The sequence below is a fragment of the Maridesulfovibrio sp. genome (assembly GCF_963678865.1).
Classification (GTDB): domain Bacteria; phylum Desulfobacterota; class Desulfovibrionia; order Desulfovibrionales; family Desulfovibrionaceae; genus Maridesulfovibrio.
The window spans coordinates 210,172-440,857 of record NZ_OY787459.1; the positions used below are offsets into that span (position 1 = coordinate 210,172).

Below are 230,686 nucleotides of genomic sequence, written 5' to 3' on the forward strand. Positions count from 1 at the left end.
ACTTTTTTCTGGTGAGACCATCACGAGTGATTCAATGATGTTTCTTCCTGCCGGGACAGAAGTTTTTGGTCCCGTTGAAGTTTCAAATGAGTTCGATCGAACAAAAGTATGGCTTTTTAACGAAGAAGGTGAACTTGTTCACAGTGATGATCTTTATTGGTTAAACACGATAGTGCTGAGTTCCTCATTAAGTGGGGCGAAAGTTGCTATTAAGGATAAGCTAACCAAAAGTGTAGAAGGCACAGGCGATAAGCATAGGCAGAAGAAGATTACAAATGTGCAAGCCAGTTCTAAAGCTGACAACTCTGAAATTGGGTTTCATTCCAATAAAGATTTTAATAACTATCGGCGAGAGATGTTGGATAGGGGAAAAGTCTTATTTGAAAGCCCTTCTAGTGACAGGTGGTTCCCCAAAGGGCCGTTGGGGTCGTGTGATTCCATTCTATATATAAAGTTATTACTGGAGAGGGGGATTGAGCAAGCTTGGGTTGTAGATCCATTCTTCGATAAGAAAGCCTTAGAAGCAATTGTTCTCAGAATTTCCAAAAGAGACTTAACACTTACAATTATTACAAATCTTCATAGTGTCGACCCTGAAAATGGGGAATTGGTTGGCGAAGAGGGGCCTTCCCTTGTGAATGATTTGGAGCAGTTTGCAGTAAAGATAAAACCATTCATCCATTGTCATCTTAAAATTATCAATCTGTTGAAAAGTCAAAATTCACCACGGCAAGCCTTTCACGATAGGTATCTCTGTTTAAAGTCCAATGCAGGTGAGTTCTCTGTCTATTTATTGTCCAATAGTCTGAATAGCTTCATGGGTGAATATCCATTTTGTATGAGCCGTGTCGGTGGTGATGCTGCAAGAGATCTTCAAGAATATACACTCACGTTGGCTGACAAGATAGACCCTGTTTCGAATAAGGAACTGTATTGCAATATGGAGTGGGATAGCCATGCATAGTTTGTCTCATCCAAAAGATTTGCCATGGGTGACTTGGTTGTTGTCTATCTTAGTGGACAGTGCGAACGGATCTAGCGAGGAAATTTATGCTGCCGCAGAGCAGCAAGGAATTATTTCTGTACACAGTTCTGGGTTATGGAAAGTTGATAAAGATTGGTGCGCTGGGATTCCGAATTTAGTTAGTGCTGAAAAGCATCTTGATACTCCTAAAAACGTAGCCTTATTTGTTATGGCTGTAGGAGAATTTTCTGCCTGCTGTAATGGATTCCCTCTTGAAAGTTGCAAAGGAATTTTTAAGGGATCGAAGGGCGCGCGAGAGATAGATAATGTCTTTGATTTAATAGGGAAATTAGCAACAGAGCATTACCCTCAGCAAGAAGTTTGTATAGAATTTCTTGGGCATAGCCAACGTGTAAATAGTTGTTCGTGGGACTATGAGTCATATAGGGATATCGCATGGTATGATGACTATCAGCCTTTTTTTAAAGTTATGAATAGGTGGGGTCTTTCTAGAGGGATATGTCTTCTTGCTAAGTCGGATTTAAAAAGTTTTGGGTGTTGGTTATCTCGACAAAATGATCCGGCAATTATATGTTCGGTTATGTATTCTGTCATGCAGTTTGCATTTTTTATTGACAGGGAGTTGGTCTATAGCCTTTTAAAGACTTCACATCCGTTTTTGCAGCTGCTTGGGGTAGTGTATTCTCATTACTATATTAGAACGCAAGATAATCTTGAATGGAAACTATCTCTAGATGAGGCTTTGGATATTGCCAAGTCTGCTGAAATTAATATTGAAGATGTCGCGTGGACTTCATTTCAGCGTTTGGCTGATATTTATTGTGCCAAGAATAATGTGCGCAAGCAAATTACGGAGTGCATAGTTCGTGGGGTCTCTAAGAAAAGAATATGCGAACTTGAAGAGTATGGTGCTAAGCTTCAGTCATTATTTGATGAGTCTTTGTGTCTTTTGGCCTCTTATTATCCTGACGGTGGGTTGTCGAGTGAAAGAGTTCAATATTTGATCAAAGTTTCGATGGCTGATTATGAGTTGCCATTGCTACTCGCAGAAAAATTATCTTCTGAACAGCGTAAGACTCTTTTGCAAGCAATTATAAAAAAATTTCATGAGGAATGTGGGTTCTTTGATGGTTTTGATGAGAGTAAAAACTATACTCGTCCATATCAGTGGCGTGAGCATTCAAGCGTAGCAGCGAAAGCCTTTGTCTTGCTGCATGAAAGGGAAAATATCGGGAAAAAGTTTGGCTCTCTATTTATGAAGTCGGAGAAGGTGTTTCTGCCGTATTCTCGACAGCCTTATCTATTTGTTCGTGATTATAGCTGCTGGGCCCATGTCTTCGGCAAGCTGGGTATGATGTATCTGTATGCGTTTAAGGTTGTGTTTGAGGCTGGACAACTTGGATGTGCTGAAGGTGTGGATTATCTTCGTGAATATGTTTTCAAACAGTCTTTGAAATTGTTGAAGTTCTATAAGGGAGAATGGTGCTTTCATTCTATTTTTGATTCTTTGAGCCAACGGTCTGCACATGAGCTAAGCAATATTGATAACTCGACGATTCTTGGTATGGTTAATGATTTTGTCCAATATAGAAGAGGGTATCCTATAGCGCGACTTAATTTTCTTTGGGTGAATTTTGATATATTTGAAGGCAATAGAGAATTAGCTTTTGAGTTGTTGAATGAATTTAGCCTGACTGAGAGTATGAAAAGACAACGGGATGTCAATTTTAGCGGATATATAAATGTTGTTGATATGGCATTAGCTTTATTTGCTCAAAATGATGATGAAGTAGCGATGAAACATATTCTGAAGTCGTGGCAATGTTTTTATGACCGCTGGGACGGCGAGAACAAAGAAGACTGGCGCGATGTTCCAGCTAGAGTTGCAAAAGCACTACAGGGTGATCCAGTGGCCCTAGAGTGGATATTTACGGATAACAGGTACAAAGATAGCGTTAGCAGGAAGGTTTGTGAGGAACGCTGAAGGAGTTTTATCACAGGTAGCTTGAAGTATTGATGGTGAAGTTAAGGACCGGGGCGGTGGCTCCGGTCTTTTTTTATTGCTTTAGGGCGAATCCGGCTTGGCTTGAGGTTTGTGAAGGTGTATGTGATTAAGTCATTAAGCTATAGAAGAAGTTGAATCTAAATAGCGGTGTTCAAATGTTGATAAATACAATTGCAAGCATTTGGACAGGTTGAGAACTCAAAGAACATATTAAGATCAAGAGGATATTATGGCACCGTGTACGGGAACTCCCACTTTGGCTATTAAAAAGGTCGTGATCGAAAATTTTAAATCATATAAAGAGCGATTTGAGCTTGAACTTAACGATGGTCTTAATGTCATCGTAGGTGACAATGAAGCTGGGAAATCAACAATTTTAGAAGCTATTAACTTGGCTCTTACCGGACAGCTAAATGGTCGCTATGTGAAAAATGAGTTATCTCAATACCTATTCAATCTTGTTGCGGTAAAGGAATACTGTGATGGTCTTAAAGCAGGGCGCAATCCAGCTCCTCCTTTACTCCTCATTGAGCTATATCTCACTGATTATCAAGATTTTAGAGGGTCGAATAATAGTGAGAAGAGTGATAGTTGTGGAATTTCTTTCTCTATTGAGTTCGACGATAGTTACGCTTCGGCATATGAAAAGCTCTGTGGCTCAGGAGAAATTAAAAGTTTGCCTGTTGAGTATTATAAGGTTGTTTGGAGGTCGTTTGCTCTTAGTAGCGTTATTCCAAGGTTGATTCCGTTGAAGTCCTCTTTCATTAATTCTTCGGAAACTAGGTTTAATAATGGTTCTGATATATACCTTTCTAGAATAATAAAGGATTCGCTTGAGGATGAGCAAAAAGTTGATCTTGCCCAATGTTATAGGAAGATGGTCGAAGTTTTTGCCGATCAGGAAGCAGTAAAATCAATCAATGAAAATATTGCCAAGCAGGCTGAGATATCGTCGAAGCCAGTGCAGCTTTCTGTCGAGATTGCAAATATCAATGCTTGGGAAAAGATTATCACAACTTATCTCGACTCTATTCCATTTCAGCAAATTGGCCGTGGGGAGCAATGCATTGTTAAGACCAATTTAGCTTTGACCCATCGAAGGTCTGAAATTGCTAACTTGGTATTGATTGAGGAGCCTGAAAACCATTTGTCACATAGCAATCTCAATAGACTACTTAAGTATATAGGTGATAAATGCTCAGGGAAACAAATAATCCTTTCTACCCATAGTAGTTTTGTGGCGAATAAGCTTGGCCTCAATGATTTGATCTTACTAAATAAGCAGCAAACTACGGCGTTTAAAGATCTCAGCAATGAAACGTATGAGTTTTTTGCGAAGTTGCCCGGCTATGACACCTTGCGATTGTTATTGTCTGAAAAGGTTATTTTAGTTGAGGGGGATTGCGATGAACTTGTTGTACAAAAAATTTATAGCCAGCAGCATGGCGGGAACCTTCCAATACAAGATGGGGTTGATGTGATTTCGGTTGGTCTTTCATATAAAAGATTTATGGAGCTTGCCGGAAAGATTGATAAAAAGGTCGCTGCCCTAAGGGATAATGATGGAAACATCGAATCTATTCGTGAAAATAATGAAGAGTATCTTGAAGATAAAAATGAAAGGCAAGTTTTGTTCTATGATCTTGTAGTTCATGAATATGAAGGGGCGTTGCCCAAGTATAATTATAACACGCTTGAGCCATGCCTCTTAAGGTCTAATAATATTAGAGTTCTTAACTCTATATTCGGAACTGACTACGAAGACGAAGACGAAGACGGCATATTGAAGTTCATGAAAAACAACAAAACGAAGTGTGCGCTGAAAATATTTGAAACAGAAGTTGATTTCAATGCTCCTGAATATATTCAAAGAGCCTTGGAGTTTATTGATGCCTAAAAGTAAGTGTATAATAGCGGCTGCTGGGTCAGGAAAAACGACTTACCTTGTCAAAAAGGCTTTAGAAGCGGATAGAGATGAAAGGGTGCTTATTACTACATACACACGTGAGAATGAAGCTGAAATACGTAATAAGTTTATAAAAAAGAATAAATCCATACCCGGTAATGTAACCATACAAACTTGGTGGTCATTTTTACTAGAGCATGGTGTCAGGCCATTTCAAAATTTAATCACAGACAAGGCCATAAAAGGATTAAGGCTCACTGCCAATAGGTCTGGGTTTAGATATAAAACTCGAGGTCGTCCTGTGTATTGGGGACAAAAAAATGTCGAACCTTTTTATTTTAATGGTGCTAGGCAGATCTACTCCGATAAGATCTCGATATTTGTAATGGAATCTAACCGGTTGACAAAAGGGGCAGTTGTAGATCGCATTTCTAAGATTTATAGACATATCTTTGTTGATGAAGTTCAGGATTTAGCTGGATATGATTTAGATATATTGCACGCTTTAATGAAGGAAATAAGTGTGGTTTTGGTTGGTGATCCCCGGCAAGTGACATATCATACCCATCACTCCGCTAAACATAAGCAATATAAAGATGGTTTGATTGATCAATTTGTGAACGATAAGTGCGATAAAGTATGTGAAGTTGATGCTGAGACTTTGAGCAATTCATATCGATGTCATGAAGAAATTTGCACCTACTCAAGTTCTTTGTTTCCAGACCTTCCGAAGGTCAGCTCGCTCTCTGATCTGGTCACTTCTCATGATGGTGTTTTTTTTATTCCAACTGATAAGTTAGACGGCTACTTAGCACACTACGAACCTATGCAGTTAAGGTATGATAGGAGGACCCCTGTTAATGCTAACTATCCGGCATGTAACTTTGGGAGATCCAAAGGCTTAACTTTTTCAAGAGTCGTAATTTATCCGACTGACTCCATTAAAAAGCATATCAAAGGTGAGGAGGTGTTGCCGGGCAGCACTTTTTGTAAATTTTATGTCGCTTTGACTAGGGCTAGGCATAGTTCCATGATCGTTTGGGATAATCCACCTGAGGTGGAAGGTATCTCTAAGTACCCATTTTAGGAGTTTTAAAATGTCTTTGCTCTTAAAGAATGCTGTTGTGTCTTAACTTATATGTGGGGGGCAGTATGAAGAAAAATAAGTCTAAAAAGATCAATAGAAATAAAAGATTAAGTGCCAGAGGACTGAAGAGGAAAGAAAAGAAGAATCAAGAAAAGCTTAAAAAATTAAAACGGCTCAAGAGACTTGAATTACCAGCGATTACGAAACGTCTATTTAATCAGGTTGTTGACGATAATAAACTGTCTGACGATTTTAAAAGTCTATTGCTCCCTGCCTATAAGCCTGCCTTAACGATGATGGAGACGTGTTTTCGTGATTATCACGACAAGGATGGAAATTTCATTGAGCAGTTTCAGAGTACAGGGTTTGATGCGAGGGTTTGGGAGCTTTATCTTAATACGTATTTTTCAAAAACTGGCTTTTCAATATCAGATGAACATAATCGGCCTGACTTTGTTATTGAAAAAGAAGGGCAGACATTATGTGTGGAGGCCGTTACAACTAATCCATCTCTTGCAGGAGCATTAAAAGGCATAAATAATTTTGAAACGATTAAAGAACAATACGACTTTGCGTCGATTAAAATGGGAAGTTCTTTATGGAGCAAGCACATAAAAAATTATTGGGATTTACCACATGTCGCAGGGCGTCCACTTGTTTTCGCAATTGAATGTTTTCATGAGGATGGACCTATTTATTCAAGTGATGGTCCTTTGGTTGACTATTTGTATGGGAAAAATTTCTCTTGGTCTTTTAATGAAAACAATGAGCTAGTAGTTAAAGAGCATGAAAACGAACGTCATATAATTGAGGATAAGGATATCCCGTCAGGTTTTTTCAATCTTGCTGGCTCGGAGAATGTTAGTGCTGTCTTGTTTAGCAATAGTGCAACAGCTGCAAAATTTAACAGGAAGGGCAAAGTTAAGTGGCCAAGCTGCGAGGTACGAATGTTGCGAGAAGGGATGTCCTACAACCATGATCCGAATTCAGATACTCCTAATCCATTTAGCTATGAAGTTGGAACTGAGTCTCCAAAGGAAACTTGGGGTGAAGGCTTAATAATGTTCCACAACCCAAATGCTAGGTTTGCAGTAGATAAGTCATTGTTTTCGGATATTCCACATGGTGATTATAGTGATGGGTGCTTTGTTGTCCAGAATATGCCTGATTTGTAGTGGTTCATACTTGATCTGACAGTCTGCCTTTTTGATGGGACCGAAATTGTCAGTTTAGTTTAAACTCAGAACCTTGTCGTTCCAGAGTTCTTTTCCATCCAGCATAGTTGCCAGTGGTGTTCGACCGCAACACATTTTTCCCTGATGAGATCGTTGCGTGTTGTATTCATCAATCCAGATATCAAGATCTGTCTGCAATTCTTCCTGTGAAGTATAGATCTTACGTCTGAATGTGACCCTGTAGAATTCATCCAGAATCGTTTTGTGGAAGCGTTCGCAAATCCCGTTTGTTTGCGGGTGACGTGCTTTAGTCTTTGTGTGCTCGATGCCGCAAATGCCAAGAAACAGTTCGTAATCGTGTTTCTCAACGCATCCGCAATACTCGGTTCCTCTGTCGGTCAGCATGCGTAAAATGCCCATTTCCTGCTCTGCGAAGAAAGGAAGGACCTTGTCGTTGAGCATATCGGCTGCAGTGATCGGCGTTTTGGTTGTGTAGAGCTTTGCGGCTGCCCACTTGGAATAGGTGTCCACAAAAGTCTGCTGATAGATCCGCCCAACGCCTTTGATTGTGCCGACATAGAAGGTGTCCTGACTACCCAGATAGCCAGGATGGGCTGTTTCGATTTCACCGCAGGCCAAATCATCATCCTTTTTCTTCTCAAGGGCCTGAACCTGCGCCTCGGTGAGTACAACTCCTTGCTCTGCTGAAATCTTCTCCAGCGCAGTCAACCGGAGCTTGAAATTATGGAGATTGTGCCGGAGCCAAATGGATCTAACTCCTGAAGGCGAAACAAAAACGCCCAACTTTCTTAGCTCATTACTGGTTCTTGTTTGTCCATGAGCAGGAAAGTCAGTTGCGTAAACAACAACTGCGTCTTCGATTGCCTGATCTACCCGATTCTTCAGGTTCGGTTTACGACGGGACTTATCAAAAAGTGCTTCCACACCGCCTTCTTCCTTGGCTGAATGATACCGGTAAAAGGTGTCCCGAGAAAAGCCCATCAGCTTGCAAGCTCTGGAAACATTACCGAGTTCTTCCGCCAGATTCAGCAGACCTATCTTGTGTTTTATGATGTTTTGATTGAAACTGGACATGTGGTTCTCCTTGGGCACGGTGCCCTGTTTTGATGGTTCCTTAGTATTCCCATCAAAAAGGAGAACCTCTTCTGTTTCAAGAGGAAATGTCAGATCAAGTCGGAACTAATACAGATGATTTCATTTCAGGGCCCCTTCTTTCGCAGGCGCACCATCTTTATCTGCCGGTCTCACAAATTTTCTTTGATGCCGAATTTCCCTGCACCACAGTTGGTTGACAGGAGTGCTGTTTCAGACATTTTAATACCGGAGTCGTGAGCCATAATTGAATTACGTAGTAAAGGACTTTGCTCCACCGTGCGCCATGGCCACAATCAGTATGCGTACACATCTGTCAGAATTTCATTGGCATTGAGTGGACGAAGATTTTGAAAGCCAAAGCCCCGCTAGTTGTCAGATCCCCGGCTGTTGCTTTTTTGCACCTGCGTGCCCTTTTTTCGAATCTTAGTCTTGGGAGTTTTTAAGTGCTAGTTTAGGGTTTGATATTATTGAATTTTTTATGTGTATATTTTGGCTTTGCCCCAAGATCTTGGTTGATTTTACCCACGAATGGCCCAGCGATGGCCCAAGAAAAAAGCAACTTGGGCCATCGGTTGGGGTATATTATTCAGCTGAATATTTTGTTCCCTGCTTGGATTCTCCGTGTTTTGTGATGAACTTGGATTCAAGTAGCTTTTTCAGAGGTTTCTTGAGCTGGTCACTTTTACAGCCAATTTTATATGCAATGGCTGCTCTTTTGAGGTGGACAGGACTTTGTTTCAAGATCTCGATAATCCGGGTCTCCAAGTCAGACAGCTCAGGCATTGTGTCTGTCGTTTCAACTTCAGTTGGGGACTCAGCTTCAGCTGGTACGTATATCCACTGTTTGCCATTGAGCGGGTTCTTTGAATCATACGGCAGGTGTGCATGAAATGATTGACCTTTCAGAGCAGGATACGTTTTACACTTCTCAAAGGTAACTGTCATATTGGCTCCAGGGCCTTGCTGATTTTTTCCATAATCTTTGATCTCGATAATATTCTGGCAAAGAGCTTCTGTTGCCTTGGTTCCGATTGCCTGCCCAGACTTCCCGAGGTGATGAACAAGAATAACACTGACTTCTTTATCACTGAGCTTCCTACAAAAATCGATTAGCTCTTTGAATTTCTTCTGGTGATTGGAAGCCTCCTCTGCCAAAGTAAGCAAGTTGTCAACAACCAAGACAGCCCCCTCGGGCAATTCCTCAAGAAGCCGGTTTTGCCAGTATTCTGAAAAGAGGCTCAGTTGACCTTCCTCGCCATTTTCAGACTGATTATCAACGCCGGAGTATATATGGATTTTGGGTTTTGTATTCTGGGTGACACCATAGGCTGACAAAATCTGCTGACTGCGTTCCTCGATCCTACCCCTTGAATTTTCTGCATCCAGATAACAAACATCACGAGCAGACTGGACTTCAAAGTTGAAAACGTTGAACTCATAACTCATAGCCAGAGCGAGAGTCTGTGTGAACAGACTTTTTCCGCCATCCTGATCCCCAACAATAATCGTAATGTTCTCAGGTGCGAGGAGTGCATCCAGTGTCAGGGTGCTATATTCCTTTTTAGAAATTCTATCTGCCATGAAAGGGGGCGTGAATAAGGATTTTTTTTCAGTACGAATTTTCTCCTGCTTCAGGCCGATCTCGCACATCCACTTCCTGTATTCCCTAGTCTGCCATCTATCTCCCAGTGCCTGAATAATATCCATGAGCGGAGTGTGCAAAACATTCTTTCCATGATCCACCAAATATCTTTCAAACGGACAGACTATTTCAGAACTCTGGTTTTGATCATCCTGCATTGGGAAGCTCTCCGTAAACATAGCAACCTTCGAAACCTTGAAAGAATCACATTCTACCTTCTTGCACTTCTCTTTTACCTTCTCCGCGTTCAAGTAGCTGGCATGGTCGGCTCTAGGCTGATAAATGACCTCGCGATCTTCCAGCGGAGAATAGTCGACATCAGCTAAAGCATCCTTGCCGCCAAACCACGTTGTTGCGAGATACTCAGGAGTGCCCTGTGCGAGGAATTTGTCGTTTAAGGCAAAAGCTAGCGGTAAGTCCTCGGTAAGAATTATTTTTGCGTCGGGGTGTTTTTCCATGAGGTCCTGCCCAGACAAAGGATAAGGCTTTGGGTAGCACCCAAAGTTAAGGTCGGGCCAGGAAGTAAAGTGGTACGAATCTTGACTGCAAGACCAGTAGGTCAAAGGGAGCAGAGCTCTTTTTCCGTGCTGATTTTCAAGTGACGCAACCTTAAAAATGGAAAACTCATGAGGCCCCTTAAAATCGAAAGTATGGATTACCTTCCAGTTTAGTTTTTTAAGTAAAGGTGTAAAGTCATCTATATAAGATGTGGCTTTTGAGTGCGTGATCTGTTTTATTTCCCAACAGTTGTTCATCGGGGATAAGTGTGGATTCTGGGCATCGATTTTGAACTGGGTTGCTATTTCACGAAGCGCAGTCTTTCTAGAGATGTTCCGGAGTCGTGCGTATAGAGAGATCCAGCCATGACGGCGGAATTGGTCGTCGTCACAATTTAAATTCCATTCTATCAGAGAGTATGGACCAAGTGCGGTCGTAGTGAATTTGAATTCAGGTGCTTCCATTGAATGGGTGTTACGATCTAAGTTGGGGAACGTGGACTTTTGTGCATGTATCCCCAACTTTTCGATTGGGGTATTTAGCATGCAGGCAATCTCGCAGTATAATTCAAGTGCGGCTAGCTTGTCTTTTTTGGACGGTGTGCAGATGTCGGTTGTGTTGTGCTGGCCGACAACATGAATATATTTTTCCGTGAATTTTCTGTTGGACATGTGTCCTCCTATTTAAGGGTTGCGGCAAAGGAATGGTAAATATTTTTACCATTCCCCGTCCCTGTCGTTTGCGTTGATAGAGAATTGTTCCGTTGCCTTCTGTTAGTTAGCTGCGTGCAACAGGTTCAATGCGATGTTCCGCCATGAACTTTTCGATGTCGTTTACTCTGTATCGAACGGTGCGCTCGATCTTGTGGTAAGGGATGCCCTTACAAAGGTGGCGGTCGCTTCTGAGCTTGGAGAGCGACAAGGCCGTGATCTTTGCAACCTGTTGTTCAGTAATGTAATGTTCGGTATCCATGCTGTTCCTTGTGGAAGGTCGACCTTCGTGGTTTTATTTGCGCATGGTTTTGTATAGAATTTTGAAGCTCTTCTTGCCTTAGGCCAATTTTTTTAAACGAGCTATTTTGTTGTATGTATCTTATTATATGGGATATTTTTTTAGAGGGAGATAATATGAGACGCAACTATAAAGAGCAGCAAAAATATTTTACCGATCCTCTTTTCAGGATTGAAGGTGTAGGTTTTCCAGGTGATGGAAATGAGTTCGGGCGTGATTTTTGGAGTGCTGTGGAGGTCGGTCAGTTTTGTTCTCAGAATGATTTAAAGTTAGTCAAAAAATTAATAGTCGCGATAGAAAAGATGATGAAGGATGGTAAGCTGGAATTTTTATCAATTCATAGTACCCATAATTCTTCAGAGTGTTATTTATATATGTTTTTGGCTTATAAAAGTTGTATGTATAAAAGAAATGGAGAGCTCTCTTTAAGGCGTGTTCTAGAAGCATATAATAGTAAGTCACGTCATGTCTTTATTGATTTACTTGTCAATAACGGTAGAGGTCTTCACTATCATGGTCAATATAAGAAAAGTAAAAGTAATATTATTAAATTATCAAAAAAAATTAAAGATATTGCAAAGGGTCTGAAAGGATATATGCGCCTTCTGGAAGAAGATAAATCTGCTAACGATATTTTATTTTGGCATGTTGAGTATGTAAAACGTAAATTTAAATTAGATTTAGTACGCGATAAAGTTTTCTTTCATGAATTTAATGATTTTTATAAATTATGTAATGATTTGTTTGATTTTTTAATAAAAAGGAAATCCAGCCTATGTCATGATTGCGGCTGGGGAGCCAAAAGAAAAGGGTGGCCTTTTGTTTTTAAAGGGATTGGGTGTGGAAGCAGACGGTGCGATTTTAATATATACTTATCGCAGCAGGTAGAAGGTCTGTGCATGGGACCTGAGTTTTATGACCCTTCAGTTCCTGCTCCTGCATTGCCCCCGTTTCAGTTTTGTAAGCCAGTAAAAGTTTTCGGGGGATGTTTTTCGACATTGATTTTTGCTATGAATTTAGCTGTTACATATGGTGTCTATCCATATGAATTGTTTCACTTAGCTACTTCCGATCAAATTGTGAATTCTCTTCATTCAGAAGAAGGACTTCCTGAGAGATGCCTATTTTCCAATGTGTACTATGTAAGAGATCCAAAGACTATGTCAGCTGGGAAGGCTGTGTCTACTAGGTATAAGAATGTGAAAGAGGCGTTATATCTGAATGAGTCTGGCGAAAAATCAAACTATCACAATTTAAATGAGTACAGGATTGTAGGGCTATGGATTTGGGATAATTTGTATTTTCCTAATGTCGCAGTGGGAAACGAAAACTGGGATGAAGTAACGAAGGAGCTAGCACAGGCTCATAGAAATAATGAAGATAATTTTATGCGGCTTTTAAAAAAATTGCCACAAGAAGAGTGGTATTTAAAATTAGAAATAAGCAAGATAGATGGGGATCTGCTGGGGGATAACGTTATCTGGGAAGATAAAAAGATAGCAATTGAAAAATATCGTAAGCATTACAAGCTGGCTAGAAAATGCATCGAACAAGGAAAAGTTTTACCCTTGAACTCTGTCAGGTAGCCGTGTATTTCCAGCCCTCAAACTAACGAGGGCTTTTTCATGGATTTGTATCAATTTTCATCCCAACTGTGGGGGATAGTGTGGGGGACGGAAAACCAAAAGAAAAAGGGTTTACCTTCCGAAGAAGATAAACCCTGTAATTTCAGTGGCGGGGCAGGAAGGATTCGAACCCTCGGCCAACGGCTTAGAAGGCCGTTGCTCTATCCAACTGAGCTACTGCCCCGCTCGAGAGATGCTTATTTATACAAAGCGTACCTTACGGTCAAGTAAAAAAACAGGAAAATGTTTTGAAATTTAAAAATTTTGTAGAATTCAGTGCTTATCTGGATGATCTCGGTCTTTTTCATATGGATTTGAGTCTCGGCAGAATGGAGGGATTTGTCCATAACTGGGGTGGAAAATCCTGCTTTCCGGTTATTCATGTGGTGGGGACTAATGGAAAAGGTTCAACCTCATCATATTTGACTTCTATCGCTTGTGAACACGGCTTGAAAGTCGGTACGTTTACATCTCCACATTTTGTTACTCCCCGTGAGAGAATTACCTTTAACGGGGCAATGCTTTCCGAAGAGAAGTGGTGTGAGCTTGCTAATCAGGTGCTGGAAATCGCTCCGCAGGCAGGATTGACTTATTTTGAGTTGCTGACCTGTATGGCGCTGGTTGCCTTTAAAAATAATGGAGTTGACCTGGCAGTGATGGAAGCCGGACTGGGGGGACGTTTTGACGCAACCAATACTGTTGACCCGGACCTGACCGTATTTACTCCTATAGGGCTGGATCATGAAAAAGTGCTCGGGGCAACAATTGATCTTATCGCGGCTGATAAGGCTGATGCCATGCGCGAAAACGGCATCGCGATTACAGCTGTACAGGTCCCGGAAGCATCTACGGTTCTTGCTGCCCGTGCTGCGGCGTTGGGCTGTAAGCTTCACACTATTGATGATCTTGATCCTGTTGCGGACCTCAGGCCGAGTCTTGCCGGGGAACATCAGAGGGAAAATGCACAGCTTGCCGTTGCGGCCTGGAGGCTGTTTTGCAGGAAGTCCGGCGTTGAATTTAATGCTGATAAGGTGCGTAGCGGGGTGGCAAAAGCGTTTATTGCCGGAAGGCTGCAAATAGTTGATTCGGATAGAACTTATATTCTTGACGGGGCACACAATTCCCATGCATTTGATGCTCTTGAGGCCGAGTTGAAACACTCAGACGTTAAACCGGATGTTATTATTTTTTCCTGCATGAAGGATAAAAATCTCGGTCCGGTTAAGGAAACCCTCTTGCGTTTGACAGACGGAGCAGTAATTGCTTGCGGTATTGAGAACAACGAGCGGGCGTATCCCTATAAAGAACTGGCCGAAGTTCTTGGAGAGCGGGTAAAAGCTGCGGCAAATATTGACGAAGCTCTTGCAATGCTTAATTCCGGTGATAGAACTGTTCTAATTTGCGGGTCCTTGTTTTTGCTGGCAGCTTTTTATACAAGATACCCAGAATTTTTAAGAATGCCTCCAGCAGCTTAAACCCTTTATGGAAAAGGGCCTGAAAATTCCCCAAAACTTTTTTGGTTTATATCTGGCTGAAGTTCGAACGAGATGTCTTTCGTATCAGCCCAGAGCGGGATGTTGTTGGCGGCTTCAAATTTTGGAGGCATTTTGTCCAATTTATTTAAATATCTGCCCTCTGTTGACTCTGTATTGACCCGTCTTGAAGATGAAGGTGTCATAGATGGATTGCCGAGGACCCTTTCCCGTGATCTGGTTAACGGTTTTCTCGATGTTTGCCGTGAAGAAATCAAGGGCGGAATCATTACTGAAGAAAAACAACTTTCGGCGGATGTTCTTTTTCCGCGTCTGACCTGCCATGTGCGGGCCGGTGCCAAGCCTCATTTCAGGCGGGTGCTTAATGCGACCGGGGTGGTTGTGCATACCAATCTCGGGAGATCGCTGCTGGCGGAGTCTGCCGTAAGGGCCGTTACCGAGGCTTGCGCCTGTTATTCCAACCTTGAGTTCGACCTTAATACCGGGGAGCGGGGCAGTCGTTACAGCCATGTGGAAAAATTAATCTGTGAGATTACGGGGGCCGAAGCTGCTCTGGTGGTCAACAACAACGCATCGGCAGTGCTGATTACCCTTGAAACTCTTGCCAAAGGACGTGAGGCTATCGTCTCGCGGGGCCAATTGGTCGAGATAGGAGGATCATTTCGTATCCCGGATGTTATGAGCAAAAGTGGGGCTTTTTTGCGTGAAGTGGGAGCGACCAATCGCACACACCTCCATGATTATGAGAATGCCATCAATGAAGAGACTGCGTTACTCATGAAGGTTCACACTTCCAATTTCCGGGTTATTGGTTTTACCAAGGAAGTTTCCGGCGGAGAACTTGCTGAACTGGGCCGCAAGCATGGTCTTCCTGTCTATGAAGATCTCGGCAGCGGTAATTTGACCAATTTTTCAGGGTTGGGACTGATGCGAGAACCCACGGTGCAGGAGGTTGTGTCCGAAGATGTGGACGTGGTTTCATTCTCTGGTGACAAAGTTCTCGGCGGACCGCAGGCTGGAATAATTGTCGGCAAAAAAAAATATATTGATGCAATCAAGAAAAATCCGCTCAACCGGGCGGTGCGTATCGACAAGATGACCCTCGCAGCCCTTGAAGCAACCTTGCGGCTGTATCTTGATCCGGAAACAGCCAAACGTGAAGTGCCGACAGTTCGTATGATTACCGAGCAGCCTGAGAATCTTAAAAAGCAGGCCCAGGCATTAGCCCGTACATTGCGCCGTGGATTGTCTGAAACTGCTAAGATCGGCATTCGTGAGGGTGTTTCCCGTGTCGGCGGTGGAGCTTTTCCAGAGCAGGACTTAAAAACTTTTCTGGTGACCGTGGTGCCGGAAGGTAAAGTAACAGTTGAAGAATTAAAGGAAAAACTTCTTTCAACAGAGCCCCCGCTGGTGGGGCGCATTGAAGAAGACGCATTCTGCCTTGACCCAAGAACGCTTGCCCGCGAAGAATATAAACTTTGCGCTGAAGCACTACATCAAGTTCTAGAAGGATAATGGTATATGAATAAACAACTCGAACATGAACCTAAAAGCTGCTGGGAAATTTTTAAAGACGAAGAACACCAGCAGGCTATGGATGATCTCGCAGCCCGTTACATCGATTTCCTGAGTCGCTGTAAAACAGAACGTGAAACCATTAAATACGTCGAAGACAGGCTTCGTGAAGAAGGATTTGAAGATTATCTCGGCGCGGACCAGTGCTTCCGTTCCTTTAGGGATAAGACAATTTTTATTGCCCGTAAGGGTAAAAATCCCCTTTCAGATGGTTTCCGTCTGGTAGGCGCGCATGCTGATACCCCCCGGCTCGATTTTAAGCAGCACCCCCTGTATGAAGATCTGGGCATGTCTATGGCCAAAACTCATTATTATGGCGGTATCCGTAAATATCAATGGCTGGCACGTCCTCTTTCCCTGCACGGTGTAGTGGTTAAGGCCGACGGTACCAAAGTTGATGTTGTGATTGGCGAGGATGCTGATGATCCGGTCCTTTCCATTCTCGATCTGTTGCCGCATCTTGCTTATAAGCAGGTGGAAAAGAAGGTCAGTGACGCTTTTGAAGCAGAGAAACTGAATATTCTCATGGGGCACTCCATGTCTTTTACCAAAGATGAGGATGATGAAGATGAGTGCGAAGACAAACCTTCGGTAAAACGTAAGCTCTTGGAACTTCTTAACGATAAATACGGCATAGTGGAAGAAGACCTGTTTAGTGCTGAAATGCATATTGTACCAGCAGGACCGGCCCGTTATGTAGGATTGGATAAGTCCGTTGTCGGCGGATATGGTCAGGATGACCGTTCCTGCGTTTTTCTCGCTCTGGAAGCTTTTCTGAATGCCCCTGAACCGGATCACGCCCAGATTGTGCTTTTCTACGATAAGGAAGAGATCGGCTCGGAAGGGTCCACCGGTGCCAAGTCTCTCTTTTTTGAGTACTGCCTTGAAGATTTGATCGAAGCATGGGAACCCAATGCCAAGATGTCTCGGGTAATGATGGCAGGAAAAGCCCTTTCTACTGATGTTCATGCAGCAATCGATCCTGATTATCAGGATGTTCATGAAAAGCTTAACTCTGCATATCTTGGGTACGGCCCTTGTTTCTGCAAATTTACCGGACATCGCGGTAAAGTAGGGGCGAACGATGCTCACCCTGAGTTCGTTGCATGGCTTCGTAATATTCTCAATGAAGCCGGGGCTCCGTGGCAGATGGCCGAGCTGGGTAAAGTTGACCTTGGCGGCGGCGGTACTGTCGCTAAATTCCTTGCCCTTTATGGTATGGATGTAATCGATTTCGGACCTCCGGTGCTCTCAATGCATAGTCCCTTCGAGCTGACCAGTAAGGCTGACTTGTATGCTACTGAACTGGCTTTCAGGACTTTTCTAAAGAACTAATTTGATGCGCTTTGCGCCTTAAGAATTGAAATATTATGCCTCCGGCGGCTGGGGAAGGGAAACTTTTGCATAAGTTTCCCTTCCTCAGACCCCATCCCTTCAAAATCTTTTAATATGCTTCGCATTCAACTTGAAAAAGGCGACTTTCGAATAAACAGTTGGTCAAGCTTAAATAAAAGGTTTTGGGATTCTTAAACTCTTTTGCAAAAGGGTTTAAGGCTCCCGGCAGGGTCGCCGAAGGCATTCCCAAAAGGAGCGTAAATGCCCGTAGTTATGGGAACTGCCGGTCATATTGACCATGGTAAGACCAGCCTGATCAAGGCATTGACTGGAACTGACTGCGACCGTCTGGCCGAGGAAAAGAAGCGTGGCATCACCATTGAACTGGGGTTCGCAAGCCTTGATCTCGGCGGTGATGAACAGCTGAGTATTATTGATGTTCCGGGCCATGAAAAATTTGTGAAAAATATGGTTGCCGGGGCTGCGGGTATTGATTTTGTGCTGCTGGTCATAGCCGCAGATGAGGGAGTAATGCCCCAGACCCGTGAACATCTGGAAATCTGTACCTTGCTTGGTATTGAAAAAGGTTTCGTTGTCCTGACCAAGTCCGATATGGTCGATGAAGAATGGATGGAATTGGTTCAGGAAGATGTGCGGGAATTTTTAGCATCGAGCTTTCTGGCTGAGGCCCCTATCCTTGCTGTTTCCTCACATACCGGACAGGGGTTGGATGAATTGCGCGGCGAGATTGCTAGTTTTATGAAAGATTTCTCTCCGAAACGCAGGACCGACCTTGCTCGTTTGCCCGTGGATCGTGTTTTTACCATGAAAGGACACGGCACGGTTGTAACCGGGACTTTGATTTCCGGGCAGCTGTCTGTAGGGGATGATGTTGTGCTTTATCCCAAGCTGACTGAAACAAAGGTTCGTAGCCTGCAATCGCACGGGGTTTCTGTAGAGAGCGCCCCGGCCGGACGCAGGACAGCCATAAATCTGCACGGCGTTGAAGTCGAAGATATTGAGCGTGGTGAAATTTTGGGGCGACCGGGAACGCTTTTCCCATCCAAGGTTTGGGATGTGGAATTGACCTGTCTTCCGTCGTCACCGAAAAGTTTGAAACACCGAAAGGAAGTTCATTTCCACCACGGCTCTAAAGAAGTTATGGCCAAGGTTTATTTTCTGGACCGCGAAAAACTTGAAAAGGGCGAACGGGCAGTCTGTCAGATCCGTTTTGATAAACCCATGACAGGGGTTTACGGAGACCGTGTGGTGCTGCGTTCTTTTTCCCCGTTGCGTACCATTGCCGGGGGCAGCATCATCAATCCGCTGGGTCGCAAGGTGAAACGCTTTTCTGATGATGTAAAGCGTCTGGAGTCGCTCATTGCTGCCGAGCCTGAAGAATTGGTTTTGACCCAGCTTGATCTGGCTGGAAGAACGGGACTTACTTTTCAGGAACTTTCCATTTTGAGTAATGTGGCCTCAAAACCTTTGGAGAAAATGCTGCAGAGCATGGGCGGGCAGCAGAAAATTTTCTTGTACGACAAGGAAAACCGCAGCTACGTTTCCGGCACTCATTACGAAGATCTTGTGCAGGGATTACTGAATCACCTCGAGGAATTTCATCGGAATGAACCTATGAAGCCGGGGGTTTCTCGCGGGGAGATCGGTTCTACCTATGGAAAAGGGCTGCCGGAAAAGCTGTTCCATTCCATTGTAGAACGTTTGCTCAAGAAAGAGGAACTCGTGGCCGAACAGGAAATTTTGCATCTGCCCGGTCATAAAGTCTCTCTTGCTTCGGACCAGCAGAAGCTGCGTGATACCCTGATGGCTACCTATGAGGAGGGAGGGCTGACCCCTCCCAATTTAAAAGATGTTCTCGATCCTCTTGGACTTGTCTTTAAGGAAGCTACCCCGGTCTATAGGCTCCTGCAGGATGAAGGACTGCTGGTAAGGATCAAGGAAGATATGTATTTCGCCAAGTCTGCAGTTGAAGGTTTGCAGAAGAAACTCGAGGCTTACTTTGCGGAAAATGAAGAACTCGGGCCGCAGGATTTTAAGGCTTTGGTCGGTTTGTCTCGAAAATTTTCCATTCCGCTGTTGGAGTACATGGATAAAGAGAAGATAACCATCAGAGTCGGTGATAAGCGCAGGTTGCGTAGACAGAATTGATTTAAGTTGAAAGCCCGGATTCATGTGAGTCCGGGCTTTTTTGCGTCTTTATCTGGCTGAGACCGGTTTAAGGGGAGTCCATGCAGGATGAACTTTCAACCTGATTTGGGAATTTTAATTTTCCGGGGACAGAAAAGAAAAAAGACCGGAAAATTTCCGGTCTTTTTAAAATATGGGGTGAGTGAAGGGACTTGAACCCTCGGCCACTTGGGCCACAACCAAGTGCTCTACCAACTGAGCTACACCCACCTTAAGAAAGGGGTCAGGGATTCCTGATCCCTAGAGATGTCAAATGGGGTGAGTGAAGGGACTTGAACCCTCGGCCACTTGGGCCACAACCAAGTGCTCTACCAACTGAGCTACACCCACCGCGTGTGAGAGGTGTGTTTAACTAAGCTGGGTGCGATGGTCAAGAAGTTTTTGTAAAAAAGGTGTTTTTTTTTGTATTCGGCAAAGCTCACAAGTAAAAGAGATGATTAACTTGTTTATAAAACGGCATTTTGCTCTTAATAAAAAAATAGGTTAAGCGCAGTCTTCACTAAATAGTCATTTTGTGCCACAAATGTTTTTGTTGTTTTTTGTTCATGAAAGTAATCAGGGGTCGCGGAAAGGCATGTCTTTTCACCGGGTTGCCGGACGTTGATATCTAGTTGTTGACGTTGGTAGCTTATTACCTGATAAGTATAAGGATTTAAGATGGATAAATTAGTTATTGAAGGTGGGGTTCCCCTTAATGGTCCGATCAGAGTCAGTGGCTCAAAGAATGCAGCACTGCCCATCCTGTTGGCTTGTATTTTGCCCGAAGGACCGGTTTGTCTCAGCAATGTTCCCCGTTTGAGAGATATTCATACCACACTTAAGCTGCTTGATATTCTGGGCTGTGAGACTTCCTTTGACGGTAATACCGTATGCAGCGAAGTTAAAGACTTGAAGATTGAGGCCCCGTATGATCTGGTCAAAACCATGCGCGCCTCCGTGCTTTGTCTTGGTCCTTTGCTGGCCTTAAAAGGTGAGGCCAAGGTTGCTCTGCCCGGCGGATGTGCAATCGGTGCTCGTCCCGTTGATCTGCATTTGAGCGCATTTGAACAGATGGGCGCAACATTTGATCTCGATTCCGGTTACATACATGGCAGATGCGATAAACTTAAAGGCGCACACATTCACTTTGATTTCCCTACTGTCGGCGGTACCGAGAACGTGCTCATGGCTGCAGCTCTTGCTGAAGGTGAAACAATTATCGAAAACGCAGCCCGTGAGCCCGAAGTTGTGGATCTTGCCAGATTTCTGATTGCCTGCGGGGCGAAAATTTCCGGGCATGGGACCAGCATAATTACCGTGCAGGGCGTTTCTTCGCTCAAAGGGTGCAATTACAAGGTTATGCCTGATCGCATTGAAGCCGGAACCTACATGGTTGCCGCTGCAATGACCGATGGAGAGCTCTTGATTCAGGATTGCCCGTTTCAGGAGCTGGACTCCGTTGTTTACAAGATGCGCAAAATGGGCGTCTGGTTGGAGGAGGAAGATGGCGGAGTTCGCGTTCGCCGTACCAACGGCCTGATTTCAGGAGTGGATATCACCACCCAGCCCTATCCGGGATTTCCCACAGACATGCAGGCCCAGCTCATGACCCTGATGTGCCTTTCAAACGGTGCCGGGACCATTGAAGAAAAGATTTTTGAAAACCGTTTCATGCATGTACAGGAACTTGTGCGCATGGGGGCGAATATCAAGCTCAAAGGACGCACGGCCATGATTCGTGGCGTTGATAAGCTCACCGGTGCTCCGGTCATGGCTTCGGATCTGCGGGCCAGTGCTTCTCTTGTGGTTGCCGGACTGGCTGCTTTCGGGCGTACTGATGTGCAACGTATCTATCATCTTGATCGTGGATATGAAAAATTGGAAGATAAGCTTTCCGCTGTGGGCGCGAGGGTCTGGCGCGAGAAAGAGTAGCCGTTTCATTTCATGCTTTCTGTTGAGAATTCTATTTCCGGGAACAGGTCCGGTCTTCCGGGCCTGTTTTTCTGGGAGCTTCTTATTCCTGCCTTTGTTTTCGGCATCCTGTCTATCGAATGGGTGCTTCCTTCCCTGACTGCTCTGCTGGTCTATACTTTAATTGTTTTTGTCTTCCGTCCTGAAAAGGGTACTGCTTTTCTGTTGCTGTTATTGTTCGGTTTCGGTCACTGGTATGCTGGATTTATGTTGCCTCCCGGGCCGTCCGGTATGCCTGAGTGGATGGCTGGGCGTGAAAAAGTGCAGCTTAGCGGGACTATTCACAGCCTCAAGGGAGCACCGGGCCAGCGTTTAAAGATATTGCTCGAAAATGTGACCTGCAACAGTACCAAAGGGCAGACCCGGCTTGATGGATTTCTGAATTGGACATGGGATGAACCTGATCAACGGCCTTTTGCGGGCCAGCAGGTTTCGCTTCGTGTACGTGTGAAGCCGATTCATGGATTTCGCAATGACGGATTGTGGGATTATGATTTCTACTGCCGGACTCAGGATATCCGTTACCGGACCTACTCGCGTGGACCGATCAAAAATGGAGGCCTGAAACCTTATGAACCGCAGGTCTTGCAGAAATTGAGGGCTTCACTGCATGAGCATATCCTTAAAAATGCCCCGCCGAATCAGGGAGGAGCTATTTTCCCGGCTTTACTCGCTGGTGACCGCTTTTATCTTTCGCGAGACAGTGTTGAGTTGATCCGCCGGGCCGGAGTTTCTCACATTCTGGCTCTTTCCGGTCTTCATGTTGGATTTATCGTTGCCATGGGATTCGGATTGTCATGGATCGCAGGGGGGATTTATCCCCGCATTTATCTAAGGATCACCCGTATGCGGCTGGGGGTGCTGTTTTCAATTCTCCCTGTCCTGCTTTATCTCTGGCTGGGCCAGTTCAGTCCATCTCTCTTGCGGGCAGTCTGCATGTTCGGCTTCTGGGGATTGCTCATGTTTATCAACCGGGGCAGGATGCTGCTGGACGGTTTGTTTCTTGCCGTGTTGCTGATTCTTGTGTTTTCGCCGCTCAGTGTTTTTGATCTCGGATTTCAGCTTTCGGTTCTGGCGGTGGGGGGGATTATTTTATTTTATCCTCTGTTTTCCCGGTTGTTGCCTGCAGGGATCAGTGTGTCGAGCAAGGCAGTTCGTTTTATTTTGGCCCTTATTTTTATCAGCCTGTGCGCGAATATAGCTTTGCTCCCCGTATTGATCTGGAATTTCGGGGTGCTTACACCGAATCTTTTGTTCAACGTGCTTTTTGTGCCCCTGATAGGTTCGTTTATCCTGCCGGTCTGCGGAGTGGGGGGGCTTCTCGCGTCATATGCAAGCCCTCAACTTTCCAAATATTTATTTTCATCAGGCTCCGTGACCTTTGAGTGGTTGCTTGGCTTGGTGCAGAAATCAGTCAATGCCGGGATGCTGCCGGAATATGCCTTCTACCGTCCGCATTGGGAAGGTCTACTGATTTATTATCTTTTGCTAGGGGCTGTGCTGCTGTTTTCCCACGGATATGTGAAGCGGGGAAAGGTGTTGCTGCTTTCGGCCTTACTTCTTTTTGCTGTTCGCAGTTACGTGTGTATGGGGCCGGAACAGGTGCGCATGGATGTTCTGGATACCGGGCAGTCGCAGTGTGTTGTTGTCACCGGTCCTGAAGGTTCCCGGACCGTAATTGACGGTGGTGGCGGATTCGGCAGTAGCTTTGATATGGGGCGGTCAATCGTTGGCCCGTGGCTGGCATATGGCCATCTGCCGAAGGTGGACAATATTTTTATGACCCACGGAGACCGGGACCATGCCGGAGGCCTTGCTTTTTTGCTGGAGAAATTTTCCGTGGGTAGTTTTTATTCGAATGGTGATCTGCCGAAAGGAATTGTCGGGGAGCGTTTTAGGGCAGCCTTCAAAGAGAACGGAATTGAGCCTCAAGTCCTGACGAAAGGAACTGAGGTTATTTTGGAGCCGGGGCTGATTATGGAAGTTCTGCATCCGTATGCTTCTTTTGCCGGATCTACCAATGACCGTTCTCTATATCTTCGTCTGCTCTGGAACGGGCATCCTCTGCTGTCCATTTCCGGAGATTTGGATTGTAAAGGGCTCAGGGCTGTTTTAGAAAGCGGGAATGAGCTTTCATCAAGCGTGCTTGTGCTGCCGCACCATGGTAGTGCCGGATCATTTTCACCGGAATTATATGAGCGGGTTAATCCTGAAATTGCAATTGCCGCTTGCGGATTTTTGAATCGGTTTAAATTTGTTTCAAAAAAAGTTGAGCAGGAACTGAAAAAAAGACACATATGTATGTATACGACTTCTGCAAACGGAATGTTGGCAGTCAAATGGAATAGAGATGGCCGGATACTGACTGTTCGTTGAATTTAAATATTTTTGCTAATTACTGATATGTAAACTTGATTTTCATGTGCAAAAGTGCCAATGTCTAGCCATTGACCGAAGTTTAAGACTAATGCTTAATATGAGTGGAGGTTTGCCTGCATGAGAGTGCTGATTGTTGATGATGATTTTTATTGCCGCAATATGTTGCATGAGATCATGAAACCATATGCACAGTGCGATATTGCCGTTAACGGTGAGGAAGCTGTTTTCGCTTTTAAAAGAGGCCTTGAGTCCGGCAATACGTATGATCTTGTCTGTCTGGATCTGGTTATGCCGGAGATGGACGGACAGCAGGCTTTGCGTGAAATCCGGTCGATTGAAAAAGATTTCAAGATCAATGATGATTCCGGTGTAAAGGTCATTGTTACGACAATGCTTGATGACCGCAAAGAAACCCACGACGCTTTTTTTCTCGGTGGTGCAACCTCTTATCTGGTCAAACCCATTGAAGAGGATAAGCTGGTGAAAGAGCTGAAAAATCTCGGTTTTTCTGTGTAGCTTGTTTGAAATGTTTAAGGACACTGATTTAGTCCTGTTTTATATTTTGCCCTGAAAGACGGGCTGAATCCGCGGCTTTTGCTGCGGATTTTTTTTGCTTAATATTAAAAATTGTATTATTAAAGGTAATTGGAGATAATTAACGGAATTGAAGTTCCGCAGGAAGTGGTCTATTGTACCTCCTTCACATCAAGTTTTATCCGCTTTCATTTGCGGTTTTATATAAGGTTTTTTAAGAATGTCACAGATATTAGGTGTAAAATTTAACGATTTCGGGCAGATATATTATTTCTCGTCCGGGCCTTTCGTTGTCCGCGAAGGTCATTCGGTTATAGTCAAGACCGAGCAGGGCATGGGGCTGGGCAAGGTCTTTGTTGTTCAACAGGATCTGCCAGAGGAAGTAACAGAGGACTCCATAAAGACTATTTACCGTCTTGCAGGCGAGGAAGATCTGGAGTCGGAAGTTGAAAATAGGGATCTTTCCCGCGTTGCACACAGGTTCTGCAAAGACTGCATTGATCGCCAGAAGCTTGAAATGAAGCTTGTGGATGTGGAAGTCTTTTTTGACCGCAGTAAAATGATTTTTTATTTCACTGCTCCGGGAAGAATTGATTTCCGTGAACTGGTCAAGGATCTGGTTAAAGAATACAGAACCCGTATTGAACTGCGCCAGATCGGTGTGCGCCATGAAACCCAGATGCTTGGGGCCATTGGCAACTGCGGGCAGATTTGCTGCTGTCGCAGGTTTATGCGAAAATTCATGCCTGTAACTATCAGGATGGCTAAAGAGCAGAATCTGTTCCTTAACCCGACCAAAATTTCCGGGATTTGCGGAAGGTTGCTTTGCTGTCTTTCCTTTGAGCAGGAAAACTACGAGGACTTCCATCGTAAGAGTCCTAAAACAGGTAAGAAGTACAACACCGTACATGGAGTTGTGCGGGTAACTAGGACAAATTTTTTCCGCAACACTTTGACCGTTTTGCCGGAACAGGGCGATGAGATAGAAATCCCCCTTGATGATTGGCCGGATATTATTAAAGGCCCCGGTCAGGACCGTGATTCTGATTCCCGTGAAGGGGAAAGCCGGGGTGGACGTTCCGGTGGAAATGAACATGGCTGGGGTGATGGTGAAGGTGGAGAATCAAGGCCTCAACGGGCTCGTCCTGAGCGCAGGCGTCCCGAACGTTCCCGTCCAGATAGAGGGCGGCCTGACCGTTCCGGAGCGGAGCATTCCAAGTCAGAATCCTCCAGTTCAGAACGGCCTGGTCCGGAACGCCGCAATGTGCAGCGTGACAATGCAGACGAAGTCGTTAACGTCAGTGAAAGACGTGAAAAAACAAGTTCTGAGCGGCGCAGTGATGATTCAGCGCAGGACCGCCATAAACGTCCGGTCAAAAAGGACCGTCCGCAGAATAAGCCGGAAGGAGAACAAAAATCTTCTGCTCCTGCAACATCTGAGGAAAAAAATGAATCCGCTGCCGACAAGTCGAAGAAGTCGTCGAACCGTCGTCGGCCTTCAAGACGCAGGCGTAAGCGTAAGCCTGCCGGAGCACGGAAGAGTAAATAATGTTTCATAGTTCGGGCCGATTATAAATATTGTCCTGAACAAAGTTGCTTATATTCGGGTTCTTCGCTATATGCGTTCTGCTCGTGAGCGGTAACCTGTCTTGTGGCCGGTTGAAAATGTCAGTATTCTCATCCGGCTGTTAAGATTTTTTACGCTGTATTTTTCTCGGATTTTGTATGCGGCCAATGCTGTTTTTTTATAACCTTATTTAAATCCGATTGTTATCACCTTAACAGGAGTGACTGATTTTGGATTCGTTTTTTATTACAACTCCCATCTATTACGTTAATGCAAAGCCGCATCTCGGCCATGCCTATACTACAATTCTTGCTGATTCCATGAACAGGTTTCACAAGCTGCTGGGAGATGAAACATTCTTTCTCACCGGAACAGACGAACACGGTGACAAGATTGTGCAGGCCGCAGAAAAGGGCGGTCAGACACCCCGTGAATACGTCGATGAGATAAGTGCCCTGTTCAGCGGCCTGTGGCCGGGATTGCAGATTGAAAATGACGATTTCATCAGAACCACTCAGGAACGACACATAAAGTGTGTGCAGGAAGTACTGCAAAAAGTTTACGATAAAGGTGATATCTATTTCGGCGAATATGGCGGTCACTACTGCTTCGGTTGTGAAAGGTTTTATACCGAGAAAGAACTTGTGGACGGCAAATGCCCGCAGCACGAAACAGTTCCCGAATACATTGCTGAGAAGAACTATTTCTTCAAGATGTCTAAATATCAGGATTGGCTTATCGGCCATATCAATGCCAACCCGGATTTCATCCGTCCTGAAAGATACCGCAACGAGGTATTGAGTTTACTAAAATCCGGCGCTCTTGAAGATCTTTGCATTTCACGGCCTAAAAGCCGTCTGGAGTGGGGAATTGAACTTCCTTTCGATAAGGATTTCGTGACCTACGTATGGTTTGATGCTCTTATTAACTACATTACCGCCCTTGAGTATCCCGAAGGTGAAAATTTTGTAAAATTTTGGCCTAAAGCCAACCACCTTGTAGCCAAGGATATTCTCAAACCTCATGCAGTTTTTTGGCCCACCATGCTCAAGGCTGCTGAAATTGAACCTTACCAGCACTTGAATGTACACGGTTACTGGTTGATCAAGGACACCAAGATGTCCAAGTCTTTGGGCAATGTTGTTTCCCCGCTGGAAATGGCCGAGAAATACGGTGTCAACGCATTCCGTTATTTTTTGTTGCGTGAAATGGTATTCGGTAATGATTCCAGCTTTTCCGAAGAAGCTCTTGTCGGTCGTCTAAATGCGGACCTCGCCAATGATCTCGGTAACTTGTTCAGCAGAACCCTCTCCATGACCCATAAGTATTTTGAGGGCAGGGTGCCGGATCAGGGAGATGAGGCTGATGAAGATTGCGAAATCAAGAGCATTGGCCGTAAGGCCATGGCTGAATTCCAGAATAATTTTATGGAAGCAAGGTTTTCCCGTGGGCTTGAAGGACTGTGGGAGCTTGTGCGCGGTCTGAATAAATATATTGATACCACTCAGCCGTGGACTCTTTATAAAGAAGAGAAAATGTCCCGTCTTGGAACCGTGATGTACGTGTTGCTCGAAAATATGCGCAAGATCGCGGTTCATCTCTGGCCCATTATGCCGGAAGCCAGTGAAAAGATGCTTGAGCAGCTGGGGATTAAATTTTCTCCTGAAAAGGTTAACCTGCAGGGCGAAATTGATGTTTGGGGTCTGCTTGATCCCGGTACCGAGGTAGCCAAGAAATCCAATCTGTTTCCGCGTGTTGAACTGCCCAAGGAAGAGCCTGCTCCCAAGAAGAAGGAAGCAAAGAAATCCAAGAAGCAGGCTGAACAGGCCAAGGAAGAAATTCCCGGAGTTATTGAGTTTCCCGATTTTCAGAAAGTGGACATGCGTGTGGGAACAGTGCTTTCCGTAGCCAAACACCCAGACGCAGATAAACTTCTGATTGTCAAAATCGACACCGGCGATGACGAACCGCGTCAGGTTGTTGCGGGTCTGGCGGAATTCTTCAAGCCCGAAGAGCTGGAAGGCCGTCAGGTTGTTGTGGTTGTAAACCTCAAGCCCCGCAAGCTGCGTGGAGAAGTGTCTCAGGGCATGATTTTAGCTGTGCGTAACGGTGAAGAGATGCAGCTGTTGAGTGTTTCCGCTCCTGTGGCGAACGGTTGTAAAGTTTCGTAAAGACTACTCCCAGATAGAAAGATAAAATCCCCCGCATGCTTTTGCAGCGGGGGATTTTTTTAAACTTGTCCGTAATGCGGCGGTGGCACATCATCCTGCGGAGAAGAGTGGGCTACGGCGTCTTTCAGGTCCTTCATCTGCCTGACCACGAGTTCAAGCTTCTTTTCAAGTTCACTGATCTGCTTCTGTTGAGCAATAATGAATTTATTCATCTCTTCGACATTTTGATCCTGAAGCGCGAGGGCGGTTTCAAGACTTTCAATTCTTTCTTCAGTTGATTTTGTGTTACTCATAAGTAGGAAAATGCCAGAAGAGATGGACGAAGGCAAATGAAACAAGCGAAAGAAAAAGTTCAGGCTTTTGTTTTTTTGGGCAGGTCGTAGGGTACGTCAGTTCCGTTGACTACCAGACTGATAACACGCCCTTCGGTGCGTTCCACGAATTCTTTGTAATTTTTGAGGGAGTTCATCGTGGCTATGATATCTTCTGTGTTTGACCAGACCCCATAGGAAGCTTTGTTCTGGTCGTGAATTTTTTTCATTTCCAGAATGGTGAGCGACCACCATGAACGGTCATTGGCAAGGATTTCGAGGGATTGCCACTTTGCGTCTGATCCCATGACTGAATTCTCTTGATTTGTTTGGCGAAAGATTGTGGTACGTGTATATTAAAATGCACTGCATTTATCGCAATCGCAAACCGGAATGGCTAGAATTTTTTTGGCCATTTCACAACCAAGGGCAAACTGGGAACTGCGTACCCGAATATTCATCCGTCCATTGTTGGAGATGACATTGACGATGGTGCCGGGGATAATTCCCATGGAAAGCAGTCTGCTGCGGCAGCACTTTCCACCGTCAAATCCGGTTACCCTGACCGACATTCCGGCTTTATAGCTGGGGAGCGGTCTTGCTTTTGTTGTATCTGCCATTATGTTCATTGCAATTGAAATTTAAAGTCAGTTGTGGTCTTTGTCAATGGCAGGGTGGGATTATCATACAAATAAGAACGACAACTCTATGCTTGCTCATCTGCGAGTAATGTTTTATGTGTTTTCGTCTCACCCACAAGTCCTAACGCCAATATTTCAAACCATTATTGGATGGAGTTCATGCCTAAACGCACTGATATTAAGAAAATTATGCTCATCGGCTCCGGGCCGATTGTCATCGGTCAGGCCTGCGAGTTTGACTATTCCGGAACTCAGGCTCTTAAAGCCCTTAAAGAAGAGGGGTATGAGGTCATACTCGTCAACTCTAACCCCGCAACCATCATGACCGATCCCGTTTTGGCGGATCGCACATACATTGAACCCATCGAGCCCGGCACTATTGCCAAAATTATTGAAAAAGAACGACCGGATGCATTGCTGCCCACCCTTGGTGGTCAGACCGCACTGAATACAGCACTTGCCGTTGCAGAAATGGGTGTGCTGGATAAATTCGGTGTCGAACTGATCGGTGCCTCCGTCGAAGTAATTGAAAAAGCCGAAAGCCGTGAACTTTTCCGTGCAGCCATGGATAAAATCGGCCTTAAGGTTCCTACCAGCCGCATTGCCCGCAACATCGATGATGTTCGCCGCTGTGGTAAGGAAATCAGTTTTCCCATCATTATCCGTCCGGCCTTTACCCTCGGCGGCACCGGAGGCGGTGTTGCGTACAACATGGAAGATCTGGAAGAGATTGCCATGAAGGGTATTTCCGCCAGTCTCCAGAATGAGGTTATGCTCGAAGAGTCCATTCTGGGCTGGAAGGAATATGAACTTGAGGTCATGCGTGACCGCAAGGATAACTGTGTTATTATCTGTTCCATTGAAAATATTGATCCCATGGGCGTACATACCGGTGATTCCATCACTGTAGCACCTGCCCAGACCCTGACTGATGTGGAATACCAGATGCTTAGGGATGCATCTCTCGCTATTATGCGTGAGATTGGTGTTGAAACCGGTGGTTCAAACGTCCAGTTTGCAATCAACCCCGAGAACGGCGAACTGGCCATCATTGAGATGAACCCCCGTGTTTCCCGTTCTTCCGCCCTTGCATCCAAGGCTACCGGATTCCCCATCGCCAAGATCGCGGCAAAGCTTGCGATCGGTTATACTCTCGATGAGATTCCCAACGACATTACCCGTGAAACAATGGCCTCCTTTGAGCCGACCATTGACTACTGTGTAATCAAGATACCCAGATTTACTTTTGAGAAATTCCCAGGTGCTGAAGATTACCTTACCACCGCCATGAAGAGTGTCGGTGAAACAATGGCGATCGGCAGGACCTTCAAAGAGTGTCTGCAGAAAGGTCTGCGTTCTCTTGAAGTAGGTATGCCCGGCTTTGGTAAGGTTTTTGAGCCTTGCAATATGGACCGCGAAAAACTGGTCGGTCTGCTGCGTAAACCAAACTCCAAGCGCATGTTCTATCTGCGTGAAGCTTTTCTGGCAGGTATGAGTCTTGAGGAAATTTTTGATATTACCAAGATTGATCCCTGGTATCTGCACCAGCTCGAGGATCTTGTTAATTTTGAAAAGGAACTCAGGCAGTTCTCGCTTGAAATCGGTCTTTATTCAGGAGATGAGCGGGTTCCGGCCATGCTCAAGAAAGCCAAGGAGTACGGTTATTCCGATCCGCAACTGGCAACCATGTGGAGAGAGACTGAACATAATGTCAGGAATTTCCGCAAGGATCTCGGTTTGATACCGACATACTATCTGGTAGATACCTGCGCTGCGGAATTCGAGGCTTACACACCTTATTTTTATTCCACTTATGAGCCCGGGCAGGAAGCCGAATCCATGCCGGAACGTAAAGTCATGATTCTGGGTGGCGGTCCTAACAGGATCGGTCAGGGAATTGAGTTTGACTACTGCTGCTGTCACTCCGCCTTTGCTCTTGAAGATATGGGTGTGAAATCCATCATGGTCAACTCCAACCCGGAAACTGTCTCTACCGACTATGATACTTCGGATAGACTCTATTTTGAGCCGCTCACTTATGAAGATGTGCTTAATATCATTGAGTTTGAAAAGCCTGAAGGCGTGATTGTGCAGTTCGGTGGTCAGACACCTCTGAACCTCGCTATTCCGCTGCTCAAGGCCGGGGTCAACATTCTGGGAACTTCCCCGGATGCAATTGACCGTGCCGAAGACAGGGAAAGATTTCAGGCTCTGCTCCAAAAGCTTGATCTCAAGCAGCCGCCGAACGGAACTGCAATGTCACTTGAAGATGCCAAGACCATTGCCGCTCGCCTGGATTATCCACTGGTGCTGCGTCCTTCCTACGTTCTCGGCGGACGCGGAATGGACATCGTTTACAGCGATGAGGAGTTTGATTCTTACTTCCGTGAAGCTGCGGTCATCTCTCCTGAACACCCGATCCTCATCGACAAGTTCCTTGAGAATGCGGTTGAAGTTGATGTTGACGCTCTTTCCGATGGCGAACAGACTTATGTTGCCGGTGTTATGGAGCACATTGAGGAAGCCGGGATTCACTCCGGTGACTCCGCCTGTGTGTTGCCTCCGCACACTTTGAGTGATGAAATTGTCAAGGAAATTGAACGTCAGACCGTGGCCCTTGCTGAAGAACTGGAAGTCGTCGGCCTGATGAATATCCAGTTTGCTGTCAAGGATGACGATATATATATTATTGAAGTCAACCCCCGTGCATCCAGAACCGTGCCTTTTGTAAGTAAGGCTACCGGTATTCAGCTTGCCAAGATGGCAACCAAGGTTATGCTCGGTGAAAAACTCAAGGATCTCGATCCTTGGTCCATGCGCAAGGAAGGATTTTATTCTGTGAAAGAAGCGGTCTTTCCCTTTAACAGATTCCCCAATGTGGACGTAATGCTCGGACCAGAAATGCGTTCCACCGGTGAGGTTATGGGCATGGATTACACCCCCGGTCTGGCTTTTATGAAAGCCCAGCTCGGAGCTGGAATCAAGCTTCCTCTTGAGGGGACAGTCTTCATCTCCGTGAAAGACAGGGATAAAGAAGCCATCCTGCCCACAGCCAGGAATTTCGAAAAACTCGGATTCACTATTCTGGCGACAGGCGGCACAGCTGATTTTCTTTTTGAGCAGGGGATTGCAACCAAGAAAATACTGAAGGTTAATGAAGGTCGTCCGCACGTTGTTGACTACATCAAGAACGGCGATATAGACCTTTTGATCAACACGCCTTCCGGTAAGCAGACGGTCTCTGATTCCAAGGAAATCAGGCAGACAGCATTGCTTTACGGGCTGGCATATACAACAACTGTCGCGGGCGCCCATGCCATGAGTCTGGCAATTGAGGAGCAACGCGGCAAAGGACTTGATGTGCAGTGCTTGCAGCGCTACCACAACATGTAGGACGTTAATAAACAGGAAACGGACCGGGCATTACGCACGGTCCTTTTTCCTTTTGTGAAGATTCGGCGGCCGGGGCTGTTCTCTATATCCCAAAATTTGAGCAGGAAGCTCACTTAACGGCTATAGTTAAAAAACTTTTGATACAAGTTTTCCGGATTCTTCAACATTTTTAATCGTAACAATTTATCGCTTCAAGCGGCGAAGCCTTGTAAAAGGTTTTGGCTTTTTTAAACCCTTTAGTCACAAATCTGCAGGATAGCGGGTTAGGGCGTTGACGAAAGAAAATACTCCGCAGGAGTGTGACACAGGAAGTGGCTAATCAAGGGGTTTAAGCCGCCGGAGGCATTCTTCGGGAAATAAAAATGAAAAAAGAATATTGCGGACTGTTCGGGATTTATGGACATCCTGAAGCGGCGAGAATGACCTATTTCGGCCTTTACGCCATGCAGCATCGTGGGCAGGAGTCTGCCGGTATCGTCACTTGGGACGGTGGAACTATCCGTGAACAAAAAGGCATGGGGCTTGTTGCCGATGTTTTTAATGAACGTCATTTGGGCAAAGAACTCAAAGGTGACATTGCCATCGGGCATATCCGCTACTCCACAACTGGAGCTTCCCTGATCAGGAATGCCCAGCCTTTTCTCGTCCGTTTCGGTGAACTGAATCTGGCAATCGCCCATAACGGAAACCTCGTGAACACACTTGAGCTGCGCAAGGAGCTTGAGGCACAGGGGTCAATTTTTCAGACCACTATGGATTCCGAGGTATTTGTCCATCTGATCGCCAAGAATCTCAACGGTAATACCATTGAAGATGCGATTATGAAGGCATGCCGCAAGGTTAAGGGTGCTTTTTCACTGCTGATCATGGCTAATGATAAGATGATCGCCGTGAAAGATCCCAACGGTTTTCGTCCGTTGGCAATCGGCCGTGTCGGGGATAATTATGTTTTTGCTTCCGAAACCTGTGCCTTTGACCTGATTGATGCCGAGGAAATCCGTCCTCTTAATCAGGGTGAGATGGTTGTAGTCGAGGGCGGCAAGATGACCTCCTACACCTATTGTGAAAGCGCACCCAAGCGTCAGTGTATTTTCGAATTGATTTATTTTGCCCGTCCTGATTCCACTGTATTCGGTGAAGTTGTATATGAGCGGCGCAAAAAAATGGGCGCGGTGCTTTCTACCGAACAGCCTGTGGACGTCGATTTCGTCATGCCGTTCCCGGATTCAGGTAACTATGCTGCTGTAGGTTATTCTCATGAATCAGGCCAGCCTCTTGAACTGGCAATGATCCGCAACCACTACGTAGGCCGTACTTTTATTCAGCCTTCTCAGGATATGCGTGACTTCAGCGTAAGAGTTAAGCTTAATCCTGTGAAATCCATGATCAAAGGTAAGAAAATCATGATTGTGGAAGATTCCATTGTGCGCGGGACAACCACCCGCACCAGAATCAAGAAGCTGCGCGAGCTTGGTGCCCGTGAGATCCACATGAGGGTCAGCTGTCCGGCGATTCGTTTTCCCTGTTATTACGGAATTGACTTCTCTTCAAAAGGAGAACTTATTGCCGCTAACAGTACTGAAGAGGAAATCGCACGTTTTCTGGGCCTCGATTCCCTGCACTACCTGTCCATCGACGGCTTGCTCAGTTCTGTGGGAGAAAAGGATTCCTACTGCCTTGCCTGCTTCAACGGCGATTATCCCATCGCTCCCTGTGAGGGGTATGGGAAAATGTGTCTTGAGGATGAGAAATAATTTGGCGGGAGCCATTGAATAATTATGAGCGATCCTTTTGTCTGTGCCAGATGTGCCGCCAAGGGGCCGACATGTTGCGAATTGACCCCCGGGACCGAGGAAGTTTGTTTTCCTGTCTCTGAATATGAACGGGAGCGCATTCTTGAATGCGCTCCCGATTCCGGCGGTTTTGCCCTTCAGCTTAATACGCCTGTCTTTATTGAAAATATGCTCAGGCTTTTTCCGGGACAACGCAGGATGGTGAAAAAACTTTTTCCTCCCGGTGGTACTCATTACCGGTTGGAGGTTTCATCCGGAGGAAAATGTCTGTTTCTCGGTGACGAAGGGTGTATTCTTCCCAAAAAAGCCCGGCCCTTGTATTGCCGGCTTTTTCCTTTTTGGACGGATGCTAACGGACGTATTACATTACTGGAAGTTGAAGGCTGTCTTGCGCAACAGGAAAACCGGACTCCGGGAAAACTTTTCAAGGCTCTCGGAGTAACACAGTCTGAGGTTCGTGAATTACACGGTCAATTACGAATAGCCTGGGGTATTGTTTCCCATGCAGACGACTGAAGAGAATCATAAATGAAAAAAATATATAAAATCCTTCTGATTGTGACGCTGGTGATGGGGATTCTCGGTGTCGGTTCGATGGCTGGACTTTATTACTGGGCGTCCAGTGATCTGCCCGGTTTTAAAAACATTACTGACTATAATCCCCCGCTGGTTACAACTGTATATTCCCGCAACCATAAGGTTCTCGGCTATTTTTATAAGGAAAAACGTTTTCTGGTCCGTATGGACGAGATGACCCCGCTGTTGCCCAAAGCCTTTCTGGCTGCGGAAGATGCCTCCTTTTATCAGCATGACGGTGTTGATTTTACCGCTATTTCCCGTGCATTCGTTGCCAACATGAAGAGCGGTGCCAAAACTCAGGGCGGGAGTACCATTACCCAGCAGATCATCAAGCGTCTGCTGCTTTCTCCCGAAAAGAGTTACAAGCGTAAGATCAAGGAAGCCATTCTCGCATTTCGTCTGGAGCATTATCTTGAGAAAGATGAAATCCTGACCATTTATTTGAACCAGATTTATCTCGGCGCAGGCGCTTACGGCGTCGAAGCCGCCGCCCGTACGTATTTCGGTAAGCATGTCGGTGAGCTCAGTATTGCTGAATGTGCCTTGCTGGCCGGATTGCCGCAGGCTCCCAGCCGTTATGATCCCCTGCGTCATCCGGAAAAAGCTAAAGCCCGTCAGCTCTACGTTCTCGGACAGATGTATGAGCATAACTGGATTTCACGCGATGAGTACAACAAGGCTGTTGAAGAACAGTTGGTCTATAAAAGCATGGAAGATCCTTCATGGAAACATGGCCCGTATTTTCTAGAAGAGGTCCGGCGTTGGCTGATCGATAAATATGGAGAGGAGACTGTCTACAAGGGCGGTTTGAATGTATACACCACCTGTGACATCAAGCATCAGGATGCAGCGGACGAGGCGGTGAGAGAAGGACTTGAGGCTTCTACCATGCGTCGTGGCTGGAGAGGGCCTTTGCTGGAACTCAAACCTGCAGATTATGCCGGATTCCTCGCTTCTGAAGTTCTTCCGGAGTCGGACCTGCGTCCTGGCAAGTGGGTGAAAGTTCTGGTGACCAAAGTTGAAAGCAAAGAGGCTGCTGTTAAGTTTGGGAAATATGCGGCCACTATGCCGGTTACCAGCATGAAGTGGTGCCGTACTCCGGATGTGAAAAAAGCCCCAGAAGATGTCCGTCCCCAGAAGGATGCCACTAAAATCCTCAAAAAGGGTGATGTGGTCTGGGCAAGACTTGATAAAGCTTTTTTCAAGGATGGAAGCGAAGTTAATTTTAATCAGGTTGATCCTGATACCGATACCCTTGGTGATGTAAGTTGGCTGGTATCTTTGATGCAAAAGCCCGTGGTGCAGGGGGCTCTTGTCTCCATGGATCCCAAGACAGGGGATGTGCTGGCCATGGTCGGCGGCTATTCTTTCGGCGGGAGTGACGGTAGTCAGTTTAACCGCGCAACACAGGCCAGGCGTCAGCCCGGTTCAGCTTTCAAGCCCATTGTATATTCCACAGCCATGGATAACGGTTTTACTCCGGCATCCATTCTGATGGATGCACCTTTTGTCTATACAGATATGGAGGCCGGAAAACTCTGGAAACCAGAGAATTTTGAAGGTGTTTTTTACGGTCCGACCCTGCTGCGTACTGCACTGGTCAAGTCCAGAAACCTCGTGACCATCCGTCTTGCCCGTAAGATGAGTATCGACAAGATCATCCAGCGCGCCAAAGACATGGGACTTGAGAGTGAATTCCCGAGAGACCTTTCCGTGGCACTCGGTTCTGCATCCGTAACCCTGCTTAATATGGTTGAGGCCTACTCGACATTTGCACGGGGCGGGTCAAGAGTAAAAGCCCGTCTGGTACTCTCGGTAAACAGTGCATGGGATGAGCTGCTTTACGATTCTAAGCCGGAAGTAGTTGACGCCATCAGTCCTCAGACTGCCTACATCATGTGTAATTTGATGAAGGAGGTTGTGCAGCACGGAACGGGTTGGAGAGCTAAAGTCCTGCGCCGTCCTGTAGCCGGTAAAACCGGAACTACCAACAACGAACAGGATGCATGGTACATGGGTTTTTCCCCTTATCTGGTAACCGGGGTTTTTGTAGGATTTGACCAGTTGACTCCCATGGGTAAGTGGGAAACAGGTTCCCGTGCGGCCAGTCCGCTCTGGGTTTCTTATCGAATGAAAGTGGAGAAGGATTATCCTTATGAGGATTTTCCGCAGCCAGAGGGTGTGGTTATGGCCAAGATCGATGCTGCTTCCGGTCTGCTAGCCGGACCAGGCTCAACTAAGACCTTTTTCCTGCCCTTTAAGGAAGGCACTCAGCCCACAAGGACCGCAACCGGTTCCGGTGAAGAAGGAGAGTCCGGTGGCGGAGGTTCCAGTGAGGATCTGTTCAAACAGACCTTTTAGGCAGTTAAAAAGTGTAAGTTATGTTGACAAAATGAGAATTGGCAGAGTTTTGCTAAATAGCCGATTCTGAGAAATAAAGAAAAGGCTGGAACGGCGTGTGTCTATCACGAGTTCCAGCCTTTTTTATTGCTTGCGGATCTACAGGGTGCAGGAGCTAAACGGATCCGAAAAATTGCGTAAGTATGGTCAGTAAGATTTTTTTGTCCGGATTAACCGGATTATTTTTAAGTCGTTCCAGATTGACGTATTCTACGATTCTGCCGTAGACCGATTCTGGAATTCCCAATTTATTTATGCTGAACTCCAAGCCGCACCGCTTCATTTTTTCATACCAGAGATCACAGCATTCTTCGGCTGTTTTGCAATTCATTAATTCATATAACCTGCTGGGAACAGCTTCTTTATTGATTTTGAAAAACAGGCCTGTGAATATTGCCACGGCATGCCCATGTGGGATGTGGTATTTTGTTGTTAAATAATATGAAAAGGCGTGGGGAGCGGTTGTTTTGCTTATATTGATGGCTTTTCCTGCATAATGAGCCCCCATAGCCATACTTTCTCTGCTTTCTTGATCAGGGTTGAGGACGGCTTTTTCAAGGTAAGGAAGAATCATGGAAATAGCTTTAGAGGCGTACTCCCGGCTTTCCTTGGTCGCCCCTTTGGCCCAATAAGATTCAATAGCCTGACTGAGTGCATCAAATCCAGAACATGCTGTAAGGTATGGCGGCATTGAGGAGCTAAGTTCCGGATCGATTGCCACCCCGTCAGGAAGAAGTTTTTCGTGAGCCAGAGAGTATTTCTGTCCATCCATATAAATGACAGCAAAATGTGTGGCTTCACTGCCCGAACCTGCTGTTGTCGGGGCGCAAAAGAGAGGTAGTGTCCTACTGATTTCTACTTGCCCTCGAATGGCTTGTCTTAAGTCTTCGTCCAAAGATAATGTTTTGGCCATATCAATGACACTCCCGCCGCCAATGGCCAAGATGGCTTCAATACCGGAAGATTTAATTGTATGGTATCCTTTGCCTGTCTCTTCAAATTTTACATTGGGTGAAAAATCGGAAAAAAAGACAAGCTCGCTGCTTTGGAGTTCAGAAATAATTTTGTCTTTTAAGCCGGATTGCTTAAATGATGTTTTGCCGGTTACTACTAATATTTTCCGGTATTTTTGATTTCTTATTTCGGCCAGAAGTTGTTTCAGGCTTCCTGCACCGCTGAATGTTATCATCGGAAATTTTCCATAAACATTTTTTTGTTTTCCAATGGAGTACTGGTCGGCCTGCCAATGTCTTTTGATTTGGAGTTATTGGTCATAACCTCCAGGAAACAAAGATTTTCAGCTTCAGCCAGTTTCTTGTCGAGTGTTTCTTCTGACTCAACCCTCGCTGCTGTAGAGTACCCGCACGCTCTGGCTATCTCACACAGGTCAATTTCTCTGGCAACTGTCGGTTGTCCGCCGGTAGAACCGTGCTCTCCATTGTTGATTACAATGTGGATCAGATTGTTTATACCGCTTGAACCGATTGTTGCCATTGCCCCAAGGTGCATGAGGCAGGCCCCGTCACCATCAAGGCAGATTACTTTTTTGTCTGGGGAATTGGCCGCTATTCCTAAGGCAATGGATGAAGCATGCCCCATGCCGCCTACTGTAAGAAAATCGGTCCCGTGTGAAATTTCGTTTTCTTTTCTGGTATGAAAGAGTTCTCGGGAAGCCATGCCGGTAGTGGCGACAATCACAGTATTTTCAGTTTGGGCTTTAACAATGCATTCAACTGTCTTTTGCCTGCTCAGCGGATAGGCCTTGCCTGTACTGTTCTTCTTTGCCGTGTACTCGGAGAAAGTCCCTTTTTTTATCAGCATGGCATAGGGCGAATCATGGTTTTGGAAGAAAGAAACTGCCTTGAAAAGTTCTGCTTCAATCTCTGAATTTTCGTCGATAACAGAGAAAGGTATCTCGAGATTCTGCAGCATTTCACAGGTTATTCTACCCTGAAATTTGTGCTGCGGTTCATCTTTAACACCGGGTTCGCCTCTCCAGCCGATCACAAGCAGCATGGGGATTGAGTATATTTCTTTCGCAACCAGCGACGTAAGTGGATTAACCGCATTCCCCAACCCTGAATTCTGCATATATACTACCGGGACTCCGGCGGTGGACAGATGGTAACCGATGGCAGCACCGACGGCGGCACCTTCGTTTACGCATATAGTGTGCTTTAATTCCTCATCATCAGTTGCTGCAGTACAGAAATGCTTCAATGTGGAGTCCGGGACTCCGTAAAATGAGCTGAAACCTTTCTCTTTGCATATTTCTAGAAAAAAAAGGGGATCAATCATTTTATTTTGTTCCGGGTATGAGTTCGAGAATTTCTTTGATGCTCATGCAGGTGTCGTTGCACTCGAAAGATCGTTCGTTTTTAAGTATGGTCCGGGCAACATCCATCATGGCAGGGTATGCGGCACGCAACAGGTGGTTGGCATAAATAACAATTTTTACTCCAGCATCAATTAGCTGCTGTTCGTAAACCTGATTGTAGCTGGAAGGGACAGCAATAATGGGAGCTGTATGACCAAGTTCCTGATAGCGCCGGCAGAATTCAATGATATCTTTTTCTGATTTGCTCTTGGTGTGGATCATTACGCCGTCGGCACCGGCCCCCAGATAAGCGGTGGCCCTTTCAATGGCGTCATCTACAGGCTTGTTGAAAATAAGGCTCTCAATTCGGGCAAAAATCATAAAATCCTTACCGACCTGACTTTTCTTCCCGACCTCGATTTTATGGCAGAAATCTTCAATGGATGCTTGATACTGTTCAACTTCTGTTCCGAACAGTGAGTTTTTTTTCAGGCCAACTTTGTCTTCAATAACAATTGCAGAAACTCCAAGCCTCTCAAGCGAACGAACGGTAAATGCCAGATGTTCCGGTTTGCCGCCAGTGTCTCCGTCGTAAATCATGGGTTTTGTGGTGACTTCGAAAATTTCATTTATGGTTTGCAGCCGTGAAGTTGTGTCCACCGCTTCAATGTCGGGTTTGCCCTTCATTGTTGAGTCCGTCAGGCTGCTTTCCCAGATGGCGTCGAATTCTACTACGCGTCCGTCCTTTTTTACATTTGCGTTTTCAACTATCAGGCCGCTGAGTCCGCTGTGTGCTTCAAGGGTGCGGACAATTGTTTTGTTCGCCAGAAGTCTTTTGAGCCTTTGCTGGCGTGTTACAGGTGAAACCCCGATTTCTTTGAGCATGCCGTTTAACTGGGTGGAACTGATCCCTTTCGTGTACTCGGGTTCAATAAGTTCTCCACCCCATTGGGCGATAGTAGCGATAACTCTTTCCCTGGTCTGCTTTTGCGGTCCTGTTTTCCAGTCATCGCCGTGAACAACGTAATCAGGGCGGACTTTTTCAAGATTTTCAACGTAATCAAGAGTATGCTGCGGTATGACTTCGGTAACACCCTTGATGTTATTTATGACCATTTCCCGTTGTTCGTAGGTCATGAACGGGAGTCGTTTGTAACTTGCAATAGCCTTATCTGTCAGTAGTCCGACAACAACTTCCCCATACGATGCTGCAATATTGAGGATGTTCATGTGGCCGGGATGAATAAGGTCTGCACTCATTCCTACGTAAACTTTCATGGTCGGTCCTTGGGATCGTAGTTTAATTAATGAAGAAAAAGATAAAACAGTCGTTTTGCCTGAATAAACCTGACGTTAGTTTCAGACTATACTCCTGCATCGTATAATTAATCAATCCCGGCAGGCCTTTAAAGTTGATTTCAATCCATTTGCAAATAAAAAACGGGAAGATGATTTTTGAAAACCATCTTCCCGATATGAATCCGGGTAAAAACTATAAAAGTTTTTGGGATTATTAAGCCCTTTTGTAAAAGGCTTCGGCAGAGCCGCCGAAAGCGTTCTTACTCAGGGTAAGTAGAGATTCCACCGTGAGCGGCGGACCACTCAACAGGGTTGTTGAGGAATTTTTCTACTTCATCAAGGGACTTGCTGTCGAAGTACTTTTCCTTCTTGGCAACATTGAGGATATCCCACCATGTTGCGAGAGAGAGCATTTCAAGTCCGGCTGCAGCCAGGGTTTCCTTGGTCTTGGGGAAGATGCCGTAGTGGAAGAGTACGAAGGTGTGAGTTACTTCCGCTCCGGCATGGCGCAGGGCCTGTGCGAAGTTGATCTTGCTGCGACCGTCGGTGGTCAGGTCTTCAACCAGCAGGACTTTGGAACCTTCTGAAAAATCACCTTCGATCTGGGCGTCACGGCCAAATCCTTTGGGTTTTTTACGTACGTACTGCATGGGCAGCATGAGGCGGTCGGAAAGCCATGCGGCAAAAGGAATGCCTGCGGTTTCACCGCCGGCAACGCAGTCGATGGATTCAAAACCGCATTCACGCAGGATTATGGATGCGCCGAAATCCATCAAGGTATTACGGACGCGGGGGAAGGAAATAAGTTTGCGGCAGTCAATGTAGACCGGGCTGGCCCAGCCGGAGGTGAACTTGAAGGGTTCATCTGCTCGGAAGTGAACTGCTTCTACTTCAATAAGCATCTTCGCTGTGATTTCAGCGATGGTCTCATTGTCGGGAAAGCTGGTGGGAACCATTTTTTCTCCTTGTGTTATTTGTATCGCGAAAAAAAAGCTGAACCGGAATATAACGGCTCAGCCTTTATCAATCAACCATATCCCAAAATAAGGGAGTGTCGGGCTTGAATATCTTTACGATATCAGCACCGACTTTGATCTGCCAGTCCATTTCGACGGCTTCTTCCTGTTTGGCTAAGGTAATAGTGCTGCCATTGGTGGAAAAACCGTAAAATCTGGCACCATATATTGAAGTAAACCCTTCGAGTTTGTCCAGAGCATTAAGCTCGTCAAATACCTGGGTTACATATCCTATTGAAGTGGGGGCATTGAAAATACCTGCAGCAGCGCCTGCTTTTTCCTTTGCACGGGCCGGATGGGGGGCGGAGTCAGTGCCGAGAAAAAACCTTTCATCACCGGAAACAGCTGCTTTGCGCACGGCCTCGCGGTCTTCAAATGTTTTGGCTACAGGCAGGCAGTACATGTATGGATTCATGCCGCCTTTGAAAAGATCATTGCGGGTCAGCAGCAGGTGGTGCGGGGTTATGGTGGCAACCATATTTTTATCCTGCTCCAGCACGTAATCAACCCCGTCCTTGCTGGTCAGGTGTTCGAATACGATTTTGAGTTCGGGAAATCTTTTGCGAACCGGCTCCAGTACCCGCTCGATGAATACAGCTTCCCGGTCAAAAACATCCACTTCCGGGTCTACAACTTCACCGTGTACGGAAAGGGGCAAGCCGATTTCCTGCATGGCCTCCAGCACGGGGTAAACCTTTTTGATGTCGGTAACTCCGTTATCGGAGTTGGTGGTTGCCCCGGCAGGAAAAAGTTTTACAGCATGAAAAGCCTGAACTGCAAAAGCTGTATGAAGTTCATCCGCGGAAGTGGAATCGGTCAGGTAGCAGGTCATGAGCGGTTCGAAGTGTGATTCTTCCGGTCTCACTGCAATGATACGCTTGCGGTATTCTTCTGCCTGTTCAGCTGTAGTTATCGGAGTCACCAGATTGGGCATGATAATGGCCCGACCGTAAATCTTTGCACTGGAAGGGAGTACTGCCGCAAGCATCTCGCCATCACGCAGGTGAAGGTGCCAGTCATCAGGTCTTATGATGGTTATTTCAGTGTTCATGAGCTGAACTCCGTAATTGTGCGGTGCAGTACAGAAAGGCCCCGGATAAAATCATCCATATCCATTTCTTCTTCCGGGTTGTGGGAGCCGTTGCGGTTGCGTACGAAAATCATGCCTGTAGAAACACCCGCGTTGGCGAAGAGCGAGGCATCGTGTCCTGCTCCACTTGGAATTGCTTCTACAGGTAAGCCTTCCGCAATGCAAGCATTGTTTATACGATCCACAATTTCCTGATCAATAACAGCAGGCGGAGTCTTAACCGGTTTGTCAAATTCAAAATGTACCCTGCGTTCATGGGTGATGGTGGCGCACTCCGAGTGGAGCAGGGCCTCAATGGCCGCAAGGGTATGTTCGTATTGGCTGCGGGCTTCGAAACTGAAAGTCACTTCACCGGGAATGCGCGACATGGCATGATGCTGCGGATCGGTACATAAAATGCCGCAGGTTGCTACAAGATCTCCACCATGCTGAAGGATGGTGGTCCAGTGGTCATCAATACGGGTGATCAGTTCCGCGGTAGCGAAGACCGCGTCTTTGCGCAACCAGCGGGGAACAGCTCCGGAATGTCCGGCCTCACCTATGCATTTGATCCTGCGGTGGCGGATATTGCCCCTGATTCCGGTCACAGCAGCAACCGGGAGGTTACGGGCGATCATTACCGGCCCCTGTTCTATATGCAGTTCGAAAAATGCTTTGATCTTTGAGGTGTCAATGAGCATTTCTCCTTTGGCAATGCGCTCTATATCCGCTCCGCAGGCAGCCATGTGTTCTTTGAGCGGACGGCTGTCATCGCGCTGAAGGAGTTCCTGTTCGGACTCTTCCAGTTTGCCGAGCAGGGCTTTGGAGCCGAGGTAACAGGCTCCGAACCATGCACTTTCTTCTCCCCGCAGGGCAATGACTTTTACCGGAGTCTCAGGAGTCTTTCCGCTTCGCTTGATTTCCGTAAGGCAAAGCAGTCCGGCGATAACACCGGCGGCTCCATCGTAGTTTCCACCCTGAGGTACAGAATCAAGGTGTGATCCGATGAGGATGTATTCTGCGTCAGAGGGAATTTTCTCCAACTCAATGACAAGGTTTGCAGCATTGTCGCGGTGGGTGAGCAATCCTTCTTTTTGAGCGAATTTTTCAATCATCTCAAAGGCTCGTGTTTCCGCTTCGCCGTACGAAGGACGGGATACTCCTTCTACATCGCGTGAGAGTTCTTTCAGATCGTCAAAGAGCTGTACAGCATCGGCGGTAAGATGCTCCAGAGATGCCGGAGTCTGGGGTACCGGGTGCGGACTTGTGCTGCCTGTTCCGCCTATATTACTGGTCATAGCATTCATCATTCTAGACTTCCTTTTTTAGGGAGCAATGAGGCTGGGCAGGAATGTTGCCAGACCGGGGACATAGGTGACCAGAATGAGGACCAGAATATTGATGAACAGGAACGGCCAGACTCCATTGATGATGGACATAACCGGCTTTTCAAGTGTGGAGGAGGCTACGAAAATGTCCAGCCCGAAGGGCGGGGTGATCATGCCGATGCAGATGTTAAGGCAAACTATCTGACCGAAGTGGATTGGATCAACACCCATGGAAAGTGCTACCGGATAAAGAGGCGGCACGAGAATCAACAGAGCCGAGTTAGGATCAATGAACATTCCTGCAAGGAAAAATGCAATATTGACAATCATCAGAAAAGTGATCGGTCCTGCATCAATTGCAGTTAAAAAGTTTGTGATAAGTACAGGAACCTGAGCAAGGGTTACAAAGTAGGAAAGAACGCTGCCCATAGCCAGCAGGATGAAAATGATGGTGGTGGAAATAGCAGCCTGTTCGGTGATTTTGATCAATCTGGAGAATGACAGGTTCTTGTATATGAAAGCTTCGATAATAATCGCGTAAACTACAGATATCGCGGCCGCTTCTGTAGGGGTGAACAGTCCGGAGTAGATACCGCCGAGAATAATGACCGGAAGTCCCAGTGCCCACGCAGCTGATTTGAATACGGTGAAAAAAGGCTCGCTGGCTTTTTTCCCGCGACCGACGCCTTTGCGCAGGGATTCAAAGATTACCAGACCGCCAAAAGCCAGTCCGAGTGTTATTCCGACTCCCAGACCTCCGATGAACAGCCCGGTGATGGATGTCCCGGTCATCCAGCCATAGATGATCAGGGTTATACTGGGCGGGATGAGCAGGGCGGTTTCAGCGCTTGAAACAATCAGGCCGAGGCTGAATTTTTCGCTGAATCCGGTTTTACGCAGTTCCGGATACATAAGCTTGCCCATGGCAGCCACTGTTGCCGGGGCAGAGCCGGAAACGGAACCGAAGGCCATGGAACCGCAAATTGTAGTGTGGCCGATGCCGCCGAGACGGTGACCGGTGAAAAATTTGATCAAGTCGGTGAGGCGTTTGGCAATCTGGCCGGAAGCCATAAGTTCTGCGGCAAAAATGAAAAAGGGGATTGCCAGCAGGGTGGAAAAGTTGATGCCGCCTACAAGCTTCTGGATCAGAACCGGATCCGGAATACGGGGAAACAAGAAAGTTTTGGTGAGGAATGCCGGTATACCAAGTACCAGAAGCATTTCAAAACCACAGACGAGCATTAAAAGGGCGATGAGTATAATTACGGGAGTCATGTCAGCTACCTGTCTTTACTGCTGTTGCACGTATTAAAATCATGAAGATGAATTTAATGAATAAAATTAATGTGAATTTCTAAAATAATTTGGTTTTATTTGAATGACTGCACACTACTTTGTAATAGTGGCGATGGGCCGTGTGTGGCGGTCATTGATGTTTAAAAGTTCGAGCAGGTAGCGAAGCGCCAGCAGTCCGAAACCGATGGTGGGCGCTATGTAGAGCCAGTACATGGGTAGTCCGAGAGTCGGGCTGAGCTGTCCGGTGCGCATTACGAATTTAACAAGGGCGACACCAAGCCAGACCAGATAGCAGCTGAAAACAGTCCCGGTAAGGTTGATCAGAATGCTGACCGCCTTGCGGGGCAATTCGGGCATTTTTTCGAAAAGCGTGGTTACTGCCACTTGACGGCCCCTTTCAAGGGCAAGGCCGAGGGCGATAAAAACGGCCCAGACCATGAGCAGTCTGGTGGCTTCATCAATCCATGCGAAGGTACTGGAGTATTGGGGCATTGTTTCCCTGACAAGAACATTAAAGGTATACAGGCCGACCATGATCAGGTTGATGGAAATGATCAGCACCCTTTCTATTATACGTATCCCTCCAAGCAGGGATCCCAGTAATTTACGCATTTGGAACTCCTGATGTAACTTCCTGAAAATAAAATTATGTTCATTCTCAGGTAAAATTTACACCAAATGATTATCTCGTGAGTGGAATTACTAAAAGGCAGGAGAGGCTGACCTCTCCTGCCTTGAATGAACTTATAACTATTTTACAATACGTGCGTATTCTTCTTCGTAAAGCTTGATAAGCTTTTCGCCTTCAGCACCAGCGCGCTCAAGGTAGGCTTCTTTGGTTTTGGGGTACATGAGTTCACGCATGGCAGCGCGGTCTGCAGGCTGCAGGGGGGAAACATTAACACCTGCTTTCTTGATGACTTCAAGAGCGTCCTGCTGAGCCTGCTCTTTGTGGGCTTCTACTCCGGGCATTACTTCCATGAAAGCATCAACGATGATCTTCTGGTAATTTTCAGGAAGGGATTCCCAGTAAGTGGGGTTGAAGAGAACATAGTCTTCCATGGCGCCGTGTTCGGAAGTAACGAGGTATTTCTGTACTTCGTAGAACTTCATGCGCTGGATGGTATCGAGGGGGTTTTCCTCGCCGTCAACAACGCCGTTCTGCAGGGCGGTGTAAAGTTCGCCGAAAGGCAGGGCGATTGCGGAAGCACCTATAGCTGCAAACTGTTCGATAAGGATTTTTGAGTCCATTACGCGGAAGGACTGTCCTTTGTAGTCTGCAATGGAATTGATAGGCTTGTTGGAGGTAAAGTTCTTACGACCGTTGGGCCATGTTGCGATTGCTTTGAATCCTCTGGAATCAAAGGATTTGAGCAGGGCTTTACCGAATTTTCCCTGACGCAGTTCCTGTGCTTTTGCGCGGTCGACAGGAAGCAGGAAAGGGATGTCCATGATGGAAACAGCAGGGTTGAATCCGCCGAGAAAAGCAGCTGGAGAAATAGTACCTTCGATGGTTCCGAACTGAACACCTTCGTTCATCTGGCGCTGGTTGCCGAGCTGGGAAGAAGGGAAAATTTTAAATTCCACTTCGCCGTTTGTGCGTTCTTTAACGAGTTTGGCGACTTTTTCCAGTCCCTTATGACGGGGCTGGAGAGGTGATTCAAGGTGACCGATGCGAGCTTCATATTTGGCGGCATTGGCGGCAATTACTCCACCCATGACCATGCATAAAGCCAGAACTATTGTAACAATTCGTCCGAAAAATTTCATTGAGGAAGCCTCCTGAAAGTGTGTAAGTGAAACTGCCTGACAGTATCACATGATCAAGTTTTACCGGAACCGTGCAGTCCGGCATTTTTTCCGATCGACAATCGAGTTTGATTGCAAATTTAACAGCCTGCAGGATTAATTCAAAGGAAATTCGTTTCTGCGTGCAGTTATGATTTGGAAATTTAACTTTGGGTCAAAAAATAGATTATTGTCAAGTGAAATCTCATTTTTGACACAATTCAAATAAATGTTCACAAAAATGAGATTTTGAGTCATAATTGATAACAATTATGGAAATTAAAAGTTTTAAGCTCTTACGGAGACCGGCGAATGAGTGAACTCAGTCCTAAAGAAATAGGTCAGCGCCTGAAGGCTTTCAGGCTGGGAAGTAAATACAGCACCGAAGAGATTGCGAGCAAGATCGGGATATCAAGGGCTGCTTTATACAGATATGAAAAAGGTGATCCCCCTAAATTGGAAGCTCTGGAATCCATTGCTGAGTTGTTCGGGGTTTCCCTGCCCTCATTAATGGGGGTTGGGGTGGAGTACATATCTTCTGCCATCAGTTTTTTCGAGCGCATGCGTCAGAATGAGGCTGAATCCGAGCAGTTGTCGGTTATGTTCGGGCTGGTTTCGTATTTGCTGACTACGGATGAATTTGACGAATACCTTGAAATATCCATTAAAGAAGGTTTGCCAGAAGAATTGCAGAATGATCCTGATACGCTGCAGCACATATCTGATGTTTTAGCTGTTTTGAAAGAGCGAAAAAAGGGATACAAACAGCGCAGACCAAGTATGGTCAACCTTGCCTCGGCGACGACTCTTGAGCAATTTCTGCGGAGTGGTTTTGTGGGGACATTCGATTTGCCCGATAGGGTGTTGCAGGAACGGCGTGAGGTTGCCCGGCGCGAGGTTGAAAACGTAATTAAGCTGTTGGAAGAGCAACCCATCGGTGTGCAGATCGGTCTGCTCGTTGATTCTGTTCCGAGCACTCATTTTCAGATTTTCCGCCAATCTGAACGATCCACTCTTTGCCTGAGTCCCTATAAATTGTCGCATTTTCCCAATGTACGGCTTGGCGTGGGCATGCTAACATCTGCCCCCGAAGCACTTGAGTTGCATCAGCAAATGATTACCGAGCTCTGGGGGCCAGCCCTCAAGGGGGGGCGGGCTGCTGATTATCTGCGTAAAATGATGGAAGATTGTAAATAATCCGGGAGAAGTTTATGCCTTACGTGAGAGTAGAAACAAACGTTGAAATTTCGGATGATGATTTTGTGGCAGACCTTTCAAAATTGACTGCCGGCAATGTCGGCAAGCCTGAAGGGTTCGTCATGGTTGCTGTGCATGACGGATTGAAGATGGGGTTCGGCGGCAAGACAGATCCATGTGCTTTGCTCAGCTTTAAGAGTCTTGGCCTGCAGCCGGAGCAGTGTAAGGACCTTTCCGCTACCCTGTGTAAATTTATGGAGGATAAAGCCGGAATTTCAGCAGATCGGATTTATATTGAGTTTGCCGATCATGAAAGGATGATGTTCGGCTGGAATGGCGGTACTTTTGGTTAATTGCAAGGCGTACTGACTTGTTTGCGGGTAAACAGGATCAGAGGTTTAAGTAAATTTTTTGTCTACAGCGGCGAAGCCTTATCAAGAGGTTTTGAAAAAATGGGGTCTGGGGAAGGAAAGCTTTTGCAAAAGTTTTCCTTCCCCAGCCGCCGGAGGCATTACAGTAAGCTTAAATCCCAGTTGAAATTACTGGTACGTTGCGGTTCGGGTACAGCGCGCGGCCAAGGCTCTTCGATATTGAGGAACATGGTATAGCCGGAATTTTCCAGCACCTTGCGTTCAGCGTTGAAATCGAGCGGCCAGCCGGGATAGATCCAGTAGGTCTGTCCGTATTGTCGCGCCCAGCAGATTTCCTTTTTCTGGCTGTAAATCGGGCTCATCAGCTCGGTTTCATCGGCCATTATCCTTGAAAGTCCAAGAGGCCACATGCCGGAAAGGATAACTCCGAGCGGAATCGGGCTGTTCCGGGGCAGGGCAAGGAAGTCCTCACGGGCCAGTTCCGGGCTGACGTATGCGGATGAAAAGCCCATGTCGGCCAGTATCTCGATGGTCAGCGGGTTGGATACGTTGCAGAACGGTCCCGCATGAAAGCGGACTTGGGCATTTTTGGGAAAGAAAGCCTTCTGCCAAGGTGAGTTGAGCACGAAATCACGTCCACCACCGCTAAGGCAGATGTCGATGATCTTCTGGACTTCCTTTTCTTCGTCGGGCCAGACCACCGGGGGCAGATGCCACCATATTTTGGAAACAGCCGGACGCGGAGTGCGCTTGAGGGCGTTCATGGAAAGCCAGACATCTGTACCGAATTTGGTTTTCCCCTTGGGGGGATTGCGCTGCAAAGTGTGGCGGGCGGTTCTTTCCGGAAGCGGGCAGGGCTGTGGCAGATCTATAACCATCTCGCTGGCTGCATTCTCCGCAACACTGATCTTTGAAAGTTTTGCATCAAGCCTTTTAAGCGCCTTGACCAGACCTTCTTCGCGGCGGTCAATGAGGAATACCCGTGTGCCGGATTTGAGGCGTGTTTTGCCTTTGACCGGAATGGATACTTTGCCCCTTTTGGGGATGAATTTGCGTATCTTCATGGTCTGGTGGCCGGGTTGGTCCTGATAACCGATGCGCAGGAAGTCTCCGGCAAGGAGCTCCTGACGGCAATTGAAAAAAGGCTTGCCGTCTTTTTCCTGCTTGGTGATACCGATCAGAAACCCTGAACCGGTTTCGTTGGAAGGATCCAGAGGAGTGAACGGACGTTGCGGCAGGAATACCGAATGTGAAGAAGGTCTGCCCAGTGCAAGTTCCAACAGCTCCACAGCATCTTTTTTGACCTTGGCGTCATTGGGGTTGTCGCGTAGCATTTTGTACGCAGCAACGGTGTAATATACGTAGTGGGGGCCTTTTTTACGGCCTTCGATTTTCCATGAGCTGACTTTGGGGATGGCAAGGGTCGGTTTGGTCAGAATATCGAGGCTGAGATCAAGACAGGAGAATAAGCGTTTGGGTGCTTCCTTACGCTTGGCTCCGGAGTAGAGTCTGCGGCATGGCTGGACACAACGGCCACGCAGGCTGCTTTTGCCGCCGAAGAAGGAGCTCCAGTAGCAGCGCCCGGAAACGGAATAGCAGAGCGCACCGTGGACAAACATTTCTAAAGTCATGGAATCAGGGCAGGCCTCGGCCATCATTCTGATTTCATCAAGATTGAGTTCACGGGGAACAACCACGCGGTCCACGCCCAGTTCTTTCGCTGTTTTCAGGGCCGCAGGGTGGCTGACGTTGGCGAGGGTTGAAAGGTGCAGCTCACCTTCAAAGCCGGCCTGACGTGCTATCTCAACCATGGCGATATCCTGAATGATCAGGGCATCCGGCTTGACTGTACGGGAGATTCGTTCCACAAGGCGTGCTGCAGAGTTTATATCATCAGGTTTGATGAGGGTGTTCATGGGAATATGGGTGCGGACTCCGTTTTCCCTGCCCAGTTCCGCAAGGGCTGCAAGCTCACTGGTAGCGAAATTATAAGCTTCCATGCGAGCGGAAAAATGTTTAAGTCCGGCATAGACGGCATCCGCACCTGCGGCTATGGCTGCAAGGAAAGACGATTTGTCGCCTGCCGGAGCAAGAATTTCTGGTTTATGTTCATTCATAATGTATCACGCTTATGCCGCAAGGTGCGGTCAGCAAAAATCTACAGGATTAAATCATGAGTGCAAACAATTGCAGGGCTGTGAAAGTCATTAGCAACAAGCCCCTCGGATTATCCTCACCCGGTGAGGAAATAGTCGAACTCAAACTCGAATATCCGGACTGGAAGCCGGGTTGGCGGGCCGGACAGTTCGTCATGATCAGGCCCTTTTCATGGCCTCTGGACCTCGTCTGGGGACGTCCTTTTTCCATTTGTAACGCAGATGAGACCAGTCTGACTATCCTTTTTCAGGTTGTCGGTCGCGGGACTGCCCGTCTGCTGGAACTTAAAGAAGGCGATGAAGTGAATATCTGGGGACCGCTGGGTAACTTTTTCAGTAAACCGCAGGATCGACCCGTACTCATGCTCGCCGGAGGGATGGGTTTAGCCCCCTTTTGCGGATATGTCGATACCCATCCGCAGCCTGAAAATTTGAAATTATTCTTCGCTCACCGTCCTCCGCTTGAAAACTATCCTTACAAAGGTATTGCGGACAAGGTTGATGTGGAAGATCTCCGTGAAACCAAACCTGAAGATATCCCCTCCATTATTGCAAGGGTGGAGGAACTGGTAAAGGAATACGCTGAAAATGGAGGCCTTATCGTGGCCTGCGGTCCTCACCCGTTCCTGAAAACAATCTGGGCCGCAGCCAACAGGTTCGGAGCTGATGCAGAGCTTTCCCTTGAAAACCGCATGGCCTGCGGAGTAGGGGCCTGTCTCGGCTGTGTCTGCAAGGATACTGATGATCATCATACTCAGGTCTGTACCACCGGGCCTGTTTTCAAAGCCAATAATCTCAGTCTGGAGGATTAAGACATGGATGTATCAATTGATTTTGCCGGACTGAAGCTTAAGAACCCCATCCTCACCGCTTCCGGGACATTCGGATTCGGCCTCGAATTCAAGCGTTTCGGCGATCTTGAATCTCTGGGGGGAATTGTGGTCAAGGGGCTTTCCCTCAAGCCGAGAGAAGGGAATCCCATGCCCAGAATCGCTGAAACCCCTTGCGGTATGCTCAATGCCATCGGTATCCAGAATCCGGGTGTGGAAGTATTCCTCAAGGATAAGCTGCCTAAGCTGCCGTGGAAGACACTGCCTGTACTGGCAAACCTTTATGCCACTGATGCCGAGGAGTTCGGCGAGCTGGCCGGAGTTCTGGCCGGTGAAGAGGGCGTAGCAGCCCTTGAGGTCAATGTTTCCTGCCCGAACGTAAAAGAGGGTGGTATTGCCTTTGGACAGGACCCTAAGCAGATTACAAGGGTTGCCGAGGCCGTTAAGAAGAATTCCGGCAACAAGCCGGTCATCATCAAGCTTTCGCCCAATGTCACCGACATCACTGTCTGTGCCAGAGCTGCGGAAGACGGCGGGGCGGATGCTCTTTCGCTGATCAACACCCTTTCCGGCATGGCTGTGGATATCGAACGCAGAATCCCGCGTCTTGCCAACGTAATCGGAGGTCTGTCCGGTCCTGCTGTGAAGCCTGTGGCGCTTCGTTGCGTATATCAGGCTGTGAATGCCGTAAAAATTCCGGTCATGGGACTTGGCGGCATCACCACAGCCGAAGATGCGGCAGAATTTCTGCTCGTCGGCGCACGGGCAGTGCAGATCGGAACCGGAAACTTCATCAGCCCGGATACTGCCTTCAAGATTGCGGAAGAGTTGCCGAAAGTTCTGGAGCGCATAAAAGCCGAGTCTCTGGAAAAATTTATCGGAAGCCTGCAGTTGCCTAAATAGGGCCATTTTTGCATTTAATTTAAAATAATTGAAGAAAATTTAAAAAAGTACTTGCCAAGCAGGTCTGATTTAGCTAAACCCTTTTTCACCCAAGCGGAGAGGTGTCCGAGTCCGGCTTAAGGAGCACGCCTGGAAAGCGTGTATAGTTAACGCTATCGGAGGTTCAAATCCTCTCCTCTCCGCCAGCTTGAATTCACAAAGGCTTACGTTGAAAAACGTAAGCCTTTTTCTTATGGTCTATTTTGCGGCTTCCTTAAAATTTGTTTTGCAATAAAATTATCAAATATTAAAGAATGTCTCCCCTGCGAAGAGAATTGCGAAGACTGTTCAATGTCTCTTCCAGTTCTTTTAGTTTGATAAGTTTTTTCTGCTCGTTACCGGTAGTTTTAATGATTTTTTCAATCCCGCCATTTTTAATAATTATCCGCTGGTCGGCACAAAGGGCGAGATAGGGATCATGGGTAGCAATGAGCACTATTTTATTGTTATCGATAAGCAATTCAAGGGCCTTGCCTTTATCTACTCCTGCATTTTCGATTTCGTCGATAAGTATAATCGGCGCCTGACTCAAAAGAGCTGTGTCTGCAATCATGAGAGCACGGCTTTGCCCACCGGAGAGTTGAGTAACCGGAGTATCTTTAAAGAAGGGCTCACCTGCCAGATTGTTTGCCTTTTCAAAAACGGTTTCGACCAGATTCTCAACATTATCAGCCAGTTTGCTCTCGGCATGCATGGTTAGAAATTCCTGAACAGAAAGGTCCATTACATAGTTCATATTTTGTGAAAGCTGAGCGATTAATCGTCCTTCACAGGAAAAACGGGCGTCATAGGAAGGCTCTTCACCATCTACCAGAATTTTTCTCCGGGTTGGAGTATCCCTCTGGGCCAGACATTCTATATCCTCCAACAGCCTGCTTTTACCTGATCCTGTGGGACCTACAATTGCTGTAATCTTTCCCATTTCAAGCAACACTTCATGGGATTCTGATTTTCCCGTTTTATTGCGTCCGGGAAGAATCTTAATGGATTTAATTTTATTGGTCTTACTTTCAGCGAAAGTATTCATTTCTTCTAGATAAAGAAAAAAAATATTCGAAAAATCGGAAGGTGAAAGACCTCTCTCCGAGTAAAAATCTTCAGTCAAGGATTTGCAAAGTGTATCAAAAGAACAATTTTTCCATTTTGAACTGTCAATTGAGTAGGTTGAAAAAAAATCTTCAGCCCAAGGAAACTGCTCCAGAAGTTTTCCAATGGTAAAACTAGAGTATTTGTCCATCATCCATCAAATTCCATGAGCTTTGAAACCCCGATCTGTTTATCTTCCCCAATAGCTTTTTCACCAAGGCAGTATGAACACAAGGCTCCGGGCATGGTAAAACGTAGCGTTGATCCTCTAAGTGAACCGATCTCGTCCGTTTCAGGAAGAGCTTTTTTCAGATAGAAACTTCCCTGTCCGGTAACACCATTAAATTGAATGATTTTAGCCCGCGGGTTTACCTGCCGGACTCTAAAGGCAAATACTTCACGTTCAGCCTGAGAGACAATATCTCCTTTTGTGATGACAACAATATCAGCCAGTTTTAACATGGGACCGATCTTTTTAGGAGTATTAACTCCGCTTAAGTTGTCTATTACACACACCGCAAGAATATTCTTTATGTGTGGAGAGCAGCGGTTACAAAGTCCGGCACTTTCAGTGATCAGATAGTCAAACTGCTCACCCTGAGCCCATTCAAGGGCTGCTTCAATATTGCTGACATAAAAATGATCGGGACAAAGGTTGCCTGAAAGTCCTGTTTTTATCGGAATATCTTTTGTGTGATATAAAATCTGGTCCTGAGCTGAAAGGCAGTCAAATTTGACCACCCCGCATTTTGTTTTTTCTTCCCGTAAAGCTTCTATGGTTTTTATGATGACACTGGTCTTCCCTGATGAGGGTGGACCCGAGACTGTTACAAGCCTCATACATATCCTCCCGTTGCGCGAAAATTCTCCATAAAATTTTTCTCTATGTCCTTTTTCAGCTGCCCTATGTCATTTTGTTTTAAGAAATCCCATCCCAGCCATAAAAGTTCTTCAATATGGGATGTTACGTTCTTTACTTCGGGGTTTACTGCAGGGAAGTAAGCATCCGCACATAACTGACCGAATTCTGTGCTGAGCAGGAAGTCAGTTATTCCTTTAACTTTATCCTGAGAATCTTTTTTAACAAACATCTGTACAGGGCTGACTATGGCTCCCTCGTTTGGAATACGTATAGAAACACGTTCCTTATTTTTGATTTTTTGAGCGAAGAAATAGGGCATAATGTAAAGTGGAGCGACATCAGTCTTCCCGCTGTCGATCATTTTTACCATTTCTGAGGGATGAACCCCGGTTCGCACTGAACGGGCAAGGTTTGTAATCCCTTCCATTCCAAAAAGTGAATAAAAGGGTAGCAGGACTCCGTTGCAGAAAAACTCTGCCTGACCGCGCATTACTACTCCGTTTTGAAATTCAGGAGTCATAATGTCTTTCCATGATTCTACCGCAGGTTTTTCTTCAAGCAGTTCGTCAATTGAGACCAGAACCAGAAGGTTTGCCGAAAGCATGGTAAACTGGCTGTCAGGATCATTAAAAGCGATTTTTTCAAAGTCGGCATTAATTTTATTGGGAAGCAGATCTACAAAGCCTTTTTTCTCGAGGAAATGTTCTCGAAAGGACTTGTGATAGAAGCTGTTAATATCGGAACTGATCACAATATCCGGTAGTTCTTCAAAAGACTCCACCGAGTCTATGTATTTATAGTATGAAAGTTCGTGGTTTACATTACCTTCAAGCAGATATTTTAACGAGTTGCCGTGTTCTTTGTTGTACTCTGTAGTGAAGGCTTCAAAGGCACGTGTAAAGGGCATTTTTAAACCACAGGGCAACAAGGCAAGTAAGGTGAGGTCCTTCTGTCGTTCTGGATTTTCAGTCAACGTGAAATCAGAATTTTTACTATGTTCGAGGATGCTTTCATTAAGCAGTTCAACAAAACTTCCTTTATTGATCCCCATCATTTTTAAAGGAGTTTTCAGCTTGAGCAGAGGTCCCAGTTTTTCGAGAATTTCAGTTTGCTCGAATTTACCCAATCCATATTCTTTGAATAAACCGATCAGATAAGGATGATTTGTCAGGATTTCAAAAATGCTCATATTTTCATTTACTGCAGCAAACTGTTCTCTCATGTCCTCTCCTGATGTTCATGTTCCAAAATATAGCGCTATGGTCTTTTGATGAATTCTGGATAAAATATTAATTTCTACAAAAATGAACCAGATGTTTATACATGCTTGTATTTTAAACTACAAAATTACAGCGTATACTATCCTGACTGCAAAACAGAGTCCAAAATTTTTCATATATAAATTGTAGCAGGTGATGGAATAACTTCGCAAATTGTTATTCTTTAATATTGTAATCTACAAAAATGTAGCAAACCTACAAATTGGTAGTTGTCGGTGCATTCATTTTTGTATGCATTATAACGGCAATAGATACGGTGGATTTTATATACCTGTAATAATTGATTTATAAATATGGCACACTCCATGCTCAAAATACCGCAAATTAGAATGCTTGGGCTGGGTATTCTGAATTTCAATCATAGATACGAAATTGGAGCGAGATCAATTATGGCTACTTTTTTATTATTGCATGACGCATTTCAGGATAGTGGAGTTTGGAAACAAATATATTTGGAGCTTAGGGATAAGGGACATGAAGTTCATACACCGAGTTACATGGATTCCATGGAGGGATATACTTCCGGGACAGGCGAAAGCTTAATCAGTAATGCTGTTGATAAGCTGAAAAGGTACATTTGTGATGTGGGCCTCTCAGATGCAGTACTTGTTTGTGTAGGTTTTTCCGGTATGCTGGGTCCATGCATTGCAGCTGCTTTTCCTTCAGCTATAGGGCATTTAGTGTTTTGGGACGCTGTTGTTCCTGAGATAGGCAAAAGTTATATTGAACTGTGTCCGGCTGACTTTGCGGAGAGTCTTCGTGCCTATAGCGGAGAGGTAATGGTTGCTCCTGTGAAGTTGGGATCTTTGCCACGTCTTGAATCCTTTGACCATCTTCCCCCAAAGCTGTTTCCTGTTCCTTTATCTGTATTTATGGAAAGTTATGAAGGTCCATCAAAGGAGGAGTGGCCAAAGGTTACAATGCTGCATACGTCTTCAAGTGATGCTTTCGATATTGCAATAACGAGTAAACAATCCAAACAATATAATGCAGACTGGATAGAGTTGGATCTCGATGAATATCCCGTAATGGGCAAGGCCCAGGAGGTTGCCGGCGCTATCGCAAGTGTTGTTCCCAATCTGATGGAAACAGCACAGGGTGGGTGTGGCAGAAGGACGATGCCCATGAATTACGCATGCAGTATTGTTCCCTGTATCGTAAACGTCAGGAATTGGCTGAGCTTTCCGTTCACCGTATTGATATACCTGAATGTGTGGCAGGCATGATGAATTAGTTTTTTCCGGGTGATCTGGAAAAGAGCTTAAATCAGAATAGCTAGCAGCGGTGTGTGGGGTAGCAGCCTGTTGTTCTGTGGCGTAATGTTCTGTCTGGACGTATCGATACGGACTTATATTATGTGTGATTTTTAGTAATAAAAAAACGGGAAGCCATATCCTTTGGAGAGGGCTTCCCGCTTTCAATTTTTTAGTGAAAACAGAATTAGGGCAATGCTATAAACTGATTATAAACCAAGGGATGCCAACAGATCGTCAACATCTCCCTGATCGGCTTTTTCAGTGGGCCCCTGCAGTTCGCTCATTTTGTTTTCAGTTTCCTGATCAAGCTGCGCAAGAGATTTTTCAGGAGCCTCTTCGCGGGCTTTGATTTTAAGTCCGGTGGACATGTAAAGGTCGAGAACGATTTTTTCAACGCTTTTGATGGTATCAATGATGATTTTGATACGCTGGCCAGTCAAATCCTGAAAGGATAGTGTTGTCATGATGGTCATGATATCCTGACCCAGAGTGTCGTTGATGTTGGACAGTTCAACTCTTTGTTCTTTTTTTACGCCCCCGGACTCAAAAGCCTTGATGATTTTTGCAAGGGCACTCTGGGTTTCCTGTGTCTTTTCAAGAATATCCATAATGTCCTGTGTGGCTTTTTCTGTGGTGCGCATAATGGCATCGAGCTGGTCGGATGCTTCATTAAAAAGCTGATCCGGGTCTGAATCAACGCAGACAACGGTTTCAGAAGCACTTGCAGGGCCTTTTTTGGCCTTGGCTACTTCCTGATAAATGTCCCGAAGACCGTTTTGCAGGTCAATATTGATGCGACGGTAGAATTCGCCTTCCAGAAGAGTTTGGGACATGCTCTTGGAAATTTCCTTCTGCACTGCATCCGCAATGCTTTCCTTAAGGCTTTTGCTAAGGTCATCGGAAACCTTTTCCATCATCTCCCGCACTATCTGATCATCATGAATCACTGCGTTCTCCTTCGCGTTGATATATTAATTTTGCAGGGGCTATCCCAGCTTCTCAGTCCTTATAAGTTCCCGTTGTTCACTGAAAACAAACTGGATGATGGATTCCAGATCGTGTTCCCGGATTTTTTCAAATGTCATAACCCAGTACCCGGCTTTTTTTGCGGCTTTGACATTTCCTTTGGCTCCGGCCAGACGTAAGGGAATCTGCTGAATTTCCATTACAACTTCCATAATGCCGGGGCGTATGTTGTCTTCAGAACGAAAGGTCATTCCGTTGCCGGAAATCTTCATAATTTCAAGGTTAATGGGGAAATCCTGCTTGAGGTCTTTTTTGCTTTGTATTCCCAGAAGCTGGTCAAGTTTGCGGTCCAGCTCTGTTACATACACTTTTAACCATTCCGGAACTTTTGAATCATCAAGGTCTTCAGCCGGGTGTTTTTTCATACCCGTAAAACCACGGAAAACGGGCTGGCTGTCCAAGGAGCCTGAAAGGCGTCCGTAGCCCTTGATTCTGGTTTTCACACTTGCGTAGTGCGGAGTATTCCGGTCCATGCGGATTCCTTTTTCTTGTGCTGTTTAATCCTGCGGATCGACTTCCATGGCCCGCACGGGACATACTTTGGTGCAGAGACCGCAGGCAGTACATTTGTCCAGATCAAAAAGTACCATGCGGGTTTCTTTATCCAGTGAAAGGGCGCCGGTGGGACACATGGCGAGGCACATGCCGCAATGCATACAGGATTCTTCATCCCTTGCTATTTTCTGGGCTACTGGGATGAGCCGTACGCCGTTTTCTTTAAGGTAATTGATACCCTTATGGTAATCTTCCTCAAGACCGGTAATCTCAAGGGTCATGCTTCCTTCAAGTCTGGGGTTGATGTCAGCTTTCAGGATGTTAAAGCTGAGGTTGTAGAGTTTGCCCAGATTGCATACCACCGGGCGACCGGAAGTATTGGGAGGGAAGGAAAGGTGGATGATTTTGTTAAAATTCTTACTGTCAGTCATTGTCTTTATCCAGTTAAATTATTTTAAGTTTTTTATAATGCTTTTGGCGCGTTTTGCTTCAGCGGAATCCGGGGACTTTTTGATCAGGTCCTCAAGAATATAACGCCCTGATTTGGTTTTACCCAGTTTGATCAGGCAGAGTCCTTGCTTAAGCAGTGCCGGTCTGTATTTATTGCTCTTGGAATATTTGGCTATAACTCCCTGATATTTCAGGGCTGCATTAGCGTAATCCTTGAGCTGGTAGTAACATTCACCTTCCCAGAAAATAGCGTTGGGAAGAAGCTTGTGTTTAGGGAAAGTCTTTGTAAATTCAGCCATATCTCTGATGGCATCTTTATATTTACGTCCCTTGAATTCAGCGAGTCCCTTGTCGTACAGGGCCTGAGCCGGATCAGCAGATTCTGCTTTTTGGGGATCGGGAGCTACAACTGCTGCAATTCCGCCCACAGCTGCTGCGGTTTCAGCTACAGCTTCCTGAGTGGCTTTATTTTTGGTATTCTGAGCCTTTATCAAGCCGAGGTCAATAGCCAGTTGGCTTTCAAGGGCCATGCGCATATGTTCGACTTTTTGGGAAAGTCCTTCCAGAGTTACGGTGCTGTTGCTGTCCCCGGCATCAAGCCTGTTAACAGATTCAGACATGGTGATTATGGTGCCTTGAAGTTTGGCGACCTGCATTTTCAGGGCGTTTACTTCTGCGTACATGTTTGCCTGTTGGGTTTGAACTGGAGAGCTGGACTTCTTTATCTCTTCCCGCAGGGTAACATTATCGGCAGCTGTCTGCTGCTCGACATTGTCGATTTTTTTATTGAGCTGGGATCTGGTCTGGCGCAGTTCCATACGTAGTTTGTCCATATCGGATGTGGTAACGCAGCCGTTAAGACCTGTAGCCAGCGGAAAGGCGATAAGAGCGGCAATGAGAGATTTCTTCATATTATTCTTCATTATATTTTTTCCCCCTTTTTCTGCCAAGTAGAAAGTAAGCCATGCAGCCTAAAAATGGAATAAAGATCGAGAGCTGAATCCAGCCGACCTTTTCCATGTTTGACGGGAATTCCCTGTTGAATGCATCCCATATGGCGAAAAGTGTCAAGACCGCAAAAAGACCGACACTGCCGAGGATGATGAGCCAGGTTTCCATGGGAAGATTGGGAATTGCTCCGAAGAACATTAGGTGCTCCTTTTTTTATATATTGATAACAGGTATATACCAATTGCGAAAAAGACAAGTGTTATGAATTGGGTCATGGACAATGGACCGAGTTCGCCCCGGTAATCAGCCCTGAAAAATTCAATAATAAATCTGAACGCAGAAAACAACACAAGGAATAGACCTGTGATTCGGCCTTCTGTTTGCAGTTTGTTTCCCACGGCTAGTAAAATAAGAAATGTAATCAGTCCGGCAAGGGAGTGATACAGCTGGGTAGGATGCAGGGGCTGGAAAAGCGGCGCAAGGGATGAGGTGTTTTTGAAAGTCACAGCCCATGGCAGATCACTCGGTTTACCGTAACAACAGCCGGCAAAGAAACAGCCCAGCCGGCCCACGGCCTGTCCCAGAGCGATTCCCGGAGCAAAACAGTCCATCCAATCCAGAAGCGGCTGCTGTTTGGAACGCAGGTAGAGCAACCCGGCCAGTGAACCGAAAATTATGGCACCGGAAAAAACCAGTCCCCCCTGCCAGATATAGAATATTTTGAGCAGGTTTCCAGTGAATTCCTGGGGATACAGTCCGATATAAAGAGCCCTTGCTCCGATAATACCGCTGAGAATTGCGATTATTCCGGTGGCTGGAGCCAGTTTGTAATCCAGTTCCCAAAGTCTTGCAGCGCGCATGGTCCAGCCCATAGCCAGCAGGCATCCGGCAGTCAGGTACACACTGTAAGCGTAAATATTTACAGAACCTATGCTGAACAGGATCGGATTCATATTACTTGTTTTTGTAAAAGGATATGATCATGGCAAAAGCGCCCAGACAGATGGCAATATCCGCTATGTTGAATGCCGGCCAATGGTGGGAACCGAAGTAAAAATCCAGAAAATCAGTTACTTCATGGTAGAGAATCCGGTCGATCAGATTGCCGAGAGCACCACCCAGTACAAGTCCCAGTCCCACAATCTGAAATTTATCCCGCTCCTCAGCGGATTTGAGCAGCATCCCGATTGCACCGAGGGCAATAATGGTAACCACGATAAAAAAGTTGCGCTGCCATGTAATATCGGCGCTGTTCAGGAATCCGAAGGCCGCACCTTTGTTGATTACGTGGACCAGATTAAACAATCCGGGAATAACGACTTCCGATGTCCAAAGAACCATCTTTTCCCGAACTGCAATCTTTGTGACCTGATCCAGTATCAGCGTCACTGTCGCAATTATCCCAGCTGAAAAGTACTTATTCATAGGAACCCTTTTGATGCCTCCGGCGTCTGGGGAAGGTGAAACTCTTGCAAGAGTTTCACCTTCCCCAGCCCCCATCCCCTTCAGAACCTTTTAGTATGCTTCGCATGTAGCATGCAGATAAGTCCGTTGAATATGAAGATGGCGAAAGCCCTAATAAAAGTTTTAGGAGAGTCCAGAGAACCCTTTTCCAAAAGGGTTCTTTGGCCCCCGGAGGGACTCTCGGTAGATCCGCCGGGGGCATCTTTCTTTAAAAATGCCCCCGTCCTTCGGGAAGGGCGGGGGCATTTACTTATTCAATTTACAAAGAGCTGGAGATTAACCGACGAGAACTGCTGCGCAGCGCGGGCAGAGTTCGGGATGCTCAGCGTTAGTGCCGAGAGTGTCGTATCTCCAACAGCGGCTGCATTTTTCGCCTTGTGCCTTTTCAACCTTGATGGCCAGACCATCCAGTTCTTCCGGTTTGACTGCATCTTCGGGAGCTTCGGCCAGCGGAGCAATCTCAACACCGGATACGATGAAGAATTCGCGACGCTCGATACCATCGAGAGCTTTTGCAATGTCTTCGTCGGCGAAGAGGGTGATCTTGGTATCGAGAGAGTGACCGATGACCTTTTCGCGGCGCAGAGGTTCAATTGCCTTGGTTACTTCGGTACGGACTTCCATGAGCAGTTCCCATCTTTTGCGCTCAGCATCGTCTATGGAGGGCTTGAGCAGCTCAGGACGGATGGCGAAGACGGTTTCAGCATCCCCTTTCATTTCTTCAGGCAGGTGGGAATAAGCTTCCTCTGCGGTGAAGGAAAGGATCGGTGCCATGTCCTTGAGCAGCATAAGCATGGTCTGCCAGAGCACGGTCTGCGCAGAGCGGCGCTCGAGGCTTTTCTCTCCTGAGACGTACAGTCTGTCCTTGATTATATCGAGGTAGAAGGAAGAGAGCTCCGTGGTGCAGAGATTGTGCAGGGTATGGTAAACCTTGTGGAATTCAAAGTTAGTGTACGCCTTCTGGATTACCTCATGCTGGCGGTTGACCATATCAAGTGCGAAATGGTCGATGGGCAGCATATCAGCCGGTGCAACTGCATCAGTTTCGGGGTTGAAGCCGTCGAGGTTGCCGAGAATGTAGCGGCAGGTGTTACGTACCCGGCGGTAGGTATCAACCATGCGGCTCAGGATTTCGTCGGAGATGCGGACATCTTCCTGATAGTTTACGGCGGAAACCCACATACGCAGGATTTCAGCACCGTGCTGGTCTATGATTTCCTGCGGCGCCATAACGTTGCCGATTGATTTGGACATTTTTCTTCCGTCTTTATCAACTACGTAACCATGGGTAAGTACGGTCTTGTAGGGAGGCACGCCGCGGGTACCTACGGAAGCGAGTAGGGAGCTGTGGAACCAGCCTCTGTGCTGGTCGGAACCTTCGAGGTACAGATCAGCGGGGAAGCGGTGTTCCTTGCGTTTTTCAACAACAGCAGCGTAACTGGTACCGGAATCGAACCATACGTCGAGAATGTCGTCTTCTTTGGCCCAGTGGGTGCCTCCGCATTTGGGGCATTTCAGGCCTTCGGGAACGATTTCTTCCATCGGTTTCTCAAACCAGTAGTCGCAGCCGCGTTCATGCTTTTCAAATTCGTCTACTATAGAGAAAACCCATTCGGGGTCATTATAGACCTCGTCGCAGTCCTCGCAGATCAGTGCGATGATGGGGACACCCCAGTTGCGCTGACGGGAAATACACCAGTCAGGACGGTTTTCAACCATGCTGTAGATGCGGTTTTCACCCCATGCAGGAATCCAGTCAACATCATCTTTAATGGCTTTGAGTGCCTTGGAGCGCAGGTCATTTTCTTCCATTCCGATGAACCACTGAGTGGTTGCGCGGAAGATGACAGGCTCTTTGCAGCGCCAGCAGTGGGGGTAGGAGTGGGTGATCTTCTCCTGCGCCAGCAGGTTGCCAACCTCTTCCAGTTTTTCGATGACTTTAGGGTTGGCTTCCCAAACATTCATACCGGCGAAGAATTCTACTTCCTTAAGGAACACACCGCTGTTGTTCATGGGGGAGTAAATTTCCAAACCATTCTTGAGGCCGGTTTCAAAGTCCTCGCGACCATGGCCGGGAGCGGTGTGAACACAGCCGGTACCGGAGTCGAGAGTTACGTAATCGGCCAGTACAATGGGAGATTCGCGGTCATAGAAGGGGTGCTTGGCTACTGCGCCTTCGAGTTTGGCACCTTCAACGGTAGCCAGAACATTCCAGCTTTCCCAGCCGAAGGATTCGGCACAGACGGGCAGCAGTCTTTCAGCGAGGATGTAAATATCGCCGTTAACTTCGGTAACAGCATATTCAAAATCAGGATGAACAGCCACAGCCCCGTTATCGGGAATGGTCCAGGGAGTGGTGGTCCAGATGCATACGTAGGTGCGGGAAAGGTCCACTTTGGAGGCAACATCTTCTGGAAGTGCTTTCAGAACTTTTTCATCGTTAAGGGGAAAGCGTACATAGATGGAAGGAGAAGTGTGATCTTCGTATTCAACTTCCGCTTCAGCCAGAGCTGTACGGCAGTCGCAGCACCAGTGGATGGGCTTCTTACCGCGGATAACTGAGCCTTTTTCCATGAAACGGCCCAATTCTCGGGCAGTTGCAGCCTCGTATTCCGGTTTCATGGTCAGATAAGGATCTTCCCAGTTACCGAGCACACCCAGACGCTTGAATTCCTTCCGCTGGATATCAACGAATTTTGCTGCGTATTCGCGGCAGAGTTTGCGGATAACAGTGGTGGGAAGCTCTTTTTTCTTTTTCTTAAGTTCCTGCTCTACTTTGTGCTCAATGGGCAGCCCGTGGCAATCCCAGCCGGGAACATATTCGGCCTTCATACCTTGAAGGTTGCGGGATTTTACAATGATGTCCTTAAGGACTTTGTTCATGGCTGTGCCCATGTGAATGTGTCCGTTAGCGTACGGGGGGCCGTCGTGCAGGACGTATTTGTCAGCATCGGCATTGGCTTCGACCATCTTGTCGTAGACGGACATTTCCTCCCAGCGCTTAAGCATTTCGGGCTCACGCTGTTTGAGGTTGGCCTTCATGGGAAATTTTGTCTTGGGCAGACACAGGGTCTTTTTATAATCGCTCATGACTGGAAAAGTCCTCCGGAACTCTCTTGGATATGATATTTGATTAAAGGTTGTTTTTAAGCACTTACCGCTGCCTGATAGATGTTGTTCAAAACAAGAACTAAAGATATCAGCTTGTTATGTTGTAAATGAACAATTTTTGACAGCTTGTGGAAAAGCACACAACCATTCAGGCAAAACTTTGAAAATAAAAAAATGCTCAAAAATGAGCGGCGTCATCTTTAAACAAGGTGTGATGGAAGTCAACCCGGAGTTGCTTCATTCTTTATAATGAAATGAGGCCTTCAATGGTTGAAGCTTTTTGGTACATGGTCACGATTTCATCGGAGCAGGTTGCGTGGATAGTTACGGTCACACTGGTGTATTTGCCTGTCTTGGAATCTTTTTCACTATGCTGAATACCTTCAAGCATGGATTTAAGTTCATCAAGGGATTTACCCGGAACGATGAATTTAAAGGTGTAGTCGCAGGGCCACTCGTGATGTTCATCAAGAGTCGTCTTGAATTTATCCATAGATTGATCCATGTTTATCTCCTTATATTTATTGTAAATATTTTTTAGTTTGTAATGCAAGAGACGGGAGCTTCAATACCTCCTCTTCGGCATTGTTGATATATGAATCGTATATGAAGCTGTCAATGGTGTTAAAATATTTTTTCTCTTATCCCTAAAGGAATTATTACTGATGTCGATATAGCAGACAGTTGTTCCTAACTAATAAGAACGAAAGGGCTTAAAAATGAGTAAAAAAAATATCCATGCAACAAATTTCCGGAAAGTTCTTGATTTGTTCAATGAAGGGCGCAGCTCTGATGCAGAAAATCTGCTTAGAATAATTCAGGAAGACTATCTTGATATGTATGAGGAAAATAAAGAATTGCGATCTCAAATTAAAGAAGTCGCCGAGATTCTTGACCTAGCTGAATGCATGGAATTTGATGGGCAGAAATACTGGATAAATGAGGAAAATGAGAAAACAGGTCCATACTGCCAGATTTGCTATGACCGTGACGGAGTCCTGATCAGGCTTCAGGAACGGTCCAAGCATTGGGAGTGCTATTCCTGCCAGAATCTGTTTGTGAAAATGCCTACCGGCAATGTTATTCATAAAAGCAGGCCCAAGAAGAACTCCAAGCCTCTGCTCAGGCTTTTCAGCTAAGTACCGGTATTCATTTTTTCAGTCCTTGATAAGAACCCTGAAATGGAACTGTTTACAATTGTAGGCAGTTCCATTTCTATTTTCAGGACCAGGTAATTGTCACAAAAAAACGGTGGATGTAATATTTAATTAGAATTATGGGAGTTACTGACTTTATAGGCATGTTGTATTGAAATAACGGAGAATCCGAAATCATGATCCTCAATGAACGACATATACAGCTTCTGAAGCACGTTAAAAGTTATTCTAAAATTCAAAGATATCACGGGTTATTGCCAAAAAGGGAAACTTTTCTTTACGATCCGGAGCTCATCGGCGAACTTCTTGATGCGGGGCTGATTGATGAGGGGTGCATTTGTGTAGCCTGCGGCAACAATCTTGAGGGTTACAGGATTTCCAGAAAAGCCGAGAAAGAGTTTGATAGACTGGGCATGGCTGTGAGGGATCAGGACTGGGAAACATTTTGCGGCATTAATGTTGAGGTTAATGAAATCCTGGATAAGGTTCATATCAGGGCTTTAATAGATATTTTTCATTTCTCACGAATTTCACTTTTTCGTGGTATTGCCCCGAAGCGTCTGCTGCAGGAGGCTTTTACCGAAGATATCCTGAATGTCTTGCTTGATGTGGGGTATATCAATAAAATTTCCCTTAAGGGGCCGACTATATCGTATGAAAGCGGATTTGTTCTGGCCGACCGGGCTTCTCGGATGCTTAAGCAGGCCGGGTATGTGAAATAAGTTTATTTATAATCTATTGTTAAGGCCTCCCGGTGGTCCGGGAGGCCTTTTTTTATTTTTCATAGCCATGAAGTGTTAATATCTTGCTTTACCGGCTCTTAGTGTTGGATTTCAACATATAATTGGTATAGTCTTCACTGTACTCCATTAGTGCTCAAACTGTGAGGAAGTAATATGTCAGGCAAATTTTTGTGCATCCATGGCCATTTTTACCAGCCCCCTCGCGAAGATCCCTGGTTGGATATGATCTTTCCAGAAGGGAGCGCGGCTCCGTTCAGGCATTGGAACGAACGCATCTGTCGGGAAAGTTATGCTCCGCTGGCATGGGCCAGACGAATGGGCAGTGCCGGAATTTTCGATATTATCAATTGTTATGAGTGGATGAGTTTTAATGTTGGCCCAACCCTGTTTCGCTGGATAGAACGGTCCGAGCCGGAGCTCTATGCCAAGATTCTGGAAGGTGATGCGTTAAGTCTTCAACGCTGGGGACACGGAAATGCTATTGCACAGATTTATCATCATGTGATTATGCCGCTTGCTTCGAAGCTGGACCGTGAAGCTGAGGTTGCATGGGCTATTGCTGATTTTGAATCACGTTTCAAACGCAAACCGGAAGGAATGTGGCTTTCCGAAACCGCCTGCAACACCGAAACCCTTGAAACTCTCGCTGATCACGGGATTACTTTTACCCTGCTTGCTCCGCGACAGGCTGAAGCCGTTGCCGAAATTGGTTCCGATGAGTGGCAGGAGGTAGATGAACATTCTTTAAACATAAAAGAACCGTATCTTGTTGAATTACCTTCAGGCAGGAATATTTCCATCTTCTTTTACGATGGAGGGCTGTCGCAGGCCATTGCTTTTGAAGGTCTGCTTAAGAATGGCGACGATTTCTGGAACAGGCTTTCCGGTGCTTCGTCTGAAGGCCTGCTTTCCATAGGCACTGACGGAGAAACTTACGGGCACCATGTTGAGTTCGGTGAAATGGCACTGGCTTATGTGCTTTCTCAAGCACTTGAAGAGAGAGACGGTGTCTCGTTGCTCAATTACGGTGCTTATCTTGCCCAGCATCCGCCAACCCGTAAGGTGAAGATTCGAGAGGATTCATCATGGAGCTGTTATCACGGGATTGAACGCTGGCGTAGTGATTGCGGTTGTTGTACCGGAGGACATCCTGATTGGAACCAGCAATGGCGGAAACCACTGCGTGAAGGTCTGGATGCAATAAAAGTTTTGATGGATGCTCACTATTTTAACTATGGGGATAAAATTTTCAAGGATTCCCGTGCCGCTCTGATTGAGTATGGTTCTGTTTTAAGCGGTATTCTTTCTGAAGATGATTTCTTCAAGCAGCATTTTACGGTCTCGAAGGGCAGTGCTGATGCCGACCTTGGCTGGAAACTTCTTTCCATGCAGAAATGGGCGCTTTCCTCTTTTGCAAGTTGCGGCTGGTTTTTTGATGATCTGGCCCGGCTTGAGCCGGTGAACAATATGGCCTTTGCTTTGAGGGCAATTGAATTATCGAAGGAAACCGGGCTGATCGGCCTTGAGGAAAAGTTTCTTTCTATTGCCGGTGATGCCCGGTCCAATGAGGAGCGTTACGGTTCTGCATCTGACTTGTGGAATAACAAGATCAAGCCTCAGAGTGAGACTCCCGGCAGCCTGATCGGTCAGGCCCTGGGGCGACTCTATGTGGAAGGGGTGCTGCCTCATCCCGGAGAGGAGGGGAGCATCAGCTGGCCGGGAGTTTCTGTGCAGATAAGTACCAATGACAGTTCTTTGGTTATGGCTCGTGGTAATGCTGAAATCAAATGGAATCTTGAGTCGGAAGTTAAGGAATACAGCTGGAAATGGGAGAAAGGGGAACGCGTTCTTACCGGGTCGGTGGAAATATCACTTCCCGGGGGACAGGTTGAGTATTATCCGCTGACTGAAATTTCATGGAAGAAAAAGCAGTCAATTTCCCTTGCCTGGGCACAAAAAATTGCCGATACAAAATGGCGTGCGCAGATCGGTAGTACAGGATGCGGGCCGGTCCTTTTCGATAAATTCGAAGATTACCAGACCCGGCATGTCTGGGAAGCCCGCTGGAAAAGTTTATGGACCGGATTAGTTTGGAGTTATGTATTTTCCGGCGATAATGTCAGTGACGATTTCATTGGTTTTGTCAAAACTTTTGGAGATGGGCATCCAGATTTGGATCATTTTATCGAGCAGTTAAGTAGTCAGCTTTGCATGATGCTGCACAACAATCTTATTCTCTGGGAAAGCATTCGAGACGTAATTGAGCGTGCGCGTAAGATTGATCTGCCCCTTGATCTTTGGAAATTGCAGAATTGCTACTGGGATAAGATGCTGGAGGGTGAAAGCGACCCTGAGTTTGCAAGAATGATCGGTTTTGATTTGTAATGAAAATTAAATGGAAAAAAGAAGGTCCGCCAGCACCAGCTGACGGACCTTCTTGAGTTTTGTTCTAAAGTAAAACTAGAATTCGTATACTGAACCTGAGCCCATAGGTAGAACAGTACAGGAAAGTCTTTGCTTGAGGAATTTGTATCCGTCTTTTCCGGTACAATGTCCGGGGGATACAATCTTTGGATTGAACTCCTCAATTACTTTGGCGGTTTCTTCGTATTCAGCATGGTCTGCGACGTATAAATGCAGGCCCCCGAGGATTGCATGCACTGAATCAATCCCGGTGATGTCGCGCATGTGATAGAGCGAATTTGCCAGACCGCTGTGACAACAGCCAAGTATCACCACCGGACCTGAGTTAGTCATGAGCAGCATGAAAGCGTCATCATGAACATGGTCGACCTGAGTCATTTCCTGGTCCAGAAACAAGTCTTTTGTTGCTTCGAATAAACCGTCCCGGCGGGGGATCTCAGTTATCATGAACAGTCCGTCATCAAGTTCCACGTTGTCGCGGACAATAATAGTTCCCGGATATTCGCAGTTAAATGATGCTTCTTTGGCTGAACCGTTATCTTCTTTTGTATAACGTTTGTTGGCAAAGTCCGGATGTGCATAGACTGGTCCTATGAAATCAGCATCCATGAGTGCATCCATGCCTCCGGTGTGATCCCAATGTCCATGACTGATAGCCAGTCCTTTGGCTTTGCTGACCTCAATATTCATTGCGGAGGCGTTTTTCAGGAAAAGCTCGCTTGCGCTGCAATCCCAAAGCCATAGGTTGTCACCGGGAAGTTCAAGGGCCATGGAGAGGCCCCATTCCTTACCGAGATCTGTCCTCTGGGATTCGTTATCACATAGAACGGATATTCTGCACGGTTCAGTATATTTTCCTGTTATCTCGATGGCCATTTTTGAGGATCATCCTTGAAGAGTTTGTAGTTAATGGAGTCCACAAGGGCCTGCCAACTTGCTTCAATGATGTTGTGGCTGACGCCCATGGTGGTCCACTGGTTTTTGCCGTCAGTGGATTCGATAAGGAGGCGGACGTTGGAGCTGGTCCCGGCTGCCTGACGTACCGCTCCTGACAATACTCTTACCTTAAAGTCCTGTAAACGAACATTTTTCAAGGAAGGATAGAAAGGCTCAAGGGCCTTACGCAAAGCCTTGTCTAATGCGTTTACCGGGCCGTCCCCGGAAGCGGCGGTATGGTTTTCTTCTCCGTGGACTTTAACGATGACAGTAGCTTCGGAAAAAGGTTCCTGATCATTTTTGCGTTTGGCATCGACCACAAAAAAGTTAATGAATTCAAAATAACGTTTGGACCAGCCCATGGCCTTGAAGAAAAGCAACTCAAAAGATGCTTCAGCCGCGGAATACTCAAACCCTATGGATTCACGTTCCTTGATGTCGGCCAGTATGGTCTGTACCGCAGGGTCGTTTTTATCAAGGTCGTAACCGTATTTCTTAGCCTTATAAAGGACATTGCTTTTACCGGAAAGGTCGGAAAGCAGTACTCGGCGGTCATTACCGACCAGCAGCGGATCAATATGTTCGTAGCTGGTTGCATCCTTGAGCACGGCGCTTACATGTACGCCGCCTTTATGGGCAAACGCGGCCTGTCCTACAAAGGGCTGGCGCAGGAAAGGGCGAAGGTTGGCAATTTCAGTGATGTAGGTGGAGGTTTCCTTAAGCTTGAGCAGATTGTCTTTGCCGATAGTATCGTAGCCGAGTTTCAATTCAAGGTTGGGGATGATGGAGCAGAGGTTAGCGTTACCGCATCTCTCTCCATATCCGTTCATGGTCCCTTGAATCTGTATAGCACCATTCTTCACAGCGGTAAGTGAGTTGGCTACAGCAAGCTCACAATCATTGTGGGCATGGATGCCGATGCTGCATCCGGGAATTTTTTCCTGAACAACTTTACAGGCTTCTGCAACTTCTTCCGGCATGGACCCCCCGTTGGTATCGCAAAGCACCAGAACATCCGCTCCAGCTTCGTGTGCAGCCTTGAGGCAGTTGATGGTAAATTCCGGGTTGGCCTTGAAGCCGTCGAAGAAATGCTCAGCATCGAAAAACAGCTCTTCCACATGCGGACGCAGGTAACCGATGCTGTTGCTGATCAGCTCGATATTTCTTTCAAGCTTGACACCAAGCGCACTGGTGGCGTGGAAGTCCCATGTTTTACCGAAAATGGACATGGCCTTGGCTCCTGAGTCAATCAGGGCGTTCAGATTGGGGTCATTCTCGGGAGTCAGGCGGTTCATGTGTGTTGAACCGAAGGCGGATACTTTGCAGTTCTTAAGAGCGTAGTTCTGAATTTCCTGAAAGAATTCCTTGTCAGTGGCATTGGAACCGGGCCAGCCGCCCTCGACGTAATGTACGCCGAGGTCGTCCAGCTTGCGGGTAATACGCACTTTGTCCTGTACGCTTAAGTTTATTTCTTCGGATTGCGTACCGTCACGCAGTGTGGTGTCGTATATTTTTATATGTTTCATTTGTTAGAGCGTGTTTTCTTCGGACCCTGATTTATCGAGTCCGAACGTGTTGTGAAGCGTTCTTATAGCCAGTTCGGTGTATTTTTCTTCGATAAGGCAGGTAATTTTAATTTCGGATGTGCTGATCATCAGGATGTTGATGTTTTCATCCCGCAGGGCCTGAAATGCCTTGGATGCAACACCGGAATGGTTACGCATTCCAACGCCGATGACGGAAACCTTGCAGACATGCTGGTCGTAGAGAACGTCCTGCGCGCCCATGGGGTCCTTTATTTCGTCGATGATTTCAAGGGTCTTTTTCAGGTCGCCTCTGGGAATGGTGAAGGTCATGTCTGTGCGGCCGTCACGGCTGGGGTTCTGGACGATCATATCAACCAGAATGCCTGCTTCAGCAAGAGGAGTGAACAGGGTTGCGGAGACGCCCGGTTCATCTTTAACCTTGGATAGGGTTACGCGGGCCTGGTCCTTGTCATATGCAATCCCGGAAACAAGTACTGATTCCATGTTTTTATCCTCCTGAGTAACGTATGTGCCGATCTCATCGCTGAAAGTAGAGCGGACATGAACTTTAACATTATATTTTTTTGCAAATTCAACTGAACGAATCTGTAGTACTTTCGCACCCATACTGGCCATCTCAAGCATCTCGTCATAGGAAACGTGGTCCAGTTTGCGGGCCAGTGAACAGATGTTGGGGTCTGTTGTGAAAACACCCGGAACATCAGTAAAAATTTCGCAGACATCTGCTTCAATAGCAGCGGCCATAGCTACAGCGGAAGTGTCGGAACCGCCACGGCCAAGGGTGGTAATTCGTCTACCTTCATCACAGCCCTGAAAACCGGCCATAACCAGTATGTCGTATTCCTGCAGCATTTCGTCAATTTTATCGCGGTCGATATCAAGGATACGTGCGCGTGAATAATCAGAGTCCGTTTTAATGGGGACTTGAAAACCCAGCAGGGAGCGGGCTTTGATTCCGCGATCTTTCAGAAGCATGGAAAACAGGGCTACGGAAACCTGTTCTCCGGTTGATACCAGAGAGTCCATTTCTGCCGGGTCAGGTTCTTCGGACCATTCATTGGCCAGATCAATCAACCGGTTTGTTTCACCGGCCATTGCGGAGAGGACTACGATAACTTTGTTGCCTTTTTCATAAGGCACCATGACTTTTTCCAGTACTTGCTTCATGCATTCGAGGTTCCTGACCGAGGTTCCACCGAATTTCTGTACTACGATGTTCATTTGAACATTATCTCCTTACCACATGAGTTCAACGGATCTTATTGGAATGACTTAAGAAATGAGGCAAGCTCTTCATAGAGGGAGGTCGCTGAACCATGTAGGGTCAATTCAATTTTTCTGCCGGATGCGGCAGGGGTCCAAGTGAAGAGCAGTGCGCTTTCAGGCCAGAATTCAATATTCAGATACTGAATCCACTCTACAACTGTCAAAGTTTTTTTATCACTTAGTAGATCAAAGAAATCGTCATCAGGTGTCTGACCTTCGAGTCTATAGAGGTCAAAATGCGCAACCTGAGGTTTTGTGGGGTAAATATTAAGAATATTGAAACTTGGGCTGCTAACTTCTGCGTTTTGCGCACCAGGGAAGGATTCTACCAGTGCGCGAACAAAAGTTGTTTTTCCTGCTCCAAGGTCCCCGTTCAGGAAGATTGGAACCAGTTTTTTGGTTTCCAGAAAAAAAGAAGCCAGAGTGGAGCCGAGTTTTAAAGTCGCCTCCACATCCGGCAGTGTGATGATCAGCTTATCGTTATTCATTTACTTTGCTAAAACCTTTAATACATCTTCTTTACCGACAACACCGACAAGCTTGCCGTCTTCAATTACCGGCAGGGTGTAGAATTTCTTCTCGACCATAAGATCGGCAATTTTTTCAATAGTTGTGTCGGGTTCAATGGTTATGGGGTCTGGTGTCATTGCGTGTTGTACCTTGGTAGCCGCAATCTTGTTCACCTCCCGTTCAAGTTCATCATTGGATGAAAATGAAATGAATCCATCCAGTATGGTAAACAGGGAAGGCATGGATATGGTTTTCTGCTGCGCCACAAGGTCGCTCTGGCAGAGAACCCCGACCAGCTTCCCGTTCCGGTCCACGACCGGGAGTCCGTTCAGGTGTTTTTCCAGCAAAAGCTTGGCAGCGGTAGCCACATCGCTTTCAGGTTCAAGGGTCAGGGCACCGGATGTCATAATATCTTTGGCTGTCAGCATAATTCCTCCTTGAGCACTTGGGGGAGCGCATCCGCTATTTCAGTTGCGATGTTGCCTCGATACGGAAAGTTTTCAGCAAGATACTGTCCTGCCAGTCCATGCCAGTATACTCCGATACAAGCACTTTGCATAGGGGGAATTGCTCTTGCCAGCAAAGCTCCGCACATTCCGGCAAGAATATCTCCTGACCCGGCTGCAGCAAGGTTGGGAGCAGAAAGGGGACAAATTATAATTTGTCCGTCCGGGCAGCCGATGACAGTTCCGGCTCCTTTGAGCACAAGCATGGTTTTGCTCAATTCTGCAAATTTTCGTGCTGTGCCGATGCGGTCGGCTTCAACTTCGGGGATAGTTCTTTCGATCATCCGGGCCATTTCTCCGGGGTGCGGGGTGAGGATCGAATTTTCCGCAACCAGTTTCAGCAACTCCGGGCGTTCAGCAAATGCATACAGGGCATCTGCATCGTAGACCGCCGGGGGATGACCGTTTTTGACTACTGCCTCAACAAGATCAAGTGCACCTTTATCGCGTCCAAGTCCGGGGCCGATGACCAGCGCATCATATTTTTCAAGTTCCGGTAGAAGCTCCGCGATCATCTGATCATTCCATTGATCGCCGCAACCAAGCCCTTTGGTCATCAATTCCGGCTTGCCGCCTTTGACTTCGGAGGCAAGTGCGTCCGGGCAGGCCATGGTTACCAGTCCGCCCCCGGCACGCAGGGCGGAGATACCTGCCAGATGCAGTGCTCCGGTCAGACCTTTAGAGGCTCCCACCAGCAACACATGACCGGAATTTCCTTTATGCATGGCAGGCGAGGGCGAAGGGATGAACTCGAGGACATTGCTCCTGATCAGCTGATGAGTCGCCGGGTGTTTGTATTTTACCGCGCCCGGTATACCGATGTGAGCGACCACTAATGTTCCAGTGTATGCTTCGGACTGGGGCAAGGCAAGTCCGATTTTGGCCTCTTCAAAGGTGACAGTCATGTGGGCCTGAACAGCAACAGGACCGGGTTTCCCGGTAAGTCCGTTTAAACCGGAAGGGATGTCCACCGCAAAAAGAAAGCTGTTCTTTGCTGAATTAATAGCTTCAACTATCGCATGGGCAAAGGGGCGTAATTCTCCGCTGAATCCTGTTCCCAGCAAAGCGTCAATAATAATATCGGCTTCCGGCAGCCGAACTTTGTCTGTGGCCCGGAAAAATTTAATGTTCACGCCCAGCCGAGCGGCAATTTTAAGCATGTAGGCCGCATCACCTTTGTACTTACCCTTGGGGATGGTGTGCAGGATGAGCACTTCCGCTCCCAGATCAGCCAGAATGCGGCCCATGACAAAGCCGTCACCTCCGTTATTGCCTGATCCGGCGATGATCAGGATTTTTTTGCCGGATACATCGCCATAGCCCTTAAGCAGGGCGAAGACAGCTTCGCGTCCGGCATTTTCCATTAGGATTTCGCCTTTGATGCCGACTTCATTGATGGTTATCTTGTCCCAATTGGACATTTCGGACGGGGTAGGAAGCGGTGAGAACATATGGACTCCTTTTGCCTCCGGCGGCCCTGCCGGGGGGCCTTAAACCCTTTGATTCGCCACGTCCTGTGGCTCACCTCTGCGGGGCGTTGCCTTTTTGGCAACGTCCAAATCCGCTTTCCTGCGGATTTGTGAAAAAAGGGTTTAAGAATCCCAAACTTTTTTAATAAGGCTTCGCCGTTTATTTTTCTAAAACAACTACAGCGGCTGCAGTATCGCGGCCATGAGTAATTGAAATATGGATTCCTGCAACACCCATTAGCTTGCTGCGCTCAAGAGCTTTGCCAAGAAAATTCAAATGCGGTGCTCCGGACTCCATACGGGTTATTTCAATCGTATGAAACGTTATCCCTTCAGCAAATCCGGTTCCCAAAGCTTTTACCGCAGCTTCTTTCGCTGCGAACCGGGCGGCAACGTAAGGGACTGGGGTTTTGTCAGGAAGCAGTTCCAGTTCAGCAGGTGTCAGGATTTTTTCCGCAAAGCGTTCACCGTATTTATCCAGCGAACGCTTGATGCGGTCAAGTTCGGTTATATCTATTCCAAGACCGATGATCATGAATTAATCAACAAAATTTCTAATTATTTCATTCATATCACGGACTGCGCGATCAATGCCTACATAGATGGCCCGGGACATAATGGAGTGCCCGATGGAATATTCGCAGATACCGGGAACATCCGCAAAATCAAGAATGTTCACGTAGTTCAGACCGTGTCCGAGGTTGACCTTGAGGCCGAGGTCCTGCGCCATTTTGATGCCGTCTAGAATGCGGGCCAGCTCTTCTTTCTGCTCACTACGGCTTGTGGCATCGGCAAAGTGTCCGGTGTGGATTTCAATGTATTCGGCACCGATGTTTTTTGCGGCAGTGATTTGAGCAGGATCGGCATCGATGAACAGGCTGGATCCGACACCTTTCTCATGTAGCGGAGCGAGGTATTCGATCAGTCTTTTTTCCTGTCCTATGCAGTTCAGACCGCCTTCCGTAGTCAGCTCTTCGCGCTTCTCAGGGACGAGGCATACTGTTGCCGGAACGATATCCAGAGCTATACGCTGCATTTCGTCGGTGGCAGCCATTTCAAAATGGAAGTCGGTCTGAATTGTTTTACTGATCAGGTCAATGTCCCGGTCCTGAACATGACGTCGGTCCTCACGCAGATGCATGATGATTCCCGCAGCACCAGCGAGTTCACACATGGCGGCAGCGGTTATGGGGTCTGGTTCGATTCCCTGACGGGCCTGTCTGATTGTCGCGACATGGTCGACATTGACGCATAAGAGGGGCATGATTATATCCTCCGATAAGTTAATTAATTTTTCATGAACAAGCGGTTTTCGGCTTGATAACAGCACATTATATTTAATGGACTTTGATGGCAACCGTCATGTCTTTGTAACTGGTGTAGAGTTGACATTGAAAGCATTATGGCGTTATCGGCTCTAGGATAAATTAAACGTCTGCGCGGCAGCTTTATTTCTGCCGTCTGATCTATAAGAAATTTAAATGCCATAAATAAAATGAGAGTATAAAGAATGAACATTTGTATTGTAGGTACCGGATATGTGGGGCTGGTCAGTGCGGCCTGTTTTGCTGAAATGGGTAACCACGTCTGGTGCGTGGATGTTAATCCGGATGTTGTTGAAACCCTCAAGCAGGGTAAAGTGCATATTTTTGAACCCGGTCTTGATGTTCTTGTTAAGCGTAACTATGAAGATGAAAGACTTTTCTTCACAACCGATCTTACCGAGGGGCTTGCAAAAGCACAGATGGTTTTCATTTGTGTGGGAACTCCCTGCGGTGCTGACGGCAGTTGCGACCTGAGTTATGTGGAGACTGTTGCCCGTCAGATCGGACAAAATATGACTGAACCGAAGATCGTGGTTGATAAATCCACCGTACCCGTGGGGACTGCAGATAAAGTCCGGGCAACCATTAAAGAAGAGCTTGATAAGCGTGGTCTTGATATTGCGTTCGATGTTGCCTCCAACCCTGAATTCCTTAAGGAAGGGGACGCCGTCAGTGATTTTATGAAGCCTGACCGCGTTGTTGTGGGTACTGAAAATGAAGAAACACGCAAACAGTTTGAAACTCTTTACGCTCCGTATGCACGCAGCCGTGAAAAATTGATTTTCATGGGCACCAGAAGTGCGGAAATGACTAAATATGCTGCAAACTGCATGCTGGCGACCAAAATTTCTTTCATCAATGAAATGGCCGGAATATGCGAAAAGGTCGGTGCCAACGTGCGTGAAGTGCGTCTGGGTATCGGTTCTGATCACCGTATCGGTTATTATTTTATTTATCCCGGTGTAGGATATGGTGGATCATGCTTTCCCAAGGATGTAAAAGCCCTGATCAATACCGCCAAGGAAGTAGGAGCACAGCCTGAACTTATTGAGGCTGTCGATTCAGTTAACAACCGTCAGAAAAAAATGCTTTCTACAAAAATTCTGGACTACTTTGAAGCCCAGGGCGGTGTTAAAGGAAAAACTCTTGCATTATGGGGTCTTGCATTCAAAGCCAATACCGATGATATGCGTGAGTCTTCTGCTTTATCCATTATTTCAGAATTGACAGCCGCCGGTATGAAGATAAGAGCTTTTGATCCGGTTGCCTATGAAAAAGCGGAAGAAATCCTGCGTGATAATGATCTGGTGGAGATTGTTCACAGCCAGTATGCTGTGCTTGAAGATGCTGACGCACTTGCTGTTGTAACTGATTGGAACCAGTTCAGGAATCCCGATTTTGAAAAAGTTAAGGAATCGCTTAAGGCTCCTCTTCTCTTCGACGGTAGAAACCTTTATGATCCCGGCTACCTTGGTAGCAATGGATTCGCTTATTTCAGCGTAGGTCGCCGTCCTGTAGGGACAGGGGAATAGTTCGAAAAGTAATAGTAATATAAAAGGCCCGCCAATGGCGGGCCTTTTATATTTTAAGTGTCCAGAGTCTTCATTGAAGATCTGAGTTGCAGTTCCTGCAGAATCAGTCTTTCATACTCGGGGCTGTATTGAATATCTTCCTGATTGTCCTGCTCCAGAACCTTGGCCAGAAACTGGGTCTCTTCCCAGAAATCTAACAGTTCTTCGTTTGCCAATGATTTAATCTGATCTTCCAGAGAAATATTTTCTGTCGGGGAAAACTGAGCCATGCGAGTTCAAACCCTCCTGAGCTTCGCTTTTTGCTGTCAATTATCATTGATAGTCATTAAAAAGCCGCTAGTCAAATTTTGGGACAAGAAAAATGTCGTAATCCTTTTATAATCTCAGGATTAGCTTGCAAATATTTCAGATGAATAATAATATAAAATTTAGATTAGGACTTTTGAATTTATTCAGAAATTAAAATTTGATCAAATCCCTTGGTCATCCACTGTAAAAAAATAACAGGGGGACAAATATGGAAGAAGGTAAGAAGATTACGCTTGACGCGGAATTGATTCAGTTGGTTACCTTCAGTATAGGTGAAGAGGAATTCGGGGTTGATATTCTTAAGGTCCAGGAAATTATCAGAACCATGGAAATTACCAAGGTCCCCAGGGCACCACAATTCGTAGAAGGTGTAATTAACCTTCGCGGTAAGGTTATCCCCATTATTGACCTTAGAAGCAAGTTCGGTCTTCAGACCCGTGAGCATGACCAGCATACAAGAATTATCGTGATCGAGATTAATGATATGATTGTAGGTTTTGTCGTGGATTCCGTTTCTGAGGTCCTTAGAATTCCTGCATCCACCGTTGAACCGCCGCCGCCTGTTGTTTCCGGCCTTGAGTCCGAATATATAAGCGGAGTCGGTAAGCTTGAAGACAGGTTGCTTATTCTGCTCGACCTGAACAGACTTCTGTCCAGTGACGAACAAGAACAGCTGGCTCAGGTTTAACCGATACTGTGAAGGAGCAGGCTGACCACATCTGATGTCAGTCTGAGTACTTCTTGTTGCCGACCCGGTTGCTTGTAATAATTTTTTTTGAACTGGACAGCGGCAGCATTTATCTGCAAGAAAAAGTCGTTCTCCGCTTAAGCGGAGAACGACTTTAATTTTGACAAATTTCTGGAGATAAATTGTCTTTACCAGCTCAACTTTCTGCTTTCGTTTCCGGAAGTGGGGATAACTTACGTATTTTTAAGAGCGGACATGGTTCACAGGCCTTTACCGCCCACAATCTGCATTCGCGGGGAGAGTCCGTGGTACTTGTGGCTCCGGGGGCACGGGAATATTCCGAACTTAAAGCTCTGTTGACCCTTTTCAGTCGCAATGAACTTGAGAACAAGGGCAAGGTTGTTCCTGCCTGGGAAAGGGATTGGGTTTTTCTGCCGCCGCATCTGAGTAAAAATCCCACAGCCTCCGATTGGGCTGAACGCTGGGCCGCATTGCATGCCCTTACCCGCGGCGGCAGGCAGTCTGTGCTTATGACAGCGGATAACCTTTTGCCTAAATGGCCTTCCCCGGATGTTCTGGAAAACAATTATATTGTTTTAGTCAAAGGCGAAGAGATGGATCCGGAACTGCTCATGGAGCAGGCCGTAACATGGGGGTATACGAGGACGAAGCTGGTTTCCGGGTATGGTGAAATGTCCATGCGCGGAGATATTCTGGATATCTATGCCCCCGGATACGATCTTCCGGTACGTTTGGAGTTTTTCGGGGATATACTTGAGGAAATACGCGTTTTTGATCCCGCCTCACAGCGCTCTAAGTCCGATCTGGATGAAGTTACACTGCTGCCGGTTGCCCCGGCGATGCTAACCGGGAATCATATTGATGACGCTGAAAAATTCTGGTCCCAGCTCAAAAAGACCGGGGAAATTTCATCCGAAGGTTATACCCGTTTACTTGAAAAAGCTGAAAATGCCGACGGTATGATCTGGCCGGGACTATTTTATCCTGAGGCTGTGGATCTGAAATCCTTCTTTCCGCAAAAGTCCGTTTATGTGCTTTCTTCCGCTTCCAACCTGCGTTCTAAATTGCAGGATCAGGAATATGGCTGGAAATCTTTTTTACAGGATAAATCCGCTCACAACGGCTGCAAATGGCCTATACATGTAATTTGCTGGAATGAGGAAAAAGCCCGGTCCACGTGGCGCGATGAACGGCAGATAGTTTTTGAAGACCTCGTTATCGGCCGGGAAAAAGATGGGATTGATCTTTCTGAACGGTCCATTTCAGCGTTTACTGATATCTTTTGGAAGCCGGAACAGATCAAACGCCCGTGGGCGGCACTTGTAGCCGCTCTTAAAGAATGGAAAAGTGAGCGTTTCCAAACTGTCCTCAGCTTTCGCTCTGAGCGTTCCCGTAAAAAATTTCTATCTTTGATTGAGCCGGAACAACTGACCATTTCTACTGAGTATTCGCCTTTAAACAAGGGCATTTATGCTCTTGTCTCACCTCTTAAGCTGGGTATGGAACTGGAATGGAACCATACCGTTATATTAGGTGAGGACGTTATTCAGCCGCAGGCCTCAAAGGGAACCCGCAGCCGGGATAAAGCCTTTGAGGGCATGACCAGCTACGAGGACCTGCTTCTGGATGATCTGCTGGTGCACCGTGATTACGGCCTTTCCCGTTTCGGCGGTCTTCACCATATGAATGTTGGTGACGTGGCGAACGACTACCTGCTTCTTTTCTTTGATTCTGAAGATAAGCTTTATGTTCCCGTAGACCGCTTGAATCTGGTTCAGAAATATAAAGGCCCGGAGGGTTCTTGTCCTATACTGGATAAGCTCGGCGGTGCTCGTTGGGCCAAGACCCGTGAAAAGGCCCGGAAAGCGATTGAAAAGATAGCCGGTGAACTGGTTGAAATGTATGCCTACCGTAAAATTGCCAAAGGGTATGCCTACGGTCCGCTTGATGAGATGTATTGGGAATTTGAATCCACCTTCGGATTTGAGGAAACACCGGATCAGGAAAAGGCCATTCAGGATGTTTTCCGCGATATGGAAAGTCCTGAACCCATGGATCGTCTTGTATGCGGTGACGTTGGTTTCGGTAAAACCGAGGTTGCCCTGCGTGCGGCTTTCAGGGCTGTGTTGGATGGTAAGCAGGTTGTTTTGCTTTGTCCTACAACCGTGCTTGCTGAACAGCATTACCAGACTTTTATGCAACGCATGGAAGGATTTCCGGTCAGCGTGGGCATGCTCAGCCGTTTTGTGACCAAATCGCGGCAGAAAAGAGTGCTGGAACAGCTGGCCTCGGGAGAACTGGATATCCTTATCGGGACTCACAGGGTTCTCTCCAAGGACGTGGAAGCTCCTAATCTCGGTTTGCTTATTCTTGATGAAGAACAGCGTTTCGGTGTGCGCCATAAAGAACGTATCAAAGAAATGCGTAAGAATATTGACGCCTTGACTTTGACAGCAACGCCTATTCCGCGGACCTTGCAGCTCTCCCTGTCCGGCGTACGCAGTCTGAGTACCATTGAAACTCCGCCCGTGGATCGTAAACCGGTTGAAACGGCACTGATTGAGCGGGAGGAAGCTGTTCTCGCGTCCATAGTATCCCGTGAGCTTGAGCGCGGAGGGCAGATTTTCTGGGTTCATAACCGGGTACAGGGACTTGAGCGGGTAGTGGAGTTTGTTCAAAAAATAGCGCCCGAAGCTAAAATCGGCATGGCTCACGGTCAGATGACCGAGAAAAATCTTGAAGAGACCATCCATAAATTCTGGCATAAGGAGTTGGATATTCTGGTTGCCACGGCCATCATTGAGTCCGGGCTGGATTTTCCCAACGCAAATACCCTTATTGTGGATCAGGCTCAGATGTTCGGTCTGGGGCAGCTTTATCAATTGCGCGGCAGGGTGGGACGCAGCACCCGGCAGGCATATGCATATTTTGTGGTTTCATCTTTGGATTCGCTTTCAGAGAAGGCAAAACGCAGGATGCAGATAATTCTACAGCTTGATTACTTGGGTGCCGGGTTCAAGGTTGCCATGGAAGACCTGCGGCTGCGCGGTGCCGGAAATATTCTCGGCGAAGTGCAGTCCGGGCAGATGGCAAAGGTCGGGCTTGACCTGTTTCTTGAAATGCTCGACGAAGAAGTACGCAGGATCAAGGGTGATGATTCAAGAGTCGTCAGTGATCCTGAAATGAATTTTGTATTCAAAGCCCATCTGCCGGAAGAGTTTGTGCCGGATGCACGGGAACGGTTGCGCTATTACCGTGCTCTTTCTTCTGCTGACAGCGAAGCCGGGATTGAAGAACTGGCTGCCGAGATTAAAGACCGTTTCGGTCATTTTCCGGAAGAGGTGGAGAATTTCCTTGCCGTGCTGTATCTCAAGCGGACACTGGCCCGTCTTGGGGTAGTCCGTGCAGACCTGTTCCCCACCCGTGCCATCCTGACTTGGGAAGAAAACAACAACCCGGTTGATCCTGCTAAACTCATAGCATGGATCGGAGAGCAGGGCGAAAAGGCTAAACTCAAGCCTCCGGCAGCTCTGGAAGTTCGACTTGATCAGAGTTTGTCAATAGCTCAAGGTCTTGATACGGTTTGTAAAAAACTTGAACCTTTACTTTAGCTTTGACGTATAAAAACTATACGGAAAATTATATGAAAAAGATATTTCTCGTCGTAATACTTGGGTGTTTACTCTTCTCCGGTTGCCAGAATAAAAGTGAGGAACCGGGGGTCATTGCCCGGGTAAACGGAAAGCCCATATATTTGACCCAGCTCGAATATAAATATGACCTCACCCATGAAGGAAACGGTGGATTTGTTCCTTCGGTGGAACAGGTTCGGGACGAATACGGGCAGATTCTCGGGGATCTTATTGTTCAGGAGCTTGTGGCACAGGAACTGGAGCAACGGGAAATACCTGTTTCTGATAAGGAATTGAAAGATGCTGAGGATGAAGTCCGCTCGGATTATCCTGACGATTCTTTTGAGCAGATACTCATTGAAGAGTATGTCGATCTGAACGCCTGGCGTTCTCAGTTGAAGTACCAGTTGGCTATGGATAAGTTTTATAGAGAAATCCTGCGACCTGAAATTAAAATCGATTATAAAGAGGCCGAACAATATTACCGGACTCATCTTTCGGATTTTTATATGCCTGCAGGGTTTCGTTTTATTATGGTTAAGGGATTGAGTAAGGATTTGGTCACCAAGGGCGTTGAGCTTTATCGTGAAGGCCTTTCTCCTGCGGCTGTATCCGCAAAGCTGCGTAATGTATCTGTTCGGGAGATCTGGATCAGGAGCGGACAGGTTCCGGCCGGCTGGAAACCTTTTGTTGAAAATCTTGAAGTTGGTGAAGCTACATCTGTAATCACCCAGAAAAATGAGTTTTTCAGTCTTATTCTCAATGAAAAGAAAAAGGCGACCCTGCTGACTCCGCTGCAGGCCTATCCAACAGTGGAAAAGGTCCTGCTTGAAAAGATGCTTGAAGATAAGTTTGAGGCCTGGTTGAAAAATAAATTGTCGGTTTCAAATATCAGGATCAGCAAAGAACTGTTGCCTGAAATGGAACAAGCCGGGCAGGGAAGCTCCTTGCCGGAAGCCACAAAAGCTGAATAGTTGCATAGTTCAGTGAAAGAGTTTAGTTAGTCATAGGAATTTGTAGATTTGTCTGTCCTCTGGCAGTTTTTGATTATTTGATGATTAAGCCGGTTATGTCGGCTGGTAATATTTCAGGAGATATTGAATTGAAGCGCATAATTGCCGGTATTCTGGTCTGTATGGCCATTTGCTCCGCATCCATTGCAAGTGCTGAAGAAAAGGTCGTTGATGGTATTGTCGCCGTTGTTAACGGTGAAGTTGTGACCATGTATGAGCTTAATAGAAAAATGGCTCCCATCATGCAGCAGTTTGCTGGAAAAGAGTTGTCCGCTGTTGAAGTTGAACAGCTTAAAAAAGTCCGCCAGCAGATACTTGATCGTTTAATTAATCAGATCATCATCGATCAGGAAAGCAAGAGACTTAAGGTTGAGGTTGCTGATCAGGACGTTGAAAATGAAATTAAGGCAATTAAGGAAAAAAGTAACCTCACCGATGAAGAGTTTGAACGTCAGCTCGAACTCCAGAAGACCAATCTTACTAAATTTAAAGAGAAACTTGGAAAAGATATCCGCAAGCACCGTTTGCTTTCCTATAAGGTCAAAAGCAAAGTAGTTGTCACAGATGATGAAATCAGGGCTGCGTGGAACAGCACCCGTACAGATCAGGGTGAAGTTGCTAAAAGTGTACACTTGAAGCTTATTCTTTTTCCCGCAACCACTTCCGCAGAAGAGGTGCGCGAGCAGATACTTGCCGGAAAAATCAGCTTTGAGGATGCAGCGGATAAATACACTACCGGTCCCGGCATGGGCAGCGGCGGCGATTTAGGTGTTCTGGAATGGAATGATCTGGCTTTGACCTGGCATGACGCTCTTGAAGGTCTCAAGCCCGGCGGTATAAGCAAAATTTTTAATGTTCAGGATTCTAAAGCGTTGCTCAAGCTTGATTCGTATGAAAACGCTCAAGAAACCTCATTTGAAGACAGCAAGCAGGAAATTTATGATCGGCTCTATCGTCAGAAACAAGATGATTTATTTGCTGATTTTATCAAAAAGCTCAGGGAAAAAGCCGTTATTGAGCTTAAATAATTCGGGGAAAACTGTAGCGGAGTTCGGTCGCCTTCCGGGCGGCCTTTGACGACAAAAACTTTACTTCCAGATTGAATCGAGAGGGTAGTATGGATTTGAAAGAGCTAGGTTCCCGGTTAAAAGAGGAAAGAGAGCGGCAGGGATTGACTGTAGAGCAGATCATGGAGATCACTAAAGTCAGTCGCATCAACATTAATGCCATCGAGAACGGTGACCGTGATGACTTTCCCCATGAGGTTTATGCAAAGGGATTTATTAAGAATTATGCAAAATCTTTGGGTTTGAATGCAGATGAAATAGGTGAAGAATTTTCACGTCTTATGGCCTCAGGAATTACTGAAGTCGCAGCAGAGCAAGAGGTATTCAGTAAACCGGAATATGGCTCCGGACCGAAAAAAAGTTCTGCCGGTACGATTTTTTTGGTGCTTATTTTGGTCGGAATTGTCGGGGGGCTGGTGTATTATCTGCATGATAATTCTTTTTTCAATACGGAATCAGGAAAAACTGCAGAGGTTGCGGTTGTTGAAGAAACTGTAGAGAAAACACCTGCTGTTACTGAGCAGGAAGCTCCCGCGTCCGTTGATTCTGGAAACACCGAAGCCGAGTCCAGCCCTGCAAAGCCTGAGGCTGGGGCGGTTGTCGAAGAAGCTGTGGTTGAGAAGGTTGCAGAACCTCTTGCCAGTCAGCCTAAGCAGGAAGCAGCTCCTGTAGCCGCTCCGGTTAAGAATCTTGTTGTCATCACCGCCAAACCCGGCGAAGCATGCTGGATGGAAGCTGTGGTTGACGGTGAAACCAAAGAATATGTGCTTCAGGAGGGTGATACCCTTTCTCTTGCCTATAAGGACGACCTTAAGATCAAGCTCGGCAACGGTGGCGGAGTTGAAATTGTTTCTGACGGTCAGCCTTTAGAGTTTGATGCGCCCAAGGGTAAAGTTAAGAAATTGGAATTTTCTGCTACCCAGTAGGTTTTCCTGTCCAGTTGTGGCGCCAGATGGAACTGACTGAAAAAGTTATAATACTCAAGACCGGAAAATTTAAGGAAAATGATCTTTGGGTGCGTTTTATGTCCGCCACCCGCGGGGTGCAGAACGCATTTGCCTTCGGGGGCAGCAGAAGTCGCCGGAGATTCGGAGGGTGTCTGGAACCTTTTTCTCAGGTGCTCTTCAAAACCGGAACCAATAAGACCGGAACCTATCAGGTTTTACAGGAAGGCAGCCTTGTAAAAGGGTACCCCGGTATCCGTTCCGATCTGCGCAGGATGGGATTGGCCGCCAATTGTTTCAAATTTATTGAATCGGCGGTGCTGGAACGGGATGGCTGCCGTGCTGTTTTCGATTTGCTGACCGAGACACTGGATGTAATCGAAGAAGCGGAACCGGATGATTTCTTCCCGCTTTTTTTCCGGGCCAAGGTCGCTTTTGAGCAAGGATACAATCCAGACTTTACAATTTGCGCTCAATGCGGCAAACCTTTGTTCAGTTCCCGTCCTGTGGTCTTCAATATAGAGAAAGGCCAGATCAGATGTCTGGATTGTTCTGATGGCCGGGACGGGGAGACAGTGAATCCCGGAACAGTTCGGACGCTGGCCTGGATTCAGGATACCGGACCGGCTAACTGGGTTGCTTTGCAGCTTCCGGCGGAGATCCGGCAGGAGTGCTTTTCCGTGATGGACCGTTTCATGGCTTATCATATGGGGCTGGTCTGGGAAGGCAACAGTTACCGGAAGATATAAAATTTCTTCCACCTGATAGAAGTGGAGTGTATGCTCAGGATAAATTGAGTTTTGTTCTGCGTTTTTTGTTTGTAAACCGGACATTTCCATGGCTGCGTAAATCGTAGAAACGGAAATGAATCAATACAAATGTTTGTTTGCTAGATGAGAGGAATTTGATGAATTTTCAAGATGTTATACTCAAACTTCAGGACTTCTGGTCTGATTACGGATGCTGCATTGTTCAGCCTCTTGATATTGAGGTTGGCGCGGGCACATTCAACCCTTCAACTTTTTTCCGCGTAATCGGACCTGAGCCGTGGAATACCGCATATGTTGAGCCTTCCCGCCGTCCTACTGACGGCCGTTACGGTGAAAACCCCAACAGGCTTCAGCATTACTTCCAGTTTCAGGTTATCCTGAAACCTTCTCCTGACGATGTGCAGGACCTTTACCTTAAGAGTCTTGAAGTCCTCGGCATTGACGCTAAAGAGCATGACATCCGCTTTGTCGAGGACGACTGGGAATCCCCCACACTCGGCGCATGGGGTCTCGGCTGGGAGGTATGGCTTAACGGCATGGAAGTAACCCAGTTTACCTATTTTCAGCAGGTTGGCGGTATTGACCTCAAGCCCGTGTCTGTCGAACTCACATACGGCCTTGAGCGTATCTGTATGTACCTGCAGGGCGTTGAGTCTGTTTACGACCTTAAATGGAACGACAAGGTTACCTACGGACAGATTTTCCACCAGAATGAAGTGGAGCAGTCCAAGTACAACTTCGAGCACAGCGACGCCGACATGCTGCTGGATCTCTTCGATAAATTCGAAGCTGAGAGCAAGAAGCTCTGCGAAGCGGGGTTGCCCCGCCCGGCATACGAATATTGCCTGAAGTGTTCCCATACCTTCAACATGCTTGATGCCCGCGGAGCAATCTCCATTACTGAAAGGGCAACTTACATCGGCAGAGTTCGTAATCTCGCTTCAGCAGCAGCCAGACTGTATGCGGAAGAACGCGAGAACCTGAATTACCCCATGCTTGAAAACGATTAAAAAAACGGAAGCTAAGATGGCCGATTTTATACTCGAGATTGGAATTGAAGAGATGCCTGCCCGCTTTGTTCCCCGGCTGGGTATCGATATTAAAGATATTTTCAGCACTCTTCTTGAAGAGAGCATGATTGATAACGCAAGCGTAGAAACTTTTGCCACTCCGCGCCGTTTGACCGTATTTGTAAAGGATATGGCCGCAGTGCAGCGGAAGGTTGAAGAGGAAGTATCCGGTCCTCCGGCCCGTATCGCCTACGATGCTGATGGTAACCCCACCAAGGCTCTGACAGGCTTTGTAAAGTCTCAGGGTATCGCCCTTGAAGATGTTTACACCCTTGAAACCGACAAGGGTGATTACCTCGCTGCCAGGAAAACCGTGGGTGGTGGTGAAACCATCTCCATTCTGCCTGAGCTTTGCGTAACCGCGATCAAGAAGCTTTCCTTTCCCAAAAAAATGAAATGGGGCAACCTTGATTTTGCCTTTGGACGTCCACTGCGCTGGCTGCTTTGTCTGTTCGGTTCCGATGTCGTAGAATTCGAAATGGCGGGCATGCCTTCCGGTCGCCAGACTTATGGTCACCGCGTAATGGGTGCCGGCCCTTGGGATGTTGCCTCCGCAGATGATTATTTTAATGTGATTAAGGACAAAAGCTCCATTATCATTTCACCTGAAGCAAGGGGAGAGCACGTCCGCGTGGAAGGTGACAAACTTGCTGCAGAACTCAGCGGTACCGTGGTCTGGAAAGACTCCCTGCTGGAAGAGGTCAGTAACCTTGTTGAGTTGCCCGTACCCATCATCGGGAACTTTGATGAGTCTTTCCTAGAGCTTCCCAAGGAAGTGTTGCTGACCAGTATGGAAAGCCACCAGAAATGTTTCGGTATCCAGAAAGAAGACGGTGAACTGCTCCCGCACTTCCTGTGTACCCTTAACCTCATTCCCAAAGATGTGGAACTGGTTCGTAAGGGCTGGGAAAAGGTTCTCCGCGCAAGACTTGAAGATGGACGTTTTTTCTGGAAGAACGACCTCAAGACTGATTTTGATACATGGCTTGCCAAGCTGGATCATGTTGTTTTCCTCGGACCTCTCGGTTCCATGGGCGATAAATCGCGCAGAATGGAACGTCTTGCCGCTTTGATCGCTGGTAAGACCGATGCTTCGTTGCAGACGGAAATGGCTCGGGCCGGACGTCTCGCCAAAGCTGATCTTGTTTCCGAGATGGTTAATGAATTTGATAAGCTTCAGGGCATGATGGGCGGCATTTATGCTTCCAAATGCGGTGAAGATGACGCTGTGTGCAAGGCCCTGTATGAACAGTACCTGCCTGCAGGACCGGAAAGCCCTGTGCCTTCCACTCTCGGCGGTGTAATTGTTTCCATGGCTGATAAGGCTGACACTCTGGTCGGCTGTTTCGGCTTGAATAAGATCCCCACTGGCGCAAACGATACCTACGCGCTGCGGCGCGCCGCTCTGGGTATCGTGCGCATGATTATAGAATATGACCTTCGGGTGGACATCCTTGAAATCATGGACATGGCTTTTGAAGGCTACTCCAAAGATATCAAGTGGAAGCTTGAAAAGTCTGAACTCCTCGAAAAACTGGGTGAGTTCATTTCCAACAGACTCCGGGCCTACTTCACTGGTCAGGGCTTTGAAACAAGGGTTGTTGATGCAGCTCTCGGAGCCGGATACCGTGATGTAACTGCTCTTAAGGCACGGGTTGAAGCTCTGGCAGATTTTGCCAAAGCTGATGGATTTGAACAGGCAGTGCTTACTTTCAAGCGTGCAGCAAACATCATCAAGAAGCAGGGCAGTGAGCAGGGTGTGTCGCTCACCGGCGGCTTTGAAGCTGATAAGTTTGAAGAAGCGCAGGAAATTGAGCTGGCTAAAAAGCTTGATGAAACAGCTGCCCGCTTTGAGGAACTCTGGGAAAATGACGAGTTTGCCAAGCTGTTCGCAATCCTCGGCGAACTGCGTCCCTATGTCGACGATTTCTTTGATAATGTAATGGTTATCTGCGAAGACAAGGGCCTCAGGATGAACCGTCTCAATCTGCTTAAAGCTCTGGTAGACAGGCTGAGCAGGCTGGCTGATTTCGGAGCTCTGCAGGTTTAATTCTGCTGCCCCGGCACTTAGAGAGTGTAAAAGCATTATTTTCTAGATTTTTCATTGAAAAAAATGTTATCTAACCTTGACAGTTGAGGCTGATATTGGTTAAAGACACTCTTCGTTTGAACTTAATCCCGGATAACCGGGTTAAAAAATAGAAATTTAATTTTAAGGAGAAATACCTTGGCGAATCATAAATCCGCACTCAAAAGGCACCGTCAGAGCGTAAAGCGCAACCTGCGTAACAGCATGGTACGCACCCGTATCAAAAATGTTGTAAAAGAAGTTCGTGAAGCTCTTGAAGCTAACAATACCGAGCTTGCAGCAACTGCACTGCGCAAAGCTACCTCCGTCCTTGACAAGGCAGCTACCAAAAAGGTTATCCACGCACGCACCGCAGCACGTAGGATTTCCCGCCTCAACGCAGCCGTTAACAAAATGGCTTAGTGTCTTAAAAGATTTTTATTCTTTCAAGATGAATTCAGCCCGTTGCCTTGTGCGACGGGCTTTTTACGTTCTTTACACTTTGAAAAAAAGTTGTTGTTGCTGATTTTATGCTATCAAGTTATAAGCAGCTTTTGATTTCAACAGTACTTTCTATCTATTGCCAGATGCATTGAGCAAGGAGTAACTTTTGAGAGTTATCATAGTAGGAGCCGGAGAGGTTGGTTTTAACGTTGCTAGACGTCTTTCCGGTGAGAACAAGGATGTTGTCGTAATTGACATGAATCCGAAAGCTCTTAGCAAGGTTTCCGATTCTTTGGATGTGCAGACTATTCAGGGTTCCGGTTCCAGTCCTGAAATTTTGGAAGAAGCCGGGGTCAGTGAAGCGGATATTTTTCTGGCGGTAACGGATAAGGATGAAATCAACCTCATCTCCACTTTTTTTGCCAATAGACTCAATCCTGAAATAATCAAGCTGGCTCGAATCCGTAAGGAAGATTACACCAAGTATTCCGATATGTTCACTGAGGGTGATCTGCGTATCGATACTCTCATTAATCCGGATGAAGAGGTGGTGGAGTCCATCCTTCGGGTAATGAGTGTTCCCGGAGCTGTTGAAATCAATGACTTTGTGGGCGGGAAGGTCCGCCTTGTAGGGGTCAAGCTTCCTGATCAATGTCCTTTGGTGGGGGTTCAGCTCATGAACGTGCGCGAAACCCTCGGCGATGATATTGATGTGGTTATCGCCGCCCTTGTGCGTGACGATCAGCTGATTATTCCCGGTGGTTTCGATACCATTGAACAAGGCGATATCATATATTTTACATGCCTCAGGGATCAGCAGGACGAACTGCTCAGCCGTGCCGGAATCCTTTCCGATCCGATAAAGAAAGTCATGATTGTCGGTGGCGGTAATGTCGGTTCTTTGCTTGCTCAGGCACTGGACAGCAAAAAATATCATACCCGCCTCATTGACAGTGATGCTGCCCGCTGTGCTGATCTTTCCGAAACCCTTGACCGGGTAATTGTCCTTAACGGTGACGGCACAGATCAGGATCTGCTTAATGAAGAAAATGTTGGCGATCTTGATATGGTTATAGCCGTGACCGGTGATGAGGAAATGAACATCCTCTCTTGCCTGCTGGCAAAGAACCTCGGTGCGCGTAAAACTATCACCCGCATTAACAAATTTGCTTATATCCCGTTGATTGAGCCCATAGGTATCGATTATCTGGTCTGTCCGCGTCTTTCGGCAATTAACTCCATTCTGCATTTTGTGCGTCAGGGCAAGGTTATTTCAGCTGTATCCATTAAAGGCGAGGAAGCGGAAGCCCTTGAAGCCATCGCGCAGGAGCAGTCTGCAATTGTGGGTAAGCCGATTATGGAACTTAATTTACCCAAAGGGACGCTGATTCTCTGCTTTCAACGCGGTGATGAGGTTATCATTCCCACGGGAACAACTGTAATTGAGCCTAATGACCGTTTGCTGATAATCTCCACCCATAAGAATATTCCCAAGATTGAGAAGGCCCTCACTACCAAGCTGGAGCTTTATTAATGCGCTGGAAAATAGTTCTGCACATTATAGGGGCTTTGACTATTTGCGTAGGGCTGACCATGCTTTTCCCGTTGGGATTCTCCCTGTATTATCAGGATTCCGGGATTATGCCCCTCATTGAGTCATTCTGCCTGACCTGCATCTGCGGGCTGGCAATGTTCTTTCTTTTTAAGGACCGGGATGGCGCCAAAGGACTCAGTCACCGTGAAGGCATGGCAATTGTTGCACTTGGCTGGGTTTTTGCCGGTTTTTTCGGCAGTCTGCCGTTTTATTTCGGGGATGTTTTTAATTGTTACGTAGATTGCTTTTTCGAATCCCTGTCCGGATTTACCACCACCGGGGCTTCGGTGATGATGGATATTGAAAAGAATGCCAAAGGGATTCTTTTCTGGCGCAGCCTGACTCACTGGCTGGGTGGAATGGGGATCATCGTGCTTTCGCTTGCTATTCTGCCTTTCCTCGGAGTAGGGGGGATGCAGCTGTATAAGGCCGAAGTTCCGGGGCCGGTGCCAGATAAACTTAAGCCGCGTATCAAGGATACCGCGCTGGTGCTCTGGAAGGTGTACGTACTTTTTTCCGCTATTGAAGCTGTTCTACTCATGTTCGGCGGTATGGACCTTTTTGATTCTCTCTGTCACACCTTCGGCACTCTTGCCACCGGGGGATTCTCCACTAAAAACTCTTCTGTGGCTTATTTCCAGAGTGCCTACATAGATTATGTAATTACTTTTTTCATGCTGGTTGCGGCGGTCAACTTCAGTCTGCATTACCAGATGATCAAAGGGCGCCCCCTCCTGCTCTGGAAAGATCCGGAATTTAGATTTTTCGGTATCATAACCCTTGCTATCATGGCCATCATTACCGTTTTTGTTTACTCGGCCACCAATTATGATTCCATTGCAGATTCTTTTCGCTATACTTCATTTCAGGTAGCTTCCATTATCAGTACTACCGGGTATGCTACTGCGGATTATGAAATCTGGCCTGCTGTGGCGCAAGGTTTGCTGCTTCTCTGTATGTTTCTCGGCGGCTGTGCCGGTTCCACCAGTGGCGGTATGAAACATTTGCGCATCATGCTGCTTTTGAAACAGGCTTATCAGGAAGTTTTCCGTATTATCCACCCTCGCTCCGTCAACCGGGTTAAACTTGGGAAAACCGTGGTCAAGCCGGAAACCATGAACGATATTCTCGGGTTTTGTGTGCTCTGGCTGTTTCTTTTCGTTCTATGTGGGTTAGTTGTGGCTGCGACTGGTGTGGATGTTGTTTCATCCTTTGCGGCATCCCTTGCCTGTATCGGCAACATCGGCCCGGGGATCGGCAGTGTTGGACCTACTGAGAACTATGCCCATATTCCTGAAATCGGCAAATGGGCTCTTATTTTCAGCATGCTGCTGGGACGTCTTGAAATTTATACCGTGATTGTGCTTTGTGTGCCTGAGTTCTGGAGAAAGTAGGCAGCTCATTGAATTTTATATGAGCGAAATTGAAATCAGATATATCGACCACACTGCTATACCGTATAACAAAAGAGTCTGTTTATATGGTGTTGGTAAAGGCGGAGCGGAATCCTTGAAACTGCTTCGGCAGATTCGTCCCGATTTGGAAGTCGTATTTTTTGCGGATACCTATCAGTCAGGTTCATTTGATGGGTTTGAAATTCTTACTCCGCAGGCCCTTGCCGACCGCAAGGATGAATATGATCTGATTCTGATATGTTCCTGTTATTATCCAGAGATAATTACAAATCTTTATTCACTGGGAATTGAAAGTGCGGTCGGGTTCTCATGGCCCAAGTTTTATGGCTATCAGTTTTTGCCGGATGAGTTGGTCAGTTTAAACGGGGAAATAAATTTTATTCTGAAGAGTTTGCACTCAGACACGGACCGGGCTTTGTTTAAGTTCTTGTGTGAGGCTCGGATAGCTGGCTCTGAGTTGGTGGATCTGGTTTATGTATCAGAAAATAGCGGTAACTTTATTTTCAAGGAACTTAAGCCGGCCAAGATTTTCCCTGAGCATACTACCTCCAGCTATTTTGACTTTGTAGATCTTTCAAAGGTTGAATATGCTGTGCAAGCCGGAGTTTATGACGGTAGCGAGGCTCTGTTTTTGTCCGGTCTGAAAGAGTTGAAGATGCTGTATGGTTTTGAGCCCCTGGGTTATACAGCTATCGCTGAGGCTGCACGATCGAAATTGAGTGATTCGGGGAAGTTTTCTCTAATACCGAAAGGGCTTTGGAATTGTGAAGCTATTGCCGATTTTGCCTATGACGGCAGCGCCAGTTTTGTGAAAGGCGCTGTGGATTTCCAGAGCACAGGAACAGTCCAACTTACTACTTTGACCGAAGAAGCCGGAAGGCTTTCCATTCCCAGACTGGATTTGTTGATTGCCGATATTGAAAATGCGGAAATCCCAATGCTTGAAGGTGCTATGGAAGTCATTGAACGGGATCGACCCCAATTGGCTATCTGTTTTTATCACTCCAAGAAGCAGTTTATAGGAATTCCTTTGATGCTGATGAATCAATTGAAGGATTATGTCTTCAAGATCGGCCATTATTCGGAAGGTCTGGATGAAAGTGTGTTTTACGCCATTCCTGAAGAAAAATTTGTTGAAAAATAGGTAGTAAAAATTAAGGGCAGCCCCTGAGGACTGCCCTTAATTTTTGATGGCTCATATTTAGCTTACCCTGTAATGGCAGCCTATGCTTTTTTTGTTGCGCAAGGCGGCGAGAGTAACAATCAGCGCTGATTGACTGCCGTGAAAGAGGTCAATAAGCGGCCTGCTGATGGGGGTTCGCTTGTAGAATGAATGCAGATTGCCATTCAGGTTTTGAAGATCCCCAATTGCCCGGTTCAAACGTGATGTGGAGCGGGTTATACCCACATAGTTCCACATTATGTTGCGAATGAAAGCCCAGTCTTGAGCGATGAGGGCCGGGTCTTCATTTTCATTTGAGCCCGGGGCTTCCCAATCCGGTACAGCATTGAATAATTTCTTGGCAATTTTTGATCTCTTTGCCAGACGGCTGGCAATATCGTCACCGGATGTATAGCCCCAAAGCATTCCTTCCAGCAGGGAGGTGCTGGCAAGGCGGTTTCCGCCATGAACACCGGTACAGGAGCATTCGCCAATGGCATAAAGGCGGTCCAGAGTGGATTTGCCCTTTTCATCAACCAGCACCCCGCCGCAGAAGTAGTGTGCCGCCGGGACAACCGGGATGGGCTGGTTGTTGATATCGATACCATTATCAAGGCATTTCCCGTAGATGGTCGGGAATCTTGTGGGCAGGTCCTGCTTTACATGGTTCGCGGCATCCAGATAGACGCATTCTTCCTTGGTGCGCAGCATTTCCTCAAGTATCGATCTGGTGACAATATCACGGGGTGCCAGATCGCCACGAGGGTCGTAGCGATGCATGAAAGGCTCACCGTAACAGTTGATAAGTTTTGCACCTTCTCCACGGACAGCTTCGGATATAAGGAAGCGGCGGCTGGCTCTTGTGCGTACCCGTTGGAAAAAGGAAGTGGGGTGGAACTGAACCATTTCCGCATTGATCACCCTTGCCTTGGCGCGGTTGGCCATAGCTATACCTGACCCGATGGAACCGGGGGTGTTGGTGGTATGCAGGTAAATCTGGCCCAGTCCGCCTGTTGCCAGTACGGTGAAATCGGCTAGAAACGTTTCCACCATATTCAGTGATTCATTGTAAACATAGGCTCCGAGACATTTGTTACTCAGGGAATATCTGAATTCATTGTCACGGGCATGGTGATGGTTGGTTAAAAGATCGATAGCGGTCCTGTTGGCACAGACCCGGATGTATGGATGTTTAGCCACATATTGAGTAAGCACATCCATGATCGATTGTCCGGTATGGTCTGCACAATAGAGGATGCGGTTGACAGCATGGCCGCCTTCTTTGGTCAGGCTGAATTCTCCGTCATCTTTTTTATGGAAAGCAACGGGATATTTTTCCAGCAGGAGCTTTTTCAGGATCTCAGGTCCTTGTTTAGCTAATGCCCGCACCGCTTTTTTATTGTTGTAATTCCAACCGGCGGTATAAATATCCTTTTCCAGTAGCTTGGGTGAATCATCCGGTCCGGTATAGACAATGCCGCCCTGGGCCAGCCTTGTGTTACCGGTAAAGAGGTCATCTCCCGGAGTTAAGAGTGTTACTTCAATACCTTTTTCTGCTATCGTCAGAGCTGATATACACCCGGCGATACCTGATCCGATAATTAAAACTTCAGTTTTTATCCGGTTTTCTTGCATGCCTAATATCTCATTTTACGGCAGCCTTTACAGGTTCCGGCTAAAGGTTCAATCTGTAGAATTTATTTGCAGACTTCGAGCATCCTTTCGAGAGCCAGTCTTGCCGGTTCCCTTATGTCGTCTGAAACATCCTCGTAAGGAGCGGTTTCCAGATTCTGGAGAAGCTCAGCAAGATTTTTTTCAGTAATTTTAGCCATATTGCTGCAATAGCTGATGCCTAGCGGTATGATGTTTTTTTCAGGGAACATTTCCTTCAACCTGAGTACAAGGTTTGTTTCCGTACCGACGACTATCGTTGTACCCGCAGGGGCTTCATCAACATATTTAATGAGATATGAAGTCGAACCAGCTCCGTCTGAAGCCCTTACGAGCTCCGGCGGACATTCGGGGTGAATAACTACTTTACAGCCGGGATATTCTGCACGGAATTTTTCTATCTGGGCCAGCTTGAAACGCTGGTGAATGGCACAGAGTCCGGGCCAGATGAGAAGTTCCTTGTCCGTGGTTTCCGCAACGTCAATCTGGTCTCCTTGAGAACGGACGTTGAGGATCATGCTCTTCTCAGGAGGGATACCGAGGGTTTCCGCAGTATTGAGCGCGAGGTTCCTATCCGGAAGGAAGAGGACTGCGTCCCCTTGTTCCTGTGCCCAGCGGAGCATCTTTTCGGCATTGGCGGAAGTGCAGACCGTGCCTCCGTGTTTACCGCAGACTGTTTTTACTGCTGCGGGGGTATTTACGTAAGCAAGCGGAATTATTTTTCGTCCAGTCTCATTGATGAGTCTGGTGAGCACCTTGTCCACCAGCCATGCCGGGGCCATATTGGCCATGACGCACCCCGCGCTGGCATCGGGAATATAGACCTTCTGGTCTTCCCGGCGCACAATTGCAGCGGATTCAGCCATGAAGTGGACACCGCAGAATACAATGTATTCTGCTTCCAGCTTTTCGATCTGGCGGGCCAGTTCCAAAGAATCGCCCTTGAGATCGGTATGTTCTATTATCGCATCAGACTGGTAATGGTGTCCCAGAATCGCCAGTCTTTTTCCGTATTTCTTCTTTTGTTCAGCAATTATCTCTGAATACATCAAAGTATAACCTACATTGGTATGATCTGCATGCTCATGTCGGAGCATTTGGCGGAGTGGGTGATCCTGCCCACTGAGATATAATCCGGGCCCGCTTCTGCAAGAGCGGCAATGGTTTCAAGGGTCACGTTTCCGCTGATCTCGGTTTCAATTTCATCGGGAATAGTGGCGATGGCAGCTTTTGCTTCGTCAAAGGTCATGTTGTCGAGCATGATGCGCTCGACTTTTGTGGCTACTGCTTCATCCACTTCTTCCTGATTACGGCATTCCACCTCAATGGGCGGACATTCATCACCATATTTGGCACGCAGTTTTTCCACGGCGGATGTGATTGATCCGGCGCGGTCAATATGATTGTCCTTAAGCATAAGCATTTCCACCAGGTTGAGGCGGTGGTTTTTCGCTCCGCCGCAAAGGACAGCGTATTTTTCAGGATAACGCAGGCCGGGCAGGGTCTTGCGGGTATCGAGGAGGATAGTCTCGCAATGATCCAGCGCGTCTACGTATTTACGGGTTTCTGTCGCTATTCCGGACATGTGGGAGATGAAATTCAGGATAACCCGTTCCGCCTTGAGGAGCAGGCCGGCAGGTCCCTGAATGGCCGCGATGAGCGTACCCTTGGAGATTTTTTCTCCTTCATCAACATTAAGATGCACCTGACACTTGTTTTCCTGATCTGCAAATTCAAGAATCAAGTTAATGAGGGGCAGTCCGGAGATTACAGTATCTTCTTTAGCAATGATCTGAGCAGTGGCAATATCGTCCTGCTCAAACAGGCCCATAGAGGTCAGATCAGGGCCGTCTTCGCTTAAAGCTATGCGTATAGTGGCCAGAAGAAACATTTTTGCTTCGGCCTGAAAAAAATCATTAAATGTGTTTTTACTCATATGATTCCTGTTAATATTTTGTAACATTCTGTTTGAGGTCATGTAACGAAATTTCGTATCCCGTTTTGTGAGGCAGCACAAGGGCTGAGAAGGATTTCACAAACTAATTTTTCAACTGTTTCAAGGTGATAAATTTTGACCTTTGGGTCTATTTGGTATAGTTGAAGCGCCATGGCGAATCCAAAAGGAATACCCGAACCACTCCGGCGGTGGCAGGAACACGGCAAAGGGCGCGCAGGTGAAGTTGATCAGCGTGTTATTGATGCTATGCACCCTGCGGATGCTGCAGACCATATTGAAGAACTCGGCCTTGAAGAACAGGTCAAGTTTATCAAACAGCTGCCTATCCGTGATGCCGCAGATTCCATTGCCGAGATGGAAGAATACGACCAACGGGAGCTGATTAAAAGGCTTAATGTAGGCATGGCCGCCCGTATCCTTGAGATAATGTCCCCGGATGATGCCACGGACATTCTTGAGGGCCTTGATGATGATCTGCGGGAAACCCTCCTGCGTCAGATCAAAGCCGAGGACAGGGAAGAAATTTCAACCCTGCTGACTTTCGATCCTGATACCGCAGGTGGTGTAATGACCACCGAGGTAGCCATTGTCCGAGATAACATGACCGTGGATCAGGCCATTGCCGCTATCCGTAAGGAAGTTGAAGACAAAAGTATCCCTTATTATGCTTATGTGGTTGGACGCCGTAATCAACTGGTTGGCGTTGTATCCATGCGTGACCTGCTTATCTCTCGTGCCGGTAAAATGCTTACCGACCTGACTCATAACCAGCATTTAATTTCCGTTACCTACAATGTGGATAAAGAGGAAGTTGCCCGGCTCATCGCGCACTACAATTTCCTGGCCATGCCTGTTACCGATTTTGACCATCGTTTCATCGGTGTTGTTACTGTTGATGATGTCATTGACATTATTAATGAAGAAGCCAGCGAAGATATGCAGTCAATGGTTGGTGCGGGTACTGACGAAACCGTTGATTCCCCGTGGGGATATTCGGTGAAAAAACGTTTGCCGTGGCTGATTATCAACGTGGCAAACTCCGCTGTTTCCGCATGGGTGGTCCATCTTTTTGAAGGCAATATCGCTAAAATGGCTATTTTGGCCGTATTGATGCCCATTGTTGCCAACCAGGCAGGTAATACCGGACAGCAGGCCCTTGCGGTCATGATCAGGCAGTTTGCAACTGAAAAATTTGACCGCAAAAAATCATGGGAAGCGGTTCTGCGTGAATTTAAAATCGGCCTTGCCAATGGCATCTGTATTGCCCTGTTGGTGCTCGGCGCTGTTTTTATGCTGACCAGTAATTATACGCTGGCTATGGTTATGTCCGGGGCGCTGTTTATTGATATGGTGTTAGGTGCTGTTGTGGGGGGGGCAATTCCGATTATTCTTAAGGAATTCGGACGTGACCCGGCGCAGGCTTCATCCATTTTCCTGACGACGATAACGGATAGTTTCGGATTCCTTTCGCTTTTGGGACTTGCAGGATTCTTTCTACTGTAGTTGCAAAGAATGCTATATATTTCGACCCATCTGAGTATTTAACACTCGGGTGGGTCTTTTTTTGAGATTTAATTAAAAATTACGACTTTTTTCTATTGAACGGTGAAGGGGTAAAAGGTACCTTTTTAAAAATAAAATTCTGCGGCATGTGTTTTGAACATAAAGCAGGCAATCCGGTAAATTCCCGGTATGATCGGGCTTTCGTCCGGCTGAAATGAGGTTAGAGATGAAAAAAGTCGAAAAACTTATCAATCATATTATATCAAGGGTAAATATAAACCTCAGGCCCATGGGGTTGGATATAGAGCAGGTACTGAGAACCACATTGGAAGACAATGAGATGGCTTCAGACTATGCCTATTATGCGCTTTCCATTGACCATCCCATTTATTTCCGGTTTCGGGAAAGTAATCTTGGCGGATCATATTTTCTTGGAAAATGTGATGTCGACCGTTCAATCATTATCAGAAGTGATATTCGCGGTGATGAACTCAAGGCGGCCGGAACTAAAGTTGAGTTCGGAGGTATTAAGACAGAACTTTACCGAGATGAAATCATTCTGGTTGTAAACAGTTTCTTGTATAAAACACTAGTTCATAATCATTCCCGCAATCCCGAAATTCCGGAATTGTTTCGAATCCAAAATACTGTTTCCATGCATTACGCCAATATTCATGGAACAACTACTGAAGGGGCCTATCTTGGAGCTTTCGCCACGGTGGACCTTTCCGTAATGCATAATTGCATTGTCGGTGACTACAGTTATGTTCAAGCCGGGGACCTTGCCAAGATGTGTCTCGATCCTGGTCGTATCTGGATCAAGGCTGACGGAAAATATGAATTTGCTTACCGTTATCCTCAAGCTATTCTTGAAAAATATATATCCTGGGATCATAATGGTGAACTTGTCGGTTTATTTGCTGATTTTCTTAAAAACCGCAGGAATGATTTTTTGCCTGTGTATGATTCTCTGGCTCCTAAATATCCTGTATGGGTTCCGGCTAACGCTTTTGTGAGCCGTTATGCGGTAGTCAGAGGTGATTGTGATATCGGTGAAAACTGCCTTGTGGCTCAGCGGGCATATATAGAAAATTCAGTGCTTGGAACCGGGTCTAATGCTCAGGAAAACAGTTTTATCGTGGATACTCATTTTGCAGGGCTGGTCGTCGTGGCTCACGGTGGTAAGCTTGTTCATTCTTATATCGATGAAAAAGTGTTTATCGGGTTTAATTCTTTTCTGTATGGAACCAAAGAGAATAAAGTATCTGTGGGGTCTGGCTCAATCATCATGCCGCACACAATTATACATGCTTCAGAGCCCATTGATATCCCGGATGAAACCATAGCTTGGGGATATATTACCAAGCAGAGTGATCTAGCAAGCAACTCCATGTCACTTGCTGAATTTGCTAAATTGAAGGAAATAAGCATAGACAGAATGAGATTCAGCGGAGACGGAGCCGCGTTTGTCCGAGATTTTCAGAACCGTATCGAGCATATACTTGTGGATAACGGTGCCAGATATAACGGTAAGCCGGAAAGCAGGGGGCATGCTCAGAAAACACAGTATGTTTCCTACAATTTGTTCCAGCCTTACCTTAGCGGAGAAAAGAAAGGAATGTTCCCGACAATTATTGTTGAGGATGATTAGGAGACTTCTGGCTTTGGCAGCAGGTCTTAAAAAAAGTTCAGTTAATTAAAAACAGAAAAGCCCGCAATCAGGAATGATTGCGGGCTTTTTTTATTTTCGGCTAACTTCGAACTAAACGAGCTGACCCATGAGGGTTTCTTTGATCTCGTCGATGGTGCCTTCACCATTGAGTTCGATGTATTTGAAGCCAGCTTTAGGAGCCAGATCTTTGTAGAAGTATGCAGCAGCAATAGTACCAGTGTTATCATCGTAGTAGATGTCGTGGCGTTTGTTGATTGCATCTTCGTCCTGGTCATCAGCGCGCTCGGAAAGAGCACCGCCACATACGCGACATTTGTCTCCGTCGGGCTTGATAGCGTCGATGAATTTGTTGTTGGGGTGGTTAGGATCGTTTTCGCAGAGGCGACGGCCCATGATGCGGTTTTTAGCAACTTCGCGGGGAAGCAGGATTTCGATAACGAAGTCGAGCTTTACGCCGTCTTTTTCAAGAGCTTCCCAGAGCTTTTCAGCCTGAACGATGGAGCGGGGGAAACCGTCAAGCAGCCAGCCGTTTTCGCCGGAAGACTGGAGAACGTCGAGAACCATGGGAATGGTGATATCATCGGGAACGAGTTCACCTTTGTCGATGTACTCTTTAGCTTTCATGCCGAGTTCGGTGCCGCCACCGATATGCTTACGGAAGATAGCGCCGGACTCGATGTGATCGAGGTCGTATTTTTTCTTTGCGAGAGCGCCCTGAGTACCTTTACCACTACCGTTGGGTCCAAAAATAAGAATATTCACTGTTGTCCTCCTAAAGAATTAGTAACAAATTTCACAAAGTTCTAAACCTTGCCGTCGTCGCTGTCAATGCCCTAGTTAACTTTGAATAACAGTCCTTTTTTACGGACTTTAACAACCTTATTTCCCGGAAATTGACAGGTGGTTCCTGATTTACGTGCAGAATATGCCTGATCAAGATTCATAATTGAATCGAAAAGGGCGTGTCCCGGTCCAAGGTCGTCTAAAATCTTCTTATAAATACGAAGTCTTAATGCAGGATGGCATTTGTTCAAAATTGAACAAGATAATTCAATTCCGTTATCATTCTGTTCAGCCAGACTTAAAATTTCCGTAACCTGATCTTTCCAAAAATCTTCATCAAGCTCAGCCTGATTTTTTAACCGGAGCAGCCCCGCACCAAGATTGGGATTCTCTTCATTCAGCAGGGGCATAATGTTGTTGCGGATTCTGTTACGGGTGTATGCCTCACTGGTATTACTCTCATCTTCCCGCCACGGGCAGTTGATTGCATGCAGAAAAGTTTCCAGTTCCCTTTTATCAGTAGATAACAACGGGCGTAGCAGTTTGCGCTGCGGATCATACGCATCCATCCCGGCAAGGGCCGGCCAGCCGGTGCCGCGAATCAGCCGCATAACCACATCTTCTGCCAGATCTCCCAGATGATGGGCCAGAAGGAGAAAGTCCGCACCGAATTTATCCAGGCAGCTACTGAAAAAATCATAGCGGATTATACGTCCGGCCTCTTCAAGACCTATTGAATGCTCTTCGGCATAGCCCTTTACGTCGGCCTTGAGAAATTCCACCGGTACATTCAACCGCTCGCACAGTTCCTTTACAAAAGCCCCGTCTCCGGCAGACTCATCTCTCAAGCCATGATCCACATGGGCGCAAAAAACCCTGCCCCCCGATTTTCGGGCGAGCAGGGTAGCAATAATCAGTAGGGCAGTAGAATCAATACCGCCGGATACGCCGACGAGCATGGTGGAGGCTGTAAAATCTTTCCCTGACTTCTGTTTACCAAATTTTTCAATATTCAGACATAACCGGGCTAACCTCGGATTAAGCTCCTGAATTGATTTTGGTAGTGATCCCATTTGGTTAAAAGCACGGCGAAGCCAATTAAAAGTTTTTGAAGAGTCCAGAGAAACTTTTTACAAAAAGCTTCTTTGGCCCTCGGAGAGCCGCCGGAGGCATGCCTTTTACAAATGCACACCGAGATCCATGATGACTTTATCCATGTAGTCGAGCATATGGTTGCGCTGTTCCGCGGTGGCGTAGGCTACGCATTCGCAACGGATTTTGTTCTGCGCACGAACCAGCAGCTCAATTTTCATGCTGTTTTCCATGACTTCAAGGGCCATGAAGTAGGGACCGCATTCACCGAGATGTTCCTTCTGAACATCCTGAAGAAGATCTTCGGGAATGGGCAGATAAAAAATATCGTCGATAGGCCCGGAAAAGCCGATTTCCTTAAGAGCATCGACTATTTTAGTCAGGTCTTCGTTATAAATATCTTCAAGAAGGTAATTTCTCATGAATCAGTCCTTTAGTTCTCAAGATCATTTTTTTTCTTCCGTCCGCAATGAGCGTCCGCAGGAATTGTCTCATTATCAAGGTTGAACATGCGCCGGGCAAGGTCAACAAATTCATCCGCTTTGCCTTCTTCTTCGGTGCGTCGCTTGAGGAAGGCCACAGGCTCATGCAAAAGTTTCTTGCCTATGGACATGGCCATGGTTTCAAGAGCCTTGTGAGTCTTGGCATCCACATCGCCGAGCCGTTTCAGTGTCTTGGCCAGCTCCTGCTGGGCCACACTCTCACTGCGGTTGAAAAGATCCACAATGGTCGGCTGCAGGTCGAGAGAATTAATCCAGTTACCGAAGGAAAGGGTTTCGAATTCGACAATTGAGTTGGCTTTGACAGCTTCATCCTCACGCTGGGATTTGTTCTCTTCAACAACATCTTTGAGGTCGTCGATATCATAAAGATATACGTTGTCCAGACCGTTTACGTCCGGATCAATATCGCGGGGGACGGCGATATCGATGAAGAACATGGGTCTGAATTTTCGTTTCTTGATGACCTTCTTCATTTCTTTGGCAGTGATGACGGCATGGGGCGCGCCTGTAGAGCTGATGATGATGTCAGTCTCCGCCAGATGGTCGTAAAGATTTTCAAAAGCAACCGCTGTTCCGCCCATGCATTGGGCTAGTTCTTCTGCACGGGAGAAGGTGCGGTTGGCAATGGATATCTTTTCCACACCGCAGTTCAGCAAATGGGTCGCCGCCAGTTCTGCCATTTCTCCGGCTCCGATAAGCATGGCCCGTTGGCCCTGCAATTCACCGAAAATCTTTTTCGCCAGTTCAACGGCTGCATAACTGATGGAAACCGCGCTGGAGGCTATGGAAGTCTCCGTGCGAACTCTTTTGGCAACAAAAAAGGCCTTGTGCAGCATGCGGTTGATAATGACCCGTGCTGCACCGGCATCCACTGCTTTGCGGTAGGAATCTTTAAGCTGACCCAGAATCTGGGGCTCGCCCACGATCATGGAATCAAGACTGCAGGCTACCCGGAAAAGGTGCTTCACAGCGCCTAATCCTTCATGACAGTAGCTGTTGGGTTCAAGCTCACTGACAGAACCGCAACATCTTTCGGCCCAATACGCAAGGATATTGGTCCGTGTAATTTCCGGGGAGCAGACAACGAGTATTTCTACTCTGTTGCAGGTGGATAAGGCCATTACTTCACGCACTCCCCGTTCGAGAAGGCCGACTTCGAACTCTTCCACGTTAGTCAGGGCGTAGCGTTCCCGCACATCCACTCCGGCGGAGCGGTGGTTCAGGCCGATCAGGTAAATATTATGGTCCATATCAGACTTTAAAGCTATGGTGAGTGGGAACAAAAAAGTTGATGCCCCACAGGGAAATCATGGTGATTATGAAAACGATGATCACCAGAATTGCCGGTTTCTTACCTCTCCAGCCCACCATGATGCGCTGATGAAATACAAAAGCGAAAAGAAACCAGACTACTAAAGTAACAATTTCTTTCGGGTCCCATGAGAACATTTTGGAAAAAGCAGCCCGGGCCCAGAGGAATCCGGCGGCAAGTCCCAGAGTGTAGAGAGGGAATCCGATGATAATCGACCAATGGTTTACATTGTCGAAGGTATTAAGCGAAGGCATTTCCTTGCCCATTCCGGTCAGGTTTGCCTTGGTTTTTATTTTGTTGTTCAGGTAAAGGAAAGCAACTCCCGCCCCGGCAGCCATGGCCATAAGCGCGATGCTGACGAAAATGGTTCCGATATGCAGGCCGATGAACAGCCCGGCCAGATGTGCGGGTATGGTGACCTTCAGGCTCTGGGATGCAAGTGAGATAATAAAAAGCAGCAGGGCGAACGGTGAAGCGGTGAGCGCGAAGAAAGTACTGCGCAGTTTCCACCACAGCCCGAAGTAGACAAGAATGAAACTCCAGCCCAGCAGACTGAAATAAAAGTAACCGTCGCTTAGAACAGTTCCCTTGTACAGGGTCACAGCAAGAGCCAGATCAATGGTGTGCAGGGCAAAACCGCCAACAGCGGAAAGGTTGCCCAGTTTTCCCAATACCTTGTTGTTCTTGAGACTTCCGATGAAAAAACAAACCGTGCCCGCAAGATAGAGGGCGATAATTATGTACTGGAATAATTCAAATAAGGTCATCAATTAACTCCGGTATACGGGGAACAAGTTCATGGGGCAGGGTTTCGGCCAGAACATCCTTTACCCGGTCCACGTTTCCAACTTCCAGCTCATCCAGAATCGGAGAGGCAACAAGCTGTCTGAACAAAGCGGTGTTGTGGCTTGTTTCCTTGCCGAGGTCAAGGACCAGCGGTCTTATTCTTCCCATTAAAGTTATAAACGCAGCATAGTGAGGGCCGAAAATATCCTGCAAGTCGCGGCGGATTTTTTTAGTGAATGCCGGGGTTGCTCCCCCGGAAGACACTGCCAAGGTTAAATCCCCCTGCCTGATTACCGAGGGAACAATAAAGTTGCTTCCTTCGGGAAAGTCGGCGATATTGCAGAGGATATTTTTTTCAGCACAGAGATCGGCCATGCGCCGGTTGACTTCCGTATTGCTGGTGCAGGCAAAAGCCATGAACACATCGTCCAGATCATTATCCCTGAACGGACGCTGTTCAAAAGTTACCCGTGGATCATGGCTTATTTCAAGCATATCCAGACCGGGGGCAGCTGTATCCAGTACGGAAATTTCAGCGGGACCGCATTCAAGTATCGACTTGAGTTTGCGGACACCTACTTCTCCGGCACCGACCAGCAGGCACTTGCGGTTTTTCACTTTGAGAAAAATAGGGTAGTAGGTCATAGAAGTCCTGCATAACAAAAGTGTATGTGTATTGTAAAATGACAAAGTGCTGATAAAAATATATAATTCAAAAAATCAACCCTTTGCAAGGATACTTTTTTTAAATGAAACGGGCTCTGGTTATACAACTGACAAGATTCGGCGATCTGGTTCAGACCAAACGTCTGGTGCTGACTCTACAGCGGCGCGGCTTCACGGTCCATTTGTGTATAGACCGTTCTCTGGAAGGATTGGCCCGGATTATTTATCCTTATTGTGAAATTCACCCCCTGATTGCGCATGGTAGCGGGATAGAGGGACAGGGTAAAGATTCAGTACTGCCGGTCAACTATAAGGTCTTCAGACAATTGGCGGAGATAGATTTTACTGAAGTGTACAATCTGAATTTTTCGACCATGAATTATGCACTGTCTTCGATGTTTGATCCGGCAAGGGTCAAGGGACATAAACGCATACATGGGCAACCCATGAAAGAAGCATGGTTTGAACTGGCTTTCCGGCTTGCAGCGGAGAGGCGAAATAATATCAATTTGGTGGATTACTGGGCGGCACTCAGTCCGGACATGATCCCGGTAGCGGATGTTAATCCCGCCGCTTCTCCCGGTGGGAGAGGAATCGGGGTTGTTCTTGCAGGACGCGAGAGCAGGCGGTCACTTCCTTACAATGTACTGGCTCCACTGGTCCTGTCTGCTCGTTCCGTTAATAAAAACAAGAATATTTTTCTGCTGGGCAGCAAAGGTGAACGGGAAGCAGGCAAGAAACTGCTTTCTAAATTTCCTGCTGCAGTAGCTGAGAATGCGGTCAATCTCGCAGGTGAAACAGACTGGGCGGGACTTGCCGATGCTGTTGCCGGGTTGGATCTTCTGATTACCCCGGATACCGGTACTATGCATCTGGCTGCTCATATGGGAGTTCCTGTTCTGGGGTGTTTTCTTTCTTCAGCATGGTGTTCTGAAACAGGTCCTTACGGTGAAGGACACACTGTTTTGCAGGCGGATGTTGATTGTTCCCCGTGCATTGAAGCTCAGCCCTGCTATAATGATATGAATTGCCTGAAACCGTTTAGCGACCCTTATGCAGCGCGGTATGTAGTTACCCGCAACCGTGATCATCTTCCAAAAGGTCTTTCAGTATTTGAATCCGGTTGCGATTTTCTGGGAACGCAGTTCGTTCTTGCAGCAGGAAACGACCCCACGGGGGAGCGTAGACAACGTTTACGCAGGTTCATCGGTTGCCATCTGGGACTGCTGGATATTGGTGAAGAAGGGCCTTTTCCTGATCTGGCGGAAAAATTTTACAAAGATAAAGACTGGATAACTCCTTAAAAGGTTTTATTATGAATAAAGATAAGGTGTTGCGTATTCTGGTTGTTTTGCCTCTTTATGGCGGCTCTCTCCCTGTGGGGCGGTTTTGTGTTTCTGCGCTGCAAAAAATGGGGCATCTGGTTGAAACATTTGAAGCTCCTGATTTTTATGGTGCATATACCGCTATCGATGATTTAAAAGTCACTTCTGACCGGCACCAGTATTTACGTAACAGCTACCTTAATATGCTGTCGCAGGCTGTGCTGGCAAAAGTTGAAACCTTTGAGCCGGATATGGTTCTGGCCATGGCGCAGGCACCGTTGACGCATCAGGCGCTTAAAAGAATGCGCAATGATAATGTTAAGACCGCCATGTGGTTTGTTGAAGATTTTCGTCTTTTTACGTACTGGCAATCCTTTGCGCCGTTCTATGATGTTTTTGCTGTAATTCAGAAAGAACCTTTCATAAGTGAATTAAGACAGATCGGGGTAGAAAATTCGCTTTATCTGCCTCTGGCGGCCCATCCTGACTTTCACAAGCCTGAGGAACTTAATTCTGTAGATGCCCGCAAGTACGGCGGGGATGTGTCTTTCATGGGCGCAGGTTATCCCAACAGGCGTTTGGCCTTCCGCAAGCTTATTCATCACGGCTTGAAAATATGGGGTACCGAATGGGACGGTGATCATGTGCTTGAACCTTATGTCCAGCTTGGCGGGCGGCGGGTTTCATCTGAAGAATGCGTAAAAATTTTCAACGGGACCAAGATCAACCTAAATCTTCACTCATCAATCAACGCAGGTGAGCTGGTCGGCGGCGGGGACTTCATCAACCCGCGCACTTTTGAGCTTGCCGCCTGCGGAGCGTTTCAACTGGTGGATAAACGGACGCTGATGTCCGAAGCCTTTGATGATGGCGAACTGGCCCACTTTGAGGATCTTGATGATCTGGATCGAAAAATAGAATATTTTTTGAGCCACCCTGAAGAGCGTGAGGCAGTCACGCAAAGATCCCGGGAAAGGGTGCTTAAAGATCATACATATGAAGTCCGGATGCAGTCACTGATTGATTTTACTGAGCAGCAATTTTCGGATTGGCCGGCAGAGAGGAAAACCGACACCCTTTTTGACAATAATTTCCCAGAAGAATTGAAAAATGATATTGTCAGTTTAGTTTCCAAGTTGGGATTGCCTGCCAATGTTGGATTCGATGACCTGGTAGCCGCTGTCAGGGCGCAGCAGGGACAGCTGAGTCCTTTGGACACAGCTGTTCTTTTTCTTGATGAATGGAAGAAAACATATAAGAGGTGATTCTTCAACTTCCTCTATTCTATGTTGATTTAGTATGGAATATGATCAGGTCTGTCTATAAAATGATTTTATACTTATGAGCTAGTTGTATGAGTGCTTTATTTTCAGGAAAAGGTTTTAGCGGCAATATCAAGATTACTCAAAAAGAGTTTCTGGAACTTAGAGATATTATTTATGAGTTGTCCGGTATTTATTTACAGGACAACAGAAAGTTCTTGATTGAGAACCGTTTTGCTCCCCGTCTTTCTGAACTGGAGTTTAAAAGTTATTCAGATTATTTGGATTATTTAAAAAAGCATCCTAAAGGTAAGACTGAAGAACTGATGATGCTCACTGAATTGATCACCACCAATGAAACCAGCTTTTTTCGGGATAATTCACAGTTGAAGGTGTTCAGAAATTTTACCTTGAAAAAAATTATAGATGAGGGGATTAAATCAGGACGCAGAGAAATAAAAATATGGTCAGCAGGATGCTCTTCGGGCGAGGAACCATACACTCTTTCCATGATTTTGCATGAAGCCCTTAAAGACGATATCCGCAAGTGGCGAATTATGATCACCGCTAACGACATTTCCAGCAACGTTTTAAAGATGGCTGAAAAAGGTATTTACACCCGGTATTCATTAAGAACCACCCCTCCGTACATCATTTCTAAATATTTCGAGGATCGGGGAAATGATGTTTTCAGGATTAAGCCTGAGATCAAGCGTCTTGTAAGGTTCGGAAAAATCAACCTCAACCTTGACCGTGATCTTAAAAGGATTCCCAGATCACATGTTGTCTTTTGTAGAAATGTGATCATTTATTTTGATAAAAAGATGAAAATCAGAGTTTTAAATGGTTTTCATCATAATTTGCTTGATAACGGACACTTGTATGTGGGACACTCCGAAGCATTACACGCCGTAACCGACAAGTTCAAACCCAAGCAGCATGCAGGTACTATTACGTATCATAAAATTTGATTCTGCCGTTCAACATAGCGAGGAAATATATGCAAACAGTGAGCATTGAAAACGTCCAGCCGGGAATGATTTTAGCTGCAGACTTAAAAAAAGGTGGTAGAATGCTCCTGCCTGCAGGATCTGTTCTGACCAACAAGATTATTTCAGTTTTTAAAAATCAGGGTATTGAGTCTGTACAGATTCTTCCTTCCGGAGGAGCTGAGCCGGATGAAGAAAGTATCGATAAAGCTTTTGTTTATACCCGTGATTATTTTATGTTCGTCAACCATGATGATCCGGTAATCATGCACATGTTTGATGTTGCCGTTTACAAAACAGCTCTCCGTATAATGGAAGGCTGGCGCTTGCCCACCAAAGACGAACAGCACGTAGCAGTCCTTGATGGAATGCGGGATCTCTTTTTTCGTGACGAAGGCACTTTTGAAGATATCGTTGATGCTGAACTCAAGGTCGCTTCTTTTCCTGATATCTTTTTTAAAGTAAAAGATGTTGTTGAGGATTCTAAAAGTACTGCCGAACATATTGCCGAAGTTGTGGGGCTGGACGTGGGGCTTTCCACCCAGCTACTGAAACTGGTCAACAGTCCTTTGTACGGGTTTCCTTCTGAAATCAACAATCTGGTCCGCGCTGTGGCCCTGATCGGCGGTAAAGAATTGTGCACCCTTGCTCTCGGTCTTTCCACGATAGGTTATTTCAAGGATATTCCTCCCGAGTTGATTGATATGCGTACTTTCTGGTTGCACTCACTCACCTGCGGGGTTTTTTCAAAAATCATCGCTGAAAAGGTTGATGGCGTAGTCCCTGAGATCATGTTTACTGCCGGACTTCTTCATGATGTTGGTCGTCTGGTCCTGTACAAAAAAATGCCTTACAGTGCGGTGCAGTCTATGCTTTTCGCCCGTGAAAATTTCATTCCTCTGGTGGAGGCTGAAGACATGATTCTTGGGTTCAACCATACCCAGATTGCCCGCTGTATGCTTGAAAAATGGAATTTCCCACCGGCTCTAACAGAAATTATTAGTTGTCTCCATGCGCCCGGTAAATGTGAAATGCAAAAAGAAGCCTGCATACTGCAGGTGGCAGACAACCTTGCCCTGGCCGTCGGGATTGCCGATGGAGGCATGTATGTTCTTCCGGGTGTGGATGAAGAAGTCTGGGAGCTGCTGGATATTGATGTCGAAGATTTGAAAAAAATCGTTGAAAATTATGATTACCAGATTAAAGAATTATTCAGTACTTTTTTCAGTTAATGGTTGTTGTTTATTGAGCAGCATTCAGCATCGTGGCATGGAAGTTCAATTGTAACAGTTGTCCCTTTACCTGATCCGGGGCTTTCAATATCAAGCTTGCCCTGATGTTCAAAGACTATTTTCTTTACTCGAGCCAGGCCCATGCCAACCCCTTTGGCCTTGGTGGAAAAGAAGGGGTCCAGCACATGATTTATGACGTGTGGCTCGATTCCTATTCCGTGATCAATTATTTTGATCAGGATGGTATGCTCTATCCTTTTTACCGTAACTGTCACATCAGTTGTTTTTTCAGGGGTAAAGTTGCTGGCATTGAGTAACAGTTCAACTATTGCGGCTTGGAATAATCTTTTACCCACAGTAATTGTTTCTACTGTGCAATCCAGCTTCATCTCAATTTTTTCTCCGGTGCGTTCCAGTATCAGGTTTGCACTTTCCCGTGCATTGTTGAAAAGCTCTACTGTATTTATTTCGGATGGGTATGGTTTTGGTATGTTGGAATATGCTTTTACCGCCGCAACCAATCCTTCCAACTTCATGGCTTCTTCGGAAATAATTTTCAACTCGAGCTGCAAAGGATCTTCCTGTGGCAGTTTGCGGGAAATAAGATTAGCCATCCCTCCTATAACTGTAGTGGGGTTTAAAACCTGATGCGCTACAGCCTGAGAAAGAGAATCCAGCCCTTCTATCCTTTCCTTTTGCAATTCAGCATTGCGTGACAATGCTTTTTTTTCACGTTGCGCTGCATTATAAATTTCAGTGATATCTTCAAAAAGAAATACAAGTCCTATTATCTTGTCATCTTCTGTAAGATAGGAGGATGTTATGGATAATTTTTTCGGGCATTTCCGGTCTTTAATTGTATAGGGTACAACATGCTTAAGACCGGCTTTCTGCTCGGTTATGACATCAAGGATGACCTGATTGAATTCAGCATTGGATGTGGCGTCAGTTATGAAAAGTTCACCCCAGCCGAAGCCGAGGTGTTTTTCTATTTCTAAATTGAGAATTTCACAGGCAGCAGAGTTCAGGAAAACGATTTTTCCATCAGGGGAAATAACCATTATCCCGACATCGATGCTTTCAATTATGTTTTCAACAATGATAGAATTAAAAGAAGGCATTTTTACATCCTTATGGGAGTTTGAATGAATCATACACTCCCGCAGGATCCTAGGCAACAAAATTGCTTGTGTGCCTTATTACTTACCCCATTTTTTAGGTTCCGGACGTTTTCTGCCCTGACGAGGTCTGCGTCTGCCTTTCAGCCATGCGTTCAAACGCGGCTCTTCTCCCTGATCCTTGGGGTCATAGAACATACGGTCCGCTATTTCCGGTGGCAGGTAATCCTGCTCAACATATGAATTGGGGTAAGAATGAGGGTACAGATAATTTCGGCCGTATCCCCATTCCTTTTGCAGGTTGGTGGTGGCATTGCGCAGGTGAAGGGGGACCGGGAGCATGCCGTTCTGACGGATTTCCTGTTTTATGGTGTGATAGGCCGCATAGGTGCTGTTGCTTTTGGGTGCAAGAGCCAGATAAATCACGGCTTCAGCAAGTGGGATAAATCCTTCCGGCATGCCGATAAATTCAACTGCCTGCTGGCAGGAGACCGCCATGGTCATGGCATAAGGGTCAGCCAGCCCGATATCTTCACCTGCGGAAATAATCAGTCTGCGGGAAATGAATTTCGGGTCTTCTCCGCTCTCAATCAAGCAGCCCAGATAATAAACTGCCGCATCCGGGTCGCTTCCGCGAATGGATTTGATGAGCGCTGAGGCCAGTTCGTAATGCGAATCTCCGTCCCGGTCACCGCGAATGACTGTTTCCGGTAAAACTTTCCGTAGATTCTCAGCTTTACGTTTTTCTTCCGGTAATTGCGAAGTGTATTCCAGAAGATTAAGCAGGGCACGCCCGTCACCACCGGCCATGGAGGTTATCAGATTCAGGCTTTCTTCACTTAACTCTACTTCCAGCTCTTCGCAGGCGCGATTGCAGATAGCCAGCAAATCTACCTTGCTGAGTGTTCTCAAGCGCAGGACATGCAGCCTTGAAAGCAGTTGTCTGGTTACGCTGAAGGATGGGTTCTCTGTGGTGGTTGCCAGCAGGGTGATTTCCCCGGATTCCAGAATGGGCAGGAAAAAATCCTGCTGGGATTTGGAAAAACGGTGCAGTTCGTCAAGGATGAGAATGTCCATGCCGGCCAATTGCTTACGCAAAGCTGCAATACCGGACTCTGGGGCGCTGATGCGCATAAAATGTCGGCCCGTGGATTTAGCCAGCAATAGTGCGAGTGTTGATTTTCCGCAGCCTGGAGGCCCGAAAAGTAATAAACTTGGAAGTCTCTTAGAGCGTTCAAAAGCCTCGACCCTTTCTCGAATATGGGCCTGTCCGACAAATTCGTTAATGCTTTTTGGCCGGATACGATCAGCCAGAGGTTGATTATCAGTTAATTCTAATTTCATGAATATCTCCGGCGGTCCTTGCTGATCCTGCCGACAGTCCTTCTGGGCTTCCGGGCAGTCCGCCGGAAGCCTTGCGTCGAGCCGCAACATCTGTCGTGACTCAGAGTCGCTGGAATGTGCTTAAATTTCTTGTTCTTTACCAATTTCCAATTCAACTACACTGCAGTCCGGCGCCAGTTTTGCGCATTCTTCTTTAAAGTTTACGGCATTTTGTTCCAGAATAGGGAATGTGCCGTAATGCATGGGGATGGCGGTCTTGCAATTGAGCAGTTTGCAGGCGTAGGCGGCATCTTTTGAATCCATGGTGAACCAGCCTCCGGTGGGCAGCAGGGCAACATCAATATCATGCAGCTTGCCGAATAGTTCCATGCTGGCAAAAAGACCGGTATCTCCTGCAAAGTAGAGGCAGAAATTATCTTTGTAAGTGAGAATGTATCCGGCCGGATTTCCTGTAGCCGAAGAGTGCATGGCCTGCACCATTTTGATTTTGATTCCGGCCACGGAAATTGTACCGCCGATGTTCATGCCGATAATTTTGTTTTGGTCAACGCCTTGTCCAACCATTGCTTCCACCAGATCAAAGATGCAGACCAACGTGGCTCCGGTTGCTTTGCATATTTCCACCGCCTGCCCGATGTGGTCACCGTGATCGTGGGTTATCAGCACCGCATCTGCTTTTTTAATGGCTTCCCATGAGCTTGAAGCCTTGGGGTTACCTTCAAAAAAAGGGTCGATGATAAGAATTTTGTCGTCAGACTGGATTTTAAAGTTTGAATGACCGTTCCAAGTGATAGTATGTTTCATAGCTTACCTCAAAGAGTCTTCGCCCCATGCCCGGTACAGGGAGTGGGGTATTTCCAGTTGTTCAAGAATTCGTCCTGCCATATGTGCCGCCATGTCATCGATACTTTTGGGTGCATGGTAGAATCCCGGTGATGCGGGCATTACCGTGGCTCCGGCAAGGGTGACGGTCTCCATGTTACGGATATGGATAAGGTTCAGCGGGGTCTCACGGGTGACGAGAATAAGTTTTTTCCGTTCCTTGAGGCAGACATCTGCGGCCCTGTGAATGAGGTTGTTACCGAGTCCTTGAGCTACAGCTGCCAGCGTGGCCATGGAGCAGGGGCAGATGATCATTCCCGCATGGCGCCACGAACCGCTTGCAGGAGGAGCAGCAATATTGTCCTGTCTGTATACGAAATCCGCATTTCCGGTCAGCTCTTCCGGTTTGAAATCTGTTTCCAGTTCCATCACCTTTAGTGCTGCATCAGAAATAATCAGGTGCAGTTCAATATTATCCATCCCGCCCAGACACCGGGCCAGCTTGACCGCATAAACTGTTCCGCTGGCTCCGCTGGCAGCAAGGATGATTTTTTTCTTATCCATTAATGTAGATGCTCCTTATGCAGGCTGAACATATTGAAATACAAAATACATCAGGGGAATATCGCTGACAAGAGGAAGAGGCAAGAGTTTTCGGTGTTCGGTTGAGCGCTATCTAATAACTTGAGTTTTTCTCGGCCTTGTGAGACTAGAAACACACCCAAACAAGAGATATATCCCACAAGACAAAAAACAGTTTACGGAGAATAATCTATGGTCACTCTCGGAACTGCCGGAACCGTTTCCGCCCGCAAAATGATGCTGCTCGGCGGTGGTGAACTTGGTAAAGAGGTTGTCATTGAAGCCCAGCGCCTAGGCGTTGAAGTCATTGTTGTGGACAGGTATGAAAATACCCCGGCAATGCAGGTGGCTCACCGCAGCTATGTTATTTCCATGCTTGATGCTGCTGCACTGCGCCGTGTGGTTGAAGCTGAAAAACCCGATTTTATCGTACCGGAAATTGAAGCCATTGCTACCGAGACTCTGTTGGAGCTTGAAAAGGAAGGTTTCAATGTTGTACCGACTGCCCGCGCTACCCGCTTGACCATGGACCGTGAAGGTATCCGCCGTCTTGCAGCTGAGGAAGTCGGCTTGAAAACATCCCCCTACAAGTTTGCTGATACCAAGGAAGAATATCTTGCTGCCGTGAAGGAAATCGGTATTCCTTGTGTAATCAAACCGGTTATGAGTTCTTCCGGTAAAGGTCAGAGCACAGTGAAATCCGAAGCGGACATTGATCATGCATGGGATTACTCCCAGTCCGGTGGCCGAACCGGGGAAGGGCGCATCATTGTGGAGAGTTTTGTAGAGTTTGATTATGAAATCACTCTGCTCACCGTGCGTCATGCCGGAGGCACATCTTATTGTGCTCCCATCGGTCACCGTCAGGACGATGGTGATTACCGTGAATCATGGCAACCTCAGCCCATGTCCGAAGCTGCTCTTGCCAGAGCGCAGGATTATGCTCTCAGGATTACCGATGCTCTTGGCGGCAGAGGTCTCTTTGGCGTGGAACTGTTCGTGAAAGGTGAGGAAATCATTTTCAGCGAAGTTTCCCCGCGTCCTCATGATACCGGACTGGTTACCGTAATTTCACAGGACCTCAGCGAGTTTGCGCTCCATGTACGAGCTATACTTGGCCTGCCTGTTCCGGCAATCCGTCAGTACGGAACCGCTGCTTCCTGTGTTATCCTTTCCAATGGGAAATCCGAAGCCCCGGCCTTTGCCAACGTGGATAAAGCTCTTGAAGAAGCGGATACCAAGGTGCTCATATTCGGTAAAGGGGAGTGTGATGGTGTTCGTCGTCTCGGCGTAGCTCTTGCCCTTGGGGAAGACGTGGATGATGCGAAAGCCCGTGCTATCCGCGCCTCTTCTGCTGTGGAAATAGAGTACTGATTTTCAGTCATGAATAATTGTACAAACTCCCCTTGTGTCTGTTGCGCAGGGGGAGTTTTTTAATGTATTACTTTAAGAAAAACTTTTGCTCTTTTAGTTGACACAGCCGTCAAAAGATGAGCATTTTGTACCTTCGTTAACGCGAAGGTGTAGTATTTTACAAAAAAATTGCTTTTTTTACCTAAAAATAGCTGTTTACTTCGCTTATATGAAAAAACAGTTCGAACAATCGCTCCGCCATGCGGAGATTTTTTTGAACGGACTATATGTCTAACTCTTTATATAGGAATATAGTGCTATGAAACAGGAAGCAAACGGATTGGCTCTAGCGCCGCTAGGGTTATTTTTGGTAATATTTATTGGTACCGGTTTTTTTCTGACCATGAACGGAACCAGCATGGCTTTTTATCAGCTTTCCGCAACTGTTGCCATTCTTCCCGCAATTGCGTGGGCCATATGGATGGGAAAAGATAAGATTAACGATAAGATTAATATCTTTCTGCGCGGTGCAGGGGAGCCGGGCATCATCACCATGTGTATGATTTACCTTCTGGCAGGGGGATTCGCAGCGGTCGCCAAATCCATCGGCGGCGTTGAATCCACTGTTAATCTTGGGCTGTCCATTGTCCCTGCTTCCATGGTTCTGCCCGGACTGTTTGTTATCGCCGCATTTATCGCCACAGCGATGGGTACTTCCATGGGTACAATTGCTGCCATTGCCCCCATTGCCGTAGGTGTTGCCGGAAAGACAGATATCCCTTCCGCATTGCTCATGGGTGCTGTTGTGGGCGGAGCCATGTTCGGGGATAACCTGTCCATGATTTCCGACACCACCATCGCTGCAACCCGCACTCAGGGCTGTAAAATGAGCGATAAATTCAAGATGAACCTGCTTATAGCCTTACCGGCGGCACTTATAACTGTCGTTATTTTGTATATTGCCGGGGAGGGCGGTCAGGTTGTTGCTGACGGTGGCTACAGTCTGCTCAAGGTGCTTCCCTACATAACCATTCTTGTGATGGCTGTTCTTGGCATAAATGTATTTGTCGTCCTCGGCGCGGGTATTGTTTTTACCGGATTGGTCGGCTTCATTGCAATGGACAGCTTTAATCTGCTTACTTTTTCTCAGGATATTTACAAAGGGTTTACCGGAATGCAGGAAATCCTTGTGTTGTCCCTGCTTGTAGGCGGGCTTGGGGAGCTGATTAAGTTCCATGGCGGTATCACTTACATCATCAATTTTATCGGCAAGCTGACCAAGGGCACAAAGTCCACCAAGGCCGGTGAGTTCAGTATCAGTGCTCTTTCAGTAATGTCTGACCTTTGTACTGCCAACAACACTGTAGCCATTATCCTTACCGGGGGCATGGCCAAGGAGATTGCAGAAAGTCATAATGTTGATCCCCGCCGCAGTGCAAGCCTGTTGGATATTTTCTCCTGCGTTGTTCAGGGACTTATTCCCTACGGGGCACAGGTCCTGCTGGCCGGGTCCATTTCCGGGCTTTCACCTTTGGAGATAATCGGCAACATGCACTATTGCTTCATTCTTGCAGTAGTCGCGGTTCTCAGCATCATGACCGGGTTTCCTAGAGCCAAAGACTAGTCTTTCTCATATATCGGTTAAAGAGAAGTTCCCCGCAGCCTGAGGTTGCGGGGAACTTTTATTTTCCTGTAGTATGTTACATCGCTTTTTTGGGCCAAGGTTTATTCCTGTTAACTTTTCTTTGAATTTTATTGCGTGTTGTTTTTTATTCCAAGTTGTTAACTGGTATAGCTTTATTTTTTTGATTATTTTTAAAAAAATTAAAAAAGTGCTTGCCAAGCGGTAGTGATTTAGATAGATACATTTCTCCCAAGCGGAAAGGTGTCCGAGTCCGGCTTAAGGAGCACGCCTGGAAAGCGTGTATAGTTAACGCTATCGGAGGTTCGAATCCTCTCCTTTCCGCCAGCTAATTCAAAGGCTTACGTCAACAGACGTAAGCCTTTTTCTGTTTGGGGCCGATTTTGTGCACCACGAATTGCACCTTTTTGCTGTCGTTTTGTTAAAGAACGGGATTTGGTCTATTACCCGCGCTACTCATAAATTGGGGGGTGGGGGGTATGTGACCTCGGTTGAGGGGGAGAAAGCATAAAGTTATTTTGTATTCGACATTATGTGTTTATAAGCAGTTAACCCAAGAATATCTTGCTGATTCGGATCTAGTTTTATTTCATTTGTTCCTATATTTATAGAGCTCGTGCGTATTGACCATAAGTCAACCCCCGTGAGTTCAGCCCCCCTGAGGTAAGCCCCCGTGAGGTCAGCCCTAGTGAGTTTCGCCCCCGTGAGGATAGCCCCCGTGAGTTCCGTCCCCGAGAGGTTAGCACCCGTGAGGTTAGCCTGCGTGAGTTTCGCCCCTGTGAGGAGAGCTCTCGTGAGTTTTGCCCCCGTGAGGTCAGCCCTAGTGAGTTTCGCCCCCGTGAGGTCGGCCCACGCGAGTTTCGTCCCCGAGAGGTTAGTCCTCGTAAGGTCTGTCTGCGTGAGGTTAGTATCAAAGAGGTTAGCCCCCGTGAGGTCAGCCCACGCGAGTTTCGCCCCTGAGAGTTCTGCCCCCCTGAGGTCAGCCTGCGTGAGTTTCGTCTCCGAGAGGTAAGCCCCCGTGAGGCCAGCCATCCTGAGTTTAGCCTCCGTGAGGTCAGCCTTCCTGAGTTTAGCCTCCGTGAGTTTCGTCTCAAAGAGGTAAGCCCTCGTGAGGTCAGCCCAACTGAGGTGAGCCTCTGTGAGGTCAGCCTCCCTGAGTTTAGCCCCCGTGAGGTCAGCCCCCCTTAGGTCAGCCCCCCTTAGGTCAGCCCAACTGAGGTAAGCCCCCCCGAGGTCAGCCCCCCTTAGGTCAGCCCCCCTTAGGTCAGCCCAACTGAGGTGAGCCTCTGTGAGGTCAGCCTCCCTGAGTTTAGCCCCCGTGAGGTAAGCCCCCCCGAGGTCAGCCCCCCTTAGGCAAGCCCCCCCGAGTTTAGCCCCCCCGAGGTAAGCCCAACTGAGGTCAGCCCAACTGAGGTCAGCCTTCGTAAGGTCAGCCTTCGTAAGGTCAGCCTCCCTGAGTTTAGCCCCCGTGAGGTCAGCATCCCTGAGGTCAGCCTCCCTGAGGTCAGCATCCCCGAGGTCAGAATTTTTTAAGAATGAATTTTTAAGATTGCAATAATATGGCGACGACAGGTCAAGTTCAACAATCTTTTTACATAAAAGATTTAAACATATCTGAACATCATCTCTTATTCTTTCCTCTGTATTTTTTTTGCGAATTATACCGTAGTTATCTTTAAGGCTTAATGAATTCTTATTAGCATGATTTTCGGTAGGGCTTCTTATATAAGCACATAACATATCTAGAATCATACTCTTGTCTGCTTCTAGATTCGTATCAGTGGCAGTTCTCCATAAGGTATAAATAGCCCCAATCCGAACATGGACTTCTGGACTTCCTAATTGCTCTGAAGCACGAATAATTCTTTCTGTTATATGCCCTTGCTCAGCTACTGTTGCTTGCCGGGAAAGACTTTTTGAACGCCAAAAGGCAAGAAAAGCACCTATAAAACCAGCTACAAAAAGTCCGATGTTTCTGTATATGATGTAGTTGGCAATACCATCTTTTGAACCTTCTTTAAGATGGAGCATCGTTAAATTCCACCAATTTAAGTCTGGGTCTAGTGAACCACATATATTGGGTGGTGGAGATTGAATGAATTGTTTTATAAAGAATAAAAATATTACTAATAAAATAGCCACATACAATGTTTTGACGAGTGTCTGGTAACTTATTTTTAATAATTTTGGAGTAGCAATGCGCAATTTGAAATTTAGAAATTTCATTATAGGTCTCAAAGAGTTGAATGGTCTGCAAATATTAGTTCTGAACTGTAAATATGTCAGTATTAGAGTAATATCAATAGTATAAAATATCTTTGCTGAAAATATGCAGCCTGCAAATAAACTGAGTCTAAAACTGATTTCTATGAGGTGATCCGGGAGAGGCTAAGTTTGATGTTCCGGTAGCGGTTTAAAAAAAAGTTATGCACCAAATTTGCACCAAAACTTAATAAATATGGGGTAAAATTGGTGCATTTGATCTTATCTGAAAAATTTTAAGTATCTAAAATACTTGAATTTGCTTGACTGAGTTTGTTGTCTTACCCGTCTGGAAAGCGTGTATAGTTAACGCTATCGGAGGTTCGAATCTTCTCCTTTCCGCCAGCTTGAATTTTAAATCCCCTTACAACAGATGTTGTAAGGGGATTTTTTTATATGATCTGTCCTCATGGTTTATTGGAGACGCGAAGATATGATTTCACTTTACGAACCCCTTCCGTGTTTTTTGCGTGGGTGATTGATTTATTGATTTCAGACTCGGACCCAACCAGCCCTAAAAGCACTACCTGACATTGAACTACTTTTACTTCAACATTTGTAGACCAGATATCTCCATCGCCGATCAATGATGATTTTACGTCAGCCAGAATAGACAGGTTTTCGGTTGTCCCGCAGTCGGGGAGTTCCTTTTTAAGTAAAAGGTATTGGGTTACATTCGTTACCCCTTCAACATTCTCGGCTATTGAGATTGCTTTTGATTTTTGGCCGAGGTTCTCATATTCGCCCACCAGATAAACATGTCCCGCAAAGGTGTACGGCTCAATGCCCATAACGGAGACATCGTCGTCATCAAGATATTTCTTCATGATTGTCCCCGATATGGTTGCGTCCGCAGTCTGGGTGCTGATACTGCGTTCGTCCATTACTGCTTTGTAAGCTGTGCTGCACCCTGTGAAAAATATGGTCGTGATGAAGACTGCCAGCATTAGCACATTGTTTAATTTCATGAGGACCTCCTTTTTATAAGTTTGCATGCTTGGGGTGAAAGGTTGCGTTTTAATGACCTGTTGATATGGATTTGTTCGTGACTGTCCATATTGGGTGGTTTTGATCTTGAACCGCAGGGACGCATTGTTTTAAGGCGTGTCAGGAGGGATGTACGGGATTCAAGACAGGTTATTATAGCATTTTCATCTTTACTGAGCGAGAAGATTTACTTTGTGGCAGGGTAATTTTTTAGTTCCATAAGATTCTGTAGTTAATTGCTCTGCGCGCAAACTTTAATTAATACGTATTACCGGATACTTATTACTTTCGCCGGTGAAACAGCATGCGGCATTGTGCTGTGATTCTGGTTTCATACTTTAATAGGTTAAAATTTGACTTTGCCGATCACAGGACTATGATGGCGCGATCCATGTATTAATTAAAAAATGAGGAAATATAATGATTTTACCCGGAATGGCTAAAGATGATGTGGCTCTGATTAAGGCGGACGGTGAACGCATCGAAGGATTGAAGGCTGTTGTTTCCATGCGCAGGATTGTTACCTTTAATACTGATATTGAAATCTCGCCGAAAGATATGATGATCAGGCAGCGTGCTGATGGGGAGAGCGAAGCGTATCTTGTCCTCGATCTCATGCTTAACAGGGCGCAGGATGGAATTCCTGAAAACTATCAGATTACTGTGCGAAGGGTTGCTGCGCCGGAGTAGGGCTTAGCTGAATATATTTTCAATTAAAAAAAGCCGTGGACCAGTCCACGGCTTTTTTAATTTTGTCTTTACAAAAGAAAAAAGCCACTGATTGCTCAGTGGCCTTTCGGGGTTCCTTCTTGTGGTCGGGATGAGAGGATTTGAACCTCCGACCCCTTGAACCCCATTCAAGTGCGCTCCCAGGCTGCGCTACATCCCGACTCAAGTGAAGAAGGATCTATGTGTATTCTCTGTAACTGTCAACCATAAAATTGAATTATTGTTTTTATATATACTGAATAGGTGTTCAGTTGGAGAGATAATAAATCCATATCATCTTGGAATGAAATAAAAAATTAACTCATGAGTTGAAAAAATCCATATTCAGGAATAATCTGTGGTTAAGAACTCGGAGGAATTTTGCGTTACCTTGCCGCACTGCTTTCTATTTTGTTGCATATCTCAGCCATGTTTATTCTGGCTGATTTTGTAGTGCCGGTTCATGATCAGGTTGATCCATTTGAGATACAGCTCATTGACCTTCCAAAAGACCTGCAGCCTTTTAAGAAAGATTTTAGCTCTTTTGACTCAGTGAAGAAGAAAAATACGCACCGTCCTGAAGGGAAAAAAGACCTGAGCAGGACAGAACTCAAGCCAAAGCTCCGAGCTGACAAGATCAAGCGCTTAAAACCTCATAAGCCAGCCAGTCACAAACCGGATCAAAGTAGCAAGGTACAAGCAGAATCTGAGCATCTTCAGGATGAACGGATTACCCGGCCTGCCAAAAATTATCCCCATATTGAAATTGGCTCATCAAAAAGCCCGGATGCTGTTGTTTTGCGGCAGGGTAAAGGAATAACCGTAGGTAATTCGACTATGGTGCTCAAGCGAGGTTCAGAAGCGCGCTCTCTATCCGCTCTGGCTGCATATGAGTTTGATGAGAACGATTTCCGTGGGCATTATGAGACATTTACAGGGCGGCAGGTGGTTATCATTGATGGACGCGCTGAACATGGGCGGCTGATTCTTTATGACCGACAGAGCGGATTGATCAGAAAATTAAAGAAGACTGAGTACGGCGACTTTATTTATACCTACGGGCCTTCTTTTGATGAGGATGAGCCGGTTAAAGGGTCAGTGGTTTTTCTTCCCGGCGATGAACATTGGATCCACCGGTTTATGTGGATGCCGGACGGTGCGCCCGCTGAATATCCGGTGAAGGGCAGAGTGGATGCTGTTGCAGGCGGAAAGGAGCAGGAACGTTGTGATCTGTTTGTTCCGGCTTTAGAGGGCAGGTATCCTGCAGTCATACTTGTCCCTTACGGTATTGATATCCCATCCGAAGAATTTGCTGAAGTAGCCAGACATCTGTGCGGCAAAGGGATTGTTGTCTTTTGTCCGGATAATTTCAGCCCAGCGGAATTGCGCAGGGGGTATGACAAATTACGTCAAAATCCCAAGGTTGATCCCGCACGTATCGGTGTCTGGGCAAGGGGGTACGGGGCCAAAAAAATGCCCCGCATGGACTTGCCAGCGGGACTTTTTAAGTTTGTCATTCTGACTATAGACCATCCTGATGAAGGTCTATTTCCAGAAAGGCTTGCGTCTGTTCTTGCCGATACCCTGCCTACTTTCATAGGGTTTCGCGGAGTCGGCAGTGACTGGAAGAGGGTTGTGCCGGTAATGTTGACCGGATTCCAGTCTGCCCCCCATCAAATAGTCATGATTGATGCTACTCCTTCCGTAGGAGAAGGAGTGGGGACAGACCAAGAGTGGATCGATTGCTTATCCGGCGATTTTGTCAGCAGTATTTCCGCCTGGCTTGATTCAAACTAGTCAGACGCATGGTATTTCTGCGGAATATATAACTGCTTTTTAGAGAATGAGTAAGAGATTGAGGCGCAGGACTTAGTCCTGATTGTCTTCCGCTTTAGATTCGGAAGAGCTGTTTCTTTCCTGTTCATCCAGAGACTTGACCATGGCGGCAATGTGCTTGCTCACAGAACGATACTTTTGAGGATTGTTCTTTTCCAATTTTTTAAAAGCTTCTGGAGTCTCTTCTATAGTGCTGTGTTTGTTCATAAAAACCTCCTGTACGGTTTAGCCTTGGCTACTATCGTCTTGAGATTTTCCAGCCCGAATCAACAAGTGCATAATACACTATTTTTAGTCTTTGTCCAGATCTCATTAGTGAGTAAAAAAATCATTAAAGTTCGTCTCTGTGATTACCGGAATATTTGTCCTGTCTTTGTAGGTGTATAATGTATATCTCATGGTATGTGAATTTTGTAACAAGGGTGTTGTTTATGTTAATACAATACCAATTTATGCACTTAGTACTTTACAGAATGGAAAAGAACAGAATTATATTGCTTAAACATTACGGTAAAGAAAATTTTTTTCAGTACATCAATAGCGTAATTTAAAGTTGCGTGTTGAATATTAAGGTTTTATCTTAATCCGTGAAAATCATTGTTTTATGTGGATAAGATCAAAATTTTGTCGTATGCAACAAGTCAGGTGCAAATTGTAGTTCAACCGAAAATCACGATTGTGGACTGGATCATTTTTATGTATCAGTCGTTTCACGAATCTAGACAAGCCAACACTGGAGGAAGGAATGAGTAATCCTAAAGAGTTTATCTTATATAGTGGCGGTGCTTCCGGCACTGAAAGTGAGTTCGGAGTGAATGCTGAAAAGTATGGCCTGCAGGAAGTTAACTACAGTTTCGAAGGTCACCAGAATGCCCGTAAACGCGGCCTGCGTGTGCTCACCGAGAAGGAGCTTGAAAGCAAGGATGTCAGCCTTACCTATGTTTCCAAGCTGATGAACCGTAGCTTTACCCGCGCCCCTATTTTTCGCAAAGTCTTGCAATCCATCTGCTGGCAGGTGAACAGCGGTCATGAAATTTTCATTATCGGCAGTATCCTTGAAGACGGCACCGTGAAAGGTGGAACCGGCTGGGGTGCTGAATTTGCTAAAATCTGCAATAAGCCCTTGTATGTATTTTCTCAGGACTCGAATAAATGGTTCTGCTGGGAAAAAGAAAAGTGGGCGGAGTGCGCTGACCCTAAAATCACTCACAGGCACTTCACAGCAACCGGAACCCGTTTTCTTGAGGACTCCGGCAGAAAGGCTATAGAAAAACTTTTTGAAGACAGTTTTAAATAGCAGTCTCATTCGTCATGTAATTATTCACCCCGTTCTTTCTGGAGCGGGGTTTTATTTTGCCCTTGACTAAAGGGTGGGTTTATCAGTAGAAAAAAATATCTTAATTCTCAGGGCGGGGTGAAATTCCCCACCGGCGGTGATTCTTTATATTTAAAGACAGCCCGCGAGCGCCTTTTCAATCGGTGAGAAGGGTCAGCAGATCCGGTGTGATTCCGGAGCCGACGGTTAAAGTCCGGATGAAAGAGAATGAGACAGTCATACCGCAGGTGGTCTTCCCTACACTTGCGCGCTGTTCCTTTACGGGCAGCTGTCTATTCTATCGCCCTGATTCTGGTAACAATTTATGGAGATTTACCATGAATCAGAATCTATTATCCCAGTATGGTACCCCTGTTGAGAGGGTGGAGAAAGGTCTTCAGGCTTTGCGTGAAGGCCGAGGCATTCTTGTTACTGACAATGAAAGCCGCGAGAACGAAGGTGATCTTATCTTTTCCGCGGAAATGCTCAGTGACGAGCAGATGGCTATGATGATCCGCGAATGCAGCGGCATTGTCTGCCTTTGTTTGACCGAGGAAAAGATTGAGCAGCTCAACTTGCCTATGATGGTCGAGGAGAACTCCAGCCGTTATCAGACCGGGTTCACCGTTACTATTGAAGCCGCCGAGGGCGTAACCACAGGTGTTTCCGCAGCTGATCGGGTTACCACGGTAAAGGCAGCCATTGCTGATGGCGCCACCCCTGCCGATCTGCACAGGCCCGGACATGTATTTCCCTTGCGGGCCCGGTCCGGTGGTGTGCTCGAGAGAGAAGGGCATACTGAGGCTACCGTGGATATGATGACTCTAGCAGGACTTAATCCATGTGGCGTGCTTTGTGAGCTGACCAAACCTGATGGTACCATGGCCAGACTGCCGGAGATTGTTGAGTTCGGCCAGAAGCACGACATACCTGTACTGACCGTAGATGACATAATTAATTATAGAATTCAGATTGCAAAAAAAGCCTCATAATGTATAATTAGGGCAAGAAGCTTTTCAGAATTGACACTATAACTCCTGATTCAAACCGGCAATTTGGATCAACACCGACACTAAATTGAAAAGGCCCGTTGTGATACTGAGCGGGCCTTTTCAAATTGTTTCAATCTTTTATAATTGAATTTATTTCTCGTAAACGCAACCGATGCAGCAGAGGAATGTTGCTTCTTCTGTCTCGCTGATATTGCGCATGCCGTGCGGTTCCATGCAGTCTGAAAAAACAAAATCTCCGGGACCGCAAATTTGGCTTTCAACAACTTCATCCGTTTGCGGGTCGTAAGTGAAACATTCGAACTGACCCTTTTCCACATAAACTGTCTGAAGATAGAAATGGTTGTGGGCCGGAATTTCTCCGCCGGGTTCAACTGTGAAGTGGCGCAGTCCGTATTCGGGCTGTCCGTTTTCATCCTGGCCGGATTTGGATAACCAACGGATGGTTACCCCTTTAACTTCATGGTTTTCGCCTTTGTAGGCTATCTGCTGAACTTTGATGCCTTCAACATCTTTAACATTTTTTGCGTCCATATTATGCTCCGGGATTGAGATTTGTTTGTGCGGTTGAGTTTGCATAGTAAATCAGAAACAGCTGGCGAGATAAAGCTGAATGTTTGCGGTTTTAAATTTCAAGATAAGCGTAGTAGACTTCTTTTTTTAAAGAATTTTTAAAATAACTTTGAAATTTTATCGATAAGGCTTGACAATTTCAGCTGGAATCAATATGTATTTCACCTCGTCGCAACGACAAAAGTTTTTTTGACAGAGAGGCCGGATGGCGGGTGCGCTGTGAACCCCGTCAGGTCCGAAAGGAAGCAGCGGTAACGGTTTATCCCGGGTGTCCGGTCTCGCTGAAAGAAGGGTGTGTTCTTCATGAACACACCCTTTTTTATTGCAATATAATTCTGCGCTGTACTTGCTTTCCCTTTTGAAACCGTGCAATCTTTTCCAAGTTTTGCTGGGAAATCCTGCGGGATAGTTTTAAATTCTAACTCAGGCGAGTCCAAATGAAGTTTGGGAAAATGGCCGGGTTTCTGGTCAAAGTAATATTAATTAGTTTAATCTCCGGCGGATTGGCGGTAGTTTTTAATGATGCACGCCTTAAGCCATATACGTTTACGGAGTTGAATCATCCGCAGCCACCTCAGATAGCTGAAATAAGTACCTCTGAGCTGGTTAAGGATTTTGTTTCCGGGAATTTCTTTTTTGTTGATGCCCGCAGTGATATGGATTTTGCTATGGGACACATTCCCGGTGCCTTGAATATTCCTTCTTGGGCGGTGGGAGAAGAGCTTGCAGGGTTGGTTGCGCAGATTCCCCCGCAGGTTCCGGTTATAGTCTATTGTGACGGTCTCTCTTGCGGTAAGAGTCGCATTGTGGCTAAAAAAATACAGGAAATAGGTCTTAAGAGTATTTCTGTATATGTTGAAGGAATAGACGGCTGGATTGGAGCCGGAATGGATTTGGAGGCGAATTAATGAGTTTTAGATCACTATCCCGTATTTTTTTGGGACTTGTATTTATAGTCGCCAGTCTGGATAAAATTATCGATCCGCTTGCTTTCGCAGAAATTATTAAAAATTATCAGTTATTGCCTGAAATAATGATCGGTCCTGTTGCTTTTTTTCTGCCGTGGCTGGAATTTGTTTGCGGGGCAATGCTTGTCTGTGGTGTGTTCATTGATGCTGCTGCAGTCATTCTTGTAACCATGCTGCTGGTTTTTATTGCAGCTTTGTCTGCGAATCTTTATCGCGGAATAGACGTAGCTTGTGGTTGTTTTTCAACAGATGCTTCCACTGCCTCCAATATGCAGATGACAATATTACGGGATGTAGTCCTGCTTATGTTGGCCGGGCTGTCTTTGAAGCTCAGGAAGTCGGATATAATTTAACCTGATTGATATTTAATCTTTTTTTTAGGCCGCATTTATGCGGTCTTTTTTATTGAAAATCTGCAAATGTGAAATTGCGGGAAAATAAAAACAGTAATTCGTCAGAGTTTTGAATGATCTGTTTTTCAAATACAACAAATTAAAATATTCAATATACTTAAATCGTATTTATTTATGCTTTTAAACAGTAATCCAGCTATGGTAGTTAAACTGAAAGCCAGCAGTAAACCTGAATTACAATTCAACAAACTCATGACGGAGCTACGCACTATGAAGCTTAGACCATTGGGAATAACTAAGGACATACTCGAGAGTATCGGATTGAACATTACCCATACATATGACGATCTTGTTTTTGTGGAAAACAACCCTTTTTTAATTCAATTTGATGATGAAAATCCCAGCTACCTTAAAATTTTTTTCCACGCTGACTGCACTGACGAAGCAGTTTCCGAGATTGAAAAATTATTGATCGATGCAGCAAGTAAACGAGATTTCTCAATTGCAATTAGTGGTCGTTTTGACATGGAGCAAAAAGAAGGCACAGAGGAAATTGAATTAAAATTTCTCACATAAAAGTGACCCAGGAACTTTAAATCATATCATAATAATATAAAGAAATCCCCTGAACTGAATCGCCCCCCATTGGATGAACAAGGTAAGATAGCCCCTTTAGGCTACGAACCTTTCACCTGATGGGGAGCTTTCTTATGTCCATGGCGGACTTAACTATCGGCTCCGAACAGCCATGTAATTTGTGCCACAAAGACGTAACTGTGTATCGTCCAATTTGACTGTAGCTCCATATGTAACCTTAACCCGGAAGGCATTACCTGCATATTACATGAATGTCCTCGAAAATAATTTTTCGGGGCATTTTCATTTTTAGGGCTGACTAGGCTAGATGGGATGTTTTTTTGAATTTTAATTCCACCCATATAATTATCAAGCTCGACATAAATCATTAAGCCGGGTTATTGAGGAAACAAAAGGAGGAACACTTATGAAAAGAAATAAATGGATGTGCTTTGGTCTACTGCTGTTTATTCCCTGCATGTTTGGCTGTTGGAATAACGTGTCGGCGTCAGAGTTGCGGAATCAGGATGTTAATGAAAAGGCTGTACAGGCAGCGGATTCCTTTGTGTTGCCTGGGGAGTTTGAGGCTATTGAATCAGTGTGGCTGGCTTATCCTTGTTACGATAATTTGGCTGGGCGCCCGATATCTGAGGTTCAGGGGGCCATGATCAAGGCATTGGCACCAAATCACTACATTGATCTGCTTGTACAGGATGAGGACGACCGTGCAAAAGCTGAACAATGGGTTGCATCGTTAGAAATACCCGAGGGAAAAGTGCGTTATCATTCCGTCCCGCATACCGATGTTTGGGTTCGGGATATGGGGCCTATTTTTCTTTCCAATAGAAAGGGGGGGCTTCGAGTCGCAGATTTTGGGTTTAATGAATGGAGCTACAGCAACCCCACCGACCCGGACGCGATGGAGGACGAGCGCGTGGACCGTCTGGTTGCGCGTGATTTGAAATTACCCATTGTTCGTTCTTCTTTGATCAGTGAAGGCGGTGATCGCGAGTCGAACGGTCGTGGCACATTGCTCACCACAGAGGCTGTAGAACTGCAGCGTAATCCAAGCATGACAAAGGAACAAATTACCGACGAGCTTAAACGCGTTTGCAATGTTCGAAATGTCATCTGGCTGAAGCAGGGTCTGGCTGATGATGATCTGACGTATTATGGACCGTTGCCAAATGGTAAGCTGCCGGTGATGACTACCGGCGGTCATATTGACGAATACGCACGTTTCGCCGACCCGCATACCATTCTACTTGCCGAGGTTTCGGAGGCCGAACGAGACGAAGATAAAGTTGATGCCATCACCTATGAACGTATGGAAACCAACTATAATATTCTCAGCCATGCTGTGGATCAGGATGGGCAACCATTTACTATTGTACGAGTCCCTATCGCTGAACCTATTGAAGTAACCGTGACCGACAAAGATCCGATTTATCAGAAATTGGCAGAATTGGAGTACGTAAAAGGTTATACATTCAAAAAAGGCGAACCCGTAACCATCGTTTTGGCTGCCAGCTACATGAATTTTTTGGTTGCTAATGATGTTGTTTTGGTCCCGACCTACTGGAAGGAGGGGCGTAGCGAACGTATGAAAGAAAAAGATGCACGGGTGCAGCAAATTTTTGAAAAGGTATTTCCCAATCGCAGAATAGTCCGGATTAATCCTGAAAATGTAAATGCCGGTGGCGGTGGTATTCATTGCATTTCTCAGCAGATGCCGAAAAGCCGCTAATCCATAGCTGTACGAAGTTATGTCTATTGGAAAATCGGGAAAAGTTTTGGCTGGGATTGCGGTTGGTCCCTGCAAATAATCTGTGGACCTATTGCCGCTATTTTTACATTAGTCCTCTGGAACTCTCCAGCTATGTTGCAGGAAGGCCACTTATGCAACGATCATGTGCGTATGTTGTTAATATCCCTCCCAAATATTCGGTAGCCCAAGTTGTTGGTTTTATAAAAGGTAAGAGTGCAATTCACATTGCCCGTGAAATCGAAGGTCGAGCACGCGTTTACGCGGGGCAAGGCTTTTGGGCCAGAGGATACTTTGTTTCTACCGAGGGTCGTGATGAAAAAGTGATTCGGGAGTACATTGAAAGCATCATGTGATATTGGTGGGAGATGGGGTGCAGCTGCAAGAAGGGGTTATTGAGCGTTTTCCTTTGAATCATATAATAAATATATAGCAACTGATTTCAAGGAGGAAAAATGTTATCCTGGTATTTCAAAACCAATTTGCTGGTCCGGATAATAGTCGGACTTATACTTGGTGTCGTGGTCGGGTTGATAATGGGGCCGCAGGCTGAAATTTTCTCCCCGGTGGGGGATATTCTGGTCCGTTCATTGAAAATGATTGTGATGCCGGTGATCATTTCCACAATCATCGTGGGAGCAGGCAGCGTAACCCCCAGTCAGTTGGGAAAGGTCGGTGCGAAATGCATGGGAATTTATATGCTGACAACAGCCTTTGCCGTAGTCATAGGTTTGTTTTATGGTAATCTTTTTCATCCCGGCAAGGGGCTTGAGCTTGCTGCCGGCAGTGTAACCCTCGCCCCTATTCCTTTCAATGAAACCTCCTTCTGGGATGTCCTGATCATGGTCATCCCCACTAATCCTTTTCAGGCCATTGCTGAAGGCGATGTGCTGGCAACCATTTTTTTCTGCATTTCCATGGGAATCGCCATTTCCATCCTGCGCCACAGCGAGGATGAACGTATCAAAAATGCCGGTGATTCCCTCTTTTACCTGTTTGAGGGGCTGGCCGAGGTTATGTACATCGTGATCGGCTGGGTATTGGAATATGTCCCCATCGGCGTGTTCGCCCTCATTGCCGTTGTTTTCGGCTCGCAGGGAGCCGGTGCTTTTGGCCCATTGGGAATGGTTGTATGTGCAATTTATATTGCTTTCGCCACCCATGTTCTTGTGGTCTACGGGGGCGGACTGCTGTTTTTCGGAGTAAACCCTATTGTCTTTTTTCGTAAAATAAAAACTGCCTCCATTGCCGCATTCGTAACCAGAACAAGCAGCGGGGTGCTGCCCATCAGCATGGAAGTTGCTGATAAGGAGCTGGGAGTGGACAAGGGAATTTATTCTTTTTCCCTGCCTCTTGGAGCGACTGTCAATATGGATGGCACTGCAATCTATCAGGGAGTATGCGCGCTTTTTATTGGATTTGCCATTGGTGAACCCCTGACATTCAACCAGCAGATGACCATAATTGGAACTACTGTTCTGGCTTCGCTAGGGACAGCCGGTATTCCCGGATCCGGGGCAATCATGCTTATGATAGTCCTGAATTCCGTGGGATTGGATGTTACGCCCGGCTCACCTGCGGCATTGGCTTACGCCATGATTTTCGGCATTGACGCTCTGCTCGATATGGGCCGCTCCTGCACAAACGTAACCGGTGACCTTGCCGTTACCTGTGCCATTGCCAGTAGTGAGAATGAAATCAATCGTGAATGCTGGAGTAATATCTCAAAGTAGATGTTCAACCCATGAATACCGGGAGAAAACAGGTTATGAACGCATTACTTGAGATGCGTGATATTGTTAAGGAATTCCCAGGAGTAAAGGCTCTTGACGGGGTTTCGCTAACAGTTGAAAACGCTGAGATACACGCAATCTGCGGAGAGAACGGAGCAGGCAAATCAACGTTAATGCGCGTCCTGTCCGGGGTTTATCCGCAGGGATCGTTTTCCGGGGAAATCCTTATTCAGGGCAGCCATGCCGATTTCAGGAATATCCGTGACGCTGAAGGGGCCGGTATCGCCATCATACATCAGGAACTGGCCCTGATTCCGGAGCTGTCCATTACCGAAAACATTTTTCTCGGCAATGAGGTCGCGGAAAAAGGAATTATCGATTGGCCGGCAGCCACTTCCAAAGCCCGCAAGTTGATGGACAGGGTCGGGCTGCACGAAAATCCGGATACCCCGGTCAAGAATCTCGGGGTGGGCAAGCAGCAACTGGTGGAGATAGCCAAGGCCCTAAGTAAGGATGCCAGACTACTCATTCTTGATGAGCCGACAGCGGCTTTGAATGAAGATGATTCAGAGCAGTTGCTGGAACTGTTGCGCGGCCTTTGCGCAAAGGGAATGACCTGCATTATGATCAGCCATAAATTGAATGAGGTTCGGGCTGTTTCCGATGCAGTTACCATCATCAGGGATGGGCGGACCGTTGAAACCCTGCGTCCCGGGGGGGCTGAAAAGGATTGGCTTGATGAAGACAGGATCATTCGCGGCATGGTCGGAAGGGCTCTGACATCCCGCTTCCCGGAACGAACGCCGGATATAAAAGATGTATTTTTTGAGGTCAGGGACTGGACTGTGCGTAAACCGGATGTCCCTGAAGTATACGCCTGCAAGAATATGGATTTTTCTGTCAGACGCGGGGAGATAATCGGGTTCGCAGGGCTCATGGGGGCCGGGCGCACAGAACTTGCCCGTTCCATATTCGGTCATTCCTATGGAATCTTTGAGCGGGGGACAATTCTCAAGGACGGCAGGGAGATCGCGCCGCGCACGGTTGCAAGGGCTATTGCCGAGGGGATGGCCTATATCTCGGAAGACCGAAAAAGTCTGGGACTTAACCTGCTGGACGACATCAAGACTTCCATCGTTTCCGCCGCGTTGCAGCGCATAGTGCACATGGGCTGCCTTGACTTGAAGCAGGAGTTGTCCGTAGCCGAAAGCTACCGCAGTTCACTGGATATCAAGTCAGCAGGGGTGGATGTCAACGTTGCCACACTTTCCGGAGGAAACCAGCAGAAGGTTGTTCTCGGCAAATGGCTGTTTACCGATCCTGATCTGCTCATCCTTGACGAACCGACCAGAGGCATCGATGTCGGTGCGAAATACGAAATCTATAAACTCATTTTTCAACTGGCGGAAGAAGGCAGGGGTGTGATTGTCATCTCCTCGGAGCTTCCTGAACTGCTGGGGCTGGCGGACCGGATATACACAATCAGGGAAGGTGAGATCAGCGGAGTTTTGGACAAGGCCGAAGCCGATCAGGAAAAACTGATGCGGCTGATGACCACTTTCACGGAAAAGGAGATGCGCAGTGGAAAATAGCAAGAGTCTTTTTACGGGCAACATCAGACAGTTCGGAATGTTGTTCGCACTTGTGGCCCTGACGGTCTTTTTTCAAGTCAAAACAGACGGACTGGTCCTGACTTCCGCAAACATGCTCAACCTGCTTAACGGAAATGCATATATCCTTGTGCTGGCCATCGGTATGGCACTGGTTATTATTGCCGGACATATAGATCTTTCCGTAGGTTCCGTAGCCGCCCTGACCGGGGTAATGACGGCCATTGCCTTGCGGGACTGGGGATTTTCCCCGGTGCAGGGGGTGATGTTTTGTCTGGTCATGGGAGCAGCTATCGGCGCGTGGCAGGGATTCTGGGTGGCTTATGTGGGCATCCCGGCTTTTGTGGTTACCCTGGGTGGTATGATGCTTTTCAGGGGGGCCAACCAGCTTATCGGACAATCAAATACCATACCGGTTCCCGCTGATATTCAATTTCTGGGTGCGGGATATCTTCCATCCATAGGTCCGGATACCGGTTTTAACAACCTGACCCTGATGCTGGGGGCTGCGGCAATACTCTGGCTTGTTGCAAGTACACTGATATCCCGGCGTGCCGCCATCCGTTTCGGTGGTTCTTCTGCTGCTCCGGGGCTGGATATGCTTCGGATCGCAGGTTTAAGTGCGGTAATCCTTTTCGCCACCTATCTTTTCGCCAGCGGACGTCCCGGTACTTCCTTTCCCTTTCCTGGCCTGATCCTGCTCTGCCTGACCCTGAGCTACAGTTTTATTACCAAACGTACTGTCTTCGGTCGCCACATCTATGCCGTGGGCGGGGCATTGCATGCGGCGGAGCTTTCAGGGGTCAATTCCAAACGAATTGTTTTTCTGGTCATGGTTAATATGTCGGTCCTTGCATCGCTTGCCGGGCTGATGTTTATTGGCCGGGCAACAGCCTCTGGTCCTTTTGACGGAATGAACTGGGAGCTTGATGCCATATCCGCCGTATTTATCGGCGGGGCGGCGGTAAGCGGCGGAGTAGGCACGGTTATCGGTTCGGTTGTTGGCGGATTGGTCATGGCCGTGCTTAATAACGGATTACAGCTCATGGGCGTGGGGGCTGACCTGACTCAGGTGGTCAAAGGTCTTGTTCTGCTTTTGGCCGTAGCTTTTGATGTCTACAACAAGACGCAGGGTAAACCTTCTCTGCTGGGGTTGATCTTTCGGTCACATGGCGCAAGTGGCGGAGCAGGGGCGCGTAAACCGGCCTTTGCAAGACCGGCGGTGGTTGCGATTACGGTAGCAGTGATTGCCGGATTGGGGATAGCCGGTGCCGGGCTGTTTGGTAGCGGGAAGGATTTTACTGATAATGCCGCAGTTTCTCTTGCAAAGGGAGATTTTGTAGGTGTGGCCATGCCTCAGAAAACTTCTGAAAACTGGGTGCTGGCTGAGAAGGAATTCAAAAAAGCCCTTACCGATGCCGGACTTCGTTATGATGTGCAGTTCGCAAATTCAGGTGTGGCTGAGCAGCAGAACCAGATTCTTACTATGGTCGCCAAGGGTGCTAAATATATTGTCATCGGAGCTATTGATGGGGCGCAGATAGGCTCTCAGGTTAAGGAAGCAAAAGAGGCCGGAGCTAAGGTCATCGCTTATGACCGCATGATCAAGAATTCCGCTGATGTGGATTACTACGTGGCTTACGACAATTTCCAGATAGGGGTCCTGCAGGGGCAGGCATTGCTGGAGGGATTGAAAAAATTGAAAGGCACGCCTCCATGGACGGTGGAGTTGATCGCAGGTTCCCCGGATGATTCCAACAGCCTGATATTTTTTAAGGGAGCGATGAGTGTCCTCAAGCCTCTGATTGATGATGGCTCCCTGATCATAAAATCAGGTCAGACTAAATTTTCTCAGGCCTCGACCCAAGGCTGGAAGGCGGAAAATGCCCAGCGGCGTATGGATACCATTCTCGCTGGTACATACCGGAATGGTAATCTTGACGGAGTGCTGGCACCCAATGATACCATGGCCCGGGCCGCCATCACCTCGGTCAGGGCGGCGGGCAAGGATCTACCGGTGGTGACAGGCCTTGATTCAGAGGTTGAATCCGTAAAATCCATCATGCGTGGAGAGCAATATGCAACTATAAAAAATGATAGCAAGAATTTGGTCCGTGCTACAGTTTCCATGGTGGACGCGCTCAGCCGAGGTGAAAGTCCCGAAATAACCGACACTACAAATTACAATAACGGTGTGAAGATTGTACCGGCCCTGCTGCTGAAGCCTCAGGTCGTGACTCTGGATAATGTGCATGAAGCATTTAAGGATGATCCCGTTCTGAAGGATGTTGTTAAATAATATTGGGTGTAGCTGTACCACTAGTTTTTATTGATGATTGACTAGGGCAATCAAGGGTGACAGCACCAACAGGATTCCTGTCAGCACTATTATTTGGGGTTGCAGTCCCCGGTATTTGGTCAGGGCGTCCACTTTGTAAACAAGAAGAACGGGAATAAAGCAGCCGATGACAGCAAAAATAGGACTGCAGATGCTGGTGAAATAAAGAATCGGAAAATCGACTATGGTCGCGGTCCAGCCGAGCAGCACTATAAGAGCCACAACCCCGGCGGAGAGCATGCTCATGTTAACCGACTCCTTGGATCTGTTTCCAAGGAAAAGGTTGAAATAAAGCCCGACACAGGCTTCATGCAGTCCGAGCAGCACTCCGAAAAAGGAAGTGGTTACAGCACAAATGTCTATGGTCACTCCCAGAGCAGGGACAAATGTTCCTGGTATGACCTTGGCCATTATCGCCAAAAAAGATGTGTTTTGTACAAAGGCGTTGTAGGCATCCTGATGCGTTATGGACATGGTGCATGAAAATGCAAATAAAAAGACCACACTGGCCAGAATTAGAAAGGCGCGGTTCATTATCTGAAATGCTTTTTCCCGGGCAACAGTGATGTCCTCGTATTCGGAGCGTACATAGACTACCATTGGGCTCAATGATTGCAGAAACAGAATCGAGGTCATGGCAAAGGGCAGTGTCACGATAGTCTGTGAGAGCATGTTCCAGATGGAAGAAATGTCTTTTATATTGTCGAAATCCCATTGGGGAGTGATCATCAAGGCAAGAATGATCAAAGATGAAAGGATGACGACGACAAGAACCTTGGACAGGTGAAACAGCAAATTCTTACTTGCAAAAGCGAGAAAAACCAGAAAACAAATCAACAGCAGGGCATATAGATGGTTTGTGGACAACAGCCCCTCAGTCAACCCTGCACTTTGGATATAGGAAGCACTGTCATTCGTGACAGTTTCACTGTACACGCAGAGCCAGATCAGAAGCATTACAAAATATATGATGCCCAGTGCCGCTCCCGATTTGCTGCCTAGATATTCGCTGATGGTCGTTGGATAGTCCGAGGCATCCCGAGACTCGATTAGGGTATTTATGTACATTCGCTGAAACAGGTATAAGGCTGGATAGGCAATGAGGATTGCCAGCAGAAATGTCCACAGCCCGACAAGTCCGGCCTGAATGGGCAGGAATACGATCCCCGCCCCGATTCCCATGCCGATATTAACAGCAACCCATCCCCAGTCTTTTGAATTCATTTTCATGTGTGCGCACCTTTGCGGTTATAGCTGATTTTGAAAACAGGCACTCTGCATGAACATGAGTGTCGATGGAACAAATCCCTGTTACAACTATTATAGATTAAGAAGTCATAATTTTCAGTATAACGTCATCGGTCTGCTTCATTCCGCAACTGGCCAGCTCTCCTATGTTGCGGATTGTGGCTTCCACATCGCTGCCTACAATTCCATCACCTCCATGAAGATCCTTGTGGTAGGAGGCCAGAGTGGCGGAATCGAAGGCTGCGTAAATGCCGGTGGCGATTTTCATGGCACAGGAAGGTTTTGCGCCGTCGCAGATCACACCGGAAATGTTTCCCAGAGTGTTTATAATGGCGTGGGTCACGGTAGTATAATCTTCGCCGAGCAGGAAAGTAATTGCCCCGCTGACACCGGCTGCAGCACACATGGCACCACAATAAGCGGACAGGCGACCTACCTGAGTCTTAATGTGTACTGTGCAAAGATGGGACAGAAAAAGGGCTCTGATCAATTCTTCATCGGATATTACTTTCATCCGAGCATACATGATCACGGGCAGTGAGGCGGTCATGCCCTGATTGCCGCTGCCGCTGGTGGTCATTACCGGAAGAGGACAGCCGCTCATCCTTGCGTCACTTCCTGCGGCAGCGTAACTGGCACAGCGGTTCCGGATATCGTCTCCGTAAATTCCCTGTTCGATATTTTTAACGATACTGCTGCCGATGTTCACTCCGTAAGTATTTTGCAGCCCCTCATCCGCAATAGTGGTGTTGAGTTCTATTACCTGTTCGAACAGCGGTCGGATCAGATCTAAATCTATGTCTTTGGCTAGCTGGTAAATCAGCTGAACCGATAGGATGGATCGGTCTTCCTGGGTTGTATTGAAATTTTCCGGGCTGAATCCACGGTCAAGAATAATTTGTCCGTTTTTGACCACCTTGGTGAGGTTGGTGTGCAGGTACTGCACTTCCACGAGAGCACTTTTGTCTCCGGCAAAAGCTTCAACCCGTACGTAAAGTTTAACCGGAGTATTTTCATGGACGATTTCAAATGATACCTTTTTAAGGTATTCCCTGACATTTTCCATGTCATGTTCGGTGACCGAACTGATGACCATCAAATCTTTTTTGCAGTCCCCGGCAACAATGCCCATGGCTGCCGCAGTCTCAATACCGATCATTCCTCCGCTGTTAGGCACAACAACGCTTTTTACATTCTTTATTATGTTCCCGGAAACAAAGATTTTTACGTGTTCAGGTTGTTCTTCCAGAACCTCTTTGGCCTTGGCGGCAACCAGAGCAATGGCAATTGGCTCTGTACACCCCTGCGCTGGAACTATTTCCTCATTCAGAATATTTAATACTTTTTTGATGGTATCCTGTTTATTCGGCATTCATTTCTCCCTGAATAATTCCGGTTTTATTACGGTATTCCGGTTGGTGACTTCTTGTATGCGACTGAAATTAATAACACCTTGAATATATAGATACAAGATATTATCTTCAACAGCTTGTTGTCTTAATATCCTTGGGGCGTTATTGATAAGAAAAATTAAAAATAGTAATTATTTTGGCAGTTGTTTATTTTTAAAAATACAAAAAAGAGCACAGGAAAATGAAACGTTTTTTCTTCCGGACTATTGCACTTGTTTGTTGTATTCAATTTTTAATAGGTTCAGAGGCTCCTCTCTTATGGGCCGGACAACCTGAGCGGACTGATAGCAGCCCTTCAAAGTTTTTTCTGCATGCCGAAACTATTACTGTACAAAAGCTGGATACCATTGAGAAACAACTTCAGGCGTATCTGGACAGTGACGAGAGTTCTCTTTCAGACCGATTGCGAAATAACCTGATCGACCTAAGCATGTGGGGGCCAATGGCGGGATGTAGTCAGTGGTTTCTTGAAACCCTTGGTGATAGCGGGACTGCTCGCAATATTTTTTTCTTTGCCATGCCGCTTGTAAAATGGATGAGTGAACCGTTCATTTTTCCGGTGGAAACAGAAGGCGCTGATTCCCGAAAAGAAGTGAATACGGTCTTCAACCTGATTTCCCGCCTGAAAAAGGACGGAATGGAATCCAGTCTGGACAACGTGGGCGACGCCTCTCTTTCACCGCAGGATGCACGGGATTACCGCAACTACTATCTCAAACTCATAGAGCAATTTGTCCGCGATAAAAATATCCCGGAACTGGCCGTGTCCCTCAAATTTTCCGCATTGGTCCATAATCAGGAAAGTGCAGTGGATATGGCCGATCCCCAAAAAGCAGCAGCTAAAAGAAAAGAAATCAAATCCGCACTGGTTGCCTTGCTTGAAGCGGCAAAACAATCCCCCAAAAAGTTATTTCTCCGTATCGACATGGAGGAATATGTCTTCAAGGACATGACCTTGGAAATATTCAGGGAAGTTGTTGAGGAAAATCCGTCCCTGATCCGTAACCATGACGGCAGCTTGCGTCTGGGTGTCGTTATTCAGGCTTATCTGCGCGACTCCGCAAAAGATGTGGTAGCTCTCGCCAAGTGGGCGCAGATGAAGGGCTTCCGGGTTCCGATCAGGTTGGTCAAGGGAGCCTACCTTGTCCATGAACGGGAAGAAGCTCAGGAAGAAGGCCGGAAAAGCCCGGTCTGGAATTTCAAGCCATCAACAGATGCTAATTACGAAGGATTATGCACATACATGCTGCTCAATCGGGATGTCATTCAGCCCGCATTTGCTACACACAATATTAGAAGCATCGCTCATGTAATGGGCCTTGCCGAAACTCTGGGGATTTCTTCAAAGGATATCGAGCTGCAAATGCTCTACGGCATGGGGGATCCGATCAAGAAAGCAATTGTTGCTATGGGATATTCCATGCGCGAGTATATCCCGGCAGGGTCACTGGCGAGAGGATTGAAATACGCAGGCCGTAGATTCCAGGAACTTGCCAACAGCGACAATGCACTGGCTCGGACTATGCGAGGTGATTTTACGTCAGTAGACGGAACGGCTCCGGAGTTTAAAGGCGAAGAGGATATTAAGGATGGTGAATTCATAAGGCAAGTAGTGCAGGAAGCTCTGGTGCAACTGTCAAAATACATCCAAAAGACTTAGGCATAGAAACATCTTCATGATTACAGTTGCAACCAGCGAAAGAAGAATTAATACCCCCGCTGGGGAAAACAGGTGTTTTGTAGAATGCCCGGTGTCCTTTTGAATTTAGTAACACAGACAAGATGGCATGATTATCAGTTCTGCGTCATTATCGGTTATCTATATGAAAATAGTTGGCTACATCCTTCAGGGCAAACATATCATCAGTAGTTTATATTCTCCTGCATGAGATCGTTTTCCCAACAAACGCACAGATGAAGCCCGGAATAAAAACCAGAAGTGAAGTTCCAACCCGGAAGTGATTTTTCTTCAATTTGAGGGGTATCCCCGTGAATATCCCATTGTAAATTTACGGAATTTGGATTTTGCGACAACCCGACACCGATGGCCTTTAGATAAGCTTCTTTGGCCGTCCAGAGTTGGTAAAAGGCAGACTTCATTTCCGAAAGTGATAGCGATTTTAAAAATCTGAATTCTTCCGGGGTACAGATGGTTTTCAGCATGGTGATAATGTCCGGCTGCGTTCGTTCGTATTCAATATCAATCCCGATCCTCCCTGTGCGATGGATAGCTAAAGTAAGGCTGTTGGAACTGTGCGACATATTAAAGTCGGTCAAAGGTGGGTTGCTTTTTTGTTGACCTAAAAACAGTTTTCCATGTGAAGTGTATCCGATACGAATTTCTTGAGGAGGTTCAGAAAGTTCTCCCGCAAGCCATAGACGAAGCAGGACCCTACGCGCAGTATATTCTTCTCGATGCCGGGCAAACTTGTATTTCCCCGCCCGTGAACGTTCTTGAGGGGACAAGATATGTCCATGCTTGATCAGTCGGCATCGATCTTCGGGTAAGCGCACCACAATAATGTCCACCCCTTCAGCCGGTTGAAATAATGTCGACAGGTCGCATCCGAATTCAAGAGCCGTTTCGATCAGCCGATTAGGGCGATTATTCATTTTTCCCAATAAATCCCGAGTCAAGATAGTAGTTCATATACCGCCTGAACAGCTGCGCAAGATCCATATCCTTCTGGGTATGCGTAGTTGGGTGAAGTTCCAGAAAGTTGTTTTCCAGAGGATCTGGGAAGCATGGAGTTTCCTCCGTGTATAACCCCTTGAGCATGTGCAGCGCAGAACCTTCCGGAGCTTTCTCCAGATACTCGGCATACCATTCTTGATGGCTGGTAATTTTGACCGGATATCCATTGTTCTCAATGTGGCTTATTAGTTCTGTCCAGGTTAACCGCAGAACCCCGCTCAAGTTCCAGCTTCCGTGTGCGGCTTGGGGCATGTTGATCAGTCTGATTATTTCAGACGCCAGAAAATCTACCGGTGTAATCTCAAGTTTTCGGTCCCAGTCAGGAGCGACTCCGGTTTCAGCACAGGCCCGGATGAGTAGGGAAAGATGGTTCCGGCTGTGGTCAACTAGTCCGCTCCGGGAGTGCCCGGTCACGTATCCGACCCGCAGGATACGTGCGTCGAAGTCGTGCCTGCGCATGCGCTCCGTAAACCGTTCACCGGTCCATTTGCTCAACAGATAGCCCGACCAGTTCGGATCAGGCTGATCCTCCGCAGCAACAGCCCCTGTGGTGGAGATGAAATCGAATCGTCGGATGCCTGTCTTGACCGCAAGTTGGATGAGTTCCAGTGTCCCGAGAACATTGGCTTGCCTATGCTGGGCATATCCATACAGATGATTGACCATGGCACCGCAGTGCAGGATATGTCCGACGGTGTTCGTAATAACGTCGAGATCCAGTTCTTCCAACGCAAGGCCGGGAGCGGCCAGATCCATCTTACAAACCCGCAACAGTTTACGAGCTTCCGGCTCAAGGCTGATGTTGCGGGTGTTCAGAGCTCTATCCAGTGTTTGTGCCGGGTCAAGGCCGTCTTTTGGCCGGACCAAGGCAATGACCGGCTGTTTTTTACTGCATAGCAGTTTTTTCAGAATGTGAGTCCCTACAAATCCGCCTGCGCCCGTAAGCAGAACCGTCTTTTTGTCGGCATTAACGCGCAGTGACGGACCTGACTCCCAGTCTATGAGCAAGCGTGAGTCTTTATATGCCTGATCAATGGAGGTGTCCTTTTGTGCTCCATGTTCATCGTCTTTGCACAATTCTGCAAGGTACCCCAACGTTGGTTTTTGCAAAAAGACCGGTAATTTTATTTCATGACCCTTTTCTTTGCGTAACTCTACAATCATCTGCATGAGCAGAAGCGAATGTCCTCCATACTGGAAAAAATCACTGTCCGGGTTAAATTGATCAGGCTCCTGCCCGAGCAACCGCGCCCAAAGTTCCGCCAATTCCTGTTCAGTTCGATCAAGTTTTATCTGAGTCCGTGATCCAGGGGAGGATATTCCGCCCAGCATGCTGAATTCCGGTTCTGGAAGGGACTTGCGATCCACTTTTCCGCTCGGGGTGACCGGAAGTTGATCGCGCTTGAAAATTTTCGCCGGGACCATATAGCTCGGGAGTACTTTTTTTAGGGCCGTTTGGATTTCTTCCGGATCAGGAGAGTCGGCATCTCCTGCGTAGTCGGCAATGATGCACGGACCCTGCGGACTTTGTTGAAAATAGCGCGCAGCAGCAAACCGGACTCCTTCCAGACGCATGATCGCTGATTCAATTTCTCCGAGTTCGACCCTGAATCCTCTTATTTTTATTTGGTGGTCAGTACGCCCATGGTATTCCAATAAATTTTCCTGCCCCCAAGCAACGATATCACCAGTGCGGTAAAGCCGTTTTTCCGGAATCAATTCCGAAGAGATAAACCGTTCGTCCGTTCTTTTAGGCTCGCGCAGATATCCTTCGGCCAAGCAATCTCCGGCAATGTGCAACTCTCCGCACAGTCCGTTCGGTACAGGCATTCCGGCCGGGTTGAGCAGGTAGTAGCGGGTATTGCTGATTGGGAATCCGATAGGCACAATATCCGGTCCTTGTCCGGGGGCTTTTTCCGGGCAAGGTTGTGCGCTGCTTTCCCCAGTTTCCGTGGGACCGTATAGATTGTGGATTTCTACGTTGAGTTTGCGTTTGCAGCGGTTGACCAGAGTTTGGGGCAACCCTTCACCACTGCAGAAAATGCGTTTTAAATGCGCCAGTTCGATTTCTTCTCCACTGTCAAGGTAGTCGAGAAAAATAGACAGCATCGCCGGTACGAAATGAACGTTGTTGATTCTTTCCGACTCGAGCAGACCCAGTATGCAGGCCGGGTCCCGGTGGCAGTCCGGACCGGACACAATCAATGTTGCTCCGCAGGTCAGGGGCCAGAATATTTCGCCCACCGAGACATCGAAATGGCAGGGGGTTTTAAATAAATATTTTTCCCCGGTCGTCAGTCCGTACTCACGTTGCATCCAGCAGACACGGTTTACCGCCGACCGGTGACCTACCATAACACCTTTGGGCATTCCCGTAGTGCCAGAGGTGTAGAGGATATAAGCCGGAGCATCGGGGGAAATTTCTTTCAGGTTTACGGACGAAGAGTTTGTAAGGCTGTCGAATCGAGTGAGAACGCGATCGGGAATACCTTGAATACTGTTTTCATCTTTGCAAATCACCAACGACGGGCGAGCGTGGCTGTAAATGCGGGACAGTCGTTCGGCAGGCATATCCGGGTCCAGAGGGAGGTAAGCGTAGCCCGCTTTGAGAATCCCGAGCATAGCCGGAACCATCTCGGGACCGCGTCTGAGATGGATTCCAATACAGTCTCCTGCCTCCTGCGGGGGGCCCACTTTTGAAAGCAGATCGTATGCCGTCTGATCGGAGAGCGCATCAAGTTGCCAATAATTAAGGGTCCTTCCATCATAGACAAGGGCCGGGCGATCATGATATTTTTTTGCGCAATCTTTAAAAAGTCTGCCGAGTGAAACTGCCGGGTACTCGGCTTCACTTCGGTTGGCCGTTATTTCCGCCCGGTCTGTCGGTAACAGGCCGGACAGTAAGCTGCGCAGCTTTATAGACGCGTCGGTTCCTGCCTGCTCGGCAAGTTTTTGGGCTCCATGAACAAAAATATCTATAAGGATTTCTGCCGTATGTCGTCCCGGTTTTTCCGGGTTGTATTCAAGTATGACCTCAAGTCCCTGCTCCTGCCTGTTAAAACAAAACAGCAGAGTATCGAATTTGGCACTTCCATTGAAAAGCTGCTCCAGCTCGTAATTCTGTCCCTGCCATGAGCCGTTCATGGACATGGAATTTTCCATGGCGAACAAGGCCCGGAACATAGGGTTGCCGCCCTGCCGATTTCGTTTGTCCAGCATTTCTGCAAGCGCATCCAGTGGAACTTCCTGCCGGTCCAGCATGGCCAGTGAATCGCGTTGGTTGTTATCTATCAGGCTGTTCAAGGTTGTTGTGTCTGTAAACCGGGTGCGAAACGGAGCGGTCACTACCAGAAATCCTATCAAGTCGTCTGCGTGCGGGAATAGGGGGCGTGAGGAAACCGGAACTCCTACGGTCAGGTCGTCCTGTCCGCTCAAGGCAAATATGGAAGACTGGTACAGTGCCAGCAACAGGGCAAAAAGAGTGGCATTTCTTTCCCTAGCTAGGCTGGAGAGTTTGCGTATTGTGTCGTGATCAAGATGACGGCGGACCAGATTTTCCCCGGAGCTGTTTTTCATCAGAACTGAGTGCGGCCAATGAATTTCAGAATCCATGCCCTTGAAATGTTCAGCCAATTTTCGAAGATTTTTTTGTGAGTGCTGACTTTGTATGGATTCCCGCATGGCATGGGCGTAGTGGCGGTATTGCATGTGCGGCACCGGCAGAGGAGGTCTGCCGGTGGATACGGCGGCATAGCTGCGTCCAAGGTCCTTGAGCAGGACATCATAGGAATTGCCGTCAAAGACGATGTGGTGGATATTAAAATAGACAGCACTTTTCCCGTTAACGCTTTCAATCAATCGAATATCAAAAAGCGGATATCTTTCAAGGTCGAAAACCTGTTTTGCCCACCGGCTGCATGTTACAGAAATATCGTTTTCAGCCACCTTTTCGAGAGGGAGTGTATAAGGTTGATGCGCGTTGATCCGTTGAAACAATTCGCCGTGTTCAAATAAGAAGGTGGTCCTCAGGCTTTCATGCCGCTCCAGCAATCGGTTGAGCGCCTCTTCCAGAAAAGTATGATTCAGAGGACCGTCAAACCGCGCCAGAAACGGAACATTGTATGTCTCTGGCGGTTCGGCATGATAGGTGTAGTACATGGAGCGTTGTGCCGGGGATGCCGGGAACGTTGTCACTTGGTTTTTCGGACATGCGTCGGGGAGCGGAGCCTGTTGAAACTCTTCGTATTGCACAGCATCGCTGGCTTCAATGCATCGGGCCAGTTCTTCAAGTACCGGGTGTTCGAATACATCCTTGATGGAGAGATCCCGGGAAAACGCTTGCCTGCACAGCATGACCATGCGGGCTCCGAGCAGAGAATCTCCGCCGAGCATGAAGAAATTGTCGTGGGCACCCACAGACGTATAGTTTAACAGATCGGACCATATTCGTGCCAGCCGTCGCTCGGTCCCTGTCTTCGGAACCACCATATCATCGCGGTCCTGTTGATCCGGAACAATGTCCGGTGCGGGAAGAGCCTTGCGATCTGTCTTGCCCGTGGGAGACAGTTTAAAATTATGCATGTGGATAAAACGTGAGGGAATCATATATACCGGCAGGGTGCATGCGAGATGTTCCCACAGAACGCGTGTGGCGATGGGGTTGCCGTCGTTGGTGATATAGTAGGCTGCCAGTTTTTTTTCTTCTCCTTCTCCGTAAGCCAGCACCACGCTTTCACGAATGTCGGCATGCTTTTCCAGTATGGTTTCTATTTCTCCTGTTTCTATCCGAAAGCCTCTTATTTTGACTTGAAAATCAGCTCGTCCCAGATAATCGAGGGTTCCGTCCTGCCGACGCACCACAAGATCGCCGCTTTTGTACAGCCGCGAAGGGGCTCCCGGGCCGATCTCCTTAGCAAAAGGGGAGTCGATGAATCGTTCTCGATTCAGGTCGTCTCTTCGAAAATATCCGCGAGCAACACCGGCCCCTCCGATATACAGTTCACCAGGAATTCCCGGAGGCATCGGCTGCAACCTACTGTCCAAGACATAAAACGAAAGATCGGACAACTTCTCTCCGATGGGTGATAACGCGCTTTTGCGTTTGAGATCATCTGGGGCGACTTCATGAAATGTAGCATGTACAGTGGTTTCGGTGATGCCATACATGTTGATCAGACGAGGCGCATCCCATGGATGGCGCAACCACCATGATTCAAGTCGGGCGATGTTCAGAGCCTCACCTCCGAAAATCACATACCGCAGGGTCGTGCAGGAGTGTTCCGCATTTTTATCCGCCTCGGAAAATTGATAAAATGAGGAAGGAGTCTGACTCATAATCGTGACGCGTTCCCTGCGAACCAACTCATGGAAGCGATCCGGTTCACGTGAGGTGTTGTACGGAACAAACACGAGGCGCGCACCATGCAGAAGTGCCCCCCATATTTCCCAGACTGAAAAATCGAATGCATATGAATGAAAGCAGGTCCAGACATCCTCTTCATTAAAGTTGAACAGGGCTTCTGTTGTGTAGAAAAGGCGGACTGCGCAACCGTGTTCGAGCATTACCCCTTTGGGTTTTCCCGTGGACCCTGAAGTATAGATAACATAGGCCAGATTTGTATCCGTGGAGATGGGATCGGGCTGGGTCGCCGGATAGGAAGACAGATGCTCCCAACCAGTGTCCAGAGAGATTATGCCGTAGTCTCCATCCACCATGTAGAGCAGATTTTCCAAGTGGTGCTGTTGGGTAAGGATGATCCGGCAACGGGCGTCCTCCGCCATGAATTTGAGACGGTCTTCGGGGTATCGGGGGTCCAAAGGCACATAGGCTCCTCCTGCCTTTAGCACGGCGAGAATACCAATGATCATGTCCGGGCTGCGGTCGGTTGAAAGCCCGATCAGCTCATCTGGCCGCATTTTTTCTCCGGTGGTGAGTTCATACAGAGCGCGAATGGCGTGGGCTATTCTGTTGGAGCGTTCATCCAGCTCCTGATATGTCAATTCCCGTCCTTGACAACTGATGGCAATCCTTTCTGGGAATGCAGCGGCCTGCTCAGCGAAAAGTCCGTGCAGGGTGCGTCCTGTGCAATCGAACTGCTCCACGACATTCCAATTGATTAGTGCGTCCCGTCTTTCTTCTTCTGTGAGCAATGGAAATTCGAACAAGCTATGTTTCGGATTTTCGAGACAGTGTTCGAGCAGCATTGAGAGGTGAGCAGCCATTTGTTTCAAAAATTCCGAACTGAGAAGATTTGTATTTGCTGCTATAATGGGAGGTTCGTGCGACTCCGGTTTTTGAATAAAAAGAAGGACTTCGTCGTCCGAAAAAATATCCACGCTGTCTGCAACCGCGATTCGAAGCGATTTCCCGTTGATGGGAACGGTGCCGACTTCAGTGTCTGAATCGCAAGATCCGGGTGCTTCGGAAAGGATATTCAACAAATCTTGAAATCCGTTTTCTTGCGAGATGGATATGGAACGTCTGCCCGAAAGATTGAGGGTGGTGTTGTATTCTAGCCAATCCAATTCTTCCTGCCCGGAATACCTGGAAATCAGAGCCACCCATGCCGCAACCGTAATCAAACGGGCATTGGTGTCCGAGGAAAAATCTTTTATCTTTTTTAGGGTTGCTTTTGAAAGGGGGATGTCCGTTTGATGCGAAGAAAAGTTTGTATTCTGTGACATGAAAATTCCTGCATGTGAAACGGAGTGGTCACTAAGTGCCTAAGCTCATCTGGGCTCCTTGCAACTTTTCCGATTTAGAGTGTTATGCTGACGAAGTCGTACTCTTAAAAAATATGCAACTCTTTGGCGGTTTAATAGAAAATGAAGTTCAACATTTGTCTATTGCATGCGTTTCGTTTCAAAACCTGCAGCACTAAGTTTCTTTACCACGGAATCCACATGCTTGTTGTCCTTGGTTTCGATAATCAGTTCATAGGCTGTGGACATGGGCGAAGCTGCATGGAAGATGGGATCGTACTCAAGGTTGACCACCTCAGCACGGTTTTGCGCGATTATCCTTGCAATTTCAGGGTAAATGTCGCCGTGTCCGTTATGGGAAATCACGCGAATCTGAGCCAACTGTCCCTGATGAAACATGTCGCGTTCCAAAAGAACGGCAAAAAGACGGGCATCAATGTTGCCCCCCGTGATGGGCGTTGCGACTTTCTTCCCGGAAAACATGCCGCTATGTTGCAGGAGTGCGGCAACACCTACGGCCCCGGCTCCTTCTGCCACCAGCTTATGTTCACTCCATATGCGGGTGATGGCATGGGCAATGTGTTCTTCGTCTACCACAAGAACATCCTCCAAAAGACGCTCGTCAATGGACCATGGCAGTTGACCAGGAGTATGCACGGCAATCCCTTCCGCCAGCGTCTCGCCGCCGGTCCTGACCGGTTCATGGTGCATCATTTGATGCATAGCCGCATAACTCGCCGCTTCAACCCCGTAGACCTTCAGTTTGGGATTGAGATTCTTGGCCGCAGTTGCGCATCCGGCAATCAATCCACCTCCGCCCACAGGCACAAGCATAATTTCCGTCTCAGGCTGATCTTGCATGATTTCCAATCCCACCGTCCCCTGTCCGGCAATGACCAATGGATCATTGAACGGGTGAATGAAGGTCAGACCGTCCTTTTCGGCTTTATGCAATGCAAACGCCAGAGACTCGTCGAACTCCTTTCCATGGATGATTACATCGCCGCCTAGGCTGCGTGTACGGCGAATTTTTGTGTGCGGCGTTACTTCGGGCATGACGATTACCGAAGGGATTCCGAGCAATTTGGCATGGTAAGCCACGGCCTGTGCATGATTTCCCGAACTGGCCGCGATCACCCCGTGCTCCCGCTCTGTCCGGCTGAGTGTCACCATCTTATTGTAAGCCCCGCGCTCCTTGAATGCGCCGGTATACTGCATATTTTCAAGTTTGAGGTATAAGTCCGTCCCGGTCCGTTTGGAAAGCATGCCTCCCGCAACCAGTGGAGTTCGCTGAACATGGCCCCGAAGTCTTTGTGCTGCTTCCTGAATTAATTCCGGAGTCACGCACGGAGATTCTTTTCCGGCAAAGACCCTGCCGACCAAGCCCGGCATGGTCAGTATCACCGTGCTTGCCAAAAGCGTACGAATACAATCTCTTCTATTAATGCTTGTAGTGTCGAAATCCATTTCATTTCTCCGTGGCAATGGGACTATTCTTTAGCGATAGGAACCCGCATGCTTCGATCTTGAGTACCTTTCTGGTATTATAAAACGTCAATCTGTATGAAACGTTTGTAGGATATCCTTTTTTTTGTAATCTCAATTATCGGTCGATTCAAGGATAAAACTTTTTTTTGAATTCAACTAAGCAATCATCAATGCCTCCGGACCTTTTAATTCTGTCTTTGATCTCTGTTGTCTTATTGTATTTATGATATTTATTTTGGAAAAACAGTTCCCCTTTGCTTGAACCCTGCCTTCCAGCCATTGGTTCATAAACAGGGAGGCCGTCTCAGACAAAAAGTTTCCTCCTGCGAACAGATTATAATCTCCGGCGTAAGCATCGTTGTTTCCCAAGCTGAACAGAACAGGTTGATCCGGAAAACGGGACTTGATTTGAAACACGAAAAATCGGACGGTTTTGTAAATAAATGATTTCAGGGCCGCAGGGGATACAGATCCGTAGAGATTGTAAAAGGCCGCCGGTTTCGCTACCAGTCGATTGAAAAGAGTTGCATCACTGAACGGATTAAAATGTACGTCGCTTATGATTACGAAATCTGAAGATGAAACACCGCATCCGCTGTCCGCTCCAAGCAGTACTGGAGTAATACAGAGAAGGATCACCAACAGCAGGCAACTTGGAATTACCGATTTGCCTGCTGCTGGTGATGAAGTAAATTTGTGGTTCGACATAGTTATTGGCTACGGCTGTTTGAGAGGGGCGTTTTTACCTTTTGTTATTTTTGTGCAGTAAAAAGATAATGAAAAGTGGTCGCATGCAAAATATCTCAGTTTGTCTAGGTCTGTAAAGATGTAGTTATAAAAATAATTATGCAATTACTGCTACTGCGGTAGCCACTGACCCTAATGGAAAAGAGGTTAGTCTTGAAACATTGGAAGTTGATATTGTGATCGGGGAGCTCTGGTGTTGATAGGTTTACCGGCGGTGGACTGTCTGAGCGGGAAAAATTAATCATCTGCCAATTGTTCCCACTCGATGCCCATTTTGTCAGTGATGTGTTTTAAGGTGCCGTGGTCTCAATCCGGTTGTCTACCACAATATTTTTTTGTAGAAATTGTACGTGTTTGTAAATTAGGATAAAATTGGCGTTTTCCAGTCTCGAATAATTCACTGTTAGCTGTTGAGATTAATTAAGGGAAGATTTGGTGCTAGATAAATACAAAAGCAAATTTGAAAGCTATATCCGATCCGAGATGGTTCAAGATTCAGCTCATGATATTAACCATGTTCGTAGGGTTGTTAAAACAGCCAAAGAACTGTGCGATAAAGAAGAGGCAAAGCTGGAGGTCGTTTTACCTGCGGCATACTTGCATGACTGTTTTACCTTTCCTAAAAATCACCCAGAGCGAGTATCAAGTTCCAGAGTTGCCGCAGAAAAAGCGGAAGCGTTTCTTCTATCGATCTACTACCCGAAAGAGTACTTGGAGGAAATTAAACACGCAATTGTGGCACATAGTTTTAGCGCGGGAGTTAAGCCGAACACCGTTGAGGCTCAGATAGTCCAAGATGCGGATAGGCTTGATGCTCTCGGTGCGATCGGCATTTCACGATGCATTCAGGTCAGCTCAAGTTTTGGTGCCAGCTTGTATCACAGTGAAGACCCTTATGCTGAAAGCCGTGCACTTGATGATAAAACTTATGCTTTGGACCATTTTCAAGTAAAGCTCTTTAAACTGGCTGATCAAATGAATACGGCTTCGGCTAAACGAGAAGCCAAGAAAAGAGTTAAGTTTATGGAGTTATATATAGAGCAGCTCGCTACAGAGATGTAGAAAAAGCTTACAATGCGTTTAAGCGCAAGACCGTAACACTTAATCTGTAATCAATTACAACTTAATCAATTATTGAGTTAATCTTCCGCCAACTACTCCCATTCAATACCATTGCGTCAGCGATCCGTTTCAAGGTGCTGGGGCGCAATTTATCAGAGTTGTTTTTTCATCTGTGAAAAGCTGGCCTGAGTAATCCCCATCTTGTCGGCTATTTCCTGCTGGGTATGTTATTTCAGGTGGTTAACACCCGTTCTTTTCTCTTATATTACGTTCTCACCTGTAAAAAAAGGTGAGTAAAAGGTGAGTAGGGGAGATCCATTTTTAATGAAATTACGTCTGGATGAGTTTGTTTTATGCCCCCGTTTATCCCTTTTGAATTGTTGTTTTAAAGATTATTTACATCTAGTTAGTAATTAATCAATTCAAGGATAATTCTGTTTTTTAGTGTCCAAGTTTATTCTTTTCTGCTTTGTACTTCATTTGCTGCTCTCAAACCTGCCTTGAAACCCCATGTTGCTTCATAAGAGCGTAATAACGAGCCCTGGATAGTCCTGATATGCGACATCCTTGAGCGACATCGCCATCTGTGATTTCAACCAGCTTGATCAGGTAGTCTTTTTCTATTTCAGCAGTATGTGTATTGCGATATGTTTTTAGGTCCGGCAGACTTGTTGTTTTTGGGGCTGTCTCGATACGGGATGTTTTTGCAGTGGTCTGTACTATTGTTTGCCTTGCCAGCCGAGCGCGCATGCTTTTAGGCAGGTGGCGAGAGTGGAGAGTTGTTTCATTTCGACTGAGTGTAACGGCCTGTTCTACCGTATTTACTAATTCGCGGATGTTGCCGGGCCAGTCATATTGCAGGAGAACTTCCAGAAAATCAGGTGAAAAATCACGATAAGGCAGTTGGAATCGTTTGCAGTAGCGACGAATATGATGGCAGGCCAGTTCATTGATGTCTTCAGAAATGTCCCTGAGTGAGGGTAGCTGGATGTGGCTTCCAAGAAGTCTGTACAGAAGATCTCTTCTGAATTGCCCGTTTTCCACCATTGTTTCGAGATCCTTGTTAGTTGCAGCCAGCAGCCTGAAGTCACTGGCTGTTTCCTTGGCGCTGCCTACGGCCCGGAAAGTGCGTCCTTCCAATACTCTGAGAAATACCTTTTGAAGCGATAATGGAAGTTCGCCCACCTCATCAAGGAAAAGGGTGCCTCCGTCAGCCTGTTTGATGAGGCCCACCGAACTGCTGTCCGCACTTGTATAAGCCCCTCGTTCATGGCCGAAAAGTAGATTCTCCGCGAGTGTGTCCGGCAGGGCTGCGCAGTCGACGACGATAAAGGGTTTGTTCCGGCATTTGCTGTTCTGGTGTATGGCCCGGGCAAAAAGTTCCTTGCCTGTGCCTGTTTCTCCGTTGATAAGCACGCTTGATTTAGATGCCGCAGCACGTGCTGCGTTGTTCAGGCATGATTTTAATCGTCTGCTGCTTCCGACTATGCCTTCCCGCTTAAATTGTACCGGTTTGCCCGCTGAGCTTTTTTCAATGTGAGATTCCATTGCCAGATTGATCTGTGCAAACAGGCACTGTTTATTCGAAGGCTTGGTGAGATAATTAAAGGCTCCGTTCTGAATTGCCCGTTCGGCAGTGTCTGGGTCTCGGTTGCTGGAGAGGATAATGACCTCCGGAAACGATGGTATCTCCCGTATTGATGATAGATAATCCATGCCGTCTCCATCCGGGAGATTGTCGCCAAGCAATACGGTTTTATAGCTGCCGAGATGCAGCATGGCCATGGCTTTTGAGAGTGAATCACATCTGTCCACAGGCAGATTGTTGTGAGCCAGGTCTCTCTCTAATGTCTCGGTAAAAGAGTTGTTGCCGTCAATGATGAGTATGTCAGTCATCCATGAATTTCTCCGTTAATATCTATATTGGAAATTCCCCTACAAACCATAGCACAATTAGGTGAGTGATTGCCAACTATGTCTTCATGTTCTGTATAAAAAAAGGATATAAATCATGATAAGTATCTTAAATAAATAGTGTCTTTTATTATGGGACAGTGTGCTGAAGTGATAAAAGAGAGGGTGTTCAATAGAAATATCCAGTGATCATTATGGTTAGTGCTCTCAGTCCTCACTTTGTGGGCAGTCAAACTTCGTAAAACAAGATTTGTCTTGTCTCGCAAGACTGAAAATTGCGTTTTAGCGCTGTTATCGGGATGTTCGAAGTCTGGAGAATGAGATCAATTAATGGAGATTTCTGTCTATATTCAATCCGGTATGCATCTTGTTTAGAGAGAAAGTGAGATGAGGCGGTAGTAGGGAGCAAAGAGTCTTTAAGCTGTATTTATTCTTTAAAATAGAAGCAATAGAAATGCACAGCTCAAGTCAGATAATGCGCGGATATATGGCGGATAGTCTCATAGTCTCCATATAGATTTCTAGAAAACAGGATACATGGGCAGACTGGCAAGGAGGAACGTCGGATGAGGCGAAAATGGGATGCCAGAACAAAAGCCAGAATCGTTTTGGAAGGGCTTACAAAAGGAGGCATAAGCGAATTGTGCCGTACTCATGATCTTCGTCCGGGCCAGTACTACAAATGGAGGGGGCAATTTATGGAGAATTGCCATTTGATTTTCGAGAAGCAGCCAGGTCCTCCGACTGAATCCGAGTTGGCAGTAGAGAATGAGAAGCTCAAGCGGCTGGTGGGTGAACTTACTTTGGAATTGAATAACGGCAAGAACATTCGTTGACCACCTTTTGGAGGCGTAATCATGGCAAAAAAGATCGGCGTATATGTCTGCCATTGCGGATCGAATATAGCGGGCAAGGTTGACTGCGAAAAAGTTGCCGATTTTGCAAGGCAACTTAAGAATGTTGCGGTTGCCCGGGATTATCAGTTCATGTGCTCGGACCCCGGTCAGGAAATGATTATTCGGGATATTCATGAATATGGTCTCAGCCGCGTTGTGGTCGCGTCCTGTTCCCCCCGGCTGCACGAAAAGACTTTTCAGAAGGCCTGTGCCCGTGCCGGTCTTAATCCTTATCTGATGCAGCATTGCTGTATCCGTGAGCATTGTTCATGGATAACGGGAGATTCTGATCAGGCTACAGCCAAAGCCATGCATATTGTCGAGGCGGCTGTGCACAGGGTGGTCAGGCATCAGGAGCTATTCTCCCGTGAGGTGGATGTTTTACCCGATGTAATGGTCGTTGGTGCGGGGATTGCCGGTATTCAGGCTGCTCTCGATATCGCAAAGTCCGGACACAAGGTTCATCTGGTGGAGAAGGCTCCATCCATCGGCGGACATATGGCCCAGTTCGATAAGACTTTTCCCACCCTCGACTGTGCGGCCTGTATTTCCACCCCCAAGATGGTTGCGGTCTCTCAGGAACCCAATATCAATCTCATGACCTGGAGCGAAGTTGAGGATGTTTCGGGATTCGTAGGCAATTACACGGTCACGGTCCTGCGCAGGCCACGTTATGTTAACGAGACGATCTGTACCGGATGCGGGGCCTGTCTGGAGAAATGTCCGACCAAGGCCATCAGCGAATTTAACGAAGGGTTGGGTACACGTAAGGCCATTTATCGCAATTCGCCGCAGGCGGTTCCCAATACGCCGGTCATAGACGGCACAGTCTGTAAGAAAATTACCAAGGACAAGTGCGGAATCTGCCAGAAAATCTGTCCCACCGGGGCCATTGACTACACCATGCAGGAGAAACGTGAGGTCTTCAATGTGGGCAGTATTGTCCTTGCCACCGGATACGACACAATGGACCCCGCTCCCATAGCTGAATACGGGTTCGGCCGGTACGACGAAGTCTATACGGCCCTGCAGTTCGAACGCTTGAACAATGCCGTCGGTCCGACCGGGGGCAAGATAGTAATGAAGAACGGTCAGTCGCCGGAAAGTGTCGCCATAATCCATTGCGTGGGCAGTCGCGACAAGAATTATCACGAGTACTGTTCCCGGACCTGCTGCATGTATGCCCTTAAATATGATCATCTTATCAAGGATAAGGTCGGTCATGATGTCAATGTCTACAATTTTTATATTGATATGCGCTGCTTCGGTAAGGGGTATGAAGAGTTTTTCAAGCGGGTTCAGGAAGAGGGCGTGACCTTTATCCGTGGCCGTCCCGCAGAAATTGTTCAGGAAGGCGAAAAGCTGGTTGTGGTTGGAGAGGATACCCTGCTCGGCATGGATGTTCGGGTTCCGGTGGACATGGTTATTCTCTGTACTGCCATGGAGCCGCGGTCGGACATGACTGATGTGGCCCGTATTTTCGGTGTATCGCAGGGACAGGACGGCTTCTTTCTGGAAGAGCATCCCAAGCTTGGGCCGGTTTCAACCGCTACAGACGGAATTTTTCTGGCAGGAGCCTGTCAGGGACCGAAGGATATTCCTGATGCGGTTGCTCACGCTTCAGGCGGAGCTGCTCAGGCATTGGCTCTGGCGGCAAAGGGAAAGGTTTCTATTTCACCCACCACATCATGGATCAATCCGGATATCTGTATCGGTTGCAAGGTCTGTATTAACCTCTGCGCCTATTCCGCAATTGAATTTGATGAACGGAGGCAGGTATCGGTCATTAATGAAGCAATGTGCAAAGGCTGCGGCAGCTGTGCCGGATACTGTCCGAGTGGAGCAGCCCAGATCAAGCACTTCAGCGAGAACCAGATATTTGACGAAATCGACGGCCTTCTGGGGATGATGCCGGAGGCCGTTCCTGAACAATCCACTGAAATCCGGGCCGCGGAAAAGGCTTGAGGAGACGGTCATGAGCGATAAATTCGAACCGACAATAGTGGCTTTTGTCTGTAACTGGTGCACCTATACCGCGGCAGATCTCGCCGGGACTTCAAGGATGGTGCAGCAACCCAACCTAAGGCTGGTCAGGATGATGTGTACCGGCATGGTGGACCCCAAGTACGTTATCAAGGCACTGCTCTCCGGGGCTGACGGAGTTCTAGTCAGTGGGTGCCATCCCGGTGACTGCCATTACATCAACGGCAACTACAAGGCCCGGCGCAGGATAAAGCTGCTGAATGAGATTCTTCCACAGTTCGGCATTGAGAAGGAAAGGGTGAAGCTGACCTGGGTCGGCGCCAGTGAAGGAAATGAATTTGCGGCCACGGTTAATAATTTCATTAATGAAATACGTGAAATGGGTCCCATGGAAGCGCGTTCCATGGCGGTTATCTAACGCTGCGGACCGGGAGGTTGTGACATGGCGACCACTGCAAGAATAAAGGTTGAAGGAAAAAATCCTGTTCAGGCTTTGCAGGGATTTTTGAAAGGGCTTTTGAATGATGACGTTCTGGGCGGCATTATGGTGCCTGTCCATCTGTTCGGCAAGGGCATGCCTATGCCCACGCTGGTGACTGATCCGGAACAGCTGTCCATGGCTGACCCTCTGGCTCCGGCATTTCCCATGAACAGCGCAAAGCTTCTTTCCCGGCTGACCCGTGGACAGTCCGGGGAAAAAATCGCCGCAGTCATGCGCCCGTGCGAGATCAGGGCCTTTGTCGAGTTGGTCAAGCTGAATCAGGGCAGTCTCGACAGTATCATTATTGTTGGTATGGACTGTGCCGGGGCCTACGGTAACACCGATTATTTGAAGTTTGTCGGCAGCAATGATCCGGTCAAGGCCACCATTGATTTTTGGGGACAGTACGGCTGCGCAAATGAAACTGCTGTGGACGGCGTGGACATAGCTTCCGCCTGTCGTGTCTGTGAGCATCCGGCTCCGGCCAATGCCGACATCATAATCGGAATAGCCGGTGCTGACCTGCACGTGAGCATACCGGTCTCGGCATCCAGTGCGCGCGGGGAAGCTTTACTCAACAGTCTCGGTCTGCCTGAGGAGAAAACTCCCAACGGACGTGAAAAGACTCTTAAGGAAATTATTGAACGCCGGACGGCGGCTCGGGATACAATGATGGAAGAAACAAGAGCTCTGACCGGGTCTTTGTCGAAACTTTCCGAATACTTTTCATCTTGTGTCAACTGCTATAACTGCCGGGTCGCCTGCCCTGTTTGTTACTGCAAGGAATGTGTCTTCAATACCGATGTCTTTGAGCACAAGCCGTGGCAGTTCATGGGCTGGGCAAAGCGCAAGGGCAGTCTGAAGTTGCCTACGGACACGGTTTTCTATCACCTGACTAGGATGACCCACATGAGTACGGCCTGCGTAGGTTGCGGACAGTGTTCCAATGCCTGTCCCAACGATATCCCGGTTATGGAATTGTTCAGGACTGTTGCCGCGCAGACACAGCAGGGGTTTGATTATCTACCGGGCAGGAGCCTTAATGAGCCGCCGCCGTTGTCGGTGTTCAAGGAAGATGAATTTCAGGAAACGGTATCGCATATGGCCTAGTGTTGCGGTTAATGTTTGTAATTAAATGAAATTTAATTTTCATACAAAATAAATCTATATTTATTTTGTGGACGTGAGACTGGTCGCGGGAGGACTTTATGAGAAAGCAATATGGAGCACTGGTGGTCGGAGCTGGCATAGGCGGAATCAGGGCCGCTCTTGATCTGGCTGTTACCGGTCACAAAGTGGCTCTCATTGACAGACGGCCCAATCACGGTGGGATTCTGGCCCAGCTGGACTATCAATTTCCGTCCGATCATTGCGGTATGTGCCGGATGCTGCCGCTGATGTCGCGGGATTCATCAAGTCAGTACTGCCTGCGTAAGGGGCTCTTTCACGATAACATCGATATCATGCTTTCCACCGAGCTGGCTGAACTTGAGGGCGAGCCCGGAAAGTTTCTCGTCTCACTTAACCGGAAATCTCCCCTGATCGACCCTGAAAAGTGTGTGAGCTGCGGTAAGTGTTCCGAGGTCTGTCCGGTCAGGGTACCCAGTGAATTCAATGCCGGCCTGACGGAACGTGCAGCGGTATATCTTCCGGTGCCGCACGCCATTCCCAATCATTATGTCCTTGATCTCGATAACTGTCAGCGTTGCTGGAAGTGTTATGAAACCTGTCCTACCGGAGCCATTGATTTCAAGTTCGCCGAACGCGAAGAGTTTCACATTCTTATCGCAGACAGTGATCCTGAAATTGTTTCTTTTATGAAAGAGAGCCTGCAGGAGCAGAATTTCACTTTGCATTTTGCCTCATCGGGGCGCGATGTTGTTGATATGCTTTCCGGTGATCAGAAAATTGGACTGGTGCTATTGGGGATGAATTTTGACGACATGGCTGCTGACCGCGTGCTGATCCGTTGCCATGAATTGCGTCCGGGGTTGCCGGTAGTAGCCATGTCCGGTTCTGGACAGGAAGAAAACGCAGCTGATCTCGTGATGCAGGGTGCACGTGATTATCTGGTCAAGCCCCTCGGGCAAAAGCGTTTTGTGCCATGGCTGGATAAGCTCTACATGCGCATTATGTCTGACACAACCGAGGAGTTGATGGTCGGCGCGGTGGTGCTTGCCGGAGGATTCGACTGCTATAATCCGAAGATGGACCCGCAGGGTGGCGAGGATATTTGGAGTTATGGTCACCCCGGCGTTGTCACCGCTCTGGAATTTGAACGCTTGTTGAGCGGGACCGGGCCTACCGGAGGGCGACTTCTCAGGCCGGAAGACAATAAGCCGGTAGAGAGAATTGCCTGGATTCAATGTGTGGGCTCGCGTGATGTGCAGAAGGGAGCGGATTACTGCTCTGGAATCTGCTGCATGTTTTCCATCAAGGAATCTGTGCTGGCTAAAAAGGCCACAGGCGGTAGGGTCGATGCCACAATCTTTTATATGGATATGCGTACTGTCGGGAAAGATTACCAACGTTATCGTCAGCGCGCAGAAACCGAGCTCGGGGTGCGTTTCGTGCCGAGCAGGCCGCATTCCATAACCCCGGATGAAGGCAGTCAGGGACTTAAAATCGAGTATTTGAGCCCAGCAGGGGAGCTGGAAGTAGAGATCTTTGACATGGTTGTTCTGGCCGTGGGGGCGCGTCCTCCGGCAGGTATGGAAAAGTTTGCCCGGACCACCGGTATTGAACTCAATGATTGGGGTTTTGCGGATAGGAAATCCTATGCGCCGGAAAAGACTAGTCGGGTCGGTGTCTTTTCCGCAGGTGCTTTTAACGAACCCAGAGATATTTCTGATTCAGTTATTCAGGCTGGGGCCGCCGCTCAGGGCGCATCTCGTTTGATTAAAGTCTATGACGTTCTTGCGGGCATTGAAACCGAGCCGGAACCGGAATACCCGGACGTTTCAAGGCAGGCAGCCCGGATTTATGTTGCTGTTTGCTCCTCCTGTCCGACTCTCGGGCAGGCCGTTGACCTGGAAAAATTGAGCGTCCGTTTGGCTAAAATACATTCCGTATGCAAGGTCGTTTCAGTCAATGGAGCCTGTACTGCCGATGGCTGGGATGAAATAAGGCAGGGCGTTGCAGAATTCAAGCCCAACCGGGTGCTCATCGGGGCCTGTATGCCCTATGCCTATATTCCCAGACTCAAAGAGTTGGGCCAAAGTATTGGATTGAATCCCGCATTGATGGATGTGGTTGATATCTACAGTCCGACCTTTGAACCGGGCCTGAAGGACAGTCCGGAAAAGGAAATATACGCTTCCCTTGCTTCCGCTGCTGCCCGCTTGCAGGGGGTGGACCCTGTCCCTCCACCGGTTATGGTGGATGTAACCAGATCCGCCTTGATTGTAGGTGGAGGACTGGCAGGCATGACTTCCGCAATGGCGATTGCCGATCAGGGATACGGGGTCTGCCTGGTCGAGTCCGAAGAGGAACTCGGCGGTATGGCTATGCGTTTGCACACCCAGCTTGACGGTTCAGATCCGCGAAAGTTCATGGAGGAACTGATCGGGCAGGTCATGAAACACCCCAATATAAAGGTGTTCAAGGATTCCCGGGTGGTTCTTTCCAGAGGAAGTGCCGGAAAATTTCGTTCGGCCATAGCCAGTCCTGAAGGAGTTTTTCCTCTTGAGCACGGAGTGACCATCCTCGCCACCGGAGCGCAGGAGGGCAAGATTTATGAAAGCGGTTTCTGCGTGCACAAGTCGGTGATGACTCATCTGACCCTTGAGGAGCGGCTGGCCTCCGGTGTGATTGATGCAGGGGAATTGTCTGCCGTAGCCATGATTCAGTGCTGGCGTTCGCTAACTGAGGACCGAAAGTACTGCAGCAAGGTCTGCTGCCCTGAAATGCTGAAAAATGTCCTGACTCTCAAGGAACGTAATCCAGACCTTCCTATCTATGTTTTTTACCGGGACATTATGGCCCCCGGTTTTCTTGAAAGTTATTACACTCAGGCCCGTAAGACCGGAGCCATCTTTATTCGCTTCGATTCTGACAATCCCCCAAATGTTGAATTCGATGATGGTAAGCCGGTGATTACTGCCTTTGATTCCGTGCTTGGGGATAACGTCCGGATAAGTGCGGATCTCCTGTCTCTTTCCAGCGGGCTTGATCCTAATGATATTGAGGATTTACAGGAAATATTTGGCGTAGAGGTCAACTCGGACGGTTTTTATCAGGAAGCTGATTTTAAGTGGCGTCCTGTGGATTTCCTTAAGCAGGGTATCTACATGTGCGGAACCGCTGTCGCGCCCAAGCGTATGCATGAGACCGTGGCTTCGGCAAAGGCTGCTGCTCAGCGGGCTTTGCGGATTCTGAATGCCGAAAAAATTGCCCGTGAGACCGTTGTCGCATCTGTTCGTCATTCCCTGTGTTCACTTTGTCAGGCCTGTGTTTCCGCCTGTCCGTACGGGGCGAGGGTTGTTGATCTGGAAACTGAACAGATCGCAGTTGATGAAATTCTTTGTCAGGGATGCGGGGTCTGTGCCGCGGTCTGCCCTAATAGTGCCACGGTACTCAAGGGATTCCACGACGGGCCGATGTTGTCAGTGATTGATGCTGTTTTGGAGGAACCGGCATAGGGCCGGATTATCACGATATTTTAAGGATGGTGAACCATGAAAGGTACAGAAAGACAGGTGTGGAGTCCGGCGGACGAAGAGACCCGGTCGGTTCTTGCCGAACTCAAGGAGACGGTGGGGGCCTGCATGCAGTGCGGCACCTGCACGGCGTCCTGTCCTAACAGGTTTGCCATGGATGTTTCCCCGCGCGCCATGTGGAGGATGATTCAGTTCGACATGCTGGACCGGATTCTTAAGAGCCATACCTTCTGGCTCTGTTCGTCCTGTTACATGTGTACTCTGCGCTGCCCTCGGGGACTGAAGCTGACTTCGGCCATGGGTATGCTCAAGCGGCTTGCACGGTTGAGGTCCGGGCAGGATGTGGCGGAAACCGGGGATTTTTATGAGGCATTCATGAGCAATGTGGAGACGTATGGCCGTGTTCAGGAATTGAGCCTGATGAACGGATACTTCATGAAAAGCATGAATCCTGTCCTGCCGCTGACTTTTATCCCTCTCGGAATAAAGATGCTCGGCAAGGGCAAGCTGCATCTTCCCGATACGATGCAGCGGGATACGCTGAAGGCCATGTTTGCCAAGGCGCGAGAAATGGAGGGACGCTGATGACGTACGCATACTATCCCGGATGTTCCCTGCTTGAAAGTGCGCAAGAATTTGACGTGTCGGTCAGGGCCGTCATGAATGCGCTGGGTGTGGAGCTGGAGGAAATTCCCGATTGGACCTGCTGCGGAGCCAGTGCAGCGGAACCTGTCAGCAGATTGATGAATTACGCGCTTCCGGCACGTAATTTAGCCATTGCAGAAGAAAAATTGAGCGGTCTGGATGTATTGGCTCCGTGCAGTGCCTGCTACCTCAATCTACTCAAGGTCAACCGTGAGGTTTTCGGAAACAGGGAGCTTCACGATGAGGTGAATAAGGTGCTGGGCGTTTCCGGTCTGGCTTATACGGGATCGGTCCGGGTTCGCCATCTATGCGATGTTTTGCTCAACGATATCGGGCCGGACAATATTGCAGCTGCGGTGGTCGACGGGCTGGAGGGCATGCGGGTGGCACCGTATTACGGCTGCCAGATTCTACGCCCGTATTCTGTTTTTGATGATCCTCGCAAGCCGAAGTCAATGGAACCTGTTTTGAAGGCTTTGGGAGCCGAGGTGTTCGAGTGGGATTCAGGTAACCGCTGTTGTGGAGCATCGCTTATGATGGGGCACCGGGATGTGGCCCTGCACTCGGTAGGTTCCATTCTGAGCGCTGCGGCTGAAGCGGATGTCATCGTGACTGTCTGTCCTTTGTGTCAGATGAATCTTGAGGCTTATCAGGACCAGCTTGCGGGGGCCGGTGTGAAGCATGTGCCGGTCATTTACCTGTCACAGCTTATGGGGATGTCTTTTGGATTTGGAGAGGAAGGGACACAACTTAATAAGAATCTGACTGTGACGGCTGGCGTCAGGAAGGATTTTGCAGACAAGGTCTGGGCTCAGGAGACTGTTTCCGAGCATGGCGGAGATGTAACTGATGTTGAACCGTAAACCCTAACCAAGGGGGACTTTATGTTTAAGGACATTATCGTGGGTATTACCCCTACCGGAATTGATGATTGCGCAGTCAAGGCTGCTGTGGAATTTGCCCGGAAGTTTGAAGCTAATCTCTACTTGGTGCATGTCGCAGGAATGGAGCAGGGCTGGGGAGCTATAGAACATCTGGCTCCTTCCGGTGAAACCGGAAAGCTTAAGGAGCAGATTTCCGAAATGTACGGAGCTATGCTCGGCGATATTCCTAACTTTGAAATTATGGTGGTTCCGGGGATTCCCCATAGCGAACTCCTGCGTCTGGCCAGAAAGAAGAATACGGACCTTATCATCATGGGGCCTCATACCAAGGAGTATGAGGAACAGCGCTCCAAGATGTGGGGTATGGCCGGAAGCACTCTGGAGCGGGTCAGCCAGAGGGCTCGTTGTCCGGTCATGATTGTGCATAAGGACGTAGTCTGCAAGGAACCTCTTTTTGAGAACATTCTTGTTGCCACGGACTTTTCCGATCAGGCGGAGTGTGCAGTGAGTTATGGTGGGCAGATGGCCCGTCAGTACAAGTCCAACCTGAGCGTAATACATGTTGCGGACGGGGAAGCGGAAGGCGATAGCGGAGCACGGCTTGAAAAGGCATATGGAGCCCGTCTGGCCGGATTGAACGCCTCATTCGAAGGATGTCAGGGCCAGCCTTCAATGGAAATTCTGAAGAAGGCCCAGCAGGGCAATGCCGATCTGGTGATTATGGCTCACCACTCCAAGGAACAGGATCCTGAGAAGGCTTTCCTTGGTTCTACCGTGGTTCAGGTTGCGCTTAATGCCACCTGCCCGACTATGAGTGTTAACCATCACTTCGATTTACGTTGCGGCCTGATGTATGACCAGACCGGAGCCGTTGTGCAGGCTGAAGCGTCAGCATAGCTTCTGGATGTATGCTGATTGTTGAATTAAAAATCGAATTTCCGGGGGGATGTACTCCCCCCGGAATAATAACCGGTTAATCTCCATGCCAAAAGGAGCGGTCCATGAATATGGTTGTGCCGAAAACGATGGATTCAGAGGTCCGGGAATTTTTGAACAAGTTCGATTTCAGCGCCTGTCTTGTTTGTGGAACCTGTTCCAACGGGTGTCCGATTACGGGGACTCCGGGTATGGAGGGCTGGAATACCCGTAAGGTCATGCGCATGCTTGCCTACGGCATGGTTGACGAAGTTGTGGAATCAAAATTCCCATGGCTGTGCACCGGTTGCGGCAGGTGTGCCTATTCCTGTCCAATGGGTATAGATATTCCTGCGGTCATGGCCCATATGAAAAGCATGCGTGAACGTGACAAGGTGCCGGGATCACTCCACAAGGGAACAATGAATAATGTGGATTCCGGTAACAATCTGGCCATCCCCAAAGACGATTATCTTATGGGAATGGCAGATTTGGGCGAAGAAATGTCGGAGGAATGTCCCGGATTTTATGTGCCGGTTGATAAGCAGGATGCCGATATTCTATTTTTTCCCAACTCCAAGGAAGTATATGGTGACTACGAAGACCAGTTCTGGTGGTGGAAGGTATTTTACGCCGCCAAAGAAAACTGGACCGTTCCTTCGGAAGGCTGGGAGGCCGTAGACTGGGCGCTGTTCACTGGAAATTATGAAGCCAACAAGGTTCTGGCCCAGCGTAAGATCGATTACATGAAAAAATACAATATCAAGCGTATGATCATGCCGGACTGCGGCGGTGGTTCATATGGATGTCGTACCGGTATGGAAAAATGCGTTTTGGAAGATCCGAGGAACGAGGTCGGTTTCACCTATCTTTATGATTATTTGGTGCAGATTATTCGCGAGGGACGCATAAAGCTTGATAAGTCCGTGAATGTCGGAAAACGTTTTACCTGGCATGACTCCTGTAAGCATGGCCGGGAACTGGCCCGTCATTTCGGCAAGGGCTTTTTCGAAGAACCGCGCTGGATTATCAACCAATGCGTCGATGATTTTGTTGAGATGACCCCCAACCGGGGTTTGAATTATTGCTGCGGTGCCGGCGGAGGCATGTGGCCTGCTCCCTATGAGGATGAATCCGCATGGCATGCAAGGCACAAGTTCGACCAGATCAAGAGGAGCGGCGCGGATGTAGTTCTGGTGGGTTGTTCCAACTGCCGGGACCAGATCATGAAGCGTATTCCCAAATATTATACTGACTACAAGTATGAGGTTAAATACATCTGGCAACTGGTTGCTGAAACGTTGATCCTTGAGCCTTGGGAAGAGGATATGATCGCCAAAGCCAAGAAAGAAGCCGAAGCTCAATGGGAAAAATTCGGTGTGGATACTTCTGCAGAGGAGTATTAGTCGGATCTGAAAGACAATAGTTATTTTTCCCGTATCTGCTGTGTGATTATCAGGATGTTTTTTTATTTGTTATTAATAATAATCAAAGAAACACTAATGGTGCATATGGAAAAAGCAAATTTTATTCTGTTGTCGGTTCCGCATATTGTCCGCAAATCTGCGTACAAACTCGGTAGTTTTAGGTAGTTTTCGGCAGTTTTGGAAATGGGATGAAATATGGGCAGGGCGCTTGAATCAAGAGATTACGGGCATTCTCGGCGCAAAATTTAATCTTCCACCAGACAATTCGTAACCAGCAGGTCGGGCATTCAATTCGCCTCGTTGGCTCCATGAAAAAGTTAAGCCTCACAGTGTGTTATCGCATTGTGAGGCTTTCGTCCTGTGGAACTGGAAAGGTTTTCGGAACGGGCAAGGTGATTCAGTTAGAGGACATAAAAAAAGCCTGCTCATCCGAAGAGGCTTGAAATATCAGGAAAGCAAAAGGGTGAGTAAAATTTGATAATTTTACTCACCCTTTTGCTGTAAACTATTGAAATAATTGGCGGGCAATACAAGATTCGAACTTGTGACCTTCAGCTCCGGAGGCTGACACTCTATCCAACTGAGCTAATTGCCCGCGCAGAACGATTTAGTATCCATCGTGATGCTTTTTTGTCAAGCGAAAAGTCTGTATTTTTTCTGCTTTTTGCAGGATTTTTAGAATCATTTTCTTGAGATAGATATTTTTAGAAAATTTTGGCTCTTAGTGATCAATAGAAAGACTGTTGAGCGATTATGAATAAATTATTACAGGGGTTTTCTCTCGTGATGGAATATGTATTTGTATATTGAACTGTATGATTTCATTGCATATAAGTCTCTAGTATCTCATGCTTTTAAATTCGAGTGGTAACATGCGTCATTAAAATGTCACAAGTTATTGACTCAAGTTCTTTGTTTGAGTAATTTCGAAAATAATTTTTTCGGAATCGATCAAGATGTTGTTTTATGTTTGAAATTGATGCTTCTTGGTTGGTTCTTCGGGGGTGTTGTTTTGTTACCCTTCATTTGAACCTTTCGACTAAGAGGGTGCTATGAAATCCAGATTGTTTATCGGGGTGTTTGTGTGTGCTGTGCTTGGAGCTTTGTCTGCTTTGGGGGCAGTGGAATTGATTTCAGATCCGCAATTTAAAACTGTGGTTACTGCCGGTCTTGTTTTTATTGTGGTTTTGTTGAGTGGAGGAGTCATCGTTCAAGTTTTGACTTCCGGGACAGCTAAAAGTGCAGATGGAATGATCTTTTACCTGAAAGGAGTTGCCGAAGGGGACTTTAATTCCGGCAGGCCGGAGTCCGGTATAAGTGAATTCGATAAGATCAGTGCTCAGATGTGCATTACTATCGATGCCTTGAAAAAAAGGATCGGTTTTGCCGAGGGAGTGCTCAATGCTATTGCTGAAGCGTATCCGTTTATGACCTGTGATGCGGACGCAAAAGTTAATTTTGTCGGGAGCAGACTTTTTAAGATTTCAGGTAAGACAGGTAAACCTGAGGACTACTACGGCCTGACAACCGGGGGGTATGTCTATGGGGATAATTCCCGTAAAACACGTACAGATCGCGTTGTGGGCGAAGGAATCAGGATAGAGGGAGAAACGTCGTTTGAGGGTGAAGGCGGATTGCATGAACTTCAATTTTCCGGTGAGCCTTTTTACGATCTTGATGGTGATCTGTGCGGTGCGCTAACTATTTATTTTGATCTTACCGAAGTTAAACAGCACCAGCGTGAGATTCAGGAAAATTCAGAAAGGGTGGCTAAAGTTGCTGCTGAGCTGGTGGATATTACCGGACAGGTTAATTCTGCTGCCGGATTGATCGCTTCCCAGATTAAGGATGCAGCCAAGGGTGCGGCGCATCAATCTGACAGAATTACGGAAACAGCTTCTGCCATGGAAGAGATGAACAGCACTACGCTCGAGGTAGCTAGAAACGCTGTTGATGCTGCTGGCAATGCCACTGACGCAGCCGAGAATGCTGGGGAAGGGCAGAACGAAGTCCGTAATCTGATTGATTCCATTGAAACCATGAATGGCCATGCCAATAATCTCGGGATGTTTATGAGTGATCTTGGCAAGCAGACTAATTCTGTTGGCAGCGTGATTACTGTAATTCAGGATATCGCCGACCAGACCAACCTGCTGGCCTTGAACGCAGCAATTGAAGCTGCCCGTGCCGGAGAGGCCGGGCGTGGATTCGCCGTTGTTGCTGATGAAGTTCGCAAGCTTGCGGAAAAGACCATGACAGCTACAGATGAGGTTAGTTCCGCCATCAGTGCTATTCAGAACGGTGCCCAGCGTTCTATTGAAGGTGTCAGGCTGGCCAGCCAAGCAGTGGAACAATCCACTGAAATTGCACGCAGTTCCGGGCAGACGCTCGAAAGGATTGTTGAAATTGTCAGCGGGACTTCGGATCAGGTCCAGTCCATTGCTGCTGCCGCAGAACAGCAGTCCGCAACAAGTGAGGAAATCAACCGGGCGGTGGATGACATCAATTCCATTGCGGCCCGGACAGCTGAAGGTATGCACGCCGCAAATAAGGCCAGTTCTGAGCTGGTCAGGATGAGCGACGAGCTGAATACTTTGATTAAACAACTTTGCGTTTAGTACAGTCCCGTACTCCATTGTCCGAAACAGGCCGTGTTGCATATGCAGTACGGCCTGTTTCTTTTGAGTCAGGGTTGACCACATTGTTGATCCATAATATCCCGGCACAAATCATGAGCGAGGATTTGCATTGAAGTATTTTAAGCTATTTTTGATTCTGATTTTTTTCGGTTTTACTGCCGGGTGTACTTCTATGGAGGTCACCAATGAACCTGTTCCGGAAATTTTACAGGCTGATAAAGTATGTATTATTGAGCATGATGATACCCGCGAAAGCTTTAAAACAACCATAAAAGAGTGGTTGCGAGAGCAGGGGATTACTCCGGATGTTTATCCTCAGGGGACTCCCGAAGATATTTGCGAATGGACACTTGAATATGAGGGGCGCTGGTCGTGGGTAGTAGGATTATATTTAGCTGATGCCAAGATAGTCGCTTACCGTGAGGGTAGTGAAGCCGGACGGGTCTGGCTGGATGTTGGTAAATGGGACGGTTATAAATGGGAGAAAGGCAAAGTCCGTATTTATAAATTGCTGGATATGCTTTCCGGCAAGGTCGATCATTATGAGTTGGCCAGATAGAAACTGAGTACAAATACATTCCTGTAAGTCAGCATTCTAGAACCGTCTTTTATCTAAAGGGGCGGTTTTTTTATTGCCGAAAAGCAGTGAGCCAAGGGCTTAAATATGCTAACCTTTAAATATTGATATCGGGGACTGATCAGCAGGGTTTATGAAGTAATTTTGCATAGGCATGTGCGGTTAATCCGTACACGCTTTTAAATTGGCGGTTAAAATGGGAGAGGTCGTAGAATCCGCATTCAAGCATTACCGCATATAATTCTTTGCCGTCATCCAGATATTTTTTGGCTTGTTCAACTCTGCGTCCGAGAAAAAACTGATACGGTGAAAGTCCTTTGACGGCCTTGAACTGGCGGATGAAATGGTATTTGGACATTTGCACTTCTTTGCAGATTTCATCGAGCTTTAACGGAGCTTCAAAATTATCGTACATTATTTCAACAGCCCGGTTGACGGCTTTGAAATTTTTCGGTGTCTGCAATTCGTCAACTGTGTTTGCGGCGCGGTTTATTACATCCATGATCAGTTCACTGATCAGCAGGGAGCCGTGTCCGGTTTCAATAGAGCGGGTCATACGGACAATATTCTCAGCCATCTTGCGATCATATATGATTGGGGATGAAAATTTCAGTACATCTTTTCTGCCGGAAATACTCTCAAATAATTGCCGGGGGATGTAAGACATTACATATTCAAGCCCGGTCTTATCTCCAGAACATCCGTCGTGCAGTTGTTCCGGGTGGAAGAGCATGATTCCGCCGGGAGCGGAGTTAAGCATTTCCCCATCCAGCCAATACCGCTGAATCCCGGCCAGGGTAACCCCGATGGCGTACTCCTCATGGGAATGCTTGCGGTATTCGAATTTATCGAATTTTGCCGAGAGTACAGTCAGGTCGTCATGTTTGGTATAATTGAATTCACGCATATCTATGGGCTTAGATGAGTTTCTCTATTCCTGAAATCGACCATGCACAATAGACCATGGTCAGGGCAAGAATGAAGTTGGCCTGTTTCTGGTATGGGCGAAGGTAGCGTCTGAAGAGTGTTCCTAACACAACCCATGAACTGTATGCACACGTACCGATGAAAGTAAGTATAGCCACGTAAAGGGCAATGTCCAGCGGGTCGCTGAAGGCGGGGATTACAAAACTGCCGATGACAGTCAGGGTGAAAAGTACGGCCTTGGGGTTGACAAACTGCATGGTGAATCCGGTTATAAATCCGCCGCAGCTGTCCGCGTTTCCTCCGTCATCCATTTTCAGGATTTTCCAGGCCAGATAAAGAATATACCCTGTGCCGACGATCTGCATTACAGTTTGCACTTCCGGCATAATTGTAAACAGGTAACTGTTCAGCGCTGCTGAGAGACTGAGCATTATGCAGAAAGCAATGCTCGATCCTGCCACGAATTCAAGTGCTTTTTTATACCCATAGTTTGGGGCTGTTGAAAAGATTACTATGTTTGAAGGCCCGGGGGTGAAGGTCACCACTATGCTGTAGGCCAGAAACGCTGCAAGGTTCATTGTTTCCTCCATGCTATTATTGCCTGTGACCACAAAGTGGCATGGAGTCGTTTTCCGCTGATAGTACAAAGTTGCTCAGTTTATGGGGAAGAGGTTTACCTCAGGCATTCCCCTTCACTGCAGCGGATTAATTCCTTGCGGTCAAAGATTTTGATTTCATTACCCTCAACTTCGATTAAGTTGGCTGCGGCCATTTTTTTCATGGCTCGGGAAAGAGCCTCCGGGGTGACTCCGATAATTTTTGAAAGTTCACGGTATGAAATATCCATTTTTACCAGTCCGTTTTTCTCACGGGTAAGAAAGTAAGCGGCAAGCCGGGAGGGGACCTGCTTGAGGGAAAGGGAATCAATCATTTCCATGGCATCTTTCAACCTTCTGGACATGACCCTCATCATACTCATTAATATTGTAGGGTCTTCCTGAACAAGTTTTTCATACTCGGCAGGCTTGATGAAGAGTATCCGGCTGTCTTCAAGCGCGCCCATATTTGCAGGGAGAAGCCCGTCTGAAAAGACCGAACACAGGCAGAAAGGTTCTCCGGGGCCGAATACAAAAATGGTCTGCTCCTTTCCGTCATCTGAAATTTTAAAGAGCTTTACCTTGCCGGAGAGAAGGATGTGCAATCCTTTAGAAGAATTGTCCTCGCTGAAGAGCACTGATTTTTTGGAAAAATCGCTCACAGTGGCGTGGCGTGCGATTCGTTCCAGCTGTTCTTTTTCCAATTTGGAGAAGATCGGTATCTCGCTGATTATATTTTCTAATTTATGTCTGTTCATATTTTTTTGAATAAAATTGGACTCATTGATCGAGATCAATGTCCGGTTTTAGTGGTTTTGATAGGTTCTATACCACAGAAAGGGGTAGGGCAATAAATGAAACCATAAGCATAGGAGAATAATATGTGGATTATTTTGCAGAAAATTACTAAAAATTTGATTATCGCGATTCCGGTAATGATGGTTGCGGGGTTTGTGTATGGACTGTTTTTCGATCCCGTCTGGCTCAAATCCATGATTGTTCCGTTCACTTTTTTAATGGTTTATCCCATGATGGTCACCCTGAAAATCAAAAAAGTTTTCGAGGGCGGGGACGGTAAAGCCCAATTGCTGACTCAATTAATCAATTTTGGCATTGTTCCTTTTGTGGCCTATGGATTCGGGTTATATTTTTTCAGTGATAAACCATATATGGCCCTTGGGTTGTTGCTGGCAGGGCTGGTGCCTACCAGCGGAATGACCATCTCCTGGACCGGATTTGCCAAGGGCAACATGTCCGCAGCAGTGAAAATGACTGTAGTCGGGCTTATCGCCGGGTCTATTCTGACTCCGTTTTTTGCGAAAATGCTTCTTGGTGCTTCCATTGAAATTAATCTTTATGCAGTTTTTAAGCAGATTGTGTTTATTGTCTTTTTCCCTATGATTCTCGGTTTTATGACGCAGCGTTTTCTGGTGGGCAGGTACGGGCAGGAAGATTTCCAAAAGGGTCTCGGTCCAAAATTTCCCTCTTTGTCTACTCTCGGCGTGCTTGGGATCGTTTTTGTCGCGCTGGCCTTGAAGGCGAAAACAATTGCTTCCGCTCCTGAGGTTTTACTCAGTATTCTTGTCCCCTTGCTGGTGCTTTACTTCTTTAACTTTACCCTGAGCACTTTGATCGGCAAAAGTTTTCTGCCCCGTGGAGATGCCATCGCTCTTGTGTACGGTTCGGTGATGCGTAATCTTTCCATTGCTCTGGCTATCGCCATAAACGCTTTCGGACCGCAGGGCTCTGACGCGGCTTTGGTTATTGCTATGGCTTATATTATTCAGGTTCAGTCCGCAGCATGGTATGTTCGCTTTACTGACCGTATCTTCGGAGAGAATACCCCTGCCAAAGTTGCCTACCAAAGCTGATAGTTTAATCTCAGTGGAGCTGCGTCATTGCTCTTGGATAATTTATTCAACCCCGTTCATTTCGAACGGGGTTATTCTTAAATTTGTTGTTGACATTGAAAATCGTTTTCAATACATTTAAATCAACAAACAAGGAAAATCTTTTTGATAATCAATAAATATATTTCAGGAGAGTGAATATGTGCAAACTCGGTAAGGCATGGGAACTTAACAGAGAAGGTATGCAAGCCTGCAACAACGGTGAATTTGATAAGGCTGAAAGCAATTTGAAAACTGCTATTCAGATGTCCCAGTGCAAGTCCAAGAAAATTCACAGGGCGACCCTGCATAACAATCTTGCCGTAGTTCTGCAGATGTCAGGTAAAATGGAGGAGGCTGTTCAAGCCTACGATCTCGCAATCAGCTTTCTCAATCCGGGGCATAAGGGGCAGGCTGCTTTGATTGAGCGAATTGAATCCAAAAGGGAGCAATTGATACAGCAGCTTGCGGCATAAATTTTTGATAATACGCATCTCCTCCTTGCTTGGCGGAGTCTCTTCTTGAGGCTTCGCCTTCTTTATTAATGATAGAAGGGCTATTGCAGACATCTTATAAAACACAGCTAGCGGAATCTGTATGAATAAGATTGAAGACCGCGTGCCATATGAAACATGACGTTCCAAACTTTTGTCCCTTGCAGCTGGAGTTTTTTAACAAGTCTGCCAGATTTTTTTGTTTTTAGGCCAAAAAACAGGAATTTATTCATTATTTGCGGTTGAACTCCTGTAAGGGGGTTGACTTTGTGGGGAAACTGCCTAAATAATCCCAGTTCTTTTGTTGGAATAATGTGAAAGACTTCACTTTGACCGACTCAAGCCAAAGTACACAACTGCCGGAGCGATTTGTTTGCGGCGGATATATTTTCCAGGAGGATGCCAAGATGGATTTTAATATTGAAGAAGTATCAGCGGTTGAAAGAGAGATTAAAGTTTCTGTACCCGCTGAAGAAGTAGGTGCTGCGCTGGACGCAACCGTTGCCCTGTACAAGGTACAGACCCCGATAAAGGGCTTCAGAAAGGGTAAAGTTCCCGCTTCTGTTATCCAGTCCAAGTACAAAAAGCAGATTATCAGTGAAGCTACTACAGACCTGATCAACTATCAGATCAACGAAATCCTCAACGGCGAATCCTTCGTACCTGTTTCCAAGATTGACGTTGATGCTAAGGAACTGGTTCGCGGTGAAGACTTCAGCTACGTGATCAAATTTGAAATCATTCCCGAATTCGATACTCCCGGCTACCTCGGCCTGCCTGTTGAAGAAGAGCGTGCTGAAGTTTCCGACGAAGATCTCAAGGACGTTGAAACCAGACTCCTGCAGTCCATGGCTAAGATCGCTCCCATCGAAGAAGACCGTCCCGCAAAAGACGGTGAACTCGCTTCCGTAACTTTCTCCGCTGAAATGGACGGTGAACCCATTCCCGGTGTTCAGGCTGACAACTTTGACCTGCCCATCGGTGAAGGTCACTCCCTTGAAGAATTTGAAGATTTCGTCAAGACTCTGAAATCAGGTGAGTCCGGTGAAACCGACATCACTTTCCCCGAAGATTTCATCAACTCTGATCTCGCAGGCAAAACTGCAACCATGAAGGTTACTGTTCACGCTGTTAAAGAGCGTAAAATGCCTGAGCTCACAGATGAAGTTGTAAAACAGGCCGGTGGTTTCGAGTCCGTTGAAAAAATGCGTGAAGTAGTTAAGCAGTCTTACACTGCAAACCGCAAGCAGCTTAACAAATCTGCAGCTCAGACCAAACTGATCAGCGATATCGTTAAGGAACTCGACTTCCCTCTGCCTCCTTCCCTTATGCAAGACCGTCTTGACCGCATGGTTGCTGACGTTATCGGTCGTGCTGAGCGTTCCGGCAAGAGCTTTGAATCTCTCGGCAAAACCATGGAAGAGCTTCGTGAAGAGCAGCGTCCCGTGGCAGAAGAGTCCGTACGTACTGAAATCTTCCTGCTTACTGTGGCTAAACGTGAAGAACTTGAAGTTCAGCCTCAGGATGTTGAAGGCGCTCTTTACCAGATCGCACAGCAGACACATCAGGACTTCAGTTCTGTTAAATCCTACTACGAAGAGAATAACCTGCTTATTCCTCTTAAGGATCGCCTGCTTGCTGATAAAGCAGCTGAATTTATCTACGAAAATGCCGATGTTACTGAAATCGATCCTGTTAAAAAGGACAAAGAGTAATTTCAGCCGATTGATAAATATGTTCGGCGGCGTGGTTTCTCTGACCGCGCCGCCGTTTTTGCTTTGCAGGAAATAGGTTGTTAATAATTCTATATGCGGTTAACAGTGTGTAGTGTTAAACCTGCCTGATTTGGACTTGTACTCAAGCCTTCAAATGTTTAGGATGATTTTCAAGTGAACATCCGTTTGGAATCGGACGGGTTTATTTTCAGCTAGTTTAAGTTTTCATTAATATTACTAAATATTTCCGGGAGATATAGATGTCTGGAACTATACCTATTGTTGTTGAGACTACAGGGCGTACTGAACGCGCTTACGATATTTATTCCCGTCTTCTCAAAGATAGAATCATCCTGCTCAGTGGTGAAGTAGACGATCATGTTGCCAGCGTAATCTGCGCACAGCTTCTTTTTCTGGAATCTGAAGATCCTGAAAAAGAAATCTACATGTACATCAACTCCCCCGGCGGCGTGGTGACAGCTGGCATGGCAATTTATGATACCATGCAATATATTTCATCTCCGGTAGCAACACTCTGCATGGGACAGGCCGCAAGCATGGGTGCTTTTCTGCTTAGCGCAGGTGAGAAGGGCCAGAGATACTCACTGCCTCACAGCCGTATCCTCATCCATCAGCCTCTGGGCGGTGCTCAGGGACAGGCTACTGACATTGATATTCAGGCCCGTGAAATTTTAAGACTTAAAAAATCCCTTAACTCAATCATGGCCGAAAATACCGGCAAAACCGTGGAGGAGATTGAGAAGGATACGGATCGCGATAACTTCATGTCCGCTGCTGAAGCTGTAGAATACGGCCTCATCGACAAGGTTCTGGAGAGTCGCGGAAATATTGAATCCAAGGAAGGTTAATTCCTTATGAGTAATGAAAATAACGGTTCAGGACAGGACCTTCATTGCTCCTTTTGTTCCAAGTCTCAGGATGAGGTGCAGCGACTGATCGCCGGACCTGATGTCTACATCTGCGATGAATGCGTCCAGCTTTGTAATGACATCATGGCCCAGGAAGCGGTCGGTGAGGAGTTTGATGCAGGTAAGCTTTTGTCCCCACAGGAAATTAAAGAGCTGCTGGATGAATATGTTATCGGTCAGGAACATCCCAAAAAGATTCTGGCTGTAGCTGTTCATAATCACTATAAGCGTGTGTTTTACACACAGTCCAGCGGTGCTGACGATATTGAAATTGATAAGAGCAACATCCTTCTTATCGGTCCCACCGGGTCCGGTAAAACTTTGCTGGCTCAGACTTTGGCAAGAGTACTTAAGGTTCCCTTTGCCATTGCGGATGCCACTACATTAACCGAAGCCGGTTATGTGGGCGAGGACGTTGAAAACATCCTTGTTCAGCTTTTGCAGAATGCTGATTATGACATTGATGCTGCTTCCCGCGGGATTATCTACATTGATGAAATTGACAAGATTTCCCGCAAGGGAGACAGCCCTTCCATCACCAGAGATGTTTCCGGTGAAGGTGTGCAGCAGGCTCTGTTGAAGATTATTGAAGGAACTGAAGCCAATATTCCGCCCAAAGGCGGCCGCAAACATCCGCAGCAGGAATTCATCAGGCTGGATACCTCTAATATCCTTTTTATCCTCGGCGGCGCGTTTATCGGTTTGGATTCTATCGTGCAACAGCGCATGTCCGGTTCCGGTATCGGTTTCGGAGCTAAGGTAGAAAGCAAGAATGACAAGGGTATCAGTGAAATGTTCGCCAAGGCAGAACCGGCCGATCTGGTCAAGTTCGGGCTTATTCCCGAATTTGTGGGCCGTATTCCGGTTCAGACAGCGCTTTCCGAACTGACAGAAGAAGATCTCGTACGGATTCTGCAGGAACCCAAGAATGCGCTGGTCAAGCAGTACAAAAAAATGTTTGACCTCGACGGTGTTCGTTTGACCTTTACTGCCAACGCCCTGAAAGCGATTGCCGCAAAGGCTGTTGAACGTAAAACAGGTGCTCGCGGCCTACGTAACGTTCTGGAATCCATCATGCTCGATATCATGTACAAGCTTCCTTCCATGAGCGGAGTTAAGGAGTGCGTGATCAACAAGAGTGTTGTTGATACCGGAATGGAACCCATTTTGTTCTTCCATAACGAAGTCAAAAGTGCTTAGCCTTTTTTAAACTGTTATTATTTAAGCCTCCTATCCTTTTTGGGTCGGAGGCTTTTTTTTTGTCCTCGTGCTTAAAAGCTGATACTCTTCCGCAGGCTTGTTTCATTTTAAGGGATTGGCAACAATTGATTAATAAAGTATTATCTAATTTCACATAGATAATTTATTTTTAGGTCATTATGTTTATGAAAAAAAAATTGTTAATTCTTTTTAGCTTGATATTTCTGCTTGTCTTTTTTGCTAGCACCGGGTTGTCAGCAGAGCGTAAAGTTTTGCTCATCAATTCATATCATCCCGGATTTCCTACTTTCTTCGATCAAATCGAAGGCCTTAAATCTGTTCTCGGTCCTGCCGGAGTACATCTTGATGTGGAATTTATGGATTCTAAACGATTCATGAATGAGAAAAATATTAGTGCTTTCAAAGAGTTGCTGGCGATGAAGCTTTCAGAGTTAGGCCGGTATAACGTTATTGTTACCTCGGATGATAATGCTCTGAATTTTGCGCTTGAGAACCGGAATAAGCTTTTTCCCGATATTCCGGTTGTTTTTTGTGGAGTTAATAACCAGTCTAAGGCTCGATCCCTAAACAACAATGATGATTTTACCGGGGTTATTGAGGCGGTTTCCATGGAAGAAACAATTGCATCAATAACTAATATTTTCCCCAATATTAATAAGATCTATTCCATAGTGGATTCAACTCCCAGTGGACAAGCGGATCTTTCGGTGATGAATCAGTTGTTGGATAAATTTCCAGCTATTGAATTTGAGGAACTTTCACTAAAACATATGAGCTGGGCGGAACTGGGTGATGCTTTGTCTTCTTTGTCCGCTGACAGTGCTGTTTTACTGCTTTCCGCCTATCGCGATAAATTCGGTTTTTCAAAATCTTTTGACGATAGTTTGCAGGCCATTATGTCTCGTTGCCAAAGACCAGTCTTTCATCTTTATGAACATGGCCTTGGCGACGGGATTTTCGGGGGGAAGGTAATATCTCATTTTGAGCAGGGAGTTATTGCCGGGCGTATAGCTCTTGATATTATCAATGGCAGGGCCGTTAAAGACCTTCCTGTTGTTGAAGGTGGTGACGCCAATAAATTTGTTTTTGATCGTAATATGTTGAACCGTTATAATGTTAGTGATTATTTACTTCCGAAAAATCACACCATAATCAACGAAACTAAATCTCTGTGGAAAAGCCATAAAATTGAAATAGTTGTCGGAAGTCTTATCATTCTGGTACTTTTGGTTTTTTCCATTGCATTATTATTAGCCTACATCAAATTGCACCGGACGAAGGAACTGGTCCGTGTGAGTCAGGAAAGGTTTGCCCTTGCCATGGCTGCAAACAAGGATGGTGTGTGGGATTGGAACATTAAAACAGATGATGTTTATTATAGTCCCGGCTACAAAGCCATGCTTGGATATGGTGAATATGAGCTCCCGTACCATGTTGATTCATGGCTTGACCTTATCCATGAGGATGACAGGGAGCAGGCTTTCATCGAGAACAGTAAGTGTATAGATAATAAAATTGAGAATTTTGAAGTAGAATTCCGTATGCAGCACAGGGACGGAAGGTGGTTGTGGATTCTCGGGCGCGGTAATGCTGTAGAGAGGGATAAGTCTGGAAAGGCTGTGCGAATGATCGGTACACATACCGATATAACTGAATTGAAAAGTTCTCTTGTAGAAAACAGGCTTTTGCGTAACTATCTGAAAAGTATAATTGATTCTATGCCCTTTATCTTGGTTGGATTGAACAGCGAAGGACAGGTGACTCGCTGGAACAAGAAGGCTTCTGAGGTTGCCGGGCTTAGCGATGAACATGTTTTAGGACGTCAGGTTGACGATGTTTTTCCCAGATTATCTCCGTATATGGAGCATGTCAGGGAAACGGCGCGAAGTCGCGAAGTCTGGACTGATTCACGTGTCGTGCGCAAAAAAGATGGTGATATTTTTTATGATGACATTATGATCTACCCGCTTTTTGATGAAGAACAGGAGGGCGTTGTTGTATTGATTGAAGATGTAACGGAGCGGGTCAGGTTGGAGGATATGCTGGTCCAGAACGAAAAGATGCTTTCTGTGGGGGGACTTGCTGCAGGCATGGCCCATGAGATCAATAACCCGCTTGGAGTTATTGCACAGGGAACCCAGAATATATTAAGGCGGCTTCTGGGTGATCTTCCCGCGAACCAGAAAGCGGCAGAGAAAAGGGGAGTGAATCTCGAAGATCTGCAGGGTTATATGTATGACCGGGGAATTCCTAAAATTATCGACGGGATAGCTTCCGCTGTTGACCGGGCAGGAAGAATTGTCAGGAATACGCTCAGCTTCAGCCGCAAGAATCAGGACAATTTTAAGCAGCATTCTCTTGCTGAGCTTTTAGACAAGACAATAGATCTTGCCGGAAATGAATATAATCTCTCGACTAAATATGATTTTAAGAAAATTGAGATTGTCCGTGAATACGATATTGATGTGCCTACTGTTTTTTGTGAAGGAAGTGAAATTCAACAGGTCTTCTTGAATCTTTTGAAGAATGGTGCCCAGTCCATGAATTCGAAGGAATATGAGAACGAAGGCCCGAAATTCATACTCCGTTCTTATGAGACGTCAGGTTGCATTAATATTGAAATTGAAGATAACGGGCAGGGCATTGACAGCGCAGTCCGTAAACGGATCTTCGAACCTTTCTACACAACTAAAAAGGTAGGAGAAGGAACGGGATTGGGACTGGCGATTTCATACTTTATTATAGCTGACCTTCATCAGGGTTCTTTGGATGTTTATTCTTCTCCGGGCCATTGGACGAAGTTTGTTATCTCGTTGCCTATTCTGCAACAGCATTTGGAAAATGAGATTTCGGCAATAGGATGAATCAGTTTTTAAAGAACCGGGGTAATCCTATTGAAACTTTTCCCGATAGAGAGTGCAGTCCCCGCCAGCAGGTGTTTTTTATGTATAATGTAATTAATCACGGTTTGCGGTTTGACAAAATGGTAGCAGGTATTATTTCATGTTTCTAAAGGTTTATCGTTTCCTTGCTTTTCAGCTTCACATGGCTGAAACAAAGTGACAGGTGAACGCAGGCAAGTTTACGATATGCTGATGACTTTTTTAAAAATCAATCGTCGTGTTAATTGTTTAACTGACATTTCAACATAACATTTTTCCCTGATTTGGTGCCTAAGCCTATGAACGGACGTATCGTTTGTTCTCGTTCGGTTTAAAGACGTTTCCGGGTTAAAAGCAGGAGGATAAATGTCGTCCACAGTATTTGAAGGTGGCAATACATCCGCTGAACAAAATATTCTGCCAATGATGTCCTTGCGGGAAGTAGTAATGTTTCCGCGTTCCATTGTGCCTCTTTTTGTCGGTCGTGAGTCTTCGATCAAGGCTATTGAAGAGGCTATTTCCGATTACGACAAGAAAATTTTTCTGGTCACTCAGGAATTTCCTGAAAAAGAAAAACCTGAGCCGGAAGATCTTTTTCAGGTCGGAACTGTCAGTAAGATTCTGCAGATGCTCAGGTTGCCAGACGGCACGATTAAGGTGCTTTTTGAAGGTATGTACCGTGCCCGGTGGAATCCCGAATCAGAAGAGGTTGTTTTCGGTGAAAATTTTCCGCTGGTAAATATTGAGCGGGTGGATGATCTGCCTGCCGAAGAGCATACTACCGAGGCATTGGTGCGCTCTGTTCACGAGGCCCTTGAAAAATTCGGTAAAGTGAACAAGAAGATTGCTCCCGAGACAATTCTTGCTATTTCAACCATTCGTACTGCCGGAAAGCTGGCTGATTCGATCATGCCCCACCTTAAGGTGGAATTCCTCAAAAAGCAGACTATTCTTGAAATGGTTGATCCCATTGAAAGGCTTGAAGCTGTTTATGAGCTCCTGCTTGGCGAAATTGAAATCGTGTCCATTGAAAAACGGGTCAAGAACCGCGTTAAAGGGCAGATGGAAAAAAACCAGCGAGAGTATTACCTTAACGAGCAGCTCAAAGCCATTAATAAGGAAATGGGCCGCGAGGATGATCCTCAGGCGGAAGCCCATGACCTTGAAGAACAGCTCAATGAAAAGAACATGGAAGAAGAGTCCAGAGAGCGGGTGCGCAAGGAAATCAAAAAATTGCGCCAGATGGCACCTTCCTCTGCCGAGTACACCGTGGTCCGCAATTATGTGGACTGGGTTATGGAGCTTCCTTGGAATAAATATAAAAAGACCAAGCTTGATATAGCTGAAGCGCGTAAAATTTTGGATGAAGACCATTATGGTCTTGAGAAGCCCAAGGAACGTATTCTTGAGTACATGGCCGTGCAGTCACTCGTAGAGACAATTAAAGGGCCCATTCTCTGTTTTGCGGGTCCTCCCGGCGTTGGTAAAACTTCCATCGCCCGTTCTATTGCCAGAGCCATGGGACGCGAATTCGTTCGCCTTTCATTGGGCGGAGTGCGTGACGAAGCTGAAATCCGTGGCCATCGCCGGACTTATGTAGGGGCGTTGCCGGGTAAGATCATTCAGTCTATGAGACGTTGCGAATACAGCAACCCGGTCATCTGTCTTGATGAAGTTGATAAGATGAGCACCGATTTCAGGGGTGACCCCTCCGCTGCTCTTCTTGAGGTGCTCGACCCGGAACAGAATGGCACATTCAATGATCATTACCTTGATCTTGATTACGACCTGTCCAAGGTCTTTTTCATTACGACTGCGAATGATCTGCATTCCATTCCGCTGCCTCTGCAGGACAGGATGGAAATTATCCGGCTTCCCGGTTACCTCGAAACCGAGAAGATACATATTGCCAAGGACTTTCTGCTGCCAAAGCAGATAGGTGAGCATGGTCTTAAGGAAGACAACCTTGCCATCTCCGATAATGCCATGATCGACATTATTCGTACCTACACCCGTGAGGCAGGAGTTCGTAACCTTGAACGGGAATTGGCCAAGGTCTGTAGAAAGACTGCCATGCAGATCGTGGAGTCGGGTGACAAAAATAAAAGTGTCCACGTAACCACTGCAAATCTGAGCAAAATTCTCGGAGTATATAGATTCCGGTACGGTGCCAGTGAAGAGAAATCCCTTGTAGGGGTTTCTACCGGGCTTGCCTATACCCAGGTGGGTGGTGAAATGCTCATGGTGGAAGTTGTACTCATGCCCGGTAAAGGTAAAGTTGTTATTACCGGTAAGCTTGGTGAGGTCATGCAGGAGTCTGCTCAGGCAGCGCTTTCATATATTCGCTCCCGTTCCGACCTTTTCGGGCTGAAATCAGATTTTCATGAGAAGATCGATATACATGTTCATGTGCCTGAAGGAGCTACTCCCAAGGATGGCCCATCTGCAGGGATTACTCTCTGTACCGCCATTGCATCCGCGTTCCTGAATGTTCCGGTTCGGCATGATCTGGCCATGACCGGGGAGATCACCTTGCGTGGCCGGGTTCTGCCTATCGGCGGCCTTCGGGAAAAGCTTCTGGCTGCTCACAGGGGTCTTTCCAAGACCGTGCTGATCCCTATTGATAACAAGAAAGACCTTAAGGATGTGCCGGATGTAATTCTTAAGGATCTTGAAATTATTCCGGTGGAGAGTATGGATGAAGTGCTTAGCTATGCTCTGGATAATCTTTCAACGGAAGAGTTGTTCCGGGGGCGCGACAGCGCTACTCCCATAGCGCTCAATCTGATTAAGGAAGAGTATCAGGCTCAGCCGCATTAAGTCCGGTTTGTGTATAGCTGTTTTGAAAGGATGCCCTGTAGCGGGGCATCCTTTTTTTTATTCCCGGTTCCGTAGGGCATGGTTTCATGCTAGAGTTAAGCATGGAAAGTAACCATAAAATATATAAAGAAGCTTTGATTATAGGCTGGTTACGACATGTGTTTACGGTTGTTTTTGTAATTGTTTTTATTCTTACTATTTTTATTTGCTCAGTTGCATCAGGTGATAATGATCTCAACCGGATTTTGCAGGAATCGATCCGGGAACTGAAAATTCCCGGTGCAGTGATGATGGTGGAAAATCCTCAGGGACAGGTCCGGACCTACCGGGCCGGGGTGCGCCGGGTCAAAGGCCGCAGACCCATGAGTGATAATCTTAGATTTCGGATAGGCAGTGTTACAAAGACATTTGTGGCTTCTATTGTACTTATGCTTGTACAAGAGGGCAAAATCGGACTTGATACCGAAGTTCATGATATTTTGCCTGATATCCTCTCTGAGGATGAGCATGTCACAGTTCGGAATCTGTTGCAGATGAGGAGTTGTCTGGGCAATTTTACAATGGATAAGGCGTTTTTGCGTTTGTTTAGGGAAAGGCCGTGGACGCATTGGAAACCTGAACATCTCCTTAAATTCGGGGAAAAGAAGCGATGCAAGGAAGGATGGAAATTTGAATATAACAACTCTAACTATATCCTTCTGGGGTTGCTGATAGAGGAGGTGACCGGAGATAGTTTTGAAAATCAAGTCTATCAAAGGATACTCGATCCTTTGAATTTAAAATCGACAACTTTCCCTGTTAGGAGTGCCAATATTTCTGAACCGTATGCACATGGGTATGATTATAATTTCCAGACCGGTAAGATTATTGATCTGAGTTTGAAAATTAATCCTTCATGGGCATGGTGTTCCGGAAACGGGGTGTCGACAGCGCAGGATTTATTAAATTGGATAAAGGCATATCTGAACGGGTTTGGCATAGGGAGCAGTCTTTTATCGGAACAGATGGATTTTTTACCTGTAACTTATGATGGTGTTTCATACGGTCTGGGAGTGATGTACAAGTATGCTGCTGTAGGGCATAACGGTAATTTCGCAGGCATATATACAGCCGCCGCTTTTAGGTACAAGGGGTATTACTTTGTCATTTTGACCAATGGTCAGGCCTACGGAGGAGGTCGGAAAGCAACCGCAGAATCTATTTTCTGGAGAATTGTAAAGAACTCGGTATTATTTAAAAACGCTAAAAACTGAAGCTGAATCCCAGTCCGATACCAATTGTACTGGGCGGTGCGTCCGGTCCGTCATTGGTGAATGCAGGGTTATCGTCCAGACCGAAAATAAGATTTGTGCTCATCTCATCCGTAATATTCAGACCTGTTATAAAATCAGTTAAAGAAAGATTCTCTTCCATACTCAAAACTGTTTGAGTTTCTTTTGGTTTTGCGTCTTCAACATATCCGAAATCAGCAGCAAAGACATTGTTAGTACCGAAGAACAGCAGGGCTGTTGTAATGATGATTGATTTCCACATTTTCCACCTTCCCTTTTATGTGCGGAAATTTTATCCCCTCGTCGTATGAAATAATACAAAATATGGGCCATCACGCTGTAATCCCAATAATTCAGGAAGATGAGGCTCTGTGTCGTGATTCTGTTTGTAATTAGGTAGGAAAAATAATCGATTTTCCGTCCTGTGTACCTCTCGATTTAAGGTTGCTGCTATGTTGAAATACAGGGGCGAGTCTTGAGTATGTGTATGTGTGAAACTCTGCGCTCATGATTTCTTTGCCACTGCTGTGGCATGTTTGGCCATAACATTGGGTGAAGTTCTGAATTAGATATTCATTTATGAAATAATCCATTTCAAATATGAAATGGATTATGGATATAGAAATTTTATCTTTTCGAAAATACACATATTTTTCTTTTTTAGTCATTAAATGCGTTATTAAGGAAATATTTTTAAAAAAATGAACTTATTTTCATTTTTTAAAAAAGACAAAATTTCAGATTGTTACAATCGTGTTACGACTGCTTCTCGTTATTTTTCAATTAGATGTCTATTGACAATGTGGACATTCATTCTAATGTGGCTGTAATTTCATGCTAACAGCGTGAAATGACGTGTTGTTGACATGGGTTTTGGACTATTCCCTTTCTGGGAATTGGTGGATCACTTTGATGCGGACTGATCTGTCGGAAGTTCATAATTACACATGCTCAATGTTGCATTGTGAACTTTGTGTCTGTGGTGTCGTGTAATGACGCACAGGTTGTAAAGTGAACATTACAGCTGTTATTCCCGGTTGTTACCGGTGAATAGCGTAACTTAAAACGGTAAGGAATGTGAAAATGGTTAGAAGAATTGTTCGTCCATTGGTTTTGGCTATCTGCCTGGCAATGGTAGCGGCTACAGCTTTTGCTGCAGCTCCCAAGTATGTTTTCTATTTTATTGGTGACGGTCTAGGACCTTCACAGCGTATGGCTGCAGAGCTTTACAACAAAATGGAAAAGAATGATGCCGACGCCAAGCTGATCATGAATACTTTTCCCCAATCTGCACTGGTAACCACTTACTCAGATAACACCCTGATCACTGACTCGGCAGCAGGCGGAACTGCTTTGTCCTGTGGTTACAAAACCACTAACGGTTACCTTGGTAAACTGCCTGATGGAAGTGATATCAAGTCTATTGCTGAAGCTGCAAAAGAAAACGGATACGCAGTCGGTATTGTTACTTCTACCCGTTTGACTCATGCAACACCGGCTTCTTTTTCCGCACACAATCCTGACCGTAATGCTGCTAATGAAATTGCGGTAGATCAGGCTGATTCCGGCTTTGATTTCTTTGCGGGCGGCGGTTATCGTTATTTTGTAGCCAAGAACAACGCACAGGGTCTGAAGTCAAAGCGTATGGATGATGTGGATGTTGTTAAAATGTTCGCCGACCAAGGTTATAAAACTTTCGTTGGTGATTCCAGCCGCGATGCTTTTCGTTCTTACAAGCCTAAAAAAGGGGAGAAAGTTTTTGCTGCTCTGACTTACAGCCATTTGCCTTACGAAGTGGAGCGCCGTAACAGTAAGCTGACTGAAAATAAGCTGCCTTCTCTGTGCGAACTGACTGGGAAAGCAGTGGAATCCCTTGCCGCTCAAGAGAAACCTTTCTTCCTGATGGTTGAGGGTGGACGTATTGACCATGCAGCCCATGCTCACGATCCTGCTTCCACCATTCTTGATACTATCGCAATGGATGAAGCTGTGAAAGTTGCATATGATTTTTATAAAAAGCATCCTGAAGAAACTCTGATCGTTACCGCGGCCGACCATGAAACAGGTGGTGTAGGACTTGGGATTTCCATGGATTCCAAGGGTTACTTTCTCAATCTTAAGGCTCTGGAAAAGGTTCGTGTTTCCGCAGAAGACAATCTGAATCAATATTATAACAAACTGGCAGCTAAAGAGTCAGACCTGAAAAAACGTCATGCCGCTTTCATCGCTTATGTTGAAAAAGAGTGGGGCCTGACTGACCGTACTGCTGCCGAAGATAAGATTCTCGTAAACGCCATGGATGTTCAGGATAAGAACCAGAACCTGCCCAAAGACAAAAAAGTGAGTTACGGATATTCTTATACTCCGACCATGGTAGCTGTTACCGATCTGATTTCCCAGCGAGCAAGGATTTCATGGACTTCCTTTGTACACACCGGGACATTTATTCCTGCAACCGCCATCGGAGTAGGGTCTGAAAGATTTAACGGCTTCATTGATAACACTGATATCCCCAACCGGATGGCAGAAGTGATGGAAGTTAAACTTTCTGACATCAAACATACCGATTCCAAGGCTCTGTTGGGTAAGACTTACGGCCCCCAGGAAAAATACGCGAAAATTCCGTACAACAAATAGTTGTATCGAATTAGTTGACGATTTAAGGTCCCCACGCCCGTGGGGACCTCTGATTGCTTATATAGGTATCTCCTGCAGCGTAAAATAAATGGCCGTGAGTCTGCGGACATGAATTATCTTACGCTTGGATGCACTGCAAAAGGCTGAAACTTACGTGTGATTATATACGCATCGTTCCAGCCTTTTTTTGATCCTTGTTTTCAGCTCTTTCCAGACTCTGTGTAATATGAGGTAGTAATGAAAAAGTTCGCATCCCCTGTTTTTTTTATCCTGATGATTGTCGGGCTTGTCGGCCTGTTGAAATATGAAGATCCCGGGACGGATATAAAAACCGGTCTGCACGAATTGCGGGCAACCGTTACTGCGGTAAATAATGATGCTCTTGTCGAAATGGGTACTGCCCGTATAGGCGGACAACATGTAACTGCGATATTACAGGACGGGGAAGTCAAAGGGCAGACCGTAACCGGAGTTAATCAGTTGACCGGTCAGCCGGAAATGGATGAGCTGTTTCATCCCGGAGATACTATTCTCATGGCGGTACGCATTGTTGACGGTAAACCGACGCAAGCACGCGCCGTTCACCAGTTCCGTCAGGGCTGGGAGCTTAGCCTGTTCGGATTGTTTATCATTATCCTGTTGATTTATGCCCGATTAATAGGCTTAAAGGCGCTGTTCAGTTTTATCACCAGCTTTTATATTATCTGGAAATTTTTCATCCCCGGACTGCTTGGCGGCGGCAATCCAATTCTTTTGACTGTGGTTACCCTTACATTGCTTACAGTGGTGATCATTACCTGTGTAGCCGGATTGTCGAGGGTTACTGTAGTGGCTACCATGGGGACTCTCTGCGGTCTTTTGCTGGCGTTGAGTCTTACCTTGTTTTTTGGCGAAAAACTTAAGCTGGCGGGCATGACCGCGCCGTTTGCAAGCATGCTGGTTTTTTCGGGTTACTATACACTGGATCTGCTGGATATCTTTTATGCTTCTGTAATACTCGGGGCTTCCGGGGCGGCTATGGATATTGCCATGGATGTTGCCGCTTCCATGAACGAGGTCTTGGCTAAGAAGCCGGACATCACCCGCAATGAGCTGATCAAGTCCGGATTCAACGTAGGACGTATGGTTACCGGGACCATGACAACGACTCTTCTGCTGGCCTATTCCGGAGGTTATCTGACTATGCTGATGGTTTTTATGGCCAAAGCTACGTCTTTTACGCGTATGCTTAATTTTAAGCTGGTGGCAGCGGAAATTTTTCGCACATTGGTCGGAAGTGTAGGGCTTGTTCTGGTGGCGCCGATTACAGCGATACTGGCAGGATTTATTTTATGCGGAGTTAAGGAACTCAATAAATCACGCAACTGAAAAGATCTGGCTCACATAATAAAAAAGACGGATTTTTGTGGAAGTGCCGAAGGTAGGAGAGAAAAAGATAGGAATGTCGTAGATGATGTTTTCTCAGCAGTAAAAAAAAGTCCCGGACAGAGATTGTCCGGGACTTTATATTTTTAGAGAGTAATTCTAATTCAGTTTGCTGGTAATGTTGTTTTTGATCCAGTGAGCGTCCCACCATTCGACAGGATTAACCGGAATACCGGCACAGATGACACCGTAATGCAGGTGGTCGCCACCAGCCATGCCCGTTGCTCCGGTCTTACCGATAATCTGGCCCTTGGCGACCATGTCTCCGGGCTCCACTTCAATTACACTCAGGTGAGAGTAGAGGGTCTGCAGGCCAAGACCGTGATCAATGATCACCGCGTTGCCGTAGATGCCGAAATCTGATTCCGCAAGTACAACGCGACCATTGTTCGCCGCAGGAATGGGAGCCTGCCGGGTACTTGCGAGGTCAATTCCCAAGTGGGTCTGGTTGTCAATGACTTTTCCACCATAGTAATAGCTGCGTTTGTCACCGAATCCGGCACGGGGAGCGGCATTGGGCAACCTCATGAATTTACCTTCAAAAAGAAAGGTAGATGAAGTTTCTTTTGCTACCCGGTGCAACTCAGCACGGTTTTTCTTTCGCAGATCACGGTTGACCTTGAGGAAAAGTTCCACCTGACTGGGCAGGCCGGGATAATCTCCCTCAAACTGAGGCATTTTTGTGTTCAGGAAACGGTCTGAGATGTTAATCCGGTCATGCCGGTAGGTTTTGCCGTTGGCATGGTACCAGAATGAACCTTTGCGGATATTTCCTGCGGCATCTTCTGCAATCAGCACAGGGTTAAAGTCTTTTTTCTCAGTGTAGTACGGCATGGCGAAGAGGCATGCGTAAGTCCCGTTCGGTTGTTTGTGACCGGGGAAAAAATCTTCGTTCACCTGTACTCCGGTTTTAACCGGGGTTTCACTGACATTATAAATGAGCAGACCGCAGCCACCCTGATTAAAGTTATGGGTGGTGGATTGAACAGTGATTTTCGGGGCAATTGTATCAAGTGTGTAGTTACCGCGGGCAATAACCGCATTGCCGCTGCCGAATCCGGCAAGAGAAGTATCTACAGCCCATACTGCCAGTTCAAAAGGTCCTTCCTTGATTTGTTTTTTCTTAATTAGAATGTCTTCATTGTAGTCAAAGCTTCCCTTGGGAAGATTTTTTTCGGTGAGAGTAATTTTCTTGTCACCCTGCGAAAGAACTATTTTGACTGCTTTAAGGCCGGACTGGGTGTCGCTGATATTCACATTGATAGGAGTATCATAGGTTGTATAACCATTGCCCGGTTTCAAGGTTGCCTGAGGAGAGGTTGTGTCCTTGTAAAGTAGATAGGCCCCGGTCCCGATTACAGCGACAAGAATGATCAGCAGGAAAATTTGTCCAATACGACTTTTCTTTTTAGCCATTATAAATCCTTAATTTTTTCATGTGAATCTTTAAAAACACACATTTTTTGTACTCCTGCTGAGCATAACCATAAATCTAGACAGGATTCAACATACAACATTGTTAAAAAAAGAACGATCTATGAGTTGTATAGGTACTATCTATGCATATGCCAGTTTTATATCAGATATTGTTGACGAAAAAAGCTGGAGTGTGTATTTGTTTTCAAAAATATCGTCGCCGTGGCGGTTTTTTTTATTTAGTAAGGACAGTGCCTTACTACGCCGGCAACCACCAAGGAGGTAGGGATGAGTTTGACCAGGCGAGATTTCGTGAAAATGTGCACAGGAACTGTGGCTGGATTTGGGATTTCCCAGATGTTCAACCCCAGTGTTGTGCATGCGCTGAAAAAGTTTGTACCGAATGTTTTCTGGCTGCAGGGACAGGGCTGCACCGGTTGTTCGGTTTCCATACTTAACTCAGTGCATCCCTCTATTGCAGAGGTTCTTCTTGATGTGATTAACCTTGATTATCATCCGACTATCATGGGTTCCGAAGGCCACGAAGCCTGGGGATACATGATGGATCAGGCTGAAGCCAACAAGGGTAAGTACATTGTTATTGTTGAAGGTGCCGTTCCCACAGCTGAGAACGGTCATTTCTGTATCGTTGGTGCAGACGCCAACCATAAAGAATACACCATGAGTGAGGCCACTCTCGAGATGGCCAAAAATGCTGCTGTGGTTGTAAACGTTGGTACTTGCTCTGCATATGGCGGTATTCCCGCTGCTGAGGGAAATGTTACCGGCTCCATGTCTGTAACCAATTTCCTTGCAGAAAACGGTGTGAAGACTCCCGTAGTTAACATTCCGGGTTGCCCCCCCCATCCAGACTGGATGGTCGGAACCCTCGTTGTCGCTATCAATGCTATTGAGGAAAAAGGGCTGCAGGGCGGTCTGGCTGAAGTTGTCAAGATTCTTGATGACAACGGTCGTCCTACACCTTTCTTCGGTAAAAACATTCATGACAACTGCCCATTTCTTGAGCAGTTCGACAACGACGAATATGCTGAAGTATTCACTGACCCCGTTAAATGCCGTTACGAGCTTGGCTGTAAAGGTCCAAACGCCAACTCCGACTGCTTCAAACGCAAGTGGAACGGCGGCGTTAACTGGTGTGTTGAAAACTCAGTATGTCTTGGCTGTGTAGAACCGGGATTCCCGGATGAAATGTCTCCCTTCTACGAAGCCGGTTAACCGGAAAAGGAGTATTAATCCTTATGTCTTCATCTCATGCTCCCGCCGCCAAGGACGGGAAACTTAAGATTGCCATTGATCCGGTTACCCGAATCGAAGGTCACCTCAAGGCTGAGGTCGTAGTTAAAGACGGTAAAGTAGTGGATGCATGGCTCTCCGGCGGCATGTATCGCGGTTTCGAGAACATCCTTGTCGGACGTGATCCCCGTGATGCAGCCCAGCTGACCCAGCGTCTGTGCGGTGTTTGTCCAACTGCTCATTCCACTGCTTCCACCCGTGCTCTTGATGACGCTTTTGGCGTAAAGCTGACCACCAACGGTCGTGTAACCAAAAACCTCATCTTCGGCGCTAACTACCTGCAGTCTCATATTCTGCATTTCTATCATCTTGCAGCTCTGGACTTCGTACGCGGTCCCGGCAAAGCTCCCTTTGTTCCCCGCTTCGAACATCCTGACCTGCGTCTTGATGAAAAAACCAACAAGGTAGCTGTAGACCAGTACGTTAAGGCTCTTGAAATCCGCCGTATCTGCCACGAAATGGTAGCTCTCTTCGGTGGTAAAATGCCTCACATCTCAGGTCAGGTCGTTGGTGGTGCAACTGAAATTCCGACCCAGGAAAAGCTCGCTGAATACGCAAGCCGTTTCAAGCAGGTCCAGAAGTTCATTGCTGAAACCTACGTCCCCACTGTTTACCTTATCGGTTCCGTCTACAAAGATCTGTTCAAGATCGGTGGCGGTTATAAAAATGCTATGGCTTACGGCGTATTCCCCATGGATGATGCTGAGTCCGAATTCCTGCTCAAGCCCGGTGTATACATCGACGGCAAAGATGCAGGCTTTGACCAGAAGCTCATCAAGGAATACACCAAGTACGCATGGTACACCGACGAGTGTTCCGATCTGCATCCCAGCGAAGGTAAAACCATCCCGGATGTACATAAGAAGGACGCTTACAGCTTCTGTAAGGCTTCCCGCTACAACGGCCACGCTGTTGAAGTCGGTCCCCTTGCACGTATGTGGGTTCATAACCCCGAGCTCAGCCCCATGGGTAAAAAACAGCTCAAGGATCTCTTCGGCATCGAAGCCAAGATGTTCCGCGATCTGGGCGAAGATATGGCATTCTCCCTCATGGGCCGCCACGTTGCACGCGCAGAAGAAGCCTACATGGTTGCAAACGCAATTCAGGATGCATGGCTCAAGGAAGTCAAACCCGGCGAAGAAACCTACGTCAAGTCTGAAATTCCGCAGTCTGCAGAAGGTCTCGGTCTTACCGAAGCACCCCGTGGCTCCCTGCTGCACTACATCAACATCAAGGACCAGAAGACTGCCAATTACCAGATGATCCCCGCGACCCTCTGGAACAGCACCCCTCGTGATGACAAAGGTCATCGCGGTACCATCGAGGAAGCCCTCGTGGGTACTCCGGTTCCCGATCCGAAAAACCCTGTTGACGTCTCAAGGATCATCAGATCCTTTGACCCGTGACTGGGTTGTGCCGTGCACGTGCTGCACGCAGAGACCGGTGAAGAGCATGTTGTTCACGTAGGCGAAGGCTGCTAACGTAACGACGTTTCACTGAATATAAACTCCCGGTCGCAGGGTCCCTGTGTCCGGGAGTTTCCCTTTATAGTCTCCGACGGCTCTCCGAGGTCCAAAGAACCCTTTTGCAAAAGGGTTCTTTGGACTCTCCCAAAACCTTTCAGTAAGGCTTCGCCGTCTTTGTTTTCGAAGACCTTCATAGAAAGCTATTCGCAAAGCATAACTAAAACGTCTTTGAAAGAGAGGGGATGGGGTCTGGGGAAGGGGAGAGAAAACTTTGCTAACGCCCAAAGTTTTTCTCTCCCCTTCCCCAGCCGCCGGAGGCATCCCAAAAAGGATATAAAATGAAGAAACTGTTGGTACTTGGGATTGGAAACATCCTCCTTGGCGATGAGGGCGTCGGGGTGCATGCTGTAGAAGAGTTGAAGAAAGAAGAATGGCCCGAGTTCGTCCATCTGGTGGACGGCGGCACATTCACTCATGATATTTTTCATATTCTGGAAGGCTATGACGGACTTCTGGTGCTGGACATCGTTCATGGCGGGAAGGATGGCGGCACCGTATATTATCTTGAAGAAAAAGATATTATCGACAACGAGAAACAACGTTTGTCACTGCACGACATTGATCTTGTTGATTCCCTGAATATGGCCGGAGCAGTCGGCAAGCGTCCTGCAATGCGTATTCTGGGCATGGAGCCTGAGAACTACACTGACTGGTCCATGGAGATGACCGATACCTGCAAGGCGGTATTCCCCGGCTATGTTGAACGGGCCCGTCAGGAGATCAAGCGTTTTATTGAGGAGTTTGATCAGTAGGGCTGTTTGAGTTTTTGGATTATGTTTTTTTTAACGGCAGTTCCTTTGTGGGGCTGCCGTTTTTTGTTTGGATAACACGATTGAACTAACATTGTTAAAAAATATGGTTATTGACTGTGATTGTTCTGATTATGTAAGTTCTTTTTGCTTAGTTAAATTTTAGTCGAAGGTTTTAGCAATGAACAAAACTCTAAGTTTTCTTGATCAGGTTGCAACTGTTCCTGCTGGTGTATGGAATGGCGTGATGGCTTTTTGTGCTGTTGGAGGATTGATCATCGCGTTTCTGACATATCGGGCTATGCAACGACAGAATGAGATAGCCAAAGAAGCTCAAACAGATGAGACTGTAAGAGAATTATTAGATAATTATAGAAGTGGATCGCAAGCGAAAGATGAAGAGATCAGTACGTTAAAGAAAGGGCTTAAAGATGCTGTTGAAGGTTTGCGTGAACTTGAGAAGCAAGATGATACTGCACAATTGGCAAAGCAAGCTGAAGAACAATTGAAGAAAGGGAATACTGAGTTAGCGAAGGCTCTTTATCGGCAAGTTGGGGAAGATAAGGAAAAGTGCGCTGAAGTTGTTAATGTAGAAGCTGCGAACGCTTATCGTAATTTAGCAGCGTTATCTTTTTTGAGTAATTATCGCGAGGCCTTTAAAGCATACGAGAAGGCGGTTAAACTTGATCCCAATACAGTAGAAGGGTGGATCGGTATGGCTCTCGCCCAAAAGCATCTTGGATTGTTCGGGGATGCTAAAGCTTCGCTTTATGAAGTTTTACGAAGGCGTGAGCAGTATGGTGCTTACGATAAGTTTGTGTCAGCTGCATTTGGTAATTTAGGAATTATTTATAAGCTTGAAGGCGATTATAATACTGCGGTAAGTTATTTTAAAAAGTCATTGAAAATTGATATAAAAAATAAGTCCCATGAGTTGGCATGTGGTTATAATAATATAGCGAATGTTAAAAGTTTACAGGGTGATTTTAATGCAGCAAGAAACTACTATTTAAAGGCTTTAGCAATAGATAAGAAATTAAATAGACTTAAGGGAGTTGCTGCCTCTTACTCTAATTTGGGTGTGTTGTATAAAATTCAAGGTTTTTATGATAAAGCTCTTGCGTTGTATAATAAGGCTATGAAAATTGATTTAAAATTAAATAATAAAGAAGGTGTGGCAGTATCATATACTAATATAGGTAACTTATATTTGGCTCAGGGTAATTTTGAATTAGCAAAAAATAATTACGACAAAGCATTAAATATTAATAGTGAGTTAGGAGACGTTGTTGGGCTTGCTACTCAATATGGAAATTTAGGACTTATTTTTTATGAAAATGGAATTTATGATCAAGCTAAAGAATACTGTCAGCTTGCATTAGATTTAGATTGTAAAACAGGATACAAAGAAGGTATGAGTATTCAATATGCAAATCTTGGAGTTATTTGTTTAGATCAAGGTGATTTACCAGCTGCTGAATATTTATATAATAAGGCATTGGATTTATATAAAGAACTTGGCGATAAGGTTGGAATTGCAATTCAGTATGGAAATTTTGGAACTCTTAAAAAGAAATTGAATGAATTTGTTAAGGCAGAACAGTTCTACATGAGTTCCTTGAAAATTAATCAAGAAATAGGACGAGAAGAAGGCATTGCGATGCAATATAAAAACTTGGGGTATCTTTATCTGGATCAGGATAGAGTTATCGAAGCTGTGGATAACTTTAAGAAATCGCAAACTATTTATCTAAAATTAGGAAGGTTACAACAGGTTGAATCCATTAAATCTCTTATTGATGACTGCTTAGATTAATTATCCTTCTCCACACCCTCAACCTACTTCCCCAAAACCAGCAAAATATTAAAGCTAGCTTTTGGGGCTGCCGTTTTTTCTTTCCCCATGGACAACTGGCAACACAAACCCCGCAAATATACGACGACAAATTCCCGTATCCCGAGACTTTGTTCAAATGATCCACACATGCAGTCAAATCTACAGCTTCATTGCGTGAAGCATAATAAAGGTCGGTATTGACGTTTTTTATGGCTCCTGAAGGGCAGGCGTCGGTGCATTTTGTACATTTGCCGCAACGGTTTCTGATCGGTTCGTCGGCAGGAATATCCAAGTCTGTAAGTATTGTTACAAGACGAACTCTTGGTCCGTATTGCGGGGTAACCAGCAACAAAGATTTGCCTTGCCAGCCTAATCCGGCATTGATTGCTACAGCCTTGTGGGAAATATAGGATACAAACCGTTCTTCACAGAGAATCTGACTGGCTGGAAGGGGCAGGGCTTTACCTCCGTTATTTTGGATAAAGCTGCTTACCCGGCAGGCGATATGATCAAGAAGGGCGTTAACGCGTTGGTAGTGCTGGGAATAAATTTCGGTAGGGGTGTCTACGATGGTATCAATAATTCCGTCCGCTAGCTGAACTGCAATTGAAATTGCCCGGGGGAAATTGTTCAGCAGATTCTCGGGTCTGGTTTCCATTCCTGCCATACGGGTTGAGTCTGCAACTCTAACCAGATCTGCGCCCCATTGTTTTGCATTTGCAAATAGATCTTCTTTAAGGTTAGTCATTTTTTACTCCTGATTAATAATTATTGCGGCAGTATGAGCAGATTCTTTAGTATCAGAGGCAAGAATTATCTATATAGAATAAAATTGACATATTCAGAAGTAAAGCCGTTATTCTTCGATAACTTCAATCAACTTCTTCAAAACCAACGGCGTATTAAAATTCTCCAACACCCGCACACGCCCTGCAGCTCCCATTTTCTTGCGTAACTCGCCATCAATAATCATCTTTTCCAGAGCTGCTGCCAATTCCTCACTATTTTCTACCGGAACTAAAATTCCAGTCTCGCCATCAGCAACAACTTCTGGATTGGAGCTGATATTAAATCCTACCACGGGTTTTTGCAAAGTCATAGCTTCTACAAGAGCATAACCGAATCCTTCCCATAATGAAGGTAAGCAGAAAATATCCTGCGAAGCGTGAAAACTTTTCATGTTTTCGATGAAACCGAGGAAGGAAACCTTGTCGTTTACGTCCAGTTCTGTGGCGTAATCTTTCAGTTCCTGTTCCATTTCACCTTTTCCGGCAATGAGAATTTTGAAATTCAAGTCCTTTTCTTTAAGCAGTTTTGCGGACTCAATGAGATGTTTTTGGCCTTTTTGGGCAGTCAAGCGGGCCGCATTTCCGATTACTACTTCACCATTTTGTGGTGTATAGAGAGTAGAAAAATTCTGTTTATCGAATTCGGCTACATCAAAACCGTTGTAGATCTGGCGGATTTTGCTTTCATCAATAAGGGATACGTTGTTGGCTAAAACGGTCCGTTTAGTTTCAAGGGAATTGACGATCAAGCGATCAACAACATTTTTATAGATGTAGCGGTTCAGGAAAGAATTTTTTACCGGAACGGCAATCCCGCGACGGTAAACTATCCGGTTAACCCCTGCGCGTTTGGCGGCGATGCCTCCGCTTTTGAGATCGGAGGGCAGTGCGGTGATCAGGGTCTGGATGTTGTTGTCTTTGAAAAAAGTCTTCAAGCGACCCATTAAAGCTGGATTAAGAAAGGAAAGATTGCCGATGGGTTCGCTGTGCAGTGTGATGCCCGGTTCGTTTTCAAGGCGGGATTTCAGTTCGGATTTATGGTTGGTTACCACGAAAACGTTGTAACCCTGATCCCGGAGGAGCAGGGAAAAGTGGTGGTTCCACTTCTCCCCGCCGCCCCAGGCTTTGTTGCTATTGAAAAAGCATATGTTTTTATTCACTTAACTTGATTCCAAGTGCGTCTGCTGTCAGCTGCGGTATTGATTCAAGGCTGGGACATACTGTGAATCCTGCTGCACGCATTTTTTCCAGCTTGCCCTGTACCCCGGTTCCTTCTTGAAGGATTGCACCTGCGTGGCCCAGACGTTTGCCCGGAGGTGCGGTCTGACCAGCAATAAAGGAAAGTACGGGTTTGTCAAATCCTGTTTCAATTACGTAATCCGCAAGATCCTGTTCAGCGGTTCCGCCGATCTCACCAAGGACCATGACCGCCTTGGTCTCATCGTGATTGCGCAGCATTTCGAAAACATCCGCAAAGGTGGTCCCGATGTATGAATCACCGCCTATGCCGATGGACAGCGACTGGCCGATGCCAACCTGATTGAGGCGGTCAGCGACTTCGTAGGTGAGTGTCCCGGAACGGGAAAGTACCGCCACCGGACCGGGGGAGAACGGGGTTGTTGGTAAAATGCCTATTTTGGTCTGTCCGGGTACAATCATGCCGGGTGTGTTGGGGCCGACGATGCGTGATTTACCGCCTTTGACCTGCTCCAGCACATTGAGCATGGCTGACTGAACAATGCCTTCAGTGATGCAGACTACCCATGGAATTTCGCAGGAAGCAGCTTCAAGGATGGCATCTGTAGCCAGCTTGGGCGGTACGAAAATGATGCTGGCCCCGATTTTATGATGCCGCTGCGCTTCTTTGATGGAGTTGTATACCGGAACTCCGAGAACTTCCTGTCCGCCTTTGAATGGGGTTACCCCGGCCACGATGTTGGAGCCGTATTCAAGCATAAGTTTCGTATGCAAACGACCTTCAGCTCCAGTGATACCCTGCACGAGGATGGGAGTGTCTTTGTTGATTCCGAAATTGTACGGCGATTTGTAACCGATGTCCTTGGGACGGGAATCAGGCATGGCTGCGATAGGCTCGGGAAATTCTATTTTCGGGGAGTCAGCAGGTTTGAGTCCGGTCAGCAGGTCAAGAGCTTCCTGCATATTTCTGGCCCGGTGCAGCTTGTCGCCTTTAACCTGCTTGAGTGCTTCAAGCCCCTCTTCGGCACTGTTACCGGACATACGTACTACGATGGGCTTTTCCGGTTCCTTTCCGCCCAGTGCTGCTACTAGAGCATTGGCAACCAGTTCGCAGGAAAGGATTCCGCCGAAAAGGTTGATCAGGATTGCTTTTACCTGATCATCATCAAAGAGCAGCCTCAAGGCGGTTTCAATGCGTTTCTGGTCAGCTGCACCTCCCAGATCCAGAAAGTTTGCCGCCGGGAGGTCGGAGAAGTTGAGCGCGTCCATGGAAGCCATAGCCAGGCCAGCCCCGTTGGCAATAAGACCTACCCATCCTTTGAGGGAAACAAAGCTCATTCCGGCGTCACGGGCTATGTTTTCTACCGGGGTAGAGTGCTCCGGTTGGTAGAATTTTTCAAAAGCCGGATTAAGGTCGACTATGTTGTCATCCATTTCAATTTTGCCATCAAGAGCAAGCAGCTTGCCGTATCCGGTCAGGGCCAAGGGATTGATCTCAGTCAGCAGCAGGCCGTAATCAATCATGGTGTTGTAGAGGTTCTTTACTATGTTGCTGAAATCCAAGAAAAGTTCTTTGGCAATTCCGATATGGAAGAATGCAGCGCGAATCTGGTTGGGTTGCAATCCGCCGGGCAGGCTAATTTCCTGAATAAGCAGGTTTTCCGGGCCCATGTTTTCAATTTCCACCCCGCCTTCCCGGCCCACGGTCATGATAACTTTACGGCGCTGGCGGGATAGGGTCAGGGAAAGATAAAATTCTTTGCGGATGTCCACAGCAGGTTCTGCCCGCAGAAAGGGAACTTTGTTGCCTTTGATCTCCATTCCCAGAATCTGGCGGGCTGTTTTTTCATAATCGTCCTGAGAATCTACCTTCTGGATACCCCCGGCCTTACCGCGTCCGCCTACCGGAACCTGTGCTTTCAGGATCCACGGCAGGGGGAAATATGGTTCCAGACCGGGAAGGTCTTTTTCTGAGATTTTTACCCCGGTGGGCACAGGCAGTCCGGCCTCTTTGAGCAGTATTTTACTTAAGTGTTCATTGAGAAGCATACTCCCTCCTGTATGCGGATGATGTAGATAATACGCTTAGCGCTTTGGTCATCATGTTTCGCCTCCGGGGATTAAAGGAGCCCGGCCCCTCTGGAATCCCTTTCAGTTTAAATCGTTAAAATCGAGCAGGTAATTTAACAACCTAAACATCTTGAATAATTTTGTTACAAGGATAATTTTATGATACTTGTACCCATGGCATATAATTCAATTATATGGCACTCTCAAGGTTAATTAGTGATTTCATTTGCGGGTTGAACAGCGGTTCTGTCCGGGAAGCTTGTTAAATAAACGGATAGAGCGGAAATAAAAAATTTCCGTATAATATTTTTAAGTTATGTTTACTAAGGGAATATTATGGCTGATTTTAAGGATTTAACCGATGCTTTAACGGATGAAGTTCTAAGCGACATGGCTGATTCCTTTTTCGGGGCCCGTGTAGACGTGGACGATGCTCTGGAATTGTTTCACGAAGTTTCTGAGAAGCTGCATATCAAGTTGTATCAGGTTTTCAGAGTCTGTGCCCTGATGGAAAAAGTATGTCTCGGCCCGGATGGATTCAATGATTTCTGGGTCTGTACAGGAATAAGCAGGAATCGTTTCTATTATCCTGCCGGAGTTGAATTTGCTTCCATTCTGGATAATCCTCCTTTTGCGTTTACCGGCAGGGGAGAATACATTAAATGGCTTGGAATAGTTTACGATATGCTGGCTGTTGCCATTGAAGACTATATGCACGGTTCGATTAAGGATGATGGAAAAGGCCGTAAAATTCGTACTGTGAATCGTGAAGATTTTTTTAAGATGGCAGAAGAGATCAACATCAAGATTGAAAAGGTCAACAAGAATATTACTGCCTCGGATGTTTTGAAATTTACTAAGTCCCTTGATCCCGAATCAATACACAAAGAGAATATTGCCGGATGCGTCGGGCCTGAGTGTAAGGCCATTGATGATGAGATGGCTTTCACAGTAATCACGATTAAGGATATTGATTTCCCCGAGTTTCCGATTCTGCCGGACCGGAAAGAAATAGCATCATATATTTCCGGGTATTGTTCTCAGGTCTGGGCGCATGACAAAGTGCGGGTAAAAGCTTTGCTTAAGGATATGAGAAAGAATGCAAGTAAGGAGTTGTAATGAAAAAAACTGTCGGGTTCATATTGGTTTTGCTGTTTGTAATCTGTCTCGGGACCACTGTTTTTGCTGAGGAAAAGAAGGCTGTTCCTGATTCCAAAGCCAAGCCTGCTTCAACGGCAAAAATAGAGCAGGCCGGTGAAAATCTGGGAATCCCCGTGGTTGTTCTTCATGAAGGGAACGATGTTCTCGGCGGAACTCTGGCTTTAAAGTTAAAGGAACGCTTTAGGAAATCTGTGTTGTTTAAACTTGAGGATAAAGACTCAAAAGCCGTGCGGGTTAATGTTGAATCCCGCAGTGAGTTCCGTGACAGGCCGGAAATCGGTTCGGTTTATTCCGTTGTCTGGACTTTTGCGGAAAGTGGAGAAGTGGTGCCTTTTTATCTTAAGCAGGAGTTGGGACTGGTGAATTCCCGCAATGTGGAAGATTCCGCTGCCGGACTCATGAACAGGACCGACAAAATAGCTGACGAATATAAATATCTTTTTGAATAATTAAATCCATTTCCTTTTGCTGCTGAAGGCCTTGATTTTCATGGCTCTCATATTACGCAGCTTTTCACCTGATTTTTCACCGAGATTTCTTTCATGAATCGGCAGGGATACCTTGAGTATCTCTGCCAGATCTGCTGGAGCATGCTCAAGAACATTTTCGTCCCTGTCGGCATGGCAGAGGCTGATCATGTTTTCCAGTAGACCGTTTAAATGCAGTTTCATAAGTAGGTCAACCTTAGTTCCAGACTTGAGTTCGCGATAATTTCCCGCTTTCATGTGTAAAAGAGCTGCCGTCTCTCCGGCACGGATGAACCTTGACGGAAGCATGAGCCTGCTGCCCAGTCTTTTTGCAGGATCTGCCCCTGCTTTGTCATGCCCGTGGTGGGAAGGGAGTATGTCCGGCGGTGTTAGAGCTTTACCCAGATCATGGCACATGGCCATCCAGCAGGTCAGGGGATCTCCCGCAACTTTATCCATTATCTCGGCAGTATGTCCGGCAACGGATTTATCGTGGTATTGCGGGGGGCCTGCCGGGATGCTGTCAGCACTGGATAATTCGCTGAACCATGGTTCGAGGCAATTTGTACGGATCAGCAGACGCAGGAAATTTCCCGGTCTGGGGCCGCAGAGTCCTTTGCGCAGCTCCACGCCGATGCGGTCCGGGGCTATGTCCGCCAGTAAACCTTTCGCGGCGCATTGTTCCATTCCTGCAATCAGTTCCGGATGGGCAGAAAATTCAGGAAAGCGTGCCAGAAAAGTTGCTGCACGAAAAACACGGAGCGGATCTTTTGTGAAGGTTTCCGGGAAAGAAGGGCGTAGGATACGGTTTTGCAGGTCATACAAACCGTCTGGATGAGCATAAAGCTCTCCTTCTTCATCCAAGGCAAAGCTGTTAACCGTGAAATCGCGGGCGCAAAGATCAAGGTCTATCGTTTCTTCAATGCTTTTGCCTCTGACCCTCGGAAAGGAAAATTCTAATCCTTTCAGATAAAAGATTTCATATGACTTGCCCACTGGACGGGCTTTTGGGAAGTCCGCAATAAAATCTTCCGCAGTTCCGGAAGCAATAAGGTAGTCAAGGTCTTTCGGCTTACGGCCAAGCAGCAGGTCCCGAACGGCTCCTCCGGCTATGAGTATTTTTAAATTAGTTGAATTTTCAGTCATTTATCTTTATTTGGTTACGCCTGCCCATAACATAATGCAAGTGGGACATGTTCTTGATTAATTCCGGTTTGATGATATCGTATGATCAATGAAAAAGAAAATATTGATAGTTATATTTATTGTCGTTGTGGCGGTTATTTTTTTTGCCTTTGATCTGGACAGGTTCCTGACCCTTGAATATTTGAAAAATTCTCGTCAGGAGTTTCAGTTTTTTTATGATCGTAATCCGTTTTTAACTGTTTTTTCCTTTTTTTTAGTCTATGTACTTGTTGTCGGGGTAAACCTGCCGGGGGCAACTGTACTGGGACTTGCAGGTGGAGCCTTGTTCGGTTTTACCGTGGGAGTTCTGGTCATTTCATTTGCCAGCACTATCGGTGCTACTCTGGCCTGTGTCTTTTCCCGTTACCTTTTTCGGGATTACGTGCAGCGCAGGTTCGGGGACAGGTTGGAAAAAGTCAACCTCGGCATTAAGGAGGAGGGCGCACTTTATCTTTTTACCATGCGTCTTATTCCTGCCATTCCGTTTGTCATAATTAACCTGATCATGGGGCTCACTCCCATGAGGCTGGGGACTTTTTACTGGGTTTCTCAGTTGGGTATGCTGCCGGGAACCATGGTTTATGTTAATGCAGGAAAGGAGTTGGGACAGATTGATTCACTTTCCGGTATTATGCAGCCGGGATTGCTTTTTTCATTTGTCCTGCTTGGTTTGTTTCCTCTTGTGGTAAAAAAGGCGGTAGGACTTGTAAAAGCCCGTCGTAATGTATAACGTTTAGAAATATTCAGTTAAATTAAGCGCGTTTAAATATGATTGTCAGAACTGCACCCAGCATACGAACCTACCACAAGGGTAAAATTATTTTCAATGAAGGTCAGGAAAGCAAGATTGCTTACATGATCAAGTCCGGGACTGTTGATATTTTCAAAATGATCGACAAGAAAAAGACTGTCATGGGAACCCTGCGCCGGGGTGATATCTTTGGTGAAATGTCCCTGCTTGCCAATCAGAAACGTACCGCCAGTGCGGAAGCTGCAAGTTTCTGTGAGCTTGTCGTTCTCACGGAAGAGATGATGAACAAGTTGCTCAAGGCCTCTCCGGCAACAGTAACAAAGATGCTTGAATTGCTGGCAAAAAGGGTTGCTGCAACGGATTTGAAAACCGGTGGATCTGAGCAGAATGATTCTTTTCTTGCGCTTGCGACTATCCTCAATCTCGCATACCGGGAATTCGCCTACACCCCCAGTGACAAACAGCGCGAAATTGAAAATTACAAAATGGGACTTTCGGTCAAGTCCTATACCGAAACAGTTAAAAGCCTGTCCGTTTTTTCCAATCTTGAAATTGAGTCTTTTCTGGAGACTGTTTTCAAGCTGCGCCTTATTGAGATTAAGAGTATCAAGAAGGGGGATAAAAGCGCGTTTCTCGAACGTTACATCAGCATTAAGAATTTTGAACAGTTTATGCCCAACTTACGCTGTCTTTATAAACAGATGCGGGAACTTGGTGCCAATGTTGATCAGCGCATGAATTTCATGAGTTTTACAGATCTTGCCCGGAGAACCGGCAGTACCCCGGAGCTGATTTATAAAAAGGTTATCAAGGAAGAGATGCCTGAAAACCTGCTTTTTTTTAACCGGGAAAAAGCCATGGAATGGCGTAAGGATAAGGATTCTGATTTTTTCAAGAAATTCCGCAGGCCGCGTAAGGCCTTGGAAGATCTCGAGTCCGCTGAAGATATTATTTTTATTGATAATCCTACTCTCACGAAAGCTCTTGAAGGTTTTAATTACTACAAGATCTCTGTGCTTTATTCAGCTTTGGACCAGCAGGGCAGGGATAAGCTCAAGCGCAATATCGGCAAGAAGGTTGCCCAGATCCTGTTACGGGAACCCCCGGCAGATCGTGATCCCAATGATCATGAGGTACTTGAGTGCTGTGATGAACTCCTTGATATTGTACGTAAGCTTAAGGGGGTTAAGTAATTATGGCTAAACCTCAAGCAAAAACTTTTCTTAAAGGTGAGGTGATTTTCAGGGAAGGCGAGCAGGGGAATGTCGCCTATATGATTCAGTCAGGATCAATTAATATTGTCAAAAATATTAAAGGTAAACGTCAAGTCTTGGCCACTCTCGGGCCCGGTGAGATTTTCGGGGAAATGGCAATCATTTCGCGAAGTGTAAGAGTGGCCGGTGCAGAGGCTGCTTCTGAGAGTATCCTGCTTGTGCTGACAGCCCGGTTGATCCTCATGCTGCTCAAGAAAAGCCATCCCACTGTTTTTCACCTGACCCGGGTGCTGGCTTCGCGCCTGGCCCGTGCCGACCGGGCCATATCGGAGAACCGTAGCGATAATTTATGGCTTACTTTTTGTCGGCTTCTTCATATGAAGCACCGGATCTTTCAGACAGCACCGCGCGGCGAAGATGCTCCAATCGGTATAACTTTTGATGAATTGTCCAAGGAATTTTCAGAAATTACCAATGCCCATCAGCATGAAATTGACCGACTTCTCAAGTCCGCAATCGGGTTCAACATGATTTCGGTTAACAAGATTGCCTCTCATACTTATCTGACCATAAACAATCCTGATGATTTTTTGGTTATTGCCGAGAATCTTTCTGATAATATCAATAAATTCAGCGGAAAAGTCTTCATGTCTGATTATGTTGATATCTATGACTTTTCAGATATGGTCGATTCCAATCCGGAAATGATTTACAAGAAAATAGGGGTTGGAGATTTTCCTGAAGATATCTGTATGCTGCATAAGGATGCCACTTCAAAGTGGGTTGAGAAAAAAGGAGAGCAGTTTTTCAGGGAAGTAAAGCGCAAGCGTAAGTCCATTGAGGAACTTGAAGGTGTTGAAGATATCGTTTTTGTTGACCTTGGAACCTTGAAACTGGTTTTCCGTCAGCTGGGATACTACAAATTGGGTATTCTGCTTGCAATTGCAGGTGAGGATGCAAAAAAACGTATTCTGGCGGCTATATCAACAAAGATAGCTGCAGCTATTTCTCGCGATTCCCGTTCATCTGACGCCATAGACCAAAGTGAAGCTGACGATGTGGAAGAAGAGCTCGTGGACCTTATCAGGGAGGTCAAGTCTTCGAAAACTGAATGATCATGGTTTACATCTTATAGCACTAAGTATTTTACAAACTGTTTGGAAAAATATCGTTGCACATCCCGGCCTCTTTGGTTAAAAATATAATTAAGCTAAAGTATTAATAAAAACATGTTTAACCTTGTCAATCATCACCTGAACATGGGATAGTGCAGCATGATTACTCGAATTACCATTATAAGCGGTAAGGACTCCAGTCCTCTTCCAAAGACAACTCCTGAAAATATTTTCCAGTCCCATCCTTTATGGGCGCGGGATATTGAAAGTTTCAGCCCGTGGAACAGCGAAGATGCCGAATACAGGACCTATTCAACATGGATTTCCGGTTCGCGTACCGGAGTACCTATTGCCGTTTGCGGTTCTTGCGTTTCAAGCCTGGATGTTGCATGGCGGTTGAATTCCCTTGAGGATCTTTCGGAATGGGGAAGTGTTTTGGCCGTGGAGCAGAATACCGGACGCGGACAGGTTCGCCGGGAATGGATTTCTCCTCCCGGTAATGTTTACGGAACCATCAAGTGGCCGGCACTTCCGGAAGCCAAGCCCGGTGAGGTCCGTCCGGTCTGGAACCGGATTCTGCCTCTCATTGTCGGCTACCTTACCTGTAACGCCTTACGCGATCTTGGCGTAGAAACACAGCTTAAGTGGCCCAACGATATCCTAATTGACGGAAAGAAGGCCGGCGGAATCCTCATTGAGGAACGGGGAAATGCCACTATGGTCGGTATCGGGCTGAATCTGTCCTATGCCCCTGCTCGAGAATTGCTCCGGGTTGACCATGCCGTTCCAGCCGGAAAGATAAATACCGATACCATGCAGCTAGGTCCGCTGGAAACATGGGTCGAATTGATTAAGTATTTTCGCAGTAATTTTGATTCGATTATTTCCATGAAGAAGACCGATGATTTTCTGTACGAACTTGCCGATCGTCTGGTTTGGTTCGGAGAAGAAGTGAAGATAGTGGATGGTCCTGAAGGAATTGAACGCGGCGTGATCTGCGGATTGCGGTCCGACGGAGGTCTTGTGATTGATTACAACGGTGAGCAGCATGAGATTTATTCAGGATCGGTAATGCCTTTATAATGTGGTAGATATTGTTTTTTTCTTGACATACGGGCTCTGCTGGGGAATTTGTTCTTTGTTGCCGGATGAATTGAAGGGAAGCTTTTCATCCAACCAAGGCAACCGCGGAATGCAGCGGAGTTCTTCCGTATGTGCCCGAATCAGTATCATTTTCGTTTGCAGCCCTGTCTTTTTGCCGAGCAGGGTGCTATGTCTGTTTTATTCTGTTAATTTCTTTTCGATTACTGAGTATCTTAAATACTTGGATTTTAAACAAAAATCCAAAGACATATCTTTTTAATGATGTGTAAGGAGGAAGTGATGGCTGGTAAGACGGAAGAAGCAGTTCCCGCTAAAGAAGCGGCAGCAGCAGCTCCCCAAAAGTCCCAGGCTAAAAAACAGCTTGAAAAGAAGCTGATTCTAACCGGTGCCGATATCGTTAAAATCGGTGAAGATGCAGAACTGCTGGTCGGCGGAAAGAACTATAATACCGCGCTGATAAGTCAGGTCGAGGGCATCAGGTCTCCCCAGTTCAGGGCGGTTTCATCTCTGGCATTTCATAAATTACTTGATGAGACCAAAGTTAATGCCAGTGTTGTCAGGGCTGTTGTGGACAGCGAATATAATGCTGTGGACTGGAGCAGTGAAGAAGTCAACAGCGACAGTGAATTTTTACAGAAATTTGTTCGCTCCATTGCTCAGGTCATCAAAGAAGAATCCCGCAAACATACTGAAACCCAGATTCAGCTGCGTACTTTCATCAATAACGTTGTTGAAGGTTTCGCAACTTCCCCGGAAGGAATTGACCAACTCCGTAAAAGGTCTGTACTTGTTCAGAGTGCAATCCTCTCGGTTGTTTTACCCAAGGAGGTTGAAACAGCAGTAAGGGATGCTTATCTTTCCATTTGCAAGGATGCCGGGCTTGAAAACGAACCTGTGGCAGTACGTTCTTCCGCAGCCGGTGAAGACAGCCGTAAAAAGGCTTTTGCCGGACTACAGGATACCTACCTCAATATTGTCGGCGAAGATCAGTGCGCCGAAGCCTATCATTGGGACTGCGCATCTGCATACAACCTGCGCAGCATGACTTACCGCCGTGAAGCCATTCTTGATGCAGTTACCCTTGCAGAGAATACCGGCGATGCCTCCATTGCTGAAAATGCCAAAAAAGAGTGGGCCATCGAAAACACCTCACTTTCCGTATGCATTATGCGCATGATCAACCCGGTGATTTCCGGTACTGCATTCAGTGCCGATACTGCCACCGGTTGCCGTGGAACAGACCGTAAGGATCTTGTTTCCATCGATGCAAGTTACGGCCTTGGTGAAGCTGTTGTCGGCGGGATGGTCACTCCTGATAAATTTTATGTATTCCAGCGTGATGACGGCTCTGAAGTTGTTGTCCGCAATATGGGCAGCAAGGACAAGAAAATTGTCTACAGCGAAAAGGGCGGTACCAAAGTAGAAAAAGTTCAGCCCGGTGCTGTTTACCGCTGGGCTCTTTCCCTGGCTCAGGCCGAGGAAGTAGCTAAAGGTGTGCGCTCCATCAGTGATGCATACGGCGGTATGATTATGGATACCGAGTTCTGCCTTGATGCTGCTGACCGGCTCTGGTTTGTTCAGGCGCGCCCGGAAACCCGCTGGAACGAAGAATTCGAACAGCATCCGGACGCCATTTTCATGCGCAGGCTGGAGGTTGACCCCAAAGAGCTTGAAGAAGCTGAAGTAGTACTTGAAGGTAACGGAGCATCACGCGGAGCCGGGCAGGGTACTGTTAAGTATCTGCGTTCCGCTCTTGAATTGAATAAAATTCATAAGGGCGACATTCTTGCGGCTGAACGTACCGACCCCGATATGGTGCCGGGTATGCGTATCGCTTCCGGTATTCTCGCTGATGTTGGCGGTGATACCAGTCATGCCGCTATTACCTCCCGAGAACTAGGGATTCCGGCAATCATCGGTATCCAGAGGCTTGAAATTCTGCGCTCTCTTGAAGGTCAGGAAATCACAGTCGACGGTTCCCGTGGTAAGGTTTACCGCGGTGCATTGCCTCTTATCGAGGTTGGCGGGACTATTAATGTTTCAGAACTTCCGGCTACCAAGACCAAAGTCGGCCTGATCCTCGCAGACGTGGGACAGTCTCTGTTCCTTTCCCGATTGAGGGAAGTTCCCGATTTTGAAGTCGGTCTGTTACGTGCTGAATTTATGCTCGGTAACGTGGCAGTTCATCCGTTGGCTCTTGAAGCCTACGATAACGGCACCCTTGATAAGCTGGTTCAGGATAAGCTTGATGAGCTTGATGCAAAGCTGACTACTGTCATGAAGAGTCAGCTTGATTCAGGTCTTATTTCCCTGAATATCAATCTCAGGGAATATGTTGGCGCACTGACGGGCCTGACCGAGGAAATGGATTCCATGGCCAACGCCAATACCGCCCGCGGGACCGAAGAAGTTCTGGCCATGCACCGCAAACTGCGTGAACTGGACAAAAAGCTCGATCACTATCTTGAGCATGCGACTGAAAGTCTTTATGCGCTTAAAACTTCAGTAGACATTGAGGAGCACCTGCGCGGGGTTCTCGGCATTCATGCCGGAGAACATGCTGACTCGAAATTTATCTACAAGCGTACTGAATCCCTCGATGAACTTCCGGAAATGCTTGCAAAAGCCAAAGAGAATCCTGTTGTTCTTGAGTATCTTAAAGAAGTTAAGGCCTTGCGTGAAGAAGTGGCACACAAAATGGGACTTAAGTCCGAAATGGATGAAGTTACCACACTTCGCCAGCGCATTTCGGATATTATTAAATCCCGTGGACTGCGTTCAGGTAAGGAAAACTATATTCAGACTCTGTCTCAGGGGTTGGCTCTCTTTGCCATGGCTTTCTATGGAAAAGATATTGTCTACCGGACCACTGACTTCAAGACCAACGAATATCACAACCTGCTTGGCGGTCTGCTCTTTGAGCACCATGAAGACAACCCCATGCTCGGCTATCGTGGTGTTTCCAGAAACATTCACGATTGGGAGCTGGAAGCATTCAAGCTGGCCCGTGGCGTGTTCGGTGGCAAGAACCTGCACATTATGCTGCCTTTCGTGCGCACCATTGAGGAAGCACGCAGCATGAAACGCTACCTCTCGCAGGTTCACAATCTGGAGTCCGGCAAGGACGGTCTGAAATTGATCCTTATGGCCGAGATTCCCAGTAACGCCGTGCTCAGCAAGGAATTCATCAAGGAAGTTGACGGTTTCTCCATCGGTTCAAATGATATGACCCAACTGGTACTTGGTACTGACCGAGACAACTCCAGCCTGCAGCATATCTACGATGAAGAAGATCCGGCAGTTGTCTGGGCGATCCTTTCCACTATTTTTACCGGGCAGAAGTTTGGTAAGAAAATCGGTTTCTGCGGGCAGGGGGTATCAAACAGTGTCATTCTGCGCGGTGTAGTCTGCATTGCCGGAATTGTTTCAGCTTCTGTTGTTCCCGATACTTATCTGCAGACCAAGCTGGATATGGCCGCTGTTGAGGCCGAGAACATAAAGGTCAGCGGACTTGGAGATTGGATTAAGGCCCGTCATTTCGAACGCCTTGCCAAACTCATGGAAGAAAACGGGTACAGCCATATCATCAAGAAATACAAGACACCTGAAGATCTTGAAGATTGGTACGAAGGTGAAATCAGAAGGCATAACGAGCAACTCCGTGATAACATGGACACTCCCCGTGAAGATTTCATCAGGCAGGAAATGGATAATTTCCGCGGAACATTCCACAAGCCGGTTATCTACTCTGCATGGGATTGGAACCAGACGGTAGAAGATGCCATGCACCATGCCGGTTTTGCTTCTTTTGAGGAGCAGGATGCAGCTCTTCAGGAGCAACGTACCAAAAAGTGGTAGGTGTTCACTTAAATGAGATTCAAAAGGCCGTCCTCCGGGACGGCCTTTCTGTTTTAAAATATATTAAGATTCTTTTATTGAGCCTGCAGAAACACGCATAAACTTGACATGGAACCGGAGCAGAGGCATATTTTAGGGAATAGGAGAACACATGATTAAATCCAGAATATTCGTAAAAATATTGCTAGTCGCAGTTGCTCTTTTGTCAATGGCGCTCAGCGGCTGCTCCCTGAATTCTGCCAATTACGTGGGCAATGAGGAAAATTATTCTGATCGTGCTCCCCGTAAGCTGGGGAGGGGAATGACCAATATTCTTACTGCACCGCTTGAAATTCCTAATCAGGCGGTTGATCTTGCTGCTGAGAATGACGCCCCTGCGGAGCAGGCTGCAGGATATATCGGCGGTTTCTTTGTCGGTGTGGCTTACACTGGCGGTCGTATTGTTTCCGGTGTTTATGATATTGTCACTTCTCCCTTTGGCGGACCTTCAGTTCCAACAATGGATCCTGATTATGTTCATTCCGATTTCTTTGAAAAAGTTGATAACCAAACGGAATCTTTTGACGATATATGGAACATTGGAGCTTACTAGTTTCATATCTATGCATAATATTGATTACAACCTCCATTGCAAAATTGCTTGGAGGTTTTTTCTTGAATAATTTGATGAAGAGGTATCTTTCATGAAGCGGTTGTTGTTGATTCTGTCGGTTGTTATCATGGTTTCAGGGTGTGCTAACAAGCAAATGCTCAAAGAGCAGATTGCAGAGGCCATCCGAGAAAACCCTCAGATTGTATTGGATGCCATGCGGGAAAACAGTCTGGATTTGCTGGAAATAGTTGAGCAGGGTTTTGATAAACGGGCAAAACTAAAACGTAAAGCAATGCTCGAAGAGGAAATCAAAAATCCGTTTCAACCCCGGATATGGTCGGAAAGACCAATGCTGGGCAATCCTGATGCACCGGTAACAATAGTAGAGTATTCTGATTTTCTTTGCCCTTACTGCAGCAAGGGTGCTGTTGTTGTCACCAAGTTGGCAAGAGAACATCCGGAAAAATATAGACTTATTTTCAAGCATCTGCCCATGCACAAAAAATCCCGACAACTCGCCGTTGTATTTGAGGCAATTGCACAGTTCGATAAGGAAAAGGCTTATATGTTTCATGATCTTGCCTTTTCACGCCAGAAGAAACTGTATGAAGATAAAAGCGGCATTGAGCTGGTAAAGATTCTGAAGGAAATCAAAGTTGATCCTGCCAAATTGCAAAAAATAATAAATTCTGAAAAGCTGAACGAATACTTGCTGGCAGACGAACAGGAAGCCAATAAATTCAAGATCGATGCTACTCCTACTTTTCTGATTAACGGAGTTGCTGTTCGGGGCTATCTTCCTGCGGATAAGTTTGACCAAATGGTCGAGATGATTCTGGAAAAGACAAAAGAACAGCTTCCGGTCGAAACTCCGGAAGGTGAAATTTGCGAAGATTGCCTGAATCAGATGTAAGCTGGTAACTATGCGCGATATCAATAATATTTCAGAGCCACCTAAAGATTTGCACATCTGTTTCGGCGGTGGAAATTTCCGTGGTATCGGGAATAATATGATCGGGATCTGCCGGGAAAAATTGAATCTGCAACCATATGAAAAGGTTCTGGACATCGGTTGCGGGATCGGCAGGTTAGCCTTTCCGTTGCTGGAATACCTTTCTGAAGAGGGGGGCTACGACGGTTTTGATACTTTCCCGGTAGGTGTTAAATGGTGTTCTGAAAATATAACTCCTGAATTTCCTAATTTCAGGTTTCAATTGGTGGATATTTACAGCTCAACGTATAATCCCTATGCCCAGACCAAAGCAGCTGATTTTGTTTTTCCTTATGAAGATAATTCTTTTGACCTCATAATGCTCAATTCCGTTTTCACTCACATGATGCCGGATGATATCCTTAACTATATTAAAGAAATGGATCGTGTTTTAAGTGAAACCGGACGTATTATGGCTACTTTTTTTCTTGTTAACAATGAATCGAACGAACTTATGAATCAGGGCAAAAGCGTCCACGATTTTTTTAAGTACGGTATTTTTTATACTGCTGACCCTAAAGATCCCATGGATGCGGTTGGTTATGATGAAAAATTTGCGTTAAATATGTTTGAACAGCGAAAATTCAAGATACAAGAAATAATGTACGGAAACTGGTGCGGAAGGAAGGGAAGTCATCATCAGGATGTGCTTTTGATTACCCGCTAAGCCTAAATTAGTATTAAAAAAGCCGGAGTTTGGATTTTATGGTCCTTGCTCCGGCTTTTTCATATTGAGATGATAGAATTAAAATGCGGGATTTTTATGCCATCGGTATGCGGTTTCAATTATATCCCGCAAGTCTGCGTATTCAGGTTTCCAGTTGAGTATTTTTGCTGCTTTGGAGCTGTCTGCAACCAGCCTTGGTGAATCTCCGGCTCTTGCCGGTTCGTAGTCAAATTCAATATCTTTCCCGATTACTTCACTTGAGGATTTAATTACTTCGAGGATACTGAATCCTTTGCCGTTGCCAAGGTTGAAAGAATGAGCCCCCTTATTTTTGCTCATGAAATTGATAGCCTTAAGATGGGCATCGCAGAGATCCAGGATGTGAATGTAGTCGCGTACGCAGGTGCCGTCCGGGGTCGGATATTCATTGCCGAAAATTTTCAGTCTGCGGCCTTGGTCAATACAGCTGAGCAGGATATTTGGTATCAAGTGGGTCTCTGGAGAATGGGCTTCGCCGATAGCGCTGTCAGGGTGTGCTCCGGCGGCATTGAAATATCTGAAGCAGACAGAATCAAGTCCATAAGCTACTGCATAGTCCTGAAGAATTTCTTCCACCTGAAGTTTTGTGCGGCCATATGGATTCAGCGGTTTGAGAGGATGGTCTTCAGTTATAATATCCATGACCGGATCACCGTAAACAGCTGCGGTGGATGAAAATACAAATTTATCAACCCCGTATTTGCGCATGGCCTGCAGCAGATTTAGGGTCCCGGTCACATTGTTGTCATAGTATTCATAAGGTTTTTCAACGGATTCACTGACTACAATTAATCCCGAAAAGTGGAAAACCGCATCATACTTGCCTTCTGCAAATACTTTTTCCAGATCAGCTGGATTTCGTAGATCGCCTTGAACAAATTTACCCCATTTGAGGGCTTCTGCATGGCCAGTTGAAAGATTGTCGAAGACTGTGACATCATGCCCTGACTCGGCAATCATTCTGGTCATGTGAGAGCCGATATAGCCTGCTCCTCCGCAGACGAGTAGGGATAGTTTAGTGCTCATTATAGTTTTGCTCCGATTGTATTTAACAATATAAATATTGAACCAAACGACTATTTATCAAAACTAGGATTTTGTCGAGAGGCGAATAGATAATACCGAGTGGAGCTTGTTTTGAGTATTGTTGATTATGCATAGTATCTGTTAAGATAAGAAAATTGTAATTACGAAGACAATTAACAGAGGGTAATAATTTGCGTCAAAAAATTATATGGATGAGTTTGATTTTAATTTTTGTGATTTGCAGTGCTGCTTCTGCTGAGTCTGAAAGGGTGGTTTTTTATCCGTCCGGTGCCGATTTCAGCAGCAGGGTAAAAGCCAATGTGATGACGGATGTAAACGGTAATTATGTAATGTTTACTCTTACCGGTCAGGCTGTGCCGGACACATTTACAATTGCCTCCATGACTAAGGGCGTGGCTGTTAATGATGTTTCATGGACACGGAGTGATTTATCACGTTCCCCCGCAGCTATTGAACTTGGTAAAAAAATTGACCAGCTGAAATTTAAACTTGATTCACTTGTTTCTGAGAAGCAGGCCGTGGAGGGTGGAATATCTTTCTGGAAGGAAAGAGGTAAGGAACAGGAGATCAAACCTGCCGATCTTGGAAATATTGCCGGTCAGGTAGTCAGCAATCTTTCAAAGCTTTACACTGAATCCGCAAAGCTCAAAATCAAAATTATCGAGTTGCAGGAGTTGATTAATGATCTGCAAAGACAGTTGCGGGAAATGTCCGGCAGTGGCAAGCTGGTTTGGAACATCAAGGTTTCAGTGGCAGCAAAGAATGCTAAAAGTGCCGAATTTAAAATAGGTTATATGTTGCGCAATTGCGGATGGACTCCAAAATATAAACTGGATGCCGATCCCGGTGCCGGAAATATTGAATTCGCTTTTGAAGCTGAAATTCAACAGGGCAGCGGTATGGATTTCAAGAATTGTGATGTGGCACTTGCAACAGTAAAGAAAAATTCCAGAATTTCTCCCCCTCAGTTGGGACGTTGGGTTATTGAACCACGTCCCGAGCCGGAGCAGGAGACATTAATGGTCCGTGATGCCATAGAAATAGCTCCCATGGCTGCTGGTGTAGGCAGGAATATGGCCAAGGCTGCCCCCAGGCGGGTGAATAAGGCAACATATTCGCTTTGGGAGATGGGTAGAAAAAACATTCCTGCTGGAAGCACCCGCAAGTATGCGGTTGAAAGTGAAACATGGAAATCTGACTTTTCTTTTATAGCCCGTCCTTCGCTTACTCCTGATGTTTTTGTTTATTCTAAAACCACGCTGGAAGCTGCAAAGGACTACCCGTTGGGAACAGCATTGATGTTCATGGAAGGTACCATGATCGGGAAAAGGCAATTTTCCTTTTCAGGTAAGGAGAATAAGCAGTTCTTCGGGTCTGATCCCATGCTCAAAGTTGAACGTAAGATTATTGAAAAGAAATCCGGCGATAAAGGAATGTTCAGCTCTAAACAGACATATAACTGGAAGTATGGAATTGAGCTGGAAAACAGCCGTAGATCACCGGTAAGGGTCTTGGTTCAGGAGCCAGCCCCTGTTTCAGGAGACAAGAGAATAAAGCTTAAGGTAGTTACTGAACCGGAAGCGGAAATCAAAGACGATAATTTTGAATGGGATGTTGAGATACCTGCGACCGGTAAATACAACTTGGAGTATTCAGTAGAAATGACTGCCCCTGATGATATGAAAATTGATCTGGGAATTGGCAGATAGGCAAAAAACAGTAAGGGAAAGCTAAAAAGAAAGGCCCGCTTCAACAGAAGCGGGCCTTTTAACTTGTGATACCGGGAAAGCTTTAGAATTCAAATCCCATATCCAAACTTACGATATGAGTACGGGAATTGGTGACTTTAGTTGCAACAATATGATCTGCAGTTCTTGCATCAATGGTGCGGTCTTTCATCCACAGGTAGTTGTAGGCTGCGTCAATGCTGAAGCCTTGGTATTTCCAGCCTATACCGAAGGATACGTTCTGACGGTCACTTGTTGGCAGCATGTAGTCTATGTAACCATCGGGGATGGGACTCTGATCATAGAAGTAACCGACTCTGAGAGCGAGGTCTTCAATGGGCAGGTATTCAACGCCGACCTGAAACTTCCATACGTCGTTCCATTTTTTGGGTGAACTGATGTCATTCAGACCTACAGCTGAAGCTTTATCAAAATGGTAATCAATTGAGCTATAGTCGCTCCACATGGAATAGACTGCATCAAATTCAAGACTCAGATTTTTCAAGGGCTTGTATTCCACACCACCGAAGATCATGTGCGGAGTATTCATGTCCATTGAAACCTCGCTGTCATTGAACAGGCCGGTTCCAAGAGCAGCAGCTCCGGGAGTAACTTCATAGCTGGCACATCCGGAAGCCCGGTGGTTCATTTTGCTGCGCCATGAAAGTCCGATAGACCATTCTTCGCTGGGGGTAATGTGAATAGCAGCGTTAAACCCCGGGGTAAAACCGTTTACAACGATGCGCTGATCAACATCAGTATTATATGTGCTTGTATCATACTGTCTTGCGGCATCAAGAGTTTTTCTCAAGTCAGCACGTACTTTCATGAATTCAATACCGGCTGCGAATGAGATGTATTCGTTGAATTTGTAGGCGAGGTTAGGGTTGAAAGAGTATGTTTCTATGGCTGTATTGTAGGAAGCGTATCTTCCTGACCATTTGGAGTCGAATTCAGTTCCGAGACCGAAGCGGGTAAACGTTCCTACTCCGAGCCATACGTTATCATTGATCTGTTGTGTAATGTATACGTTGGGAACAAAAAAAACGTTCTCGGTCATGCTGTTTACAGTAGAAACTCCACCTTCTGTAGTGGTTAAGTCCATCTTGGGTGAGAGCATGGCCACACCAGCAGACATGTGGGTGCCTTCCAACTGAGTGATACCGGCCGGGTTCCATGCAATTGCAGATGGATCGTCCGCTTTTGCAATCATGGCACCTCCCAGTGCGTTCCCACGAGCTCCCCACTCATAGATCGCAAAGCCTGCTGCTTCAGCTTTATTGCTGAATCCAGAGACTATAGCCAGCCCCATTAAAATGATAAACATGCTGAAACATGTTGTAAATCTGGTCCTCATATACACTCCTTCAAAGAATACTGAAAATGCTTAATGACTTTGATTATTTAAAGCCATCCCCTCATAAAAATGCACATACTAACTAGCTTGAATGTTAAATTTAGTAAAGTAAAATTGACGCAAACGTAAATTGTTGTGAAAATAATCAACTGTTATATTGATGTATATTTGCATACATGTGTGTATGTTTGTTTGTTGGTAGTAAGTAAAAAAAATAATTTTGCTGAATATAAAGTAATTTGTAGTGTTGTTTGAATTCAGCCTGTACTTTATACATTGGATACAATGTTGTTACTGTTTATGGCCATGTAGTAGCAATTGTTTCTGGAATACTTTTTTACCAATATGTTTTTCCATCTGTAACCTTATGAATGAATAAAAACGAAGATATGCCAATCAACATGAAAAAAGGCAGCCCCATTAATGGGACTGCCTTTTAAAGTTATATAGTCATTTTATCAGCGAATGAAATAAGCTAGGTATTCCTGATTACCTTTAGGACCTTTTATACTGGAAGGGACAAGTCCTTTCAGGTGCAGTCCCAGTTCAGTGGAGGCAAAGTTCACAATCATATCCACAGTCTGTTGCCGGAGTCCTTCATCACGGACGACGCCTTTATCGGTCTGACCGGGGCCTACTTCAAACTGTGGTTTGATAAGGCAGACTATTTCTCCGTTTTCTTTAAGAAATCGAACTAGAGCCGGAAGGATTTTAGTCAAAGAAATAAAAGAAACATCACAGACAACCAGATCGACTTTCTCAGGGATCAGGTCTTCCTCAGCATGACGCAGGTTGATGCGTTCAAGATTCGTGACCCGCTCATCCTGTTGCAATTTCCAATGCAACTGTCCGTAGCCCACGTCTGCGGCATAAACCCGTTCCGCACCGAACTGGAGCATGCAATCAGTGAAGCCACCAGTGGAAGCTCCTGCATCAAGAGCAACTTTGCCTTCAGGATCTAGCCCCAGCTTTTCAATGGCGGTAAGCAGTTTATATCCGCCTCGACTGACAAAGCGGTCACGACCTTTGACCACGATTTCAAGGTCTGGGTCGAGTTGCATGCCGGGTTTGGTTACCGGTACTTTTTGCCCGTCCTTAAGATAGTGGGCCTGTCCGGCCATGATTATGCGTTTAGCCTGCTCTCTGCTTTCGGAAAGTCCCTGAGCAAAGAGCATCTGGTCTGCGCGCTCCTTTTTCGCCACTTATTTTTTCTCCAGACCGAGCATTGATACAACGTTGTCCGCAGCCTTTGCAATGTAATCAGCTTCGGACATCTTGTCTTTTTCACTGCCTTCAATAACAAGTTCAGGCTTGTTGGCCCGGTTTGCATCCGGTGTTACTTCGTATTCTGCAGGGAATTCGTTCTGGTAGTACATATCCTGAAAGCCCACAAATTTGAGCTGGTGTGCGGTGGAGTCGAGCACAGCACTTTCGGTCTCGGAAATCAGCCCAAGTTCTTTGGCCCGGATTAGTCCGGCAAAACATTCTCCGCCCTGAGTGCAGGCAATATGTCCGTGGGAGTTAGCCAGCAGCATGGAGTCCATGATCATTTGTTCGCTGACCTGAATTACCTGAAAAGCCTTTTCCCCGCCGATAGCTTCAAATTTTTCTGCAAAATGTTTCACGCGCGGAAAGGAAACCGGGTTTCCAATCATTGCAGCCTGTGCAACAGAGGGCCGGACTTTGACAGGCTTATATTCACGTTCGTTTTCATCTTCGATAGCGTAGTAGCGGTAAACAGGGTCGGCGTGGGCAGACTGTACGCCGAATACACGGGGCAGGTCGGTGATTATCTCTAATTCGTACAATTTCAGGAACCCGGCCATGATGGCGGTGATGTTACCCGCGTTTCCGATGGGAACAAAGATACATTTATCCTTGAGGTCCCAATCATACCACTGGGCAACTTCAAAAGCGTATGATTCCTGACCGAGGATTCTCCATGAGTTCTTGGAGTTGAGCAATGCTACCCGGTAGTTATCCGCCAGATTTTCAACAACTTTCATACAGTCATCAAAGACGCCGGGAACTTCGAGTACCTTTGCTCCGCTGCCGAGGGGCTGGGCCAACTGCTGCGGAGTAACTTTTCCCTGAGGCAGGATAACAACTGATTTAACACCTTCTTTCATATATGAAGCGTAAAGGGCTGCCGCAGCGGAAGTATCACCGGTGGAAGCGCAGACAGTCAGGATTTCATCCCAGTTGTTTTTGTTCATCAAGGCATTGATGTAGCTGAATGCGCAAGCCATACCACGATCCTTGAATGATGCACTTGGGTTCTGGCCGTCGTTTTTGTATGCGGTTTTGATTCCGGTAACATCATTGAGGGCCGGGCTTGAAGCAACTATGGGGGTGTTGCCTTCACCGAGATAGAGGATTTCATTTTCTTCCATCACCGGGGCGAAAAGTTCGTAAAAACGGAAGATACCGCGCAGAGCATCTTTTTTGGTGGAGCAACGGGCATCAAAAATCTCACGCCATTCCTTGCCGCTGGTCTTTTTCAATTCGTCGAAGTTCAGGTCTTCAAGGATGAAAACAGAACCGCATTCAGGGCAGGTGTAATGCAGCTCGTTAATGTCGTAGCGGGCGTTACAGCCCAGACAGTGATACTCCATTTTACCGCGATATTCAGGAAACTTATTAGCAAGACTCATCGTTTGTCCTCTTTTGCCTTCGGCGATCCCTGCCGGGGCCTTAAACCCTTTTGCAAAATGGTTTAAGAATCCCAAAAACTTTTATTAGGGCTTCGCCGATGTGGGTTATCAAATTTATTAAGCCTTTTAATACGCTATATGCGGAGCTTATTAAAAGTTTTTGAAGAGTCCAGAGAAACTTTTTCCAAAAAGTTTCTTTGGCCGCCGGAGGCGAAATCTTTTATCTAAAAGCGCAAAGCGCATCAAATTTTCTTAACTAGGCCAGATTTTGGAAATACTCATGGCAAACATCCAGACTCCGAGGCTGATTTTAATAGCCATGCCGAAAGCCTTGCCCCAAAATGCCCCCCATGCGGAGTGCTTGGCTTCATCAAAGCTTCTGCCGTGAGTGAGTTCCAGTACGAGGCAGCCACCAAAAGAGCCGAGCAGGGCGCCGGGTAATGCGCCGAGCCCGAAAAAGAACGGTGCGCCAAGAATTGCGCCACCGATAGCTCCGATGAACGCGCCGATGTTGCCGCGACCGGTTGCTCCGTATTTTTTGCCCCCAAAATACTGGGCTACGAATTCAAGGATTTCACCGACAAGGGCGATTACACCAAGAATGATAATAAAGTTCCAGGTCATTGTTTCGGGCTGGTATAGCTTCCAGGCGGCTACAATAGCCAGAACCAGCCAGTTTGCCGGAAGCCCGAAAACATGCAGTGCCAATGAGCACAGCATAAGCAGAATAACCAGAACTGCCAATGCGGTAATCATATTTTATTCCTCTACATCCCGGAGGTCTACTACGCGCACAGCTTTGCCTTCCCCTTTGGGAATGGTGTCGTGCTGGACCAGTTCGACTCTGGGGGTGATCAGGATTTCATCGCGCAGCATGGAGGCGATTTTTTTCTGAATGCCTCGCAGTACTCGCATATCTTCAACGAAATGTTCTTCCTTGATTTCAACCTTGACTCTGATCTGGTCCATAAGACCTTCCTTGATCAGTTCGATAAGGTAGTTCTGACCGACTTCGGGGATACCCATGATGATTTTTTCGATCTGCATGGGATAGATATTCACTCCCTTAAGGATGAGCATATCGTCTGCACGCCCCATAATGCGGTCTATACGGCGGGAGGTACGTCCGCATTTGCACTGCCCCGGAAGGAATCGGGTCAGGTCGCGGGTGCGGTAACGGATAATGGGCATGCCTTCGCGGGTAAGGGTGGTCATTACCAGTTCGCCCACTTCACCTTCTGGAACATGTTCCCCGGTTTCAGGGTTGATAATCTCAGCAATATAGGAATCTTCCCAGACGTGCATACCGTTCTGCTCGAGACATTCGAAAGCTACGCCAGGACCGTTCATTTCAGAAAGTCCGTAAGAGTTGTAGGCCTTGATGTGCATTAACTCTTCAATTTTACGGCGGGTGTGTTCGGTATGCGGTTCCGCACCGATCAGTGCCACTTTCCAAGGCATATCGGCCGGATCAAAACCTTCATCACGTACTTTTGCAGCAAAATAAAGCGCAAAAGAGGGGATGATATGCAATCCGGTAACATTGAAATCGCGGATAAGTTTAATTTGTCGTTTGGTGTTTCCTGCGCCGGCCGGGATTGTAAGGCAACCCAGCCTTTCTGCACCGTAATGGATTCCGAGTCCGCCGGTAAAAAGTCCGTAACCGGACATATTTTGAAAAACATCGCTTTTTCTGAGACCCACGGAGTACATTGAGCGGGCCATAAGATCCGCCCAGGTATCAAGGTCTTTCTGAGTATAAAGAACGGCAGTGGGGGTTCCGGTAGTGCCTGAAGAGGCATGCAGGCGAACAAAATTATCCAGCGGTTGGGTCAGTAACCCGTATGGATACTGAGAACGGAGGTCATCTTTGGAAGTAAGGGGGAGCTTGGTTATATCATCTGCTGTTTTGATGATGGATGGATCTATGCCGTTCTCTTTGAAAACTTTACTGTAATACGGAGATTTTGCAGCCAGTTGGATGGTTTCTTTCAGTCTTTTAACCTGGAGTTCTTCCAGTTTTCCTTTTTCAAGGGTTTCGGCTTCATGAAAATACATTGATATTCTCCGTGTAAGTGTTTTCAGTGTATCACGTCATCAATATTATCCGATTATTCATCGTCGTATTCAGACGGATATGGTTCGGCAGCTAGGTTTTCAAAAGCGGTGTAAGGACCAAGGAAGGCCAGTTCAACAATACCTGTGGGACCGTTTCGCTGTTTGCCGATAATGACTTCCGCTTTGTTGGTCAGCGGTTTGTCCTCTTTTTTATTGTAGAAATCTTCACGGTAAAGAAAGAGGATAATATCTGCGTCCTGCTCAATAGCACCTGATTCACGCAGGTCAGACATCATGGGGCGTTTATCGGTACGTTCTTCAACCTTTCGGTTGAGCTGCGACAAGGCGATGACAGGTAAGTTCAGCTCCTTGGCCAGAGCTTTGAGGGATCGTGAAATATCGGAAATTTCCTGTTCACGGGAATCAACCCGGGCGCTGGAACGCATCAGCTGCAGATAATCGACCATGACCAGCCCCAGATTGTGCTGGGATTTTAAGCGCCGGCAGCGTGCACGCAGTTCCATAGTGGAGATTGCGGGAGTATCATCAATAAAAAGGGGTGCTTCTGTCAAGTCCTGAGCAGCATCATAAAGCTTGGCCCAGTCCTCGTCATCCAACTGTCCCGTCCTTAAACGCGAAAGATCGACTTTACCGTGGCAGGCCAGCATACGGGTCATCAACTGTCCCATTGCCATTTCGAGTGAAAAAACGGCAGTGGTCACACCGGAATGCAGGGCGGCACGCATTGCGACGTTAAGAGCGAATGCGGTTTTACCCATACTTGGACGTCCGGCAATGATGATCAGGTCAGAGTTCTGCAGACCTGCAGTCATTTCATCGAATTTATGATATGTGGTGGTAATCCCGGTGACCAGTGATTTTTGGGAAACCCTGTTCTCAAGGTCTTGAAAGACTTCCTGAATAATCGCCTTACTACCTTTGAGAGTGGTATTCTTTTTGGAGTCGGTAATATCAAAGATCGCCTGCTCGGAATGATCCAGCAGTTCTTTCACATCCTGTGCTTCAAAGCTTTCGTTGATAATATTGGCAGCAGTATCTATCAGGCTGCGCTGGATGCCTTTTTCAGCTACTATCTCCGCGTGATACAGGGCGTTTGCAGAACTGACTACAGAGTTGGCGAGCTCTGCGAGATATACGGGACCACCCACGGAATCAATTTTATCACTGGCTGTGAGATATTCACTGACCGTGATCAGATCGATGGGGGCGTTGCGTGTATAAAGGGCTTCAAAAGCCCGAAAAATTTCCCGATGGGCAGGGGAGTAGAAGTCGTCTGATTTGACGATATCAACGAGATCGTTGAATATGGTATTGCTTAAGAAAACCCCGCCGAGCACGGCCTGTTCAGCTTCAAGGTTATGTGGCGGGACTTTACGCAAAAGATCGGACGAAGCGTCGTTAGACGCTCCGCCCGAATTGTAGTCTGAGCCTGATTTACGCTTCAGCTTCTGCTTCTGCATCTGCTTCAGCTACGGGTGCTTCGGTTTCAGCGGGCTCTTCTTCAACCGGTCCGCCAACTTTGGCTACAACCAGTTTAACTTCACCGCGAACTTCGGGGTGGAGTTTGATTTCGATTGCGTATTCACCGAGAGAACGGATGGGCTCGCCCAGCAGGATCTTTCTGCGGTCAATATCGAAATCCATTTCAGCGAGAGCTTCAGCGATGTTAACTGCGGTTACGGAACCATACAGTTTGTCGCCTTCACCAACGCGAACTTCAATGTTAACTTCAACTTCAGCCAGTCTGTCTCTGAGACCTTCTGCCTGAGTGCGGAGATTGTCAGCCATTTCCTGAAGCTTTCTTTTTTCAAGCTCAAACTGCTTGAGGTTTGCTTCAGAAGCGGGCATGGCCAGTCCCTGAGGAATCAGGTAGTTACGACCATAACCGGCTTTAACGGATACAATTTCACCAAGGCTTCCAAGGGAGTCTACATCGGCACGTAAAATAAGTTTCATGTGATCCCCCTAGATGCTTTTTTTCTTTACATCAGTGCTGTGCACAGTGGTGTAATGCATGAGAGCCATCTGTCTGGAACGTTTAATTTCAGTAGTAAGACGACGCTGATGCTTGGCGCAGGTACCGGTAATTCTGCGGGCAATGATTTTGCCGCGCTCGGTTACGAAGTCCTTGAGAATGTCAGGACGTTTATAATCGAGGGGAAGGTTCTTATCCGCACAGAAGCGGCAGAACTTTCTTTTGGGTGTGAATTTTCTTTTGAATGCCATGATTAAGCCTCCTCTGCCTTTGCGGTTTCATCAAGTTTAACAGTTACGAACTTGAAGATACCGTCGGTGATACGGATGTTGCGCTCGAGTTCTGCAACCAGCGGGCCGGGTGCGTCGAAAACAAGGCGGACATAGTATCCACGGGTCTGGTTCTGGACAGGGTAAGCCAGCTGGCGGGAACCCCAATCGTCGATCTCTTCCATCTTGCCGCCTTCGCGGTCAATGATTGCGATGAGTCCCTCAACGATTTCCTTGCGGCTGTCGCTAGCAAGTTCGGGGCTCAAAAGCAAAAGTACTTCATACTTTCTGAGCATTATTAACTCCTCCTTATGGTCTATGGCCCTTTCCTATATAAGGGCAAGGCAAAAGGGATATTTATTCCCTTCACTCAGTCCTGTCAAGCAGGAATGAAACTATATCTAAAAAATAAAAAAGCCGGAAGCTTAAAAAGGCTTTCGGCTTTGTAATTTAATATCCGAATGAAATTAAATTCCAAGAATATTATAACCGCAATCGACAAAGTGTGTTTCCCCGGTAACCCCGGCGGAAAGGTCTGATGCGTAGTAAACAGCTGTTTTACCAACATCTTCAGTGGTTACGTTCCGTTTGAGCGGAGCGCGTTCTTCAATGTGTCTGAAAATGTCTTTAAAGCTGGATATGCCGGAAGCGGCCAGAGTCTTGATGGGACCGGCGCTGATGGCATTCATGCGGATACCTTTGGCACCGAGGTCTACAGCAAGATAACGGACACTGGCTTCAAGAGTCGCTTTGGCAACTCCCATAACATTATAGTTAGTAATAACCCTGCTTGAACCGAGATAAGTCATAGCCATGACGGAACCGCCGGGGTTGATTACATCTTCGTATGCGTTGCAAAGGCTGACCAGAGAGTAAGCTGAAACATCCATGGCAAGGTGAAAACCTTCGCGGGAAGTTTCAATATAGCGGTTTTTCAGGTCATCGCGGTTGGCGAAAGCAACGGAGTGGATGAGAATATCAATATCTCCCCACTGTTTTTTTACTTCTTCAACTGATTCGGCGATGCTTTCATCGCTCTGAACGTCACACTGGAAAGTGAATGCTCCGCCCAGTTCTTCACTGATGGGTTCGACGCGTTTTTTAATGGCATCGTTAACATAGCTGAAAGCCAGCTCGGCCCCTTGTTCCTTGAATTCCTTGGCGATGCCGTAAGCAATGCTTTTTTTGTTAGCAACACCGAAAATCAGTGCTTTTTTACCTTTGAGCAGCATTAATCTCTCCTTATTTATTAATTCTTCATATCGTGTAGCGCACTAACTTAAGCGTCAAGTTCACTTTCAGTCAAGAGTTTGAATGCTTCCATGTATTTATCACGGGTTTTGGTTGCGATTTCTTCAGGTACTTCCGGAGCCGGAGGCTGCTTGTTGAATTTGATTTCAGTCAGCCAGTCGCGCAGAAACTGCTTGTCAAAGCTGGGCTGTCCCTTGCCTGCTTCATAACCTTCCATGGGCCAGAAGCGGGAGGAGTCCGGGGTCAGCACTTCGTCAATAAGAATCAGTTCTCCATCGATGAGACCGAATTCGAATTTGGTATCAGCAATGATGATTCCCTTTTCACGGGCATAATCACGGCCGCGTTTGTAGATGGAAAGAGTAACATCCTGAACTTTTTCCAGCAGTTCTTCGCCGAGCATTTCCATGGCTTTTTCCACGGAAATATTTTCATCATGCTCGCCAAGCTCCGCTTTGGTGGAGGGGGTGAACAGGGGTTGCTCCAACATTTCAGATTCTTTGAGCCCTTCGGGAAGTTTGTGACCACAGACTTCTCCGGTTTTCTGATAGTCTTTCCAGCCGGACCCGGTAATGTAGCCGCGTACGATACATTCGATGGGCAACGGTTTGGCTTTTTTTACCAGCACGGAACGTCCTTCCAATTGGTCGCGGTATTTGTGAAGCACTTCCGGGTAATCTTCCACTTTGGATGCAATCAGGTGGTTGGGGACAATATCTTTAAACATGTCCATCCAGAACAGAGTGATCTGGTTTAGGATTTTACCTTTATCATCAATTGGATTGGGCATGATGACGTCGTATGCGGAAATCCTGTCGGTGGTTACCAGCAGAAGCTTGTCATCATCCACTTCGTAGATGTCGCGGACTTTACCGCGGGAAAGAAGATTCAATTCTTTAATATCAGTTTCAATTACATGCTTGGACATCTGCGTATCCTCTTATAGTTAGTTAAAATGACAATCGGTCATGCAGAGCGGCGAAGCCCTATAAAAAAAGTTCGGGAGAGTCGAAAGAACTCTTTCTTAAGTTCTTTGCCCCCCCGAAGGGTTACCGTAGCATAATTAAATCATAAAAACGCGTAAGCGCATCAGTTTTTCAATCTTGTTTCAACAGAACGGGCGTGAGCCTCAAGTCCTTCGAGGCGTGCCAGTCTGGCAATCTTAGCGCCGTGGCGGTCAACGTAGCTCTTGTCAGTATAGATCAGACTTGTCTTTTTAGTAAATGTTTGCACCGAAAGCGCGGAGGAAAAACGTGCGGTGCCAACGGTGGGCAGCACGTGGTTGGGGCCTGCGAAGTAATCACCCACCGGTTCCGGTGTAAAGTGGCCCATGAAGATCGCACCTGCGTGTTTGATCCGGCCTATTGCCCCCCAGGGTTCTTCAAAGGCAAGCTCCAAGTGTTCCGGGGCCATCCTGTTTACAAAGTCAATCCCAACTTCTAGATTCGGGACTTTGACTATTGCGCCCCAGTCTTCAAGGGATTTGAGGGCAATCTCTCCGCGAGGGAGCAGGTCGGCCTGTTTTTTGAGCTCGTACTTTACCTTGAGTCCCAGTTCGTCATCCCATGTTACAAGGATGGAGGAAGCAAGGGGGTCGTGTTCAGCCTGTGAAAGGAGGTCGGCGGCTATCCATGCCGGATCGGAATTACCGTCCGCAAGAATGGCTACTTCACTGGGGCCGGCAATCATGTCGATACCGACCTCGCCCACCAGCTGGCCTTTGGCTGTGGCTACAAAGATGTTGCCCGGTCCTGCAATGACGTCACAGGGGGGGATTGTTTCAGTTCCGTAAGCTAGAGCACCGATAGCCCATGCGGAGCCGGATGTGTAAATTTCGTTGATTCCCAGTTCCTGAGCTGTGGCGAGGATATACGGGTTAAGAGTTCCGTCTTTGCGGGGAGGGGAGATTACCGCGATTTCCTTGACCCCGGCTACCTGAGCGGGGACTGCGTTCATGATCATGCTGGAAATAAGGGGTGTTTCTCCGCCCTGTCCGCCGGGAACATACAGACCTACCCGGTCAACCGGGCGAACCAGCTGGCCGAGGATGGTTCCGTCCTCTCCTGTGGTCCACCATGATTCTTCTACCTGTCTGCGGTGGAAATCTCTGATGTTGCGAATTGCTTCCTCGATTATCTCAAGGTCCTGTGATTCAATTTCGGTATAGGCAAGGCGACGCTGGTCGGTGCCGACTTTGAGCATATGGTGGGTGAAATCAGGGCAGTCGAACTGTCTGGTATAGTCTACAAGGGCCTGATCCCCCTCGGACTTAACTCTAGATAGGATGTCTTTGACAATGGAGTCTACTTTGCTGTCAGGGTTGACCCGGAGTTCAAGCCATTTTTTGATTTCCGGCCAGTCCTGCTGTCCGGAATAATTAATGTCTCTGCAAGGCATAGAAGTGTCCTTAACTTGATGGATGTGATTAGTGCGTAAAAAATTACGAAGAGATGTCTTTAAGATGCCTTGACCCATATCTCAATGTGCATCAAAAGTCGAGCAGAATAGACTGCCGGAAGTAGGAAATTAAAAAGGGCCGGGAGTAAAACTCCCGGCCCCCGGCGTCAAGGCTATGCTAAATAAGTTGTTCTAAGATTTATTAGAACTTGTAAACGAGACCAATAGCGAACTTGAGGGAAGGATCGAAGTCAACATTCTGGCCTGCGCCGTCTTCCCATACGCCTTTGTCGAGATCAACGTCAACGTAACCGAATTCAACGATAGCTGCCAGTTCGTCGTAGATCTGGTAGTTGGTGTTGAAGTCAACTTCGAAAACGTGGTCTTCGGAGGTCAGGAAGTCGCCGTTAGCAGTGATGTTGGTCATAGCAGCGTATTTTGCAGCGCTGTTAACCAGATCCTTGTCGTTGGTACCCTGTACGTACAGAACGTGGATATCATGGCTCAGTTTGTCGAAGAAGGAGATCTTTTCGAGAGAGAGACCGATGGTCCAGAAACCAACCTGTTCGTTGCTGTCCATATCAGCAGAAGTCAGAGCGGAGCCACCGAAGTAGGTGGTACCGAAAGCCCAGTCGTTAGATACTACGGGCAGACGCTCGGAACCGTTATCAGTTTTGTCATCTTCACCAGTGGTGTAGGCGAAAACCAGTTTGGGCTGTACGAAGTCCAGACCGGTGTAAGCAAGAGATGCGTCGAAGAGCAGACCGGAACGATCGTTGCGCTTCTGGTTAGCATCTACAGCACCGTAAACGATGTCTGCGTTGAAAACGATGGGATCGAACATATCCAGAGTAAAGGTAGTACCGAGCCACCATGCAGTAGCATCTTTGTTCAGAGCGTTACCTGCGGGACCCTGAAGGCCTGCAACAGCAGTGGTGTTTTTACCGATCAGGGAGTATGCAAAGTAAGGGGTAGCGGACAGACCATCAATGGTGATGGGAGCTGCTGCGTAGAAGATATCCAGTTCGTCTTTGTTGTTGGTGTTAGCAGTGCCAACGTCACCGTTGCTAGCGTCTTCAACACGAACGAATGCACCTGCAAGAGCGATCTGGTCAGTGATGGGAGTTTCAACCTGGAAAGTACCGAGGTCAGCATCACCAAGAATCATGGAACCAGCAGCAGCGCCGGGCAGGTTGATGGACATGATACCAGCAGAAGTCAGAACTTCGGTGCCGGGGAAACGGTACTGCAGGTAAGCACGTTTTACGTACAGACCTTCATCGTTAGCACCAGCGTCCAGAGCGGTAGGACCGGTCTGGGAGTAGTTGCGGTGTGCATCACCGAGGCGGTTCTTGTACTCGGTGTACAGGACTGCCCACAGGTTTTCGTTAGCGATGAAACGGAATTCGGTACGAGCACGGAACCAGAAGTTCAGGTCGTCTTCGCTGTTAGAGTTGTTGGTAGTCTTGTCGTTAGGGATGAGGCTACCGGTGTTGTCCATGATGTTCATCTGGAACTGAAACTGGCCTTTTGCGTCCAGATCAACTGCAGATGCGCTTGCTGCGAAGCCCAGAACCATAGCGGCCAGGACTGCGAGAATAGCAATTTTTTTCATTGTTTATTATCCTTTTGCTGAATAAATGAGTTTAAGCACGATTGCCTGACGCCTACCTTCACGAACAGTTCTAGCTTTTCAGCATTCTCATGGCAAGCTAAAATTTACATTTTTTTGACAAGGGTAAAAAAAATTATACCGTATAATTTTTTTTACCCGCATCAATGTTATGAAAGCTAAGAGAATCTCTAGACTTTTTTAAAGAGATAGAAATCCCTTTGTTGACAAGGAATAAGCCGGAAGATAGTTCTTGAATATGATTTACAGGGCGGGTTTAAAAATTTTTACAGGTTTTATGTACTATGAGTTTTGAGTTCAAAAGTGTCGATTTCCCGGCATTGCCCGGTGTGTATCTTATGAAGGATTCTGCGGGCCGGATTATATATGTAGGAAAGGCCCGTGAATTACGCAAAAGGCTGGCATCCTATTTTCGGGCTATGCATAAGCATACGCCCAAGACCAGAGTGCTGGTTTCGAAGATACATTCCATCGATACCCTTGTTACCGGGACTGAGAAAGAAGCGTTGCTGCTTGAAGCAAGCCTGATCAAAAAACACAGGCCGCGCTATAATGTAGTCCTCCGTGATGACAAGCAGTATGTGCTTTTCCAACTGGACAAGAAGTCGGAATTTCCCCGGCTGCGTATGACCCGCAAAGTGATTCGTGATGGGTCAGTTTATTTCGGTCCGTACACATCCAGCTATTTTGCCCGCGAAACATGGAAGGTGCTCGGCAAGGTTTTTCCATTGCGTAAATGCTCGGATTCAGCTTTCCGCAACCGGGTTCGCCCCTGCCTCTACCATGACATCGGCCAGTGCCTCGGGCCTTGTGTGAATGTTGTTCCAAGGCAGGATTACATGAATCTGGTGCATCAGGTGGAGATGCTGCTTTCAGGTAAGTCCGGAGATTTGATCGGCTCACTGCGCCGCCAGATGGAAGAAGCTTCCGATGCCTTGGAATTCGAACAGGCCGCGAAGTTTCGGGACCAGATCAAGGCCATTCAGAAAACCGTGGAAAAACAGTCTGTGGTACTTAATGAACGCTCTGATATTGATGTGATCGCTTTGGCGGAATCTTCGCAGGGAGTTGGTCTTGGACTGCTCTTCATCAGAAAAGGGCGCTTGCTGGACAAGAAACATTTCTACTGGCCGGGCCTCAGTCTTGAGGATGGAGAGGAAGTGCTGCACAGTTTTGTCTCACAGTTTTATTCCTCAACTAAATTTATTCCGCCCAAACTTTTTGTGCCTTTTGAATTCGATATGCAGGGGGCGGCAGAATTGCTTAGTGAACGGAGCAAAACCACTGTACGCATCGTGACTCCCCATAGTGGTGAGGAAAAACGATTGTTGGAAATAGCCCGAAAAAATGCCGCGTTGGGCCTCAAAGAAAAGGAAAAAAGCAACAATAATATCCTCGATCTGCTGGCCGGAAAGCTGAAACTTTCCGGTTCTCCGCAGCGCATAGAATGTATTGATGCCTCACATCTCGGCGGAGAGGGCATGCGTGTGGGTATGGTTGTATTTGAGGAAGCCAAACCGGAAAAATCACAATACCGGACCTACGCTTTCCCGGAATTGGAGCATTCCTCGGATGATTATGCCGCGTTATATCATTGGGTGCTCAAGCGCATAGATTCAGGACCGCCGTGGGCCGACCTTATATTAATAGATGGTGGTAAGGGGCAGCTTGCTTCAGTTGAAAAGGCTTTTGCCGAGAATTGGAAATATGATGAACCGATTCCGCATCTGGCTTCCATAGCAAAGGGGCCGACCCGTAAAGCCGGGGAGCTTGAAGACCGTATCTTTAGGCCCGGCCGTAAGAACCATTTGCCGCTCAAAGGCGGAAGCCCTGAACTTCTCTACCTGCAGCGCGTACGTGACGAAGCACACCGTTTTGTCATCGGCAGGCAGCGTAAGTCGCGCAAGAAGAAGGTTTTGCAAAGTGAAGTCCTTTCCCTGCCCGGAATCGGCCCCAAGACAGCCCGTTTGCTTTGGGATGAATTCGGATCAGTGCAAAAAATGAAAGAGGCTTCCGTGGAAGAACTCTCAAGTGTACAGGGGATTGGGAAAAAGCGCGCCCAGCAGATATTTGACGCTTTCAAGGCAGTTTAGATTTTGTCGCCGAAGGACCTGCCGGGGCTTTTAACCCTTTTTGAAAAAAGGGGTAAGAATCCCAAAAACGATTATTATGGCTTCGCCATTTTTAAATATAAATTTATTTTTGACTTTCCAGATATGCAGCTCCTATGCAGAGCAGGGCGGCTGTTTCCCATCTTAGGATAGATTTTCCGAGACTGCAGGGTTTAAAACCATTTTCGATCAGCAGTTCGGCTTCACGCGGACTGAACCCACCTTCGGGGCCGATGACCGCCAATGTGGATTCAGCGCTGAAAACAGCGTTTTCAGGCACTGCACCGTTATCTGCTTTTTCCCATAGGAAAAGTTTATTGCTGAATTGGGCGGAAGTTTCGATCAGCTTTTCAAGTGATCCGGGAACAGTTTGAAGTCCGGGCATCCATGCATTACCACACTGCTTTGCAGCTGAAACCAATTTTTCATTCCAGCTTTCCTTAATCTCGGCAGGAACCTTGCCTTGACTGAATTCACTTTGAAAAAAAATCAGTCCGCGAGTCTGGAGCTCAACGGATTTTTCCAGAATCCAGTTGCGGCGGGAACTTTTATTCCAGCCTATGGCAAGAGTGATGTTGCGTGTATCCGGTACGTATGTTTCTTCACCAAGTTCCAGTTGGACTTTGCTCTTGGTGATTTCAGTTACGATAAATAACCCTTCACGGCCGCAGCCGTCAAAAAGACGCACGGTATCACCCACGCGGGTACGCAAAACCTTTCCAAGATGTTTTGCCTCG

The 230,686-nt window shown here is 46.7% G+C and carries 182 protein-coding genes, 7 tRNA genes, 1 other RNA gene, 1 pseudogene and 1 riboswitch (2 of these 192 running past the window's edge); of the genes and pseudogenes, 102 read left to right on the forward strand and 89 right to left on the reverse strand.

Translation table 11 applies throughout. The features are described from left to right. The 5 genes from ACKU41_RS00900 to ACKU41_RS00920 form a co-directional block, all read left to right on the forward strand. Positions 1–964 carry the 3' portion of a VPA1262 family N-terminal domain-containing protein gene (locus tag ACKU41_RS00900; RefSeq protein WP_321403479.1) on the forward strand. 488 nt of this gene lie to the left of the window's left edge, so 964 of the gene's 1,452 nt are visible here — the last part of the coding sequence; its start codon lies beyond the left edge, outside the window; it ends in the stop codon at positions 962–964. Beyond that, positions 957–2,969 carry a hypothetical protein gene (locus ACKU41_RS00905; RefSeq protein WP_321403481.1) on the forward strand — a complete coding sequence of 671 codons (2,013 nt, stop codon included), beginning with the start codon at positions 957–959 and terminating at the stop codon, positions 2,967–2,969. Before ACKU41_RS00900 ends, ACKU41_RS00905 begins: the two co-directional genes overlap by 8 nt. 277 nt (positions 2,970–3,246) lie before the next feature. After that, positions 3,247–4,887: an AAA family ATPase gene (locus tag ACKU41_RS00910; protein ID WP_321403483.1), complete on the forward strand. Its 1,641-nt coding sequence runs from the start codon at positions 3,247–3,249 to the stop codon at positions 4,885–4,887. Next, a complete protein-coding gene (locus tag ACKU41_RS00915) occupies positions 4,880–5,983 on the forward strand; it encodes a UvrD-helicase domain-containing protein (RefSeq protein ID WP_321403484.1) in 1,104 nt (367 codons plus the stop codon). The genes ACKU41_RS00910 and ACKU41_RS00915 overlap by 8 nt, the downstream gene beginning before the upstream one ends. 65 nt (positions 5,984–6,048) lie before the next feature. Then, positions 6,049–7,158 carry a hypothetical protein gene (locus ACKU41_RS00920; RefSeq protein WP_321403486.1) on the forward strand — a complete coding sequence of 370 codons (1,110 nt, stop codon included), beginning with the start codon at positions 6,049–6,051 and terminating at the stop codon, positions 7,156–7,158. A 54-nt stretch (positions 7,159–7,212) separates the two neighbouring features. On the opposite strand, the gene ACKU41_RS00925 is transcribed toward ACKU41_RS00920, so the two are convergent. The 3 genes from ACKU41_RS00925 to ACKU41_RS00935 form a co-directional block, all read right to left on the reverse strand. After that, positions 7,213–8,253 carry an IS481 family transposase gene (locus ACKU41_RS00925; protein ID WP_321403488.1) on the reverse strand — a complete coding sequence of 347 codons (1,041 nt, stop codon included), beginning with the start codon at positions 8,251–8,253 and terminating at the stop codon, positions 7,213–7,215. A 603-nt stretch (positions 8,254–8,856) separates the two neighbouring features. Continuing rightward, the gene (locus tag ACKU41_RS00930; RefSeq protein ID WP_321403490.1) at positions 8,857–11,085 is read right to left on the reverse strand and encodes an AAA family ATPase; all 2,229 of its coding nucleotides are present in this window, start codon (positions 11,083–11,085) and stop codon (positions 8,857–8,859) included. Positions 11,086–11,191: 106 nt separating this feature from the next. Continuing rightward, a complete protein-coding gene (locus ACKU41_RS00935) occupies positions 11,192–11,386 on the reverse strand; it encodes a helix-turn-helix domain-containing protein (protein WP_321403492.1) in 195 nt (64 codons plus the stop codon). A gap of 155 nt (positions 11,387–11,541) precedes the next feature. On the opposite strand from ACKU41_RS00935, the gene ACKU41_RS00940 reads away from it, so the two are divergent. Further along, on the forward strand, positions 11,542–13,011 hold the full coding sequence (locus ACKU41_RS00940; protein WP_321403494.1) for a hypothetical protein: 1,470 nt from the start codon (positions 11,542–11,544) through the stop codon (positions 13,009–13,011). A 146-nt stretch (positions 13,012–13,157) separates the two neighbouring features. Here ACKU41_RS00940 and ACKU41_RS00945 read toward each other — a convergent pair. Next, positions 13,158–13,234 (reverse strand) — tRNA-Arg (locus tag ACKU41_RS00945). Between the two features lie 64 nt (positions 13,235–13,298). Between ACKU41_RS00945 and ACKU41_RS00950 the strand changes: the two genes are divergently transcribed. The 4 genes from ACKU41_RS00950 (at position 13,299) to selB (ending at position 19,622) form a co-directional block, all read left to right on the forward strand. Then, on the forward strand, positions 13,299–14,525 hold the full coding sequence (locus ACKU41_RS00950; RefSeq protein WP_321403497.1) for a folylpolyglutamate synthase/dihydrofolate synthase family protein: 1,227 nt from the start codon (positions 13,299–13,301) through the stop codon (positions 14,523–14,525). Positions 14,526–14,657: 132 nt separating this feature from the next. Continuing rightward, a complete protein-coding gene (gene selA, locus ACKU41_RS00955; RefSeq protein WP_321403499.1) occupies positions 14,658–16,058 on the forward strand; it encodes an L-seryl-tRNA(Sec) selenium transferase in 1,401 nt (466 codons plus the stop codon). A gap of 6 nt (positions 16,059–16,064) precedes the next feature. Continuing rightward, a complete protein-coding gene (locus tag ACKU41_RS00960; protein ID WP_321403500.1) occupies positions 16,065–17,453 on the forward strand; it encodes an aminopeptidase in 1,389 nt (462 codons plus the stop codon). Positions 17,454–17,714: 261 nt separating this feature from the next. Beyond that, positions 17,715–19,622, forward strand: a complete 1,908-nt coding sequence (gene selB / locus ACKU41_RS00965; protein WP_321403502.1) for a selenocysteine-specific translation elongation factor — start codon at positions 17,715–17,717, stop codon at positions 19,620–19,622. A gap of 173 nt (positions 19,623–19,795) precedes the next feature. Here selB and ACKU41_RS00970 read toward each other — a convergent pair. Further along, positions 19,796–19,871, reverse strand: a tRNA-His gene (locus ACKU41_RS00970). Positions 19,872–19,915: 44 nt separating this feature from the next. Then, positions 19,916–19,991 (reverse strand) — tRNA-His (locus ACKU41_RS00975). Between the two features lie 327 nt (positions 19,992–20,318). Here ACKU41_RS00975 and murA point away from each other — a divergent pair. The 5 genes from murA to metG all read left to right on the forward strand — a co-directional run bounded on the left by murA (position 20,319) and on the right by metG (position 28,262). Further along, the gene (gene murA, locus ACKU41_RS00980; protein WP_319779510.1) at positions 20,319–21,572 is read left to right on the forward strand and encodes a UDP-N-acetylglucosamine 1-carboxyvinyltransferase; all 1,254 of its coding nucleotides are present in this window, start codon (positions 20,319–20,321) and stop codon (positions 21,570–21,572) included. Between the two features lie 12 nt (positions 21,573–21,584). Then, positions 21,585–23,987, forward strand: coding sequence for a DNA internalization-related competence protein ComEC/Rec2 (locus tag ACKU41_RS00985; protein ID WP_321403505.1), 2,403 nt, complete (start codon positions 21,585–21,587; stop codon positions 23,985–23,987). A 120-nt stretch (positions 23,988–24,107) separates the two neighbouring features. Then, positions 24,108–24,506 carry a response regulator gene (locus tag ACKU41_RS00990; RefSeq protein WP_319779512.1) on the forward strand — a complete coding sequence of 133 codons (399 nt, stop codon included), beginning with the start codon at positions 24,108–24,110 and terminating at the stop codon, positions 24,504–24,506. Between the two features lie 238 nt (positions 24,507–24,744). Further along, the gene (locus tag ACKU41_RS00995; RefSeq protein WP_319779513.1) at positions 24,745–26,073 is read left to right on the forward strand and encodes a regulatory iron-sulfur-containing complex subunit RicT; all 1,329 of its coding nucleotides are present in this window, start codon (positions 24,745–24,747) and stop codon (positions 26,071–26,073) included. A gap of 248 nt (positions 26,074–26,321) precedes the next feature. Then, positions 26,322–28,262: a methionine--tRNA ligase gene (gene metG, locus ACKU41_RS01000; RefSeq protein ID WP_319779514.1), complete on the forward strand. Its 1,941-nt coding sequence runs from the start codon at positions 26,322–26,324 to the stop codon at positions 28,260–28,262. A 59-nt stretch (positions 28,263–28,321) separates the two neighbouring features. Here the strand turns inward: metG and ACKU41_RS01005 are convergent, their stop codons facing one another. The 3 genes from ACKU41_RS01005 to ACKU41_RS01015 are packed head-to-tail and all read right to left on the reverse strand — an operon-like array spanning position 28,322 to position 29,193. Beyond that, complete coding sequence (locus ACKU41_RS01005; protein WP_319779515.1) at positions 28,322–28,555, reverse strand: SlyX family protein; 234 nt, start codon at positions 28,553–28,555, stop codon at positions 28,322–28,324. A gap of 59 nt (positions 28,556–28,614) precedes the next feature. Beyond that, a complete protein-coding gene (locus ACKU41_RS01010) occupies positions 28,615–28,881 on the reverse strand; it encodes a hypothetical protein (protein WP_319779516.1) in 267 nt (88 codons plus the stop codon). Positions 28,882–28,929: 48 nt separating this feature from the next. After that, on the reverse strand, positions 28,930–29,193 hold the full coding sequence (locus tag ACKU41_RS01015; protein ID WP_319779517.1) for a FeoA family protein: 264 nt from the start codon (positions 29,191–29,193) through the stop codon (positions 28,930–28,932). A gap of 180 nt (positions 29,194–29,373) precedes the next feature. Between ACKU41_RS01015 and carB the strand changes: the two genes are divergently transcribed. The 4 genes from carB (at position 29,374) to ACKU41_RS01035 (ending at position 37,340) form a co-directional block, all read left to right on the forward strand. Next, on the forward strand, positions 29,374–32,607 hold the full coding sequence (carB, locus tag ACKU41_RS01020; RefSeq protein ID WP_321403510.1) for a carbamoyl-phosphate synthase large subunit: 3,234 nt from the start codon (positions 29,374–29,376) through the stop codon (positions 32,605–32,607). A 362-nt stretch (positions 32,608–32,969) separates the two neighbouring features. Next, positions 32,970–34,361 (forward strand): amidophosphoribosyltransferase, encoded by a 1,392-nt coding sequence (purF, locus tag ACKU41_RS01025; RefSeq protein ID WP_319779519.1) that lies wholly within the window; start codon positions 32,970–32,972, stop codon positions 34,359–34,361. 24 nt (positions 34,362–34,385) lie between these two features. Further along, complete coding sequence (locus ACKU41_RS01030) at positions 34,386–34,916, forward strand: zinc/iron-chelating domain-containing protein (RefSeq protein ID WP_321403512.1); 531 nt, start codon at positions 34,386–34,388, stop codon at positions 34,914–34,916. A gap of 12 nt (positions 34,917–34,928) precedes the next feature. Further along, positions 34,929–37,340 (forward strand): PBP1A family penicillin-binding protein, encoded by a 2,412-nt coding sequence (locus ACKU41_RS01035; protein ID WP_321403514.1) that lies wholly within the window; start codon positions 34,929–34,931, stop codon positions 37,338–37,340. A 154-nt stretch (positions 37,341–37,494) separates the two neighbouring features. Here ACKU41_RS01035 and ACKU41_RS01040 read toward each other — a convergent pair whose 3' ends face one another. The 9 genes from ACKU41_RS01040 to ACKU41_RS01080 form a co-directional block, all read right to left on the reverse strand. Further along, on the reverse strand, positions 37,495–38,568 hold the full coding sequence (locus ACKU41_RS01040) for a phosphonoacetaldehyde reductase (RefSeq protein WP_321403516.1): 1,074 nt from the start codon (positions 38,566–38,568) through the stop codon (positions 37,495–37,497). After that, positions 38,565–39,677, reverse strand: coding sequence for a phosphonopyruvate decarboxylase (aepY, locus tag ACKU41_RS01045; RefSeq protein ID WP_321403519.1), 1,113 nt, complete (start codon positions 39,675–39,677; stop codon positions 38,565–38,567). Before aepY ends, ACKU41_RS01040 begins: the two co-directional genes overlap by 4 nt. Position 39,678: 1 nt before the next feature. After that, a complete protein-coding gene (gene aepX, locus ACKU41_RS01050) occupies positions 39,679–40,974 on the reverse strand; it encodes a phosphoenolpyruvate mutase (RefSeq protein ID WP_321403520.1) in 1,296 nt (431 codons plus the stop codon). 281 nt (positions 40,975–41,255) lie between these two features. Next, positions 41,256–41,951 (reverse strand): orotate phosphoribosyltransferase, encoded by a 696-nt coding sequence (locus tag ACKU41_RS01055; RefSeq protein ID WP_319779525.1) that lies wholly within the window; start codon positions 41,949–41,951, stop codon positions 41,256–41,258. Positions 41,952–42,018: 67 nt separating this feature from the next. Then, a complete protein-coding gene (pyrC, locus tag ACKU41_RS01060) occupies positions 42,019–43,062 on the reverse strand; it encodes a dihydroorotase (protein ID WP_321403521.1) in 1,044 nt (347 codons plus the stop codon). Next, positions 43,059–44,390 carry a Zn-dependent hydrolase gene (locus tag ACKU41_RS01065; RefSeq protein ID WP_321403523.1) on the reverse strand — a complete coding sequence of 444 codons (1,332 nt, stop codon included), beginning with the start codon at positions 44,388–44,390 and terminating at the stop codon, positions 43,059–43,061. Before ACKU41_RS01065 ends, pyrC begins: the two co-directional genes overlap by 4 nt. Positions 44,391–44,405: 15 nt before the next feature. Next, the gene (locus tag ACKU41_RS01070; RefSeq protein ID WP_319779528.1) at positions 44,406–45,683 is read right to left on the reverse strand and encodes a TRAP transporter large permease; all 1,278 of its coding nucleotides are present in this window, start codon (positions 45,681–45,683) and stop codon (positions 44,406–44,408) included. 114 nt (positions 45,684–45,797) lie between these two features. After that, complete coding sequence (locus tag ACKU41_RS01075; RefSeq protein WP_319779529.1) at positions 45,798–46,316, reverse strand: TRAP transporter small permease; 519 nt, start codon at positions 46,314–46,316, stop codon at positions 45,798–45,800. Between the two features lie 138 nt (positions 46,317–46,454). Further along, the gene (locus ACKU41_RS01080; protein WP_319779530.1) at positions 46,455–47,474 is read right to left on the reverse strand and encodes a TRAP transporter substrate-binding protein; all 1,020 of its coding nucleotides are present in this window, start codon (positions 47,472–47,474) and stop codon (positions 46,455–46,457) included. A gap of 330 nt (positions 47,475–47,804) precedes the next feature. On the opposite strand from ACKU41_RS01080, the gene ACKU41_RS01085 reads away from it, so the two are divergent. Continuing rightward, the gene (locus tag ACKU41_RS01085) at positions 47,805–48,689 is read left to right on the forward strand and encodes a helix-turn-helix transcriptional regulator (RefSeq protein WP_319779531.1); all 885 of its coding nucleotides are present in this window, start codon (positions 47,805–47,807) and stop codon (positions 48,687–48,689) included. Between the two features lie 14 nt (positions 48,690–48,703). Continuing rightward, a complete protein-coding gene (locus ACKU41_RS01090; RefSeq protein WP_319779532.1) occupies positions 48,704–49,042 on the forward strand; it encodes a phenylpyruvate tautomerase MIF-related protein in 339 nt (112 codons plus the stop codon). A 158-nt stretch (positions 49,043–49,200) separates the two neighbouring features. Here ACKU41_RS01090 and ACKU41_RS01095 read toward each other — a convergent pair whose 3' ends face one another. Beyond that, positions 49,201–51,177, reverse strand: a complete 1,977-nt coding sequence (locus tag ACKU41_RS01095; RefSeq protein WP_319779534.1) for a U32 family peptidase — start codon at positions 51,175–51,177, stop codon at positions 49,201–49,203. Between the two features lie 56 nt (positions 51,178–51,233). Between ACKU41_RS01095 and ACKU41_RS01100 the strand changes: the two genes are divergently transcribed. From ACKU41_RS01100 to ACKU41_RS01110, 3 genes are all read left to right on the forward strand, one after another. Continuing rightward, the gene (locus ACKU41_RS01100; protein ID WP_319779535.1) at positions 51,234–52,028 is read left to right on the forward strand and encodes a dihydroorotate dehydrogenase electron transfer subunit; all 795 of its coding nucleotides are present in this window, start codon (positions 51,234–51,236) and stop codon (positions 52,026–52,028) included. Between the two features lie 3 nt (positions 52,029–52,031). Continuing rightward, positions 52,032–52,949: a dihydroorotate dehydrogenase gene (locus ACKU41_RS01105; RefSeq protein WP_321403528.1), complete on the forward strand. Its 918-nt coding sequence runs from the start codon at positions 52,032–52,034 to the stop codon at positions 52,947–52,949. Positions 52,950–53,044: 95 nt separating this feature from the next. Continuing rightward, positions 53,045–53,134, forward strand: a tRNA-Ser gene (locus ACKU41_RS01110). A 101-nt stretch (positions 53,135–53,235) separates the two neighbouring features. Here ACKU41_RS01110 and ACKU41_RS01115 read toward each other — a convergent pair. The 3 genes from ACKU41_RS01115 to ACKU41_RS01125 all read right to left on the reverse strand — a co-directional run bounded on the left by ACKU41_RS01115 (position 53,236) and on the right by ACKU41_RS01125 (position 56,158). After that, a complete protein-coding gene (locus ACKU41_RS01115; RefSeq protein ID WP_321403530.1) occupies positions 53,236–54,015 on the reverse strand; it encodes an ATP-binding cassette domain-containing protein in 780 nt (259 codons plus the stop codon). A gap of 209 nt (positions 54,016–54,224) precedes the next feature. Next, a complete protein-coding gene (locus tag ACKU41_RS01120) occupies positions 54,225–54,914 on the reverse strand; it encodes a GTP-binding protein (protein ID WP_321403536.1) in 690 nt (229 codons plus the stop codon). Next, the gene (locus ACKU41_RS01125) at positions 54,911–56,158 is read right to left on the reverse strand and encodes an ABC transporter substrate-binding protein (RefSeq protein WP_321403538.1); all 1,248 of its coding nucleotides are present in this window, start codon (positions 56,156–56,158) and stop codon (positions 54,911–54,913) included. Before ACKU41_RS01125 ends, ACKU41_RS01120 begins: the two co-directional genes overlap by 4 nt. Positions 56,159–56,509: 351 nt before the next feature. Between ACKU41_RS01125 and ACKU41_RS01130 the strand changes: the two genes are divergently transcribed. Then, positions 56,510–57,442, forward strand: a complete 933-nt coding sequence (locus ACKU41_RS01130; RefSeq protein ID WP_321403541.1) for a hypothetical protein — start codon at positions 56,510–56,512, stop codon at positions 57,440–57,442. Between the two features lie 236 nt (positions 57,443–57,678). On the opposite strand, the gene ACKU41_RS01135 is transcribed toward ACKU41_RS01130, so the two are convergent. The 9 genes from ACKU41_RS01135 to ACKU41_RS01175 form a co-directional block, all read right to left on the reverse strand. Continuing rightward, positions 57,679–58,419: a protein phosphatase CheZ gene (locus ACKU41_RS01135; RefSeq protein WP_319779543.1), complete on the reverse strand. Its 741-nt coding sequence runs from the start codon at positions 58,417–58,419 to the stop codon at positions 57,679–57,681. A gap of 39 nt (positions 58,420–58,458) precedes the next feature. Then, positions 58,459–58,971 (reverse strand): hypothetical protein, encoded by a 513-nt coding sequence (locus tag ACKU41_RS01140; protein ID WP_321403543.1) that lies wholly within the window; start codon positions 58,969–58,971, stop codon positions 58,459–58,461. Positions 58,972–58,995: 24 nt separating this feature from the next. Continuing rightward, positions 58,996–59,424: a 4Fe-4S binding protein gene (locus ACKU41_RS01145; protein WP_319779545.1), complete on the reverse strand. Its 429-nt coding sequence runs from the start codon at positions 59,422–59,424 to the stop codon at positions 58,996–58,998. 18 nt (positions 59,425–59,442) lie between these two features. Then, complete coding sequence (gene ybgF / locus ACKU41_RS01150) at positions 59,443–60,366, reverse strand: tol-pal system protein YbgF (RefSeq protein ID WP_321403546.1); 924 nt, start codon at positions 60,364–60,366, stop codon at positions 59,443–59,445. Continuing rightward, positions 60,356–60,592, reverse strand: a complete 237-nt coding sequence (locus ACKU41_RS01155) for a PLD nuclease N-terminal domain-containing protein (RefSeq protein WP_319779548.1) — start codon at positions 60,590–60,592, stop codon at positions 60,356–60,358. The genes ybgF and ACKU41_RS01155 overlap by 11 nt, the downstream gene beginning before the upstream one ends. Then, positions 60,592–61,347 carry a prolipoprotein diacylglyceryl transferase gene (gene lgt, locus ACKU41_RS01160; RefSeq protein WP_321403550.1) on the reverse strand — a complete coding sequence of 252 codons (756 nt, stop codon included), beginning with the start codon at positions 61,345–61,347 and terminating at the stop codon, positions 60,592–60,594. Before lgt ends, ACKU41_RS01155 begins: the two co-directional genes overlap by 1 nt. 1 nt (position 61,348) lies before the next feature. Then, positions 61,349–61,819, reverse strand: coding sequence for a signal peptidase II (gene lspA / locus ACKU41_RS01165; protein ID WP_321403551.1), 471 nt, complete (start codon positions 61,817–61,819; stop codon positions 61,349–61,351). 315 nt (positions 61,820–62,134) lie between these two features. Then, on the reverse strand, positions 62,135–64,948 hold the full coding sequence (gene ileS / locus ACKU41_RS01170) for an isoleucine--tRNA ligase (protein WP_321403553.1): 2,814 nt from the start codon (positions 64,946–64,948) through the stop codon (positions 62,135–62,137). A 265-nt stretch (positions 64,949–65,213) separates the two neighbouring features. Beyond that, positions 65,214–65,474 (reverse strand): DUF493 domain-containing protein, encoded by a 261-nt coding sequence (locus ACKU41_RS01175; RefSeq protein WP_321403555.1) that lies wholly within the window; start codon positions 65,472–65,474, stop codon positions 65,214–65,216. Between the two features lie 214 nt (positions 65,475–65,688). Here ACKU41_RS01175 and ACKU41_RS01180 point away from each other — a divergent pair, with 214 nt between their 5' ends. From ACKU41_RS01180 to ACKU41_RS01190, 3 genes are all read left to right on the forward strand, one after another. Then, positions 65,689–66,108: a hypothetical protein gene (locus ACKU41_RS01180; RefSeq protein ID WP_319781254.1), complete on the forward strand. Its 420-nt coding sequence runs from the start codon at positions 65,689–65,691 to the stop codon at positions 66,106–66,108. Positions 66,109–66,380: 272 nt separating this feature from the next. Further along, positions 66,381–66,848 carry a hypothetical protein gene (locus tag ACKU41_RS01185; protein ID WP_321403559.1) on the forward strand — a complete coding sequence of 156 codons (468 nt, stop codon included), beginning with the start codon at positions 66,381–66,383 and terminating at the stop codon, positions 66,846–66,848. Between the two features lie 174 nt (positions 66,849–67,022). Further along, positions 67,023–69,254, forward strand: coding sequence for a DUF3536 domain-containing protein (locus tag ACKU41_RS01190; RefSeq protein WP_321403561.1), 2,232 nt, complete (start codon positions 67,023–67,025; stop codon positions 69,252–69,254). A gap of 75 nt (positions 69,255–69,329) precedes the next feature. Here ACKU41_RS01190 and ACKU41_RS01195 read toward each other — a convergent pair whose 3' ends face one another. The 8 genes from ACKU41_RS01195 to ACKU41_RS01230 all read right to left on the reverse strand — a co-directional run bounded on the left by ACKU41_RS01195 (position 69,330) and on the right by ACKU41_RS01230 (position 76,791). Continuing rightward, complete coding sequence (locus ACKU41_RS01195; protein ID WP_321403563.1) at positions 69,330–70,169, reverse strand: MBL fold metallo-hydrolase; 840 nt, start codon at positions 70,167–70,169, stop codon at positions 69,330–69,332. After that, a complete protein-coding gene (cimA, locus tag ACKU41_RS01200; protein ID WP_321403566.1) occupies positions 70,154–71,755 on the reverse strand; it encodes a citramalate synthase in 1,602 nt (533 codons plus the stop codon). Before cimA ends, ACKU41_RS01195 begins: the two co-directional genes overlap by 16 nt. A 3-nt stretch (positions 71,756–71,758) precedes the next feature. Then, the gene (locus ACKU41_RS01205; protein WP_321403567.1) at positions 71,759–72,997 is read right to left on the reverse strand and encodes an aspartate kinase; all 1,239 of its coding nucleotides are present in this window, start codon (positions 72,995–72,997) and stop codon (positions 71,759–71,761) included. Between the two features lie 38 nt (positions 72,998–73,035). Further along, positions 73,036–73,530 (reverse strand): tRNA (adenosine(37)-N6)-threonylcarbamoyltransferase complex ATPase subunit type 1 TsaE, encoded by a 495-nt coding sequence (gene tsaE, locus ACKU41_RS01210; protein ID WP_321403568.1) that lies wholly within the window; start codon positions 73,528–73,530, stop codon positions 73,036–73,038. Next, positions 73,531–73,980 carry a CBS domain-containing protein gene (locus ACKU41_RS01215; RefSeq protein ID WP_321403570.1) on the reverse strand — a complete coding sequence of 150 codons (450 nt, stop codon included), beginning with the start codon at positions 73,978–73,980 and terminating at the stop codon, positions 73,531–73,533. Further along, entirely contained in the window at positions 73,974–75,509 is a 1,536-nt protein-coding gene (locus ACKU41_RS01220; protein WP_321403572.1) for an NAD(P)H-hydrate dehydratase, read from the reverse strand. Before ACKU41_RS01220 ends, ACKU41_RS01215 begins: the two co-directional genes overlap by 7 nt. Positions 75,510–75,687: 178 nt before the next feature. Continuing rightward, positions 75,688–76,062, reverse strand: a complete 375-nt coding sequence (locus ACKU41_RS01225) for a holo-[acyl-carrier-protein] synthase (protein ID WP_321403574.1) — start codon at positions 76,060–76,062, stop codon at positions 75,688–75,690. A 3-nt stretch (positions 76,063–76,065) separates the two neighbouring features. Then, on the reverse strand, positions 76,066–76,791 hold the full coding sequence (locus ACKU41_RS01230) for a pyridoxine 5'-phosphate synthase (protein WP_319781240.1): 726 nt from the start codon (positions 76,789–76,791) through the stop codon (positions 76,066–76,068). Positions 76,792–77,037: 246 nt separating this feature from the next. Here ACKU41_RS01230 and ACKU41_RS01235 point away from each other — a divergent pair, with 246 nt between their 5' ends. Further along, positions 77,038–78,384, forward strand: a complete 1,347-nt coding sequence (locus ACKU41_RS01235) for a UDP-glucose/GDP-mannose dehydrogenase family protein (RefSeq protein WP_319781238.1) — start codon at positions 77,038–77,040, stop codon at positions 78,382–78,384. Between the two features lie 53 nt (positions 78,385–78,437). Here ACKU41_RS01235 and ACKU41_RS01240 read toward each other — a convergent pair whose 3' ends face one another. After that, entirely contained in the window at positions 78,438–78,653 is a 216-nt protein-coding gene (locus ACKU41_RS01240; protein WP_319781237.1) for a hypothetical protein, read from the reverse strand. Positions 78,654–78,901: 248 nt separating this feature from the next. On the opposite strand from ACKU41_RS01240, the gene ACKU41_RS01245 reads away from it, so the two are divergent. The 12 genes from ACKU41_RS01245 to ACKU41_RS01300 all read left to right on the forward strand — a co-directional run bounded on the left by ACKU41_RS01245 (position 78,902) and on the right by ACKU41_RS01300 (position 94,563). Beyond that, the gene (locus tag ACKU41_RS01245) at positions 78,902–79,381 is read left to right on the forward strand and encodes a chemotaxis protein CheW (protein WP_319781236.1); all 480 of its coding nucleotides are present in this window, start codon (positions 78,902–78,904) and stop codon (positions 79,379–79,381) included. A 182-nt stretch (positions 79,382–79,563) separates the two neighbouring features. Beyond that, positions 79,564–83,013, forward strand: coding sequence for a transcription-repair coupling factor (gene mfd, locus ACKU41_RS01250; protein ID WP_321403577.1), 3,450 nt, complete (start codon positions 79,564–79,566; stop codon positions 83,011–83,013). 32 nt (positions 83,014–83,045) lie between these two features. Beyond that, positions 83,046–84,008 carry a SurA N-terminal domain-containing protein gene (locus ACKU41_RS01255; RefSeq protein ID WP_321403579.1) on the forward strand — a complete coding sequence of 321 codons (963 nt, stop codon included), beginning with the start codon at positions 83,046–83,048 and terminating at the stop codon, positions 84,006–84,008. A gap of 128 nt (positions 84,009–84,136) precedes the next feature. After that, positions 84,137–85,075, forward strand: a complete 939-nt coding sequence (locus tag ACKU41_RS01260; RefSeq protein ID WP_321403581.1) for a SurA N-terminal domain-containing protein — start codon at positions 84,137–84,139, stop codon at positions 85,073–85,075. Positions 85,076–85,164: 89 nt separating this feature from the next. Continuing rightward, positions 85,165–86,040 (forward strand): RodZ domain-containing protein, encoded by an 876-nt coding sequence (locus tag ACKU41_RS01265; protein ID WP_321403583.1) that lies wholly within the window; start codon positions 85,165–85,167, stop codon positions 86,038–86,040. A gap of 26 nt (positions 86,041–86,066) precedes the next feature. After that, positions 86,067–86,807, forward strand: a complete 741-nt coding sequence (recO, locus tag ACKU41_RS01270) for a DNA repair protein RecO (RefSeq protein ID WP_321403584.1) — start codon at positions 86,067–86,069, stop codon at positions 86,805–86,807. Between the two features lie 158 nt (positions 86,808–86,965). Further along, positions 86,966–87,838, forward strand: coding sequence for a glycine--tRNA ligase subunit alpha (glyQ, locus tag ACKU41_RS01275; protein ID WP_319781229.1), 873 nt, complete (start codon positions 86,966–86,968; stop codon positions 87,836–87,838). 16 nt (positions 87,839–87,854) lie between these two features. Continuing rightward, positions 87,855–89,948, forward strand: coding sequence for a glycine--tRNA ligase subunit beta (gene glyS, locus ACKU41_RS01280; RefSeq protein ID WP_321403587.1), 2,094 nt, complete (start codon positions 87,855–87,857; stop codon positions 89,946–89,948). 177 nt (positions 89,949–90,125) lie between these two features. Further along, on the forward strand, positions 90,126–90,389 hold the full coding sequence (gene rpsT / locus ACKU41_RS01285) for a 30S ribosomal protein S20 (protein ID WP_321403589.1): 264 nt from the start codon (positions 90,126–90,128) through the stop codon (positions 90,387–90,389). Positions 90,390–90,576: 187 nt separating this feature from the next. Next, positions 90,577–91,944 (forward strand): Trk system potassium transporter TrkA, encoded by a 1,368-nt coding sequence (gene trkA, locus ACKU41_RS01290; RefSeq protein ID WP_319781224.1) that lies wholly within the window; start codon positions 90,577–90,579, stop codon positions 91,942–91,944. Next, complete coding sequence (locus tag ACKU41_RS01295; RefSeq protein ID WP_319781222.1) at positions 91,944–93,398, forward strand: TrkH family potassium uptake protein; 1,455 nt, start codon at positions 91,944–91,946, stop codon at positions 93,396–93,398. Before trkA ends, ACKU41_RS01295 begins: the two co-directional genes overlap by 1 nt. Before the next feature lie 19 nt (positions 93,399–93,417). Next, on the forward strand, positions 93,418–94,563 hold the full coding sequence (locus tag ACKU41_RS01300) for an FkbM family methyltransferase (RefSeq protein ID WP_321403592.1): 1,146 nt from the start codon (positions 93,418–93,420) through the stop codon (positions 94,561–94,563). Between the two features lie 57 nt (positions 94,564–94,620). On the opposite strand, the gene ACKU41_RS01305 is transcribed toward ACKU41_RS01300, so the two are convergent. The 3 genes from ACKU41_RS01305 to nadC form a co-directional block, all read right to left on the reverse strand. Continuing rightward, positions 94,621–96,216, reverse strand: coding sequence for an FAD-dependent oxidoreductase (locus ACKU41_RS01305; protein WP_321403594.1), 1,596 nt, complete (start codon positions 96,214–96,216; stop codon positions 94,621–94,623). 62 nt (positions 96,217–96,278) lie between these two features. Further along, a complete protein-coding gene (nadA, locus tag ACKU41_RS01310) occupies positions 96,279–97,301 on the reverse strand; it encodes a quinolinate synthase NadA (protein ID WP_319781216.1) in 1,023 nt (340 codons plus the stop codon). Between the two features lie 11 nt (positions 97,302–97,312). Then, the gene (gene nadC, locus ACKU41_RS01315; protein WP_319781215.1) at positions 97,313–98,188 is read right to left on the reverse strand and encodes a carboxylating nicotinate-nucleotide diphosphorylase; all 876 of its coding nucleotides are present in this window, start codon (positions 98,186–98,188) and stop codon (positions 97,313–97,315) included. A 171-nt stretch (positions 98,189–98,359) separates the two neighbouring features. Between nadC and mgtE the strand changes: the two genes are divergently transcribed. Together mgtE and ACKU41_RS01325 are read left to right on the forward strand one after the other, a co-directional pair. Next, positions 98,360–99,712, forward strand: coding sequence for a magnesium transporter (gene mgtE / locus ACKU41_RS01320; RefSeq protein ID WP_319781213.1), 1,353 nt, complete (start codon positions 98,360–98,362; stop codon positions 99,710–99,712). A 226-nt stretch (positions 99,713–99,938) separates the two neighbouring features. Beyond that, on the forward strand, positions 99,939–101,363 hold the full coding sequence (locus ACKU41_RS01325; protein ID WP_321403598.1) for a transferase: 1,425 nt from the start codon (positions 99,939–99,941) through the stop codon (positions 101,361–101,363). Positions 101,364–101,474: 111 nt separating this feature from the next. On the opposite strand, the gene ACKU41_RS01330 is transcribed toward ACKU41_RS01325, so the two are convergent. The 6 genes from ACKU41_RS01330 to ACKU41_RS01355 form a co-directional block, all read right to left on the reverse strand. Continuing rightward, positions 101,475–102,146, reverse strand: coding sequence for an adenylate kinase (locus ACKU41_RS01330; protein ID WP_321403599.1), 672 nt, complete (start codon positions 102,144–102,146; stop codon positions 101,475–101,477). 71 nt (positions 102,147–102,217) lie between these two features. Further along, positions 102,218–103,240, reverse strand: coding sequence for a tRNA lysidine(34) synthetase TilS (gene tilS / locus ACKU41_RS01335; RefSeq protein WP_321403600.1), 1,023 nt, complete (start codon positions 103,238–103,240; stop codon positions 102,218–102,220). 105 nt (positions 103,241–103,345) lie between these two features. Further along, the gene (locus ACKU41_RS01340) at positions 103,346–103,681 is read right to left on the reverse strand and encodes a hypothetical protein (RefSeq protein ID WP_321403602.1); all 336 of its coding nucleotides are present in this window, start codon (positions 103,679–103,681) and stop codon (positions 103,346–103,348) included. Between the two features lie 11 nt (positions 103,682–103,692). Further along, positions 103,693–105,012: a glutamyl-tRNA reductase gene (hemA, locus tag ACKU41_RS01345; RefSeq protein WP_321403603.1), complete on the reverse strand. Its 1,320-nt coding sequence runs from the start codon at positions 105,010–105,012 to the stop codon at positions 103,693–103,695. Between the two features lies 1 nt (position 105,013). Continuing rightward, on the reverse strand, positions 105,014–105,841 hold the full coding sequence (locus tag ACKU41_RS01350) for a cytochrome c biogenesis protein CcsA (RefSeq protein ID WP_319781205.1): 828 nt from the start codon (positions 105,839–105,841) through the stop codon (positions 105,014–105,016). Next, positions 105,828–106,505: a bifunctional precorrin-2 dehydrogenase/sirohydrochlorin ferrochelatase gene (locus ACKU41_RS01355; protein ID WP_321403608.1), complete on the reverse strand. Its 678-nt coding sequence runs from the start codon at positions 106,503–106,505 to the stop codon at positions 105,828–105,830. The genes ACKU41_RS01350 and ACKU41_RS01355 overlap by 14 nt, the downstream gene beginning before the upstream one ends. A 104-nt stretch (positions 106,506–106,609) precedes the next feature. Between ACKU41_RS01355 and ACKU41_RS01360 the strand changes: the two genes are divergently transcribed. The 4 genes from ACKU41_RS01360 (at position 106,610) to ACKU41_RS01375 (ending at position 111,334) form a co-directional block, all read left to right on the forward strand. Continuing rightward, the gene (locus tag ACKU41_RS01360) at positions 106,610–107,830 is read left to right on the forward strand and encodes a glycosyltransferase family 9 protein (RefSeq protein ID WP_321403610.1); all 1,221 of its coding nucleotides are present in this window, start codon (positions 106,610–106,612) and stop codon (positions 107,828–107,830) included. Positions 107,831–107,841: 11 nt separating this feature from the next. After that, complete coding sequence (locus tag ACKU41_RS01365; RefSeq protein WP_321403612.1) at positions 107,842–109,116, forward strand: glycosyltransferase; 1,275 nt, start codon at positions 107,842–107,844, stop codon at positions 109,114–109,116. Between the two features lie 89 nt (positions 109,117–109,205). Beyond that, complete coding sequence (locus ACKU41_RS01370; RefSeq protein WP_319781197.1) at positions 109,206–110,084, forward strand: protein-glutamate O-methyltransferase CheR; 879 nt, start codon at positions 109,206–109,208, stop codon at positions 110,082–110,084. A 29-nt stretch (positions 110,085–110,113) separates the two neighbouring features. Continuing rightward, positions 110,114–111,334: an HDOD domain-containing protein gene (locus ACKU41_RS01375; protein ID WP_321403613.1), complete on the forward strand. Its 1,221-nt coding sequence runs from the start codon at positions 110,114–110,116 to the stop codon at positions 111,332–111,334. On the opposite strand, the gene ACKU41_RS01380 is transcribed toward ACKU41_RS01375, so the two are convergent. The 4 genes from ACKU41_RS01380 to ACKU41_RS01395 all read right to left on the reverse strand — a co-directional run bounded on the left by ACKU41_RS01380 (position 111,331) and on the right by ACKU41_RS01395 (position 115,182). After that, the gene (locus ACKU41_RS01380; protein ID WP_319781193.1) at positions 111,331–112,455 is read right to left on the reverse strand and encodes an ATP-binding protein; all 1,125 of its coding nucleotides are present in this window, start codon (positions 112,453–112,455) and stop codon (positions 111,331–111,333) included. The two genes, ACKU41_RS01375 and ACKU41_RS01380, sit on opposite strands and share 4 nt — an antisense overlap. Before the next feature lie 78 nt (positions 112,456–112,533). Further along, positions 112,534–113,796: a replication-associated recombination protein A gene (locus ACKU41_RS01385; protein WP_321403615.1), complete on the reverse strand. Its 1,263-nt coding sequence runs from the start codon at positions 113,794–113,796 to the stop codon at positions 112,534–112,536. Positions 113,797–113,916: 120 nt separating this feature from the next. Then, positions 113,917–114,600: a metal-dependent hydrolase gene (locus tag ACKU41_RS01390; RefSeq protein ID WP_321403617.1), complete on the reverse strand. Its 684-nt coding sequence runs from the start codon at positions 114,598–114,600 to the stop codon at positions 113,917–113,919. A gap of 3 nt (positions 114,601–114,603) precedes the next feature. Further along, positions 114,604–115,182, reverse strand: coding sequence for a UbiX family flavin prenyltransferase (locus ACKU41_RS01395; protein WP_319781188.1), 579 nt, complete (start codon positions 115,180–115,182; stop codon positions 114,604–114,606). A 210-nt stretch (positions 115,183–115,392) separates the two neighbouring features. On the opposite strand from ACKU41_RS01395, the gene purT reads away from it, so the two are divergent. The 3 genes from purT (at position 115,393) to ACKU41_RS01410 (ending at position 118,522) form a co-directional block, all read left to right on the forward strand. Further along, on the forward strand, positions 115,393–116,574 hold the full coding sequence (gene purT / locus ACKU41_RS01400) for a formate-dependent phosphoribosylglycinamide formyltransferase (RefSeq protein WP_321403620.1): 1,182 nt from the start codon (positions 115,393–115,395) through the stop codon (positions 116,572–116,574). A 298-nt stretch (positions 116,575–116,872) separates the two neighbouring features. Continuing rightward, complete coding sequence (locus ACKU41_RS01405; protein WP_321403621.1) at positions 116,873–118,177, forward strand: Na+/H+ antiporter NhaC family protein; 1,305 nt, start codon at positions 116,873–116,875, stop codon at positions 118,175–118,177. A gap of 255 nt (positions 118,178–118,432) precedes the next feature. After that, positions 118,433–118,522, forward strand: a tRNA-Ser gene (locus ACKU41_RS01410). A gap of 186 nt (positions 118,523–118,708) precedes the next feature. On the opposite strand, the gene ACKU41_RS01415 is transcribed toward ACKU41_RS01410, so the two are convergent. Both ACKU41_RS01415 and ACKU41_RS01420 read right to left on the reverse strand, forming a co-directional pair. After that, the gene (locus ACKU41_RS01415) at positions 118,709–120,421 is read right to left on the reverse strand and encodes a pentapeptide repeat-containing protein (RefSeq protein ID WP_321403623.1); all 1,713 of its coding nucleotides are present in this window, start codon (positions 120,419–120,421) and stop codon (positions 118,709–118,711) included. 443 nt (positions 120,422–120,864) lie between these two features. Continuing rightward, positions 120,865–121,425 carry a BON domain-containing protein gene (locus tag ACKU41_RS01420; RefSeq protein WP_321403625.1) on the reverse strand — a complete coding sequence of 187 codons (561 nt, stop codon included), beginning with the start codon at positions 121,423–121,425 and terminating at the stop codon, positions 120,865–120,867. Between the two features lie 439 nt (positions 121,426–121,864). Between ACKU41_RS01420 and ACKU41_RS01425 the strand changes: the two genes are divergently transcribed. Continuing rightward, positions 121,865–122,134, forward strand: coding sequence for a hypothetical protein (locus ACKU41_RS01425; RefSeq protein ID WP_319781182.1), 270 nt, complete (start codon positions 121,865–121,867; stop codon positions 122,132–122,134). Between the two features lie 122 nt (positions 122,135–122,256). Here ACKU41_RS01425 and ACKU41_RS01430 read toward each other — a convergent pair. Continuing rightward, positions 122,257–122,333 (reverse strand) — tRNA-Pro (locus tag ACKU41_RS01430). A gap of 200 nt (positions 122,334–122,533) precedes the next feature. Here ACKU41_RS01430 and ACKU41_RS01435 point away from each other — a divergent pair. Further along, positions 122,534–123,949 carry a hypothetical protein gene (locus ACKU41_RS01435; RefSeq protein ID WP_321403627.1) on the forward strand — a complete coding sequence of 472 codons (1,416 nt, stop codon included), beginning with the start codon at positions 122,534–122,536 and terminating at the stop codon, positions 123,947–123,949. 72 nt (positions 123,950–124,021) lie between these two features. On the opposite strand, the gene ACKU41_RS01440 is transcribed toward ACKU41_RS01435, so the two are convergent. Next, complete coding sequence (locus ACKU41_RS01440) at positions 124,022–124,195, reverse strand: hypothetical protein (protein ID WP_319781179.1); 174 nt, start codon at positions 124,193–124,195, stop codon at positions 124,022–124,024. A gap of 538 nt (positions 124,196–124,733) precedes the next feature. Between ACKU41_RS01440 and ACKU41_RS01445 the strand changes: the two genes are divergently transcribed. Both ACKU41_RS01445 and ribB read left to right on the forward strand, forming a co-directional pair. Next, positions 124,734–125,285: a hypothetical protein gene (locus tag ACKU41_RS01445; RefSeq protein ID WP_319781177.1), complete on the forward strand. Its 552-nt coding sequence runs from the start codon at positions 124,734–124,736 to the stop codon at positions 125,283–125,285. Between the two features lie 99 nt (positions 125,286–125,384). Continuing rightward, positions 125,385–125,537: riboswitch (FMN riboswitch) on the forward strand. 104 nt (positions 125,538–125,641) lie between these two features. Beyond that, positions 125,642–126,295 carry a 3,4-dihydroxy-2-butanone-4-phosphate synthase gene (gene ribB / locus ACKU41_RS01450; RefSeq protein ID WP_319781175.1) on the forward strand — a complete coding sequence of 218 codons (654 nt, stop codon included), beginning with the start codon at positions 125,642–125,644 and terminating at the stop codon, positions 126,293–126,295. A 150-nt stretch (positions 126,296–126,445) separates the two neighbouring features. Here ribB and ACKU41_RS01455 read toward each other — a convergent pair whose 3' ends face one another. Next, the gene (locus ACKU41_RS01455) at positions 126,446–126,847 is read right to left on the reverse strand and encodes a cupin domain-containing protein (RefSeq protein WP_319781173.1); all 402 of its coding nucleotides are present in this window, start codon (positions 126,845–126,847) and stop codon (positions 126,446–126,448) included. Positions 126,848–127,078: 231 nt separating this feature from the next. Here ACKU41_RS01455 and ffs point away from each other — a divergent pair. The 9 genes and pseudogenes from ffs (at position 127,079) to ACKU41_RS01500 (ending at position 136,190) form a co-directional block, all read left to right on the forward strand. Next, an RNA gene (gene ffs / locus ACKU41_RS01460) (signal recognition particle sRNA small type) lies at positions 127,079–127,174 on the forward strand. Positions 127,175–127,323: 149 nt separating this feature from the next. After that, entirely contained in the window at positions 127,324–127,794 is a 471-nt protein-coding gene (locus ACKU41_RS01465) for a rhodanese-like domain-containing protein (protein ID WP_321403632.1), read from the forward strand. Continuing rightward, positions 127,794–128,207 carry a MauE/DoxX family redox-associated membrane protein gene (locus tag ACKU41_RS01470; RefSeq protein WP_321403634.1) on the forward strand — a complete coding sequence of 138 codons (414 nt, stop codon included), beginning with the start codon at positions 127,794–127,796 and terminating at the stop codon, positions 128,205–128,207. Before ACKU41_RS01465 ends, ACKU41_RS01470 begins: the two co-directional genes overlap by 1 nt. A gap of 198 nt (positions 128,208–128,405) precedes the next feature. Continuing rightward, on the forward strand, positions 128,406–128,783 hold the full coding sequence (locus ACKU41_RS01475) for a hypothetical protein (protein WP_321403636.1): 378 nt from the start codon (positions 128,406–128,408) through the stop codon (positions 128,781–128,783). Between the two features lie 427 nt (positions 128,784–129,210). Beyond that, positions 129,211–130,530 carry an agmatine deiminase family protein gene (locus ACKU41_RS01480; protein ID WP_321403639.1) on the forward strand — a complete coding sequence of 440 codons (1,320 nt, stop codon included), beginning with the start codon at positions 129,211–129,213 and terminating at the stop codon, positions 130,528–130,530. Positions 130,531–130,668: 138 nt separating this feature from the next. After that, positions 130,669–130,904: pseudogene (tnpA, locus tag ACKU41_RS01485) on the forward strand (IS200/IS605 family transposase); the annotation flags it as partial. A gap of 99 nt (positions 130,905–131,003) precedes the next feature. After that, on the forward strand, positions 131,004–132,281 hold the full coding sequence (locus ACKU41_RS01490) for a dicarboxylate/amino acid:cation symporter (RefSeq protein WP_321403641.1): 1,278 nt from the start codon (positions 131,004–131,006) through the stop codon (positions 132,279–132,281). 35 nt (positions 132,282–132,316) lie between these two features. Beyond that, entirely contained in the window at positions 132,317–133,873 is a 1,557-nt protein-coding gene (locus ACKU41_RS01495) for an ATP-binding cassette domain-containing protein (protein ID WP_321403642.1), read from the forward strand. Beyond that, the gene (locus tag ACKU41_RS01500) at positions 133,863–136,190 is read left to right on the forward strand and encodes a substrate-binding domain-containing protein (protein WP_321403644.1); all 2,328 of its coding nucleotides are present in this window, start codon (positions 133,863–133,865) and stop codon (positions 136,188–136,190) included. Before ACKU41_RS01495 ends, ACKU41_RS01500 begins: the two co-directional genes overlap by 11 nt. Before the next feature lie 27 nt (positions 136,191–136,217). Here the strand turns inward: ACKU41_RS01500 and ACKU41_RS01505 are convergent, their stop codons facing one another. Both ACKU41_RS01505 and ACKU41_RS01510 read right to left on the reverse strand, forming a co-directional pair. Beyond that, positions 136,218–137,459, reverse strand: coding sequence for a hypothetical protein (locus ACKU41_RS01505; RefSeq protein ID WP_321403646.1), 1,242 nt, complete (start codon positions 137,457–137,459; stop codon positions 136,218–136,220). Positions 137,460–137,556: 97 nt separating this feature from the next. Next, positions 137,557–138,849 (reverse strand): L-serine ammonia-lyase, iron-sulfur-dependent, subunit alpha, encoded by a 1,293-nt coding sequence (locus ACKU41_RS01510; protein ID WP_319781157.1) that lies wholly within the window; start codon positions 138,847–138,849, stop codon positions 137,557–137,559. A gap of 221 nt (positions 138,850–139,070) precedes the next feature. On the opposite strand from ACKU41_RS01510, the gene ACKU41_RS01515 reads away from it, so the two are divergent. After that, positions 139,071–140,549, forward strand: a complete 1,479-nt coding sequence (locus tag ACKU41_RS01515) for a proline dehydrogenase family protein (RefSeq protein ID WP_321403649.1) — start codon at positions 139,071–139,073, stop codon at positions 140,547–140,549. 203 nt (positions 140,550–140,752) lie between these two features. Here the strand turns inward: ACKU41_RS01515 and ACKU41_RS01520 are convergent, their stop codons facing one another. From ACKU41_RS01520 to ilvA, 3 genes are all read right to left on the reverse strand, one after another. Then, positions 140,753–141,502 (reverse strand): 4'-phosphopantetheinyl transferase superfamily protein, encoded by a 750-nt coding sequence (locus tag ACKU41_RS01520; RefSeq protein ID WP_321403651.1) that lies wholly within the window; start codon positions 141,500–141,502, stop codon positions 140,753–140,755. Continuing rightward, positions 141,495–148,268 (reverse strand): non-ribosomal peptide synthetase, encoded by a 6,774-nt coding sequence (locus ACKU41_RS01525; protein WP_321403653.1) that lies wholly within the window; start codon positions 148,266–148,268, stop codon positions 141,495–141,497. Before ACKU41_RS01525 ends, ACKU41_RS01520 begins: the two co-directional genes overlap by 8 nt. Before the next feature lie 159 nt (positions 148,269–148,427). Continuing rightward, positions 148,428–149,753, reverse strand: coding sequence for a threonine ammonia-lyase (gene ilvA, locus ACKU41_RS01530; RefSeq protein ID WP_321403655.1), 1,326 nt, complete (start codon positions 149,751–149,753; stop codon positions 148,428–148,430). 1,203 nt (positions 149,754–150,956) lie between these two features. Here ilvA and ACKU41_RS01535 point away from each other — a divergent pair. Then, the gene (locus tag ACKU41_RS01535; protein ID WP_321403657.1) at positions 150,957–151,583 is read left to right on the forward strand and encodes an HD domain-containing protein; all 627 of its coding nucleotides are present in this window, start codon (positions 150,957–150,959) and stop codon (positions 151,581–151,583) included. Positions 151,584–152,072: 489 nt separating this feature from the next. Here ACKU41_RS01535 and ACKU41_RS01540 read toward each other — a convergent pair whose 3' ends face one another. Next, on the reverse strand, positions 152,073–153,479 hold the full coding sequence (locus tag ACKU41_RS01540) for a sigma-54 dependent transcriptional regulator (protein ID WP_319781148.1): 1,407 nt from the start codon (positions 153,477–153,479) through the stop codon (positions 152,073–152,075). A gap of 584 nt (positions 153,480–154,063) precedes the next feature. Between ACKU41_RS01540 and ACKU41_RS01545 the strand changes: the two genes are divergently transcribed. The 9 genes from ACKU41_RS01545 to ACKU41_RS01585 all read left to right on the forward strand — a co-directional run bounded on the left by ACKU41_RS01545 (position 154,064) and on the right by ACKU41_RS01585 (position 165,365). After that, on the forward strand, positions 154,064–154,333 hold the full coding sequence (locus tag ACKU41_RS01545; RefSeq protein ID WP_319781147.1) for a transposase: 270 nt from the start codon (positions 154,064–154,066) through the stop codon (positions 154,331–154,333). Positions 154,334–154,354: 21 nt separating this feature from the next. Further along, positions 154,355–156,358 carry a CoB--CoM heterodisulfide reductase iron-sulfur subunit A family protein gene (locus ACKU41_RS01550; RefSeq protein ID WP_321403660.1) on the forward strand — a complete coding sequence of 668 codons (2,004 nt, stop codon included), beginning with the start codon at positions 154,355–154,357 and terminating at the stop codon, positions 156,356–156,358. Positions 156,359–156,368: 10 nt separating this feature from the next. Continuing rightward, positions 156,369–156,794 carry a hydrogenase iron-sulfur subunit gene (locus ACKU41_RS01555; protein WP_319781145.1) on the forward strand — a complete coding sequence of 142 codons (426 nt, stop codon included), beginning with the start codon at positions 156,369–156,371 and terminating at the stop codon, positions 156,792–156,794. A gap of 24 nt (positions 156,795–156,818) precedes the next feature. After that, a complete protein-coding gene (locus ACKU41_RS01560) occupies positions 156,819–157,967 on the forward strand; it encodes a Coenzyme F420 hydrogenase/dehydrogenase, beta subunit C-terminal domain (RefSeq protein ID WP_321403663.1) in 1,149 nt (382 codons plus the stop codon). 98 nt (positions 157,968–158,065) lie between these two features. Next, positions 158,066–161,497, forward strand: a complete 3,432-nt coding sequence (locus tag ACKU41_RS01565) for a 4Fe-4S binding protein (protein WP_319781143.1) — start codon at positions 158,066–158,068, stop codon at positions 161,495–161,497. 36 nt (positions 161,498–161,533) lie between these two features. Continuing rightward, on the forward strand, positions 161,534–162,100 hold the full coding sequence (locus ACKU41_RS01570) for a 4Fe-4S dicluster domain-containing protein (RefSeq protein ID WP_321403665.1): 567 nt from the start codon (positions 161,534–161,536) through the stop codon (positions 162,098–162,100). Then, complete coding sequence (locus ACKU41_RS01575; protein ID WP_321403667.1) at positions 162,100–163,023, forward strand: CoB--CoM heterodisulfide reductase iron-sulfur subunit B family protein; 924 nt, start codon at positions 162,100–162,102, stop codon at positions 163,021–163,023. Before ACKU41_RS01570 ends, ACKU41_RS01575 begins: the two co-directional genes overlap by 1 nt. Positions 163,024–163,044: 21 nt before the next feature. Then, positions 163,045–163,941, forward strand: a complete 897-nt coding sequence (locus tag ACKU41_RS01580; RefSeq protein ID WP_321403669.1) for a universal stress protein — start codon at positions 163,045–163,047, stop codon at positions 163,939–163,941. Positions 163,942–164,045: 104 nt separating this feature from the next. Next, a complete protein-coding gene (locus tag ACKU41_RS01585) occupies positions 164,046–165,365 on the forward strand; it encodes a (Fe-S)-binding protein (RefSeq protein ID WP_319781139.1) in 1,320 nt (439 codons plus the stop codon). Positions 165,366–165,904: 539 nt separating this feature from the next. Here ACKU41_RS01585 and ACKU41_RS01590 read toward each other — a convergent pair. Next, positions 165,905–165,981 (reverse strand) — tRNA-Arg (locus ACKU41_RS01590). A gap of 457 nt (positions 165,982–166,438) precedes the next feature. Between ACKU41_RS01590 and ACKU41_RS01595 the strand changes: the two genes are divergently transcribed. Beyond that, complete coding sequence (locus ACKU41_RS01595) at positions 166,439–168,004, forward strand: methyl-accepting chemotaxis protein (RefSeq protein WP_321403671.1); 1,566 nt, start codon at positions 166,439–166,441, stop codon at positions 168,002–168,004. A gap of 130 nt (positions 168,005–168,134) precedes the next feature. Continuing rightward, positions 168,135–168,584 carry an Sbal_3080 family lipoprotein gene (locus ACKU41_RS01600; protein WP_319781137.1) on the forward strand — a complete coding sequence of 150 codons (450 nt, stop codon included), beginning with the start codon at positions 168,135–168,137 and terminating at the stop codon, positions 168,582–168,584. Positions 168,585–168,723: 139 nt separating this feature from the next. On the opposite strand, the gene ACKU41_RS01605 is transcribed toward ACKU41_RS01600, so the two are convergent. The 3 genes from ACKU41_RS01605 to ACKU41_RS01615 form a co-directional block, all read right to left on the reverse strand. Next, positions 168,724–169,509 (reverse strand): AraC family transcriptional regulator, encoded by a 786-nt coding sequence (locus ACKU41_RS01605; protein WP_319781135.1) that lies wholly within the window; start codon positions 169,507–169,509, stop codon positions 168,724–168,726. A gap of 10 nt (positions 169,510–169,519) precedes the next feature. Next, a complete protein-coding gene (locus ACKU41_RS01610; RefSeq protein ID WP_321403673.1) occupies positions 169,520–170,107 on the reverse strand; it encodes a LysE family transporter in 588 nt (195 codons plus the stop codon). A 95-nt stretch (positions 170,108–170,202) separates the two neighbouring features. After that, a complete protein-coding gene (locus ACKU41_RS01615) occupies positions 170,203–170,883 on the reverse strand; it encodes a Crp/Fnr family transcriptional regulator (RefSeq protein WP_319781132.1) in 681 nt (226 codons plus the stop codon). A 123-nt stretch (positions 170,884–171,006) separates the two neighbouring features. Between ACKU41_RS01615 and ACKU41_RS01620 the strand changes: the two genes are divergently transcribed. From ACKU41_RS01620 to ACKU41_RS01655, 8 genes are all read left to right on the forward strand, one after another. Beyond that, positions 171,007–171,996: a bile acid:sodium symporter gene (locus ACKU41_RS01620; protein ID WP_321403675.1), complete on the forward strand. Its 990-nt coding sequence runs from the start codon at positions 171,007–171,009 to the stop codon at positions 171,994–171,996. 179 nt (positions 171,997–172,175) lie between these two features. Then, entirely contained in the window at positions 172,176–172,490 is a 315-nt protein-coding gene (locus ACKU41_RS01625; RefSeq protein WP_319781130.1) for a tetratricopeptide repeat protein, read from the forward strand. A 425-nt stretch (positions 172,491–172,915) separates the two neighbouring features. Then, positions 172,916–174,223: a trigger factor gene (gene tig, locus ACKU41_RS01630; protein ID WP_319781129.1), complete on the forward strand. Its 1,308-nt coding sequence runs from the start codon at positions 172,916–172,918 to the stop codon at positions 174,221–174,223. A gap of 260 nt (positions 174,224–174,483) precedes the next feature. Then, positions 174,484–175,092, forward strand: coding sequence for an ATP-dependent Clp endopeptidase proteolytic subunit ClpP (clpP, locus tag ACKU41_RS01635; protein ID WP_319781128.1), 609 nt, complete (start codon positions 174,484–174,486; stop codon positions 175,090–175,092). A 6-nt stretch (positions 175,093–175,098) separates the two neighbouring features. Then, positions 175,099–176,352 carry an ATP-dependent Clp protease ATP-binding subunit ClpX gene (gene clpX, locus ACKU41_RS01640; protein ID WP_319781127.1) on the forward strand — a complete coding sequence of 418 codons (1,254 nt, stop codon included), beginning with the start codon at positions 175,099–175,101 and terminating at the stop codon, positions 176,350–176,352. A gap of 272 nt (positions 176,353–176,624) precedes the next feature. Continuing rightward, positions 176,625–179,237, forward strand: a complete 2,613-nt coding sequence (locus tag ACKU41_RS01645) for an ABC transporter substrate binding protein (RefSeq protein ID WP_321403678.1) — start codon at positions 176,625–176,627, stop codon at positions 179,235–179,237. A 384-nt stretch (positions 179,238–179,621) separates the two neighbouring features. Further along, a complete protein-coding gene (lon, locus tag ACKU41_RS01650) occupies positions 179,622–182,075 on the forward strand; it encodes an endopeptidase La (protein WP_319781124.1) in 2,454 nt (817 codons plus the stop codon). Between the two features lie 158 nt (positions 182,076–182,233). Then, positions 182,234–183,328, forward strand: coding sequence for a serine hydrolase domain-containing protein (locus tag ACKU41_RS01655; protein ID WP_321405240.1), 1,095 nt, complete (start codon positions 182,234–182,236; stop codon positions 183,326–183,328). On the opposite strand, the gene ACKU41_RS01660 is transcribed toward ACKU41_RS01655, so the two are convergent. Beyond that, the gene (locus tag ACKU41_RS01660; protein WP_321403680.1) at positions 183,318–183,608 is read right to left on the reverse strand and encodes a hypothetical protein; all 291 of its coding nucleotides are present in this window, start codon (positions 183,606–183,608) and stop codon (positions 183,318–183,320) included. The two genes, ACKU41_RS01655 and ACKU41_RS01660, sit on opposite strands and share 11 nt — an antisense overlap. 821 nt (positions 183,609–184,429) lie before the next feature. On the opposite strand from ACKU41_RS01660, the gene ACKU41_RS01665 reads away from it, so the two are divergent. After that, positions 184,430–185,983, forward strand: a complete 1,554-nt coding sequence (locus ACKU41_RS01665; RefSeq protein WP_319781121.1) for an alkaline phosphatase — start codon at positions 184,430–184,432, stop codon at positions 185,981–185,983. Between the two features lie 237 nt (positions 185,984–186,220). Next, entirely contained in the window at positions 186,221–187,351 is a 1,131-nt protein-coding gene (locus ACKU41_RS01670; protein ID WP_321403682.1) for a YibE/F family protein, read from the forward strand. Positions 187,352–187,507: 156 nt separating this feature from the next. On the opposite strand, the gene ACKU41_RS01675 is transcribed toward ACKU41_RS01670, so the two are convergent. Further along, positions 187,508–188,824 carry a M23 family metallopeptidase gene (locus ACKU41_RS01675; RefSeq protein ID WP_319781118.1) on the reverse strand — a complete coding sequence of 439 codons (1,317 nt, stop codon included), beginning with the start codon at positions 188,822–188,824 and terminating at the stop codon, positions 187,508–187,510. Positions 188,825–189,112: 288 nt separating this feature from the next. On the opposite strand from ACKU41_RS01675, the gene hysB reads away from it, so the two are divergent. The 4 genes from hysB to ACKU41_RS01695 all read left to right on the forward strand — a co-directional run bounded on the left by hysB (position 189,113) and on the right by ACKU41_RS01695 (position 194,229). Continuing rightward, complete coding sequence (hysB, locus tag ACKU41_RS01680; protein ID WP_319781117.1) at positions 189,113–190,060, forward strand: NiFeSe hydrogenase small subunit; 948 nt, start codon at positions 189,113–189,115, stop codon at positions 190,058–190,060. A gap of 23 nt (positions 190,061–190,083) precedes the next feature. After that, complete coding sequence (gene hysA / locus ACKU41_RS01685; RefSeq protein ID WP_407944414.1) at positions 190,084–191,619, forward strand: NiFeSe hydrogenase large subunit HysA; 1,536 nt, start codon at positions 190,084–190,086, stop codon at positions 191,617–191,619. Positions 191,620–191,942: 323 nt separating this feature from the next. Continuing rightward, positions 191,943–192,416: a NiFeSe hydrogenase maturation protease gene (gene hysD, locus ACKU41_RS01690; protein ID WP_319781114.1), complete on the forward strand. Its 474-nt coding sequence runs from the start codon at positions 191,943–191,945 to the stop codon at positions 192,414–192,416. Positions 192,417–192,594: 178 nt separating this feature from the next. Then, entirely contained in the window at positions 192,595–194,229 is a 1,635-nt protein-coding gene (locus ACKU41_RS01695) for a tetratricopeptide repeat protein (protein ID WP_319781113.1), read from the forward strand. Here ACKU41_RS01695 and ACKU41_RS01700 read toward each other — a convergent pair. From ACKU41_RS01700 to sucD, 3 genes are all read right to left on the reverse strand, one after another. Then, positions 194,207–194,998, reverse strand: coding sequence for a 4Fe-4S double cluster binding domain-containing protein (locus ACKU41_RS01700; protein WP_321403692.1), 792 nt, complete (start codon positions 194,996–194,998; stop codon positions 194,207–194,209). The two genes, ACKU41_RS01695 and ACKU41_RS01700, sit on opposite strands and share 23 nt — an antisense overlap. Before the next feature lie 108 nt (positions 194,999–195,106). Next, positions 195,107–196,198 carry a glycosyltransferase family 4 protein gene (locus tag ACKU41_RS01705; protein WP_321403695.1) on the reverse strand — a complete coding sequence of 364 codons (1,092 nt, stop codon included), beginning with the start codon at positions 196,196–196,198 and terminating at the stop codon, positions 195,107–195,109. Further along, entirely contained in the window at positions 196,191–198,284 is a 2,094-nt protein-coding gene (sucD, locus tag ACKU41_RS01710) for a succinate--CoA ligase subunit alpha (RefSeq protein WP_321403697.1), read from the reverse strand. Before sucD ends, ACKU41_RS01705 begins: the two co-directional genes overlap by 8 nt. A 357-nt stretch (positions 198,285–198,641) precedes the next feature. On the opposite strand from sucD, the gene ACKU41_RS01715 reads away from it, so the two are divergent. Both ACKU41_RS01715 and ACKU41_RS01720 read left to right on the forward strand, forming a co-directional pair. Then, positions 198,642–199,424: a hypothetical protein gene (locus ACKU41_RS01715; protein ID WP_321403699.1), complete on the forward strand. Its 783-nt coding sequence runs from the start codon at positions 198,642–198,644 to the stop codon at positions 199,422–199,424. Then, positions 199,424–199,915, forward strand: coding sequence for a hypothetical protein (locus ACKU41_RS01720; protein ID WP_319781107.1), 492 nt, complete (start codon positions 199,424–199,426; stop codon positions 199,913–199,915). Before ACKU41_RS01715 ends, ACKU41_RS01720 begins: the two co-directional genes overlap by 1 nt. On the opposite strand, the gene ACKU41_RS01725 is transcribed toward ACKU41_RS01720, so the two are convergent. Next, positions 199,916–201,079, reverse strand: coding sequence for an HD domain-containing protein (locus ACKU41_RS01725; RefSeq protein WP_321403701.1), 1,164 nt, complete (start codon positions 201,077–201,079; stop codon positions 199,916–199,918). Positions 201,080–201,167: 88 nt separating this feature from the next. Between ACKU41_RS01725 and ACKU41_RS01730 the strand changes: the two genes are divergently transcribed. The 8 genes from ACKU41_RS01730 to ACKU41_RS01765 all read left to right on the forward strand — a co-directional run bounded on the left by ACKU41_RS01730 (position 201,168) and on the right by ACKU41_RS01765 (position 211,410). Further along, a complete protein-coding gene (locus ACKU41_RS01730; RefSeq protein WP_319781104.1) occupies positions 201,168–201,848 on the forward strand; it encodes a TVP38/TMEM64 family protein in 681 nt (226 codons plus the stop codon). A gap of 38 nt (positions 201,849–201,886) precedes the next feature. Beyond that, positions 201,887–203,062 carry a cyclic nucleotide-binding domain-containing protein gene (locus ACKU41_RS01735; protein WP_319781103.1) on the forward strand — a complete coding sequence of 392 codons (1,176 nt, stop codon included), beginning with the start codon at positions 201,887–201,889 and terminating at the stop codon, positions 203,060–203,062. A gap of 2 nt (positions 203,063–203,064) precedes the next feature. Then, entirely contained in the window at positions 203,065–204,198 is a 1,134-nt protein-coding gene (locus ACKU41_RS01740) for a cyclic nucleotide-binding domain-containing protein (RefSeq protein ID WP_319781102.1), read from the forward strand. Between the two features lie 159 nt (positions 204,199–204,357). Then, positions 204,358–205,281 carry a biotin--[acetyl-CoA-carboxylase] ligase gene (locus ACKU41_RS01745; protein WP_319781101.1) on the forward strand — a complete coding sequence of 308 codons (924 nt, stop codon included), beginning with the start codon at positions 204,358–204,360 and terminating at the stop codon, positions 205,279–205,281. A 300-nt stretch (positions 205,282–205,581) separates the two neighbouring features. Continuing rightward, the gene (locus tag ACKU41_RS01750; protein ID WP_321403705.1) at positions 205,582–209,160 is read left to right on the forward strand and encodes a PEP/pyruvate-binding domain-containing protein; all 3,579 of its coding nucleotides are present in this window, start codon (positions 205,582–205,584) and stop codon (positions 209,158–209,160) included. Positions 209,161–209,311: 151 nt separating this feature from the next. After that, on the forward strand, positions 209,312–209,752 hold the full coding sequence (locus tag ACKU41_RS01755) for an exosortase system-associated protein, TIGR04073 family (protein ID WP_319781099.1): 441 nt from the start codon (positions 209,312–209,314) through the stop codon (positions 209,750–209,752). A 91-nt stretch (positions 209,753–209,843) separates the two neighbouring features. Further along, positions 209,844–210,665 (forward strand): thioredoxin domain-containing protein, encoded by an 822-nt coding sequence (locus tag ACKU41_RS01760; RefSeq protein ID WP_321403707.1) that lies wholly within the window; start codon positions 209,844–209,846, stop codon positions 210,663–210,665. A gap of 10 nt (positions 210,666–210,675) precedes the next feature. Continuing rightward, positions 210,676–211,410: a class I SAM-dependent methyltransferase gene (locus ACKU41_RS01765; protein WP_321403709.1), complete on the forward strand. Its 735-nt coding sequence runs from the start codon at positions 210,676–210,678 to the stop codon at positions 211,408–211,410. 78 nt (positions 211,411–211,488) lie between these two features. On the opposite strand, the gene galE is transcribed toward ACKU41_RS01765, so the two are convergent. Beyond that, positions 211,489–212,475: a UDP-glucose 4-epimerase GalE gene (gene galE, locus ACKU41_RS01770; protein WP_321403711.1), complete on the reverse strand. Its 987-nt coding sequence runs from the start codon at positions 212,473–212,475 to the stop codon at positions 211,489–211,491. Positions 212,476–212,687: 212 nt separating this feature from the next. Here galE and ACKU41_RS01775 point away from each other — a divergent pair, with 212 nt between their 5' ends. After that, entirely contained in the window at positions 212,688–214,205 is a 1,518-nt protein-coding gene (locus ACKU41_RS01775) for a DUF4139 domain-containing protein (protein WP_321403713.1), read from the forward strand. An 82-nt stretch (positions 214,206–214,287) separates the two neighbouring features. Here the strand turns inward: ACKU41_RS01775 and ACKU41_RS01780 are convergent, their stop codons facing one another. From ACKU41_RS01780 to ACKU41_RS01840, 13 genes are all read right to left on the reverse strand, one after another. Beyond that, positions 214,288–215,580: an outer membrane protein transport protein gene (locus ACKU41_RS01780; protein ID WP_321403715.1), complete on the reverse strand. Its 1,293-nt coding sequence runs from the start codon at positions 215,578–215,580 to the stop codon at positions 214,288–214,290. 458 nt (positions 215,581–216,038) lie between these two features. After that, on the reverse strand, positions 216,039–216,782 hold the full coding sequence (locus tag ACKU41_RS01785; RefSeq protein ID WP_321403716.1) for a TlyA family RNA methyltransferase: 744 nt from the start codon (positions 216,780–216,782) through the stop codon (positions 216,039–216,041). Beyond that, entirely contained in the window at positions 216,783–218,234 is a 1,452-nt protein-coding gene (gene thrC / locus ACKU41_RS01790) for a threonine synthase (protein ID WP_321403717.1), read from the reverse strand. Between the two features lie 252 nt (positions 218,235–218,486). Beyond that, positions 218,487–218,990 (reverse strand): DUF456 domain-containing protein, encoded by a 504-nt coding sequence (locus ACKU41_RS01795; RefSeq protein ID WP_319781084.1) that lies wholly within the window; start codon positions 218,988–218,990, stop codon positions 218,487–218,489. Positions 218,991–218,993: 3 nt separating this feature from the next. Further along, entirely contained in the window at positions 218,994–220,292 is a 1,299-nt protein-coding gene (locus tag ACKU41_RS01800; protein WP_321403721.1) for a phenylacetate--CoA ligase, read from the reverse strand. A 53-nt stretch (positions 220,293–220,345) separates the two neighbouring features. Beyond that, positions 220,346–221,773, reverse strand: coding sequence for a replicative DNA helicase (gene dnaB, locus ACKU41_RS01805; RefSeq protein ID WP_319781081.1), 1,428 nt, complete (start codon positions 221,771–221,773; stop codon positions 220,346–220,348). Further along, positions 221,748–222,269: a 50S ribosomal protein L9 gene (gene rplI, locus ACKU41_RS01810; RefSeq protein WP_319781080.1), complete on the reverse strand. Its 522-nt coding sequence runs from the start codon at positions 222,267–222,269 to the stop codon at positions 221,748–221,750. Before rplI ends, dnaB begins: the two co-directional genes overlap by 26 nt. A 9-nt stretch (positions 222,270–222,278) precedes the next feature. Then, a complete protein-coding gene (gene rpsR / locus ACKU41_RS01815) occupies positions 222,279–222,539 on the reverse strand; it encodes a 30S ribosomal protein S18 (protein ID WP_015851900.1) in 261 nt (86 codons plus the stop codon). 2 nt (positions 222,540–222,541) lie between these two features. Next, positions 222,542–222,853 carry a 30S ribosomal protein S6 gene (gene rpsF / locus ACKU41_RS01820; protein WP_319781079.1) on the reverse strand — a complete coding sequence of 104 codons (312 nt, stop codon included), beginning with the start codon at positions 222,851–222,853 and terminating at the stop codon, positions 222,542–222,544. Between the two features lie 171 nt (positions 222,854–223,024). Further along, on the reverse strand, positions 223,025–223,789 hold the full coding sequence (locus tag ACKU41_RS01825; RefSeq protein WP_319781078.1) for an enoyl-ACP reductase: 765 nt from the start codon (positions 223,787–223,789) through the stop codon (positions 223,025–223,027). Positions 223,790–223,836: 47 nt separating this feature from the next. Continuing rightward, the gene (locus tag ACKU41_RS01830) at positions 223,837–224,736 is read right to left on the reverse strand and encodes a phosphoribosylaminoimidazolesuccinocarboxamide synthase (protein ID WP_319781077.1); all 900 of its coding nucleotides are present in this window, start codon (positions 224,734–224,736) and stop codon (positions 223,837–223,839) included. A gap of 161 nt (positions 224,737–224,897) precedes the next feature. Continuing rightward, on the reverse strand, positions 224,898–226,205 hold the full coding sequence (gene hisD / locus ACKU41_RS01835; protein WP_319781076.1) for a histidinol dehydrogenase: 1,308 nt from the start codon (positions 226,203–226,205) through the stop codon (positions 224,898–224,900). 202 nt (positions 226,206–226,407) lie between these two features. After that, the gene (locus ACKU41_RS01840; RefSeq protein WP_321403726.1) at positions 226,408–227,820 is read right to left on the reverse strand and encodes an outer membrane homotrimeric porin; all 1,413 of its coding nucleotides are present in this window, start codon (positions 227,818–227,820) and stop codon (positions 226,408–226,410) included. A 302-nt stretch (positions 227,821–228,122) separates the two neighbouring features. On the opposite strand from ACKU41_RS01840, the gene uvrC reads away from it, so the two are divergent. Beyond that, entirely contained in the window at positions 228,123–229,931 is a 1,809-nt protein-coding gene (gene uvrC / locus ACKU41_RS01845; RefSeq protein WP_321403728.1) for an excinuclease ABC subunit UvrC, read from the forward strand. Between the two features lie 103 nt (positions 229,932–230,034). Here uvrC and ACKU41_RS01850 read toward each other — a convergent pair whose 3' ends face one another. Continuing rightward, positions 230,035–230,686, reverse strand: partial view of a 16S rRNA (uracil(1498)-N(3))-methyltransferase gene (locus ACKU41_RS01850; RefSeq protein WP_321403730.1) — the 3' portion only. 68 nt of this gene lie beyond the right edge of the window; 652 of the gene's 720 nt are visible here — the last part of the coding sequence; the start codon falls outside the window, past its right edge — the gene reads right to left on this strand; its stop codon occupies positions 230,035–230,037.

Bases quoted from the DNA above. Each gene is read 5' to 3' on its own strand.
- ACKU41_RS01365 (WP_321403612.1), top strand. From the start codon at position 107,842: ATGAATAAAGATAAGGTGTTGCGTATTCTGGTTGTTTTGCCTCTTTAT.
- ACKU41_RS01125 (WP_321403538.1), bottom strand. From the start codon at position 56,158: ATGAGAGAACAGTTTGCTGCAGTAAATGAAAATATGAGCATTTTTGAA.
- ACKU41_RS01145 (WP_319779545.1), bottom strand. From the start codon at position 59,424: ATGACTGACAGTAAGAATTTTAACAAAATCATCCACCTTTCCTTCCCT.
- selB (WP_321403502.1), top strand. From the start codon at position 17,715: ATGCCCGTAGTTATGGGAACTGCCGGTCATATTGACCATGGTAAGACC.
- ACKU41_RS00990 (WP_319779512.1), top strand. From the start codon at position 24,108: ATGAGAGTGCTGATTGTTGATGATGATTTTTATTGCCGCAATATGTTG.
- ACKU41_RS01700 (WP_321403692.1), bottom strand. From the start codon at position 194,998: ATGACTAACCTTAAAGAAGATCTATTTGCAAATGCAAAACAATGGGGC.
- ACKU41_RS01395 (WP_319781188.1), bottom strand. From the start codon at position 115,182: ATGGATAAGAAAAAAATCATCCTTGCTGCCAGCGGAGCCAGCGGAACA.
- purT (WP_321403620.1), top strand. From the start codon at position 115,393: ATGGTCACTCTCGGAACTGCCGGAACCGTTTCCGCCCGCAAAATGATG.
- ACKU41_RS01660 (WP_321403680.1), bottom strand. From the start codon at position 183,608: ATGTGGAAATCAATCATCATTACAACAGCCCTGCTGTTCTTCGGTACT.
- ACKU41_RS01385 (WP_321403615.1), bottom strand. From the start codon at position 113,796: ATGAAATTAGAATTAACTGATAATCAACCTCTGGCTGATCGTATCCGG.
- ACKU41_RS01795 (WP_319781084.1), bottom strand. From the start codon at position 218,990: ATGATTACCGCATTGGCAGTTCTGGTTATTCTGCTTATGCTGTGCTCA.
- ACKU41_RS01350 (WP_319781205.1), bottom strand. From the start codon at position 105,841: ATGACCTTATTTGAATTATTCCAGTACATAATTATCGCCCTCTATCTT.
- ACKU41_RS01245 (WP_319781236.1), top strand. From the start codon at position 78,902: ATGGAAGAAGGTAAGAAGATTACGCTTGACGCGGAATTGATTCAGTTG.
- ACKU41_RS01745 (WP_319781101.1), top strand. From the start codon at position 204,358: ATGATTACTCGAATTACCATTATAAGCGGTAAGGACTCCAGTCCTCTT.
- ACKU41_RS01300 (WP_321403592.1), top strand. From the start codon at position 93,418: ATGAGCGAAATTGAAATCAGATATATCGACCACACTGCTATACCGTAT.
- tsaE (WP_321403568.1), bottom strand. From the start codon at position 73,530: ATGAATAACGATAAGCTGATCATCACACTGCCGGATGTGGAGGCGACT.
- ACKU41_RS01180 (WP_319781254.1), top strand. From the start codon at position 65,689: ATGAGTAAAAAAAATATCCATGCAACAAATTTCCGGAAAGTTCTTGAT.
- ACKU41_RS01100 (WP_319779535.1), top strand. From the start codon at position 51,234: ATGAGTGCAAACAATTGCAGGGCTGTGAAAGTCATTAGCAACAAGCCC.
- ACKU41_RS00930 (WP_321403490.1), bottom strand. From the start codon at position 11,085: ATGTCCAACAGAAAATTCACGGAAAAATATATTCATGTTGTCGGCCAG.
- ACKU41_RS01085 (WP_319779531.1), top strand. From the start codon at position 47,805: ATGAGTGAACTCAGTCCTAAAGAAATAGGTCAGCGCCTGAAGGCTTTC.
- ACKU41_RS01370 (WP_319781197.1), top strand. From the start codon at position 109,206: ATGAGTGCTTTATTTTCAGGAAAAGGTTTTAGCGGCAATATCAAGATT.
- ACKU41_RS01730 (WP_319781104.1), top strand. From the start codon at position 201,168: ATGAAAAAGAAAATATTGATAGTTATATTTATTGTCGTTGTGGCGGTT.
- ACKU41_RS01065 (WP_321403523.1), bottom strand. From the start codon at position 44,390: ATGATGAATGCTATGACCAGTAATATAGGCGGAACAGGCAGCACAAGT.
- ACKU41_RS01780 (WP_321403715.1), bottom strand. From the start codon at position 215,580: ATGAGGACCAGATTTACAACATGTTTCAGCATGTTTATCATTTTAATG.
- ACKU41_RS01175 (WP_321403555.1), bottom strand. From the start codon at position 65,474: ATGGATCAATCTATGGATAAATTCAAGACGACTCTTGATGAACATCAC.
- ACKU41_RS01130 (WP_321403541.1), top strand. From the start codon at position 56,510: ATGGCACACTCCATGCTCAAAATACCGCAAATTAGAATGCTTGGGCTG.
- ACKU41_RS01605 (WP_319781135.1), bottom strand. From the start codon at position 169,509: ATGCGTGAATTCAATTATACCAAACATGACGACCTGACTGTACTCTCG.
- ACKU41_RS01340 (WP_321403602.1), bottom strand. From the start codon at position 103,681: ATGAGAAATTACCTTCTTGAAGATATTTATAACGAAGACCTGACTAAA.
- ACKU41_RS01070 (WP_319779528.1), bottom strand. From the start codon at position 45,683: ATGACTCCCGTAATTATACTCATCGCCCTTTTAATGCTCGTCTGTGGT.
- ACKU41_RS01475 (WP_321403636.1), top strand. From the start codon at position 128,406: ATGGTAGTTAAACTGAAAGCCAGCAGTAAACCTGAATTACAATTCAAC.
- ACKU41_RS01495 (WP_321403642.1), top strand. From the start codon at position 132,317: ATGAACGCATTACTTGAGATGCGTGATATTGTTAAGGAATTCCCAGGA.
- ACKU41_RS01540 (WP_319781148.1), bottom strand. From the start codon at position 153,479: ATGACTGACATACTCATCATTGACGGCAACAACTCTTTTACCGAGACA.
- ACKU41_RS01265 (WP_321403583.1), top strand. From the start codon at position 85,165: ATGGATTTGAAAGAGCTAGGTTCCCGGTTAAAAGAGGAAAGAGAGCGG.
- rplI (WP_319781080.1), bottom strand. From the start codon at position 222,269: ATGAAACTTATTTTACGTGCCGATGTAGACTCCCTTGGAAGCCTTGGT.
- ACKU41_RS01720 (WP_319781107.1), top strand. From the start codon at position 199,424: ATGAAAAAAACTGTCGGGTTCATATTGGTTTTGCTGTTTGTAATCTGT.
- ACKU41_RS01155 (WP_319779548.1), bottom strand. From the start codon at position 60,592: ATGTTCTTCGGAGCAATTCCCAATCTTCCCATGGAAACCTGGCTCATC.
- ACKU41_RS01255 (WP_321403579.1), top strand. From the start codon at position 83,046: ATGAAAAAGATATTTCTCGTCGTAATACTTGGGTGTTTACTCTTCTCC.
- ACKU41_RS01665 (WP_319781121.1), top strand. From the start codon at position 184,430: ATGGTTAGAAGAATTGTTCGTCCATTGGTTTTGGCTATCTGCCTGGCA.
- ACKU41_RS01560 (WP_321403663.1), top strand. From the start codon at position 156,819: ATGGCGACCACTGCAAGAATAAAGGTTGAAGGAAAAAATCCTGTTCAG.
- glyQ (WP_319781229.1), top strand. From the start codon at position 86,966: ATGAATTTTCAAGATGTTATACTCAAACTTCAGGACTTCTGGTCTGAT.
- lspA (WP_321403551.1), bottom strand. From the start codon at position 61,819: ATGAATAAGTACTTTTCAGCTGGGATAATTGCGACAGTGACGCTGATA.
- nadA (WP_319781216.1), bottom strand. From the start codon at position 97,301: ATGTATTCAGAGATAATTGCTGAACAAAAGAAGAAATACGGAAAAAGA.
- aepY (WP_321403519.1), bottom strand. From the start codon at position 39,677: ATGATTGATCCCCTTTTTTTTCTAGAAATATGCAAAGAGAAAGGTTTC.
- dnaB (WP_319781081.1), bottom strand. From the start codon at position 221,773: ATGCAGAAGCAGAAGCTGAAGCGTAAATCAGGCTCAGACTACAATTCG.
- ACKU41_RS01095 (WP_319779534.1), bottom strand. From the start codon at position 51,177: ATGAATGAACATAAACCAGAAATTCTTGCTCCGGCAGGCGACAAATCG.
- ACKU41_RS01240 (WP_319781237.1), bottom strand. From the start codon at position 78,653: ATGGCTCAGTTTTCCCCGACAGAAAATATTTCTCTGGAAGATCAGATT.
- ACKU41_RS01465 (WP_321403632.1), top strand. From the start codon at position 127,324: ATGAAGTTTGGGAAAATGGCCGGGTTTCTGGTCAAAGTAATATTAATT.
- ACKU41_RS00935 (WP_321403492.1), bottom strand. From the start codon at position 11,386: ATGGATACCGAACATTACATTACTGAACAACAGGTTGCAAAGATCACG.
- ACKU41_RS01755 (WP_319781099.1), top strand. From the start codon at position 209,312: ATGATTAAATCCAGAATATTCGTAAAAATATTGCTAGTCGCAGTTGCT.
- ACKU41_RS01585 (WP_319781139.1), top strand. From the start codon at position 164,046: ATGAATATGGTTGTGCCGAAAACGATGGATTCAGAGGTCCGGGAATTT.
- ACKU41_RS01195 (WP_321403563.1), bottom strand. From the start codon at position 70,169: ATGGCCATCGAGATAACAGGAAAATATACTGAACCGTGCAGAATATCC.
- ACKU41_RS00985 (WP_321403505.1), top strand. From the start codon at position 21,585: ATGCTTTCTGTTGAGAATTCTATTTCCGGGAACAGGTCCGGTCTTCCG.
- ACKU41_RS01005 (WP_319779515.1), bottom strand. From the start codon at position 28,555: ATGAGTAACACAAAATCAACTGAAGAAAGAATTGAAAGTCTTGAAACC.
- ACKU41_RS01080 (WP_319779530.1), bottom strand. From the start codon at position 47,474: ATGAAATTTTTCGGACGAATTGTTACAATAGTTCTGGCTTTATGCATG.
- galE (WP_321403711.1), bottom strand. From the start codon at position 212,475: ATGAGCACTAAACTATCCCTACTCGTCTGCGGAGGAGCAGGCTATATC.
- ybgF (WP_321403546.1), bottom strand. From the start codon at position 60,366: ATGAAGAATAATATGAAGAAATCTCTCATTGCCGCTCTTATCGCCTTT.
- ACKU41_RS01030 (WP_321403512.1), top strand. From the start codon at position 34,386: ATGAGCGATCCTTTTGTCTGTGCCAGATGTGCCGCCAAGGGGCCGACA.
- ACKU41_RS01510 (WP_319781157.1), bottom strand. From the start codon at position 138,849: ATGCCGAATAAACAGGATACCATCAAAAAAGTATTAAATATTCTGAAT.
- ACKU41_RS01055 (WP_319779525.1), bottom strand. From the start codon at position 41,951: ATGGTTCCCACCAGCTTTCCCGACAATGAGACCATCGCTGAAATCACA.
- ACKU41_RS01670 (WP_321403682.1), top strand. From the start codon at position 186,221: ATGAAAAAGTTCGCATCCCCTGTTTTTTTTATCCTGATGATTGTCGGG.
- ribB (WP_319781175.1), top strand. From the start codon at position 125,642: ATGAATCAGAATCTATTATCCCAGTATGGTACCCCTGTTGAGAGGGTG.
- ACKU41_RS01140 (WP_321403543.1), bottom strand. From the start codon at position 58,971: ATGGACCGGAATACTCCGCACTACGCAAGTGTGAAAACCAGAATCAAG.
- ACKU41_RS01830 (WP_319781077.1), bottom strand. From the start codon at position 224,736: ATGTCCAAGCATGTAATTGAAACTGATATTAAAGAATTGAATCTTCTT.
- aepX (WP_321403520.1), bottom strand. From the start codon at position 40,974: ATGAAAGTTTACGTAGGAATGAGTGCAGACCTTATTCATCCCGGCCAC.
- ACKU41_RS00905 (WP_321403481.1), top strand. From the start codon at position 957: ATGCATAGTTTGTCTCATCCAAAAGATTTGCCATGGGTGACTTGGTTG.
- ACKU41_RS01615 (WP_319781132.1), bottom strand. From the start codon at position 170,883: ATGAACAGACATAAATTAGAAAATATAATCAGCGAGATACCGATCTTC.
- ACKU41_RS01575 (WP_321403667.1), top strand. From the start codon at position 162,100: ATGACGTACGCATACTATCCCGGATGTTCCCTGCTTGAAAGTGCGCAA.
- ACKU41_RS01750 (WP_321403705.1), top strand. From the start codon at position 205,582: ATGGCTGGTAAGACGGAAGAAGCAGTTCCCGCTAAAGAAGCGGCAGCA.
- ACKU41_RS00920 (WP_321403486.1), top strand. From the start codon at position 6,049: ATGAAGAAAAATAAGTCTAAAAAGATCAATAGAAATAAAAGATTAAGT.
- ACKU41_RS01470 (WP_321403634.1), top strand. From the start codon at position 127,794: ATGAGTTTTAGATCACTATCCCGTATTTTTTTGGGACTTGTATTTATA.
- ACKU41_RS00915 (WP_321403484.1), top strand. From the start codon at position 4,880: ATGCCTAAAAGTAAGTGTATAATAGCGGCTGCTGGGTCAGGAAAAACG.
- thrC (WP_321403717.1), bottom strand. From the start codon at position 218,234: ATGAGTCTTGCTAATAAGTTTCCTGAATATCGCGGTAAAATGGAGTAT.
- uvrC (WP_321403728.1), top strand. From the start codon at position 228,123: ATGAGTTTTGAGTTCAAAAGTGTCGATTTCCCGGCATTGCCCGGTGTG.
- lon (WP_319781124.1), top strand. From the start codon at position 179,622: ATGTCGTCCACAGTATTTGAAGGTGGCAATACATCCGCTGAACAAAAT.
- ilvA (WP_321403655.1), bottom strand. From the start codon at position 149,753: ATGGATTTCGACACTACAAGCATTAATAGAAGAGATTGTATTCGTACG.
- ACKU41_RS01610 (WP_321403673.1), bottom strand. From the start codon at position 170,107: ATGAACCTTGCAGCGTTTCTGGCCTACAGCATAGTGGTGACCTTCACC.
- ACKU41_RS01220 (WP_321403572.1), bottom strand. From the start codon at position 75,509: ATGTTCTCACCGCTTCCTACCCCGTCCGAAATGTCCAATTGGGACAAG.
- ACKU41_RS00925 (WP_321403488.1), bottom strand. From the start codon at position 8,253: ATGTCCAGTTTCAATCAAAACATCATAAAACACAAGATAGGTCTGCTG.
- ACKU41_RS01800 (WP_321403721.1), bottom strand. From the start codon at position 220,292: ATGTATTTTCATGAAGCCGAAACCCTTGAAAAAGGAAAACTGGAAGAA.
- ACKU41_RS01505 (WP_321403646.1), bottom strand. From the start codon at position 137,459: ATGAAAATGAATTCAAAAGACTGGGGATGGGTTGCTGTTAATATCGGC.
- ACKU41_RS01355 (WP_321403608.1), bottom strand. From the start codon at position 106,505: ATGACCTACTACCCTATTTTTCTCAAAGTGAAAAACCGCAAGTGCCTG.
- ACKU41_RS01015 (WP_319779517.1), bottom strand. From the start codon at position 29,193: ATGGCAGATACAACAAAAGCAAGACCGCTCCCCAGCTATAAAGCCGGA.
- ACKU41_RS01040 (WP_321403516.1), bottom strand. From the start codon at position 38,568: ATGATAACATTCAGCGGTGCAGGAAGCCTGAAACAACTTCTGGCCGAA.
- ACKU41_RS00960 (WP_321403500.1), top strand. From the start codon at position 16,065: ATGAATAAACAACTCGAACATGAACCTAAAAGCTGCTGGGAAATTTTT.
- sucD (WP_321403697.1), bottom strand. From the start codon at position 198,284: ATGCTTCTCAATGAACACTTAAGTAAAATACTGCTCAAAGAGGCCGGA.
- pyrC (WP_321403521.1), bottom strand. From the start codon at position 43,062: ATGAACACTGAAATAACCATCATAAGACCTGATGACTGGCACCTTCAC.
- mgtE (WP_319781213.1), top strand. From the start codon at position 98,360: ATGGCGAATCCAAAAGGAATACCCGAACCACTCCGGCGGTGGCAGGAA.
- ACKU41_RS01120 (WP_321403536.1), bottom strand. From the start codon at position 54,914: ATGAGGCTTGTAACAGTCTCGGGTCCACCCTCATCAGGGAAGACCAGT.
- ACKU41_RS01380 (WP_319781193.1), bottom strand. From the start codon at position 112,455: ATGCCTTCTTTTAATTCTATCATTGTTGAAAACATAATTGAAAGCATC.
- ACKU41_RS01105 (WP_321403528.1), top strand. From the start codon at position 52,032: ATGGATGTATCAATTGATTTTGCCGGACTGAAGCTTAAGAACCCCATC.
- ACKU41_RS01760 (WP_321403707.1), top strand. From the start codon at position 209,844: ATGAAGCGGTTGTTGTTGATTCTGTCGGTTGTTATCATGGTTTCAGGG.
- ACKU41_RS01010 (WP_319779516.1), bottom strand. From the start codon at position 28,881: ATGGGATCAGACGCAAAGTGGCAATCCCTCGAAATCCTTGCCAATGAC.
- ACKU41_RS01360 (WP_321403610.1), top strand. From the start codon at position 106,610: ATGAAACGGGCTCTGGTTATACAACTGACAAGATTCGGCGATCTGGTT.
- ACKU41_RS01595 (WP_321403671.1), top strand. From the start codon at position 166,439: ATGAAATCCAGATTGTTTATCGGGGTGTTTGTGTGTGCTGTGCTTGGA.
- ACKU41_RS01620 (WP_321403675.1), top strand. From the start codon at position 171,007: ATGTGGATTATTTTGCAGAAAATTACTAAAAATTTGATTATCGCGATT.
- ACKU41_RS01545 (WP_319781147.1), top strand. From the start codon at position 154,064: ATGAGGCGAAAATGGGATGCCAGAACAAAAGCCAGAATCGTTTTGGAA.
- rpsR (WP_015851900.1), bottom strand. From the start codon at position 222,539: ATGGCATTCAAAAGAAAATTCACACCCAAAAGAAAGTTCTGCCGCTTC.
- ACKU41_RS01305 (WP_321403594.1), bottom strand. From the start codon at position 96,216: ATGCAAGAAAACCGGATAAAAACTGAAGTTTTAATTATCGGATCAGGT.
- hysD (WP_319781114.1), top strand. From the start codon at position 191,943: ATGAAGAAACTGTTGGTACTTGGGATTGGAAACATCCTCCTTGGCGAT.
- glyS (WP_321403587.1), top strand. From the start codon at position 87,855: ATGGCCGATTTTATACTCGAGATTGGAATTGAAGAGATGCCTGCCCGC.
- ACKU41_RS01775 (WP_321403713.1), top strand. From the start codon at position 212,688: ATGAGTTTGATTTTAATTTTTGTGATTTGCAGTGCTGCTTCTGCTGAG.
- carB (WP_321403510.1), top strand. From the start codon at position 29,374: ATGCCTAAACGCACTGATATTAAGAAAATTATGCTCATCGGCTCCGGG.
- ACKU41_RS01090 (WP_319779532.1), top strand. From the start codon at position 48,704: ATGCCTTACGTGAGAGTAGAAACAAACGTTGAAATTTCGGATGATGAT.
- ACKU41_RS01570 (WP_321403665.1), top strand. From the start codon at position 161,534: ATGAAAGGTACAGAAAGACAGGTGTGGAGTCCGGCGGACGAAGAGACC.
- ACKU41_RS01520 (WP_321403651.1), bottom strand. From the start codon at position 141,502: ATGAATAATCGCCCTAATCGGCTGATCGAAACGGCTCTTGAATTCGGA.
- tilS (WP_321403600.1), bottom strand. From the start codon at position 103,240: ATGGGATCACTACCAAAATCAATTCAGGAGCTTAATCCGAGGTTAGCC.
- ACKU41_RS01480 (WP_321403639.1), top strand. From the start codon at position 129,211: ATGAAAAGAAATAAATGGATGTGCTTTGGTCTACTGCTGTTTATTCCC.
- ACKU41_RS01325 (WP_321403598.1), top strand. From the start codon at position 99,939: ATGAAAAAAGTCGAAAAACTTATCAATCATATTATATCAAGGGTAAAT.
- lgt (WP_321403550.1), bottom strand. From the start codon at position 61,347: ATGAATCCGATCCTGTTCAGCATAGGTTCTGTAAATATTTACGCTTAC.
- ACKU41_RS01425 (WP_319781182.1), top strand. From the start codon at position 121,865: ATGATTTTACCCGGAATGGCTAAAGATGATGTGGCTCTGATTAAGGCG.
- ACKU41_RS01190 (WP_321403561.1), top strand. From the start codon at position 67,023: ATGTCAGGCAAATTTTTGTGCATCCATGGCCATTTTTACCAGCCCCCT.
- ACKU41_RS01695 (WP_319781113.1), top strand. From the start codon at position 192,595: ATGAACAAAACTCTAAGTTTTCTTGATCAGGTTGCAACTGTTCCTGCT.
- ACKU41_RS00940 (WP_321403494.1), top strand. From the start codon at position 11,542: ATGAGACGCAACTATAAAGAGCAGCAAAAATATTTTACCGATCCTCTT.
- ACKU41_RS01490 (WP_321403641.1), top strand. From the start codon at position 131,004: ATGTTATCCTGGTATTTCAAAACCAATTTGCTGGTCCGGATAATAGTC.
- ACKU41_RS01725 (WP_321403701.1), bottom strand. From the start codon at position 201,079: ATGACTGAAAATTCAACTAATTTAAAAATACTCATAGCCGGAGGAGCC.
- ACKU41_RS01405 (WP_321403621.1), top strand. From the start codon at position 116,873: ATGAAACAGGAAGCAAACGGATTGGCTCTAGCGCCGCTAGGGTTATTT.
- ACKU41_RS01840 (WP_321403726.1), bottom strand. From the start codon at position 227,820: ATGAAAAAAATTGCTATTCTCGCAGTCCTGGCCGCTATGGTTCTGGGC.
- ACKU41_RS01205 (WP_321403567.1), bottom strand. From the start codon at position 72,997: ATGAACATCGTAGTACAGAAATTCGGTGGAACCTCGGTCAGGAACCTC.
- clpX (WP_319781127.1), top strand. From the start codon at position 175,099: ATGAGTAATGAAAATAACGGTTCAGGACAGGACCTTCATTGCTCCTTT.
- cimA (WP_321403566.1), bottom strand. From the start codon at position 71,755: ATGAAACATATAAAAATATACGACACCACACTGCGTGACGGTACGCAA.
- hysB (WP_319781117.1), top strand. From the start codon at position 189,113: ATGAGTTTGACCAGGCGAGATTTCGTGAAAATGTGCACAGGAACTGTG.
- ACKU41_RS01525 (WP_321403653.1), bottom strand. From the start codon at position 148,268: ATGTCACAGAATACAAACTTTTCTTCGCATCAAACGGACATCCCCCTT.
- ACKU41_RS01455 (WP_319781173.1), bottom strand. From the start codon at position 126,847: ATGGACGCAAAAAATGTTAAAGATGTTGAAGGCATCAAAGTTCAGCAG.
- recO (WP_321403584.1), top strand. From the start codon at position 86,067: ATGGAACTGACTGAAAAAGTTATAATACTCAAGACCGGAAAATTTAAG.
- murA (WP_319779510.1), top strand. From the start codon at position 20,319: ATGGATAAATTAGTTATTGAAGGTGGGGTTCCCCTTAATGGTCCGATC.
- ACKU41_RS01675 (WP_319781118.1), bottom strand. From the start codon at position 188,824: ATGGCTAAAAAGAAAAGTCGTATTGGACAAATTTTCCTGCTGATCATT.
- ACKU41_RS01550 (WP_321403660.1), top strand. From the start codon at position 154,355: ATGGCAAAAAAGATCGGCGTATATGTCTGCCATTGCGGATCGAATATA.
- ACKU41_RS01765 (WP_321403709.1), top strand. From the start codon at position 210,676: ATGCGCGATATCAATAATATTTCAGAGCCACCTAAAGATTTGCACATC.
- ACKU41_RS01115 (WP_321403530.1), bottom strand. From the start codon at position 54,015: ATGAATACTTTCGCTGAAAGTAAGACCAATAAAATTAAATCCATTAAG.
- ACKU41_RS01390 (WP_321403617.1), bottom strand. From the start codon at position 114,600: ATGAAACATACTATCACTTGGAACGGTCATTCAAACTTTAAAATCCAG.
- ACKU41_RS01445 (WP_319781177.1), top strand. From the start codon at position 124,734: ATGAGTAATCCTAAAGAGTTTATCTTATATAGTGGCGGTGCTTCCGGC.
- tig (WP_319781129.1), top strand. From the start codon at position 172,916: ATGGATTTTAATATTGAAGAAGTATCAGCGGTTGAAAGAGAGATTAAA.
- ACKU41_RS01295 (WP_319781222.1), top strand. From the start codon at position 91,944: ATGCGCTGGAAAATAGTTCTGCACATTATAGGGGCTTTGACTATTTGC.
- nadC (WP_319781215.1), bottom strand. From the start codon at position 98,188: ATGAGTAAAAACACATTTAATGATTTTTTTCAGGCCGAAGCAAAAATG.
- ACKU41_RS01565 (WP_319781143.1), top strand. From the start codon at position 158,066: ATGAGAAAGCAATATGGAGCACTGGTGGTCGGAGCTGGCATAGGCGGA.
- ACKU41_RS01555 (WP_319781145.1), top strand. From the start codon at position 156,369: ATGAGCGATAAATTCGAACCGACAATAGTGGCTTTTGTCTGTAACTGG.
- hisD (WP_319781076.1), bottom strand. From the start codon at position 226,205: ATGCCTTGCAGAGACATTAATTATTCCGGACAGCAGGACTGGCCGGAA.
- ACKU41_RS01515 (WP_321403649.1), top strand. From the start codon at position 139,071: ATGAAACGTTTTTTCTTCCGGACTATTGCACTTGTTTGTTGTATTCAA.
- rpsF (WP_319781079.1), bottom strand. From the start codon at position 222,853: ATGCTCAGAAAGTATGAAGTACTTTTGCTTTTGAGCCCCGAACTTGCT.
- ACKU41_RS01215 (WP_321403570.1), bottom strand. From the start codon at position 73,980: ATGCTGACAGCCAAAGATATTATGACATCCGGTGCCCTGACCCTTGAA.
- ileS (WP_321403553.1), bottom strand. From the start codon at position 64,948: ATGAGCGATTATAAAAAGACCCTGTGTCTGCCCAAGACAAAATTTCCC.
- ACKU41_RS01075 (WP_319779529.1), bottom strand. From the start codon at position 46,316: ATGCGTAAATTACTGGGATCCCTGCTTGGAGGGATACGTATAATAGAA.
- ACKU41_RS01375 (WP_321403613.1), top strand. From the start codon at position 110,114: ATGCAAACAGTGAGCATTGAAAACGTCCAGCCGGGAATGATTTTAGCT.
- hemA (WP_321403603.1), bottom strand. From the start codon at position 105,012: ATGGACCATAATATTTACCTGATCGGCCTGAACCACCGCTCCGCCGGA.
- ACKU41_RS00995 (WP_319779513.1), top strand. From the start codon at position 24,745: ATGTCACAGATATTAGGTGTAAAATTTAACGATTTCGGGCAGATATAT.
- ACKU41_RS01625 (WP_319781130.1), top strand. From the start codon at position 172,176: ATGTGCAAACTCGGTAAGGCATGGGAACTTAACAGAGAAGGTATGCAA.
- ACKU41_RS01415 (WP_321403623.1), bottom strand. From the start codon at position 120,421: ATGAAATTTCTAAATTTCAAATTGCGCATTGCTACTCCAAAATTATTA.
- ACKU41_RS01230 (WP_319781240.1), bottom strand. From the start codon at position 76,791: ATGCCCCTCTTATGCGTCAATGTCGACCATGTCGCGACAATCAGACAG.
- clpP (WP_319781128.1), top strand. From the start codon at position 174,484: ATGTCTGGAACTATACCTATTGTTGTTGAGACTACAGGGCGTACTGAA.
- ACKU41_RS01740 (WP_319781102.1), top strand. From the start codon at position 203,065: ATGGCTAAACCTCAAGCAAAAACTTTTCTTAAAGGTGAGGTGATTTTC.
- ACKU41_RS01035 (WP_321403514.1), top strand. From the start codon at position 34,929: ATGAAAAAAATATATAAAATCCTTCTGATTGTGACGCTGGTGATGGGG.
- ACKU41_RS01420 (WP_321403625.1), bottom strand. From the start codon at position 121,425: ATGAAATTAAACAATGTGCTAATGCTGGCAGTCTTCATCACGACCATA.
- ACKU41_RS01735 (WP_319781103.1), top strand. From the start codon at position 201,887: ATGATTGTCAGAACTGCACCCAGCATACGAACCTACCACAAGGGTAAA.
- purF (WP_319779519.1), top strand. From the start codon at position 32,970: ATGAAAAAAGAATATTGCGGACTGTTCGGGATTTATGGACATCCTGAA.
- ACKU41_RS01580 (WP_321403669.1), top strand. From the start codon at position 163,045: ATGTTTAAGGACATTATCGTGGGTATTACCCCTACCGGAATTGATGAT.
- ACKU41_RS01825 (WP_319781078.1), bottom strand. From the start codon at position 223,789: ATGCTGCTCAAAGGTAAAAAAGCACTGATTTTCGGTGTTGCTAACAAA.
- ACKU41_RS01235 (WP_319781238.1), top strand. From the start codon at position 77,038: ATGAACATTTGTATTGTAGGTACCGGATATGTGGGGCTGGTCAGTGCG.
- ACKU41_RS01440 (WP_319781179.1), bottom strand. From the start codon at position 124,195: ATGAACAAACACAGCACTATAGAAGAGACTCCAGAAGCTTTTAAAAAA.
- ACKU41_RS01715 (WP_321403699.1), top strand. From the start codon at position 198,642: ATGGCTGATTTTAAGGATTTAACCGATGCTTTAACGGATGAAGTTCTA.
- ACKU41_RS01225 (WP_321403574.1), bottom strand. From the start codon at position 76,062: ATGATCATCGGTCTTGGAATAGATATAACCGAACTTGACCGCATCAAG.